Here is a 230,686-nt window from a genome sequence, read left to right as displayed (position 1 = left end):
TCTTGAGCTAATAACTTTTCATCAGCATCACGCCCTGCATCAAGGGCAGCTTGTGCTGCTTGAGCCGCCTCATTAACAATAGTCTCTGTTTCAACAGACACTTGCTTAACACGCTTTTTCTTAATTTGAACTTGAACGCCGCCACTTTTCCCGCTCGTTGTTTTGCTACTAGGCTTGCGTGAAACCGACATGCTAGATTTACTTGAAGAGCGCTTAGACAAACTACCCATCAGAACCTTTCTTTCCTCGGCGGAAATATCAGAGTCTGCTTTTTTACCCTCAATTCCGGCATTCGTCAGAATTGTGATTACCTCATCGGGTGTCTTTTTCAGTAGTTTGGATAATGTTTCAACTGTATGTGCCATAATGCTTGCCTGTTTTTATAATGATTAAATGAACGTTTCTTACTAATATCCGTTATTAATCAAACCACCCTTCGTTTTCTCTTGCTGTCATGATAACACCTGAGGCCTTTTCTTTGTCCATAACTTGAATCTCAAGCAACTCGTCAATAGACAACTCTGCGAGCTCATCTACCGTAGTAATCTCTGCCTCAATTAAAGCCTCTGCCAAATCAGCATCCACACCCTCAACACTGCTTAATGCTTCAGAAGCATCGGCATCACCTAGGGCTTGCACTAACTGTGCATCCGCAGCTCGCTCTTGTAATTCTTCAACCATCGTAGCATCAAACTCTTCAATTCCTTCTAGAAGTGCCACATCTGCATCTGCAATATCATCAACACTCGTAAAACCCTCTTCCAATAGTACACTGGCTACTTCGCTATCAACACCTAGCTTATCTGCCAGTTTGCCACTCGCTTTTTGCGTTTCTTCAGCTTGCTTTTCATTAGCATCTGCTATTGACATAACATTTAACTTCCAACCTGTTAGGCGTGCTGCTAATTTAATATTTTGACCACCGCGACCGATCGCCAAAGCTAGCTGATCTTCGTCAACTGCAATATCCATTGAGTTACGATCTTCATCAACAACAATAGAACTTACTTCTGCTGGTGCCATTGCATTAATAGCAAACTGCGCCGGATCTTCGTCCCATAGGATTATATCAACACGCTCTCCATTAAGCTCATTTGAAACCGCTTGAACTCGTGCACCACGCATACCAATACAAGATCCGATTGGGTCTAAGCGCTTATCTTTTGCTTTAACCGCAAGCTTTGAGCGCAATCCAGGATCTCTAGCGCAACCCATAATTTCAATAACACCTTCAGATATTTCTGGCACTTCCATTTCAAATAATTGAATCATCATCTCAGGAACAGTTCGCGATAAGAAAATTTGCGCACCACGAACCGATGATTTAACTTCTTTAATATAAGCTCTTAATCGATCATTCTTACGAACTGACTCATTAGGAATTAAGTCAAATTTAGAAATCATGCCATCAACGCCACCCATGTCAACATAAACATTGCCACGGTCGACACGCTTCACGGTAACCATAATGACTTCACCAACACGTTGGGTGTAATCATGAACAATAACTTCTCTTTCCGCTTCACGAACTTTTTGAATAATAACTTGCTTAACAATTTGTGCTGCAATACGACCAAACTCTTCAGTTTCAATTGGCTCACGCACAAAATCATCAACGGCAATGCCATTAGAATCTTTTTCATAAATATGCAGTTCTGAATCAAATGGTGTACCATCATCATCTACAAAGTTTTCTTTATCGTCGATTACCATCCATTGTCTGAATGTGTGAAATTCACCGGTTTTACGGTCAATTTCTACATGAGCGTCTATCTCTTTACGTTTTTTTGTAGCGACTGCTAGCGCCTCTTCTAATGATTCAAACACATCTTCTTTTGAGATGTTTTTTTCATTAGAGATTGCCTCAACTATCAAAAATAATTCTTTACCGTCCATGTATTTCTCCTAAAAATCAGCGATCAAGTTCGCTTTTTCAATCATATCAATATCCAATGTAATTGGACCTAATTCTGTTACTAATTCAATGGCATGGTTCACTTCACTAACGCTTCCAATTGCCCCTTTAAATTTACGTTGACCATTAATTGGCCTAACTAGACGAAGGCTAACATCACTGCCAAGAAAACGCTGGTAGTGTCCAATATGGAACAGGGGTCTTTCAATACCAGGCGAAGATACCTCTAAATTGTATTGGCTTGCAATTGGGTCTTCTACATCAAAAATGGCACTTAATTGGTGTGATACTTTTTCACAATCATCAATACCAATACCATTATCTGTATCAATGAAAACTCGCAAAATAGTATGCTTGCCACCAGCAGCATATTCTACGCCCACTAATTCATACCCCATATCTTCAAGTACAGGGCTAATCAAATTAGTAATTTTTTCTGTTATTTTTGCCATTTATCTTGCTTCTTTTTAACCTTTGTTTGCATAGTAAAATCCTTTTGAGGTATTTACCGTGCACTTTCTAAACATAACAAAAACCTGCCTAAACTACTGAGGTATTTGCCTATTTACATAGAGGCGCCTATTGCCTAATTCTTGCTAATCGTTTTTTTCTACATAACAAAAACCCCCTAAAAAGGGGGTCTTTGCTTGCTTTAATGGTCATAAAAAACCAAAAAAGACTTAATTTGGTAGCGGGGACAGGATTTGAACCTATGACCTTCGGGTTATGAGCCCGACGAGCTACCGAACTGCTCCACCCCGCACTAAAGTGGCGTGATTATATTCTATCCTTGCTTTTTTGTCCAGCTTAATTTTCGGTTTTTCACAAATAAGATTGATTGACACCACTAACGCCGTGTACCGTAATTTTATAACCCTGAGACAGTAAATGTTTGACATAGAGTCTATTGTAAGTAAAGAAAAATACAATGTTAGCAAGCCCTAAGGTCAAAACACACAAGGGGAACATTAGTGCAAAAGACTTCCAATCGCGGCGATAAATTGCTGGACAGAAAAATAAGCACAATGAAGTCCATGAAAAGCCCACAGGCGCATGCCGGACTTCTTTGGTTTCTGGATGTTCTAATGTTAGGGTGGTATATGCCAAGCTTTTTATTTCTCCTCAGTTTTTTATTCTAACATGCTTTATTGTGATTTATCAACAACTTAAGTCAAGCTTTGGCAAACTGGTCATACATAACCTATAATATAGATCATGAAGCCAATTAAAATTGCCGTCGTGATGGATGACATCAAAGACATTAAACCTTATAAAGATTCCTCTTTAGCGATGATGTTAGAAGCTACTAAGCGAAATTGGGAAATCTACACCTTTGATACCCATAATTTGTTTGCAAAAAATTCAGAGATATTTGCTACCTGTGCCAGAACTCAAGTTTTTGATCATCCTACACATTGGTTCGATAAAGAAGAGCAAGTCGAGTTATCACTTGAAAGCTTTGATATCATCCTTATGCGCAAAGATCCACCTTTTGATATGAGCTATATATATGCTACTTATTTTCTTGAGCAAGCTGAGAAAAAAGGCGTATTAGTCGTAAATAAGCCTCAATCTTTACGAGATGCCAATGAGAAGCTTTTTGCGCTTAATTTTCCACATTGTATCGCCAAAACACTGGTTAGTAGCAACCAAGATCAACTAAAAAAATTCATTGCAAAACAAGGTATTAGTGTGGTTAAGCCATTGGATGGCATGGGTGGAAAAGATATTTTTAAGCTCGAACAAGGTGATGCTAACATTACTGAAGTATTAGACTATTTAACCCATCATGGTAGCTCGCCTATTATGGCTCAAGAATTTTTATCAGAAATATCCCAAGGGGACAAACGCATTTTACTAATTGATGGCCAACCCATTGATTATGCATTAGCACGCATGCCAGCTGAAGGTAGCTTTAAAGGTAATTTAGCTGCAGGTGCAACTGGCGTTGGACAGCCATTAAGCCCAAGAGATCGCTACTTATGCGACCAAATTTCATCCACCCTAAAAGACAAAGGCCTTATGTTTGTTGGGCTGGATGTGATTGGCGACTATATCACCGAAATTAATGTCACTAGCCCAACTTGTATTCGCGAGCTAGATACCCAATTTAATCTTAATATTGCCGGCGTTTTATTTGATGCGATTGAGCAAAAACTTAATTAGAAAAAAAATACCGAGTCAAAGCAACACCTGAACCTGCTGCTATTAAAGACAGTACCACATTAAATAAAATATTAATCGCAGCCTGTCCATAATGACCTAAGCTAATCATCTCTACCGACTCCCAAGACAAGGTTGACATGGTGGTTAAAGAGCCTGTTAACCCAATTAACAACATGAGTCTATAAACTTCATTTAAGGCCGCTTTTTCTATAACAACCACCACCAAAATACCTGCCAAGAAAGAACCAATAATATTGGCGCTTAAGGTGCCATAAGGAAAAGCAGATCCCATGGTGGCATTCATAAATTGAGTTAAATAATAACGCAAACTAGCGCCGATAGTGGCGCCGATGCCAATGGCTAAAACAGTGGGTAAAAATGTCATGATTCTCCTCGAATTTTTCTAAGTTTTTGTGCGATTTTAATCTCTAGCCCTCGATCAATTGGCTGATAGTAACATGACTCACCCAATGTCTCTGGAAAATATGTTTGACCATGACTAATGCCGTCTACTTCGTCATGAGCATAACGATAACCTTGTCCATAACCCAAATCATTCATAAGCCTTGTTGGTGCATTACATAAATGTTTTGGCACGGGTAAATCATGCGTTTCTTGAGCCTCAACCATTGCCTGGTTAAAGGCTTTATAAAGCGCATTAGACTTAGGCGCAACGGCGCAATATACTGCGGCTTGAGCAATAGCACGATTACCTTCTTTATCGCCTATTCGGTCATATACATCCCAAGCATTTAACGAGATTTCAAGCGCTCTTGGATCTGCATTGCCAATATCTTCTGAAGCTATAGCTAATAGGCGTCTGGCGATAGTTTTGGGATCGCAACCACCTACTAGCATTCTTGCCATCCAATATAATGCGCCATCAGGGCTAGACCCGCGAACAGACTTGTGAAAGGCAGAAAGCTGTTGATAAAAAATATCTCCACCCTTGTCAAAATTAGAAACCTTGTCTTGTAAAAACTGGCCAATACTTTGTGAATCCAGTTGAGTTAATTTTGCCTGGTCTATTTTTTCAACGATATTAATCAAACGGCGCGCATCACCAGAACTACTGACCACAATTTTTTCTTGCGAATCCTGATCTAGTGTCAAATTCAAATGCACCATACATCGCTGCAATATCTGCATTAAACCAGTCTCATCCAGCGCTTCGAGCACATACACACTGGCGCGAGACAATAAGGCGCAATTCAACTCAAAGGATGGATTTTCTGTAGTGGCGCCAATTAAAGTAATTAAACCAGATTCAATATGTGGCAAAAAAGCATCTTGTTGTGCTTTATTAAACCGATGTATCTCATCCACAAATAGGATGGTTGATTGGCCTATATTTTGATATTTTTTGGCATTTTCAATCACCACTCTTAACTCTTTAACGCCATCTAAAACCGCACTAAGCTGAACAAAATAACCCTCAACTTGGGCGCATATAATACGCGCCAAGGTGGTTTTTCCAACACCCGATGGGCCCCACAAAATCATTGAATGCAGCTGCTTATTGTTAATGGCTTGTTTAAGTGGATGAGCGTCGTTTAATAAATGAGTTTGCGAACAAAAATCTTTTAAGTCTTTTGGTCTAAGTGTTTCTGCAAGTGGCTTCATAATCCAATCTTTATAATATTTTCCGACAAACAAGGGTTGTCACATTTATTTAAAACTAGTATAGTTTTAAGATTTAGCTCTTGAGCCATTTTAACGGCCTTAGCATGTCCCATTGCCATCATTGCTGTTGCATAGGCATCTGCCAACATATTGCTTTTATGAATAACACTCGCTGAAAATAGATCACTACTTACGGGCAGGCCAGTATGTGGATTTAAGATATGGGCATAGCGATTACCCTGCCAGACAAAAAATTGGCGATAATTACCCGATGTTGCGATAGACTCATTAACCAATTCAACAGCAACAGGTGCTTGTCCTAAAGGTGTTTCAATACCAATTAACCAACTGCCTTGGGTTTTAATCTCACCGCCAACTTCCACCATAAATCGCTTAATGTTCTTGCTTTTTAATATTTCAGCTATCTCATCAACCGCATATCCCTTAGCGATGGCTGATAAATTAATTTTAATATCTGCACTTTTTTCAAATTTTGATCCATTTAAGGTTAATAGTTCAATAGAGGATTTTTCTAATGCATTTTCAATTGCTACTTTACCAGGCCTATGTTCAGCATCAACCGATCCAAAGCCCCAAATATCAATCAAATTACCCATTACGGGATTGAAAAATCCATTTGTTTGCTTATGGGCCTTAATAGCCTCTTGTAACACAAAGACCATCTCGTTCGAAATATTTACTGACTCCCCAATAGATTGGCGATTTAATACAGAAAGCTCAGAGCTTTGATCCCAACTAGAGAAGATTTTATTAATTTGATCTAGACGTTGGTCAATCTGACGTTTATCAATGTGGGCATTTTGAGTCTTTATGATGTAAGAAGTACCCATAGTACTGCCTTTAACTTCATCATTTTGAAGAATTGGTTGACAGGCACTTAACCCTAAAAAGACAAAGATGATGAGTGGCTTAGGCATTATAATTTTGTCATGTTTAGATTGATACTTTGCTTATTATTTTCTAGCTGGGCGTTTGCCAATGATACCCTAGCGCCAAAATTTGTGCCTGAGAGCCAAAGCTTTGAGGATTTCTTACTAGATATACGTCAAAAAGCCATTTCCAGAGGTGTTTCTACAAAAACACTTGACCAGGTGTTTTTGGAGTTAACACCTAATCCAAAAGTCATTAAGTTTGATCAGACCCAAGCTGAATTTAGTCAAAATTTCTGGCGTTACTTGGGCTCTAGAGTCAGTGAATATCGCCTTAATAAGGGTGATCAAAAGCTTAAGCTACATCAGCAAATACTTCAAGAAAATTATCAAAAATATGGGGTCCCACCTCATATTATTGTTGCTTTCTGGGGGTTGGAAACCAACTATGGTAGCAATACAGGCAACTTAAATTTAGTTCGATCTCTCGCAACTCTTAGTTATGACAGGCGTCGTCGTGATTTTTTTACCGAGCAATTACTTACTTTGCTTACCTTGATTGATGAGCATAAAATACCGCCAAATGCTAAAGGGTCTTGGGCGGGTGCAATGGGCAATGTTCAATTTATGCCGACCAATGTGGCGGCCTATGGTGTGGATGCAGATCAAGATGGAGAAATAGGCCTCTGGGACAATACTCAAGACATCTTTTCTAGTGCTGCCTATTTTTTACAAGAAATAGGTTGGGTACGAGGACAGCGCTGGGGCAGAGAAGTTAGCATCCCATCGACTTTTGACTATCAATTAGCCACACTTAGTGTAAAAAAAACTGTCAATGAGTGGCGCACCTTAGGCGTCAAAATGGCCGATGGCAAGTCATTGCCTAACTCCACTATGAAAGCCTCATTGATTCTTCCTATGGGCTTTAAAGGTCCTGGATTTTTAGTTTATCCAAATTTCCGTGCTATTCTGCGTTGGAATAATTCTATTTTGTACGCTCTTTCCGTAGGTCATTTATCCGATCGACTAGCCGGCACTGATAAACTCTATGCTGCGCCAATTAAAGAGCCTTCTTTGAGCCGTGAAAACATTATGCAAATACAGGCTCAATTAAACCAGTTTGGTTTTGACACAGGCGAACCAGATGGAATATCTGGTCCTAAAACACGCAATGCAGCTCGTGAATATCAACGTGCCAATCAACTACCAATCGATGGCTATGTTGGTTATCAATTATTTCAACAACTCAAATGAAGATACAAACGTATCTAGGATTTGACGTTGGTACGAAGCGAACAGGCGTGGCCATTGCGAATAGTTTGATATCGCAAGCCAGTGGCATAGATGTGGTGTCACACCACAAAAATGGCGCCACTAATTGGACGGCGTTTGACACTATCATTAGCCAACATAAGGTTGATTTGTTTATTGTTGGCGTGCCTTATGACAAGGAAGGAAAGGAGCAAGAGATGACCTTTATTGCTAAATCCTTTGGCAGAAAACTTACTCAACGTTACAATATTGAGACCGTTTTTATCGATGAACATTTATCATCAAATGAAGCCAAAAAACAACTAAAATATAATCACCATCACAAGAATGCAAGTCGCAGTGAGGTGGATAAGCGCTCAGCAGCGCTAATATTACAAACCTGGCTAGGAGATTCATGAATAAAGATTTGATCAGCAATCAAGCCCAACTAGATGATTCTGGCAAGTTAATCCATCTTTTAGGCCTTGAAGGTCTATCTAAATCTCATTTAATCAGTATTCTTGATAAGGCTGATAATCTCATTGACAGCAAAGGCAATTTAAAGAAATCTAAAGCATTAGATGACATGTCGGTTGCTAACTTATTTTTTGAGCCATCAACACGAACCAGGAACACCTTCGAGATTGCGGCCATGCGCAGCAGTGCTAATGTCATTAACGTTGACTTAGCAAACTCCGCTCTAAAGAAAAATGAAGCATTGATGGATACCATGCGTACACTTAAGGCTATGCAAATTGATATGTTTGTTATTCGTCATAAACAATCTGGATTGCCACATCATGTTGCTCAATATTTAGAAGGCGTGTCGATTCTTAATGCAGGTGACGGTATCAACGCTCATCCGACCCAAGCCTTGTTAGACATGCTTAGCATTCGTCAATATAAACCAAATTTTGAAGAGCTATCTGTTGCTATCGTAGGAGATATCACCCATTCTCGTGTTGCTCATTCAGATATTCAAGCTCTTAAAACACTAGGCACAAAAGACATTCGACTTATTGCGCCTGAAGGATTGCAGCATGATTCAAATCGCTGTGAGGCGATTAGGTGTTTTGACAAGATCGATGATGGACTTAAAGATTGCGACGTTATTATTGTTTTACGTCTTCAAAAAGAACGCATGATCGAAGCCGATATTCCTAATGAGCAAGAGTATTTTGATAATTTTGGCCTCACTCCAGAACGCTTAGCATTGGCTAAAAAGGACTGCTTAGTAATGCATCCAGGACCGATTAATCGAGGTGTTGAGATTGATTCTGCGGTTGCCGATTGTGCTCAGTCTATCATCCTACAACAAGTTACTAATGGTATCGCCATACGTATGGCAGTCATGCAAACACTGGCGCATAATTCATGAATAATCAACTAGACTACGACTCGCTTAAATCCACCCTGCACAAACTTAATACCGATGACACCATTTCCAGTGCTCATGGAATTTTATGCGGCTTTGCTTGTGTCAAGCCCGATCTAAGCCTGGATGATTGGCTGAATGAGGTCTTGGTTAGTATTGATCTAAGCAATATTGCTGAAAAATCAGCTCATGAGGAGTTGGCTCAAATTTTCAATGAAACATTGTCCCAATTAAATGATGAAACACTTGAATTTCAAATATTAATTGCGGATGAAGACGCTAGACTTAGTGAACAAGCCAATACACTGATTGAATGGTGTCAAGGTTATTTAGTTGGCCTAGGGCTTCAAAAAGTCTCAACAACCGATGAAGATGCACTTGAAATGATTAAAGATTTTTCTGAAATTTCAAAACTTGATGCTGAATTACTTGATAACGAGCAAAATGCACAAGATCTTAATGAAATTATAGAGTTTGTTCGCATGGGAACATTGCTTATTCAAGAAACCTTACAGCCCTCTAAACAGGACTATATCAGTCCAGAAACACTGCATTAATTACTTAAATTTAGCCACTGTATTTGGCGAAATACTTTAGCTGATAGTAATATAACAATATCATAAAATTATGCTCTAATGATAGTATTGCAAAGCTGTTGCAAGTGTATATCATGGCACAAAGAAAAAGGGGATTAAATCTTGAGGAGGAGGTAGCCGCCTAACTAAACTTGAGGAGAATAAAAAAACGACTACCTAATAGAAAATCATTAAATATGTCTCGGGGGAGAGAATAATGATCTTCTGGAATCATTATATCATAATATTATAAATATATAATATAGTTTATGATTATTTTTATAAAAAAAGGCTAAACAATTAATGTTAAAGAAAATAGTTTCAAGTTTCCCCGCTCAAAAGATTGCCACTACCATTATTTTACTAGCTACTTTCATCGGTAGCGCCTCAGCTATTAATCATGAAACTGAGATTATCAAAGCTGATATTGTCAATATTGAACCGATCTACATGAATTACACTTTAAAAAAAATAACTGAGCCTTGTAGTAATGGCGTTCACAGATGTTGGAATGTGCGATACCAGAAGGAAGCTGCAAAAGTATTAAAAGGTTATCGAGTTAAGCTAACTTACAATGACAATACTTTTACCGCCAGAATGTTGAACGAACCAACAAAGAGTTATCTAAATATTCGAGTAAAAAGTGATTTGCTAGCCATGCCTAGCACGGTAGCGATTAACGCAGCAGTCGTCTACTAGCTCTTAACGATCTAAACTTGCAAGTTGTGTCGGTTTTGTCGGCACAATAGCTGGTGCGGAATTCACTACAAAATCATATCCTTGATTGCCATAGTTATAAAACGCTGAGTTTAGTTCAGATGTTTTATTATTTGCTGAGGCATCAAACATAGCTAACGGATTAAAAACACCATAGGGTGTAACCACTTCAGCAGAAACGTTTGTAACTACTAATGTTGTTATGGCTATAAAGTTTAAAATTGTTTTCATAATGTTTGTCTCAGTTAATTAGTATGCCGACACCTAATCTCTTGAGGAGAGAATATTTCTTGGGGGAAAGTGCCGACATGTGAGATATTATATCATGAAATCATAATATGTCAACTAATTAATATAATAATTTTATAATATAGATTTATAAAGTTTCATATATAGCTATATTTCGTATTGACTTTCTTATCCCTAAATAACAAACTGCTACAATCTAAGGTTATCTCAGCGCATTTCTATAATAAATATTTAACTCATATTGTTAGATATCAATATTAGCCCATAGTGATAGTCATGCTAATAATTTCAATTATGTTAATATTAAAAATGTAGCAATATATTTACTTATTTTAATCTTGAGGAGAGAATAGATATGATGAAATATGATGGACAAGAGGTCGGCTCACCAAAATGTGCAATAACCCAAGTTTGTGTGGCTATGGCCATGCTAGCTGGTGCATTTCTGACTTTAATCATTATTGGCCTAGTAATGAATTACATGCCAGGCGTATAGTCTTTTAAAAGCTTATATAAAAAAAGCGCACCCTTTGGTGCGCTTTTTTTATATAGCTAGTAAATGTTTGAAAGCTATTAAGAAATTATCTCTTAGTGGTCGGTCTTACACCCTTAACATTTTTCGCTTTCGCATACTCACAAAAAGCATAACTTTTAGCATTTAACCTGGGACAATTGTAAGTTGCACCTCCACTTTTATGGGATTTCATTACTCTATTAAGTGAATACTCCCTATCATCATGAAAAAAGTTAAGTGATTTCACTCCACACTCTTTTACATGTCTTCTTTTTGCATATTTCTTCTGAAGCTCTTTAGATCCGAAATTATATTCAACAGGAACTACTAATAGTACTTTAGTTCTAAATTTATCTATAAACTTTCCTTCTTCAATTGCTTCAAAACATTCTTTTAAAGGAGCGTCAAACCAGTCCTGACCAGTTGACGCTTGAGAGCTAAATGAAAAAAAGACTAGTAGAAAAGTTACTGATAATTTATTAAACTTTTTAAGCATATTAAATATTATATTTTAAAGATAGACATTAGTTTGCCAATATTTCGCCAAAATACTTATCAATCAAATTCTATTTGTGAGAAACACAAAGAATGATGTGCGAAAAAAACCCCGCATCACTGCAGGGTTTTAAATGTGGTGGCCGCACCTAGAATTGAACTAGGGACACAGGGATTTTCAATCCCTTGCTCTACCAACTGAGCTATGCGGCCGTAAAAGTCAGAATTATACCAATAAATCCTGTGCTTTATAAAAAACTATTCGCCTAAAAATTTCTCAGCATCTAAAGCTGCCATACAGCCTGAGCCAGCTGAAGTGATCGCTTGACGATAAATGTGGTCTGCAACATCGCCTGCTGCAAATACACCTTCTACTGACGTTTGTGTTGCATTACCCTGAGTGCCGCTTTGTACTTGCAAATAGCCGTGGTTCATCTCTAGATGCCCCTCAAATATGCCAGTATTTGGCGTATGTCCAATCGCAATAAACACGCCGTGAACGTCAATATCTTTAGTGCTGCCATCATTATTCTTTAAACGAAGGCCAGTAACTCCCATATCGTCACCCAACACCTCATCTAAGTTTTGATTGAACTCAATACTGATGTTACCGTTTTTTGATTTTTCAATAAGCTGGTTAGATAGAATTTTTTCACTAGAGAACTTCTCTCCTCTATGAACGATGGTGACATGATCAGCGATATTAGATAAAAACATTGCTTCTTCAACTGCTGTATTACCGCCACCGATAACTGCAACCTTTTGGCCACGATAGAAAAATCCATCACAGGTTGCACAAGCTGAAACACCTTTGCCTTTAAAGGTCTCTTCAGAATCCAGGCCTAAATAACGAGCTGATGCGCCCGTAGCAATAATAACTGAGTCTGCAGTATATGTTGTAGAGCCGCCTTTTAAAGTGAATGGACGTTTTGAAAAATCAACTGTCGTAATATAGTCATTAATAATCTCAGTATCAAAACGCTCGGCATGTTTTTTCATGCGCTCCATTAACTCAGGCCCTTGAACACCCTCGTCATCTCCAGTCCAATTATCCACATCAGTGGTTGTCATTAGCTGGCCACCCTGCTCCATGCCACTAACCATCACTGGGCTTAAATTCGCACGTGCTGCATAAACAGCTGCTGAATAACCTGCAGGACCTGAACCGACAATCAATACCTTACAATGTTTATTTTCACTCATTTATACTCCAATCCTTTATACTTATAACCAGACCAAAATCAGCCTTTTAGTTTCAAACATTATAGAGCAAGAGCAAATCCCCTTGAAAAAAAATACATTAATCAAAGTAAAAAAAAACCGTCAAAAGCCACGCACAAAAGCCAGTAGTGAGATACTCTTTATTGCGCTTGTCGCGATTGGTCTTATTTATTTAGCAGCACTACTTACTCATTCTTCCCACGAAAACCCGTGGTCTGGCGACGTAGCCCTTGATGCATCAGTTGCTAATTTGGCCGGCATCTTTGGTGCCTATTTAAGTGATATTTCCTTATCTATTCTGGGTTTTAGTGCCTATATCATTCCAATAGCACTTAGCTGGTTTGGCTGGTGTGTTCATAAAAGTGCGGAGCAACCCAAGTCGCCCAAGACAATTATATTAATCCGAAATTTTGCTCTTATTGTTCTAATTGCTTTTAGCAGTGCCTTTCTTGCTCAAAATTTCGCCAATATGGGCTCCTCAGGAGGTTATCTTGGTATTAGCATGCACGATTACTTTGGTGTTCTGTTTGGTGGCGCTTCGTTTATTGTTTATCTGGGCATTATCATGGTGAGTTTTAGTATTGTTGCTAGCGCTTCTTGGATTAATATTTTTTCTTTTACTGGTAGTACGCTGGGTGCTTTTTTTACCAACATTCAACAAAGACGCGCCAAAGCTAAACTCAACAAACCAGAAAAACTTAAGATCACACCTAAGCCGACAGAAAGACCAGGTGTTGTCGCCAAGGTTAAGGCGGCTCAAGTTAAGAAAATAAAAAAAGCTGCCTCTTCAAATTTATTTAACACAACAACAATTGCAGGCCTGCCTAGCTTAGATTTACTGGACGAGCCCGTTAACAATACCCGTGGTTTTTCTGAACAGGTATTGGAAAATATGTCCCGACAAGTTGAACTAAAGCTTAAAGATTTTGGTTTTGACGTCACCATCACAACGGTTACTCCAGGGCCAGTTGTTACTCAGTTTGAGCTTTCCTTGGCACCAGGTGTCAAGGTATCACAAATCATGAATCTTAATAAGGACTTGGCTCGTGCTTTATTGGTTGAGAGCGTGCGTATTGTTGACGTGATTCCTGGCAAGCCTGTCATCGGCTTGGAAATTCCTAACGAAACACGAGAAATGATCAGCCTTAAAGAGGTGCTTGCGTCTGAAGAGTTCTCAAAATCTCACTCTCCGCTTTCTATGGGCTTAGGCAAAGACATTAATGGGCAACCTATTGTTGCCAATTTGGCAAAAATGCCTCATCTATTGGTGGCTGGTGCTACGGGAATGGGTAAGTCGGTAGGGTTGAATGCCATGATCTTAAGTGTGCTTTATAAAGCCAAGCCTGATGAAGTTCGCATTATCATGATCGATCCGAAAATTGTTGAATTAGCTATATATGCAGATATCCCACACCTATTAACACCCGTTGTTACCGACATGAATGAGGCAGCATCAGCACTCTGGTGGTGTGTCAATGAGATGGAGCGTCGCTATTCATTACTGGCTAGATTCGGTGTTCGAAATATTGATGGCTTTAATGAGAAGCTTAAAAAATCCAAAGAAAAGGGTGAGCCCTTACTAGACCCAAGTTTTAATAAAAATACAGCACAGGAAGGTGAAGAAGCACAAGAGCTAAAAGCATTGCCACTTATTATGCTGGTGATTGATGAGTACGCCGATATGCTGGGCGCATTGGCTCAAGAGGATCGTACTAAAGCCAAACGCGTTGAAGCTCTAATTGTACGTTTGGCTCAAAAGGCGCGTGCTGCTGGCATTCATATTATCATTGCTACTCAGCGTCCAAGTGTTGATGTTATAACTGGTCTTATCAAATCTAACATACCAACTAGAATTGCTTTTAAAGTCTCAAGTAAAGTAGATTCTCGCACCATTCTCGACCAAGGTGGCGCTGAACAATTACTAGGTATGGGCGATATGCTTTATATGAGTCCCGGTGCGGCACATCTAACTCGAGTACATGGCGCTTTTGTTGATGATGATGAAATTTTGCGTGTGGTAAATTTCTTAAAAGAAAGTTCAGAAACTAACTATCTTGATGGCGTCTTAAATGCACATAGTGAATCACAAGATTCTCATAGTACTGGTGGCACAACTTCAACGCCTGGTGGGGAATTAGACTCTTTATATGATGACGCTGTTCAAATTGTTACCTCGTCACGCAGGGCCTCTATTTCAAGCTTACAGCGCCGTATGCGTATTGGTTACAACCGAGCGGCTCGTATTATCGAAGATATGGAATCAGCGGGTGTTGTAAGCACCATGAACAGTGCGGGCAATCGCCAAGTGCTTGCGCCAGAGCCGATTAATACAGATGACTAATTTTCTGGCTGCTTTAGCCCTATGCTTTTCCAGCATGGCGATAGCAAATAGTGAATTTAGTGATTTTTTTAATTCGTTTGAAACACTTAGCGCAGACTTCACTCAACAAACCCTTAGTGAGTCAAGCACACCTTTAACTAAGACCTCTGGTTACCTACACTTTAAGCGCCCCAATTCTTTTGTTTGGCAAACCAAAACGCCAATTGAGCAAACATTATTGCTAAATAATCATGAGTTGTGGCTCATTGATACAGAATTAGAACAGGCAAGCCAGCAAGCCACAAATGATTTAAAAAATACTCCTTTATACTGGCTGATGAATCGCCCTGAAAACTTACAAGATTTACCGCAGTTCACTCATAGTGAGCTAGGGGTTAATTGGTATCAAACTAAGAAGAGTAATCAGCTAAGTTTTGGATTTCGCAACAAGACATTGAACGCCATTCGATTAACAAACCAACTAGGTCAAACAATTCAGGTTGTCTTTAGCGCAATAATCCTTAATCCTGAGCTAAATGAACGTATTTTTGCCTTGAACTTAGCGCCTGGTTTTGACGTTATTAGATAATTTTAGAAAACTGGGTTTCAGTATTGTCTACCGATTTCTTTAAAAAGGGCTTCCAAATAAGGCCCTGATTTGGCTTTATCCTTGGTAACGACTTTATTACAACCACAATAAAAACACATAGTATCGCAATATGGAATATGGCAATACAAAGAAATTGAACCATTGTGTTCGTTGCTTAGCGCTACTTGCTTTTGATAATCTTACTCAGTGAGTGCTGAAAAATAACAAGGGCTTGGTTTAATAGGGTGGGGCTAATCTTTCGATTAACCCCGGGGAGAGGCTTACAATTGTATCAAGAATAAATTAAGATTCCTTGATTTAGGTCAATATATTGTTTAATTTGAGCCATATTTTTCTTTTTTCTGCTACAATTTAGCCACATGACTCCCACTCAAAAATATATCGATAAATATCATGGTTATCTTCTTAGTCTACCTATTTTTAAAAATTTAACTCAAGAAGCGTTAGGGGGCTTATTTGCGGCTTTGAAAATTAAGTATTTTCAAAAAGGCGAGGTTGCTTCCTTTAGCTCTACTGAACATTCTAGACTGTATATTAATTTCGATGGCCTGTTTAAATTGACAAAAATTGATCAACGAGGCAATGAGCTTGTTTTGAAAATAGTTGGCCTTAAAGATGTTGTTTCACCTATGCATTTTTCACCTCATTATGATGTAACCGCGGTTTTTGTTAAAAAAACCACTTTATTTTACTTTCCACAAGAGGCTATTGCCAAAGCCATGGCTGAGCATCATCAATTTTCGCTAAATATTGTTCAATATTTAGCTGAAAGCGTCCAAAGCCTGATGCTTAGTGCGGAAGTATTACAGCTAAAAACTGCCAAAGAAAAAGTTGGTTGGTATTTAGTACATTCTAAAGCTAATGGCACTTTCGAGTTGCCTTACTCAAAATCCTTAACGGCTGCTTATTTAGGAATGCAGCCAGAGTCTTTTTCTAGAGCATTGTCTGAGCTAAAAAAAGACGGCATTGTTTTAAATAATAAAAAAATATTACTCGATAATGGTGATGAACTTTGCACCTATTGCGATCCAGTGACTGGATCTAATTGTGCCTTTTTCAAAACAGATCATTGCCTGCACACTTAATCAATTATTTCGGAAATAATGAAAATCAACTGATTTTCTATATTAAATACCATTTTTTGTATCGAAAATAACCTGTAAATAGCTGTTTGAGGCATAAATTAGGGCTATTTATTAGACTTTCACTCTCTTCTGTCAAAAATTTCTGGTTTTTCGAAAACAAGCAATATTTCTCAAAAAAACCTTATCAATATCCGCCAATCATTTCCTTATTTGATTTTTGTTAATATTAATACTATGGTTTATCGGATTTAAAAACGAAAAAACCCATAGCAAATGCTATGGGTTTGAATATGGTGCCGAAGGCCGGACTCGAACTGGCGACCTACTGATTACAAATCAGTTGCACTACCAACTGTGCTACTTCGGCAATAAACGCAAATTATACCAAGAAGTTACATCTACTATTAAAAAAATAGCTCGGTATTTTATATATTTTTATAGACTAAAAAAATACCTTAATCAAGAGGTGTTTCATTGATGTTATTGCCTATATTTCCTAGTAAAAATATAAGTAAGTTTTGTTCTATTTAGCTTCTGACTTAATAGCTGGAACTGGAACTCCACCGCCTAACTGATGAACATAAACCACAAGCTTCTTAAGTTGTACTGCATCGATCACACTAGACTGGCCAAATGCTGGCATTACCGCGTCTTGGGTTTGCGCATCATGACCTTGGTTAACTCCATGAAGAATCGTGCGCACAACCGAGGCATGCTGGTCTTCTGCCTTAAAACGATAAATACTATCGCTCAAATTAGCCGAGCCTAGCATCTGATTACCTGCCAATGTTGGACCATGACAACCAATACAACCCTTGCTCATGTAAAGTGCTTTCGAAGCAGGGTTAGGTTTACCTTGGGAGCCCTTGCCTGTTTCAATTAAGAAAGTTGCTAGTTCATCAGCCTGCTCATCAGTAATACCAAGCATACGGGCTGGCATGTTACCCTTACGACCAATGATAAGTGTTTGCTCAATCTTAGCTAATGATCCACCATATAACCAATCATCATCAGCTAAGACTGGAAAGCCCTCATTACCCTGGCCACTAGCGCCATGACAAGCGGCGCAATTATCACCAAATAACGTCTTAGCTGTTTTAACTGCATAGGTTTTTAGTTCTTCATCACGAATAATGTCTTCTAGTGAAGAGTCTGCAATGGCTTGTTCGGTTGCTGCAAATTTCTTTTCACGATAAGCTTCAAGCTCTGCAACGCTTTCATCCATCTCTGTAATTTGAGTCCATCCTGCTGTACCCTTATAATGCTCTCCAAACCAAGGGATACTTGGATAGTAGAATGAATAAACAACAACCGCTACAAGCCCAATAAACATAGCTTGCATGTACCATCTTGGCGGACGGTTGTTTAGCTCTCTTAAGTCTTGTTCGTCATCCCAAAAGTGTCCTGTATTATTTTCACCTGGGTAGGGGTTTTCATGTTTACTCATTATCTGTTCCTCTTAACGTTCATCATCATCATTAACGAAATTTCGTAAGTCTTCAAATTTTTGCTTATTTTTTGGCCTGAAAGAATAAAAATAAGCGGCGGCTAATAAAACAAATACCACAACAGCTGTAACAGCGCCAATTTTATCAATTAAAGTCATTATTCGCGGTAAGTAACGCCGTTCTCAAACTTAATCATTGTGCCCAATGACTGCAAATATGCAACCATAGCATCCATTTCAGTCTTGCCTTTCACAGCTTGTGCAGCGCTGGCAATATCTGTCTCTGTATATGGGACGCCAACTTTAGACAGGCCTTTCATATGCGTAGCAATCTCATCACCATCAACCATCGCATTATCTAAGAATTTATATTTAGGCATTACTGACTCTGGCACTAAAGCCTGAGGATGGCGCAAATGAAGAATATGCCATTCGTCGGAATACTTACCGCCTAAACGAGCTAGATCAGGGCCTGTTCTTTTAGAGCCCCATTGGAATGGATGGTCATATTTAGACTCTACCGCTAATGAAAAGTGCCCGTAGCGTTCTTTCTCATCTCTAAATGGACGAATCATTTGTGAGTGGCATAAATAACACCCTTCACGTTGATAGATGTCACGACCAGCCACCTCTAATGGCGTATTTGGACGCACACCATCACCTGGCTTCCAATCATCTAAAGTCTGGCCTTCGGCTCTTTGCCATAAAAGACTTTGAGTAGTGCCATCAGCTAATATAACCTCATCCTTGACCGTTTCCGGATTAGTGAATAAAGGTACAATTTGTACGATACCCGCTAATGAAACTGCTAGAGCCATAAACAAGTACATAGCAAAGATGTTCTTTTCAAACTTTGCTTGTATGCTTTCTTTTCCGTTATGATTTGACATTATCTATCCCCTCTTATGCGCTAGCTGTTTGTAATGAATTCGACTTGCGAATCGTGCTAACAATATTAACTAGCATGATTATTGCGCCGGTAAGAATCAATACGCCGCCTGACGTTCTCATGACATAGTAAGGGTGCATTGCAGATACAGACTCTGCAAATGTATACGCTAATGTTCCATACTCATCATAAGCTCTCCACATCAAGCCTTGCATGATGCCAGAAACCCACATGGCAACAATATATGTAACCGTACCAATCGTATGAATCCAGAAATGCGTTGCTAATAGTTTTTGATTAAGTTTAATGTTGTACATTCTTTCAATCATATGATAAAGCGCACCCGAAGCCACCATAATGTTCCAGCCTAAAGCGCCAGAGTGCACATGACCGATAGTCCAATCAGTGTAATGAGACAATGCATTAACATTTTTAGCCGCCATTACTGGACCTTCGAAAGTAGACATTGCGTAAAAAGCTAGTGACATAATTAAAAAACGCAAAATATAGTCTTCACGCAATCGATCCCATGCACCTGATAAGGTCAAAATTCCATTTAACGCACCACCCCATGATGGAATAATCATTGCCAGTGAAATAGTTGCGCCTAAAGAGCCGGCCCAATCTGGCAACGCAGTGTATTGCAAGTGGTGAGCGCCCAACCATACATAACCAAACATTAGGGCCCAAAAATGAATAACTGATAAACGATATGAGTAAATTGGCCTCTCTGCCTGCTTAGGTACAAAGTAATACATCATGCCTAAAAAGCCTGCAGTTAGGAAAAATCCAACTGCATTATGCCCCCACCACCATTGAATCATAGCATCTTGTACACCGGAGAAAATTGAGTAAGACTTAAACCAGTCCACTGGAATTGACAGATTGTTCACCACATGTAAGTAAGTGACCATCACCATCATGCCCAAGAAGAACCAGTTTGCTACATAAACATGTGGCACTTTGTTACGGTCACGAATATGAATAGTCATAACGAAATTGTACAAATATGACGCCCAAGATAGCGTAATCAAAATGTCGATAGGCCACTCAAGCTCGGCATATTCTTTTGACTGAGTTAATCCTAGAGGCAGTGTAATGACAGCAAGTGCGATAACAGTATTCCACGACCAAAATGTAAACCAGGCCATTTTGTTAGACCAAAGACGAACCTGATTAGTTCTTTGAACAATATAAAAAGCTGCCGCCATAAGTGCTGAACCACCAAAGGCAAAGATTACTGAATTTGTATGTAGCGGTCTTAAACGACCAAATTGAAAATATGGAAGATCCGTGCCTAAATCATTAAGGTAAGGAAATGCCAGCTCAGCAGCAATATACACACCGATTAACGTGCCTATTACCAAATAAACAGAAGACATGATCGTAAACCATTTGACGACGCTTAAGTCATACTTTTCTGATAAATTCATGAATATTCCTCTTTATTTTATTATTTAATTAACAACTTTAATCTTAATGGTTCAATTAAGTCGGTATGTTATTTTACATTGGATTTAATGATACCGTCAAATTTCACTGAGCTTCTTGATATAAATCAATTTATAGAATTTTTTAAGCGCTAGAATTAAAAGCGGTCAATGTAGCTTAGTTATTCTTTTCTAAGAAGCCTCAAGGAGATAAATAGCAAAACAAACGCCATTAAAAACCACTGTAAAGCGTAGCCTAAATGCTTGTCAATGCTGCCGTAAAACGGCTTCCACTGCCTGAAAAAACCATTGCTAGCATTGACGTCCAATTGCGCCAGCATAGGGACGAACTGATAGCCAGATAACAAAGAAAATTGATCTAGATCCAGAGACTGAATTAAAATTGGAAAGCTCGTATTAATGTCTTGTGCTGTTAATTGAATACGCTTTTGAGGTTTAATTAATCCAACCTCAATTGTTCTTGGCTGACTATCTATGACGATATCAATAAGTTCGTCACGTTTTCCATACCAGGGTACAAAACCTCGATTAACCAAAATCGCAGAATTTTTATTTAAAATAAATGGCGTTAAAACATAATAGCCCGCGTTACTATTAACTATCTGATTGTCATAGATAAACTGTTTATCCGAATCAAAATAACCATTAAGCAGCACTTTATAATGCTCTTTAGAATTTATATTCTCAGGTTTTAAAAGTTTAGCAGGGCTTGATTGGGCTAAAACTATAGCATTCTCTATAGCTCGTTTTTCATCTGCGCGATCTAGCTGCCAAAAGCCTAACGACACTAATCCTGCGAACGTTAAAGTAATCAAAACTGCTGGCAACATAAAACTACGTTTAATCATTTTTGTGCAATAGGTGCATCGACCATTATCATATTAGGTTCAATCCATCCCATATAACCAGAAAATAATACTAGTATAAATAATAAAACAGATAAAGACACTCTTGTAACTAATGACTTAAACATTTTATCAGAGCCCTCTTTGCCGCCCCTGACCATTCCAATTAAGCCAAAACCTAGCGCCACTAATATGGCAATAACAATTAAAACAATAACAAATTCTGTCATAAACAACTCCCGATATTTTCTTGTAATAAAAAGGCCCCAATAAAGGGGCCTTTTTATTGTTCTAACTAACTATTATAGCCAGTAAACAAAAATAAATAGACCTAACCAAACTACGTCTACAAAGTGCCAATACCAAGCGACACCCTCAAATCCAAAATGGTTATCTGCATTAAAATGCCCCTTCTGAACACGATATAAAATAACAGTCAACATAATCACACCAACAGTTACATGGAAACCGTGGAAGCCTGTCAGCATATAAAAAGTAGAGCCGTAGATTCCAGAGGTTAATTTCAGGCCATCTTGGTAAGCGTGGCCATATTCCATAATTTGGAAGCCTAGAAAAGCAGCGCCCAAAGCGATGGTAGCTACTAACCAACCAACAATCTGGTTGCGATTACCAGCACGTAGCGCGTGGTGGGCATAAGTTAGCGTAACGCCTGAAGCTAGTAGTAAAGCAGTATTAAGTGCTGGTAAGCCCCATGGATTAACAACCATTGCAGGCGTTGCAGTTTCAATGCCACTAGCAGGAACAGCAGGGAAGCTCAATACAGTGCCTGACTGCAGAGCAGTATCAGTTACAGAGCCTGGTGCCATGAATGCCATTTGATGCCATGAAGCACTAAATGAATTCCACAAATCTGGAGTAAAGATATTATTATCTGCGCCGCCTAGCCACGGAACTGAAAGCTCTCTTGCATAGAATAATGCACCAAAGAAAGCTGCAAAAAACATCACTTCAGAGAAAATAAACCAGCTCATACCCCAACGAAAAGAGCGATCGACTTGCTTATTATAAATCCCGCTTGTGCTTTCATTAACCACTTGACCAAACCAACCAAACATCATGAACACTGTAATTGCAAAACCAAGCGCCATTACTGAGGCTCCCCATTCTACACCATGCATTTGATTAGCAAAACCAACAAATAATGTTGATACGCCGATTGAGCCAATAATTGGCCAGTAGGTTCCTTCTGGAACATAATATTCTTCTTCGTTCATTTACTCTCCCTCACTTTTATTTATCAAGTTTAAAAAAATTGTATGACAAACTTATATCTTGAATTCGCTCATCCAACTCTGGTTCCACAACAAATCTTAACGTCATTTCTAGCTCTTCATTTGGCTGAAAGACCTGCCTATTAAAACAAAAACACTCTAGTTTTTTAAAGTGCAGAGCTGCATCCGTTGGAGCAACACTTGGCACTGCTTGACCAATAACAACTTGATCAGTGTTATTTTTTGCAATATAACTAGTTGTGTAAAACTTACCAGGCACAACCTCCATTGATTTAATTTTTGGATTAAACTGAACAGGGAAGCCTCCCATTGTCATTGCAAAAAAACTGACGTCTACCTTTCTATCCTCTTTAACCTCGTATTCCTGCTCAGTATCTACTCGACCAGACGTACCATTAAACCCTGTTATTTCGCAAAAAACGTCATAAATTGGCGGCATGATTACAACTGCAAATATAAACATGAATATTGGAGCTGATACCAGCTTAATCCAAAACCATTTTTTAATACTGCTTCTTGTCTTCAAATTTTCAGCCATAAAACACAATTGTTGCAGCAAAAATTCCTATCGCAATTGCTGCAAAAATCATTACCGTAACCATAACGCCTTTTTTTTGTTCATCCATTACGAATGCTGAGATTCTGCTTCAATAAGCTTTCTTGATGGTGGCTTATTAAAACTATGGTAATCCGCTTTTGGAGCAAGTGTCCACTCTAAGCCTTTAGCACCTTCCCAAGGTCTTGAAGTTGTTGGCTCGCCATTACGAATACAGTCAACCAAAATATAAGTGAACAGAATAAATGAAGCGCCGAATGCAAAGCCACCAATTGATGAGATCATATTAAAGTCAGCAAACTGCAACGAATAGTCTGGAATTCTTCTAGGCATTCCAGCTAATCCTAAGAAGTGCTGAGGGAAAAATAATACGTTAACGGAGATAACTGCCCACCAAAAATGTACCTTTGCCAAGCCTTCGTTATACATTCTTCCAGTCCATTTAGGTAACCAGTAGAACGTTGCAGCAATAATTGACCATAGTGCACCGGTAACTAGTACATAGTGAAAATGTGCAACTACAAAATAAGTATCATGATACTGAATGTCTGCAGGCGCTATTCCTAACATTAATCCAGAGAAACCACCAATTGTAAACAAGAAAACAAATGATATAGCCCATAACATTGGGGTTTCAAACGTCATTGAACCTCGCCACATTGTTGAAATCCAGTTAAACACTTTTACGCCCGTAGGCACAGCAATTAGCATGGTTGCATACATAAAGTATAGCTCGCCTGCAACTGGCATTCCAGTCAGGAACATGTGGTGTGCCCATACGATATACGACAAGAAGGCAATCGAAGCTGTTGCATATACCATTGATGAATACCCAAATAAAGGCTTGCGTGCAAATGTTGGAATGATATGAGAAACCACTCCAAAAGCCGGCAAAATCATAATATAAACCTCAGGGTGTCCAAAGAACCAGAAAATATGCTGGAACATTACTGGATCACCACCACCGGCAGCATCAAAAAATGATGTACCGAAGTTTCGGTCTGTCAGCATCATAGTTACCGCACCAGCCAAGACTGGCATTGCACCAATTAATAGGAACGATGTAATTAACCATGTCCATACAAATAAAGGCATGTCCATTAACTTCATGTCAGGTGCGCGCATATTTAGCACTGTTGCGATAATATTAATCGCACCCATAATTGATGAAAATCCTAATAAGTGAACTGCAAAAATAAAGAAGTCAGTACTATCAGGCGCAAAGGTTGTTGATAATGGTGCATAGAATGTCCAACCAAATGCTGGAGCGCCGCCTTCCATAAAGAATGTGCTAAGTAAGATGCCACCAGCAAAAGGTAGTATCCAAAATGACCAGTTGTTCATTCGTGGTAGCGCCATATCTGGTGCACCAACCATCATTGGAATCAACCAATTACCCAAGCCAACGAATGCCGGCATAATAGCTCCAAAAACCATAATTAAGCCATGCATAGTAGTCAGCTGATTAAAAAAGTGTGGATCCATTAATTGAAGCCCAGGCTGTAGGAGCTCCATACGGATGCCCATTGCAAGTGCGCCACCAATAAGTAGCATACTAAATGCAAACCACAAGTAAAGCGTACCAATGTCTTTATGATTCGTTGTTTTAACCCATCTCATTAAGCCTTTTTCAGGGCCATGGTGATGATCGTCATGAGAAGCTGTTGCTGTTGTCATAATATTTCTCCTTTAATTATCGTGCAGACTTAATGTCTGAAGGTTGAACTACACTGCCAGTATTACCAAAACCATTTCTTTCATAAGTAATAACTGAAGCTAAATCTGCATCGCCTAACATTTTGAATGCTGGCATGCCTCCTTTACCATGAAGTACTAAGTTCACATGCTCTGACGCTTGGCCATTAGCAATAGGTGAGCCTATCATGGCTGGGAAAATAGGCGGCATTCCTGAGCCATCTTTCTTATGACAGCCTGCACAATTAGTTTCATAGACGTCTTTACCTTTGGTCATTAACTCTGATGTAGTCCATGTTTTAGTTGCACTAGCAACAGCAGCAGCAGCAGCAGCTTGCTCTTTAGCAACCCATATTGCATAGTCTGCTTTTGATACAACATCAACTACAATTGGCATAAAGCCATGATCCTTACCACATAGCTCAGCACATTGACCGCGATAAGTTCCGATTACATCGGCTTGAGCCCACGCATCATTGATAAAACCAGGGTTAGCGTCTTGCTTAACACCAAATGCTGGAACCCACCAATTATGGATAACATCATTTGAAGTGATTAAAAATCGAACAGATGTATCAACTGGAATTACGAGGTGCTTATCCACTTCTAACAAATAATTCTCTGGCTTGTCTTTAATGTCTTTTCTTAAGGAATTTTTTGAACTTTTAGCTAGATTAGACATAAAGCTGATTCCTTCTTCCGGGTAATCATATTGCCACTTCCACTGGTGTCCAGTAACTTTAATACTCATTTCAGCCTTAGAAGTGTCTTCTAAATCAATCAGCGTTGCAGTAGCAGGGATTGCCATTCCAATTAAAATTACAACTGGAATAAGTGTCCATAGAATTTCAGCTTTAGTGCTTTCGTGGAACTGGGCTGCAACTGCACCTTTAGATTTCCTATGGGCAAACACAGAGTAAAACATTGCACCAAATACAATGACTGCAATGACAACACAAACCCAAAAAACCATCATGTGTAAGTCATAAATATCTCGACTAATTGACGTGACGCCTTTAGTCATATTTAGTCCGTATTCTGAAAATACTGCTGTAGAAGTTAATGCTATAACAGATGCTACAACCTTTGCTAATTTTTTCATATATCCCCTTCAGTTAAAAGTGACCGCTTGCTTAAAACGACAAACTGGTCGAAAAAAATTTATTCAAATGATACTGTATTTCTTGTTATGAAACATTAAATATGCTTAATAAAGTTATATAACCCTTTGATTATATTAGCAAATTATTATATAATTTATAAATTATAATGTTGACAAGTGTTAAGATAGATGGTTTAATCTTGACCCATTAAACTTACAAAAGTGGAATGCAGATGTTAGCAAAAACAGCTAGAATGAAAAAAAATTCAGGAGTGAAGGCGCCTATTAATTATATTGGCTTAAGCTCCCCAATAACCTGGGTTACTAAGGCTTTTAAGGATGTAATGTTCTGCCCAAAAGTAGCTATTTTTTATGGCAGTCTATTTACTTTAGTTGTTTATAATTTATGGAATTTTTTATTAAGTTCTGCCATATTACATGATGTCGCTGCACCTTTGATAGCTATGGTTATTTTAATATTAGGCCCCATGTCTGCCATTAGCCTTTATGACGTTTCTAAGAAGATATCTAATGGTGAAACTCCGACCCTTGGAACCGTATTAAAGGCATCTATTAAATCAAATGGCTCTTGTCCTTCAATTTTTTTATCTATAATTTTGATGGTAATTGCTGTTAGCTGGATGGTTTTTTCTCCACTAATTTATACTGTCCTGCATGCCGGCACATTAAACATTATTAATTCTGACCAAACTATCATCCAGGGCTTAGTTGCGGATTTTCTTAATGGCACTAATATGGTATTTGTTGTTGTTTACTCAGTGTTTACTTTGGCGTTGGCGTTGATCGCCTTTATGATTAGCTGGTTCTCATTTCCAATGGTTCATGACCAGGATGTGGATCCGTTTACAGCGATTAATACCAGTTTAAGAGCTGCATCAAAAAATACTTTGGTGATGATCCCTTGGATTATGTTTGTGAGTGTTTTTGTAATACTCGGTCTTCTAACGCCTTACTTTATAGGTCTTGTCATTATTATTCCTGTCCTAGCTCATGCAACTTGGCATGCATATAAAGAGATGATTGGCGATATAAAGTAAGACTCAACTATAAACACACATCTACTTTTATAGTAAACTATCTTTTTTTTAAAAAATTAGTTTACTATGTATAGCAAACTTCTAAAATTATCAATTATTCTTGCACTGGTGGTAGTGATACTTGGTGCTTTTGCCAGGCTAAGTGATGCTGGTTTAGGTTGTCCTGATTGGCCAGGTTGCTATGGACAAATCCTGGTCCCTGATCTAGCTGATGGCACTCAAATTGAAGGCTATGAAAGACCACTTGAAGTGCACAAAGGTTGGAAGGAGATGGTCCATCGTTATGCAGCCTCCATTCTAGGACTAGTAATTCTTATATTATGGCTGTTAGCTGTAAGAAGAAAAACGCAGCGTTTCCAGTCTATGGCACTGCCAAGCTTTACCGTGCTGTTCGTCATTTTACAGGGTATGTTTGGTATGTGGACCGTCACACTAATGGTGCACCCCGGTATAGTTACCACTCACCTTATTGGCGGCTTTACAACTAGCGCCTTGCTCTTCTGGCTGTATCTTAATCAAAACAATCAAACCAGCGCGTATCATCATGTCCTAAAACGACATAAGTATTTACTATTGCTATCTTTGCTTGTGCTTAGTATTCAAATAATTCTGGGCGGTTGGACTAGCACGAACTATGCAGCTTTGTCTTGTGGTGACCAATTTCCAACCTGTTTAAACTCTTGGTGGCCAGACATGGACTTCTCCAAAGCTTTTTACTGGGGTCCAATTGGCACGGAGCATGACTATGAGTATGGTGTTTTAGAAAATGAAGCGCGCGCTGCTATTCAAATGATCCATCGCATTGGCGCCTTGGTAACAGCAAGCATATTAGCTTTTCTTATTTTTTCATTGAGGCGCTACAACCACTTAAAAAATTACCTATTGGTCATTGGCGGGCTTCTCATTGCTCAAATATCACTAGGTATATTAAATGTTGTTTTATCACTACCAATGACGCTAGCAGTATTACATAACGCTGTGGCTTTACTGTTACTGCTAAGCATCATAGGCTTAATACATAAAATATTTAAATCAACTAATTAATAAGCGTCTGCCCCATGATCACTCCTAATAAAACTAAAACACGCAACACCTCTATCGCGCTTACTCTTGGACTTGGTCTTATAGTGACAGTCTACTTCTTATTAATGCCAGGTGCTGATCAGTTTAATGAGCTGAAAAAGCAAGTGGTGCCTACTGTCTCTCTATACTCAAACCCTAAAGCCTTAGATGTGAATCTTGAACTGCTTAATGACAGCAAGTCCCTTAAATTATCTGAAGTGGTTAACAATAAATGGTCGATTTTATATTTTGGCTACACCTCTTGTCCTGATGTATGTCCAACAGATTTAGCTGTCTTAAATCAAACTATTAGAAACATGAATCTGGCTGACAAACTGCAGGTAATTTTTATCTCAGTTGATCCGGCTAGGGATATTGGAAAGTTGCAAAATTTTGTGGAGCGATTTAACGCAGACTTTATTGGGTTAAGCGCTAAAGACGCCGAGTTAAGAAAGCTAACGAAAGCTTTGGGCATATATCATGAAGTGGCCCAAACAAAACAAAGAGCAGCGCAAGATCATTCTTCACATGAGCCTAAAGAGGGAAAAATGAAAATGAGCATGCCGTCAGAAAAATCTCACGATCATTCTATGGAAGTCGCGCAGCCGGCAAACAACTACCTAATTGACCATACTGCTAGCTACTTATTGTTAAACCCTGATCTTGAACTGATAGGGCTTTTAACTAACCCGCACAATGCATCAAAAATGGCACCAGCATTAGATTTGATTATTGAAACTCTAGATTAAAACGACTATGCAGATATGGCGAACTTAACAACAGCCATTACAATTACAATAAAAACAATAGTCATTATCAAGCCGACAATAATATAAGGCCATGGACCTTGTTTTTCGCTCCGTTCAAAGTCTTTGATTAAGTCTTCTTTTTTGCCAATACCAATCATGGCTGAAGTTACTGCTTTAAATACTTGCCCCAATCCGTTCATAATAGTCCTTTCTTATAGAGTAGTAATAAGCCAATAATGGTCCACCAATAGAGCGAGGAAAATCAGCATTAGATAGTTAATCGAATAGGTAAAAGTTTTCCAGGCAATCTGCACATCTTTTGGACGAGTAATAATATTAACCGCATACCATAAAAAAATTGCTCCTAAAACTAAGGCAGAGACCAGATAAATCAGCCCTGACATACCTGTAAGGTAAGGTAAGACCGTAACCACTACTAATAAAATGGTATAAAGTAAAATTTGTCTCTTGGTATAGGCTATGCCATGCGTCACTGGTAGCATTGGAATGTTAACCTTTTTGTACTCTTTAACTCTGTGAATCGCCAACGCCCAAAAATGTGGCGGCGTCCATATGAAGATAATCAAAAATAACAAGAGTGCGAACTCAATATTTTGACCACCTGTAATTGCAGTCCATCCTAATACAGGTGGCGCTGCACCAGCGGCACCCCCGATAACAATATTTTGTGGTGTAGCTCTTTTTAAATATAAGGTATAAATAACCGCATAGCCAATTAATGAAATAAATGTCAGGACCATTGTTAAGGTGTTGACAAATAATTGCAATATTCCTAGGCCAAGAATACCCAATAGAACACCCCAAGTCAGCGCCTGGAATCGACTAACCTTTCCCTGTGGCAAAGGCCTCTGGTCAGTTCTCGACATTTGTATATCGATCTTTTCATCGACCACATGGTTGAATACGGCTGCGGAGGCAGAGGCTAACCCAATACCTAATGATGCATTTAGCACCAGTAACCAGTCTGGAAAATAAGGTGCAGGTACTGCTAAAAACATACCAACAACTGCCGTTAAAAGAATCAGCGAAACTACTTTCAGTTTACAAAGATCTAGTAAATTAGAGATTAAGCTTATAAAGTTTATAATCATTAGCCGATACGAGAGAGTTTAAAGAGGCGTTTCAAATCTTTGATCACCTGCTTAATAACCAGTCCCTCAGGATTATAATGAAGCATAATATTACCAAGCGGGTCGATTAAAAACAAATGGTTATTTGGAAAACTGTTTAATTTTTTCATTAGATTGGAACTACCACGCGCGATTAACATCTGTGAATCTATGTTGTCCGCCTTAGCATTAGCTATTAACAAATTTTGAATTCGACGCATGTTTTCATTAGTTAATATACGTATTGTTTTCATATCCTCAAGTGTCTTTAGGCAAGACTGCTCACACTTATCAGTCACATAAGCCAGTGTCCATATGCCTTGAAGACTTGCATCATATGCCTCATCAATAACAATGTCTTTCTCTGTCGTACTAATAACAGGATTAACAAACTCACCGTAATTAACGGTACTTTGAGTAAAAGAAGTGGGGCTCAGATAGAAAAAAGCGGTGCCGAAACCAATTGGCAGTACAAAAGAGGCCAGCAATACCCATAGCTCTTTTTTAGAATTCATAAAAACCTTTTTTTAAAATTTGGGTAATAATACACTTAGATGCTCTCAATATAAAGATAGATTTAATTTTTAAAGACGAACCTCAATGCCGTTTGCTTGCATGGCAAGTTTTGCCTGCTTTACCGTATATTCACCAAAGTGAAAAATACTGGCCGCTAAAACAGCATCGGCGCCGCCCTTTAAAACCCCCTCAGAAAGATGTTCTAAGTTGCCGACACCGCCTGAGGCGATAACAGGCACAGTAACCGCATCTGATACTGCCTTGGTTAATTCAAGATCAAAGCCTGTCTTGACTCCGTCACAATCCATAGAGGTTAATAGTACTTCACCCGCGCCATACTCTCCTTCTGTCATTTTTATCGCCCACTCAACTACATCAATCCCTGTTGGCTTGCGACCACCGTGTGTAAAAATCTCCCACTTATTGGGTGTGCTTGATACTTTTTTAGCATCAATAGCAATTACAATACATTGAGAGCCAAATTGTTTACTGAGCTCGTTAATCAAATCTGGATTAAAAATAGCAGCCGAATTAACAGCTACTTTATCGGCACCGGCATTCAACATAATACGAACATCTTGCGCTTTACGAATGCCGCCACCCACAGTAAGTGGAATAAAAACCTGTTCAGCAATGCTTTCTACCATGTGGATTGTGGTGTCACGGCCCTCATGCGAAGCTGTAATATCTAAAAAAGTAATTTCATCGGCACCTTGCTCATCATAGCTTTTGGCCACTTCGACAGGATCTCCAGCATCTTTAATATCAATAAATTGAACACCTTTAACCACTCGGCCATCACGCACATCTAAACAGGGAATAATTCTTTTTGCTAAACTCATAGGTTGAATTTTACATCTCAAAGTTTGTTATGTGGCCAATTATGACTCTATAGGTATAATTCTCACTTAATATGAACATTCCAAAACACATTGCAATCATTATGGATGGGAACGGTCGCTGGGCATCCAAGCGAAGTTTGCCCCGTATTATTGGCCATCAACAAGGCGTCAAAGCTGTACGAAAAGTAGTCAAGGCTTGTGGTGAAATGGGCGTACAAACACTTACTTTGTTTGCCTTTAGTAGTGAAAACAAAAATCGTTCGGCTGAAGAGGTGTCGCTTCTATTTAAGTTATTTTTGAGCGCACTCAATCAAGAAGTTAAGAAGCTCAACAAACACAATGTTCGGCTAAAAATTATTGGTGATATGTCTTTTTTTTCAGAAGATATTCAGAAAACAGCCTCTGAAGCACAAATGCGGTTGGCTGACAACACAGGGCTTACGTTAGTTATCGCTGCTAATTATGGCGGACAATGGGATATTGCACAAGCTGCAAAAAAAGCATCAGAAGCTGTTATTAAGGGTGTTATATCTTCTGAAGACATTACAATAGAGGGATTTTCAAGCTACCTCTCTTTGGCCCATGAGCCTGCTGTTGATTTGCTAATTCGCAGCAGTGGAGAGCTAAGAATTAGTAATTTCTTATTATGGGATATTGCCTATAGCGAGCTCTATTTTACGGATACACTCTGGCCAGATTTCAATGAAATTGAACTCAAAAAAGCCATCGAAAGTTTCAATTATCGTGATCGTCGTTTTGGCTCACGCAAGGAAAATTAATGTTAATACAAAGAATCTTAACTGCTTTAATACTGGCGCCTTTGTTTATTTGGGCAATTTTTGCGATGCCTACAGCCTACTTCTCTTACTTGCTACTCTTGTTTGTTGCACTTGGTGGCTGGGAGTTTGCTCGCCTTATTAAAATTGAACAAGCGCTATATAGGTCTTTGGTAGCAGCTGGTATTGTCGGCTGTTGCATTGTAGCCTCAGCGCATGCTCAGAACCTGCAAACTGTCTTATATGTCTCTGTTGCCTGGTGGGGGTTAAACTTATACTGGGTTGTTAGTTACCCCAAGAATATTCAGTCTTGGTATGGTTCTGGCATTGTGAGAGTGATGGGTGGAGTGCTTTTATTGGTCCCTATGTGGGTCGCTCTGACTAACCTTCACTCGGTGCATGGGGGTACATACTTTTTGCTGCTTATGTTGCTCATATGGGCCGCTGATTCTGGTGCCTACTTCGTTGGAAAAGCCTTTGGTAAAAAAAAGCTAGCTCCGAAAGTAAGCCCAGGAAAATCAGTTGAAGGTGTGTTGGGCGGTATTGGTTTTGCATTAATAACTATGCTAGGTTTTTTACAGCAGCAAAATATTAGCATAGACTCATATCCAGCTTATTTATTTCTGGCTATCGTGATATCCAGTGTTTCGGTCTTAGGTGATTTATATGAAAGCTTATTTAAACGCACTTCTGGCATCAAAGATAGTGGCAACATCCTGCCTGGACATGGCGGCATTCTTGATCGCATAGATTCTTTAACAGCAGCTGCACCATTTTTCTTACTGGGTATAGGTCTAATATGATCAATATCGCCCTGCTAGGTGCCACAGGCTCTATTGGTCAAAGCACCTTGTCTATTGTCGGCTTACACCCAGAAAAGTTTAATATTTTTGCATTAAGCGCTCATACGAATTGGCAAGAGATGTTGCAGCTTTGTAATACCTTCAAGCCAACTTTTGCAGTAATGGCAGATGAGAGGGCTGCAGCGCATTTGTCAAGCCAGCTTCACGGCCCCACAGTTGTTCTTTCAGGTGCAAAAGCATTAGATGAAATAGCCTCCCATGAGCAAACTGACTACGTCATGGCTGCAATCGTTGGAGCTGCTGGTATGTCATCTAGTTTAGCTGCTGCCCGAGCGGGCAAGCGCATTATGCTGGCCAATAAAGAGTCCTTGGTGTTGGCGGGTGACCTTTTTATACAGGCAGTGAAGGATAATAATGCTGAGCTTATTCCTGTTGATTCAGAACACAGTGCAATTTTCCAATGTTTACAAGGTGGCCATTCAGGCCTGAGCAAAATTCAATTGACTGCCAGTGGTGGACCCTTTTTGCATACACCTCTTTTAGAGCTTGGAGCTATCACTCCAGAACAAGCTTGTGCTCACCCAAACTGGTCAATGGGGCGCAAAATATCCATTGACTCGGCCACCATGATGAACAAGGGTCTAGAAGTAATTGAAGCTCATTACCTGTTTGACTTACCCGCCCGAAGTATTGACGTGGTTGTACATCCTCAAAGTATCGTTCACTCTTCAGTTTATTTTGAAGATGGTTCAACCCTTTCACAACTTGGTAACCCAGATATGCGTACTGTGATTTCATATGCAATGAGTTATCCTGATCGAATAATATCGGGCGTTCCAGCATTAGATCTGACACAAAACTCTCCTCTGGAATTTTACGCGCCAGATTTTGATAAATTCCCTTGCTTGCGCCTAGCTTTTGAGTCCTTGGAGAAAGGTGGTAGTGCCATGGGCACGATGAATGCTGCCAATGAAGTCGCTGTATCTTGCTTTCTAGAAGGTCAGATAAAATTTTTAGACATTTCAATAGTCATTGAAAAAACGCTAGAAAAAGCAAAGCACTTTTATCCTGATACGCTCGACGATGTTATTAAAAACGATCTAGATGCTCGAAATATTGCCACTGAAGTAGCTCAAACCTATGCGTAGATTTTTAACCATTTTCGTGCTAATTTTGATGCTACTTAACTCAGGTGGTGTGCTTGCCAAAGATAGTGAGTATCGCTTTATAGTTAAGCAGGGTGATTCCTTAAGTACGTATTTTTCCAAGTTGGGCTTATCAAGCAGATTGCTGGCCAACTTACTGTCGGCTAGTCCAAAAAATAAACAGCTGAATCATCTTAATATTGGTGAAAGTGTCGTTATACGATTGCATAGCAACCGTCGCTTTAAATCACTAAGTTATCGTTCACATAAGAAAGGTACGCTTGAAGCTCTCCTAATTGGCACCCGGTTTGTTAGCTCATCCAATAAAAACGAGAAAAATCTGAGTTCGTTTTTGGTTACTGAAATTGTCATTAATAACTCTTTTGGCTATGACGCTCAAAAAGCAGGACTCGGACTTAGTGTTGTTAATACTGTAGTTGAGGCGCTGTCTTGGCATTTAAATTTTGATACTGATTTGCATAAAGGTGATCGCTTTTTTATTATCACCAATGGCTCAAAGAAACCTATTGGCATTATATATAAAGGTAAAAATAAGAGCGTTGAGGCATTTTCCCATACCAATGATCGCGGAAAGACCAGATACTATGATCAACACGGTTACACGCTTAATGCTTCCTTTTTAAGAGCACCCCTTAAATATAAGCGCATCAGTTCTAAATTTCAACTAAAGCGCTATCACCCTATTTTAAAAACCTACCTCCCTCATAGAGCTGTTGATTATGCCGCTGACCAAGGAGCGCCTGTTGTTTCAACGGCTGATGGGATTGTTAAGCTCAAAGGCTGGAAGGGTGCTTTAGGAAAGGCTGTTATTATTCAGCATGGTATCAACTATACGACGGTTTATGCGCATCTTTCTAAATATGCTCGTAACCTTCGCCAAGGTGGGTCGGTGAAAAAAGGGCAGGTCATTGGTTATGTCGGCTCAACCGGGAGATCTACGGGTCCTCACCTTCATTACGAGCTTCGTTTCAAAGGTGAGCGCAAGGACCCATTAAGCTATAAACTTCCCAAGCAGCAAAAAGTTGCTAGCTCAAAATTATGGGGTTTTCGCTCACAAGTTAACGCAATTTTAGACAGTCTATAGCGCTTGGGCCTTAATCCAATCGCGCCAGCTTTCAGGCGCTAAGTCGCTCAAATAATCTTTCTCAATATACCTTGTCTGATAAGCCTTGGCACCAGATACATTGTTTAATATAGCAAAAGTGATAAGCTCATTAATATGGTGTATTTTTTTTGTACCTGGGACCAAAGATTCATTGCGGATAATAGCCGCCATCATGGCAGAATTTGGATTGCCGTGCACCTTAAAAGACTCTTCAAATAGGTTAAGTGCTAAAAACTCATTCTTAATAAAGCCATTATCACCATCAAGCAAATACATGGCGTATTCATAAAGTGCTGTATCATAACTTCTTCGGACCAGTTTTATCAAAATTTCGTTAGCCTCTCGCTCTTGAGGGGAATAGCCCATGAGCTCGCTGCCCTGGCGAAGTTGCTTAGATGCCTCATACATGGCATCAAAATCATTAAGATCAAACGCGCCCTTTAACAACAAAGATTGCCCTCTGAGCACTACATCACGCGAACCAATTTCATTGCCAATTTGTATTAGACGTAGGGCGCCATCTGAAAGCGGAGATGCTATAGTGTTAAGGCTTAACAGCATAATAAGAAGAGGTATTTGTTTAATCATAGCGATTTATTGTCTATTTTACCATGGCAAAAGTTATCATAATTTTAAGTCAGACAATCGATTAAAATATGTCTAATATTTATTGCAATCATTATCAAGGAATCATCGTGGAAACTCTATTTGAAACCAATTTAAGTCTGCCTCTAATCCAAAAAGGCAAGGTAAGAGATATTTATGATATTGACGATGGACGAATGCTTATTGTTACCACTGATCGCTTAAGTGCTTTTGACGTAGTTTTCGATGATGGCATTGCTAAAAAAGGCGCCGTATTAACCTCTGTGGCTAATTTTTGGTTCGATAAAACCCAGCATATAATTCCAAACCATCTAACGCATGAGCCTTTAAATAGTGTTCTGAATGATCAAGAAATTGAACAAGTTGAAGGTCGTGCTATTATTGTCAAAAAATTAAAACCCTTAGCAATAGAAGCGATTGTCCGTGGCTACATTATTGGATCGGGATGGAAAGATTATCAAAATACTGGGAAAATGTGTGGAATAGCCCTTCCTAAGAATCTTAAATTAGCCCAAAAACTGCCAAATGTAATGTTTACGCCGTCCAGTAAAGCGGCTGTTGGTGAACACGATGAGAATATTGACTTCGCTGCTACTATCAATATTTTAGGCGAAGGCATGGCCCATCAAGTTGAGCAGGTTAGCCTGGCGCTTTATCGATTTGCAGCTGAATTTGCACTCGAGCGCGGCATCATCATTGCAGACACTAAGTTTGAGTTTGGCTTAGATGAAAACAACACACTAACATTAATGGATGAAGTGCTAACCCCGGATTCATCGCGTTTTTGGTCAGCTAAAGATTACCAGGTTGGCGAAAGTCCACAAAGTTTTGATAAGCAAATTGTGCGAGATTATTTAGAAACGCTAGACTGGAACAAAGCACCACCGGCGCCAAAGCTGCCAAAAAATATTATAGAAAAAACTGCCAATAAATATCAGCAAGTTCAACAATTGTTGACGCAATAGTAATCATGCAATTAAGTGGCTTAATCCAAAAGATGCACACCCATCTTAATAGAGGGGTTGCCCAGTACCGGCTGCCAATTGGGAATAAATTATTGAGCATGAACGACCTAGTGGGTGAACAAATCACATTAAGCTTTAGCCACGTCATCCAGTGCAGTCACTGCGGCAAAAAAACCAACAAAAGCTACTCTCAGGGCTATTGCTACCCCTGTTCTCAAAAACTAGCCCGCTGTGACTTATGCATCATGAAGCCTGAAACATGTCACTATCATCTTGGCACATGTCGAGAGCCACAGTGGGGTCTAGATAACTGCTTTTCACCCCACGTGATTTACTTGGCCAACTCATCTGGCGTTAAAGTTGGAATCACTCGCAAGGGTAATATCCCTAATCGCTGGATAGACCAAGGCGCTATTAGCGCGCTGCCTATCTTAGAAGTTGATACGCGTTTAAAATCGGGTGAGCTTGAGATGGCATTAAAGCAATATGTTAATGATAAAACTAATTGGAGAAAAATGCTGAAGAATGAGGTGAGTCCGGTTGACCTTCTGACAACAAAAAATGAGTTACTTGAGCACATTGGAAACACAATTGACAAAACGGGTGCTCAAATATTGAACAATGAAGTGCTAGCAATAAACTACCCTGTGGTAGAATATCCCAGCAAAATTACTTCATTAAATTTCGATAAAACACCAGTCATAACAGGTGTTTTAAAAGGTATCAAGGCGCAGTATTTAATTCTAGATTGTGGCGTTATTAATATTAGAAAATTTAGTGCTTATGATGTTGCATTAACTTATTAGGAGAGAATTATGGCAGATTTAATCATTGAAGAATTAGCGTTAGGCGAAGGGGATGCCTGTAAAGCGGGCGACCATGTTTCTATGCACTACACAGGCTGGCTAACTAACGGGAAAAAATTCGACTCAAGCGTTGATCGTAACGAACCTTTCAACTTTCAACTAGGCGTGGGGCAAGTGATCCCTGGCTGGGACCAAGGTGTCGATGGTATGCAAGTAGGTGGCATGCGCAAATTAACCATTCCATCAAAGTTAGCTTATGGAGAAATGGGTGCAGGTGGTATTATTCCACCAAATGCAACTCTGGTTTTTGATGTTGAGCTTTTAGGTATTCAATAAAGACATTATGAACGACGACTTCCCTAGAATTAAAAGACTTCCTGCTTATGTTTTTGCTGTTACTAACGAGCTTAAATCCAAGGCAAGAGGGCGTGGGGAAGACATTATCGACTTTGGTATGGGCAACCCAGACCAGCCGACCCCTGATCACATTGTTGAAAAATTAGTTGAGGCAGCTCGCAGAAAAGACACACATCGCTACTCAACATCTCGAGGAATACCTCGTTTACGAAAGGCTATTTCAAACTGGTATAAGAGTCGTTTTGATGTTGATATAGACCCAGAAACAGAAGCAATTGTTACCATTGGGTCCAAAGAGGGCTTGGCAAACTTGGCGCAAGCAATAGTAGGGGCTGGTGATACAGTTTTGGTACCTAATCCTGCCTATCCAATCCACCCATATGGATTTGTCATTGCCGGTGCTGATATTCAACATGTGCCTTGTGGTCCAGAGGATGACTTTTTAGCCGAGCTTGAAAGGTCTATAAAAAACACCTGGCCAAAGCCGAAAATGCTGGTGCTAAACTATCCGTCCAATCCAACAACAGAGTGTGTTGAGTTAGAGTTTTTTGAGAAGGTTATTAAAATTGCCAAAGAGCATGAAATTTGGGTTGTGCAAGATTTGGCTTACGCTGATATTGTTTTTGATGGCTATGTGGCTCCCAGTATTATGCAGGTCAAAGGCGCTAAAGATATTGCTGTAGAGTTTTTCTCACTCTCAAAAAGCTACAACATGCCTGGATGGCGTGTTGGGTTTATGGTTGGTAATCCTATTTTAGTAAATGCATTGGCAAAAATAAAATCTTACCTTGATTATGGCATGTTTACGCCTATTCAAGTAGCTGCTATTGAAGCGTTAGAGGGTGATCAAACCTGCGTTAAGGAAATATCAAACATGTATCAAGATCGTCGCGACGTATTATGCAGCGGACTAAATGGTATTGGTTGGGAGGTAACCCCGCCTAAGGCCACTATGTTTGTTTGGGCTAAAATTCCTGAATTTTACCAATCCATGGGCTCGCTTGAGTTCACTAAAAAACTACTCAAAGTAGCCAAGGTGGGCGTCTCTCCGGGAGTTGGATTTGGTGACTATGGTGACCAGTATGTTCGCTTTGGTTTGATCGAAAACGAGCATCGAACTCGTCAAGCTATTCGCGGTATTCGCGAAATGTTTAAAGCAGATGGGTTGCTATAAATAAAAGATTGGCGTTAAAATCAAGACACATGAAACTATCTTCTAACGAATTTATCAACTCCCAACATAAGCGTCTAACCCTGTTAGGCATGTCTGGGGTTGGAAAAACACATTTGGCCAAATTATTATCTAAAAATGATAATTATTTTCATTACTCCGGTGACTATCGTATTGGCGCTCAATATTTAAATAATGATATTTTGGATAATATAAAGACTTGCATTAAACAGGACGAAAAGCTAAAAGAGCTGCTCGAAAATGACTCAATTAGCGTTCAAAACCATATCACTTTTGACAACTTATCTGTGGTTGCATCATTTCTGGGAAAGGCTGGAAATCCTGAACTAGGCGGATTGCCAATTGATGAGTTTATGCGCCGGCAAACTTTATTCAATCAAGCAGAGGCTAATACTATGCTGGATGTGCCTGATTTCATCGCGAAAGCAGAGCGGCAAGGTGTGGCCAACTTTATCAATGATGCGGGTGGAAGTTTGTGTGAGCTTGATGATGAAAACATTTATAAAACCTTAGCTGAGCACACAGTAATTTTGTACATTCGTGCCAGTAAAAGCAATGAAAATACTTTAATAGAACGTGCACAAACACACCCTAAGCCAATGTACTATCAGGCTAGGTTTTTACAAGAACAACTGGCTATTTACTTATCAGAAAATCGGCTTACTTATGTAGCACAAATTAATCCAGATGCTTTTATTCGATGGATATTTCCCCGCTTATTAGAACATCGTAAGCCAAAATATGAGCATATTGCTCAACAGTATGGTTACACCATTGACAGTGAAGATTTATATCAATGTCGCCATGCCGATGAAGTGCTTGAACTAATTGCAGGAGCTATCTCCTAATGCCTTTAATTGCCCATTCAAAACTACCCTCTTTTGTGCGGCTAAAATCTGAAGGGGAGATAGTATTAAGTAAAGATCGTGCAAATCACCAAGTGATTCGTGAGCTTCATATTGGCATACTTAATCTGATGCCAGATGCAGCTCTAGAGGCCACTGAGCGTCAATTTTTTCGTCTCATTGGCCAATCTAACCAAATTGCTCAATTTTATTTACATCCCTTTACGTTGCCCTCTGTTGAGCGAGGCGAGCAAGCGTTTAAACATGTAAATGAGCATTATCAAAGCTTTGATGAAATAAAACTACAGGGTCTGGATGCTCTTATTATTACAGGGGCTCATGTTGAGCAGGCCGACTTGCAAAAAGCACCTTTTTACGATGAATTAAAGGCTGTCATTGACTGGTCATATGCAAACGTCACCTCGACCTTGTGCTCCTGCCTGGCCACACATGCAGTGATGGAATTCAGGTATCAACAGAAACGTCAGGCAATTGGCAATAAATGTTGGGGTGTCTTTAAACATAAAATTGCAAATCGAAGACACCCTCTAATTAACAGCGTTAACACCAACTTTAATGTGCCGCATTCACGCTTTAATGAAATCACCAAGCAGCAATTTACAGCAGCCGGCGTTAAAATTTTGGTTGATAGCGACATAGGCGCACATCTGTGTGTGAGTGAAGACCTGCTTCGTATTGTCTTTTTACAAGGACACCCTGAGTATGATACTATTAGTCTGCTTAAAGAGTACAAGCGCGAAATCGTAGCTTACCTATCGGGCAATCGAGATGCCTATCCTGCTTTTCCTGCACATTACTTGGGCGAACAAAATAAAGCAATCTTGGACGAGTATAGGGTCAAATTATTAGCAGGTGATTTTAGTATTAACAATTTCCCTGAAGATCTTATTAGTGAGACATTAGACAACACTTGGCATGATGCCACGAGACAAATTATCAGCAACTGGATTGGTTGCGTGTATCAAACCACTCATGAAGATGTGAATAAGCCTTTCATGGATGGTATTGATCCTGAAGACCCTTTAAAGCTTAGATAATAGCTTGTCTCAACTTACCGATCAACTCCTTATTTGGTTTGATGTTCATGGGCGCACCAACCTCCCTTGGCAAATTGGGGGTAAAGATGAAGTTGACGTATACCACATTTGGCTCAGTGAGGTTATGCTTCAACAAACTCAAGTTAGTACGGTGATTGATTATTTTAACCGTTTTCTTTATCATTTCCCCTCACTTAGTGATTTAGCTAATGCGCCAGAAGATGCTGTTCTGGCGCAGTGGGCTGGACTTGGTTATTACGCAAGAGCAAGAAACCTTCATAAAACTGCCAAAATTGTTACGCATGATTATCAAGGTATATTTCCTCAAAAATTCGAGCAAATGCTCGCCCTTCCTGGTATCGGAAGATCAACAGCAGGTGCGATACTAGCGCTTGGGTTTAAGCAAAAGCAGCCCATACTAGATGGCAACGTAAAACGTGTACTATCGAGAGCACACCAAGTCAAAGGTCATTATGCCCAAAGTAGTACGATCAAAGAGTTATGGTGTCTAGCTGAATCTCATACGCCTGACATTCGTATCGATCACTATACTCAGGCCATTATGGATCTAGGTGCGACAGTTTGTACTCGTTCCAATCCTAGTTGTAACCTCTGCCCTATTAGTAATATTTGCAAGTCAAATATTGACCAAACACAGCTCGATTATCCTAATCCAAAACCAAAAAAAACCAAGCCTAGTCGTTCGATTGCAATGCTAGTGTTTGTTAAAAATGGTCAAGTGTATTTACAAAAAAGACCCAGTCAAGGAATTTGGGGAGGGCTATGGAGTTTAGTAGAGTCTGAAGATACACCACTATCTATCGCACAGTCTATGCAAGAATTTGACCCGTCAGCTGTTATCATCAAACAACTTCCGGTTTTTAAACATACCTTCACACACTACCATTTACACATTCGCCCTATTGTTATCAACTGCCCCTCTAGTAGTGCCAAGTTTCGTCTTATCGAACAGACTGAGCTTGGCATGCCAAAACCTATTTCTAGAATCCTTTCGCAAATATCAAGCTTAACGCACATTGGTTTAAGCGAGCAAATAGACTAAAATAGTTACATGAATACTGTCCGTGGTCTACACAATTTAAAACAATACCCAGGGAGCGTTGTCACCATAGGTAATTTTGACGGCGTTCATACGGGTCATCAGCATATTATTTCACGCCTAGTTGAAAAGGCTCAAGTATTACAACTACCCTCCGTGCTAATTTCATTCGCACCAACTCCACAAAGTTTTTTTGGCCACAAAAAAGCCACATTAAGTAGCTTTAAACAAAAACACCAACAATTAAAACAATTAGGACTAGATATTCACCTAATTATTGCCTTTAATCAAGATTTTTCTAAACTTAGTGCTGAAGATTTTATACAACAAATACTGCTGGAAAAGCTAGGAATGAAGTTTTGCCTTATTGGAGACGACTTTCGATTTGGATCAGGAAGGGCGGGGGATTTCAAATTACTAAAAAATCTAGGCATACAAAAGGAATTTAAAGTTGAGAACACCCAAAGTGTTCTATGCAACAATCACCGAGTTAGTAGTTCAAAAATTCGAGAATTTTTGTCACAGGGTTCGTTTGAATTGGCCAATCAGATGCTAGGGCGAGAGTTCTCTATTTCTGGAAAAATTACCTCGGGAAAGCAACTAGGTCGAACCATCAACTTTCCAACCATAAACATTCCCATTAAGCGCGATATCAGTCCTGTTTTAGGTGTTTTTTGTGTACAAGTTCACTTACTTGGAAACACATTTAAAGGTGTGTGCAATATAGGCAAACGACCCACCGTTAACGGTGAGAATATATTATTAGAAGTATTCCTATTTAGCTTTAACCAAACAGTTTATGGAGCATTTGCCGAGGTTGTGTTTAAACAGCAAATTAGACAAGAGCAAAAATTCGACTCCCTTAATAAACTAAAAGAACAGATTAAGCTTGATGTTGAAGCGGCGAAAAACTACTTTGGCTAGATGCTAAATCAACTTCCAAGATAGAACCTCTCCCGCCATAAATGGCACGATAGTCGAGCCCGCATAATCATAGCTATCAGGCACCGTCCAGTTTTCTTTAGACAAGGTGATAGTTCGCGTGTTTCTGGGCAGGCCGTAAAAATCCGGACCAAAGAGTGATGCAAACCCTTCAAGCTTATCTAGAGCGCCCCTCGACTCAAAGACTTGCGCATAGAGTTCAATCGCACAATGTGCGCTTAAGATTCCCGCACAACCACAAGCCGATTCTTTTGCATCCTTTGCATGTGGCGCAGAGTCTGTTCCTAAGAAAAATTTTGGATTGCCGCTGATAGCTGCGTCAAGCAAGGCCAGTTGATGAGGGTTCGCTCGCTTAAGAACAGGTAGGCAGAAATAATGTGGACGAATGCCGCCGACCAACATATCATTACGATTTGCCAGCAAATGGTGGGGCGTGATAGTTGCGGCTACGTTTTTACCACTCTTCAAAACGAAATCTACCGCATCTTTTGTCGTAATATGTTCAAAAACAATTTTAAGCTCCGGAAAGTCTTTAACAATTTGAGTTAGAATTTGGTCAATAAACACCGCTTCACGATCAAAAATATCGATATCAGGATGTGTAACCTCTCCATGAACCAGTAAAAGCATACCTGTCTTGCTCATCATTTCCAATGCCGGATAGATATTTTTAATGTCAGTCACTCCACTATCAGAATTAGTGGTGGCGCCTGCAGGATAGAGTTTAGCAGCCTTGATAAAATGACACTTAGATGCGGCCTCAATATCTTTTACGCTGGTATTGTTGGTTAAATATAACACCATCAAAGGGTCGAACTCGGTGTCTTCAGGAAGTGCAGCAAGAATCTCGTCTCTATACTCTTGTGCCTGTTCAGCGTTTGCTACTGGTGGGTTTAAATTTGGCATAATAATAGCCCTAGCCATTTGATTGGCACTCATTCCTACGACTGATTTTAGTGCCTCTCCAGATCGCACATGTAAATGCCAGTCGTCTGGTTGAATTAATTTAAATTGCATAAATTGCTCCTAATATTCTTGTTTGTTTTGCGCCAGTAACTTCAGTTAAATTTGAGGTTTTTCCCGCTAACGTGCGTTGTGCGAAAAAAGCAAAAGCAGCGGCTTCAACATAATCTACGTGAACGCCCAGATTATTGGTGCTCATAATACGACTACTTGAGTTTAAGCACGTCAAGCGCTCTACTAAAAAAGCATTGTGCGCGCCGCCCCCACATAAATACACGTCAGTATCTGGTCTAATGAATTTGGAGACACTCAGGGCTGTTAACTCTAATAAAGTTCTTTGAACGTCTTTTGCAGTTTCATCGCCTGTCAAGAGTTTATCCAGCCAAGCAAGATTGAAATATTCTGGGCCTGTGCTCTTAGGTATATTTTTTTGAAAATAAGCATCTGCTAACAGCTTATCTAATAACCCTTGATCAACAAGGCCACTTCTAGCCCACAACCCATCAAGGTCACAATCTAATGATTTGTGCTGTTTAATCCAATTATCTAACAATGTATTTGCTGGACCTGTATCAAAACCAATTACACTCTCGCCACTTATTTGGGTCAAATTAGCAATACCGCCTAAATTAATCACCGTACCAGGCTTGCCATTTAGCAAGTGCAAATGATATAGTGGCGTTAACGGAGCGCCCTGGCCGCCAGCGGCAACATCCTGCATGCGAAAATCTGCCACGGTTGTAATGTTGGTTTTTTGTGCAATCAATGCACCGTGTGCGATTTGCATCGAGTAGTTGCCGCCTTGATGATAAATTGTTTGACCGTGTGAGCCAATTGCAGTAATCTCATTAGACTTAAGACCAGCATTAGACAATAGAAGTAAAGCTGTATTAGAAAAAACATCTGCAACTTGGGTGTCTATTTCCGCTAAACTTTCTAACGAGGTTCTGCCGCTCTGGGTTAACTGGCGCAAGCTGTTTTTGAGCGCCTTTGAGTAGGGTAGATAAGCCTGGTTAACTATTTTTTGAGTCATGCTATTAACAATAACCCCATCAACACCATCAAGACTGGTGCCAGACATCAGTCCAATATAATATTGGACATTTTCTGTGTTAGCCATGACAGTTTTTATACTTTTTACCCGAGCCACATGGGCAAGGATCATTGCGCCCCACTTTTTCATCGTCTCGTTGGTAAGTTTGCTTTTCTATTGCCTCAACTTCATGATTATCAACACCAGCTGCTCCAAGCTCATCATGTTGCGGCTCGGTTGCTTCATTGTCTTGCTGCTCAACATCAGAAGCATCTGTATTCTCATTAATAGTCACACTAGACAGTGACTTAACCACTTCAATATCAATAGTCTCTAAAAGCTCAGTAAACATGGCAAAAGACTCTCGCTTGTATTCTTGGGTCGGATTCTTTTGGGCGTAGCCTCGCAAATTAACACTTTGTCGTAAATAATCCATGGCAGCCAAATGCTCTTTCCAATAATGATCAAGCGTTTGTAACATAACCGCCTTTTCAAATCCACGCATAGATTCAGAGCCAGCTAACCCTTCTTTATAGTCGCAAATTGCACTCAAGCCCTCAACAATCCTACTCTCTAATTCATCAACATCAACACCATCATCAAGCCACTTTTGCAAAGGAAAATCCGCCTTGTAGTCTGCCTTTAGAGCGTTGTGTAAACCTTCAACATCCCAGTCTTCTTCGGCCTGTTCTGTCGAAATATAACCTCCAAAAAGATCTCCAATGACTTGCTTTCTGATGCTTATAAAATGATCCTGAACATTATCAACGTCCATTAAGTCATCGCGCAATGTATAAATAACTTTTCTTTGGTCGTTAGCGACATCATCGTACTCAAGCAAATTCTTTCTGGCATCGTAATTCATGCCCTCAACTTTACGCTGTGCATTCTCAATGGCCCTATTAACCATTTTATGCTCAATAGCTTCGCCCTTTTCCATGCCTAATCTTTGCATCATTGTTGCCATTTTTTCACTGGCAAAAATACGCATCAAGTTATCTTCTAACGATAAATAAAAACGGGTCGATCCCACATCACCTTGACGACCAGAACGACCACGCAGCTGATTATCTACACGACGAGATTCATTGCGCTCGGTGCCCACAATATGAAGGCCGCCTGAAGAAATCACCTTTGCATGCTCACCACTCCAATCTTGTTTTTGTTTTTCCGTTGCATCGTCTGTCAGTTTTCCACCTAGTACAATGTCAGTACCACGACCGGCCATATTAGTTGCAATGGTTACCGCACCAACTGAGCCAGCATTGGCGATAATAATCGCCTCCCTCTCGTGTTGCTTCGCATTCAATACCTCATGCTTAATTTTTTTATTAGTTAATAGGTCTGAAATTGCTTCAGAATTTTCAATACTACTAGTGCCTACCAAAACCGGTTGACCTGTTTCTTGGCAATTAACTACATCATTTGCAATAGCCTCTAGCTTTTCTTCTAAAGTTAGGTAAATTTGATCGGCTTTATCATTTCTCTCTGAAATTTTATTAGGCGGAATAACGACAGTTTCAAGATTATAAATATCTTGAAACTCTACCGCCTCGGTATCTGCTGTTCCAGTCATGCCAGATAGCTTGGCATAAAGTCTGAAATAATTTTGGAAAGTAATCGAGGCTAGTGTTTGATTTTCTTTCTTAATGCTCACTCCTTCTTTGGCTTCAATAGCCTGATGAAGCCCTTCACTCCAGCGACGACCCGGCATTGTTCTACCAGTAAATTCATCAACAATAACTATCTCATCACCATCAATAATATAGTTGTCGTCTATTTTGAATAAGATATGGGCCCTAAGAGCCGAGTTAATATGCTGCATTAATAAAATATTACTAGCATCATAAAGGCTTGCACCCTCTGGTAATGCACCTGCATCAATCAAAAGACTCTCTGCTTTTGAATGGCCGTCGTCTGTTAAAAATACCTGTTTATGCTTTTCATCGACTGTGTAATCTCCTGGCACTTCCACAACAACCTCTTTACCTTCGCCACTCTCAACTTGCTTGGTAAAGTTAGGAATCATGTGATTAATGGCTTTGTATACCTCAGCATAATCTGCTGCAGGTCCAGAAATAATCAGGGGTGTTCTCGCTTCATCAATCAAAATCGAGTCTACTTCATCAACAATGGAAAAATTCAACCCTCGTTGCACCTTTTGGTCAGTGGTAAAGGCCATATTATCACGCAGATAGTCAAAGCCCAATTCGTTATTTGTAGCATAAACCACATCGCATGCATAAGCTGCTTGCTTCTCCTCTGGGGGTCTATTAGAGGCAACAATGCCTACGCTTAAACCTAAAAATTCAAATACCTTGCCCATCCATTCAGCATCACGTTCGGCCAAATAATCATTCACAGTAACAACATGAACACCCTTACCACTTAAAGCGTTAAGATAAGCTGGCAACGTAGCGACTAAAGTTTTACCTTCGCCAGTCCCCATCTCTGCAATGTTGCCATTATGCAAAACCATGCCGCCAATAAGCTGAACATCATGATGCCTTAGCCCGAGAACCCGAACGCTGGCCTCACGCATTACCGCAAAAGCTTCAGTTAATAAGTCATCTAAAGATTCTTGAGACTCATAACGCTCTTTAAATTCTTGGGTTTTGGTTCGCAACTGCTCATCACTCAGAGCTTGAAATCCTTCCTCTAGATCATTAATACCCTTAACTGTCTTGCTTAGTTCTTTAACAAGTCGCTCATTTCTAGAGCCGACAATCTTGGATAAAATTTTATTTATAATACTCATTAGGATAAAAAGAACTGTTTTTTACAAAAAAACCTATTTTCTCACATATAAACTAGCCTTTGCATCAAATGTGCCCGCATAAGCCAACAACTAATATTTCAAATTTTTCTCCTGGCGGGGAGCTGGGTCAATTATTTGCTCAGGCTAAAATCTATAATGAGATTAATATACAGCTAGCGCCAAAACTACCAGACACTCTAAAAACTTTGAAACTTTGCCTGATTAAGGGCAGTACAGCAACCTTAATAGCCAATAACTCGGCTATTGCTTTTAGAGCTAAACAGCAACTTCCTGAATTAATCATACTTTTACAGTCTATTTCTTTGGCTGGCAACATAGATCATATCAACATCAGAGTCTCTTCCATTCAATAACACAAACCGCGCTAATTGCTTATCATTTAATAATAATATTACAGTATAATTATTGGATTTTTATTGTATAAATATTTAGAGTAAAGGGATGTAATCTTATGTCAGAACAAGAAATAGATTTAAAGAAAAGGCGTTTTTTGACCAACGCCACTAGTGTAGTTGGTGCTGTTGGTGTTGGCTTTGTAATGGTGCCGTTTCTGTCTTCTTGGATGCCCTCGGCACGTGCAAAAGCAGCTGGAGCTCCTGTAGATGTAGATATCTCAAAACTAGAGGATGGTCAGCTGGTTCGCGTTCTTTGGCGCAAAAAACCTGTCTGGGTTTTTAAGCGTGACAAAGATACAGTTGCCAAATTAGATACATTGAATAATTTTCTAGTAGATCCAAACAATGAAGAACCTCAACAGCCTGATTATGCTAAAAATAAATGGCGCTCTATCAATCCGGAAGTTGCCGTCATAATTGGTATTTGCACTCATTTAGGCTGCTCTCCTACCTATCGTCCTGAAGTAGGTGCAGCAGACTTAGGTGGTGACGACTGGCAAGGTGGGTTTTATTGTCCTTGTCACGGGTCTAAATTTGACCTAGCAGGTCGCGTTTATAAGAACACACCAGCACCGATCAACCTGGCTATCCCGCCTTATCACTTTGTATCAGACACGCTTATCCGCTTAGGTGTTGATCCGAAAGTCTAATTATTGGAGAGAAAATGGATAACAACAAAAACTGGATAGATCAAAGATTCCCGCTAACTAAAGTCTGGAATGAGCATCTAGCAGAATATTACACGCCTAGAAACTTTAATTTCTGGTATTTTTTTGGATCTTTAGCTGTGCTGGTATTGGTTATTCAGCTATTTACTGGTATATTTTTAACCATGCATTATAAACCTGATGCAGTTAATGCCTTTGCATCCGTTGAGTATATTATGCGAGACGTTGATTGGGGCTGGTTGATCCGTTATATTCACTCAACAGGTGCATCTGCATTCTTTGTGGTAATTTATCTGCATATGTACCGAGCGTTGCTTTATGGCTCATATAAAGCGCCTCGGGAATTAATTTGGATACTTGGTATGGTTCTTTACATAGCCTTGATGGCTGAAGCCTTTATGGGCTATGTTCTGCCGTGGGGTCAAATGTCTTACTGGGGTGCAAAGGTTATTATCAATCTTTTTGGCTCATTCCCAATTGTGGGTGACATAATCTTGGAGTTTATTCTAGGTGATTATGCAGTAGGGGACGCTACATTAAATCGATTCTTCTCATTGCACGTTATCGCCATTCCATTAATCTTAGTAGTGTTGGTATTTTTGCATATCGTTGCATTGCATACGGTTGGCTCGAATAATCCAGACGGTGTTGAAATCAAGCAAAATAAAGATGAAAATGGTATTCCAAAAGATGGCATTCCATTTCACCCATATTACAGTGTCAAAGACATTGTGGGCGTGGTGGTTTTCTTAATGATTTTCTCCTCAATTGTATTTTTTGCTCCTGCGTTAGGAGGTTATTTTCTGGAGGGTCCAAACTTTATTGAAGCAAACCCTCTTAAGACGCCTGATCACATTGCGCCACTATGGTACTTAACACCTTTTTATTCGGTTCTAAGGGCTGTGCCGCCAATGTTTGGATCGCAATTACCTGGTGTATTAGCCATGTTTGCTGCTTTACTAATTCTTATCGCATTGCCGTGGTTAGATCGCTCTAAAGTTAAATCAATTAGATACCGTTCATGGCCTTATAAGGTTGCTTTAGGAATTTTCGTGGTCACTTTTGTTGTGTTAGGCTGGCTTGGTATGCAAGCAGTGACGCCTTTATACAGTTTAATGGCTCAAATTTTCACCACACTTTATTTTGCGTTCTTTATTCTAATGCCTTGGTTTACCTCTATTGGTAAAACCAAACCGGTGCCTGAAAGAACCACGGAGCAATAATATGAAGACACTACTTAAAACAATATCTATAGTTTCAGTATTGATAATCTCTTTCAATGCTAACTCAGCCGGTGTGGGTGTTAATTTGGATAACGCTAATACTGATATTACGGATGAAGCCTCATTACAACGAGGCGTCAAGTCTTTCATGAATAACTGTTCAGGCTGTCATTCTATTGAGCTAATGCGCTACAATCGTATTGCTAAGGATTTAAATATTGATGAAGCCGATATGGCTAAAAATCTAATGTTTAATGCTGAAAAAACAGGTAGCAAAATATTTTCATCAATGCCTGTTGATGGAGCAAATAAATGGTTTGGCACAACCCCGCCTGACTTATCATTAACTGCTCGAGCAAAGGGCACAGACTGGATATATACTTATCTTAGAAGTTTTTATGCAGACGATACACGTCCTTATGGTGTGAATAACCATGTACTAGAAAACGCCTCTATGCCTGATGCCTTATGGCAATCTAAGCAAGATAAATCAGAGTTGGAGTTCAATCGAGAAGTAAGAGATATCACTAACTTCTTGGACTATGTATCAGAGCCTGTGAAGCTAATTAGATATGAGATCGGTATTAAAGTTCTAGGATTTTTATTCATCCTATTTATCCTTTCTTACTTAATGAAAAAAGAATACTGGAAGGACGTCAAGTACGGTAAATGGCGTGCAAAAGACTAACTAAACCAGTACAATTGTAATATATAACAACACCCTATTAAATTAGGGTGTTGTTTTTTTGATTTTAAAAAAGGTAGAAATCCATGTTAACAAAACCTAATCCATCTTCAACAACTTTGTACTCTTCGCCTCGTGAAATTGAATCACATGTAGTGCGCTTCATCATGGCTGAAAAGAACATTGAGAGAGATGTATTCAATCTTGAAGTTGATGAGATGCCCGAAGAAATTCTAGAACTAAATCCTTGCCAATCTCTTCCTACTTTATTTGATCGCGGCATTGTTCTGTATGACCTATCTGTCATCATGGAATACCTAGATGAAAGATTTCCATTTCCGCCATTGCTGCCAGTAGATCCAATTGAAAAATCTGAAAAAAGACTAATGATTTTTAGGTTTACTCGCTCTCAAGGCTGTTGGTTTGAATTGGTTGATACCATTGAAACTGGAAGTAAAAAACAAGCCGATGAGGCTCGAAAAATCTTAAAGAGCAACCTAATTGAATTGGTGCCGTTGTTTGCTTATAAGCCCTTCTTTAAAAGTGATGAAATGACAATCGTTGATGCATGTTTAGCAGCACTTTTGTGGCGCTTAAAGAAGCTAGATATTGATTTAGGTGCACCTGGAAAAGCTGTCAACGACTACGCTAAAAGACTCTTCAGTAGAAATTCTTTCAACGAGTGTATGACGGACTGCGAAAAAGAATACAACTAGAGTTGTTCAACCATGGCTTCAGTTACGCCTTACTTAGTTAGAGCCTACCACCAATGGATGGAAGACTCTCGACTAACGCCTCATATTTTAGTTGATTGTGGCCACTCTTCAGTCATAGTACCTAAGCAGTTTATTCAACAAGATAGGATTGTTCTTAACATTGCAGACTCTGCAACTGAATCGCTAGTATTGAGTGATGAGCATATCAGCTTTAAAGCGCGATTCTCCGGCCAATCAGTTGATGTATTTATACCAATTGACTCAATACTCAGTATTTATGCTGGTGAAAACGGTGAAGGAATGCTGTTTGAAATCAAAGAGCGCCCTCTAGAGGTCGAAAAAAAACCCGGCCTAACTCTACTCGACTAATACTAGCTTAAGCCTAGTATTTTGTTTAGTTGCTCGTCAAATTCAGTTATTGACAAACTATTGTAGATCGCTACATTACAGCCCCCGTAATGACTAATGGCATTTGCATTTTCAAGCGCGTTGGACTCAAACTGGTTTAATATAACACAGGCAATATCAAGCTGATATTGCTTCGCAACTTTAATTGTTAATAGCGCCTGGTTGATTGCGCCCAATTCATCCTTAACCACTATAATCAGCGGCAATGCTAGTGATTCAGCCAAGTCTATATTTAGAGTGTTTTTTGCAATAGGGGATAATAATCCACCCGCCCCTTCGACAACAACAAAGGATTTACTTGCACATGCATCTATAAGTTGATCAAGTGATAATTCAACATTACTCGCCTTACTTGCACTTTCTGCGCTACTACATTGGCTAAACTTATATGGGCATACTGTGTCAATATCATCGTCAATATTACTTGCCTTTAGCAACTTAAGCGCATCCTTGGTTATTAGGTTTCCATTAACAAACTGACAATCACTCTCAACCGGCTTTCTCACAGCAACTACTTTTGATTGGGTTAATAGATTGACAAGATGTTGCGCGATAAAAGTTTTACCGACATCTGTTCCACTACCACTAATAAACAAGCCTTTCATAATCACTAATTTTAACAGCAAAAATGTATAATACTGCGTATGCATAATAACTTAAAAACTCAGTTCTGCGGTCTAGAGCTAGACTCTCCAATCGTTCTACTATCTGGTTGCGTTGGCTTTGGTGAAGAGTACACGCGAATTGAAGGGTTTTCCAATACAGATGTAGGCGCTATTTGCCTGAAAGGAACAACTTTAGAGCCTAGGCTTGGTAATATTCCTAGTCGTATTACTGAAACGCCAGAGGGTATGATAAATGCCATTGGTCTGCAAAATCCAGGCACTGATATCGTAATTAATGAAATCATGCCAAAACTAGATAAAAAAGAAACGCGTTTTATCATTAATATTTCAGGCTCTTCTATTGAGGAGTATGGAGAAATCGCCAAACGTTTTGATGATTCTGACATTGATGCTATTGAAATCAATATCTCTTGCCCTAACGTAAAAGAAGGTGGAGTTGCATTTGGAAACGATCCAGATATGTCTTATCGAGTGGTTGAAATTTGTAGAAAAAATACTACTAAGCCTTTAGTCACTAAACTATCTCCAAATCAGACTAATATCGCACTGAGTGCTCAACGATGTATCGATGCAGGAACAGATGGCTTGGCCGTTATTAACACTCTGATGGGTATGTCCATTGATACAAAAACACGACGCCCTGTTATTGGCAACAATCAGGGTGGCTTGTCTGGGCCGGCCATTAAGCCTGTCGCTCTTTTAAAGGTTCATCAAGTGTATCAGGTGAGCAAGAAATACAATATTCCTATTATTGGCCAAGGCGGAATTATGACTGCCAACGACGCTATTGAGTTTATCATTGCAGGCGCCTCTACAGTTGGTATCGGTACTGCCTTATTTTATGATCCATTGGCCTGTCCCAAGATCAATGACGGTATTAGTCAATATTTAATTGATCACCAGCTAAATAGTATTGATGAATTAATCGGTACGCTTGAACTTAACTCTGCTGTTTCTCAGTGCGATATCGACAGTAAATAAAACACATTATGAGCCCAGAATACAACCCCTTAGAAATCGAATCTCAAGCCCAACAATATTGGAAAAAACACAAATCGTTTGAAGTTGTTGAAGACGCTTCAAAAGAAAAATATTACTGTTTAAGCATGTTTCCTTATCCATCAGGACGCCTACATATGGGTCATGTGCGTAATTATTCAATTGGCGATGTTATCTCTCGATTTCAAAAAATGCAGGGTAAAAATGTCATGCAGCCAATTGGCTGGGATGCGTTTGGATTGCCCGCTGAAAATGCGGCGATAAAAAATAAAGTACCGCCAGCAAAATGGACCTATGAGAACATAGATTACATGCGAGACCAGCTAACCCAATTAGGCTTCGGCTATGACTGGTCACGTGAGATAGCCACTTGTCATCCAAAATATTATAAATGGGAACAGTGGTTGTTTGTTCAGCTGTTTAAAAAAGGCTTAGTGTACAAAAAAAATGCTGTTGTTAACTGGGATCCAGTTGATCAAACTGTTCTAGCTAATGAGCAAGTTATCAATGGTCGAGGTTGGCGCTCGGACGCCCTTATCGAGAAAAAAGAAATTTCTCAATGGTTTATGCGCATAACTGACTATGCTGATGAACTGCTCGACTCACTAGATAAGCTTGATGGTTGGCCCGAGGCAGTTAAAACCATGCAAAGGAACTGGATTGGAAAATCAACTGGCTTAGAAATTAGCTTTAACAGGCAAGGCGGTGAGTCACTAAAAATCTACACAACTCGGCCTGATACTTTGATGGGGGTCACTTATTTAGCCATTGCAAGTGAACATCCTTTGGCATTGCAAGCGGGCAAAAGCAATACAGAAGTTCAAAAATTTATTGAAGAGTGTCGCACCATGGAAACTTCTGAAGCAGCCATGGAAACTATGGAAAAGAGAGGCGCAAACTCCGGACTTACGTGTACACACCCTATAACGGGCGAAGAGGTGCCAATCTGGATTGCCAACTTTGTTTTAATGGGGTATGGAACCGGCGCCGTAATGAGTGTGCCGGCTCATGACCAACGAGACTTTGAATTTGCACAGAAATATGCCATCCCAATGCTTGAGGTTGTTAAGCCCGAAGAGGGCAGCCATGACACTTCTGAAAGTGCTTTTACCAATAAAGGTGTTTTATGCAACTCTGGTGAATTTAACGGTCTTAATTTCGAACAAGCTTTTGAAGCAATTACTAACAAGCTTCAATTAAAAAACTTAGGTGAAAAACAAGATAACTACCGATTACGTGATTGGGGTATATCTCGTCAACGCTATTGGGGCTGCCCTATTCCGATTATTAATTGTGCCAAGTGTGGCTCAGTTGCTGTGCCTGAAAAACACCTGCCTATCGTATTACCTGAAAAAGTTGCTTTTGATGGGGTTGGCTCTCCAATCAAAAAAATGCCTGAATTCTACGAAACAATTTGCCCAGCTTGTGGTGGTAAGGCAGAACGAGAGACAGATACATTTGATACATTTTTTGAGTCGTCATGGTATTTCGCAAGATATGCGTGTGCAGATAATGATGAGGCGATGCTAGATAAACGCGCAGATTATTGGCTTGAAGTAGATCAATACATTGGTGGCATTGAGCATGCAATCTTACATCTTTTATATGCAAGGTTTTTCAGCAAACTTTTGCGTGATGAAGGCTTAATTAAGCATGATGAACCTTTTAAAAATCTATTAACCCAAGGTATGGTGCTTAAAGATGGCGCTAAAATGAGTAAATCCAAAGGTAATACAGTTGATCCTGCTCAAATGATTGAAAAATATGGTGCAGATACTGTACGCTTATTCATTTTATTTGCCGCACCTCCTACGCAAGATCTAGAATGGAGTGATTCTGGATTAGAGGGTTCATATAGATTTGTTAATAAAGTTTATCGACTGGCGCAAAGCTATTTCACTGACAGTAAGTATCATGCTACTGAGAGTCTGGATGCAAATACTCTTAACAAGGAACAGAAACAAATTCGCCAAAAAATATATCAAACTTTAGCAAAGATAACTGATGACATTAAACGCAGAAACTCTTTTAATACTGCTATTGCATCAATGATGGAGCTAACTAATGCGCTTAGCAAATTTAAGCAAACTGATGGGCAATCAATGTCAATACGCCTGGAGTCGTTAGACATTATCTTACGCGCATTAAGCCCAATAACACCGCATTTATGCCATTATCTATGGCATCAACTTGGTCATCAAACCGCTATTATCAATGAGTCTTGGCCAGAGGTTGATAATAAGGCTTTAGAGCAAGATGAGGTTCAAATAATTGTCCAAGTTAATGGTAAATTACGTGCAAAACTTATGCTTAATGTAGATACGCAAAAAGAGCAACTAGAGGTTCGTGCGTTAGCAGATGAAAATGTCATCAAATTTACCAGTGGCAAGACAATAGTCAAAGTAATTGTTGTGCCAAACAAGCTTGTTAATATCGTCGTTAAATAGAACTTAAAGCGAAATTAATGTCAAGCCTAGGGCAACTAGTGCACTTGTCATTATTACAGTCATAATGCTATTTTAAAATCGAAATAGCGCAGTAAATTTAGCGACGCCTTTCAACCAATATAAAAAAATGTTAGGGCGATTGATACTTGTATTTTATTAAATGGCTTTAAATTAAAAAACCCTAATTACTATTCAATAATTAGGGCTTCTAGGGTTGAAGAAAAAAATAACTTATTTATCTTCGATCATCTGCTTAATAATTGGATACAAAATAATATCCATTGCTAAACTCATTTTGCCGCCTGGAACTACAATAGTATTGCGTCTGGACATAAAAGAGCCGTTAATCATACTGCATAAATAAGTAAAATCAACCGGGGTTTTTTCTAGATCTTTAAACCGAATCACTACAAAACTTTCATCCGGGGTGGGAATATCACGAGCGATAAATGGATTAGAAGTATCAACTGTAGCAACACGCTGAAAGTTAATATCTGTTTTTGAAAACTGCGGTGTAATATAATTAATATAGTCTGGCATTCTTCGCATGATGGTATCAACTGTCTCTTCTGCTGAATAGCCTCTCTCCGCATTATCTCGATGAATTTTTTGAATCCATTCAAGATTAACACTCGGAACTACGCCAATTTTTAAGTCAGCATATTGCGCCATATCAATATCATCGGTAACAACTGCACCATGAAGACCTTCATAGAAAAGTATATCTGTGCCTGATCCGACTTTTTCCCACGGTGTAAACTCACCTGGGCTTAAGTCAGTGTTTAAGCGTTCATTGTGCTCACTAGCTTCTTCATCAGAATGCAAGTAATAACGACGATCACACTGTCCAGTCTTACCGTAATCTTTAAATGTTTCTTCAATTTTGTCAAATAAATTAGCATCTGGGCCGAAATGTGAAAAGAAATTATTTCCTGACGCCTCTTCTTTCTTAACATTTGCTTTCATGGCAACTCGATCATATGCGTGAAAACTATCACCCTCAACAACTAATGAATTTATTTTTTCACGTAAAAAAATGTACTCAAATGCACGTTTTACGAATGTTGTTCCAGCACCAGATGACCCGGTTACAACAACAACTGGATGTTTTTTAGACATATTATTTTCCTAAGTTTTCTAAGATATAGATTAAAATAAATTATACTTAATTGCAAATAAGTACCGCTATTTTATAGTGATACCAGCCCTATCTCTTAGGGGGTATAAAAGGGTTTTTTTGATAAAGTTAACTGATTTTCGTTTGTTTTAAAAATCTAAGTTGTCAACTGATAAAGCATTATCTTCGATAAACTTTCTACGAGGCTCAACTTCATCACCCATTAAGGTGGAGAAAACTTCATCGGCTACAATAGCATCTTCAATTTTAACTTTGAGTAGGGTTCTTTGCTCTGCATCCATGGTGGTTTCCCAAAGCTGTTCAGGGTTCATTTCCCCCAAACCCTTGTAACGCTGGAAACTTTGTCCTTTTTTGGCATCTTCAATTAAAAAGGCAACCGCCTCACTGAAGCTATTAATTTGCATTCTCTTATCTTTCTTTTCTACAAAAGATTGTTTATTAATAGCGCTTTCAATTTTGTTTGAAAAATCTTTGATGGTTTGATAATCAACTGAATCGAAAAATGCCTGACCAAGTGTTATTTGGTCGGTGTCAACACCATAAACACAAAGGGTGTGCTTAACTTCGCCTTGAACGTACACAACATTGTGCTTTTGGGCAGGTGTTAAATCTTGATTAAGTTTTATAGTTATTTTCTCACACCAGTTTTCCATTGATTTTTTATCAGATAGATCTTCAACAGCTTCAGAGTTTGCAATTACTTTCAATAAGTCAGGGTGATAATGTTTAGATAGCTTGCCAATAATGGTAATAATTTTATAATAGTCTTTGACAGACTTCTCAAGTGCAACACCAGATATTGCAGGCTCATCTTCACTAAAGAATAAATTTGCATCATTCACGGCTTCTTGCAATAAATAATCATTCAATTCTTGATCATCTTTCAAGTAACGCTCTTGTTTACCTTTTTTAATTTTATAAAGCGGCGGCTGAGCAATGTATAAGTAACCTTGTTCAATTAATTCTGGCAAATATCGGTAAAAGAACGTGAGCAGTAATGTGCGAATATGTGCACCATCAACATCAGCATCCGTCATGATTACAATTTTATGGTAACGAAGTTTTGAAAGATCATATTCTTCTTTGCCAATTCCACAACCCAATGCGGTAATTAATGTTCCAACTTCAACTGAAGATAGCATTTTTTCAAAACGCGCTTTTTCGACATTTAAAATTTTACCTTTTAAAGGAAGAATTGCCTGTGTACGGCGATCACGACCCTGTTTTGCAGAACCACCCGCAGAATCTCCCTCCACAAGAAATATTTCACTTTCGGCTGGGTCTTTAGTTTGGCAATCGCTCAATTTTCCCGGTAAGCCGGCGATATCGAGAACACCCTTACGACGGGTCATTTCTCTAGCTTTTCGGGCTGCATTACGAGCTCTCGAGGCGTCTAAAATTTTCCCAACAATGATTTTTGCTTCATTTGGGTTCTCTAACAAATAATCACCTAACTTTTCATTTAGGGCTGACTCAACAGGTGCACGAACTTCAGATGAAACTAATTTTTCTTTTGTTTGAGAAGAGAATTTTGGATCTGGAACTTTAACTGACACAATTGCAGTGAGTCCTTCTCGTGTATCTTCACCAGTGATAGTGATTTTTTCTTTCTTAGCCATGCCAGAATTTTCAATATAATTATTGAGTGTTCTGGTTAGCGCACCTCTAAAACCCGCTAAATGCGATCCACCATCACGTTGAGGAATATTATTAGTAAAGCAATAAATGCTCTCTTGATAAGTTTCTGACCACTGAAGGGCAACATCAATTACAATATCGTCACGTTCAGCAGAGATTGAGATAATATCATTATGAATAGGTTTTTTAGCTTTATTTAAATGTTCAACAAAAGCTTTAATTCCACCTTCGTATTCAAAAATATCTTTATTATCAGTACCTGACTCTTCAATTTCGATGTGAACACCAGAATTCAAAAAAGACAATTCACGAACTCTGTTTGCTAAGGTTTCATATTTAAACTCAGTAATAGTAAACACATCATGAGACGGTTTAAAGTGAATAGTGGTGCCAGTAGTATCACATTTACCAGTTACTTTCATTGGTTTATCAGGAACACCTAGTGTATAGCTTTGTTCATGAACTTCGCCATCACGGTAAACTGTTAATTTAACCCATTCACTTAATGCATTAACAACTGAAACACCAACACCGTGTAATCCACCAGATACCTTATATGAATTATCATCAAACTTACCGCCAGCATGAAGTACGGTCATGATAACTTCAGCTGCAGAAACACCTTCTTCAGGGTGGATATCTACAGGGACACCACGACCATCATCTGAAACAGAAACAGACTGGTCTTCATGAATGGTGATGTTAATTTTAGAACAGTGACCTGCTAACGCCTCATCAATCGCATTATCAACTACTTCGAACACCATATGATGTAAACCAGTTCCATCATCAGTATCACCGATATACATACCGGGACGCTTACGAACTGCGTCCAGGCCTTTTAAAACTTTAATATTAGAAGCTTTGTATTCTTGTTGTTGATCTTCAGACATAAGTGCTTGAAAAAATAAAATTATTATACCACGAGCAACGTAAATAGAGGTTGTCAAAAGGATTTATTAACAACTTACATGTATCTATAAAATCATTTCAAGTGAGGATTTTTTTGTCTATTTATAAACTATATTATCAATCATTATTGGGTTGTTATAACACCTTTATTAATTTTAAAAATAGTAGGATTTTCATCTTTAATAAAAGATAAATCTTTACCGATATCTGTCATAAATATTTGAACATTTAGATGATTTAAATAATGCAATATAGTTTTAATTTTGATTGTATCTAATTCTGAAGATATGTCATCAATCAGGACGATAGGATAGATGTTGTTTTTTACCAACATTGATACTTGAGTTAACCAAAATATAATAGACAAAGTTTTTTGCTCACCCCTTGATAAGAAACACTCCTCTTTTTTATTTAAAAAAAACTTAAGGCTGGCTTTATGGGGGCCATGGTTTAAATATTTAGCCTTTACTAGGAGTGGCTTATTTTTTGATAAATACTGATAAACACTATCACTATTAAATGCATCAACCTCTTTTGGCCAGCCTGATTTAAATTCATAGTTAAAAGAATCTATAGTATTAAATAAACCAGATAACTCTAGAATCAATTCACTTGAATTTGTTTTTTTTAATTGCTCAATGTAATTACTTCTAGATTTATTAATCTCAACAGAGAGTTTTGAAATTTCTAAAAACCAGAAATCTAGTTCTTCCTGTTTTTGTTGAGATAATAATGTATTGATATTTTTTAAAGCTTTATTGTAGTTTTTAAAATGTGATAAAAAGTCAAGTTCCACGTGGAACACACCCCAATCTAAGTAAGATCGTTTATTTTTTGGCGTTCCATTAACTATAAATCCTTTATCAGGTGTAATAATTTGAATAGGCAAAATTTTAGATAATTCACTACTATTTTTTAAACGTGACTGATCAATATTAATATTAGTTTTTTGTTTTGATTTTTCTAATTTAACGCGATAATCATCAACTTGAGCATCTATTTGAAACTTTTGCTGGTCTAGTTCTATCAACTCTTTTAATGACTTAGTTTTAAAAGATCGATTATGTCCTAAATAGTAAATTGCTTCTATTAAGCTAGTTTTACCTTGAGCATTATCAGCAACAAATAGATTTAATTTTTTACCTGGTTCGATGTATTGCTGATTTAGATTACGAAACTGAGTGATGGCCAGTTTACGAATAATTGCCATAGTGTTTAAGTAGTTTAAATACGCATTGGCATAACAACATATTGATAAGTCTCGTCATCAGAGCTACTCAACATGCAAGATTGGTTTTCACCACCCGGAACAACCATGTTAATTTCGTTTGTTTGTAATTTTTCTAAAATAGAAATTAGGTAATGTATATTAAAAGCAATTTCAATTTCTTTATCAAAATTTTTAGTACTGATTTGAGTTTTAGCCTGTCCTCGTTCTGAATGCGAAAAAATATTTAATTGTGAATTTTTAAAAACTAACTTAACACCTTTTGTACGTTCTTCAACAAAGATTGAAGCCTGTTGAAGGGAATTTAAAAACTCTAAACGATCAATTACAATTGTATTTTCAAAGTCAGTTGGTAATACTTGAGAGTAATTAGGAAAATTACCGTCAATAAGGCGACTAATGATTGTTGTGTCGTTGCTAACTAAATAAAAATAATTGTCTGATAAGTGGATATCTACTTCACTATGCTCACTTTTACTTAATATCTTGGTTAACTCCAAAACAGCTTTTCTTGGTAATATAACTGTTTTCTTTTTAGTTAGGCTATTTAATTGTTTAATTTCACCAATAGATAAACGATGCCCGTCAGTTGCAACTACAACTATTTTGTCTTGGTCGACTTCAAAATACAAACCATTTAAATAAGCTCTAATGTCTTGGTTTCCCATTGAGAAACTAGTATTTTCAATAAGCTCTTTTAACTGTTGACAATTAACTTTGATAATATCTGTATTTTCTATTTCTGGTAGAAAAGGGAAGTCTTGATGATTAAAAGTATTTAGCTCGAATGAATTTTTATTAGTTTTAATATAAATCTTAGATTCTTCAATAATAAACTCAATGATTGTTGTTTCAGGAAGTTTTCTAATAATATCAATCAGATCCTTTGCATAGATAGTAAAAGAAATTTCTTCCTGTGTTTTAATAGGGTGAGAAGCTCGGATTTCAATTTCCATATCTGTTGTGGTTAGGGTCAACTGGTTATCTTTTAGTTGAATAAGCACATGAGAAAGAATGGGTAGAGTTTGCTTCTTTTCAACAACACCGATAACTGTTTGTAAAGGTTCTAGTAGTTCTTTAACAGTTAGTTGAGTATTCATCTTGAAATCCTTTTAATTAAAATTTATTGTTATTATTAGTGAGACTTTTTTTGGTTAATAAGTGACATTTTTCTTTAAAGATTAATCATTTAAGTTGTTGATAGCTTGTTGGTATTTTATGTAAAAAATTGTGCATATGGTTATAAAGTTTGTATTTTATTAAAGTTATTATTGTTATCCACTGGTGTGTGAAAAACAATCTTTGTGGATATGTTTATAAGTTGGCTAATTTAAGTTTAATTAAGTCGTAATCATTCTTTATATCGGGGTTTTCAAACCTCTCTTCAATTTTCTTTATCGCATGTATAACTGTTGTATGGTCTCTATTGCCAAACTGTTTACCAATCTTGCTGAGCGCCAAAGAACTAAGCTCGTGACTGATGTAAATTGCCATTTGTCTGGCCAGCACTAAGTGTTGCTTTCGTGATTTTGAGCTTAAATCTGATACCGTCAGCGCGTAATGTTTGGCGACCTCTTTTTGGATATCGTTTACATCGATGTTTTTCATGATCGGTTTAATCAAGTCACCTAAAGCCGTTTCAACAACTTCTTTGGAGATAAAGGACTGATTGATTTTAGAAAAATCTACAAAGGCTTTTAATTTCAATAAAGCACCCTCTAAGTCTCTGACATTAGACGTTATATGACCTGCTATGTAGAGTGCTAAATCCTCTGTAAGATTAATGTTGATTTTTTCATTTTGTGATTTTTTTAATAAGATTGCAGCTCTCATCTCAAGTTCAGGCGGCGTTAAGTGTAAGTTTAGTCCTTGCGAGAATCTTGTTTTCAGGCGCTCTTCTAGCGACTTAATTTTTTTAGGCGACTGATCGCATGTGAATATAATTTGTTTCTTGCCATTGAATAAAAAATTAAAAATATGAAAAAACTCTTCCTGAGATTTTTCCTTGCCAGCTATTAGATGTATATCATCAACTAGCAATAAATCTGCTGACTGATAAAAAGCTTTAACGTTTTCAATGGAATTGTGTCTAAGACTGGAGGTGATGTTTCTTACAAAATCCATAAGGGGTACATACATGACTTTCAAATTTGGGTTCTTAGCTTTTGCCAAATGACCAGCAGCTTGCATAAGGTGGGTTTTACCTAGGCCAGATCCTCCATAAATAATAAAAGGATTGTAGGGTGATCCGTGAATATTTTCAGCAATTTGCTTGGTAGCGGCATAGGCCATCTGGTTGGCATTACCTAGCACTAAGTTGTCAAAAGTATAATCTTCAAACAAAGGAGTTGAGTGCGTCTTATAGTTGGGTTGATCAGGGCTTGTATTTGGCGCCAGGCTTATAAAAATTTTTAGTTTTTTATTGTGCTGAGTAACGGCATTTTTAATTTGCGTTTTTAAATTTTTACTAAGGTAATTTTTAACTTGAGTGTTAGGCGCTAATAATGTTAATGCATGCTTATCTTCTATCACTTTTAAAGGGTGTATCCAAACACTATATTCAGCCAAAGGAACGGTGTCTTTAAGTGTGTCCAAACATTGGGCCCAGGTTTTTGACATAAGCGGTAATTTAAATTAAGTAAATGATATACTTAAGCATTATATTGTTTTGAGAGAGAAGCGGATGAATGGTTTAGAAAAGTATTTTGAAAAGTTGCTATGGAGCTCCAGGCTAATGGTTTTAGCCGCCGTAGTTTCGTCACTATTACTCTCTTTAATGTTGTTTGTTATTACCGCTATTGACGTGGGCAGTTTAATTGTTCATGCAAGCGATTATATTGGCGCCACTGCCGAAGTAAAAAAAGCTTTAAAAATTGAAATGGTTTCACACACAGTTGGCTCCATTGATGGATTTTTGTTGGCCACAATTTTGCTGATTTTTGCATTAGGCTTGTATGAGTTGTTTATTAGCGACATAGATGAAGCAAAAGGAAGTGGCCAATCATCTAAAGTATTAGTGATTAACTCTTTAGATGACCTTAAGGCTAAATTAGCGAAGGTTATTTTAATGATCCTGGTCGTTACCTTCTTTGAGGTGTCCTTGTCAATGACTTTTGTTGGTGCATTAGATTTAGTATATTTTGCACTTGGAATCTTAATGGTGTCATTGGCCCTTTATTTTGGCTCAAAGTCTTCACACTAAAGCTTTAGCCATTGATTTTTATTGCTAAATAGCGTAACATTCATTTTTTTTTATGTAGAGAGTTATTATGCGTCAAGTTATTGTTGCAGGCAACTGGAAAATGAACGCCTCAAAAGAGACGGTTAACACGCTGATTATGGGTGTTCTTTCTGGCATGGCAGAGGTTGATTCAACTGTTATTGTTTGTGCGCCTTTTCCTTATATGTCGCAAGTTGAGGCATTAATTACGCACTCTCAATTACATCTTGGTGCTCAGGATCTAAATGTTAACGCATCAGGCGCTTTTACTGGCGAGGTAAGTGCAGATATGATTAAAGACTTTGGTGCACAGTATGTTGTTGTAGGACACTCTGAGCGAAGAAGTATGTACGGCGAGACTGACGAAGTAGTCGCGCAAAAAGTACAAGTTGCACTAGACAATCACTTAACGCCACTTTTTTGTATCGGTGAAACACTAGAAGAGAGAGAGGGTAACAACATGGAAATGGTTGTCTCTCGCCAAATTCAAGCGGTGATTGATCGTGTTGGTATTGATGCTTTTAAAAATATCATTATTGCTTATGAACCGGTTTGGGCAATTGGAACGGGCGTTACAGCGACACCACAACAAGCTCAAGATGCACATGCCTTTATTCGTTCAATGTTGGCACAGAACGACGAGAACGTCGCTCAAACCACACCGATTTTATACGGCGGTAGTATGAATCCTAGTAACGCCGCTGAACTGATTGGTTGCGAAGACATTGATGGCGGACTGATTGGTGGCGCTTCATTGAAACCAGAAGATTTTTTAAAAATTTGTAAAGCAGGTTAATTATGTCATTCCAAATCATTTTAATTATTCATATACTTTTAGCACTTAGTTTAATTGCGCTAGTTTTAATGCAACACGGCAAAGGTGCTGATGCAGGCGCTGCTTTTGGTGCAGGCGCATCTGGCTCAGTATTCGGCGCTAGAGGGGCAAATTCATTTATGTACAAATTAACTGCCAGCGTTGCTATTGGTTTTTTTGTAACTAGCCTAACGCTAGCCTATTTAGCAACCAATGAAACTGGCGCTAAGAGCGACTCAAGTAGTATTATGGAACAGGTAACTTCAACCGTTCCTTCAGATGTGCCGATGATCGCACCAGCACCATCTGACACAAGCGACATTCCTAACTATTAAGTTGCTATAATTTTTTTGCCGGTGTGGCGGAATTGGTAGACGCGCTACCTTGAGGGGGTAGTGAGCTACGCTCGTGCCAGTTCGACTCTGGCCATCGGCACCATATTAACTGTACAACACTTTAGAAACACTGTGCTTGTCAAGCTTAACAGTTTGATTGCATTTTGGATCGTTTTTAAAGTGTTATACATAAAACACTTTTCTTTACTGGTGGACTCTTCTGAGTTCAAGATATCTACAGTTTAATATTGTAGTGATCGAGAATAAAAATCAATATAGCGTAACAAGCAACAGTGATTGCGACTGAGATAAGCAAGCTTAAATAAAAGTCCAAACCTTGTTTTAGCAATAAAGGCAGGGATACAAATAAAGCCAGTGAGGGCAGTACAAGCCAAAAAATACCTGTAGAAAGACTACTTATTTTTTCAATATCTTTGGTGTCTATATAGATCCATAAAATGGCCATGACAGAAACCAAAGGGATAGAGGCAAGAAGCGCACCCATAAAAGAGCTACGCTTTGATATTTCAGAGATGATTACAATCAAAATCGCACTAACAACTACTTTTGTCAAATAGTAAATCACAGTGTTAGTATTATTTTAGTGCTACTGCTTTCTAGCACAATAACCGGTATTTGCGATAAGTAATAGGGTCTTAACGCGACAGAGGGCCCCTCTTCTCCTGGCAGTATTATGTTTTTTGTTTTCAACATATAAAATTAATTATACGTAAGCTATATGATCACAATAGAATTGTTACATTTGGCAATAAGTTGATAGCAAATGTTTTTTTATATAATATGCTAGTTTATATTACAGCTTATAATGAACTTGATTTAAAAATAGAGGGGCATCAACATTTTAATTTATATAATAAAATGCACACCATGCTTTCTATATAACAATAAAATTTTAAAAACTTATTAATTGGAATTACCTATTATGAATTGGCGTCATCGAACCGAAAGAAAATTTGAAAGTTTTTCAGACTTGATCTTTACAAATAGTAAAAAAACCATTTTTGCCATTTTATTATTAGTAGCAGCATTTGGCTCTCAATTGCCGAATTTAACCATGGACACCTCAACAGAGGGATTTCTGCATAAAACAGATTCTATGCGTGTGGCTTATGATGAGTTTAGAGACCAGTTTGGTCGTGATGAAAAGCTGTTGGTTGCTATTAAAACAAGCAATGTTTTTGATCTGAATTTTCTCAAGAAGCTGGAAAAGCTTCATGTTCGACTTGAAAATGAGTTAACGCCTTATATCACAGACGTTAACTCTCTTATTAATGCCAGAAATACTTATGGCGACCAAGAAAGTCTGATTGTTGAGGATTTGTTTGAAGCCTTGCCAGATACACAAGAACAGATTGAGCCGCAAAAACAACGAGCACTTAACAATCCTTTGCTAGAAAATTTGTTATTTAGTGAAGATCAAACATTCACCACCATTGTGATTGATACACAAACATACTCTTTGCTTGATGCTGATGGCAAACTTATCGTTGAACAGGAAGAAGATGAGTTCGCAGATAAGCCCGTTAATATAGTGCAAACTGAGAAGCTTTATTTTTCGGATGCTGAAAACACTATTCTTGTTAACAAAGCTCAGCAAATTATTAAAGACTTTGAAGCAGAGGATTTTAAAATCTATCTGACCGGCTCAGCAGTAATTGCTGGCACGTTAAAACAAAGCATGATGGAGGATACTAAAAGCTTTATTACAAAAATGATTGTAATGATTGTAATTGTTTTGGCCATATTATTTAAGCGCCTTTCAGGCGTGCTACTTCCTCTAGTTGCCGTTTTTTTCACCATTGCAGTTACCTTGTCTCTTATGGCTATAACGGGTACGCCGTTTACCATTGTGACTCAAATTATGCCGTCATTTTTACTGGCCGTTATTACCGGCGGCGCCATTCACTTATTGGCAATTTTTTATAAGGACCTTTCTAAAACGCAAGACAGAAAGGCATCTCTACGTTATGCCATGGGACACTCTGGACTTGCCATTGTGATGACATCACTCACCACAGCAGCGGGCCTATGGTCGTTCTCATTTTCAGAGCTGTCCCCCGTGGCTGATTTAGGCGTGTTCGCCAGTAGTGGTGTTTTGATTGGTTTGTTGTTTAACTTGGTTTTATTACCAGCACTGATTGCCAGTATGAAAATTAAACCACATACAGCCAAAGAAGATTCACAAGAGCACACTAAGATGGACACGATGTTATTGAGCATTAGTCGAATCTCAACAGGCTATCCAAAAGCGATTATCGCGATTAGTACAATGATGGTTGTGGTCGCTATTTTCTTTGCATCACAGCTCAGATTCTCGCATTATCCATTAGAGTGGTTTCCAGAAGATCACCCCTCAAGAGTCGCTACAGAGGTAGTTGATGAAAAACTTAAGGGCTCGATCACTTTGGAAATTGTGATTGATACCGGCAAAGAAAATGGTTTGTATGAACCGGTAATGCTTAACAAAATCCAAAACGCCACGGATTATTTGAATAGTATTCAAACTGAGACCTACTTTGTGGGAAAAACCCTAAGTTTGGCCGATGTGTTGAAAGAGACTAATAGGGCACTGAATGAAAATAAGGCCGAGTTTTATAGTATCCCTCAAAATAAAGATCTGATTGCTCAAGAGCTATTTTTATTTGAAAATAGCGGCAGCGATGATTTGGAAGATTTTGTAGATTCCAGTTTTTCAAAAGCGCGTATCACGGTTAAAGCACCCTATATTGATGCACTTGAATACAACGAGTTTATATTGCAAGTTCAAGAGCGACTTGATCAAGAGTTTAAAGGTGTAGCGACTGTTCAATTAACAGGCATCACGACATTATTATCAGTGATTATGGAAAAATCCATTCACTCTAGTGCAATAAGCTACTTGATAGCCTTTGGCTTGGTGACAGTCATGATGGTGCTACTCATTGGCAATGTCAAGATTGGTTTAATCAGTATGATTCCAAATATCTTGCCAATTTTGTTCTTATCAACCATTATGGTAATTTTTGATATGCCACTTGATATGTTCACCATGTTAATTGGTGCTATTGCGCTCGGATTAGCGGTGGATGACACGGTGCATTTCATGCATAACTTTAGGCGCTATGAGCTTGAATTTAATGATGTTGATAAAGCAGTAAGACTTACTTTAATGGGCACCGGTAGAGCTATAACAGCAACATCGATCGTGCTTTCAGTTGGATTTTTGGTCTTGTTGTTTGCCTCGATGAGCTCGATGTTTAACTTTGGTATATTGACAGCCAGCGCTATCTTTATTGCTCTATTGGCTGATTTTTTCTTAGTGCCTGCCATCATGAAGTTACTTGTTCATAACAAAGGAGATTTATAATGAAAAAACTATTATTAGTAACACTCAGCGCCCTATTAGGTGCAACCAGTGCATTCGGCGCAGACCAGGCTCGAAGCATTATGGATAAAGCAGATGCGAGAGATGACGGCGACAGTATGGTGTCCACCATGCAAATGACGTTGATTGATAAAAATAACAAGCAGCGCACTCGACAAATGCGCACATTTTCAAAAGATATTGACGCTAATACTGAGCATAAAACTATCTTTTTCTTATCGCCAAGCGATGTTAAAAATACCGCCTTTTTGACTTATGATTATAGTGGTGACGATAAGGACGATGATCAGTGGATGTATTTACCAGCATTGAAAAAAACCAAGCGAATACCAGCTAGTGACAAAGATGCTGCTTTTATGGGCAGTGATTTCTCCTATTCAGATATGACCGATAAAGAGTTGGATGATTACAGCTATAAGTTGCTAGGAGAAAGCACCATTAAGCGTGCTAAGGGTGACGAGCAAGTGTGGAAGATTGAAGCATTGCCGGCAAACCAAGGCGTGATCGACGAAACAGGCTATACAAAGAGTATTCTATATGTGCGTAAAGATAATTACGTGCTGACTCGTGCGAAGTTTTATTTGAAAAAAGCCAGTCGTATTAAATATATGGATGTCAAAGAGATACAGAAAATTGACGGCATTTGGGTTGCTATGAAAACTACCATGACTACCAAGCAAGGAAAACAAACCCTGCATAAGACCATCTTAACTAATTCTGATGTCAGAATTAATCAGCCGATCGATAGCAATATGTTTACAATTCGAACAATTGAGAAAGGCCTTTAAGAGATGAAATATTGGCTTAGTTCTGTTGTATTAGTTTTATCATTATCTATTAGTGCAGAAGACGGCTTTGATGAAGGCTTTGATGATGAGGTGATTGAAGTTGTCGTCGATCAGGCGCCAGATTCAAAAGGTGATTTATATGGCTCGATCGAAGTAGAGGCGCATTACAATGTTAGCAATGAAAAAGACTTGTCATCTTTAAAAACCTTAGTTGATATTTTGGGTGAGTACAAATTTGACAATGGCGCGAAATTATCAGGCAACCTTAAAGGCTACCGTGATTTTGTGTATGAGCTTGAAAATCGATCCGTTCCAGAAGGCTATGAAACTCAAATTGATTTAAATGAGCTTAATATTGAGCTCGAAATTTTTCAAAATTTAGACTTTAAGGCTGGTAGGCAGGTCGTAGTTTGGGGCAAGTCAGATTCTATCAGAATAACGGATATTCTTAATCCATTAGACAATCGCACACCTGGATTGGTCGATATTAAGAATTTACGCTTAGGCAGAACGATGAGCAAGCTAGATTACTATATGAACGATTTAAATTTATCAGTCATTGCACTTCATGAAAATCGTTTCAGCAAGAATCCCAGGAAAGATTCAGATTTTAGCAGTCTGCCTATAGGTGCAAATGATTTTTTAATTATTCAGCCTGCCGACTCTTTGGACAATACAACATTTGCCATGAGTTTAAATGGCGCATTTGAAGGTTATGATCTGGGTTTTTATTTCGCCGATACTTATGTAGACAAGCCCTATTTAGTAGAGAATAATACGACATTGAAATATGACAATAAATCTAAAATGCTAGGTTTTGCTTATAATCAAGTGGTTGACAGTTTCTTATTAAAGACTGAAATTGCACATTTTGATAATATTAACTATAACAATGTTAATGATAATAAAGCCAGAACTGATTTATTGTTAGGCGTTGAATATAGCGGCATTCGAGATGGTTCAATCAGTTATGAAATCGCCTTGAGAAAAATCCATGATTATGAAGATCTAATTAATCATGTGCTAAATGGCTATAAGCCTGAGAAAGAATACCAGCAAGCCTTACGCTTTAACCAATCTTATTTAAATCAAACGCTAGATTTTAATGCGGTTTTCAGTGTGTTTGGTAATACGGGACAAGATGGAGGAACAGCTAGATTTGAGCTTGATTATGCGGTTGATGATCAAATGTCAGTAAGCGCTGGCGTTATTGATTATCTACCAGGCGATAATCTTACTATTGACAGTTTTAAGGATAACGATCGAATCTTTACAAAACTAAGCTATGGTTTTTAGCCAGATTGAAATATAATTTATATTATGGTATAATAATATAAATTATTTACCAAGTCACATACTATGACAAAAATTAATTATTTTCTGATTGGTTTAGCGACCATATCAATGAATGCTGCTGCATTTTTTGATACCACTGGTTTTTCACCGTTTGGAAATGGAACGGGCCACACGAGTCAAGCACCTTGGAGTAATAATTCTAATTGGAATCCAATGTCTGCGGGCGAACAATATTCACCACAAAATGACGCGCGAAATATGAGTCGCTTTGGTGCACGTCCAAGCACACTTAAAAACTATCGTCAAAATAATGCGTTCCAACAAAATAACGCAATGATTGCTACGCCTAATCAAATCCAGCCGAGTAACTGGCTAAAAGAGACTGATTTTAGTAAAACGCTAGATCAAATTCAAGGCTCAGGCAGCAAAACATTTTTTGTTAACGAAATGCCAGTAAACTTCAATGACGGATATAAACAGATGCAATCACAGTCTCAGAATGCTGCACAGGCAGTTAGAGCTCAGATGCAGGGTCAGAATTTATCACCCGCTGCCGCATCTACGCCTAGAATTAATATTAATAAGTAATTAACAAGTCTCAACTTGATTTAAGACTGCTATTTATAGCAGTTTTTTTGTTTTTGTTGAAAGTGATAACCATAAACAGGTTCATTCTCAATATTTGCCAAATTTTGATAATTTGCACAGATAAGGACTTAAAAAGACCCAATCATTAAGACGAAACAGCCATTTTGGATGCTTTTTTAGTACTCTTGACGCCTATTTTTAGCTCATTTTTATTTTTTTCAATATTTTTTTAAGGGAATAAACGCTGTTATATCAACGATTTATAGAATATTTGAAAAAAAATAAAAGAATATCATTGACTTCTAATATAAATGTTATATAATATTCCCCATACAGGGTAACTAGCTCAGTACTTAAAACTTACTCAATAATGAGTGAGTCAAAAATTTAAAACATAATCTAGGAGATTAACATGAAAAAAATTATCGCAATTACTACTTTAGTAGCAGCTACTTCAGCTTCAGCTTTTTTTGGTAACAACAACAACAACGGTTGGACTAACGGTAACGGCATGTCTAACTGGGGTCCTTTTGACGGTGGTTCTAACTTCGGTCCTATGAACTCAGGTTCTAACATGGGTCCATTTACTGGTGGACAAAACATGGGTCCTTTCAACGGTGGTTCAAACATGGGTCCTTTCAATGGCGCTCAAAACTTTGGTCCTTTCGCTAACAACAACGACATGAACAACGATTCTGATTGGGGCTTCCATTACAACAACAAGAACACAACTAAGAACGTTTCTAACGCTACTACAGATGGTAAGTTTGCTGGTGTTGCTGACGCTAACGCTAAAGGTGTTGCTGATGCATACGCTAAAGGTCAAGCTGACGCTTTTGCTAAGGCTCAAGCTGATGCATACGCTAAAGGTTTCGCAGACGCTAAGTCTAGCTCTGTTGTAGACTCACGTGAAACTACTCCTACTGCTCCTGCAATGTAATTAGTAGTCACGTTAAGCGCCTGAGCTAGCTCTTGCGCTTTTTGTTAAAAGCCACTCTTCGGAGTGGTTTTTTTTCGTCTGCTAAAAGCTGTAGATGAACAACTGATAATTAACCAGCTATGGCAAAGAGTTAGCAATAGAAGAATGCAGTGCCTTATAGTGTCTTTTATTAAGGAAGAGTGTAATTAATCAGATTTTATAGTCGGCAGTAAGTTATACCTACAAGAGAATGTTTCTGATGGGTGTGCTTTTATTAAAGACATTAAAAAAGGCGCCGAGAGCGCCTTTTTTAGTAACTTAATGAAAGAGGTTAACCTTTCATTTGAGCAGCAACTTCATCTGCAAAGTTCTCTTCTTTTTTCTCGATACCTTCACCAACCTCGTATCGGATAAAAGAAACAACTTCTGCATTGTTTGCTTTCGCAAGAGCTCCTACCGTTGTGTCAGGATCCTTAACAAATGCTTGACCATAAAGAGTCACCTCATTAACGAACTTCTTCATGCGTCCGCCAATCATTTTTTCAATGATGTTGTCTGGCTTGCCAGATTCACGCGCTTGTTCAACAAAAATTGCTTTTTCTCTTTCTAGTAGAGCACCATCTAGCTGATCTTCAGTAACACATTCAGGGCGTGTAGCAGCAACATGCATTGCAATATCTTTTGCTAATGCCTCATCGCCACCTTCTAGAACAGCTAATACTGCAATGCGCTCACCATGCTTGTAGGCACCGATTACACCAGAGTCAACTGTTACAGTTGTAACACGTCTGATTGAAACATTCTCACCCACTTTGGCTACGATGTCTTCACGAGCTTTGTCAAGTGAATCGCCGTTGTCTAGGGCTTGATTTAAGAACTCTTCAATGTCTGCAGGTTTTGTTTTAAGTGCTAACTCACCAAGCGTATTGACGAAGTTAATAAAATCATCACCCTTAGTTACAAAATCAGTTTCAGAGTTAACCTCTAAAATAGTTGCTGTTTTATTGTCATCGCTAATATTAACTTTAACTAAACCTTCAGCAGCAACACGGCCTGATTTTTTTGCAGCTTTTGCTGCACCAGAAGTTCGCATCAAGTCGATTGCCGCCTCCATGTCACCATTGGTTTCAGTCAATGCTCTTTTGCAGTCCATCATGCCTGCACCGGTTCTTTCTCTTAGATCTTTAACTAAAGCAGCCGTAATTGCCATAATTATCTCCTATGTATATTGTCACCCCAAGCAAAGGGGCGGGTATTTTGTGAGTTACGCAAGCTTTGCAATAATATCTGCTTTTGTGTCTTTGCTAGCGATTTCAATGCCTTTTTCTTTAGCAAGTGCTACTAATTCTGCTTTCAGCATATCATTAAGGTTTGCCTCTGCTACAACTGGCGTCTCAGCTTTAGCTTTTGCAGCTACCGGTGTTTCAGCTTTTTTAGCAGCTAGCTTAGCTTCAACCTTAGCCTCTACTTTAGTTTCAGATGCAACGGGCTTTTCAGCTTTTTTAGCCGGCGCTTTCTTTTTAATTTGCGTACCAGCTGCTGCTTTTGCTTCTAGCACAGCATTAGCGATTTCTCTTGCGTAGAAACCAATTGCTCTGATAGAGTCATCGTTACCAGGTACAACGTAATCGATACCTTCTGGGTTATAGTTTGTATCGACGATACCAATAACCGGAAGGCCTAATTTTTTAGATTCAGCAATAGCGTTCTTTTCATGACCAATATCGACCACGAATACAACATCAGGAATGCCGCCAAGATCTTTAATACCGCCAAGACTACGTTCTAGCTTAGTCATTTCACGAGTCATCATTAGTGCCTCTTTCTTACCAAACTGTGAGAAATTTTCTTCTGCTAAAAACTCAAGATCTTTTAGACGTTTAATAGATGCCTTGATAGTTTTGTAGTTTGTCATCATGCCACCTAACCAACGGTGATTCACATAAGGCATTCCACAACGAATTGCTTCTTCCTTCATGATGTCACCAGCTGCGCGCTTAGTGCCGACAAAAAGAATTGAACGGCCAGCAGCTGCAGTTTTAGACGCGAAATTAAGAACATCGTTAAATAGAGGTAATGTTTTCTCTAAGTTGATAATATGCACACCGTTACGAGTACCGTAGATGTATTGATCCATTTTTGGATGCCAGAAGCGTGAGCGGTGACCAAAGTGTACACCTGCTTCAAGCATTTTTTTCATTGACGTTTTTGCCATTTTTATTTCTCCGTGGGGGTTAATAGAGCGATTTTTTATAACGCTCCCTTCCACAACTTCTAATAATCAACCCCTTTTTTAGGGGCACCCTGATTACTATGTCGAGCTGTGTGATACATTAAAACGAGTTAGGCGCTTGCATTTACAAGCGCCTAACTCAACTTTAGATTTTTTTTGAGTGTTTTAAACGCCCAAGTAAAATCTTAAAAAAACAATTATACCGAATTAACACTGATGTATCAAGCGCTTAGACGATAACAATGTAGCTATTTTGCCTTAGCAAGCTCTGCACGCATCGCATCGATAGTCGTTTTATAATTATCGGTGCTAAAGATTGCCGATCCTGCCACAAAAGTGTCTGCACCAGCTTCTGCAACTTCACGAATGTTGTCAATCTTAACGCCACCATCAACTTCTAAACGAATGTCCTTGCCGCTTGCATCAATTAGTTTGCGAACTTGGCGACATTTTTCTAATGTATGAGGAATGAAAGACTGGCCACCAAAACCTGGATTAACAGACATCAGAAGGATCATATCTAGCTTATCCATTACATTTTCTAAAACATGAAGCGGTGTTGCTGGATTGAATACCAGGCCTGCTTTACAGCCACTTTCTTTAATCATGGCTAAAGTTCTATCAATATGCTCCGAAGCCTCGGGATGGAAAGTAATATATGATGCACCAGCAGCAACAAAATCAGGGATTAGTCTGTCAACAGGTTTAACCATCAAATGAACATCAATCGGCGCAGTCACACCATGATTTCTAAGCGCTTCACAAACTAATGGGCCGATCGTTAAGTTTGGCACATAATGATTGTCCATTACGTCAAAATGAACAATGTCAGCGCCATCACGTAATACGTTGTCAACTTCCTCACCCAGTTTGGCAAAGTCCGCCGCTAAAATCGATGGTGCAATAAAATTTTCTTGTTTCATGTCTTCTCCTAAATTATTTATTATATGTCGTTTATTTTACTTAAAGGTTAATAAGCTTTTGCCAGTCATTTCACTTGGCTGATCAACGCCCATCATGGCTAATAAAGTTGGCGCAATATCAGACAGCGCACCATTGCAAGGTTTAGCTATTTTCGCTTGTCTAGAGCTGATAAATATTAATGGTACCGGGTTATTAGTATGGGCGGTATGCACTTCACTTGTTTCTGGGTCTGACATCTGCTCGACATTGCCATGATCAGCTGTGATCAACATTTCACCGTCGATATTTTTAACTGCTTGATAAATAATGCCCAAGCAAGTGTCGACCGCTTCAACTGCTTTAATGGCGGCATCCAGCATTCCTGAATGGCCAACCATGTCGGTATTGGCAAAGTTGCAAATAATTAAGTCATACTTTTGACTTTCAATATTTTCAACCAGCGCATCGGTTAACTCAAAAGCACTCATTTCTGGCTGAAGGTCATAGGTTGCAACTTCTGGAGAAGGTATTAAAACACGATCTTCACCATTAAATGGACGCTCTATTCCACCATTTAAAAAGAAGGTGACATGTGCATATTTTTCAGTTTCGGCTATTCTTAGCTGTGTCATACCTAGGTCGGCTAAATATTCTCCAAGTACATTGTTGAGTTTGGAGGAGGGATAGGCAACTGGTAAGTTGAAGTCTTTCTTGTATTCAGTTAGACAGACAAATTGATTGGACACAAATGTTCCACGTGAAAATCCTTGGAAATTCTCATCTGTAAAGGCTTGGGTAATTTGGCGTGCACGATCGGCGCGATAGTTCATGAAAATTAGAACATCGCCTTCGTTGATTTTAGTTGGTGCATTGATAACAGTTGACTGAATAAATTCATCAGTTTCACCACGCTCATAAGCCTGATCAACTGCATCCATAGCTGTTTTGGCTAAGAAGTTAGACTTTCCTTTTGAGATAAGCTCATAGGCACAGCGTATGCGTGACCAGCGATTGTCTCTATCCATAGAAAAATAGCGCCCAATAATAGTTGCAATCTCGCCAACACCTAGTTCGACAATTTTGTCTTCTAATTTTTGAATATACTCTTTGGCGCTTTTTTGAAAGCAATCTCTACCGTCAGTAAAAATATGTAAATATACATCTTGACAGTCATATTTTTTTGTCATCTCTAGCATGCCATGCAACTGGTCTTCATGAGAATGCACGCCACCATCAGACAATAAGCCCATAATATGAACAGCCTTATTGTTTTCATTGGCATATTCAAGAGAGTTTCTTAGTGTTGGGTTTCTAAAGAAATCACCATTTTGGATTTCATTCTGAATACGAGTGAAGTCCTGCTTAACAACTCGACCTGCACCCAGATTAAGGTGGCCCACTTCTGAGTTGCCCATTTGCTCGCCAGGCAGCCCCACCTGTTCCCCACTGGTTAGAATTAAAGAATGTTGGAAGTCTTTATTAAGGCGATCATAAACTGGTGTTTTTGCCTGAGCAATGGCATTATTTTCAATAATTTCAGAATGCCCCCAGCCGTCTAAAATTAATAAGATTTTGGTGTCTTTTTTGGATTTCATCATTTTGGAGTAAACCTTAAATATTAGGGTTAAACATTAAACAAGAAGTGTACCACATCGCCATCTTGGACGATATATTCCTTACCTTCAGAGCGCAGTTTTCCAGCTTCTTTGGCGCCTTTCTCGCCACCGAACTCAATAAAGTCATCATAGGCAATAGTTTCAGCTCGAATAAAACCCTTTTCAAAATCTCCATGGATTTTTCCAGCTGCTTGCGGCGCGCTATCGCCAATATTAATAGTCCAGGCACGAACCTCTTGAACACCTGCCGTAAAGTAGGTTTGCAACCCAAGTAGGGAGTATCCTGCTCTAATTAGACGATCAAGGCCCGCTTCTGTTTGGCCCATTTCATCTAGGAAATCTTGTTTTTCATCTGCATCTAACTCTGAAATTTCAGCCTCAATATCAGCGCATATAGCGACAACTTGAGCGCTTTCAGATTTTGCAAATTCATCAACCACATCCAAAAGTGGATTATTCTCAAAACCCTCCTCACTAACATTGGCCATATAAAGAACTGGCTTGATAGTGAGTAGTTGAAATCCGCGGAGAAGCTTTAGCTCTTCTTCATCAAATTCGAGGCTTCTTGCGCTTTGTCCGGCTTCCAATACAGGCAATATTTTTTCTAATAATTCCTTCAATGGAATACCATCTTGTTGACCAGATTTAGTATTTTTAAGCGCTTTATGTAAGAGTTTTTCTACGACAGCTAGATCCGCAAGGATAAGCTCTGTATTTATAATCTCGATGTCATCTAAGGGCGATATTTTACCGGCAACATGGATAATATCGTCATTTTCAAAGCAACGAACCACGTGAACGATTGCATCGGTTTCACGGATATTGGTTAAAAACTGGTTGCCCAGTCCTTCACCCTTAGACGCACCTTCTACTAAGCCGGCAATGTCGACAAACTCCATCGTTGTTGGTAGAATTTTTTGAGGGTTAACAATCTTCGCCAACTCATTAAGACGCTTATCATTGATTGGTACGATACCAACATTAGGCTCAATGGTACAAAAAGGGTAGTTTTCTGAGGCGATTCCAGCCTGGGTTAGCGCATTAAATAGGGTTGACTTCCCTACATTAGGCAGCCCAACAATACCACATTTAAATCCCATCTTTTCTCCTTTTAGCTCCATTGAGCTGTACTTATTATTTCGTATGTAAGTTTTTCATGGCTTGATCTATATTGCCTTTCACAACCTCTTCAATGACTTGTAGCGAGTCTATCATGGCATTTTGAATATGCTCTAGTTCACTTTTATTTGGCGAATGTAGAACATAATCAGCCACTTGTTCCTTATTGCCAGGATGGCCAATACCAAGACGTAATCGATAAAAAACCTTGGTATCCAGTGCTTTAATAATATCACGCAAACCATTATGACCACCATGCCCACCTTCAGCCTTAAGTCTAGCAATACCCGCATCTAAATCAAGCTCATCATGGACAACCAACATTTCATCAGCCTCTAGCTGATAGAACTTTGCTAAAGCTTGAATAGATTGGCCCGATCGGTTCATGAACGTGCCAGGTTTTAATAGACGAACGCCACTACCAGCGATGGTGACTTGTGCCACATCGCCGAAAAATTTAGCTTCCTTTTTGAAGGTGGCTGAGTATAACTTGGCCAGTATATCGCAAAACCAAAACCCAACATTATGACGATGCGACTGATAATCCTTGCCTGGATTTCCCAGGCCAACAATCAGTTTTATTGCCATAATTATTTACTTAGAGTCTGACTCTTCTTCTACATCAGCTGCATCTTGGCCAGTTACTTCAGTTTCAGGTGCAACTGGTGCATCATCTTCAACTTCAGCCATAATCTTAGCCTCTTGAACAGCAACAACACTCTGGTCATGAGCTTCGATATCGCCATGTGTTAGAGCTGTTAGCGTTACGCCTTCAGGCATAACTAAACCGGTTAGACTGATGTGATCACCTAACGCTAAGTTAGTAACATCTACGTCAATTGCTGTCGGTAGGTCGCCCGGTAAGCACGATACTTCAACAGAAGTAACAAACTGATTAAGGATAGCACCAAGACGAACGCTTTCGTTTTCATCAGAACCAAGAAAGTGTAGAGGAACATTGGTGACAAGCGCTTGTTTTAAGTTAATACGCAAGAAGTCAACATGAGTAACAAGATTTTTTGCAGGATGACGTTGCAAGTCTTTAATGATCACCGCCTCTTTCTTCTTACCAACCATTAGATCTAATACAGAGTTAAAAGACTCTTCATTTTCTAATAGGTGTGTAATTTCGTGAATACTTAGGGTGATATTGGTTGGGGCTTTACCCGCACCATAAATAATTGCAGGGATTTTTTCTGCGTGACGTAGGCGGCGGCTCGCACCTTTACCTTGATCTTCGCGCTTTGTTGCATTGATTGTTAAACTCATGTTTATACTCCGTAAAATAAAAAAAACACCATAATAAGGGTGTTGACTTAGTTCATATATTTTGCGACCAAATATATCAAGGGATTAATTTTACCCTAAATACAGTGCACCTGAAAGACTATCTAGATTTGATCCAGAATAGTAGGGCCACGAACGCGCTAACGCTACTGGCAAGCCATAAAGTATTTACTGCAAACACGCCTGATAATATTAGCAACGAGCCGGCAAATATGGCGGCAGTTTGTTGGTTGGCATTGCTTTGCAATTGAGTGACAATTTGCTCAGTTTGTTGAGAATAAAGCTTGCTAACGTCCTTCATTTTATTGAGCTGCTTAAGCGCATTGATGGTCAGTGCAGGTAGTTCAGGAATATCTTTTAATAGTTGGGGAGCTTCTTTTTTTAGTTTTTCAAAGGTATTTTTCACGCTATATTTCTCTTTCATTAAATCTTCTAAAAATGGTTTAGCAGTTGACCATAGGTCAAGTTGCGGATAGAGCTGTCTGCCTAGACCTTCAATATTAAGTAGGGTTTTGTCTAATAATAACAGCTGCGGCTGAACTTTGATGTCAAAATTTTTGGCCTCTTGGATCAGATCTAATAAAACCTGTCCAAAAGAAATATCGCCCAATGGCTTATTAAACATTGGATCGCAAATTTTTTGCACGGCAGCTTCAAAAGCCTTTTCGTCAGTATTGACCCCTACCCAGCCAGAGTCTATATAAACCTGAGCTACTTTTTGATAGTCTTGATTAAAAAAAGCTAAAAATATATCTGCTAAAAAATCTTTATCTTCTTCGCGTAATGAGCCCATGATGCCAAAATCTACACCAATATATTGGCCGGTGTCAGAAACAAAAATATTACCAGGATGCATATCAGCATGGAAAAAATTGTGTTTAAACACTTGTGTGAAGAAGATAATTACACCTTCTTCTGCCAAGCGTTTCATGTCAATATTTTTGGACTTGAGTGTTTCAATTTCACCAACCGGTGTGCCATAGATGCGCTCAGTTGTGAGCACACTAGTTCGACTTAGATGATGATAAACTTTTGGAATATATAGTAGATCAGAGTGCTCAAAATTTTCTCTAATTTTGTCACAATTATCTGCTTCAATGCGCATATCCAGCTCATTAATAATAATAGCTTCGAACTCTTCAACCACTTCTATTGGTCGTATTTTTTTGGCTAAAGGGTGATTGTTAAATATTTTTGCCAATGCGTACATCAGCTTAATGTCACGATCAATCAGCTTGTCAATGTCGGGGCGAACAACTTTAACAACTACCTCCTTTCCATTTAAAGTCGTGGCCGTATGAACTTGCGCAATGGAGGCACTGGCAAGAGGCTGGTCATCAAATGTTTTAAAAAGCTGTTCAATTTTTCCACCTAAGGCCTTTTCAATAATAAGCTTAGCTTTTGGCGTACTAAAGGCTGGACAGCTGTCTTGCAGTTTTTTGAGCTCTAAGCTGATGTCTTCAGGCAGTAAGTCGGGGCGAGTGGATAGCGTTTGCCCAAATTTAATATAAATAGGGCCTAGCGCTTCAAGTGCCAAGCGGATTCTTTCACCCCTTGAGTATTTCTTAATTGGAAAATAATACCAAGGCGTTAAATATAAGAGTGGCTTAAAACTCTTGAGAAAAGGCGTTGAAAGAACTAAAGAGTCCAGTCGGTAACGCATTAATACGCGTGAAATTTTTAAAAATCTAAAAAGACTACGCATGGCTATGGGTTTTTACTGGTATATTTTTTTGAAACTTTTGGATTGATCAATAAGCCACTGAGCCCGTTTTTAAGCGCCTCGATTGGGTTGGGTGAGTCTTTGGCAATTTGTTTAAATTTTTCGGCTTTTTTGCCAATTTCATGTGCAACTATGTCACCAGTATATTGAGACAGAATTTCTTCTAAGTCTATATCAGTTTTTGTTAATAAGTCGACTAATAGCTGGGCAGTTTTTACATCACCATGAATTTGGATTTTATCCTGCCTAAGAAGATCAGTAAGATCTTCACCCTTAAATAGTGCAAAAAATACATTGGGTTTGAGTTTGATATCAACATCACTAGGAGCACTAGTATCACTAGTAACAAAAATCCGATCATTGGTGCAAACAAAGTTAACTTCTAAGAGCGGATCGATTAGAGAAAATCGAATAACCTTTGACTCCAGGGGCTTGATATCAATCGAACCGTTTTGAATTAGAAAATTAAGTGCTTGCTCAAGAACAAAGTGCTGCATAACGTCTTAGGTTTTTATACCTTTATGAAGGGCCACAATACCACCTGAAAGGTTGTGATATTCACAAAAGCCAAAACCCGCCTCAAGTACCATGTTTTTTAGAGTTTCTTGGTCAGGATGCTTGCGGATAGACTCTGCTAAATATTGATATGACTCCTCATCATCAGCAATAATGCCACCTAGTTTTGGCATGACATTAAACGAATAAAAGTCGTAGAATTTTTTTAAAAATTCAGAGTCTGTGGTCGAAAATTCTAAAATTAACAAACAGCCACCTGGTTTTAAAATTCTTTGCATTTCACTCAATGCTTGATCTTTGTCAGTGACATTCCTAAGGCCAAAAGCAATAGAAACACAATCAAAGGTATTGTCTTCAAACGGCAGATGCTGGGCGTTAAGCTGCACATAATCCACTCCAAAAATACCTTTGTTTATTAAGTTTTTACGACCTTCACCCAGCATAGCAGCGTTAATATCAGATAGGATAACTTGACCAGAATCACCAACTTTCTTTCGAAACTCAATGGCTAGATCGCCTGTTCCGCCAGCAATATCAAGCACTTTATCACCCGTTTTAACATTTGAAGATGCGATAGTGTAGCGCTTCCATAAGCGATGAGCACCAAATGACAGGACGTCATTCATGAGATCATACTTGCTAGCAACTGAATCAAATACACCCCTTACAAGGCCTTGTTTGTCTTCAGTGGCTACATCTTTAAAGCCAAAATGGGTGGTATTGTTCATAAGTTTACTTAGTTGGGTAGTCTCTAAAATCTTGACCGACATATATTTGAGTTGGTCTAAAGATTCTATTTTGCCCTACTTGCTCATGCCAATGTGCCGCCCAACCAGCAGAACGAGCCATGGCAAAAATTGGCGTGAAGTGTTCTTTCGGAATTTTAAAAATTTCAGAATACAAGATACCTGAATAAAAATCTACGTTTGGATATACGCCCTTTGGAGCAAGCAACTCTTCACAAACCCGCTCCACCTCTAATGCCGTTTCATAACGCTTAGATAATATAATGCCTGATTTTTTAATATAGGCTTCGATCATTTCTTGCAAGATAGTTGCACGAGGATCTTTAACGCGATATTCGCGATGACCCATTCCCATGATCACCTGTTTATTTTTTAGTCGACCTTCAATGTAGCCACGAACATTTTTTACATCTCCAATTTCGTCCAACATCTTAAGCACATCTTCGTTCGCACCACCATGTAGTGAGCCAGCTAGGGTTCCTACTGCTGCAGAAATTGAAGCAAAAGGGTTGGCCAATGTTGAGGCGGTTACCATAGCTGAGAAGGTGCTAGCGTTAATGGTATGTTCAGCATGCAAAATTAAACAGGCGTCGAACAACTGAACAATATCATCATCTGGCTCTTCACCAAAAGACATGTAAAGAAAATTTTTCGCATAAGACATGTGTCTGCTAGGTGGAATTGGATCATAGCCTGCACGAATTCTCGCCCACATAGCCACCAGAGTGCTCATGTTGGCGATAATTTTAGTGAGGGCATTTTGAGTAAAAGCAGAATCTGGATCTTTTGCACCTGCGCCTGGATAGAAAGTAGCCATCGCTGCAATTGCAGTTTGCAAAACATCCATTGGGTGGCCATCTGTTGGCAAAGCCCACATCATTTGGCGAATATTACGTTTAACTTCGTACCGCTTATGAAGCACACATTGGAATTCTTTTAGCTCTTCTGCACTGGGCAATTCACCATCTCTAAGCAGCATTGCAACCTCTTCGAAAGAGGCGTTTTTTGCGAGATCTTTAATAGAGTAGCCACGATATGCCAATATACCATTTTTCCCATCAATTGATGAGATGGAAGATTCTGTTGCTGGAATGCCTGCAAGGCCTGGAATGTATTCAATCATATTATCTCCTTATTAAGCCACCTCATGCTTATAGCGGGGAAGCCATACTTATTATTAACTGTTATTAAATAGGCTACCTTGAATTAATCTCAATTTTTCATTATATAAAAAATAACTTCATAATATAAAATTTGACCAATAACACCCTAGACTGAAAAAGACGAGCCACAACCACAAGTAGTTTTAGCATTAGGGTTGTGAATAATGAATCGCGATCCTTGAAGGTCTTCTAAATAATCAACAGTTGCACCAATAAGGTACTGATAGCTCATTGGGTCTATTACCAATTGAACGCCATTTTTTTCAACGCCCGAGTCTCCCTCTTTATGTTCTTGATCAAACGTAAACCCATAGGAGAAACCTGAACAACCACCACCTGTGATATACACTCTTAGGCGTAGATCATCGTTTTTTTCTTCTTTAATCAATGTTGATACTTTATTAGCAGCGTTATCGCTGAAAATAATATCTGCTGATTCTAATTCTAATGTTTCTGACATATTAAGGCCTCTGTAAATTAAGGTAATAACCCAATGGATGTTAGTCCTGATGTTTCATCAAGGTCAAACATAATATTCATATTTTGAATGGCTTGGCCGGAAGCACCCTTAACTAAATTATCAATCACCGACATAATAACTAACTTATTGCTATTCGGAATTTTCTGAACTGAAATCTGGCAAAAGTTCGACGACTTAACACTACGCGTTTCCGGATAAACTCCATCACCTAATATTGTAACAAAAGGCTCATTAGAATAGGTATCGACAAAATAAGGTCTTATATCTATATTTTCATTAAGCAGATCTACATAAATTGTAGCCTGCATGCCACGAATCATAGGCACTAAATGAGGAACAAATGTAAAGTTAACTGGTTCACCTGCTAAGATTTCAAGGGCCTGCTTGATCTCAGGATAATGACGATGTCCAGTAACTCCATACGATTTTAGACTTTCGCTAGTTTCACATAAAAGCATGGCTTGATTAGCGCCGCGACCAGCGCCACTGACTCCAGATTTACAATCAGCAACAATACCAGAAAGGCTAATTAGCTTATTTTCAATAAGCGGTTTTAGCGCTAATTGAACAGCTGTCGGGTAGCAGCCTGGATTGGCCAACAACATTGCATCTTTAACTTGAGCTCGGTTGGTTTCTGGCAATCCATAAACAGCTGAATTAAGTAGCTCTGCTTGAGTATGTTCCATGCCGTACCATTTAGACCACTCAGTTTGATCTGTAATTCTAAAATCAGCGCCTAGGTCAATTACTTTAATGCCTTTATCAATAAAAGCACCCGCACCTTCCATAGCAACACCGTGGGGTGTTGCAAAGAAAATAACGTCACAAGTGTTGAGAATATTGTCACTAGGCAGCGAAAAGACAAGGTCCGAATGCCCGACTAGTGAAGGAAAAATGCCATCAACCCGTTTTCCATTAAGAGAGCGAGAGCTAATCGCAACCACTTCAACACCAGTATGGTTATGAAGAAGTCTTAATAATTCTACACCGGTATAGCCGGTGCCACCAATAATGCCTGCTTTAATCATAATTTTATAAAATCTTAGTGTGGTTCTCCAAGCATTTTTTCAAGATAGTGAATATTCATGCCACCTTTTTGAAACACTTTGTCTTCCATAATTCTTCTTTGTAAAGGAATGTTGGTTTTAATACCATCAATCACCATTTCATCCAGAGCATTTTTCATTTTAACAATAGCACCAAGTCGCGTATCAGAAAAAGTGATTAATTTACCAATCATTGAATCGTAATGTGGTGGCACGGTATAACCATTATAAACATGCGAATCTACACGCACACCGAGGCCACCAGCAACATGATATTGCGTGATTTTTCCTGGCGAAGGCATAAAGTTGTTAGGATCTTCGGCATTAATGCGACATTCAATTGAGTAGCCTTTAATGGTGATATCATCTTGTGTGAAAGACAGTTTTTGTCCATCAGCAATCAGTATCTGCTCACGCACGATATCAACACCAGTTATCATTTCAGTAATCGTATGCTCTACTTGCACACGCGTATTCATTTCAATGAAATAAAACTCGTCATTTTCAAATAAAAATTCAAATGTACCTGCGCCACGATAACTAATCGCCTGACACGCTTTAGTACAAATCGAGCCAATTTTGTTACGCAATTCTGGAGATATACCGGGTGCTGGCGCCTCTTCTACGACTTTTTGATGGCGACGTTGCATAGAGCAATCTCGCTCACCCAAATGCACAGCATTGCCATGCTCATCGGCAAGGATTTGGATTTCTACATGTCGAGGTGTGGTTAAAAATTTCTCCATGTAGACTTCTGGATTGCCAAAAAAACTTAAACCTTCTGACTTAGCAAGTTCAATAGAGCTTGCTAAGTCAGATTCATTCTCTACGACTTGCATGCCACGACCACCGCCGCCGCCGGAAGCTTTAATGATAATTGGTAAGCCAATATTACGAGCAATTTCCATATTTTGGATTGGATTCTCACCCAATGCGCCATCAGAGCCAGGCACACAAGGGACGCCCGATTTTTGCATAGCTTCAATAGCGGCAACCTTGTCACCCATAACGCGAATATTTTTCGCCCTTGGACCAATAAAAATAAAGCCACACTCTTCAACACGCTGGGCAAAATCAGCACTTTCTGATAAAAAGCCATAGCCTGGATGAATAGCATCTGCATGGGTTACTTCTGCTGCTGCAATGAGTGCCGGAATGTTTAAATAACTATCGGCTGAAGGATATGGACCAATACAAACGGCCTCATCTGCAAGACGAACATGTTTTAAATCTTTATCTGCTGTTGAATAAACAGCCACGGTTTTAACGCCTAGCTCTTTACAAGCTCGCAAAACTCTAAGCGCAATTTCACCACGATTGGCAATCAGGACTTTTTGAATCTTCTTCATTGCTATCATTTAATAACAACCAACGTTTGCCCAAATTCAACAGCATCTCCATCTCTACACAAGATTTCAGTCACGGTACCTGATTGATCCGCTTCAATTTGATTCATGATCTTCATTGCTTCAACGATACAAATTGTATCACCTTGATTAACATGCTGACCAATAGAGACAAATGAGTCAGATGTTGGTGAAGCAGAGCCATAGAAAGTTCCTACCATTGGTGATGTGATTGGATGACCATCAATAACCTTAACTGGATCAATAGGTGCCACCTTTTCTGCGATCGCTACAGGAGCAGCAGCCACCGGCATTGCCATCGGTGCGGGCATCATTGGAGCGTCGCCATAGCGAGATATCCGAACAGACTCCTCACCTTCGTGAATTTCAATTTCTGCCATGCCAGATTGCTCTAACAATTCCATTAGTTTTTTTACTTTGCGTATATCCATTTTTTTACTCTCTTTATTTAATATGTTTGATTGCTGCACTCATTGCAAATTCATAGCCTTGAGAGCCAAAGCCTGAAATTACCCCTTGTGCAATGTCTGAAAAATAAGATTTTTTACGAAAGTCTTCACGTTTATAAACGTTAGACAGGTGAATTTCTGTGAACTCAATGCCTACAGCTAGTAGCGCATCACGCAACGCAACCGATGTATGTGTAAATGCTGCTGGATTGATAATTATGTATTTTGTACCATTGCTACTAGCTGCGTGAATTTTATCAATCAGACCAACTTCAGAATTATCTTGATGGTGATCTAGGCTAAGACCGGCTTCATCTGCAAGCTGAGTTAGGCGCTTAACAATGTCATCAAGCGTTTGCGCACCATAAAGCTCTGGCTCGCGAGAGCCAAGCATATTTAGATTTGGGCCATTTAATAATAAGATGTCCATAACGTTAATAACAATTTTCAAATAAAACTGATTTTACCACCAACATCGTGCGTGTTAGTTAGATTTGGACGACTTTTAGCGACTAAGTGTTTATTTAACCTTATTTAGATGCTCAAGAAACCCTTGGGCATTGATTTCACCAATAATACGTTGAGAGCGGACTTCAATACCCCCCTTGAAGAATAAGATCCCAGGCGGGCCGATAATATTAAATTTGGCCATGAGTGCTTTATCAGTCGCATCATTTTTGGTCACATCAGCCTGGACGGCGATAGCATTTTTCATACCATCAACAACGTCTTTGTTGCTAAATACAAATCGCTCTAGCTCCTTACAAGAAATACACCAATCAGCGTAAAAATCTAGCATAACCACTTGATTATTTTTTTTAGATTTCGCTAAAATCTGGTCAAGATCATTGATACTTTTTATTTTTTCAAACGATAAATGAACTTGTGCTATTTGAGAGTTAGACGCGCCCCAACCCGATAATGGTGCCAACATATCGCCACCACCACGAGCAACCAAGCCCCAAAGCAAAATACCATAGAACATGATCAACAGGCCAATTGCTTTAAAGATTCGAGCCCAAGCGCTTGGTGTATCCATGAGTTTATTTAAGACACCCATAGCAATTGGTGAAATACTTAGAATTGCCGCCCAAAGGGCTAATGAAGCAATAGACGGGATAATGCGTTCAAGTAGCCAAATAGCGACTGCCAGCATAAGAATACCAAAAACGTATTTAACTTTATCCATCCAGCCGCCAGCTCGAGGTAGCTTAGACACTCCAGCACCAATTAGAATTAGTGGCGCGCCCATGCCTAGACTCATAACAAATAGCGATAATCCACCCAATAAGGCATCGCCTGTTTGGCCGATATAAATTAGCGCACCCGCTAAAGGTGGCGCAACACAAGGACCAACGATCAGTGCTGACAAGAAGCCCATTATGGCAACACCAATTAGATGACCACCTTCTTGCTTGTTGCTCATACTGGCAATTTTTGCTTGTAGGCCAGCAGGTAGTTGAATTTCATAATAACCAAACATAGAAAAAGCCAGCGCAACAAATACCAAACTGAAGACTACTAATACCCAAGGTGTCTGGAATAAAACTTGTAAGTTTTCACCAAAGTATCCAGCTAAAACGCCTGCAATAGAATAAGTAACACTCATTGCTAGGACAAACACAATCGACATGATCAGTGCTTTTCGAGTGGTTATCTCACCTTTTTGGCCAACAATAATTCCCGATAAAATTGGAATCATTGGAAATACGCAAGGGGTAAGTGATAACAATAAACCAAAACCAAAGAAGCTGAGCAGCACCCAAAAAATATTATCTTGTTGTAATAATGCTGCAATTTTGTCTGTCTCATTTAGTGAGTCAGGAGCGCTAACTTGGGCTAAAGATGCTGAATCAGGCGACTTTTTAGTGATACTTGTTGGCGGTGTATCAGCCTGAACAGGTAAAGTGATTTTGATAATTTTTTCTTGCGGCGGATAGCAAATTCCACCCATCCAGCAACCTTGGTAGCGAGCTGTAAAGCTGATATTTTGAGTTTGGATATTTTTAAGCGGTAGCGTAACCTCTAGTCTGCCTTTATGGGTCTGTACTTTACCGAATAAAGGATCATCTTTGATTTTACCTTTAGGGAAATTAATGGTACCAAACTCTGCACCCGTAACATCCACAAAGAATTTATCATGATATAAATAGTACTCATGATGAATATCCCACGAAGCAACTAACGTATTGGCGTCAACGGCAACAACTGAAAATTTGAATGCCTCATCAGCAGGTAGGGGCTCATCAGAAATTGGCTGTATTTTATCAACCACCGATTGAGCGCTTTTCTTAACCTGAGAAAACATATCAAAAGCATTATCAACCAAAGAGGGTTTTTTCAAAGTACTAATGTCTAGTGCAACTACTTTGGTGATAGGTGGATAACAAACGCCTAAATCAGCACACCCCTGGAAAACGACATTCATTAGTAAAGAATCTGCATCACCCTCTAATACTGGAATTTTGACTTCGACAGACTTTCTATAGATTCCAACTTTACCAAAAAATTCGTCATTTTTAATCTTAGCTGGTGGAAATTTAGCCACACCTAACTGCGTAGAATAGTCACTCGATATTTTGATTTTTTCTTTATAAAGGTAATAACCATTGGCAATATTCCAATCTAGCACGATTTCATCATTAACCACACTAGCCTTAAAGGCAAAAGCCTCATCAGCTGGTAAAAGCTCTCCTTGCGCTTGGGCAAAATTAGAGAGCAATAACAAAAATAGTGGCAATAAAAAACGCTTCATAGGATTCTCCTCAAAATATCTAGGAGAATTATAAGTCATATGCAACCTTAAAACAAACCCCCTAGCATGGTTACATAATTTTACGCAATAAAAAACCCCAGATATAAAAATATAACTGGGGTTTTTAAGGACTTTATAACGCTCATTAAGCGTTTAAAAAAAAGCTAGAAAGCTTTAGCCAATTTTAGCTTTGATTGCATCAATAACGGCGTCAGACGAAGTTGCATTAACAGAAAGCAACAAGCCTTCTGTTTTGTAAAAACCAACTAGAGGTGCAGTTTGATCGTTGTAAACGTTTAAACGGTTGCTAATTGCTTCTTCAGTTTCATCTTCACGCTGAACTGCAGCGCCACCACATTTGTCACAAACGCCTTCAACTTTAGTAGGATTAGACTTGGTGTTGTAAATTGCGCCACAACTTTCACAAGTACGACGCGTGGTAAGACGATCAAGAATTACACCACGAGGGACGTCAATTTCTACAGCAGCGTCTAACTTTTCACCCATTTTTTCAAGTAAAGCTTTTAAAGCCTCTGCTTGTGGAATTGTGCGAGGGAAGCCGTCCAATAAGTAGCCAGATTTACAGTCATCTTCTTGAAGGCGTTCTTCCATAATGCCCATGATTAAATCGTCAGAGACTAAATCACCTGCTTTCATCGCTGCTTGTGCTTGTTTGCCTAGTTCCGTGCCTGCTGCTACCGCACCACGTAAAATGTCGCCTGTAGAGATCTGAACTGAACCGTCAATTTTAGTTAGTAATTTTGCAACAGTACCTTTGCCGGCACCTGGAGCACCTAAAAGAATTAATTTCATAATGTTTCCTTGGAATGGTTAATAAAAAATTTGGCCTCAAGTTTTTAATTATTTCAGGTCAAAATTGAGCGAAAATTATATCATAAAGAACTGATATTTTCAATCTAAGCTAATTTTTGACCCATTATTAAAAAATCCAAAATTTTGCTTGAAGCCCCAATAAAGTCGTGTTTTCTGTCTAAAAATAAACTAAATAGTGACTTTTTAGCCTATAAATGCTTAGTTTTTAAGCACTTTTTTGGGGATTTCGATAATTTGCGATATTTTTATAGTAGATGAATAAGGCTTAAAAAGCTACTGGACCACTACTACCATCGCTGGACGTACTAGGCGACCATTAAGAGTGAAGCCAGCCTGGATAACCTCTAGAACAGAATTAGACTCCTGGTCTGGCATAGGTATCATGGTGACGGCCTCATGAAATTCTGGATTAAACGCCTCACCTTTAGGATTGATAATTTCAACGCCAAATTTTTCTAGGGTTGACACAAATACCTTGTCAGTCATTTCCAGGCCTTCAGTAATACTTTCTACCGATGCACTATCTTCCTGGGCAGTTTTTAAGCCCATCGTCAAAGAATCTTTAACTTCAAGGAGCGCTTTAACAAAACCATCGAGTGCAAATTTGTGTGCATTCTCAAGGTCCTTAGCATTTCGACGCTTAAGATTTTCCATTTCAGCTTGCGCGCGAAGCACCTTGTCCCAGTTGTCTTTTGTAGACTGTTGGGCAGCTTCGAGCTGAGTTGCTAAATCATCCTCTGGCGCCTCTTGTTCAGTTGCTTCAATGTTTTCATCGTCAATTTTTTCAACACTTTCGTCTTGGTCTTGCTTTTTTGTCATTTTGTTGTCCAATTAATGTATATTTAGAGCTAATTATTAGCCAATTATCTAAGGGCTATTTTAAAGAATTCAAGAGAAGAATATAACAATGTTTAATACGATCGGCATTATCACAAAACCCAATGATTTAGTTAGCGAGGGCATCGCCGAAGAACTGTCATCATTTTTACAAAATAAAGGCGCAGGCGTCGTTGTCACCAATGAGCAAATAGCCGAGCAAGCGGATTTGATTATTGTGGTGGGCGGCGATGGCACGCTACTTAATACAGCGCGCACTTTTGTGGATAACAATATTCCTATCTTAGGCATTAATCTTGGTCGTCTTGGTTTTTTGGCTGATGTATCGATTAGCAAAATGTTCGAGGTTGTCTCTCAAGTTCTTGAAGGTGAGTTTACCAAAGAAGAGCGCTGTTTATTGTCGTGTCAAGTTGAGCAAGATGGCCAAATAATACATAAGAATATTGCATTAAATGATGCCGTTGTCAATCGCCAAGATGCGTTGAAAATGATAGAATTTGACGTTTATATTGATGGCAAGTTTGTTAATAATCAGCGAGCAGACGGGCTTATTATCACCACACCAACTGGATCAACCGCTTATTCATTGTCAAGTGGTGGACCTATTATGCATCCGGGCGTTAATGCAATTGGTTTGGTATCAATTTGTCCGCATACCATGAGTCACCGCCCATTGCTTGTGCCTGGTGGAAGTGAGATAGTGATTCGAGTTAAAGATGCTAGTGAAGGAGTAAGCGTACATATAGATGGGCAAGAGTCTTTTCCAATTACATCAGATCAGGAGGTGCGCGTGCGACAACACTCAAGTTTTGTGCACTTATTGCATCCAAAAGATTATGACTATTTTGAAATTATTCGCTCAAAACTGCGTTGGGGATCCAAGCTGTAATAAGCAAATCTAGCCATGTTATCGCAGTTAACCGTTAAAAATTTAGCCGTTGTTGAGAGGCTTGATCTGTCTTTCGAGCCAGGAATGAGCACTGTTACCGGTGAAACAGGTGCGGGTAAATCTATTCTTCTACAGGCATTGGGATTGGCTTTGGGCGTTCGCGCCGATTCCAACCTAGTTCGTCATGGCAAAGAAAAAGCCGATATTAGTGCAGCATTTGCTTTAGAGCATAATCAAACTGTGCAGGATTTTTTGTCTGAGCACTCTTTAGAGGATGAAGGTGAATGTATCTTGCGCCGAGTTATCACCAGCGATGGTCGCTCCAAAGCTTTTATCAATGGCAATAGCGTGCCCCTATCGACAGTTCGTAATGTGGGCGATTTATTGTTGGATATTCATGGCCAAAACGAGCATCAATTACTATTACGACCTGACCAGCAGATGAAACTACTAGATGGATTTGCACAATTGGAATCCGATAAGCAAGCACTTAATGAAGTAGTCAAAGCGCACAAGATATTGAGTGAAAAGGTAAATAATTTACTTAATAATCAAGATATTATAGAGCAGCAGCAGGCGTTATATTTGCATCAGGTAGAAGAGCTCAATGAGGCAATGCTTGATCAAGACGAGCTTAATACCATCGAGTCAAATTTTAAAACCAGTGCCAATTCTCAAGCGATTAATGAAAAGATGTCTGATGTATTAAATCAACTAGAGAGTGAGACGGGTGCAAATGCGCAGTTATTAACGCTCAGCTCGCAATTGTCTGAAGCATTTGAAATGGACAACAGGCTTCAGGCTGGGGTTGAATTACTCAGCTCGGCGCAAGTGCAAACTCAAGAGGCTGTTTATGAGCTGACACAATATTTAAGCCGATTATCAACCGATGGACAGAGTGCGCAGGAAATGGAGGAGCGAATTTCCGAGCTATATTCACTGGGCCGCAAGCATCAGTGTCAAATTGAGGAATTGATAATAGTGCGTGATCAGTTGAGTATAAAACTAGAAGACATTGGCGGCGGCGCGAACTCTATTGATGAAATGAATGATCAGCTCGAGGTGCTTGTCAAGCAATATCAAAATAAAGCACAGGCGTTTTCTAAAGCACGACATGCTAAAGCAGGCGAGCTCTCAAAACTCGTTACAGAAGCCATGCAAGTGTTGGGCATGCCGGGCAGTGAATTTAAAGTTGGGCTTAATGAAAAGCCTGATGGCGTGCATTTAAACGGCCATGAATCAATAGAGTTTTTGGTGACAACTAATATGGGCCAAGAATTTAAGCCACTAAAAAAAGTTGCCTCAGGTGGTGAGCTATCGCGCATATCACTTGCAATTTCGGTGGTTAGTAGCGATAGTGAATATACGCCAACCTTAATTTTTGACGAAGTGGATGTTGGTATTAGTGGAGCAGTGGCTGAAGTTGTTGGCAGAAAACTGCAGGAGCTTGCTAAGAATTATCAAATTATCTGTATTACGCATTTGGCGCAAGTGGCCTCGTTTGGCCACCAACATTTGCGAGTCAGCAAGGTGCAAAACGCACAAGGTGCACAAACTACTGTTGAACAGCTAAAAGATGAGCAAAGGGTTGACGAAGTGGCACGTATTTTAGGCGGCGCAACCATTACTGACAAAGCAAGAGTGGCTGCTGCTGAAATGATTACTAGTAGTCGTGTTCAATAGAATCAACTTATAAAAAAACTTTCGCGGCTTTTTGTCTAGACTTTATTTTTCTTAAGACGTTAAATTTTTAACATCTTAAAGATATACTTTTGATAGCCCGGCGCTGGGTTGCCAATTTTCATATTTCGAATAAAGAACTTTTCAAAAGCAATTTTAGCTAGGTACACCACTTTACCTTTTTTGCCTAAATTACATCACTTGTACGTCTTTAAGCATTGTCAAATGTATTAAAACATTGTGATATTAAAATTCAAAATGAGTCCGGTACATATATTCATAATATAAAAAAACATTTGACGCCGGTAAGCTGGTTTATGTATAATGATTTCACCTATGGAAATTGTTGTCGGGGGCTTGATTGCCATTATAAACCAAGGTCTGCTGTATTGGAGAATCCAACAGCTTAAGCTTAAAAATATAAGAAATCCTGGAAAGATTATAGGTCTATCCAGGATTTCTTTAATAGAGAGGCTTATGTTAGTTGGGGTTTTGCTTGTGCTGGCTATGCAACAATTAGATCCATTTGGCGTTATATTGAGTTTTTTTTTAATTAATTTAAGTTTAACTTATTACCTACAATGGCATCTGAAACCTTAACATCTTCCGAATATATTAGGCATCATCTGCAAAACTTGACCTATGGTCAAAATCCAAATACAGGTATTTGGGAATTTGCAAGCACGTCGGAAGCAGCAAAAGATATGGGCTTTATGGCATTTCATGTGGACACACTTGGTGTCTCATTTGTATTAGGCGCTCTATTCTTATCCTTATTTTATCGGGTTGGTAAACGCATGACTGCCGACACACCATCAGGAATGCAAAATTTTGTTGAGAGCATCATTGATTTTATTAATGAAAATGTTCGAGGCTCTTTCAGCGGCAAAAATCCAATGGTAGCCCCTTTAGCGCTAACAGTCTTTATCTGGATTGTACTGATGAATACCATGGACCTTGTTCCAGTTGATTGGTTACCGCACCTTGCCCAACAAATTGGTGCTTTTTTTGGTGCAGACCCTCATCATGTATTTTTTAAAGTGGTTCCAACCACTGATCCAAACGCCACTTTTGGTATGGCTCTTGGTATTTTTATATTGATTATTTTTTACAGTATTAAAGAAAAAGGCGCAGCGGGTTTTGGTTCGGAATTAGCATTCCATCCTTTTGGTAAAAAAATGATAATATTTAACCTTTTTTTAGAAGGCGTTAATCTTATTGCAAAGCCGGTTTCATTGTCATTACGTTTATTTGGTAATATGTATGCAGGAGAAATGATTTTTATTCTAATTGCCTTATTGCCGTTTTACTTGCAATGGACTTTATCATTACCGTGGGCAATTTTCCACATTTTAATTGTATTATTACAAGCGTTTATTTTTATGACACTAGTAATCGTATATATGGACATGGCTCATCAGAAAGACGAGCATTAATTTTTTATAAACAGGAGTAGAAGATGACAGAAGTACAAGGAACGCTATTTTTAGCAGGTGCAATTTTAATGGGCTTAGGTGCATTAGGTGCAGCAGTAGGTATTGGTACATTAGGCGCAAAGTTTCTCGAGGGTGCAGCGCGCCAGCCGGAGCTTATTCCAATGCTTAGAACACAGATGTTTATTGTAATGGGACTAGTTGATGCGGTACCAATGATTGCAGTTGGTATCTCAATGTATATTTTATTTGCGGTTGCCGGATAAACACTGTTAATTTAAAGATAAAGGTTTAAGCTATGAATATTAATTTGACAATGATTGGCCAATTAATTATGTTCACCATGTTTACATGGTTTTGCATGAAATTTATTTGGCCTCCAATTGTTGCCGCAATGGAAGAGCGTAAAAAGCATATCGAAGATGGCTTGCTTGCGGCAGAACGTGGACTTTCAGAGCAGATAGAGGCTGAGCAAAAAGCACAAGAGCTAATTAATCAGTCAAAAGATCAAGCTTCTGAAATTATTGCTAATGCATCAAAGCAGGCCTCTAATATGGTTGAAGAGGCTAAAGATGTCGCTTTGCAAGCTGCAGAAAAAGTTAAGTCACAAGCAACAATAGAGCTTGAACAAGATAAGGTACGGGTGCGCAATGAATTGCAAAGCCAAGTATCAAGTCTTGTGATGCAGGGTGTTAGCGCCGTTTTATCTAAAGAAGTGGACGCTAAAACGCACAAGACCATGCTTAACAAATTGTCTCAAACACTATAGTAATCAATTATGGAATTAGTAACAATTGCCAAGCCTTATGCCAATGCAGTATTTGAAATTGCACAGCAAGACAAGTCATATGATGGCTGGAAGTCAGTATTAGAGGCAGCTGCTTCACTTGTGAATAATGAGAAGATGCAGCGCTATCTTGACTCTCCAAGCGTTACAAGGCAAGAGAAAAGTGATGCTATTCGAGGCTTGGTAGTAAAGATAGCTGAGAGAAAGCTGGATACTAAAGAAGCTGAATTTTTATCTTTGATTCTGGAAAATAGCCGAACAGAGGCACTACCTAGTATTCTTACTTTATTTGAAGAGCGTGCTAATGAATTTGAGGATTCAAAATTATTTCAAGTTTATAGTGCTTACAAGTTAACAGCTTCAGAAGAGAAAAGCATTGCTACAGATCTTGGTAAAAAATACAATACAAATGTTAGTATTGAGACCACTATTGATGATGCTCTTGTTGGTGGTCTGGTTATAAAATTAGGAGACAAAGTGATCGATATGTCGATTAAAGCTCGTTCAGACGAGCTAAGCTTGCGTCTTACAACACATTAATTATAAATTTATATAAAAGGAAGGGTTATGCAATTAAACGCCAGCGAAATTAGTGATTTAATTAAAAAACAAATAGAAGGTTTCGACTTTAAAGCAGAGGCACGCACAGAAGGTGTTATTGTTAGTGTAAGTGATGGTATTGTTCGAATTCATGGCTTAGCTGACGTACAGTTTGGTGAAATGCTTGAATTTCCAAATAACACCTTCGGCATGGCGCTTAACCTTGAGCAAGATTCAGTGGGTGCAGTTGTCTTGGGCAGCTATCTTCACCTATCAGAAGGTGATATTGTTAAATGTACCAACAGACTGGTTGAAGTACCAGTAGGTGAAGCGTTATTAGGACGCGTGGTAAACCCATTGGGTCAGCCAATTGATGGTAAAGGTGCTATTGATACAACAGAGTCTCTTCCACTAGAAATTATGGCGCCAGGCGTTATTGAGCGTAAGTCAGTTGACCAGCCAATTCAAACAGGTGTTAAGGCAATTGATGCGATGGTTCCAGTTGGCCGTGGTCAACGTGAACTTATCATTGGAGATCGTCAAACAGGTAAGACGGCTGTTGCCATTGATGCAATTATCAATCAAAAAGACACAGGCATTCGTTGTGTTTATGTTGCTATTGGCCAAAAAGATTCTTCAGTAGCAGCTGTTGTGCGCAAACTTGAAGAGCACGGTGCATTAGAAAATACAATTATTGTCAATGCTGGTGCAGCCTCCTCTCCATCGCTACAATATATCGCTCCTTATGCAGGCTGTTCGATGGCGGAATATTTCCGTGACCGTGGTGAAGATGCTTTAATTGTTTATGATGATTTAACTAAGCAAGCATGGGCATATCGCGAAGTATCGTTGCTACTAAAACGTCCACCAGGACGTGAAGCTTATCCAGGCGATGTATTCTACTTGCACTCCCGTTTATTAGAGCGCGCATCTCGTGTGAATGCAGAGTATGTTGAGCAAATGACAAACGGTGAAGTTAAAGGTAAAACAGGCTCGTTAACTGCACTTCCAATTATTGAAACACAAGGTGGCGACGTTTCAGCATTCGTACCAACTAATGTAATTTCAATTACAGATGGTCAGATTTTCTTAGAAACGGATTTGTTTAATGCTGGTATTAGACCCGCTATTAACGCAGGACTTTCAGTATCTCGTGTGGGTGGTGCAGCGCAAACTAAGATTATTAAGAAGTTAGGTGGCGGTGTTCGACTAGACTTAGCTCAATATAGGGAATTAGCAGCTTTCGCTCAATTTGCTTCAGACCTTGACGCTGAAACTAAAGCACAAATTGATCGTGGACAAAGAGTGACAGAACTAATGAAGCAAGACCAATATAAACCTTTGTCTGTTGCTGAACTAGCTACTTCATTGTTTGCTGCAAACTCTGGATCATTGGATGATCTTGAAGCGAATAAAGTAGTTGATTTTGAAAAAGCACTATTAGCCTACATGGGCTCTAATCAAACAGAGTTAATGGACGACATCAACGAGAACGGCGATTATAATGATGATATTGCTAGCAAATTACAAGCTGCAATTGATGATTTCAAGGCAAACCACACTTGGTAAATAAATAATATGGCAGCTGGAAAGGAAATTAGAACGCAGATCGCGAGTATTAAAAATACTCAAAAGATCACATCGGCTATGGAAATGGTGGCCGCGTCTAAAATGAAAAAAGCTCAACAAAGGATGCTTGAGTCGCGACCTTATTCTGAAAAAATTACTAAGGTAATTAGTCATTTGGCAAATGCACACCCAGAATTTACGCATCCCTATATGAAAGAAGTTGGTGAGCTTAAACGTGTTGGTATTATTATCGTTTCAAGTGATAGAGGCTTGTGTGGTGGTTTGAACACTAATCTATTTAGAAGCCTGTTAAAAGAAGTGGCGGACTATCAAGCAAAAGGTATAGAGGTTGAAATTTGTACCATTGGTAAAAAAGCCACTTCATTTTTCAAGAATTTAGGTTTAAATATTAAGTCTGTATTGACAGGTCTTGGAGATGCACCTCATTTTGACGATCTTTTAGGCACAGTTAAAGTTATGCTAGATGCATATGACAATGACGAGATTCAGCAATTGTCAGTTGCCTATAACAGATTTGAAAACACCATGACACAAGTGCCAACAACTGCACAATTAATTCCAATGGTTGCTTCAGAATCAGAAAGTATGAACCATCACTGGGATTATCTTTATGAGCCGGATGCACAAACAGCGTTAAGTGCATTATTAGTTAGGTACATTGAGGCTATTGTTTATCAAGGATTGGTGGAAAACATTGCTTCTGAGCAATCTTCTAGAATGATTGCTATGAAGAGTGCAACTGACAATGCGGGTGATATGGTAGATGAATTAGAGTTGGTATATAACAAAGCAAGGCAAGCAGCAATTACTCAGGAAATTTCTGAGATAGTAAGTGGTGCAGCCGCAGTATAAAATTCAAAAATAGAGTTTAAAAAAGGAAAATCAAAATGAGCAGCGGAAAAATTATACAAATCATTGGTGCGGTTATTGACGTCGAATTCCCGGCAGACAGTATTCCGAATATTTATGATGCCTTAATCGTTACAGAAACAGGCCTAACATTAGAGGTCCAGCAACAATTAGGCGACAATAAAGTTCGCGCGATTGCAATGGGCGGCTCGGAAGGCTTAAAGCGAAGCATTGAAGTAACTAATACAGGCGCCCCTATTCAAGTTCCAGTGGGCACTAAGACATTAGGCCGTATTATGAACGTATTAGGCGAGCCTATTGATAATGCTGGTGATATTGGTGAAGAGGAAAATTGGGCTATTCACCGACCAGCTCCTGCTTATGACGAGCTAGCGCCTGCTGCAGAATTATTAGAAACTGGTATTAAAGTAATTGACTTAGTTTGCCCATTTGCCAAGGGTGGTAAAGTTGGCTTGTTTGGTGGTGCTGGTGTTGGTAAAACCGTTAATATGATGGAACTTATTCGTAACATTGCGATCGAGCACTCAGGTTATTCTGTATTTGCTGGTGTTGGTGAGCGTACTCGTGAAGGTAATGACTTCTATCATGAAATGAAAGAATCAAATGTACTTGATAAAGTATCTTTAGTCTACGGTCAAATGAACGAGCCTCCAGGAAATAGACTACGTGTTGCGTTAACTGGTTTAACAATGGCCGAATATTTCCGTGATGAAGGCCGTGATGTATTATTATTTATTGATAACATTTACCGTTATACATTAGCAGGTACAGAAGTATCAGCTCTATTAGGTCGTATGCCATCAGCGGTAGGTTATCAGCCAACGTTAGCCTCAGAGATGGGTGCATTACAAGAGCGCATTACTTCTACTAAGAAAGGCTCAATTACCTCAATTCAAGCGGTATATGTCCCAGCGGATGACTTAACTGATCCTTCTCCAGCAACAACATTTGCTCACTTAGATGCGACAGTTGTATTATCACGTCAAGTGGCCGAATTAGGTATTTACCCTGCAGTAGATCCGCTTGATTCTACTTCACGTCAACTAGATCCATTAATTGTTGGAGAAGAGCATTATGCAGTTGCTCGTGGTGTTCAAGGAATATTACAGCGTTATAAAGAATTAAAAGATATTATTGCAATCCTAGGTATGGATGAATTGTCTGAAGAAGATAAACAAGCTGTTACACGTGCTAGAAAAGTTCAGCGTTTCTTATCTCAGCCATTCTTTGTTGCTGAAGTATTTACAGGATCACCAGGTAAGTATGTTTCTCTTAAGGATACGATTTCAGGATTTAAGGCTATCTTAAATGGTGAACTAGACGACCTTCCTGAGCAAGCATTTTATATGACTGGCTCAGTCGAAGAGGTGCGCTCAAGAATTGCGGAGAACGCTTAAATGTCAATGATTCATGTTGATATTGTCAGTGCTACTGAGTCGCTTTATTCAGGAGAAGCAAAGTGTGTGTTTGCTCCTGGTAGTAATGGTGAGTTAGGTATCTACCCTCAACATTTGGCTTTGTTATCAACGTTAAAACCTGGTGAAGTTCGTGTTGAAACTGAAAGTGGTATTGAATCTATTTATGTATCAGGTGGTATAGTTGAAATACAGCCGAATATTGTTACCATTTTTTCAGATACAGCTATACGAGCACATGATTTAGATGAGTCTAAAGCATTAGAAGCAAAGAAAAGAGCTGAAGAAGCTATGTTAGATGCTGATAGTACTCATGATATTTCCTCGACACAAGCAGCTTTAGCTGAATCAATGGTTCAGTTACAGATGATTTCTAAGATGAGAGGCAATAAGATTTAAAGACAAAAATCCTTGAAATTAACAACTTTGTTGTTAACTACCATAACGCCTTCTTCTTGAAGGCGTTTTTGTTTTAAAGCTGATCCAAAAGCATAATCACCCAACTCACCATTAGACTTAATGACACGATGGCAAGGCACCTCAGGTGCATATGGATTTTTATTCATAGCTGAGCCAACGGCTCTATAGGCGTTAGGATGTCCCATTAGTATTGCTAAATTACCATATGTAATAACCGAACCTGCAGGAACATGGTGTTTTAGCGTGTCATAGCAGAGCTTCTGAAACTCGGTCATACCAAATAAACACTCATGGCTGAATCATAGTTATTCTGAGCTTTTAGTATAAAGTCACAGGCCTCTCTAACCGCACCATGGCCACCTTTTTTATCAGTAATCAAGCAAGCGTTGTCTTTAACTAGTTCGTGGGCATTTGCAACCGCAATAGGAAGGCCGACATTACGCATGACAGGAAGGTCAATGACATCGTCACCTACATAGGCCACTTGATCTGAATTTAAAGAAAGTTTTACAAGTAGCTCATTAAATGCGATTAACTTATCATTTTGACCTTGATAGAAATGTTCAATGCCTAAATTCTTCATTCTATGGGCTACATTAGGCGTATCTCTAGCGCTAATAACCGCCGGCTCAACGCCGTTCTGTTTTAGGAGCTTGATGCCCAGCCCATCTAACGAGTTAAAGCGCTTTAGCTCAATACCCTCGTCTGAAAAATACAATCCACCATCGGTTAGAACACCATCGACATCAAAAACAATAAGTTTGATATTTTTAGCTCTAAGGTAGGCTTTGTTTAATAACTTCATGTTAGTTTACTCCATTCAAATGCAGAGCCAGGGTCCGTCTTACGACCTGGTGAAATTTCATTATGCCCTCTGATATCAGTGATAGGATAGTGAGATTTTAATATTGATAATACTTGATTTAATGATGTATATTGCGGCGTTTCATAGGCGACATCATCAGCGCCTTCTAATTCTATGCCAATTGAATAATTGTTGCAGTCCTCAACCTGGTTATAACTCGATTGACCAGCATGCCAGGCGCGCTGATTAAAATCTACAAATTGCACAATAGCGCCATCTCGCTTAATGAGTAAGTGCGCTGAAACTTTAACGCCCTCAAGTGTTTTGAAATAATTGTGTTTATTAGTCTGCAGCTTATTAGTAAAGAAATCTTCAATATAAGTATTTCCAAATTCACCAGGAGGTAGTGAAATATTATGGATAACAACTAGGGTGATTTCAGTTTTGTCTGGCCTCTGATTATAATTCTCAGAGGGAATTTTTTTTGCTATATCCAATCGATGATTTGTAATCATAACTCTGCTCGAACTCGATTAAAATAACGTCCTCTAAGCATTAGCCTGGGAGAGCCATGCTGGTCTATAAAGGTAGAGCGCTTATGTAAGACATTGTTGCATAGGAGCCCCTGATTTGCTGACATGGTATGAGTAAAATGATATTGCGTATTGCTTGCTAAAAGTTGGTCAAGAATTTCAACAGCCTGCTTGATTTCATCAGAATCATAAAAGTCAATATTTTTCTTTCTCTGGGTGTAGCGCATGTACAGCTGGCTCGTCATTTCATCCATGAAAAAAATAGGACCAACAGAAGTCTTGCGACGGACTTGACCATCTACTTTGTGAGCTGGTATGCTCATGGCCTGAGCATGGGTTAGCGCTTTAGCAACATCTGGGTTTTTCTCTCTCAAAAGCAAGTAAGCCATTTGTGGATCAATCCACTGATTCTCCCCACCTTGTTGAGCTGGGTTTACACAAAATAAAGAAAACGCTCTAATTCTGTCTTCAGGGGCATTATAGTAGCCATCTGTATGCCAGCCAATAGCGCGATCTGTATAAGGAATAAATTCAGCCTGATCCTGTTGATCACTCTGAGTAATGTGAGCCAAGCCTTGACCTTTAACATATAAATGCTGATCGAATGTTTTCAAGCCAAATTGCTGATTAAAGCTAACAACGCTAGACTCATAGTCCTGTTGAGCGGGGGTAGAAAATAACGCAAAGTTATTAACATGACACAAGTCAGCAATCTTATTTTTTTCAGATTTTGACAGCTGAGAGGGCTTTTTAACCTCTATTAAACAGTGTTCAATATCGGTCTGAACACTAGCTAGTTTTTCATCTCGCCAAAATTGGTAGTCGTCTGATGAGGTGACTACATTAGCCATTAATGCGCTTGTTGATAAACCACTGCTGTGCAATTGACAAGATGTTGTTAGCTACCCAGTAAAGTACCAAACCTGATGGGAACCATAAGAAGAAAACGGTAAAGATAAAAGGTAAGGCCATCATAATCTTGGCTTGCATTGGGTCAGGTGGCGGCGGGTTAAGCTTTTGCTGGACAAACATAGAGACGCCCATGATTAGAGGTAAAATGTAAAACGGATCTGGAGCGGCCAAATCTAGTAAATACCAAAAAGGGGTTTGGCGAAGCTCAACCATTTCTAATAGTACCCAGTACAGCGAGATAAATACTGGAATTTGAACTAATATTGGCAGACAACCAGCTGCTGGATTTATTTTTTCTTTACGATATAGCTCCATGGTCTTTTTACCCATTTTTTCTTTATCATCGCCATAGGTTTCTTTAAGTTTTGTTAATCTTGGAGAGAGCTTTCGCATACCTGCCATAGAGCGGTATGATTTTTCACTAAGCTTATAGAACACAAGCTTGATTAAAAGGGTCAGGATAAGAATGGCATATCCCCATGAGCCCACATACGCATAGATCCAATTTAGCACTTCTGATAGTGGTTTGGCAATAATAAATAAAATGCCGTAATCAACTGTCTTGTCAAGTCCAGGTGCTAAGTTTCCAATATGAATCTGCTCTTTAGGGCCAATATATAAAGCATTTTTTCCAAGTTTGGCTGAAGACCCAGAAGCGACATCTTGAGCGGGGTTAACCACAGTTAGCAAATACTTTCCGTCGTTAACCTTGGAAGAATAATTGTGTGTTGATTCAGATTCTGGGATCATAGCAACAAAGAAATAGTGCTGAATCATGGCTGACCAACCGCCTTTAGAAGTTGTTTCCGGCTGTTCGTTGAATTCGTCAAATTCTATTTTCTCATAGACTTCTTGATCATCGTACTTGGCGCCACCTGTATAGGTTGGCATCATCATGTTAGATTCATCTAAGGCGTTACGAACTAGTTGTGTATAACTAGTAATGGCGATATTGTTATTTGAGTTATTGCTAACTTGGTAATCTATATCAACGAGATAGCTGCCCCTAGTAAAGTGATAGTTTTTGGTAACCACAACACCATTATCACCCTTCCATACCAATGGTACTACTAGGCTATCTCCCTGCATCTGGTAATTTGTTTGAGTTGAGCTAAACATTGAATGGTGTGTTGGCATTTGCTCGCTTGGTAGTAGTCCACTTTGGGCTTGGAACAGCTCATTAGGTTTATCACTTAAAAGCTGAAAGTTTGATTCAGAGCCTAACTCAATTGGATAATCATTTAGCCATGCATTGGTAATCGTGCCACCTTTGTTGCTTATGTTTACTGTCAGAAGATCCGTACTTACAGTGACAAATTGACCGCTATTAGTTATCTTTGTTGCCGGAACATCAAGCATTGGATTTGTAACAATTGCACTAGGCATGTTTGCATCATTTTTAGCTGGTGAGCTTATTATGCGCTCAGTTTTTGGCTGATAGAGTAAATTACCATTGATGTCAACAGCATGCTGTCTATCCCATTGCTCACTAAGTAGAAATATGCTAAGAAATATTGCGATAATTAAGAAAAGTTTTTGGTTATTCATCGAGGTTAGTTTTAGTTAAATTTAAGTTATTTTTTTGGCACAGGATCAAAGCCACCATCATGCCATGGATGACACTTTCCTATGCGTTTTGCGCTCAGTATAAAGCCTTTGATTAGTCCATGTTCCTTGACAGAATCATAAGCATATTCTGAGCATGTAGGCTGAAATCGGCAATTAGAGCCAAGCAAGGGGCTGATAAATAGTTGATAGAATTTAATCGGTATTAATAATAGATAGCGCATTACTTGGCCACCACTTTATTAAATAAATTTAATAAATCCTGAACTATAAGGTCGTTTTTAGCGGGCTTAGAGTGTTTAGCCATAACCACGAACTCCCAATTATCTAGCTGAGCTCGGTTTTGTCTAAAGGTTTCACGCGCTAAACGCTTAAAGCGATTACGATCAACCGCTAGACGATGTACTTTTTTAGAAATTGCAAGACCGAGTTTAGCTCGAGAATCTTCAGTCTTAATGGACATAACCTGCCAATATTTTCCCCTAGTCATTTTTCCATCATTAAAAATGGATTTATATTCACTAGGTTTTAATACTTTAGATTGGCGGGTTAATCTAAAAGACATCTGAAATAAGGATTAAGCTGTTAAGCGCTTACGTCCTTTTCTTCTACGTGCATTGACAATCGCACGACCTGCTTTAGTGCTCATTCTTGATCTGAAACCGTGCTTACGCTTACGCTTGATAACACTAGGTTGAAAGGTTCTCTTTTGCTTCATAATGGAGTTTGTTCAATAAAATCTTGCAATTTTACCATAAATTAATCTGTTTTGCATTAACTGTGACGAATATAGCTTCTATACTTATAAGGTGCTACAATGAACCCTATTTAAGACTTTAGGTAGGGCTACTAATGGATTTGGTTTTCTGGTTAATGCTTTTAAAAGCACCTCATTTGGGCATTAAAACATTTTATAAAGCATTAAAACACTTTGAATCGCCACAGCAAGTTTTTCTTGCCAGTCGTATTGACAGGATAAACACAGGCTTATTTAAAAAACAAACACTAGATTATCTTGAGTCTACTGATGCCAGCCTTGTTCAGCCAGATCTTGATTGGATGCAAGCAGATGATTGTTACATTTTAACGCTAATTGACGAGCGTTACCCGCCTCAGCTAAAAACTATTTCTGACCCGCCGCCTATACTTTATGTCAGAGGTGATATCGATTGCCTAAAAGATCCACAATTAGCCATTGTTGGAAGTCGAAATCCAACAACTGGCGGAAAACAAAATGCACAGCAATTTTCAGCCGAGTTAGCTAAGCTGGGCTTGGTCATTACCTCAGGCATGGCTAGCGGTATTGATGCGCAAGCGCATATTGGTGCGTTAGAGCAGGGCGCGAAAACCATCGCTGTCTGCGGCACTGGACTGGATATAATTTATCCTGCAAAGCATAAGTCCTTGGCACATCAGATTTCGATGCAAGGCGCGCTGGTTTCTGAATTTTCTATTGGTACAGCGCCTATAGCAAGTAATTTCCCTAGGCGTAATCGGATCATCAGCGGTTTGAGCTATGGCACACTAGTGGTTGAGGCGAGCATAAAAAGTGGCACCATGATTACCGCTAAACTAGCTGCGGAACAGGGCAAAGAAGTGTTTGCTATTCCGAGCTCAATTCACAATCCTTTGGCCCAGGGCTGTCACTATCTGATAAACCAGGGAGCTAAATTGGTTGGTAGTGTTAATGATATTGCTCAAGAGCTTCCCAAAGGTGTATTGAATGATATACTGCAACAGAAAAACACCCATTCTATAAAAGAGATGGACAAAACAGAGTCTAAGGTATTAAAATGTCTGAGCTATGAACCTATGAGTGTTGACCAGTTGGTTGAAAAAACCAAACTCAGCCCACAGATAGTTTCAAAGGAGTTGCTCTTATTGGAGCTGGATAGCAAGGTGGAAAAGACAAATGCACAAGGCTACGTATTAATTTAAATAAAATTTATGATATGACACATAATATTCTCGACGTTCTTACTTACATGTTCGACTATCTTTTCGAAGAGGCGGAACAGGACAATGCGCATGAAATTAACGATAGTGAGCTAAAAGCACACTTGTCAGAAGCTGGTTTTGATGTCGCAGGCATTGATAAAGCACTAAGCTGGTTAGAGAACATCGCCACCTTGCAAGACGGAAAAATCAAGCCATTTGATCTGATTAATCAGACCAGTATGCGAATTTATACAGAAGCAGAGCAATCAAAGCTGGATTCGAAGGCGCGTGGATTTTTACTATTTATGGAGAACGTTGGTCAGCTTGATGCTAATCAGCGTGAAATGATTATTGAACAAGTGATGTCACTTGGCGATACAGGGATTGATCTCGAAGACCTTAAATGGGTGGTCATGATGGTTCTGGGTAATAGTACAGATGGAGAAATATCCGCACAATGGCTTGAGTCTATTGTTTTTCTTGATGAAAACCGAACTCTTCAATAATGGCTAAAAATTTAGTTATTGTTGAGTCCCCCGCCAAAGCAAAAACCATTGAAAAATTCTTGGGTAAAGATTATGTCGTTAAGTCGAGTATTGGCCATATTCGCGATATGCCAAAAAAGAATATGGGTATCGATATCGAGAATAACTTTGAGCCTACCTATGAAGTAACTGCAGATAAAAAGAAAGTTGTTGCCGAATTACGTAAAGCGGTTAAGTCTGCAGAAAAAGTATACCTCGCGACGGATGAGGATCGTGAAGGTGAGGCTATTGCTTGGCACCTATTAGAAACCCTAAAACTACCAAGAGATACAGCGAGAATCGTATTTCATGAAATTACTAAAGGGGCTATTACTAGTGCTATTACCACGCCAAGAATAGTAGATTATCACTTGGTGGATGCGCAACAAGCGCGTCGCATTATTGATCGATTAGTAGGTTTTGAAATTTCGCCAGTACTTTGGCGCAAAATCTCTGGGGCGCGTTCAGCTGGGCGTGTGCAATCTCCAGTTATGCGTCTTGTGGTTGAAAGAGAAAGAGAAATTACGAAGCATACCCCTATATCTACTTACAAAGTAAAGGCTGAATTGGTCAATGACAGTGGTGAAGTAGCAGATGTTAAGCTGAATAAAGATTTTGACTCTAAAGAGGATGCGCTAGCGTTCACAACTAAACTTTTATCAGCAGATTTAACAGTTGCCTCTATTGAGAAAAAACCTTCAAAGCGTTCGCCAAAAGCGCCATTTATTACTTCCACATTACAACAAGAGGCTTCTCAAAAACTGGGGTTTTCGGTTAAACAAACCATGACTATTGCCCAGAATCTATATCGTGAAGGCTCGATCACTTACATGAGAACAGACTCGTTTAATTTATCAGAAACTGCAATTGAAGCAGCTGGAAAAGTTATTGAACAAGAATTTGGTGCTGAATATCATAATGTTAGGCGCTTTAAAACTAAAGACTCTGGCGCACAAGAGGCGCATGAAGCAATCCGCCCAACAGACCTAACCAAGCCAAGTATTTATGGCGTAGATGAGCAAACAGCCAAGCTTTATAGCCTGATCTATAAGCGCACATTAGCGTCGCAAATGAGCGACGCTCAATTACAAAAAACACAAATTAAAGTAACTGTATCAAATGCAGATGAGAAGTTCTTAGCAAATGGTGAGATTTTAACTTTTCCAGGTTTCTTAAAAGTTTACGATTATCTTTCAGCTGATGATAAGTTACTACCTGATTTAAGCAAAGGTGATTCTCTGACACTGGCTAGTTTCTCTGCAAGAGAAAGCTTCTCTCGTGCCAAGCCTCGTTATACAGAAGCTTCGCTGGTTAAAAAAGTTGAAGAAATGGGTATCGGTAGGCCATCTACTTTTGCCACCATGGTTTCTACTGTTCAAGATCGTAATTATGTGACTAAGGAGACTCGAGAGGGTTATGAGCGTGAGTACGACCTAATTGAAATTCAGGACAATGCTGTAGTTGAATCAAGAGCTGGTGAAATAACAGGCGCTGAAAAAAATAAACTCTTCCCTACTAATGTTGCATATTTGTTAAATGATTTCTTAGTGAAAAATTTCAGCAACATTATCGATTACGAATTTACAGCCAAACTAGAGAGTGACTTTGATACAGTAGCAACCCAAAACACCCCTTGGAAACAAGTTGTCAAAAACTTCTATGACCCGTTTCATGCACAAATTGAAGCAGCAGCAGACATCTCTAGAGAAGAGACGCATGGTATGCGAGAACTGGGCGAAGACCCTAAATCAGGCAAACCAGTCAGTGTTCGATTTGGACGATATGGTGCATTTGCACAAATTGGCCATAAAGATGACGAAGACAAGCCTACTTTTGCGGCATTAAGAGGCACACTTGACATTGAAACCATCACATTGGATGAAGCGTTAGAGCTATTTAATATGCCTAGAACGGTAGGTGAAACAGAAGAATTTGGCATTATCAAAGCTAACTATGGCCGCTTTGGTCCTTACATCCAATACGGCAAAAAATACGTCTCTCTTAAAGAACATATTCCAGAAGATGTTGATTTGGAAACAGCGCTAGAGCTAATCGCAGCCAAAGAAAAATACGATGCAGAGCGCGTTATTAAGAAATTCGATGATTCTGAAATTCAAGTCTTAAATGGCCGTTTTGGTCCTTATGTTTGGAATGGAAAAAAACGAGGAAAAGGCCAGAAGAACATCACTATCAAGAAAGTATTTGGTGATAAAGAGCCGATTGATTTGACACTGGAAGAGTGCAAGAAAGCTATTTCTGGGAAGCTTAAGCCAAAAACAAAAGCACGTAAAAAGGCAGCGCCCAAGAAAGCTCCAGTAAAAAAAGCAGCCAGTAAAGCTACCAAAAAACCCGCTAAGAAAAAGTAAGAAAGCGCCATAGTCTTATTATCACACAGCCTTTTTCCACTTTTGCCGTGTAAAATGCAGAGCATTTATTATTAAATATAAGTTGTTATGTTACTAATTAGCGAAATAATGATTGGCAATCCCCAAATTGATGATTTTGAAGAATTGGTTGTTGTACTTAAGGCTATTTCAGATGCATCTGATGAGCGTTTCTTTCGAATGGACGTCAAGCCTGACTATCAAGATACACCAGAAAACTGGGAGGACCGTCTAGAGGCGGCATTTTACTAATGGGAAAATATCTAAACAAAGAGCAAATTTTTGACGCAGAAGATGGTGAAGATTTGTATGCAAATGAAGAGCAATTAGTTGCACGCCTAGAGTTTTTTGAAACGCAACGCTCTGAGCAAACTCTTGAAACGCCAGTTGAAGATCGCATTAATACACTGCTTGAAATTGCACGTATTCAGGTTGAGCGCTATAAAGGCTCAGACGCTTGGGATGTGGCAATGTTAGCTTTTGATCTGGCTAAAGAAAATGAACTTTGGGAGCTAGCAACAGAGGCTTGTGACGCGATGTTTTTATCTGAAGGTCCTGATGCTTTAAAAGCACTCGGACATGCCTTGTGGCTGGGGGTTACTTTCCCGATTGATCCAGAAATCACAGTGGCGATGTTGCAACACCTGGTGGAAGAGTCACCTAAAGGTGCAGATACTAAAGCTTATGCGGCAGCAGTAGCACACTACATCGTCTCTATTCGACGCGGTGCAGATGATGATCTAACCTTTTTTGCCTCTCAAATGATTGCATCAGTTGCAGATGAGCACTCTCATGTGGCTGATCAGTCAACCTTTGACTTGTGGCGTAGAACTCTGCAACTAGATAAGCCAGAGGTATTTTTACCAAAACTTTCTAGTGCAGTTGAGCAGCTAGTTGGAGACAATTGGTGGGTTGATCGAGAAGCTATCATAGCTAAGCTTGATGCTGAAGGTAAGTAGTGAAAATTAAGATTTGCGGATTTACTCAAGCTCAAAATGCACATGATGCATCCTTGCTTGGTATTGATGCAGTAGGATTAGTTTTTTATGACAAATCTCCACGTTATGTAGAGATTGAGCGTGCCTTAGAGATTGTTCAAGCCTTGCCACCTTTTGTTAATCGTGTGGGTTTATTTGTTAACGCAGATTCTTATTTTATTGACGAAGTGCTTTGCGAGGTGCCACTTGACACTTTACAATTCCATGGCGATGAAACTCCTCAAGAATGTCAGCAATATGGCCTACCTTTTATGAAGGCTTTGCGTGTTAACGAGCAAACAAACATCCCTCAACTAGCGCAAGACTTCTATCAAGCTAATGGTTTATTGCTGGACGCTTATAACTCTACAACTTATGGTGGCACTGGAGAGAGTTTTGATTGGTCATTGGCCAAGGTTGAACTTGGTCTACCTATTATTTTAGCCGGTGGGCTTAACCCTGAAACTGTGGGCAAAGCGATTCAGCAAGTTAACCCCTATGCAGTTGACGTGTCAAGCGGTGTAGAAAGCTCTAAGGGTATTAAAGACATTCAAAAAATTCAACAGTTTATTCAGCAAGCAAACTTATGAGTCACTACAACTTACCAAATGATAGCGGTCATTTCGATCAATTTGGTGGTGCATTCATGCCAGAAACTTTAGTAGCCGCTGTTACTGAACTAAAAGAAGCTTACGAAAAATATAAAGACGACCCAGAGTTTTTAGCAGAATTTGAACACGATCTTAAGCACTATGTAGGTCGCTCTACGCCGCTTTATCATGCAAAAAATTTAAGCAAAAAACTGGGCGGCGCCCAAATACACTTAAAGCGCGAAGATTTAAATCATACTGGTGCACACAAAATAAACAACACCATTGGTCAGGTTTTATTGGCAAAACGCCTTGGCAAAACTCGAATCATTGCTGAAACTGGTGCAGGCCAACATGGTGTTGCAACCGCAACCGTTGCTGCTCGTTTAGGGCTAGAGTGTGTGGTTTATATGGGTGAGGTCGATGTGGCTCGCCAAGCCTTAAATGTTTTTCGTATGAAGCTACTCGGGGCATCAGTTGTGCCTGTATCTTCCGGCTCAAAAACTTTAAAAGATGCACTTAATGAAGCCATGCGTGATTGGGTAACCAATATTGATGATACTTTTTACATCATCGGAACCGTCGCCGGACCTCATCCTTATCCAATGATGGTGCGTGATTTTCAAAGTGTTATCGGTAAAGAAGCTAAAAAACAGTTTGCCGATCAAGTGGGCGGTTTGCCAGATGCATTGGTGGCGTGTGTGGGCGGCGGCTCAAATGCTATTGGACTTTTTCATGAATTTATTGACGATTCATCCGTTGACATTATCGGAGTTGAGGCAGCTGGACACGGCTTAGAAAAAGGCCCTAGTGCACATGCAGCACCTTTATGTGCTGGCAGTGTTGGTGTGCTTCATGGCAATCGCACCTATCTTATGGAAGATGAAAATGGCCAAATTATTGAGGGTCATTCAATTTCAGCTGGGTTAGACTATCCAGGAGTTGGCCCAGAACATGCTTACTTAAAAGATTCAGGTCGAGCAAAATATGTAGCTATTACTGACGAAGAAGCGCTGGACGCTTTTCACACACTTACCAAAGTAGAAGGCATCTTGCCCGCACTGGAGTCTTCTCATGCAGTAGCTTATGCAATTAAGCTTTCTCAAAAATTAACACAAGATAAGCATATTATCGTCAACCTCTCGGGCCGTGGCGATAAAGATATTCATACAATTGCTGAAATCGAAGGTATTCAATTTTAAAGGGTATTTTTTACCAAATTTTTAGGCGGTAAATGCTATTTAATTAGCACTCGGTCATGCTTAGGGCAAGCCCACCAAGCGAGGTTTCTTTGTATTTACTAGACATATCAAGCCCAGTTTTTCTCATGGTTTCAATGCAACGATCCAAAGAGATTAAATGCTCTCCATGTTCTTTGAGTGACAAAGAGGCTGCGAGATAAGCACTAATCGCACCAAACCCATTGCGCTCGATACATGGAACTTGCACCAAGCCTTTAACTGGATCACATGTTAGACCTAGATGATGCTCTAGTGCGATTTCTGCTGCATTTTCAGTTTGTTCACTAGTACCGCCTTTCGCAGCACATATTCCTGCCGCCGCCATAGATGCTGCAGAGCCAACCTCACCTTGGCAACCAACTTCAGCGCCAGAAATAGAACTGCGATGTTTGATTAAACCGCCAATGGCTGCTGCCGTTAATAAAAAATCGTATATTTGTTGTTGGGTAATTTTTTGATGATGTACCAAGTGATATAAAATTGCCGGAATGATTCCAGCAGCGCCATTAGTAGGCGCTGTAACAACCATATGCCCCGAAGCATTTTCTTCATTAACTGCCATTGCATAAGCGCATAACCAGTCATTCACGTCAGCGTTGTCTGGATCATTCTGTAGTTGTTGATGTAGATTTTTGGCTCGTCTGGGTGTGTCTAAACCGCCGGGTAATATTCCCTCACCTAACAAGCCTTTTTCAATACAAACCTCCATTGATTGCCAAATTATATCCAAGCCTTTTTCTAAAGATTCTTTAGAAAGGTTTTGAGCTTCATTGGCATACTTCATTTGTGCAATCGATAGCCCACTTTCTTTAGACATTGATAACATGGCGTTAGCAGAGTCAAACGAATAGGGAAATTGTGCTTTAGACTGACTCAGTATAGGAGCCTTTATTTGGTGGATATTCTCTAGAGTTGTAATGAATCCTCCACCAATAGAGAAATAAGTCTCTGATAAGATAAGTTGCTCGGATGCATCTAGCCATTCAAAAACCATGCCATTGGGGTGCTGTGATAGCGAGTGCTTTGTATCAAAGATAATGGCTTTCTCAGTGTCAAACTTAACACTGCAATCTTGCCCTAATGAAATGGCTTTTTTACGTCGTAATTGATCGGCAAGACTATCTACATCTGACTGAGCTAAATCCTCTGGCAAGTAGCCATGTAGTCCCAAAATAATAGCCAAATCAGTTGAATGGCCAATGCCTGTATAAGCCAATGAATTTTTAAGTATGCAACGAACATGAGTATTTTTCTGAACAGATTGTTTACGCATAAGATCAGCGAAACTATGTGCCGCTATCATTGGCCCCATTGTGTGAGAGCTTGATGGTCCAATGCCTACTTTAAATAATTCTAAAACGCTGATAAACATAAATACGATTTGTTGATATTATTAGTCATCATAGTAAAATGATACTACTATATTTATTCTAATAAAATTTTATTTAAACGTTCAAAATAAGGAACTTGGAGGGTCTAAAAAATTACTTAATGTTTTTCCTTTTTTAGCCACCAGAGCAATAGCGTAAGCTGAATAAGTAATAGTGGCAAAACAGAGAGTAATACCGTTTCCCAGCCGTAGTTAAACACAAACCAGCCAGAAGAGAGTGCAGCAACAGCTTGAAGGCCAAAGATTGCAAAATCATTAACAGACTGGGCCTTGTATTTTTCAGACTGATCGTAGGATTGGGGCAATAAACTGGTACCACCAATGAATAAGAAGTTCCACCCTAATCCTAGCAAAATAAGCGCAAACCAATAGTTATCTAAAGCATGACCAGACAGGGCGATAGCGATACAGATAAAATACAGCAAAAGGCCAATAATCATCATTTTGCTTAAGCCCATTAGCTTCACAATCCAAGGGGTAAAAAGAGATGGTAAGAACATAGCGACCACGTGAGATTGAATCACAAACTTGGTATTTTCCAGAGAAAATCCATCAATAACATGCATGCTCATAGGAGTCGCTGTCATGATAAAGCTCATCACCACATAGCCAATAGCTGCGCTTGAAATTGCGATGATGAAGACATGCTGCTTAATAATATCGCGCAAACTTCTACCTGACGAAGAAGTGTCTGCTGAAGTTGAATGAACAGATTGATAAAACCAAAGCAAAACAAAAGCTAAGACAAAGCATAGGCTGAGTAAAGCGAAAGAGCCGACAAACTGAATTTCAAATAAATCTTGTCCTAAGGTCGCAATCTCGGGACCTAAGTAGGCAGAGATTAGTCCACCAATTAGTACTGCTGATGTGGCGGTGGCGCTTAAATTTTTATCAACACTCTCAATGGCCGCAAATCTAAATTGATTCATAGTGGCGGTGGTGATGCCAAATAAAAAAGCAGCAGTACAGAAAAGATAAAAGGACTGAATATTTAGAGCAACGATGGCCAGTGTAATAATTAATAACGTATAGATGCAAACAGCCAGAAAGGTTTTTCGCCTGCCAAAGATTGACATAATACGATTAATCGGAATAATACAGCTGGCTGTGCCAACAACTAATAAGGCAACAGGCAGAGTTGATAAGCTATCCATTGGCGCTAAATTCTGACCAATAATACCGCCTAAGAAAATCACAAATACGCTGAGTGACATGAACAATGCTAGGCCAGCTGAAAGAAGCCAGACGTTTCTTGGTAAGTGGTACACCTATTTTTTAATAGGCTTTTGCCAGCTCTTCATCGTGACTTGCTTAGATCGGCTGAGTGTTAGCTGATCTTCTGGTGAAGTTTTAGTGATGGTAGATCCTGCACCAATTGTAGCATTTTTACCAATGATAACAGGGGCTACGAGTTGTGAGTCTGAGCCAATAAATGCACCATCATGAATAATTGTCTGATGCTTATTAACACCATCATAATTGCAAGTAATTACACCTGCGCCAATATTAACATCAGCACCTAGAGTGGCGTCACCAACATAGCTAAGATGTGAAATTTTTGCACCCTTGCCAACAGTAGATTTTTTAACTTCTACGAAATTACCAATTTTGGCATTTTCACCAATATTAGTTTGAGGGCGAACTCTGGCAAACGGACCAATTAAAGCGCCATTACCGATCACAGCATCCTCAATAACAGAGTTTGCCAAGATAGAAACGTTATCGCCGATTTTTGAGTTTTTTATACAACAATTTGGTGCAATTGTTGTATTGTTTCCTAGTACTACTACTCCTTCAATTAGGGTGTTGAAATCAATTTCGCAATCTGTTCCAAAGCTTAAGTCACCCCGACAATCAAAGCGTGATGGATCTTTTAAACTTAAACCGAGTTGCATATATTGAGTGGCTTTGCGATGTTGAAAGATGCGTTCTAGTTGCGCTAGTTGAGTTTTATCATTAACACCCGCTACCTCGAATTCATCTGCAGTAACAACAGAGGCAATGGTTTTTTGATCGCTCGCGGCTGATTCAATAATATCGGTTAGATACAATTCGCCTTGGGCATTGTTGGTATTAAGGCCAGCTAGGTACTTCTTGAGTAATTTGGTTTGCACAGCCATGATGCCAGTATTGACTTCACAAATTTTAAGCTGTTCATCGCTTGCATCTTTTTGCTCAACAATGGCCCGAATGGCGTTATTATTGCGAATAATGCGCCCATAACCCATAGGATCTTTTAAGACAACTGATAAAAGGGCAATGTCTGATACTTTAGAGGCGTTGATCAACCGATCTAGTGTTGCGCGCTGAATAAGAGGCACATCGCCATAAAGAATCAGCGATATTGAATCATCCTCAATATGCGGTGTTGCTTGTTGTACTGCATGGCCAGTGCCTAGTTGCTCTGTTTGTTCAACCCAATTAATCGTGTCGTCATTAATGACCTGTTTAACTTGATCGCCACCAAAACCATAAACCACATGAACTTGTTGACTGATCAATTTAGCTTGTTCAAGGACATGATCTAACAGCGTTTTGTCTGAAAGTGTTTGCAAGACTTTAGGCTTTGATGAGTTCATGCGCGTGCCTTTACCCGCTGCAAGAATAATAGTGTGAATGTTGTTCATTTAAAAGTCTTCAACAATAGGGTTTTGGTCGAGGTAGCTTTCGGTAATACCCGGAACAATAAAACTGATGATAGCAACTACTTGTCCATCTTTACGTCCGACACTATAAGTGGCGGCACGCATCTGGATAGGGGCATTTTTAAAAATATCAGAAAAATTATGAGATTTTCTAGATTGAGCTGAAAACTCTTCTTTGCTAATGAAGGTATATTTAATATTATAGTTTTGATAAGCTTCATTCTCAAAATCTGCGATCATTTTGGTAAATTCATCTTTATTAAAAGTATTGGCACTTACCTCTAATATGTCGAATTTTTCCTTACCATCTTCAATTAAAACCAGGTCAAACTGTGTCTTTAGCACATGAAACATTTTTTTAACTTTACTAACATCGCTCAGAGGCAGCATTAATACCGTAGAAACTAAGCGATCATTAAGAAAACGAAATGCCAACTCAGCCTCTTCTCCTGCCAAAGAATGATTTTTTAAGCATAAAGTACCTTGTTCATATCTGGCAGAGCAGTCTTCTAAGGCGTGAGCCTTTTGTAAAAAAACCTTGGGCATACCAACGACATATTGCTTATATAGTTGAATTTGTTCGCCGGCAAAACTAGGTGTACTGAGCAGAGGTAACAAAATTAATAGTAGAATGCGCTTCATAAGGAAAAATCGTTTTAATTTGGCTCATATTGTAAACGCATAAGCCTTTAAATACAATAAAATTAGTCTCTATGAGCAACTCTTGTTTTCACTGCGGATTAGAAGTTACCAGTCGTAATCGCATTCAGTCAAATATTGATAAGACACCCCAGGATTTTTGTTGTGTTGGGTGTGCAAGTGTTTGCCAAACGATTCATCAAAGTGGGCTTGGTGCATTTTATGAGCAACAAACTAGCTCGGTGCTTCCAGCAGTGGTACTCGAGTACCCACTTGAGTTTTATGATGCACAGGTATTCCAACAGCCTTTTTTAGAGTCAGCACCTGAGGATGAAAAGATTATCACCCTCATTAGCGATACGATTCATTGCGCTGCTTGCGTATGGCTAATAGAAAGAGCAATTGGATCATTAGAAGGGGTGAATTGGGTTCGTGCAAATTTAACCAATAAACGCATTCGCCTAAGCTGGAATGAAAGCAAAATACAGCTGTCTAAAATCATGCAACGTTTGGCAGATTTGGGCTATAGCGCCATGCCCTATGAGCAAAATATAGCCGAGAAAATTGCTAATAAGGCTAATAAGGCCATGCTTTATAAGATGGGATTTGCTGCTTTTACAATGATGAACTTATTGTGGATTTCAATCGCTATGTATACCGGTGCTAGTGATGGTAAGTATTATCAATATTTCCAGTGGCTAGGATTTGCTTTGGCAACACCTACCTTGTTTTATTCTGGTTTTGGATTTCTGAAAAGTGCTTATAGTGGCCTTAGAAATGGCTTAATAAACATGGATGTACCGATTAGTATTGGCGCCCTCACTACCTATTTTTATTCTGTTTATGTTCTGCTCGGCTACTCTGTTAAAGGTGAGGTGTACTTTGATACGGTGGTGAATTTTATTTTTGTTATTTTAATCGGACGCTATTTAGAAGGCTCGGCCAAAAAAGGTTCTATTTCAGCCTCTAGCTCTTTACAGCAGTTGCAACCCAAAGTAGCTTTAGTGATTAAAGATAAGGCTGAAATCATCACCCCAGTAGGCGCGATTAATATTAATGATCAAGTGTTGATTAGACCGGGTGAGCGAATTCCAGTAGATGGATACGTACTTTCGGGCGAGAGTGATGCAGATGAATCCTTACTAAGTGGTGAGTCTAGGCTAGTGATAAAAAAACCAGGTGATGAGGTTTTTGCCGGCTCAGTTAATGGCCAGGGAGCGATGGATATTTCAGTTACTAAAACGCTCAAGCAATCAGTTTTGGGCAAAATCGTCAGTCTGGTTGAAAACACCCAGCATAGCAAAAACTCTGTGGTTTGTAGTATTGATAGAATCATCCCATATTTTGTTGGTGTGACAATATTTCTCGCTCTCGCTACTTTTGTTTACTGGTATCCGCAAGATTTTGATTTAGCCTTATTAAGTGCCACTAGTGTACTTATTATTACCTGTCCTTGTGCATTTGGACTAGCTACACCAATGAGTATTGCGGCAGCAAGCAGCGCCGCTATTAAAGAAAAAATGCTCATTAAAAATAGCGATATACTGGAAGTGTTAAATAAAGTTGACTGGGTGGTATTTGATAAAACCGGCACACTAACTTCGGGCGAGTTTAAGGTTGAAAAGATCGTAAGCACTTCTTCTCAAGATCAGCATGAAAAAATAGCTTTGATACAGCTAATGGCGAGTATTGAAAAGTATTCAGAGCATCCGCTGGCACAAGCTATTGTGAATGAAAATCATGATGAACTACTCAGCGTTACAGGCTTTAAAGCTACACCAGGCCAAGGTGTTAGTGCAACTATTGATCAAATAATAATTAAAGTGGGCAGGTTGTCATTTATAGATATTGATCATCGAGTGGATGCTGACATGCTTAAAGAATCTCAACAAATAGAGTTAGAGGGTTCAAGCTGCATTTGGTGTTCAAGCCAAGATAAGGTCCTAGGGTTTGTTGCTTTATCTGACCAAATAAAAAAAGATGCAAAGGACACAATCGCTCAATTGCTTAATCTAGGCAAACAAGTTAGTATTTTGAGTGGTGATAGCCAAGTAGTGACTCAAAAAGTTGCCAATTATTTAGGAATTGAGCATGTAGTCGCCCAAGCGTTGCCAGAGGATAAGGCGAATTATATTAAGCAATTGCAACACCATCATTGTGTACTTATGATTGGTGATGGGGTAAATGATGCGCCGGCATTGGTACAGGCTGATACTAGCATGGCGATTGGTTCTGGTAGCGATGTGTCCGTTAATCATGCCGATGTCGTATTGTTAAAATCGACATTATCACCAATTTTAGCCATGATTAATTTGTCTAAACGCACCAGTCAAACCATCAAACAAAACATTACTTTTGCATTGTTATACAATACCCTGATGGTGCCATTAGCAATGATGGCAAAGGTTACACCGCTGTTTGCCGCTATTGTAATGCCGATTAGTTCACTCATCGTCATTGGCAATGCAGCCCGACTTCGAAATAAATAAAACAAACTGATAAAAAATAAAGCGACGTAGGTGCAAATAGTATATAATTTGCTCTCTTTTGAGATTTAAACCTTATTACAAACATGAAAACAGATATTCATCCTAATTACGACACCGTTAAAGTAGTTTGCTCGTGCGGTAACACATTCGATACTCGTTCAACGATAGGCAAAGAAGAGCTTCATTTAGATGTATGTTCAAGCTGTCACCCTTTTTACACAGGTAAGCAAAAAGTTACAGATAGTGCTGGTCGTGTTGAGAAATTCAAATCACGTTTTGGTGCATTCAAAAGATAAACCGAATCGATTTAAAGAAAAAGCCACATTTATGTGGCTTTTTTTATGCCCGATTGGATAGGCAATATAACCAAATATCGTTATAATTGAGGGATTATTTATTTAGCAACGATTCTATGTCATTTGATTACCTTAACGCACTAGCAAAGAAGCCAACAGCACGCACCCCGGTCTGGGTAATGCGTCAAGCGGGACGCTACTTACCTGAGTATCGTGCTACGCGAAAGCAAGCGGGCGACTTTATGAGTTTATGTCGTAATCCAGAGCTTGCTTGTGAAGTAACCATGCAGCCTATAGATCGTTTCGATTTAGATGCGGCTATTTTATTCTCAGATATTCTTACTATTCCTGATGCAATGGGATTAGGGCTGTATTTTAGTGATGGAGAGGGGCCAAAATTCGAACGCCCCATCCAAACATTGGCAGATATTGAAGCTATCCCTTCAAACGTAAACAACGATTTAACTTATGTTTTTGATGCGGTTTCTACTATTAAATCTGCTTTAGGTGAGCGCGCACCACTCATCGGATTTACCGGAAGCCCATGGACTTTAGCGACTTACATGATTGAAGGTGGAAGTAGTAAAACATTTGCTAAAACCAAAGCCATGCTTTTTAACGAGCCAAAAATGCTACATTTACTATTAGATAAATTAGCCGACAGTGTGATTGCCTATTTAGACCAGCAAGTCCAAAGCGGTGCAGACAGCTTGATGGTTTTTGATACTTGGGGCGGCGTTTTATCAAGACAAAATTACTTAGATTTTTCGCTAAGTTATATGCAAAAAATTGTGAATGGTGTCAAAGCCAAACACCCAAATACACCGATTACTTTATTTAGTAAAAATGGTGGTAAACACTTAAATGAAATTGCTGCAACAGGTTGTGACGGTGTAGGTATTGACTGGACAGTAGAGCTTGGTGAAGTACAAAGCAAAATTGGCGATAAGGTAGCCATCCAGGGTAATTTAGACCCTGCTGTGATGTACGCAACCCCCGAGATTATTAGAGCGGAAGTTAAGAAAGTGTTAAGCCAGTTTAAGGGCGATACTGGACATATCTTTAATCTTGGTCATGGCATAACGCCTGATGTTAACCCTGAAAATATGGCTGTACTTGTTGATAGTGTTCACGAGTTCAGCGCAAAATAATTATGTCTAGACTATCTCAAATATTTACAAACCTACCTAAAGAGCATAAAGCTTTTATTCCATTCATTACCGCAGGCGATAGCGGTCTGGATAACACCTATGAGCTAATGCTAACTTTGGTTGATAATGGCGCAGATATTATTGAATTGGGTGTGCCGTTTTCTGATCCAATGGCAGACGGCCCTATGATCGCAAAAGCTCACCAGCGTGCAGTTGAAGCGGGCATTGGCTTAAAAAATGTCTTAACTTTAGTACAAAGATTTAGAGCAGTTAATAACACGACAGCTATTGTGCTAATGGGCTATCTGAATCCGATTGAAGTTTATGGTTACCAGGCTTTTGCTGCTGATGCGAGTCAAAGCGGTGTAGACGGTTTATTGGTAGTAGATATGCCGCCAGAAGAGGCGCATGATCTTAAACAAAGCCTTGACGCCAAAGAGGTTGACTTGATCTTTTTAGTGGCGCCAACGACGACCGACGAGCGTATTAAGTTTTTAGCAACCGTAGCCTCTGGCTTTATTTACTTTGTTTCGCTTAAAGGCGTAACGGGTGCAGGCCATCTTGATATCGATGCTGTTAAGCAAAACCTCTCTAGAATTAGACGCTACATTGATTTACCCGTCGGCGTAGGTTTTGGTATTAAAGACGCACAAACTGCTAAAGCCATTTCTGATAATGCTGATGCTGTTATTGTTGGATCAGCGTTGGTTGCATTTGTTGAGCAATATGCTAATGATAAGACTAAAATGTTAGAAAGCGTTGGAAAGTTAGCAAACGAAATTTCTTCCGCAATTAAATAATTAAAACAAGGACTTAGATATGAGCTGGCTAGAAAAAATCTTACCCTCAATCACTAACGTTGTTAAAAAGAACATTCCTGAAGGACTGTGGAGTAAATGCCCTAAATGTGACTCAACTATTTATACTGAGGAGTTGCAAGAAGCATCTTATGTTTGCCCAAAATGTGATTACCATATGCGCATCTCAGCCAGAGTTCGCATTGACAGCTTTTTGGACAAAGAAGGTCAAGAAGAGATTGCACCAAACTTAGTAGCTGTCGATCCACTAAAGTTTAAAGACCAAAAAAAATACAAAGACCGTTATTTGCAAGCACAGAAAGACACTAACGAGAAAGATGCTTTGGTAGTAAAAAAAGGCACTTTAAATGGCCTGCCTGTTATCGTAGCCGCATTCGAATTTAAGTTTATGGGCGGTTCAATGGGTTCAGTTGTGGGCGAGAAATTTGTCCGAGCTGCCCAAGAAAGTATTAAAACTAAAGCACCTTTGATTTGTTTTTCTGCATCAGGCGGTGCACGAATGCAGGAAGGTTTGTTTTCACTCATGCAAATGAGTAAAACTTCTTTAATGGTTAAGTTATTAAGCAACCACAAAGTTCCTTTTATTTCTATCTTGACTGATCCAACCATGGGCGGTGTTTCTGCTAGTTTCGCCATGTTGGGAGATGTTCATATCGCTGAACCAAATGCTTTAATCGGTTTTGCCGGCCCTAGAGTGGTAGAGCAAACTGTGCGTGAAGAGTTGCCTGAAGGTTTCCAGCGTAGTGAGTTTTTACTGGAAAAAGGCGCTATTGATTTAATTGTTCACCGTCATAAATTACGCCAACAGGTGCATACATTATTAAGCGCCATGACCTTTAATAATGGCTAACTACTCGATTTATTTTAAGCTCAGTCATTCAAATGGTGCCTTAGTAGACGAAGCCTGGGACGAGCCTTTGGTGTTTGAAATGGGTGATGGCCAACTAGATCCTTGTTTAGAAAAATGCGTTCTTGACTCTGAATTAGGCGAGTTAAGAACTTTTCTTTTGGGCGCTTCTGAGGCTTTTGGTGAATCTTATGATGAAGCTTTCCAACTAATGCCTCGTGATGATTTTCCGCCAGATTTTAAATTTGAAATCGATGCAGCGGTTGAATTTCAAACACCTGCGGGGGATGCCTATGTTGGCTGTATTGACCAAATTGAAGATGATCAAGTTCGAATCAATTTTAACCATCCACTGGCGGGTGCGGATGTGTCATTCCAAGTCAAAATTCTTGATATAAGCTCGTGAAAATTCTATTAGCAAATCCTCGTGGATTCTGCGCAGGTGTAGATCGAGCTATTGAAATCGTAGAGCGAGCACTTAGCCTTCATGGCAAGCCAGTTTACGTACGTAATGAAGTTGTCCATAATAAATTTGTGGTGGACAATCTTAAAGCTAAGGGTGCTATTTTTGTTAAAGAAATTAATGAAGTGCCTGACCAACAAGTAGTTATTTTCAGTGCACACGGTGTATCCCAATTAGTGCGCACGCAAGCTGATGATATTAACGCCACTATTTATGACGCCACTTGTCCCTTGGTCACTAAAGTACACAAGGAAGTGGCACGTAAGCAAAGACAAAATCATCAGGTTATTTTAATTGGCCACAAAGGTCATCCAGAAGTTGAGGGTACTTTAGGCCAATCAAACGAGGGCCAACAAGTGGTCTTAGTGGAAAATGCAGCAGATATTGAACAACTAACCATTGACAAAAATAGCGATATTTCCTACACCACGCAAACAACCCTGTCTGTTGACGATACTCAGCACATTGTTAATCACTTAAAAGATAAATTTCCACATATTCGATCGCCCAAGAAAGATGATATTTGTTATGCCACTCAAAACAGACAAGATGCAGTCAAGAAACTCATGAAATCTGCTGATGTGCTCTTTGTGCTTGGATCTAGAAATTCTTCTAATTCGAATCGCTTACGTGAGATCGCCGAAAAAATGAATCTGCCTGCCTATTTAATTGACGGTGCTGATGAAATAAAAGATGAATGGATAAAAGGCGCTAATATTGTCGGCGTAACAGCCGGCGCCTCTGCACCAGAAGTTTTGGTACAAGAGGTTGTTAATTATTTGTATGATCATGGCGCAAATGAATTACAAGAAGTTAGTGGTGCTAAGGAAAATGTACATTTTCCAGTGCCAGAAGAATTAAGATAATTAAACAGGGTTTCAGCCCATATTAAAAAAACTCAGGAGAAAGAAATGGAAAAAACAGCATTAATTTGTGGCTCATACGCCTTTGACTCAATCATGGTTTTTCACGATCAATTTAAAAATCACATTTTGCCAGACAAGGTGCACATGTTAAATGTGTCATTTTTAGTACCTACCATGCGTAAAGAGTTTGGCGGTTGTGGTGGTAATATTGCTTATAACCTGCATTTATTAGGTGCTAATTCAATTCCAATGGCAACGGTGGGCGAAGATTTCACGCCTTATATGCAGTGGATGGAAAGACACCATATGAACACCACGCACATGAAAGTCATTAAGGATAGCTTCACGGGTCAGGCATTTATCACCACAGATATAGATGATAATCAAATTACAGCTTTTCATCCAGGTGCGATGAGCAATTCTCATGAAAACAAAGTTAGTGACGTAAGTGTTGCGGATATCGGCATCGTTTCCCCAGATGGACGTGATGGCATGATTGAACATGCCCAGCAATTTGCAGATGCTCAGGTGCCTTTTATTTTTGATCCAGGCCAAGGCATGCCAATGTTTTCTGGCGAGGAATTAATTACTTTTATTGAGCAAGCAACCTATGTAGCCGTTAATGATTATGAATCGCAAATGTTGCAAGATAAAACTGGCCTTGATTTATCAGCCATTGCCGCAAAACTAACCGCATTGATTATCACCAAAGGCGGTGAAGGTTCTGAAATTCACACACAAGGTGATGTGATACAAATCTTGCCGGCCAAGGCCGCCTCAACTCAAGATCCAACCGGTTGTGGCGATGCCTATCGAGCAGGCTTATTGTTTGGTATTATGAATGATATGAGCTGGAAAACCACAGGCCAGCTAGCAGGATTATTAGGCGCTATTAAAATTGCACATCTAGGTACACAAAATCACAGCTTTACTTTGGCAGATATTGAGAAGCTTTACCAAGATAATTATGGAGAGGCCCTTACGGCATAAGAATTATTAAAACACTCATTATTTGTATTAACATACTAAAATGATTGGTTAATATTAGTCTATAATCTAACTTGATTTAAAAATAAAAAAAATCTGGGGAGACAACAATATGAAAGCACTTGAGAAATTATTTGAATTAAGACGCTCACTAGCGACATATGAAAGTGAAATGGGTTTTGACACGTTATCAGAAGTAGAAAAATCAGTTCTTGAATTTGTCATGCATTCTAAGGATGCCAACATTACAAGAATTACTAAAGATGAATATTTCTTCAAATACTCATTGTCTACGATTAAAAGAGCAGTGGGTGTTTTATTGGATAAAGAGATCATCGTCGCAACACAATCTAGCCTTGATAAGCGTTCAATGATTCTAACCTATAATCAGTAGTACTTAATTAATGCCTGTTGATCAACAATTTAAAACAACCAAATCTTAAGTGTAGTATTCACATACTATTATGACTGAAAAATTTCAAAATTACCTACTAGAAAACGCCATAGCCTTTGTATGTGTTTTTTCTATGGCGTACATGATGATCTGGTTTGGCTCGTTTGAGCTTGAAGCTAGATCATATATTTATTTGCCATTAGGTGCAAAAATATTGATGTACTTGGTGTTTGGTTATCGAGTATTTCCAGGTGTTATCGCCGCTTGTTTTGCTGGTGGTATTGTCTTAATGGATTCTTGGGGCGGCAATCTCTTCATTGGTATGCTATCTGCTTGTGCGGGTGCAGTGGCTCCGATTTTGGCCATGGGCTTTATGAATCTAACTCAAGTTAGTAACTTCTCTAATTTGAGTAAGATTGATTTTAGGCACGTTTTATTTTTGGTGGTTTTTACATCAGTCATAGCCGCACTGCTTAAGTTCTTTGTTTACATGCAAGATGTCACCCTTAATATTAATGCAGTAACTTTCATTACTCATTACATTACGGGCGATGTCATTGGCGGCCTAGTAGTGATTTACCTAACTTTGGGTTTTATTGCCCCAATTATAGAACGGTCTTACATGAAAAAAACGGGCTAAATTTAACGTATAATTTGAGCCTTATAATCAGAGGTTACTTTCGTGTTAATTGTTAAACATAATATAGTTGCTTTTGTCCTGGTGCTTCTCTCTGCATTGATAATAGAGCGCACAACTCATATTGAGATTTCTATTGGAAACTTACTATACCTTCCAATAGGTGCAGCTATCTTTTCTTATCTTCTATTTGGTTTTGGTGTGCTACCGGGTGTGGTTATCGCCAATACCCTGATAGGCTATTTCATCTGGGATAACTGGTTTGGCATTGGATTAACTGGATTTTATGCTCATGCAATGGTAGGATCTTTAGCGCCAATTGCTGCGATTCTGATGATGAGATATTTTAAATTAGCAGAATTTTATAACGGCACAAAGATAAATTTTAGGCATGTAATATTCCTTGTAATTTTGACAGCAATGATCAATGTCTTGGTAAAGTTTTTTATCTTTATGGGTGCTATTCCCGAGTTTCATGCTCCCATCCAATTTATCTTAACCCATTTTGTAAGCAATGCTCTAGGAGGGTTGGTCTTTATCTATGGAATAAGTCGGCTATCAAATTTCTCAGTTAAGCGATAAAATTTATCTATGTTTATAATTAATATCATTATCGCTCTGGTTATTTTTTTAACGTCAGCCTTGATGACATGGACAAGCGGTATTGATATCTCAGTTGGAAATTATTTATGGCTGCCAATGGGTGCAAAGATATTAGCATTCTTACTATTTGGATTTTGGGCATTGCCCGGTGTTTTACTAGGGTCACTGATGAGTGGATACATTCTATATAATTTTTTGAATGTTGATCCTATCTATGGGCCATTAGGCTCTTTGATCGGAGCTTTTGCACCAATGGGTGCGATACTAATAATGCGGTATTTCAACTTATCGACGTTCTTTGATAGCGATAAAAAATTGGAATTTAGGCACGTTATTTTTTTAATTGTATTGTCATCAATAATTAATACAATATTTAAGCTGTTTCTTTATTTTGGTAAAGTAAGTGGAGTTGATGATCAGCAGATAGATAGCCCTGAATTTATACTCAGCTATTTAACAGGCGACATATTAGGTGGAGTTGTATTTATCCTGCTTACAATTAAGATTGTTATGCCAATTTTGCTACGATTTAAGCTAATTTAGCTTTTTTAGCAAATTTTCTACCAACTCGATACGTCTGATGTCTTCAGGCATCGATTCTTTAACAATTAACTGATTTTGACCCTTTAATTGATAGTTTTTAGGCTGTTTTTGGATTAATTGGATGATTTTTATCGGTTCAATGGTGTTTTTAGGCCCAAAAGTGATGATAGCCTTGTCTTCATAGAGGTTAATTTCATCAATTCCTATTTTTTCGCAAAAAAGTTTAAGGCGTGTATTGGCAAATAGGTGCTTAGTAGAATCTGGCAATAAGCCAAAACGATCAATCATCTCAATTTGTAATTCTTTCAGCTCATTGTTAGTCTTACAACTGGCAATGCGTTTATATAAAACTAAGCGCTCATGAACATCTTCTAAATAACTCTGAGGAATAATTGATGGCAGGCCACAATCTATTTGAATCTCATGATTGATCGGATCGTCTAGATTAAGTTTTCGTCCAGCACGCATAGCGTCAATCGTGCGTTTAAGTAAATCATGGTATAGATTAAAACCAATTTCACTAATTTTTCCTGATTGGTTATCACCCAGTAAATCACCCGCACCCCGAATTTCAAGATCATGATTAGCCAGCATAAAGCCGGCGCCCAGCTCTTCTAAAGATTCGATGGCATCCAGGCGTTTTTTGGCATCCCTAGATAAAGACTGATGTGACTTAATCACTAAATAGGCATAAGCTCGATGGTGAGACCTGCCAACACGACCACGCAATTGGTGTAATTGCGCTAAACCAAAATTTTGAGCATTATTAATAATAATGGTATTTGCATTTGGAATATCGATACCCGTTTCAATAATGGTAGTACACACCAAAATTTGAAAGCGTGCATGGTAGAAATCACCCATGATGTGCTCAAGCTCTCGGGTTGGCATCTGACCATGAGCAACCCGAACATGAACATTTGGCATAAGCTCTGTTAAGCTTTGCGCCATATTATCAATCGAGTCAATATCATTATGTAAGACAAAAATCTGACCACCGCGATGAAGTTCTCGAGTGATCGCTTCTTTGATATTATCATCACTCCATTCTTGTACAAAAGTTTGAATCGCACTTCTCTTAGCGGGCGGCGTGGCAATAATTGACAACTCTCTGAGTGAGCCAAGTGCCATATTTAAGGTACGCGGAATTGGCGTGGCAGTCATAGTGAGTATGTCACTTTGCCCACGAAGCTTCTTTAAAGCTTCTTTTTGTTTCACACCAAAACGATGCTCTTCATCGATTATTACCAGCCCAAGGTTTTTATATTGAACACTACCCTGGATAATTTTATGCGTACCAATAACGATATCAACCTGCCCAATGCTAAGCTTTTCAATAATAATTTTTTGTTCTTTAGGCGTTTGAAAGCGAGATAATGCAGCAATTTCTACAGGATGATGAATAAACCGATCGACAAAAGATTGATGATGCTGCTTTGCAAGTAGTGTGGTTGGCACCAAAATAGCCACTTGTTTACCCGCTTCAACCGCCAAAAATGCAGCGCGCATAGCGATTTCAGTTTTTCCAAAACCAACATCGCCACACACTAAACGATCCATTGGCTTGTTGGAACGCATATCGGCCAAGACTTCGCCCATGGTCTTTAGTTGATCAGGGGTTTCTTCAAAAGCAAAGTGAGATACAAATGCTGAATAGGCATCATTAGGCTCTGGAAAAGCAAAACCTGTTTGTGATTCGCGTTTGGCATAAATCTCTAATAATTCAGCCGCGACATCATGCAAAGCTTCACCCGCTTTTTGTTTGGCCTTACTCCATTGTGGTGTGCCTAGTTTGTGCAAAGGTGCATTCTCAGCTAAAGCGCCAGAATAACGAGAAATAAGATTAAGCGAGGTCATTGGCACCATCAGTTTGGCGCCACCTGCGTATTCTAATTGTAAAAAGTCCTGAGACAATCCGTCATAAGTTTGAGTCTTTAAGCCTAAGTAGCGACCAACACCATAATTTTCATGAACAATAGGGTCGCCATTTTTGATCTCTACTAAGCTTTTAATGGCCTCATCAAAATCTTTATGCTTGGCTCTTCGTCTACGTTGTTGCTGAACAACCTCTTGGCCAAATAAATTGTCTTCAGTAATTACCGCAATATCAAGACCCAATAAACCTTGAGATAACTCTTGATTGGTGATATTTAATAGTTGATCATTAGACAAGAAATGCTGCCAATCTTTTGCGCTTTTCGCTTCAAGGTTGTGATTTTTTAACAATTCTTCTAGGACACTTTGCCTACCTTGTGATTCACAAACGATGAGTATTTTTTTCTGAAAACGCTTTGTAAAACTTGCTAGCTTTGATAATGGATTTTTTGCCTGTGGATCAATGCGCAATGGTGGTAATAATTTTGACGAGAAGTTTAAATGCCCGGGTTTTTCTTCTAGTTTTGAAGGACCGATAACAAGTTGTTGCTGTTGTTTGATCGCTGAAAATAAACCTTCTTTACTTAAAAATACACGGTTAACGGCTAATGGCGGCCTATCCAAGTCTTGTTTGGCGTGCTCAAACCTAGATTGGATATTAATAAAAGTCTGGTCTACCAAATTCGAAAATCCAGCAAAGGTAGCAATGGTTAATGTCTTGGGTAGGTAATCAAATAGCGTATTGGTCGAATTAAAAAAGAGCGGTAAGTAAAACTCAATGCCACCAGGTAGACGGCCTTCGCTTATTTCATGATAAATAAAACTCTGGTCGCCAAATGCTTGTAGGTATTTTTCTTTAAATAAATTAATACTTGACTGATCAGTAGCAAATTCTCTTGCCGGTAGAAGTGCGATCTCATCTACTTGAATCTCACTGCGCTGAGTTGAAGTGTCAAAGCTGCGAATGGTTTCTATTTCCTGATCAAATAAATCTATTCGATAGGGCTTGTTAGCACCCATTGGATATAGATCAATTAAAGAGCCACGAATATTAAACTCACCATGCTCCATGACGGTAGTCACACGGCTGTATCCAATTTTTAAAAGTTTTTCGCTTAATAAGGCAGGATTTATATCATCGCCGATTTTAAGATCAAAGCTGTATTTTTCGCTAAATTCAATTGGACACAAATAAGAAAACAAGGTTTCTAGTGTAGTGATGACAATCCCTTTTTTGAGTTGTCTAAGCTTTGATAGCGTACTTAAACGATTTGAAGTGATGTCTGGGTGCGGTGAAAACTGATCATATGGCAGTACTTCCCAGTTATCAAATTTTAGAATATCTAACGTATCGTTGTAAAAGTTTAGAGATTTATACAGCGCGTCTAGATGAGCAATGTCATTTGCAATAAGCAGGATTATTTGAGATTGCTGCTGAGCATATTCGACTAAAGCAAGCGCATCAGCACTTCCATATAAGGAGCCCCAATAGGTTTTCTGACCCGAATTTGAAAGGGGCGTCTTCTCAGGATATAAGTAGGGCATGGTTTTAGAGTTGCGCGCTAAGGATATCGATTCCTTCGTTTTCTAGTAATTTGATGAGCTGAATTAAAGGTAGACCAATTAATGTATTAGGATCCCTGCCTTCCAGGCTACTGAACAAGCTGATTCCCAATCCTTCTGACTTGAAGCTGCCAGCACAATTGTAAGGTTGTTCTTTTTTTAGGTAAGTATCAATTTGTTCAGGCTTAAGAGCTCTAAATGCTACTTTGTAAGTTTCGACAATTGTCTGTATATTGCCGCTATTTGTATTTAAAAGACACAAACTTGTGACAAATGTGACCTCATTTCCAGAACAAGCACTAAGCTGTTTGATGGCATTTTCGTGAGTGTGTGGCTTGCCTAGTACAACGTCTTGTGCACCTAAACCGTCTTGTAATGTTGCTACTTGGTCTGAGGCAATGATTAATCCACATTGAGACTTTGCCACTTCCCGAGCTTTATCTTGAGCTAATCTATAAACGAGTTGCTCTGGCGATTCACCTGATTTTCTTGATTCGTCAATATCAGGAGACTGCATTGAAAATTCAAGCCCAAGTTTGCTTAATAAAGTTTGACGAAAGGGAGAAGATGAAGCGAGAATTAATGCCACGAGAGCTGCCGGTGTTTGTAAAATAGAGTTTATTTTACGTTATTTGAGGCTTTTTCATGCACTTATCCATCATTGTTGCAATGGACGACAATCAGTTAATTGGCAAAGATAATGCCCTGCCATGGAATCTACCAGCTGATTTAGGTTATTTTAAAAATACTACCACTGGAAAAACCGTACTCATGGGTAGAAAGACGTACGAATCTATTGGCAGGCCTTTGCCCAATCGTCGAAATGTGGTCATCAGTCGTAATGCTGATTTTCAGGCGCCAGGTTGCGAGGTGGTTAGTAGTATTGAAAGCGCACTTGAGCTGGCTAAAGAGGATGATGAGATTATGATTATGGGCGGTGCTTCTTTTTATGAGCAGATGTTGCCGAGTGTTGATCGTTTGTATATTACTCAGGTTGAAGGTGCTTATGCAGGTGATGCATATTTTCCTAGTTTTAATCGAGACGATTTTGTTGAAACTTTTAGAGAATCGCATCAGCCCGATGAGAAAAATAAGCATACTTATCATTTCACTGTTTTAGAGAGAAGGCCATAATGTTTAAATTAATCACTTTAATGTTGTCAGCTTTGTTAGTTTCAAGTTGTGTGCTAACCAAAGTAGTAACAGTGCCGATGCGAGTTGGTGGTGCGGTTATTTCAATTATCCCGGTTGTCGGCGAAGGTATCGATGAGGCGATTGATGAAGCGGCCGATGTTATTGACGCAGTGCCGATTTAGAATAAAATTTTAATCATAAAAAAAGGGTTGCTAAGAAGCAACCCTTTTTTTGTTTATCTATCTTTTAAGCTTTTCTTTCAGCTAGGACTCGCTTGAAATCTTTAGGCATAACCTTAATGAAATGTTTAATCTCATCATTCCAATTATCAAGAATGCGCTGAGCTACTTTTGATCCTGTGAATTGTAAATGACTAGATACAAAAGTTTTAAGTTCTGCTTGTGCATCTTCATCCATTGGATCTAGATCAATCATGACTGGGTTAACCATGTCTTTGAAGGTATCATGTGGGTTGTAAACATAAGCGATACCACCACTCATGCCTGCACCGAAGTTACGACCGACTTCACCCAAAATAGCTACGCGACCACCTGTCATATACTCACAACCATGATCACCAATACCTTCTACAACTGCGCTAACTCCTGAGTTACGCACACAGAAGCGCTCTGATACGCAACCTGATAAATAGATTTCACCACCGGTGGCGCCATAGCCACAAACGTTACCTGCAATTATTTCATCTTGTGCATTAAAAGTTGAATTTTTAGGCGGATAAACAATAACCCTGCCACCTGATAAACCTTTACCAACGAAGTCATTGGCATCACCCTCAACTTCAAGCGTGATACCCTTAGCAGTAAATGCACCCAATGATTGACCAGCAGAACCAGTAAATTTAACATGTACGCTATCATCTTTAAGTGTGTTTCCACCCCGTGCCTTGACTAAGCGTGACGATAACATTGCACCAACGGCGCGATCAACATTGGTAATTTTGCTATTAAGTTGCACAGTTTTAGTACCATCAATAACTGACTTAGATTGCTCGAATAAAGTATTGTCAAGCTGTAATTCTAATTGATGATCTTGAGCTTCAGTTTGGTAGGTACCTGTATTTGCATGTGGCTTTTGTGCAGGTGTTAATAACGCATCAAGATTGATTGTGCCTTGTTTCCAATGCTCAATAGCCTGGTTCATTTCCAGCATATCAACACGACCAATCATTTCGTTAACTGTTTTAAAGCCAAGATCAGCCATGATAAGGCGTAATTCTTTTGCCACCATAAATAGATAATTCACCACATGTTCTGGTTTGCCGGTAAATTTCTTGCGCAATTCTTTGTCTTGTGTCGCAATACCAACTGGGCAAGTATTTAAATGACACTTACGCATCATAATACAGCCCATGGTGATTAGTGGTGCTGTTGAGAATCCAAATTCTTCTGCACCGAGCAGTATACCGATAGCCACGTCCCTACCTGTTTTTAATTGACCATCAGTTTGAATCACTACGCGTGAGCGTAGATCATTCATGACTAGAGTTTGGTGAGTTTCTGCTAAGCCTAATTCCCATGGTAAACCAGCATGTTTAATACTTGTTAGAGGTGACGCACCAGTACCACCATCATGACCTGCAATAACGATATGGTCAGACTTTGCTTTGGTTACACCAGCAGCAATTGTGCCTACGCCAACTTCTGCAACCAATTTCACACTAATGCGTGCTTCTGGGTTAGAGCGTTTTAAATCGAAAATAAGTTGAGATAAATCTTCGATCGAATAAATATCATGGTGAGGTGGCGGGGAGATTAAACCAACACCAGGTGTTGAGTGACGAATAGCAGCAATGCCCTCGTCTACTTTTGAGCCAGGCAGCTCGCCACCTTCACCAGGCTTAGCACCTTGAGAGACTTTAATTTGAATTTCGTCTGCATTATTTAGATAGTCAATGGTGACACCAAAACGCCCTGAAGCAACTTGTTTAATAGCACTTCGACGAGAATCACCATTATCATCAGGTGTCCAGCGTTTTGCGTCTTCACCACCCTCACCGGTATTGGATTTACCGCCTAAACGGTTCATAGCAATCGCAAGTGATTCATGAGATTCAGCAGAGATTGAACCAAAACTCATCGCACCTGTGGCAAAGCGCTTGACTATTTCTTGAGCAGGCTCAACGTCATCAATAGCAATTGATTTTCCTTGTTTGAATGACATGAGTCCTCGTAGGGTTGAATTACGAGTACCTTCTTTATTGGCATGATCAGCAAAAGCCCAATAGGCTGATTCGTCATTATTTCGTGCAGCTAGCTGTAAATTAGAGATGGTTTTTGGATCCCACATATGGGTTTCACCACCACTGCGCCAATGATACTGGCCATTATTATCTAACGACTCAGCATGGTAGGCTTTTTGATGTCGTTTTTCACCTTCAGATTGCAAGATGTCAAAACCGACACCTTCAATACGGGAAGCTGTTTCAAAGAAACATTTATCCATTACTTCTGGTGCTAAGCCTACTGCTTCAAAAATTTGCGCACCTTTATATGATTCTAGAGTAGAAATACCCATTTTAGCCATCACTTTCAACATGCCTTTGGCAACGCCTTTACGATATGCTGCAATAATGGCTTCATCACTATCAATATCAATCATGTCGTCACGACGTGCTTGCCAAAGTGCTTCAAAAGCTAGGTATGGATTGATAGCATCAGCACCAAAACCTGTCATCAGACAGAAATGATGCACTTCACGCGCTTCGCCTGTTTCAACAATAATACCTACTTTGGTTCGCTCAGAGCTAGCAACTAGATGACGATGAAGGGCTGAAGAAGCTAGAAGGCTTGAGATAGCAACACGATTACTACCGACATTACGATCCGATAGAATAATTAGACTATGACCGTTTTTAATGGCTTTCGAACCTTTTGCACAGATCTCATCAAGCAGCGTAGAAATTTTCTTACCATCATTGACATCATAAGTAATATCAATGGTTTTAGTGGTCCAACCTAAGTGATTGCAATGTTTAAGCGCTGCAGTCTCTTCATTGGTTAGGATTGGATGGTCAATAACCAAACGATGTGCATTTTCTGCTTTGTTGCTAAGTAAGTTACCTTCAGGGCCAATTGAACAACGCAATGACATAACTACTTCTTCACGAATGGAGTCAATGGCCGGATTAGTTACTTGAGCAAATAATTGTTTAAAGTAGTCATAAATAATACGCGACTGATCAGATAAACAAGCAAGAGCTGAGTCATTACCCATGGAGCCAACAGGATCACGTAATTCGTTAACCAATGGTAAAAGCATAAACTGCAAGGTTTCAGTGCTATAGCCAAATGCTTGTAAACGATGTATTAAAGAATCAGGATGAAAGCCATGAGCCTCTTTTTCACAGTTTAGATCTGATAGGTGAATTTGTTGAGCATCTAACCATTGTTGATACGGATTTTTAGCGGCAAATTCAGCTTTAATAGCTTCATCGTCAACCAGTTCACCTTTGTCAAAATCAACCAAGAACATTTTTCCTGGGCGCAGTCTGCCTTTTGTTTTAACGTTATCTGTTGCAACATCAACCACACCAACTTCTGACGCCATAATAACACGGTCATCATGAGTTATGTAATAGCGTGAAGGACGCAATCCATTGCGATCAAGGACTGCACCGATTTGGTGCCCGTCAGTAAAGGCAATTGATGCAGGCCCGTCCCACGGCTCCATGACATTCGAAAAGTACTCATAAAATGCCTTCTTTTCCACACTCATATTGGTGTCATTTTGCCAAGCTTCAGGCACCATCATTAGCACTGCTTCTTGCAGAGTACGACCATTCATCATTAAAAATTCTAAAACATTATCAAAGCTACCAGAGTCAGATACTTCTGTTTCAATCACAGGTAAAGTCTTTTTCAGGTTATCGCCAAATAGCTCGCTTTCTAAGGTACCTTCACGAGCACGCATCCAATTAAAATTACCTTGACGTGTATTGATCTCACCATTATGTGACATGTAACGACAAGGTTGTGCACGATCCCATGATGGGAAGGTATTAGTTGAGAATCTTGAATGCACCATTGCTAAGTAGGTTGAGTATTCGGGGCTAGAAAGATCTGAATAAAAATCCAGCACCTGAGAACCCATTAACATGCCTTTATAGATAATAGTGGTAGTTGACAGACTACATACATAAAATAATATAGCTTCAGATAGTGATTCGTCAGTTCGGATGGTATGCGATGTTTGTTTTCTAATAATAAACAATGCACATTCGAAAGCTGGTGTATCAATACCGTCAGCTTTACCGATAATAAGTTGTTTGATAACAGGCTGTGACTCGCGAGCAATGTGGCCAACATCTGCTTTTTTAGTGTCAACAGGTACATCTCTCCAGCCAATAAATACTTGACCTTCATTACTAATAGCGGCTTCCATTATGCTCATGCAATGAGCGCGCTGTATATCATCTTGAGGCAAAAATACATTACCTACACCATAATCACCTTGGGCAACAGTTTGACCAAATAGAGTGTAAATTTCAGCAGCAAAAAAATCATGAGGAATGTTGGTTAAAATGCCAGCACCATCGCCTGTATTGGTCTCACAACCACAACCACCACGGTGATCCATTCTGCTTAGCATCTCTAAAGCATCAAGCGTAATCTGGTGTGAAGGCTGACCCTTAACATGGGCAATAAAGCCAACGCCACAGTTCTCCTTTTCATTGTTAGGTGAGTAAAGACCGTGAGCTTTTGGTAAGTGTAATAATGGGGTTTTCATAGGCTAAAAGTTACAAAATAAAAATCGAACAAAATCTATTAATTATAAACTAAAAGCCCCCTCTATTTAAGTTCAAATCCCTTAGTGTGAGAGTGTATTTGCTTAGAATAATAAGGTAGAATATTTATTAATTATTGATAAAAAACAATGCGCCCATGTTAGCGGTTATTTCCCCTTCTAAAACTCAAGATTTTTCTCCTCCCGATATACAAGATTACACATCAACTCGCCAACTCAATGAGTCAAAGATCCTGGTTAAAATTCTTAAACAAAAAACCCAAGTTGAGCTCTCTAAGCTTATGTCGATTAGTAAAAAATTGTCAGAGTTAAATTACACGCGCTTTCAAAATTTTTCAACACCCTTTGATTTTAACAATGCCAAACAAGCACTACTCGCCTTTAAGGGCGATGTTTATAACGGTATTGATGCGCCAAATTTATCCAAAAAAGATCTAGAGTTTGCACAAGATAATTTACGCATGCTTTCAGGGCTTTATGGGGTGATACGTCCCCTGGATTTAATTGCCCCTTATCGATTAGAAATGGGCACTAAGCTTGAAAACTCCAAGGGTAAAAATTTGTACGAATTTTGGGGTGATAAAATCTCCAAACTACTCAATGAAGATGAGACAGAAGTGATTATTAACTTGGCATCTAATGAGTATTTTAAAGGTATTGATAAAAAAGCATTAAAGGCGCAAGTTATTAATATTGTTTTTAAAGAATTAAAAAATGATACCTATAAAATTATTGGCATCTATGCCAAGCGAGCTCGCGGATTAATGGTTCAATTTATGATTAAAAATCGCATTAAAAATCCGCAAGATTTAAAAACATTTAAAGAGGAAGATTATTGCTTTAGAGAAGAAATGTCAGACTCGATGACATGGGTATTTACTCGAGGCTAAAGCGTCTTTTCCCCAAACAGACTTGTGTACTTTGTATGCAATATTCAAGTTTTTGCGTCTGCGACGAATGCGAACAAAGTTTAAATAATGCCGATCATCGATGCCAATCCTGTGCTGCACCTTTAAAATCTAAGCTACATTTTTGCGGTGCATGTTTGACCCAAGCGCCGCTATTCTCTAAAGCTTATACGCTATATGATTACTCTGGTAGTTGTGCCACTTTAGTTAAACACTTTAAATTTAATCATCAACTTTGTGTTGGTGATTTTTTAGCACATAAATTGTACGAAAAATACTTAGATATTATTCTTGAACAAGGTGAGTATGATGCAATAATTCCATTGCCTTTAAGTCGTCAAAGACTCAAAGAAAGAGGCTACAACCAAACGCATGAGTTATTAAGAGTGATCTCTAAAAACACCATAGGGTTGATTGATCAGCAAAGTGTCAAGCGAACCAAAATGACGCGCGCACTTTCAACACTCAATTTAGATGAACGCAAACTTGAAATAAAAAATGCGTTTAGCGCACAGGCTATGGACTATCAGAAAGTGTTACTAGTTGATGATGTCATGACCACAGGATCAAGTCTTAATGAATTAGCAAAAACGGTGCTTAAAGCGGGCGTTGGAACTTGCGATGTGTTGATACTTGCCAGGGCTTAATTTTTAAAAAGAACTGACGCCGGCAATTCCTTGAGCACCCAAATTTAAAGTTTTGTTTAAATCATTCAGGGTCATGCCACCTAGGAAATACACAGGAATATTTAACTGATCTACCACTTCTTTAGCCGCGTCCCAGCCAATTGGGGCGGTATCTGGATGTGTTTGTGTTGCTTGAACGGGCGAAATAACTACAAAGTCGGCACCTAAGGATTGAGCTTTTAGTGCTTCATTTAAATCATGGGTTGAAGCGCTGAGTATTTGGTTAGCGCCACATGGCCTCTCTTTTAGATTAAGCATTTCATTGGTGGTGAGGTGCCATCCATCACAATAGCCTTCCTTGAAAGTTTTATTTGGAATGTTTAATAATAACTTGGCGTTAACTTGATGACATTGGTTGTAAAGTTGTTGAATAAAGTCGCTATCTAGTTTAACTTTGCTACGAAGTTGTATGAGGCTAATACCTTGTTTTAGCTTTTCATCAAATTTTGCCATCCATGCATCACTTTGATGCTCACTCGATGGCGTGATCCAGTATTTATTAGGCAATGTGATTGAATTGATAAAATCTCTCATGGTCGGCAATAAGTTAAAGTGAGCCAAATGCTCAATTCCACTCCAAGTGATTTCTTGACCTTCAGCCCCAATGGGGGTGTTTTGGTATTGATTAATATTGTAAATGTTTAATTTTATCAGTCTATCAGGGTATTGATAAGTTAGGGTTTGGTGAATCGATAAATCCGTCACCACAATGTCTAGTTCTTCTTTTAGCTCTCTGATAATGGCTTCTTGATCAGACTCTGTAGGCTCAATTTTGCCACCTGGTAACTCCCAAAAGCCAGCCATAAATTGATGCGCTTGGCGCTTCGCTATAAGTATCTCGTTGGCAGAATTTTGCAGTACGCCAACAACAGCCTTGATTGTCTTCATTTGAATCAGCTAATGGTAAAATAAGCTTTATTTTAATTTGTAAGTCCTTTGAACATAGAGCAAAAAATTCAATTACTCAAGCCTTATGCGCAATTACTGTCAGGTAATATGATGGGTGTTGAGAAAGAAGGCCTGCGCGTTTCTGAAAAAGGCGGACTATCGCAAGCCCCACATCCTAGCACCTTGGGCTGTGCGCTAACTCATCCTAATATCACAACAGATTTTTCCGAATCTTTGTTAGAACTGGTGACTCCGCCGTTATCCAATGCTAAGTCTGTATTGGATTTTTTGCAAGATACTCAGCACTATCTATATTGTCGACTACCCAAGGATCAGAGTTTTTGGCCAGCCAGCATGCCATGTGTGATGCGTGGCAAGACTTATATCCCTATTGCACAGTATGGATCTAGTAATCGTGGCAAGATGAAAACAGTTTATCGTCAAGGCTTGGCAAATCGCTATGGAAGTGTGATGCAGGTTATTGCAGGTATTCATTTTAACTATTCATTTTCTGAAAAATTTATTGAAAAGTTTTGCGCAATATCTGTCAATGATCATAATAAAGATGAAGCCTATATGGCATTGACCCGAAATGTGGTGCGCTATGGGTGGATTGTGCCTTATTTATTTGGTGCATCACCTGCTGTTTGTAAATCATTCTTAAAAGGGTATCGACAACATTCTTTGGTTGAATTTAACAATTCAACTTTATATGCACCTTACGCAACTTCTTTACGCATGGGCGATATCGGCTATCAAAATTTGCGCGAAGATGAAGCGGGCGTAAAAGCCAACTACAACTCATTAAGTCATTATGTCCATTCGCTTAAATCGGGAATGGCCACAACATGCAGTGAACATGAAAAGTTCGGCATTAAGGTAAATGGAGAGTATCAGCAACTTAATACTAATATCTTACAGATTGAAAATGAATATTATGCTTCTGTTCGACCTAAACCTTTGGTGGAGCCTGGAAAAAAACCACTCGATAGTTTGAATGAAAAGGGTATTGCTTATATTGAGTTAAGGTCATTAGATGTTAATTCTTCTTTGCCATTAGGGATTGATGAGCAACAGATTCACTTTTTAGAAGTTTTTTTACTATTTTGCTTATTAAAAGACTCTCCCGCTATTTCTACTCGAGAACAATTTGAAATTGACAATAACGACAAGTTGGTTGCACACCAAGGCCGCAGGCCAAAGCTGAAACTTAAACGCCAATCTAAAGAGGTATCAATTGCTGAGCTCGGCGCTCAAATCACCAAAGACTTAGCGTCATGTGCCACTCTTTTTGGATCGATATATGTGCAAGAAGTTGAGGAGATCGCTCAGCGTTTTAATAATCCAGATCTAACACCATCTGCACAAGTGTTAAGCAGTATGAAAAAGCAAGGCCAAGGATTTTTTGACCATATCAATATGTATGCAGAGCAATATCGACAAGATTTTCTATCGCACGATATTAATCAGGCGCATTTTGATTATCTAGATGCTCAGGCACAAGAATCTTGTAAACAGCAGCGTGAGATTGAAGAGTCTGATACTATAAGCTTCGATCAATATCTAACACAATACTTTAACCAGGTTTAAACATGAGTAGTAGCGAATCAACCATTTGTGCGCTTGCCAGTAGTATTGGTAAAGGCGGTATTGGTGTTGTTCGTGTTTCTGGCCCACTGAGTCAAACGATTGCTCAAAAGATGCTAGGTTTTGTGCCCAGGCCTCGTTATGCACATTATGGATCGTTTTTTGACAATAATCATATCGAAGTCGATAAAGGCATTGCGTTATTTTTCCCAGGGCCAAACTCTTTTACGGGCGAAGACGTACTTGAATTTCAAGGTCATGGCGGGCTTAGTGTTATGCGCTCTTTAATAGAATCCTCGATTGCCTTAGGTGCCAAACCAGCTGAGCCAGGTGAATTTTCGAAACGTGCTTTTTTGAATGGAAAAATCGACCTGGTGCAAGCCGAAGCGGTAGCAGATATTATTGAAGCCAATTCTGAACAGGCTTCACGCTCTGCACTAAGATCTTTGTCTGGCGTGTTTTCAAAACAAGTAAATACGCTAACTCGTTCTATTATCGAGTTACGAGTCTTTATAGAGGCAACGATTGACTTTTCAGATGAAGAAATTGATTTTCTACAATCAGAACAAGTGAAAGAAAAAACACAGGCCATTCAAGAAGAAATCCAAAAAATTCTTCATTCTGCTACACAGGGTGCTATTTTGCGTGAGGGCTTAAATGTGGCTATTGCTGGCAAACCCAATGCTGGAAAGTCATCTTTATTAAATGCGCTAACTCAGCGCTCTAGCGCTATTGTGACAGATATTGCTGGCACGACAAGAGATGTACTGCGAGAGACTATACATATTAATGGTATGCCACTTAATATTATCGATACTGCAGGATTACATGAAAGCCGGGATATAGTTGAAAAGGAAGGCATTAGGAGAGCTATAGATGCAATTGCCAAAGCAGATGTAGTGTTAATGATGTATGACGCTCAGGACCAAGCCCCTGATTTTTCAGTATTACCTGAAACCGTTGCTCCTAAAAAATTATTAATTATTAAGAATAAAATTGACCTCACGGGTGAGAAAGTTGAAAGAACTGTTGAGAATAATAAGACACATCTATCTATTTGTGCAAAAGATATAAAAGGTGTAGACTTGTTAAAACAAGAACTGGCCGATAGGGCCGGACTTGATAGTGGTGCAGAAGGCGTGGTTTTGGCACGTAAGCGCCATATTATTGCTCTTGAAGAGTCACTGGAATCTATTAGCAATGCTTTAATGCAGCTCGATGGCGGCGCCATTGAATTAATGGCAGAAGATCTTCGCCATGCCGGGCAAGCCATGGGCAGTATTACTGGCGAGTTTTCTTCAGATGATTTGTTGGGTGAAATTTTCTCTTCTTTTTGTATTGGTAAATGATGAAGATTCAATATAAATTTTATCTATACTTTATCGTAACAGTCTTACTTTCTCCGTTTCTATTTACTGAGATTGCCTTAGTATACAAAACTCAAAATATTATTGACGCCCTCTTAGTTTCCTTGATTTTGCTAATTTATTTTGGGTTATATCTTTCGATTCGCAAAGATTTTCTTTTGCCCTTTGCTAATTTACAAAAATGGGTAACAGGCTTTAAATATAACCAAAATATACGCCTAGATGAGGCTCATAACACAACGTTCCAACCTGTTGCAACAGCGATTAACCACTTAATTGATGAAAACCAGCATCTTTATGATGATATGGAAAGTATTCTTAAGAAACAAATCCAGCGTCTTAGCCATAAATCAGCCTCATTGGAAACACTTTATAGTGTGTCATCAAAGCTCAATCAATTACATTCAACTGATGAATTATTCGAATATTTCTTAGGTATGTTTGTAAGTATGACAGGCGCAAGTTCAGGCGTTGCGAGAAGCTTGGCTGATGATGGAGAGTTGCATCTCATCTCTCAAGTAGGTGTTATTGACAAAGAAGGTCAAGAGTCTCAAGTTTTGAGTAGTGATTGTTTTTGTGGCGAAGTGGCAATGGCCAAGCAATCAGGCGTGCAGTTCAGTGTACATTCTTGCGCTAAATGTATCGGCAATCAATCTAAAAAAGTAGCTGATGTCGGTACCATCTTTATCCCACTGCGTCATCATGGAAAAACCTTAGGCATATTTAACTTGTTTTTTGATAGTGAGCCTTCACTTGCTTTTGATGAAAGGGCGTTATTAGAATCGATTGCTGAAAATATCGCTATCGCATTGGATAAGTCTTTTTTAAATGAGCAAACTAAGCGTATGGAGCTTTCACAAGAACGCTTATTTTTATCGCAAGAAATTCACGATTCTTTGGCGCAAACCATTTATAGTCTTAAATTACAAGTCAGTGTATTGGGTAATTCATTGAAGCAGGCTGAACAAATGGATGCTTATCATCAAGTTGAAACTTTACAAACTCATATTAACCAAGCTAATCAAGAGCTGCGAGAATTGATGTGCAACTTTCGTGTTCCATTGGACCCCAAGGGGATTGAGGTTTCATTGGAAAATCTAGTCAATCGCTTTAAATCTGAAGAAGGTATTGCGACTTTTTTACAAGTTAAAGGGAAGATAAGGGTTGATCCCGAGGTTGAGATGCAAATTATGCGTATAACTCAGGAAGCCTTAAGTAATATACGAAAACATGCCAGTGCGCGTAATGTTAGGATCTTACTCATGGCAAAACCGCATTGTCAGCTACTCATCGAAGATGACGGCATTGGCTTCGTAAAAGATCAAAGCCCTGGTGAAATAATGGGGAATAATATTGGTATGAATATTATGAAAGAACGTGCCGAGCGAATTGGTGCTGAAATTGAGGTTGAATCTGAGATAGACGAAGGCACTCGCATTATTGTTAATTTCGCTAAATAAAAAGAATATGAATATATATATAATTGATGACCACACACTTTTCAGAAATGGTTTAATCGCCTTACTGGAATCAAAAAATATTTCGGCCAGTGCTGCCTCATCACCAGAACAAGGCTTGGAAGAGCTTGCATCTTTAGAAGTTGATATTATTCTTCTCGATTTACGCATGCCTCAGATGTCGGGTGTAGAGGTTTTGCAGATACTAAAAACACGTCAGACGATAGCGCCAGTTGTTATGTTAACAACAAGCACAGAAGAAAATGATTTACGCAATTGTCTTAAATACGGAGCTCAAGGCTATTTACTTAAAGACATGGATCCTGATGAATTAGTCGATGCATTGAATGAAATCTCAAAAGGCTCAATTGTTGTGGCACAAGACATGACGCATATTTTAGCCAAAGTTTTACGTAATGAATTAAACGAGAACGAGCCATCATTTGAAATTTTAACTAATCGAGAAAAGGAAGTGGCGTGCCAACTATCGATAGGACATAGTAATAAAGTAATTGCGAGAGAATTAGGCATTTCAGACGGTACAGTCAAACTACATGTTAAATCAATTTTAAAAAAACTATCGTTGTCCTCTCGAGTAGAGGTCGCAGTAATGGTGACTGAGAAAGGCTGCTGTAAATAGGAATTAGGAGATGGATCAATATCAACAGTTAGTAGAATTAGCGTTAAAAACAGTGGACGAAATCTTTCCTTGGGATCTGGAAGAAGAGATTAGCACAACATCAACTCTTATTCTATTAGACATAAGAGAAACTTATGAGTATGAGATGATGCACATTAGAAATTCATTACATATTCCTAGAGGGGTGCTCGAAGGAGCCTGTGTTTGGAATTATGACGACACCGTCCCAGAGCTTGCCAAAGCAAGAAACCAAAATATCGTCATTATTTGTCGATCAGGTAATAGAAGCGTCCTAGCGGCTCAGACAATGCAACAGTTGGGATTTGAAAATGTTCGATCATTAAAGATGGGCATTAAAGGTTGGAATGATAATGATATGGAAATGATCGATGTTCATCAAGAAGTTGTTGATCTTGATAAGGCAGATAAGTGGCTTAATAAAGCAGTTCCAAAGAGTAAATTAACCCCTAAAGAATTAATTTAAAAAATAATCAAAATAACGCTTGACCATCAAAAAAATCTTAGTATAATTCTGCGCTTTCACTGCACGAAAAAAGTAAAAAGTTTTTTGCAAAAGAAAGTTGAAATAAGTGTTGACAAGTAGATTTAACGCTGTATAATTTCCATCTTTCACTGCATAACAATTACATTTTTTGCAGTAGCTCTTTAAAAATATATCAAATAACTTGTGTGGGCACTCGTACATTAAATTGTGCAAGTGCACATTAAAAAACTAAAGCAATCAAGCTTTTAAAAAAACTGAACGCAAAGCGCACTTATTTATAAGTGTAGCCAAGCTTCAAAATAGTTAGAATTAAACTGAAGAGTTTGATCCTGGCTCAGATTGAACGCTGGCGGTATGCTTAACACATGCAAGTCGAACGGAAACGATGTTAGCTTGCTAACAGGCGTCGAGTGGCGGACGGGTGAGTAACGCGTAGGAATCTACCAAATAGCGGGGGATAGCCCGGAGAAATCCGGATTAATACCGCATAATCTCTACGGAGTAAAGAGGGCCTCTATTTATAAGCTTTCACTATTTGATGAGCCTGCGTAAGATTAGCTTGTTGGTGAGGTAAAAGCTCACCAAGGCGACGATCTTTAGCTGGTCTGAGAGGATGATCAGCCACACTGGGACTGAGACACGGCCCAGACTCCTACGGGAGGCAGCAGTGGGGAATATTGGACAATGGGCGCAAGCCTGATCCAGCAATACCGCGTGTGTGAAGAAGGCCTGAGGGTTGTAAAGCACTTTCAATTGTGAAGAAAAGCTAAAGATTAATACTCTTTAGCCTTGACGTTAACTTTAGAAGAAGCACCGGCTAACTCCGTGCCAGCAGCCGCGGTAATACGGAGGGTGCAAGCGTTAATCGGAATTACTGGGCGTAAAGCGTGCGTAGGTGGTTTGTTAAGTCAGATGTGAAAGCCCCGGGCTCAACCTGGGAACTGCATTTGAAACTGGCAAACTAGAGTATAGGAGAGGAAAGTGGAATTTCAGGTGTAGCGGTGAAATGCGTAGATATCTGAAGGAACATCAATGGCGAAGGCAGCTTTCTGGACTAATACTGACACTGAGGTACGAAAGCGTGGGTAGCAAACAGGATTAGATACCCTGGTAGTCCACGCCGTAAACGATGACAACTAGCCGTTGGGAGGGTTTACCTCTTAGTGGCGAAGCTAACGCGTTAAGTTGTCCGCCTGGGGAGTACGGCCGCAAGGTTAAAACTCAAAGGAATTGACGGGGACCCGCACAAGCGGTGGAGCATGTGGTTTAATTCGATGCAACGCGAAGAACCTTACCTGGTCTTGACATACACGGAACTTTCCAGAGATGGATTGGTGCCTTCGGGAACCGTGATACAGGTGCTGCATGGCTGTCGTCAGCTCGTGTCGTGAGATGTTGGGTTAAGTCCCGTAACGAGCGCAACCCCTATCCTTATTTGCCAGCACGTCATGGTGGGAACTATAAGGAGACTGCCGGTGATAAACCGGAGGAAGGCGGGGACGACGTCAAGTCATCATGGCCCTTACGACCAGGGCTACACACGTGCTACAATGGGAAGGACAAAGGGTTGCTAAGCCGCGAGGTGGTGCTAATCTCATAAACCTTTTCGTAGTCCGGATCGGAGTCTGCAACTCGACTCCGTGAAGTCGGAATCGCTAGTAATCGTGGATCAGAATGCCACGGTGAATACGTTCCCGGGTCTTGTACACACCGCCCGTCATACCATGGGAGTGGGTTGCACCAGAAGTAGCTAGTCTAACTGTTTACAGGGGACGGTTACCACGGTGTGATTCATGACTGGGGTAAAGTCGTAACAAGGTAACCCTAGCGGAAGCTGGGGTTGGATCACCTCCTTAAGAAAAGTATGAGTGTCCACAACAAGTTATTTGATAAAATTTAAAGAATAGACTAAGTGACCCTTAAAGACAATTTATTGTTTTACGGGTCTGTAGCTCAGTTGGTTAGAGCGCACCCCTGATAAGGGTGAGGTCGGTGGTTCAAATCCACCCAGACCCACCATTTTATGATATTATCATAATCTATTGGGGCCATAGCTCAGCTGGGAGAGCGCTTGCCTTGCACGCAAGAGGTCGGGAGTTCGATCCTCCCTGGCTCCACCACTTATTCTAAAGTTTAAAAACTTAAACAAGTTAACGTAATTGTTACTTTGTTTAAGTTTTTATACCAAGCTTTCGAGTTTGGAGCTCTTTAACAATTTAATACATGAAGTAAAGTTTGTAAATATACAATATAACAACGCGATGACTGTTGTGATGACAGTTATCATTGGTGTATTGCATTGACACAACAATTTCAAAAAATATGGATTCTCAGTGAGAGATTTATTTCTCTCATTGAATAATAAAAAATAGAATTCACCGATTGTAATTTATTACAATTTGTGACTTCTTGGTGAATAAGAATCATGTAACTCAGATACTTTGGGGTTATATGGTCAAGTGAATAAGTGCATACGACGGATGCCTTGGCATTAGAAGGCGATGAAGGACGTGATAATCTGCGATAAGCTTCGGTTAGCTGATAAATAAGCTTTAACCCGGAGATCTCCGAATGGGAAAACCCAATGGTCATCAGACCATTATCTTTGACTGAATACATAGGTCACTGAAGCTAACCTAGGGAACTGAAACATCTAAGTACCTAGAGGAAAAGAAATCAACCGAGATTCCCTTAGTAGCGGCGAGCGAACGGGGACCAGCCCTTAAGCATATTTTAAATTACTAGAATGTTCTGGAAAGTTCAACGATACAGGGTGATAGTCCCGTATAGGAAAGTTTAATTTATGTGAAATCGAGTAAGGCGGCGCACGTGAAACGCTGTTTGAATATGGGGGGACCACCCTCCAAGGCTAAATACTCTCTAATGACCGATAGTGAACAAGTACCGTGAGGGAAAGGCGAAAAGAACCCCGGGAGGGGAGTGAAATAGAACCTGAAATCGTATGCATACAAGCAGTAGGAGCGGATTTATTCCGTGACTGCGTACCTTTTGTATAATGGGTCAGCGACTTACTTCTCAGTTGCAAGGTTAACCAATAGGGGAGCCGTAGGGAAACCGAGTCTTAAATGGGCGATTAGTAGCTGGGAGTAGACCCGAAACCGGGTGATCTATCCATGGCCAGGGTGAAGGTTAGGTAAAACTAACTGGAGGCCCGAACCCACTTATGTTGAAAAATGAGGGGATGAGCTGTGGATAGGGGTGAAAGGCCAAACAAACCCGGAGATAGCTGGTTCTCTCCGAAATCTATTTAGGTAGAGCCTCATGTATTACTTCAGGGGGTAGAGCACTGTTATGGCTAGCGGGACGTCAAGTCTTAGTAAACCATTGCAAACTCCGAATACCTGAAAGTATGAGCATGGGAGACACACTGCGGGTGCTAACGTCCGTGGTGGAAAGGGAAACAACCCAGACCATCAGCTAAGGTCCCAAAATTGTAGTTAAGTGGGAAACGATGTGAAAAGGCCCAGACAGCCAGGAGGTTGGCTTAGAAGCAGCCATTCCTTTAAAGAGTGCGTAATAGCTCACTGGTCGAGTCGGTTTGCGCGGAAGATTTAACGGGGCTAAAACTACATACCGAAGCTATGGATCGCAATTTATTGCGATGGTAGGAGAGCGTTCTGTAAGCCGTTGAAGGTGTCCTGTGAGGGATGCTGGAGGTATCAGAAGTGCGAATGCTGACATGAGTAACGATAAAGGGGGTGAAAAACCCCCTCGCCAGAAGTCCAAGGTTTCCTACGCAACGTTAATCGGCGTAGGGTTAGTCGGCCCCTAAGGCGAGGCAGAAATGCGTAGTCGATGGGAAACAGGTTAATATTCCTGTACTTCATATAACTGCGATGGGAAGACGGAGAAGGTTAGCTCAGCAAGGCGATGGTTGTCCTTGTTCAAGCGTGTAGAAATGGTTCTTAGGAAAATCCGGGAACCTCTATTTCAAGGCGTGATAACGAGTCCTCTTTTGGACGAAGTGAGTGATACCATGCTTCCAGGAAAATCCTCTAAGCTATAGGTTATATGAAACCGTACCCCAAACCGACACAGGTGGACGAGATGAGAATTCTAAGGCGCTTGAGAGAACTCGGGTAAAGGAACTAGGCAAAATGACACCGTAACTTCGGGAGAAGGTGTGCTCTTTGTAGGTGTAATCACTTGCTGATGAAGCCGAAAAGAGTTGAAGATACCAGGTGGCTCCGACTGTTTATTAAAAACACAGCACTCTGCAAACACGTAAGTGGACGTATAGGGTGTGACGCCTGCCCGGTGCTTGAAGGTTAATTGATGAGGTTAGGATTCGTCCGAAGCTTTTGATCGAAGCCCAAGTAAACGGCGGCCGTAACTATAACGGTCCTAAGGTAGCGAAATTCCTTGTCGGGTAAGTTCCGACCTGCACGAATGGCGTAACGAGGGCCACACTGTCTCTACCCGAGACTCAGTGAAATTGAAATTGCTGTTAAGATGCAGTATACCCGCGGCCAGACGGAAAGACCCCGTGCACCTTTACTACAGCTTTGCATTGAACTCTGATTCTACTTGTGTAGGATAGGTGGGAGGCTTTGAAGCTTTAACGCTAGTTAGAGTGGAGCCAACCTTGAAATACCACCCTGGTATAGTTGGGGTTCTAACCTTGGTCCATTATCTGGATCGGGGACAATGCATGGTGGGTAGTTTGACTGGGGCGGTCTCCTCCTAAAGAGTAACGGAGGAGCGCAAAGGTACCCTCAGCACGGTCGGACATCGTGCAATGAGCGCAAAGGTAAAAGGGTGCTTGACTGCGAGACTGACACGTCGAGCAGGTAGGAAACTAGGTCTTAGTGATCCGGTGGTTCTGAGTGGAAGGACCATCGCTCAACGGATAAAAGGTACGCCGGGGATAACAGGCTGATACCGCCCAAGAGTTCACATCGACGGCGGTGTTTGGCACCTCGATGTCGGCTCATCACATCCTGGGGCTGAAGCAGGTATGGCTGTTCGCCATTTAAAGTGGTACGCGAGCTGGGTTTAGAACGTCGTGAGACAGTTCGGTCCCTATCTACCGTGGGCGTTGGAGACTTGAGGGAAGCTGTTCTTAGTACGAGAGGACCGGAATGGACAAACCTCTGGTGTTTCGGTTGTGACGCCAGTCGCATTGCCGAGTAGCTATGTTTGGAAAGGATAACCGCTGAAAGCATCTAAGCGGGAAGCCCCTCCCAAGATGAGGTCTCCCTGACAGTTTAACTGTCCTAAAGATCCCTCGGAGACTACGAGGTTGATAGGCACGGTGTGGAAGTGTAGCGATACATGAAGCTAACGTGTACTAATTGATCGTGAGGCTTGACCATATAACACCCAAATTATTTGGATATTAATTTATTCAATCTATAGTTTTTGTGTTGATGTGTCATGCAATACACTGAGTAAGTGTACAAACTTTATAAATGTATTTAATTGTTATATCTCAGATTAATTTATTAATCAAGATATAGAAACTTTTTAATTAGCAACAGCTGTATTTAATACAGTATTGCAACCAGTTTGCTTAGTGACAATAGCAAGTGTGACCCACCTGATCCCATTCCGAACTCAGAAGTGAAACCACTTAGCGCCGATGGTAGTGTGGGGTCTCCCCATGTGAGAGTAGGACATTGCTAGGCTTTAATTCTAAAAACCCCAGAAATCATTACGATTTCTGGGGTTTTTTTTTGATTTTTTTACATCCTTTACTCAATTTAGGATATAACTGTCAAAATTAAAAAAAATGAGGAGAGTAATAAAATGATTAATAAATACTTTGATATTGTCAATCGCGGCAGTACGATTAAAACCGAGGTTATTGCCGGTATTACAACTTTTTTAACCATGTCATACATTATTGTATTAAACCCTGATGTATTAAGTATGGCAGGCATGGATAAAGGTGCTGTCTTTACGGCAACTATTATCGCTGCTATTGTTGGTTCATTAATCATGGGATTGTATGCCAACTATCCGGTGGTATTAGCTCCAGGTGTTGGTTTGAGTGCATTTTTCACTTTTGGTGTTGTAATGGGTATGGGGTATAACTGGGAAATTGCACTAGGTGCAGTATTATTCTCAGGCATAATTTTTTTACTTATTAGTATTTTTAAGTTACGTCAATGGGTAGTTGAAAGTATTCCAATGACTTTGCGTTATGCTATTGCAGCAGGTATTGGTTTTTTCTTAGCATTAATCGCTCTTAAAAACTCAGGTCTAGTTGTCGATCATGCAGCTACTTTTGTAACCCTTGGAGATGTCACTAGACCAGAATCTTTACTAACCTTATTTGGGTTGTTGATGATTGCTATTCTGGCATACAGAAAAGTTATTGGCGCGGTAATGATTACTATCATTACTATTACAGTTATTGCTTTAATGATGGGTATGATTGAATTCTCTGGCTTTATGTCCATGCCACCTTCACTCGAGCCAACCTACATGAAGCTTGATATTGCTGGTGCATTTGATATTGCTATGATTGGTGTAATTTTTGCTTTTCTTTTTGTTGATCTTTTTGACACATCAGGCACTTTAATTGCAGTTGCACATCAGGGCAATATGCTTGATAAAGATGGCAATTTACCCAATATGAAAAAAGCAATGACTGCAGATAGTGTCGCGACAATCGTAGGTGCTGGCTTGGGTACTTCTACTACAACTAGCTTTATCGAATCTGGTTCAGGTATTAGCGCTGGTGGACGAACTGGACTAACTGCAGTCGTTGCAGCAGGCTTATTTTTTGTGGCTTTATTCTTTGCGCCTCTAGTTTCAATTGTGCCTTCGTATGCTACTGCTCCAGCTTTATTGTTTGTTGCGGTGTTGATGTCTGCTGGCTTAGCTAAGGTTGATTGGACTGATTTAACAGAAGCTGTTCCTGTTCTTATAACGGTTCTCATGATGCCATTTACTTTTTCAATTGTTCAAGGTATCGCTTTTGGTTTTATTAGTTATGTGGTGATGAAGTTATTCACTGGTAAAGCGTCTTCTTTAAGCTCAGGTATGTATGTTGTTAGCGCTCTGTTCATTGCAAAGTTTGTATTTCTATAACAATGTCGGTAGAAAAAACGTATATAACAGCGGATGACTTATTACTAGATTCTTTTAGACTTGGAGTTGCCATTCACAATAGCGAGTTTAAACCCGATTTTATTGTTGGAGTGTGGCGTGGTGGAACTCCAGTAGGTATTGCTATTCAAGAAATATTGGCTTATCTTGGTAATGACACAGATCATATCGCCATTCGAACCTCTTCTTATGACGGTATTGACGACCGACGTGACCAGGTTCAAGTGCATGGTTTGGGCTATCTGATTCGTAATATCAATGCCGCAGATAAGCTGCTATTGGTTGATGATGTGTTTGATTCTGGAAGAAGCATCCAAGCTATTATTGATACTTTGCACACCAAGTCTCGCAAAAATACGCCAACGGATATTCGGATTGCTGTTCCTTGGTATAAGCCAGACAACAATAAAACCAAAATCGAGCCTGACTATTATCTGCATAAAACTGATGACTGGCTAATCTTTCCTCATGAGATGGATGGTCTTAGCAAAGAAGAAATTTTTGCAAACAAGCCAGGACTCAAGAGCATTTTAGCAAAAGTGAGTTAAATGGTTGTTAGTTGGCATTTAACGCTTAAAATCTTAGTTTAAAAATTTCAGAAATATTGAAAATGAGGGTTTAAAGACTAATAAATACCCGCTTTTTATCGAAAAATAGCCAAAAATAAGATTTTAAAGCTATATTTCGATGATTTTTTCGCTTATTATTGTCTAGAAAGATAAAATTTTAGAAATTTTACGAATCGGCTAATTTTTGATCTATCCATGCTTATTAACCCAATTAATAAAGTCTGGCGAACTTAATGCGCCAGATACACGGTCAATTTCCTGGCCATTTTTAAACATCACTAATGTTGGAATTGAGCGAATATTATATTTGGCAGAAATAGCTTGTTCAGCTTCTGTTTCAATTTTAATAAAACGCGCCCTAGGTTCTAATTGACTAGCAGCTTGTTTAAAAGTGGGAGCAAACTGCTGACACGGGCCACACCAAGTTGCCCAAAAATCTACAACTAAAAGCTCATCTGTTTTATCAATAGCGCGCGTGAGTTGAGCGCCATTCATTGAAATAGGCTCACCCATATAAAGCGGCTTACTGCATTTCCCACAGTTTGGATTGTTGTTAAGTTTATCTGTTGGCAGTTTGTTAAGACCGCCACAACTTGTGCACATGGTAATCATAAATAGCTCCTAATTTTTTTATTTCGATAAGGAGTATCTAAGGGCATTTAGGATTAATTACAAGTTAAACGATGTTATCACTTGAGGATTCGTTCTTATAAGTAATGTCTTGTCGAGTGGATGGACGTTTAGAGCGTGGTATTTTGTTCTTCTTTTTAATGACTTTTTCTTCTTTCGATACAATTTGTTCTACCGACACAAGATCATTCACACTCTTTTTGATAGATTTAAAGGCTTTAGGCGCTTGAATTTCAACCATTTGCTGAATGATCCATTTTTCATCGACCTCAGTCATAGCGTGCTGGATTTTCTCACCAAAGTAGCGCATGAATAGGTAATTTGGCTCACCATCTTTAAATTCATAATCACTATAATCTTTAGAGCGAGCATTGTAGGTTTGGATAAACTCTTTCCAGTGATCGCCTGGGCCAATGCGCTCGCCTTTATTTTCATGATAATAATCAGCTGATTGTTTGGCAAGCGCAATTACTAATTCTTGGCGTTTTTTAGCATCAAGAATGTCAAAAGATAGCCGGTCGACACACTGAATTAAATAGCATAAGTATTCTTGAATCACATCAAATACCTGCTCTTTTTCGATCACATAAGCTTCATTGATTAAATCTTCTAAATGATTTTTAGTAATACGCCAAGCGTTAAAAGCTAGAGCACCAGCGATATCATCAATGGTTTTGACTTGGGTTTTGTGCCAGGTACTTTTAACTCTCATTTAGCTTCATAATTAATTCTTTATAAGAGGATTTTAACAAGCAATGTAAGAGCAATTACTTGTAATTACAAAGGGAAATTATTCGCAGTTGTAGTTTTTGAATGAACCTAAATCATGCACTTCTGTAAACCCCATCTGAGTTAAATAATTTTTGGCCGTTGCAGAGCGTGCACCACTTAAACAATACAAAATTATAGCTTTATTTTTGTCTATAACATTGGTCGCATTCATGATGCCCTGAAGTGGCAAACTGATTGCATTAGGGAGTGCACCACGAGAAAATTCCGCTGTTGTGCGAACGTCTACAAGCTGTGCTCCATTAGCTAATAGTTTGCATGCATCAGCAGATGAAAAAGAGTTAAACATAGTATAATTTCCTGAATGAGTTTTATTTGAAATCTATGGGTTGACAAGGACTTCAAATCAATATAAGGAAACTATTATATACCAATGCTAAGTATAAAGCAACTAAGAAATGACGTAGAGTCGGTCGCCAAAGCGCTTAGTAGGCGCAATTTTTCTTTCGATATCAAAGAGTTAACTGATTTAGAAAATAGAAGAAAAAAAAATCAGGTTAAAACCCAAGAACTACAAAATCTGCGTAATACACAATCTAAGTCTATTGGAAAAGCCAAAGCAGCCGGTGAGGACATAAAGCCTTTACTTCAAGCAGTGACCAATTTAGGTGATGAGCTTGAGAGCGCTAAGTCCGAATTACAAGAAATCCAGACTAAAATTGATGATATTGTCTTATCCATGCCAAACATCCCTCATGAATCAGTGCCTGCTGGTAATTCTGAAGATGATAATATTGAGGTGTCAAAATGGGGTGAGCCAGGTGTTTATGACTTTGAAGTTAAAGATCATGTTGATTTAGGTGAGATGCACGGCCTTGATTTTGAGACTGCTGCTAAAATTGCAGGCGCTAGATTCTCGGTCATGACAGGTAAAATGGCTCGTCTTCATCGAGCATTAACACAGTTTATGCTGGATCATCATAGTGAAAAAAATGGCTACACCGAGGCTTATGTCCCATACTTGGTTAATAGTGAATCTTTAACGGGGACAGGCCAATTGCCTAAATTTGAGGCAGACCTTTTCAAGACGCATCTGCATGGAGAAGAGGGTGAAGCTAAAACACTTTACCTAACGCCAACGGGCGAAGTGCCTATTACCAATATGATGCGTGATACCATCGTTAATGAAAAAGATTTGCCGTTGAAGTTTGTTGGTCATACGCCAAGTTTTAGATCTGAAGCAGGCGCTTATGGACGTGACACTCGTGGCTTGATTCGACAGCACCAATTTGAAAAAGTAGAGCTTGTACAGGTAGTTAAAGCGCAAGATTCTTATGCAGCTTTAGAAGTGCTAACATCTCATGCTGAAGGTATTTTACAAGCGTTAGAATTGCCTTATCGAAAGGTAAATCTATGCACAGGCGATCTTGGATTTTCTGCTGCTAAAACGTACGATTTAGAAGTTTGGCTTCCGGGCCAAGACACGTATAGAGAAATCTCTTCTTGTTCGTGTTTTGAGGATTTTCAAGCACGTCGTTTACAGCTGAGATATAAAAATAAAGAAACCAATAAGCCAGAATTATTGCACACATTGAATGGTTCTGGCCTTGCTGTAGGACGAACTTTGGTTGCTATATTAGAGAACCATCAGCAAGCTGATGGTAGTATTAAAATTCCAGCCGTGTTGCAAAGCTACATGGGTGGACTAGACGTAATTATTTAAATAGGAGAAAAGAAGATGAATTTATTAGACTTAATTATTACCCCTGCATTCGCAGAAGAGGTGGCATCAGGTGCGGGTGATCCAATGGGTGGCTTGCCATTTTTAATTGTGATGTTTGTACTGATGTATTTTTTACTCATTAGACCGCAGCAAAAACGTGCGAAAGAGCACAAAGTTTTATTAGGCGCCCTTAAAGAAGGTGATGAAGTGGTCACGAATGGTGGCGTAGTTGGCAAAGTAAAGTCTGTCGATGAATCTTTTGCGACTTTAGAGATTGCACAAAATGTAGTTGTTAAGGTGCAAAAGCAAGGTATTAATCAAAAATTACCTAAAGGCAGTGCCAAAATTTAATTAACCCAAGACTTGCTATGAATCAATTTTCCGCACTCAAGAATACATTAATCGCATTCTTCTTATTGCTGTCTGTACTGTATGCGTTACCTAACGTTTTTGGCTCAGATTTGGCAGTGCAAATCTCTGCTGCGGGTGATGCGGCTGTTGTTGAATCTGACTCGGAAAAAATTAAAACGATACTTGATAGCAAAAAAGTGAATTATAAATCGCTTGAGCTAGTTGGACGTCGAGTGTTGGTAAGGTTTGAGGATAGCAAATCCCAGCTCAGCGCTAAAGAGATTCTAAAGCAGGATTTAGGACGTAATTATGTAACAGCTCTTAATTTGGCGCCATCTGTCCCATCATGGCTATCAGGCCTTGGTGGTAAGGCGATGTCGCTTGGCTTGGATCTTCGCGGCGGCGTACATTTTCTTTTAGAGGTGGATATGCAAGCGGTGGCAAATAGCTCGCTTGATAAATCTTACAATGAGTTACGCACATTGCTTAGAAAAGATCGACTTTATAAGAGTATTAATAAAGAAAGAGATGTTTTATTAGTTCACTTTAAAACACCGACATCAAAAGATGCTGGGCTAGATTTGATTGACTCTGAATTAAGCGATCTGGTTGTGCTTGACGTTGCTAGTGATGATGAATTAGTCGTTAGTATTGGTATTAGTGAAAGTGCTCTGACTGAAGCGAAAAGCCATGCATTAAAGCAAAATATTACCACGCTAAGAAACCGAGTCAATGAGCTCGGTGTTGCAGAGCCTATTATTCAGCAACAAGGCTTAGAACGTATTGTGGTACAACTTCCAGGTGTTCAAGATACGGCGCGTGCCAAAGAGATTTTGGGTGCGGTAGCAACATTGGAGTTTCGTTTAGTTGATGAGAAGAATGATCCACAAACTGCTATTCAATCAGGCAGAGCGCCGATCGGATCTAAGCTTTATTATTTTAGAGACGGGCGCCCATTATTATTAAAAACTCGAGTGATTGCTACGGGTGAAAATATTACTGGCGCCGCTTCAGGTGTAGACTCTGAAAATGCGACACCTATGGTTAATATTACATTAGACAGTGCAGGCGGTCGAGCAATGCTAGATACCACAAAAAGATACTTGCATCATCGCATGGCCGTTGTATTTATTGAAAACAAAGTTGAGACAGTTTCAGAAAATGGTAAGTTAGTTAAAAAGCGTTCTAAAACGCAAGATATTATTAATGCAGCCACCATTCAAGGAACCTTTTCATCTAGGTTCCAAATTACAGGTATTGATAGCGCACGCGAAGCTAGAAACCTATCACTGTTATTAAGAGCAGGCTCATTGTCAGCTCCTATTGAGATTATCGAAGAAAGAACGATTGGTCCAAGTTTGGGCGCAGATAATATTGCCAAAGGTGTCACTAGTGTTATTGTTGGTTTTATTTTAGTGTTGATGTTTATGGCATTTCGTTATCGAGTTTTTGGCTTGGTGGCTAATGTTGCTTTGACGCTTAATCTGGTGATGATTGTGGCTGTTTTATCTTTATTACAAGCAACTTTAACTTTGCCAGGTATTGCAGGTATCGTTCTAACGGTGGGTATGGCAGTTGATGCCAATGTACTTATTTTTGAACGCATTAAAGAAGAGCTTGGTACAAATAGCAATATTCAGAAATCTATTGCTGCAGGTTATGATAAGGCGCTACTAACCATTGCAGACGCGAGCATTACAACTCTGATTGCTTCTCTGGTGCTCTTTAGTTTTGGCACCGGCCCTATTAAGGGCTTTGCGATTACTTTGTCTATTGGTATTGTAACTTCTATGTTTACAGCCATTATTGTTTCGCGCGCTATCATCAACAAGATCTACGGTGGTAAAAAATTAGAGGAGATTTCGATATGAGCCTAAAAGCTTTAAACGTTCCAAGCATTGATTTTGTTGGCAAGCGTACGTATGCTATTATTTTTTCAACCATGTTGATTGCATTGAGTATTTTTTCATTAACAACTAATGGGCTCAAGTTAGGTATTGATTTTACGGGCGGAACTTTAATTGAAGTCGGCTATCAGCAAAGTGCAGATCTATCTGAAGTTAGAGCGACAATGGCTGAAGCTGGTTTTAACAGAGCTAATGTTCAGTACTTTGGCTCTACCAATGAGATATTGATACGCCTTGAGCCGCAGTCAATTTCAAGCGCTAAGCTGAGCACTAAGATTATTCAATTATTAGGTAGTGATGTAGATATTCGACGTGTTGAATTTGTCGGCCCCAAGGTTGGTGAAGAGTTGACTAATGATGGTGGCTTAGCAATGTTATACGCATTGATAGGCATCTTGATTTATGTCGCATTTCGTTTTGAATATCGTTTTGCATTGGGCTCTATTTCCGCCCTAATTCATGACGTTATTATCACGCTGGGCTTCTTCTCTCTGTTTCAATTTGAATTTGATTTAACCGTATTGGCAGCTGTTCTTGCGGTCATTGGTTATTCACTAAATGATACGATTGTTGTGTTTGATCGAATTCGTGAAAACTTTCTTTCGACTCGCCATGTAGATCCAGCGACTATTATTAATGGCGCGCTTAATCAAACTTTATCTAGAACGATTATGACGTCGTTAACAACGTTGTTAGTACTAGTAGCCTTGTTCTTTTTGGGTGGTGAGATTATTCATAGCTTTGCAATGGCGCTATTAATTGGTGTACTTATTGGTACCTATTCTTCGATTTATGTTGCTAGTTCGATGATTCTTGCTATGGGAATTACAAAAGAAGATATGCTTCCTTCTGAGAAGGAAAAGCAAGAGATTGACACTAGGCCTTAGTTAGGCTGTTAACTAACATTCAGTATATTAAAAAGGCCGCAAATAGAGCGGCCTTTTTTTTAACTATTTAGTTGGATTGATTTATGGTTTGAATTTTTCAAATACTAAACAAGCATTTGTACCGCCAAAGCCAAAACTATTCGACATCACTCGATTAATTGATTGAATGGTGGTTGACTGAACAATAGGAACACCTTCAGCAGCTTCATCAAGATTTTCAATGTTAACAGATTCAGCCATAAAGCTATTTTGCATCATTAATAATGAATAAATAGCTTCGTTAACGCCAGCTGCACCTAGTGCATGACCCGATAAAGATTTGGTTGAGCCAACATTCGGAATATTGTCACCAAAGACTTCCTTGATAGCGCCAAGCTCTTTCGTATCGCCAACTGGTGTAGAGGTGCCATGTGCATTGATATAATCAATTGGACCATTAACAGTAGAAATAGCGAGCTCCATACAGCGCTTCGCACCTTCTCCTGACGGTGCAACCATGTCAAAACCATCAGAGGTAGCGCCATAACCAGTTAGCTCGGCTAAAATAGTCGCGCCACGTGCCTGAGCATGCTCTAATGATTCAAGAACTAATGCACCACCACCGCCAGAAATTACAAAACCATCACGATCAGCATCGTAAGCACGTGATGCTTTTTCAGGTGTTTCATTGTATTTGCTTGATAGTGCACCCATAGCATCAAATAACATCGTTAATGACCAATCTAGCTCCTCACCGCCACCTGCAAATACAACATCTTGCTTGCCCATTTGAATTTGTTCCATCGCATTACCAATACAGTGGGCAGAAGTAGAACAAGCCGAGCTGATTGAGTAATTAATGCCTTTAATTTTGAACATGGTTGATAAGCAAGCTGATGTTGTTGAACCCATGGTGCGTGGAACGCGATAAGGCCCAACACGTTTAATACCCTTCTCTCTTAAAATATCTGCTGCTTCAACTACATTTTGGTTAGAGGCACCACCAGATCCCATAATAAGGCCGGTACGTGGGTTTGAAACTTGTTCTTCAGTTAAGCCAGATTGTTTGATGGCTTGATCCAGCGCGATGGCATTGTAAATAGCAGCATCTGCCATAAAGCGCATCATTTTTCGATCAATAATCGTACTTGGATCAACCTCAGCAACTTGTCCAGAAACGTGAGATCTTAAGCCTAGCTCTGCATAGGTTTCATCAAACTTAATGCCAGATTTGGCAGTTTTTAAAGATTCTAGTACTTCATCGCAATCTGCGCCTAGGCTAGAAACAATCCCCATTCCAGTGATGACAACTCTATTCATTAGAATGCACTCGTATCAGTAAATAATCCTACTTTTAGGTCGCTAGCTTCATAAATAACCTTACCATCAACTTCCATCGTTGCATCACCAATACCCATATAAAGCTTACGAGCAATAACACGCTTAAGATTAATGCGGTAGGTAACTTTTTTAGCAGTTGGTAACACTTGACCGGTAAATTTAATACTACCACCCAATGCGCGTCCGCGCCCCGGACCACCTAACCATCCTAGGTGAAAGCCAATTAGCTGCCACATAGCATCTAAACCTAGACAACCAGGCATAACAGGGTCATTGTTAAAATGACAACCAAAAAACCATAAGTCAGGATTTACATCAAGCTCAGCAATAATTTCACCTTTACCATGCAATCCACCTTCATCTGAAATGTGGGTGATTCTGTCAAACATTAGCATAGGCGGCTGTGGCAATTGTGCATTACCTGGACCAAATAGCTCGCCATTGCCACATTGAATTAACTCTTCGTATGAATATGAATTTTGCATATATCTACCTAGTTTCATTTTTGATGAAATTATACATCAAAGTCCTTTGTTTATATCAGCTATCAAGTCGTTTACATCTTCAAGTCCAATCGAGAGTCTGACTAATCCTTCAGAAATATTAGTAATTGATTTTTCTTCATCTGTTAGACGCCCATGTGTGGTGCTGGATGGGTGAGTAATGGTGGATTTTGCATCACCGAGGTTAGCGGTAATGGAAAAAATTTCAGTGGCATTAATAAGTTTGAATGCCGCTTCACGACCACCTTTAAGTTCAAATGAAACGATACCACCAAAGCCAGACTGCTGACTTTTGGCTAACTGATGGTGTGGGTGAGATTCAAGACCTAAATAATGGGTTTTTTCGACAGACTCTTGTTGTTCCAGCCAAGTTGCTAGTTTCATTGCATTATCTGAATGCGCTCTCATTCTTAAGCTAAGTGTATCTAAGCCTTTAAGAACAATCCAGGCATTAAAAGCACTTAGACTCGGCCCGGTAGCACGAACAAAGCCATGTACCTGTTCCATAATATCTTCAGCACCTAAAACAGCGCCTGCTAAACAACGACCTTGGCCATCAATATATTTAGTGGCAGAATGAATAACAATATCTGCACCCAGAGCAATTGGATTTTGTAGGGCTGGCGTTAAAATGCAATTATCAACCGCTAATAAAATATCATTTGCTTTGGAAATTTTACTAAGAGCGGTAATATCAATAACTTGACCTAATGGATTCGAGGGTGTTTCTAATAGGAATAATTTTGTTTTGTTATTAATGGATGATTCCCAGGCGGACAAATCAGATAAATCAACATAGCTTATGTCGATGTTAAATTTAGACACTATTGAGTTTAGCATGACAGTCGTTGTACCAAACATATCACGCGAAGCAACAATATGATCGCCTGATTTTAAGAGTGCCATTAGAGTGGCGAAAATAGCAGCCATACCAGAAGAGGTGGCGACGCAGGCTTGCGCACCTTCAAGTGCTGCTAGTTTTCTCTCAAAAGCACCTACAGTTGGGTTAGTAAAGCGTGCATAGATATTACCAGGCTCTTCTTTAGAGAAGCGTTTAGCTGCTTGCTCAGCTGAATCAAACACAAAGCTTGAAGTCATGAATATTGCTTCAGAGTGCTCTTGTTCAGCTGTTGTTTGGTAGCCTTCTCGGATCGCTATGGTGTCGAAATTTAAAGTTTTCATTGATTTTAAAAAATTAACAAATAGGGTTTATTCTACATCATTGCAGATGAGTTCAGAGCTTTGGTTGGTCTTGTTCTCTTCTTTAACGGAATCTGCCCTCAATGCTTCAATACCATCTAGGTATTTTTTATTAATATCGCCCGTAACATATTTACCATTAAAACAGGAGCAATCAAACTCGGTTATTTCTTTATTACCTTGTTGAACACACCAAATTAAATCATCTAAATCTTGGTAAATTAATCGATCGGCACCAATGGTTTGACATACCTCTTCAGTGGTTTTATTATGGGCGACAAATTCTTTTTCACTTGCCATATCAATGCCATAAACATTAGGATAACGAACAGCAGGTGCAGCTGAAGCAAAGAAGACTTTTTTTGCACCAGCATCTCTGGCCATTTTGACAATCTGCTCACTGGTTGTGCCTCTAACAATAGAGTCATCTACTAGTAGTACATTCTTACCTTTAAACTCAAGCCCAATAGCGCTAAGTTTCTGTCTAACAGATTTTTTGCGTAATTTTTGTCCGGGCATAATGAAAGTGCGAGCAATGTAGCGGTTTTTAATTAACCCTTCTGAATACTTTATATTTAACTCACTAGCCAATTGTAAGGCCGATACGCGAGAGGTATCAGGAATAGGGATAACCACATCAATTTTTTCATCACCCCACTCTTTGTTAATTTTAGCTGCTAAACGCTCGCCCATTCTAAGTCTGGTTTTGTATACAGAGATATCATCAATAACTGAATCAGGCCTAGCAAAATAGACAAACTCAAAAATACAAGGTGAGTATTTTGGTCGCTCCGCACATTGCTGTAAAAATATATTGCCTTTGCGATCAATTACAACAGCTTCACCAGGCTTAATATCTTGAGTTATTTCATAACCAAGAGCAGTTAAAGCAACACTTTCAGAGGCAAGCATATACTTCGTACCGCCTTGGGTTGTGCGCTTTCCAAGAATAAGTGGACGAATGCCATTTGGATCTCTAAAGCCAAAAATACCGAATCCTGGAATGATACCAATGGTAGCGTAAGCCCCACGAACGCGCTTATGCACTTGTGCGACCGAAGCAAAAATATCTTGTTCATTAATATGCTTTTTTTGTTGTTTGGCAAGCTCACTGGCAAACACATTGAGCAAGATTTCAGAATCAGAATTGGTATTGATATGTCTTCTGTCTTGTTCAAATAGTTCTTTAGCCAGCTCCTTAGTATTGGTTAAGTTACCATTATGAGCAAAGGCAATACCATAAGGAGAGTTGACATAAAAAGGTTGCGCTTCTGCGCCACTTGAGCTGCCCGCTGTTGGGTAGCGAACATGACCAATACCCATGTCACCTAGTAAAGAGGACATATGCTCAGTTCTAAAAGCGTTTTTTACTAAGCCATTAGACTTTCGCATGAAGAATCGGCCCTTGTGGGCGGTAACAATACCTGCGGCGTCTTGACCTCGATGCTGAAGAATGGTTAAGGCGTCATAAATATAGACAGCCGTGTCTTTTTTAGTAGTGGATAGAATGCCAACAATGCCGCACATAAGAGGGTTTCCTTATTCGTTTTCGATAAATAGAAGATATTCTGACAAAGCAGGTTTGATGTCTGAGGCAACATCTTGGAAGGTTCTTAATGCACCATTTGCCTCAATCCAGAAATGTTGTTGAGAGATACTATCAATACTTTGAAATACCAGCACCATAATTAAAATCGCCAAACTTCCTTTGATTAGGCCGATCAGTAGTCCGCCGAAATTATTACTATTGCTGTTTATATTTTTAGCATTTAGGATTCGATCAAGAGAGTGTAATGTATCGAGAATTTTTTTGAAGAAAGTTGATAATATGCAAGGCTTTGATGAATCAATCGAGATGTTCAACATATTAGAAATGCTGGCGCATACACCAATAATAATAGCAAAAGTTAGCACAAAAGATAAACCAATTCGAATCGAATTATTTGTGACCACAATTTCCATTATGCCTAAATTGGCAATAATATCTAAATAGTACCAACTGATAATCGAAGCAGCACTCAAAAATACAAAATAGGCAAAGAGCTTGTTTAGGGCGCATGGGTTACTAATTTGAGATGAGATATCAGTGAGTTTATAAATAACTCTTTTGATTAGCAAGACACCAATAAAAATAACACCAAAAGCAATGGACATATGCGATTGATGAGAAAGCAGTAACCAGGTAACAAAATCACTAACCGCTAAGGACTGGTAAAACATCCATGCAAGAACAATAGCAAGTAATAAAAAAGCAAAGCTGATCAACTCTTTTGCCATGCCACGCTTAAAGCCTAATACTAGAAATGCGATTAAAATAACCACAGTTGCCCAATCAGACCAAGCCAGTAAATTAATTGTATTCCAGGTGTTTACAAAAAACTCATTCATCAATTCTCTCCAGAGAATGTTTTGTTATGTGCGCTAATTTTACAAGGTTTTCTAATCAAACATCACTTAAGTATTTTTAATGCATCTGCCACTACATGAAAAGAGCCAAAAATGACAATACGCTGATAAGAATGCTGTTTTAGTGCTTGATTAATAGCTAAATTCATACTGTCAAAAGCATGAATAGCAGCCTTAAGTGGGAATTGATCTATTAAGAAATTCATGTCAGCTGCTCGATGAACATCAAGAGGTACTAGCAACCACTCATCAATATTAGGTGAAATAGCGCCAATCATTTGGGCAATATTTTTATCCTTAAGGGCTGAAAATATAGCCAGTGTTGGTTGCTTGTCTTTAGCCAATTCTTGCGCCAAAACATGAACAGCGGCTTCATTATGTGCAACATCAAAAATCACGTATTTATTGTGAATTTTCTTAGCTTGAAAGCGACCTTCAATCTGGGTAGACTCAAGACCTTGGCGGAGTGTTGTGTCATCTACGGCAAATTTATAGTCTAATTTTTTAATACATAAAGCTGCCAAGCCAGCATTTTGTTGCTGATGATCACCTTTGAGCGACAAGGTTCCAGTATAAGGTTGTTTTACGAACTCTAATAAAGCACCAACGGTATCAGCATGTTTTTGTATAGACTTTGGTGGGTCAATATCACCGCAAACACAAGGAGTGTTGGCACGCATGATGCCTGATTTTTCATGTCCAATAAGCTCGCGTGTATCTCCCAAGTAATCAACATGATCGATAGCGATATTAGTAATAACAGCAATATCTGTATCAACAACATTAGTAGAATCTAGACGACCACCAAGGCCCACCTCTAAAATGGCAATATCAACTTTTTGCTTGGCAAAGATAAGTAGTGCGGCTAACGTTGAAAATTCGAAATAAGTTAATGATATGTTATCTCTAACTTTTTCAATCTCTTCAAATGCATCGCAAATTTGTTGATCGGTTGCTTGAGACCCTTTAACTATAAAGCGCTCATTGTAATTCAAAATATGAGGCGACGTAAATTTTGCAACTTTAAAGGAAGTTTTTAGATAGACACTTTCAATAAAAGCGACGGTTGAGCCTTTACCATTAGTACCAGCAACGGTAATAGTAGTAAAGGGAACACCATTAGGAAACAGCTTTGAGTAAACACTTTGAATGCGCTCTAATCCTAGGTCAATCTCCAGAGTATGGCAACTTTCCTGCCAAGTAAGCCACTGACTTAGAGTTTTTAATCCTCCCAAAATTCACCCTCAAGGGTTTTATTTTTTTGCCTAATGTTTGATTCTTTTGGAGCTTGGGATTCATTGACAAAAGAGGAGTCTTTTTTTGTAAAAATCTTCTGAGCATTTTTCTTTAGTAAATTATCGATAAAATATGCTCTAGAAAGAGGCATTAATCCTAATAAACCAGCTGCATCAGTAATAAATCCAGGTGTTAATAATAATACACCCGAGATCAGTATAACCACGCCTTCTAGCATTTCAAATGCCGGTGTTTGGCCATTAGCTATAGCATTTTGAGCTTTGGCCATGGTTGACCAACCTTGTTGTTTGAGTAGAGTCGAACCAATAAGGGCTGTAATGACCACTAATAAAACTGTAGAAAAGCCACCAATGGATTCTCCAACTGAAACAATGACATATATTTCAAGTAAAGTTATTATTACGAATAAAGGAAAAATCATTTTATTTCTCGTTAGTAAAAAGCAAATCCCAAACGCCATGTCCTAATCGTTCGCCACGTCTTTCGAACTTAGTAATTGGACGTCGTTCAGGCCTTAATGAATAGGTATGGGCGTTAAGCGTGTTTTTAAAGTGTGAGTGAGCCTCAAGTACTTCCATCATATATTCGGCATAGTTCTCCCAGTCAGTTGCCATATGGACAAAGCTCTTATCAATCAGTTTTTTCGAGATTAAATCCATAAATTCAGTTTGAACAATACGGCGCTTATGATGCTTTTTCTTATGCCAAGGGTCTGCGAAATATAACTGAAATCCAGATAAGCTATCGTTACTAATGTTATTTTTTAATACTTCCACGGCGTCTTCTTTCAAAACTCTTAAATTGCCAAGATTATGTTTATGAGCTTCATTAATTAATCTACCAACGCCAGCTTCATAAACTTCAATGCCTAAAAAATTATGATGAGGCTCATTAATGGCCATTTCTAACAAAGAGTCTCCATTGCCAAAGCCAATTTCTAGAATAACAGGCTGTTGTTTTTGAAATACGACGTCAAAATTAATTAATTGGTCAGCTTTTGGGTCAATACCAAAGTTAGGCCATAACTCTTTAAGGCCATATTTTTGACCCTCTGTGAGTCTGCCAGAACGCTTGACGAAGCTTTGAATTTTTCTAATACTCTTGGTGTTTTCTAGCTTCATAAGTTGTAATCAATTATTAAAGGTGAGTGGTCTGAAAAGCGTTCATCTTTATATATACTAGCATTTTTAACACGACCTTTAAGATTTCCACTGAGTATCTGGTAATCAATGCGCCAGCCTGTGTTATTAGCCCAAGCCTGTCCGCGATTTGACCACCAAGTGTATTGATTGGCTTCGTGGTTAACCTCTCGAAATGCATCTACGAATTTTTCTTTAGTAAAGAGCTGGTCCATGTATTCACGCTCTTCAGGTAGGCAGCCAGAACGATTTTTGTTGCCCTTAAAATTTTTTATATCAATCTCTTTGTGTACGATATTAATATCGCCACAAATGATATATTGACGCCCATCTTTTTGAAGCGCCTGTAAATAGGGCAGAAAGCGTTCAATCATAAAATCTGTTTTATATTTTTGACGTTCTTCTTTAGCGGATCCAGATGGAATGTAAATTGAGATAACACTTAGCTTGCCAAAGTCGGCTTGAATAAAACGCCCTTCAAAATCAAAATCTTCCCAAGGACTAAAAATAACCTGATCAGGCTTATGTTTGCAATATAAGCCTGTTCCGCTGTAGCCTTTGCGCTCAGCTGGCTTGTAATAGGTATAAATGTTTTCAGGATAAAAACGCTCATCCAATTGATCTTCCTGGGCTTTAATCTCTTGCACGCAAACAACATCAGCCTCCTGAGTTTTCATCCAGGCAAAAAAACCTTTTCGTTCAGCTGCTCGAATGCCATTGACATTAGCCGTTATAATTCTATTCATTGTAAATATTTTAATGATTTAGAGGAATGTATGGAACAGTATCAAAAAGACTTTGTAGATTTTATGTTAGAAATTGGCGCACTAAAGTTCGGTGAATTTACGCTTAAGTCAGGCAGGGTTAGTCCTTACTTTTTTAATGCAGGCGCTTTTAATACAGGCGAGCATTTATCAAGATTGGGTAAGTTCTATGCACAAGCCATTCAAGTTAGCAAGCTAGACTTTGATGTCTTATTTGGTCCGGCTTACAAAGGTATTCCATTAGCAACAGCCGCGGCTATGGCATTGAATGATTCATTCGGCATCAATGTACCTTATAGCTTTAATCGTAAAGAGGCAAAAACTCACGGCGAAGGCGGCGATATTGTTGGTCATGCGTTAAAGGGTAATGTATTAATTATTGACGATGTTATTACTGCTGGCACTGCAATCCGTGAAGCGATGGACATTATTGATGCAAATGGTGCTAATGCCAAAGGTGTTATTGTGGCGGTTGATCGCCAAGAAAAGGGCAAAGGTGACAAGTCAGCCATTCAAGAAGTGGAAGAAAATTTTGGCATTACTGTATTGAGTATTATTAACCTAAGCCATTTAATTGATTATCTAAAACAAGGTGACGATAAGGCGCTCATTAAGAGTATTGAAGATTATCGTAATCAATACGGCATTTAGCTATAAGACCCATAATCAATTGTTGTATATTGGAGCCACATAGCTTGTTTGTAAGGATTAAGAGTGATAAATAAAGTTAATGCACAAGAAGTATCTGAAGGTGATGGCGTTGTTGTCAATCGCTTATTTCCAATCTCGGGGCGAATGAATTTCGACCCATTCGTATTATGGGATCACTTTAGTATTGCTGCTGGGCACGGCTTCCCCGATCATCCTCATCGAGGCTTTGAGGCGATTACCTATATGCTAGAAGGCGGTATGCATCATCAAGACAATCTGGGTAATGATTCATTTGTGAACAAAGGCGGTGCTCAGATTTTTTGTGCAGGCAGTGGAATGGTGCATTCAGAAATGCCAGCAGATAAAGGTCAAAGTGTGGGTATTCAGTTGTGGATTAACCTGCCTAAAGATTTAAAAAGTATTGAGCCAAGTTATCAAAAGGTTTTAGAGGAAAGTTTGCCAATTGTAAGCTTTCAAGGCGGCCATTATCGAACTATAGTTGGCGATGAGTCACCAATTAAATTACATACAGTTATTAATTATCGACATTTTAATATTGAAAAAGAGGGTGAATTCCAGCTTAACTTTGGCCAAGAGTCACATGCGATAATTTATGTTATATCGGGTGATTTGACTATTGGTGAACATGAGGTTAATACTGCCCAAGCATTGCTTGTGAACTCTAAGACTGAACGAGATTTATTGGTTCAAGCAAAGACGGGCAGTGAGTTTATGTTTGCTAGTGGCATCCCACATAAGCAGCCAATTTATCAGCATGGACCTTATGTTGATTAAGGTTCCTAGCTTTTAATAGCCTCTTCAGTCATCAGTAAATGATTGGTTTTAGCAAAAGACACGAGTCGCTCAAACGTAAATGCACAAGCGTATTTTAGCTGGTCGTCAAAAACAATGGATTTGACACCATTAACTCTTCGAATTTTTAAATGCCCACTATAGCGCTTCAATTGCTCAGGCTGGGTGCAAACTAATCGTTCAGTCCAATCACTTGGCCTAAATTTTTGGCCATCTTGAGTCATACCAGATATTGTGTATTGAATTGTTTCCATCCGACCTCTCCTAAAAAGACAATGAATTAAATATAGTTTTTTATGACAGTATAAATTATAAAAATCTATTAAAAGATGAAACATATAAGTGTTGTTTCATTATCTGAAAATTAATAAGTAGAAGGTAGTTTCAGGTAGGATAATCAACCACCGTAGATAGGTGGTAAATTTTTATATTTTTTTTGTTTCTATATGAGAATTAATATGGTGGAGGGACAGGGATTTGAACCCTGGAAGGAGATTAATCCTTGCTGGTTTTCAAGACCAGTGCATTCAGCCGCTCTGCCATCCCTCCGAAGTGGGGTATGATACAGCTAATCGAGGTAAAAGTGAATAGAATTTTTATATAATTTAGACTGGAAAGTGAAATAATTTTAAGTATAATTTGTTTCTTTTAGATTTTCGAAAGGTAGAGTCATGGCCAAGATATGTCAAGTAACTGGTAAGCGCCCAATTAGTGGTAATAATGTATCACACGCAAATAACAGAACGCGTCGTCGTTTTTATCCAAATCTTCATACGCATCGTTTTTGGGTGGAAGGTGAAAACCGTTTTGTTAAATTAAAGCTAACCGCTAAAGGTTTGCGAATTATTGATAAAAAAGGCATTGAAGCAGTGCTTAAAGAAATCCGCGCACGTGGCGAAAAGGTTTAGGAGTAAGTTATGAGAGAAAAAATTAAATTAGTATCATCGGCTAAAACAGGCCATTTTTACACAACGACTAAGAACAAGCGTCTTCATCCAGAGAAGGTTGAAGTTAAAAAGTTTGATCCTGTAGTAAGACAACATGTTATATACAAAGAAGCTAAGATTAAGTAACGCTTAACCTTGAGCACAATAAAAAAGCCGCTGCTAGCGGCTTTTTTATTGTCTTATATAAAGTAGGTGACGCATGCCAAAAGGCATGCGAGTAAACTCTATGAATTTAGAATATTTTCCAAAGGCACAGTAGTTGCCTGATCTTCGTATTCACCAATTTGATCAAAGTTTAAGTATTGGTAAATTTGCGCCTCCATCGGCTCGATATCCTTCATTTCAGACAAGTACTCTTGCGCAGTAGGTATATAGCCTAGTTTTGCAGAAATAGCCGCCACTTCGGCAGATGATAGATAGACGTTAGCTTCATCACCTAGACGGTTCGGAAAGTTTCGAGTTGAAGTTGACACAACAGTTGCATTAGTTTTTACACGTGCTTGGTTACCCATGCATAAAGAACAACCAGGCATTTCAGTGTGATCAGTGATTGCTGTAAAAGTGTCATATACGCCTTCTTTTTTAAGTTGCCTCTCATCCATGCGAGTTGGTGGGGCAATCCAAAGTTCAGTATTTAGTTCGGTTTTGTTTTCCAATAGTTGAGCTGCTGCTCTAAAATGGCCGATATTGGTCATACATGAGCCAATAAATACTTCGTCAATCTTGGTATTGGCGACATCAGAAAGTGTTTTAACATCATCAGGGTCATTAGGACATGCCAAGATTGGCTCTTTGATATCACTCATGTTGATTTCGATTACTTCTGCATAATCTGCATCATTATCTGCCTTCATTAGCTCAGGATTAGCCATCCATTTTTCCATAGCTTGGATTCGACGGGCAATAGTTCTCTTGTCGCCATAACCTTGTGCAATCATCCATTTGAGCATAACCACATTGGAGGTTAAATACTCAATGATTGGCTCTTTATCTAAATGAATAGAACAACCTGCAGCTGAGCGTTCAGCTGCAGAGTCAGATAACTCAAACGCCTGCTCAACTTTAAGATTAGGCAAGCCTTCAATTTCTAACACTCTGCCAGAAAAGGCGTTAACTTTCCCTTCTTTAGCGACAGTTAACAAGCCTTTTTCAATAGCTTTTAGTGGAATAGCATTAACCATATCACGCAGTGTAATACCAGGCTGCATTTCACCAGAAAAACGTACGAGTACTGATTCAGGCATATCTAGTGGCATAACACCAGTTGCTGCAGCAAATGCGACTAAGCCTGAACCTGCAGGAAAAGAGATACCAATAGGGAAGCGTGTATGTGAATCGCCACCTGTACCGACTGTATCTGGCAATAACATACGATTTAACCAAGAGTGAATGATGCCGTCACCAGGTCGCAATGAAATGCCACCACGGTTCATAATAAAATCAGGCAAGGTGTGGTGTGTTTCAACATCAACTGGTTTTGGATAAGCCGCTGTATGGCAAAAAGATTGCATAGTTAGATCCGCTGAAAATCCTAAACAAGCTAAGTCTTTTAGCTCATCTCGTGTCATTGGCCCGGTAGTATCTTGAGAACCTACTGTGGTCATTTTAGGTTCACAATATGTACCTGGACGAATACCTTCAACGCCACAAGCCTTACCCACCATTTTTTGTGCCAATGAGTAGCCTTTGCCCGTATCTTGAATTTCGACAGGTAGGCGGAACAATTTAGAAGGCTCAAGCTCTAATGCTTCACGAGCTCGAGCTGTTAGACCTCGACCAATAATTAAAGGGATTCTACCTCCAGCTTGTACTTCATCTAGAATGACAGATGACTTTAATTCAAATGTACTAAGCACTTCATCAGTATTGTGTTTTTTGACCACGCCTTCATAAGGATAGATATCAATGGCATCACCCATTTTCAGCTGGGTAACATCTAGCTCGATTGGCAATGCGCCAGAATCTTGCATGGTGTTAAAAAAGATTGGTGCAATTTTGCCACCCAAGCAAACACCACCATCTTTTTTATTTGGTACATAGGCAATATCATTCCCCATAAACCATAAAACCGAGTTGGTGGCTGACTTACGTGAAGAACCTGTTCCCACAACATCACCTACATAAGCTAAAGGAAGACCCTTTTCTTGAAGTGATTGAATCTGACTAATTGGGCCAGTCTTACCATGCTCTTCTGGACTAATACCATCTCGCGTCATTTTTAACATAGATAACGAATGTAAAGGAATGTCAGGTCTTGACCAGGCATCTGGCGCGGGTGACAAGTCATCGGTATTAGTTTCCCCAGTTACTTTAAAAATAGTAGTTGAGATTTTTTCAGAAACTTTTTCACGGCTTGTAAACCACTCAGCATCTGCCCAAGATTGTAATACTTTCTGCGCTAGTAAATTACCAGCATCTGCTTTTTCTTTAACATCATAAAACGCATCAAACATTAATAATGTATGTGACAAGCCTTCTGCAGCAATTGGTGCTAATATGTCATTGTCGAGTAAATCAACCATAGGTGCGATGTTATAGCCACCAATCATGGTGCCTAATAAAAAAGTGGCTTGCTTCTGGTCGATTGCATTACATTGCTGATCTCCCTTGGCGACGCTTGCTAAAAAACCAGCCTTGACATAAGCAGCTTCATCAACACCAGGCGGCACACGATTAGTAAGTAAATCTAGATAAAATTCATCTTCATCACTCTTGATTAGATGCTGGACTACTGAGGCAACTTGCTCAGCATTTAGTGGCAGAGGCGGAAGATTATCTTGTTGGCGTTCGCTAACATGTTGAAGATAGGCTGATTTCATTGTGATTTTCTCGTCAGTAATAAAGCGTATAATTCTATCATTTTATTGCTGCCAAGTTTTTCATATTATAGTTTTTATCTTTCATATGATGAAATATAAGTCAGCTCCTACCTGATAGGCAACCTTATGAATCTAACACATCTTACCGCAATATCCCCAATTGACGGGCGTTACTTTGATAAAACTAGCGGACTTAGTACTATTTTTAGTGAGTTTGGCTTAATTAAATATCGCGTTCTAATTGAAGTTAAATGGCTGCAAGCCCTATCAAATAATGCTGATATTGTGGAAGTACCCGAATTTAGCCAAGAAGCTACTCAATTTTTAAGCAATATTGCAGCGAATTTTTCATTAGAAGATGCACAAGCCGTTAAGGATATTGAGCGCACGACTAATCATGATGTTAAAGCAGTAGAGTATTTCCTAAAAGATCAAGTCAAAGGCAATACAGAGTTAAATGCAGTAAGTGAATTCTTTCATTTCGCTTGTACATCAGAAGATATTAATAATTTGTCACATGCCTTAATGTTGATTGATGGTCGTCAAGTAATGCTTGAGAAAATGCAAAATATATTATTGTTAATAAGTAAGATGGCTAAAGATAATGCAGCTATTCCAATGCTATCTCGTACCCATGGCCAAACCGCTTCTCCAACAACTGTTGGTAAAGAGATGGCAAACTTCGCTTATCGTTTAAAAAGACAAATTAAACAGTTAGAAAATGTCAAAATTATGGGTAAGTTTAATGGTGCAGTGGGTAACTTTAATGCGCATTTATCGGCTTATCCATTGCTAGATTGGCAAGGTATTACTCAGCAATTTATTGAAGACTTGGGTGTTAATTACGCCATGTACACAGCACAAATTGAAACACACGACTATATGGCAGAGTATTTTCATTCTATTAATCGTTTCAATACAATCTTAATTGATTTTAGTCGTGACATTTGGGGCTACGTATCGCTAGGTTATTTCAAACAAAAGACTATCGAAGGTGAGGTTGGTTCGTCGACCATGCCACATAAGGTTAATCCAATTGATTTTGAAAATGGTGAGGGAAATTTAGGTATTGCTAATGCTTTGAATACACATTTGGCAGATAAACTAGCTATCTCTCGCTGGCAGCGTGATTTATCAGACTCGACAGTGCTTAGAAATTTAGGTGTTAGCTGTGCACATTGTCTAGTAGCTTATGCATCTATTGCTAAAGGCATTGGAAAACTAGAAACCAATGAAGCGCGCTTGCATCAAGATCTTGATTCATCATGGGAAGTTTTAGCAGAGCCTATTCAAACTGTTATGCGCCGTTATGGTATTGAGAACCCCTATGAGAAGCTTAAGGCGCTGACTCGTGGTAATAGCATTGATGCTAAAGTCTTAGCAGAATTTGTCAAAGACTTAGATATGCCAGAGGACGCTAAACGTTCGTTAGCCAAGCTAACTCCGATGAACTATACTGGTGATGCGCAAAAACTAGCAGAAGCACTTGAAAAACTGATATAATTTCGCGTCTTATACATTTTGTGTAAGTTTTAATTAAACAAAGGAGCAAAAAACCCATGGTTAAAATTAGACTAGCCCGCGGTGGAGCCAAGAAAAAACCTTTTTATTCAATCGTAGCGACAGACTCTAGAAAGCGAAGAGACAGTGGTTATATTGAGCGTATTGGATATTTTAATCCAGTTGCGCGTGGACAAGAAGTTAGGCTTAGTATTGAAGAAGATAGATTAGCTTACTGGGCATCGGAAGGCGCGCAAGTTTCTGATCGTGTTAAGCAGCTTGTTAAAGAATTTAAAGATCCTTCAATTCGTGAGAAGCGTGTTGCAGCTCAAACATCTAGAGCGGAAGCAGTTGCAGCTAAATTAGCGGCAGAAGCTAAAGCTAAAGCAGATGAAGAAGCGAAAGCTGAAGCTAAAGCAGCAGCAGAAGCTAAAGCAGCATCAGAGGAAGAAGCGGCTGCTGAGTAAGTAGTGAGCAACAACTCTAACAATAAAAGGCTATTAATCGGGCAGATTAATGGCCTTTTTGGTGTTCAGGGCTGGGTGAAATTATTTTCCTACGCCTATCCTAGAAAGAACATTCTTTCTTATCAGCCTTGGCATATTAAAGTGGATGGCGTTTGGACAACGCTTGATATTGTTAAAGGTCGTGAACAAGGAAAAACTATCGTTGCTCAGCTTAAGGATGTAGTTGACCGAGAAGATTCCAGACGTTATATCGGCGTCGAGCTGTATATTGAAAAATCACAACTACCACAGCTGGCCCAAGGCGAGTACTATTGGGACGAACTAACAGGACTTGAAGTGATTAACAATCAAGGCATTGTTCTAGGAACCATTTCCTATCTGGTTGATACAGGCGCTAATAACGTCATGGTTGTTAACGGTAAAAAAGAGCATTGGGTGCCTTATATTGAGCCTTTCTTGATATCAATTGATATGGATAAGCGTCAGATACTGGTTGATTGGGATGAGGATTTTTAAAGGCATTATCTTAATTTTAAGTATCTAAATTTTCATATAACTTGAGTTAACCAAATTAGCGATAATCTAAGAATATTATTAGTTAATAATATGATAATTACATTATAATAGTAGGTCTATTATTTATTTATAAAAAAGGTTTTATGTCTAATGTAAAAATTATTGCAGCTAGTATTTTTTTAGCTTTTAGTTTTTGGCTTGCACTTGTTGCTCCTACAGCGCCAATTGCATGGATGCTCGGTATTTTATTATTAACCATTTATCTTTTTGCATTTGAAGTGGTTGAGGTAGACGAGGCAGCAATTACCATTATGGTTATTCTAGGCTTGACATCATTACCATTGGTTTATACACTAATGGGTCTTGAGAGTGGCTTGGTTGACAATGAAAGACTGTTTGATGGATTTTCATCTAATGCGGTTATGTCGATTGTTGCAGTGATGATTATTGGTGCAGGACTAGATAAAACTGGCCTAATGACAAAGGTAGCTGCTTTTATTCTTAAAGTGGGCGGACGCTCTGAAACAAGAATTATTCCTATTGTGTCTTCAGCAGTTGGCTTTATTTCGTCATTTATGCAAAACGTTGGTGCAGCTGCTTTATTTATTCCAGTGGTGAGTAGAATTTCTTCACGCTCAGGTGTTCCAATGTCGAGACTTTTGATGCCAATGGGTTTTACAGCTATTCTTGGCGGCACCATGACAATGGTAGGATCAAGTCCGTTAATCTTACTCAATGATCTTATTTTAACAACCAATCAAGGCTTGCCTGTTGAAAATCAGATGGATACTTGGGGTTTGTTCTCAGTAACACCAATCGGAATTGCTTTAGTGGCAACAGGCATTATTTATTTTATTGTTGCTGGTAAGTTTGTACTGCCAACTGTCAAAGAAGACCGATCAGAATCGGTTTCTGCGGTGGAACACTTCCAAGAAGTTTATAAAATTAACTATGATTTATATGAAGTTGGTGTACCAGCTGATAGCAACTTAGTTGGCATGAAGCTTGATGATATTGAAACTATCTCACGTGTGAGAATTGTAGCTATCCAAGATGCTAACAATCATAACTTAGTTGGCTATGATTCGGTTGAGCGCGGCACTGAAATTGAAGCTAACGTGACATTAGGCTTGCTTACTTCCAAGGAAGACCTGGATAGTTTTGTTGAAGGTTTTAAATTGAACCTATCTGATAGGATTGAAAAGTTCTCAGATCTTTTATCAACACAAAATTGTGGCACTGCTGAAGTCGTTATTCCGCCAAATTCTACACTTATTGGAAAAACAGCCCGTGATGTTTGGCTTAGAAAGACTTATGGTTTGGCGATGGTTGCCCTTCATCGTGGTGGAAACACACTAAAAGAAGGCGAAGGCATTCGCGATCTTCCCTTTCAATCGGGTGATACATTAGTAGCATATGTTCGCTGGGAAGATTTAGAGCGACTACAAAACAACACTGATTTTATTGTGGTGACATCAGAATATCCAGTTCAAGAGGAATCTCGTCCTGATAAGGTTAAATGGGCTGGTATTTTCTTTTCAATTGCATTATTCTTAATTTTATTTACAGATATTAAACTTTCTATCGCTTTGATGACAGGTGCACTTGGTATGATCTTGACAAAAGTACTGAAGATTGAAGAAGCTTATAGAGCGGTTTCTTGGAAAACAGTGTTTTTACTAGCTAGTTTGATCCCATTAGGCTTAGCTGTCTCCAAGACAGGCACCGCATTGTGGATTGCTCAAGAAACAGTTAAAGGGGTTGGCGATATGGCACCATGGATTATTCTAGCGTCGATTGCAGTATTAGCAACATTCTTTACCTTGGTCATGTCTAACGTTGGTGCTACAATTCTCTTGGTGCCAATTGCTGTTAATATCGCCATTCAGGTTGGCGCAGATCCTGCAATTTATGCCTTAACAGTAGCGATCGCAACCTCAAACTCATTCTTAATCCCAACACATCAGGTGAATGCTTTGATTATGGGCCCAGGTGGCTATAAAGTTGCAGACTTTATTAAGGCAGGTAGTATTATGACTGTTTTATTCTTAGTGGTAATGATGACAATGATGAATCTTGTATTCTAATTTAATAAAACGCTTTTATAAAATACAAACCTTGAGGCTGGGCTGTTGCACCAGCCTCTTTGCGTTGTTTAGATGCTAATACTACCTCCATCCATTTAACAGGCTTCTCACCTCTGCCTATTTTTAATAGTGTTCCTACGATATTTCTAACCATGTGATGCAAAAAAGCATTGGCCTTAATATCTAGCAAAACTTCGTCATTATTTTTGGTTATATTAATAAATTCAATGGTCTTAATAGGGGATTTTGCTTGACAAAGGCTACCTCTAAAGGCGGAAAAATCATGTTTTCCAAGTAGATATTGTGCAGCTTGATTCATGTCATCAATATTCAGACCTCTTGGCTCCCAGAGTGAATGATGGCCAATAATAGCAGATCGAATTCTGGAGTTGTGAATTTTGTAATTGTAGCGCCTAGCAACTGCGTTAAACCTTGCATGAAAGTCATCATCGACACGTTTTGCCCAGGTAAAGTTAACATCATGAGGAAGATTAACATTGCCACCAAAAATCCAGGCATCGTCTTCGCGATCTGACTGTGTTTCAAAATGAATAACCTGTTCAATAGCATGTACACCAGCATCTGTTCTTCCAGAACAAAAAACCCTAACAGGATGATCAGCAATTTTTGAAAGCGCTTTTTCAACCACTTCTTGTACGGTTCGAATGCCAGATTTTTGCAACTGCCAACCATGGAAATTGGTACCCATGTATTCAACGCCTAATGCTATTCTCATAATTAAGTTTGTGTGTAAAATCGATTTTACTATTTTAACCATTTAATTAGCGACTCGTGAAAAATGAAGCTGTTGGCTTAAAGAGAATTTTTACTGCGTATGAATTTTCAATAAAAGGACTTAAATCCTGTTACCGCTCTGAGACTGCTTTTAGGCAAGAAGTCTGGTTGTCGTTAGTTTTAATTCCTCTGGCTTTAATATTGGGTGAATCCGCAATAGAAAAAGTTTTGTTAATCATGGTTGTTTTTTTTGTATTAATTGTAGAAGTTCTTAATTCAGCCATCGAGTCAGTGGTCGACCGAATTGGGGATGACTATCATGTGTTATCAGGTGACGCCAAAGACATGGGCTCAGATGCAGTATGGCTATCTCTTATATTTCTAGTTATTACGTGGCTAATTATTCTAATTTAGCCAATCAAATCGACTCATCGGTTGAGTGCTTTGCTTTTGATTCAATTGCGAGTACGAATGACTATTTGTCGGCTTTAGCATTTTCTGATACAACTCAAATTTGTATAGCTAGCGAGCAAACTCAAGGAAAAGGTCAGTATGATCGTGTCTGGCTGAGTCAAAAAGATGCAAGTATTTTATTATCTATTCGTTATGTTTTTAGAGCAGATCTGTCCTTAAATGGGCTAAGTTTGGTGATTGGACTTGCAATTGTTAGCGCATTAGAAGAGCTTGGTATTAAGCAGATAAAGCTTAAATGGCCAAATGATGTATTTTTTGATAATAAAAAGTTGGCAGGTATCTTAATCGAGAATACAGTTCAAGGTGAATTTCAATCAGTTGTAATAGGGCTTGGTTTGAATTATGATTTGAATCAAAAGTTTGAGTGTCAATCGCCTTGGATAGATTTAGCAAGCATTATTCCAAAACTACCCGCTATTGAGAATTTAGCAGCTTTACTGATTAATTATATTTTAAAAAATTGCCAATTATTTAAATCTCATGATTTTTCTTATTTTATTCAGTTGTGGGAGCAAGTAGATTATTTAAAAAATACTCATGTAAAGTTGGGCATTAATAATCAAACATTTGCTGGGATAGTGAGAGGTATAAATTCTCAAGGAATGCTTATGGTGGAAGTGAATGGCCAGTTGATCGAAGTATGTAGCTCTAAACAAATCCGACTTATTTAGGGTAAGATATCCAGTAGAAAATAAATAATTTTTATCATGTCATTATGCGCCTCACTGTTACCAATATTTCTAAAAAATATGCCCGACGTAAAGTGGTTTCCGATGTTTCATTTGAAGTTAAATTAGGTGAAATTGTGGGCTTATTAGGCCCTAATGGTGCTGGCAAGACAACGTGTTTTTATATTGCATGTGGACTGGTTCAAGCTGATAAAGGTGAAGTTTTTATTAATAATATTAAAGTTAGTAAAATGCCCATGCATAAGCGCGCCAAACTAGGTCTAGGGTACTTGCCACAAGAGCCATCAATTTTTCGAAAACTTTCAGTTGAGGATAATATTTCAGCTGTATTAGAGTTTAATACAACTCTAAATAAATCGCAAAGAAAATATCGTTTGGATGAATTATTATCTGAGTTTAATATTGAGCATATTCGCCATATCAATGGATTAAGCTTATCAGGTGGAGAAAGACGCCGAGTTGAAATTGCTAGGGCGTTAGCAATGGATCCAAAATTCGTTTTATTGGATGAACCATTTGCAGGTGTAGATCCAATTTCTGTGGGTGATATCCAGCAAATTATTTTTCACTTAAGAGACAAAGGTATTGGTGTGTTAATTACAGATCACAATTATCGTGAGATGCTTGATACTTGCGACCATTCTTATGTTTTACATGCAGGTAGGATTATTGCTAAGGGTGATAAACAAACTATTCTTAATAATGTAGAAGTTAAGAAAGTCTATTTAGGTGAGTCCAATGACACTCATTAGGCCTTTTATTACTCTGGGCGTTGAAAGCTCATGCGATGAAACAGGTATTGGTTTGTATCATAGCGAGAAAGGCCTTATTGGTCACCAACTATTTTCCCAAGTAGAGATTCACAGTGAATATGGTGGAGTTGTTCCTGAGTTGGCATCTCGAGACCATATTCAACGAGCTTTACCATTAATTAAAGCAGTACTTGCTGACGCCCATCTAACGCTAAGGGACATTAGCGGTATAGCGTATACAGCTGGCCCTGGTTTGGCAGGCGCTTTGCTTGTGGGTAGCGCCGTGGCAAAATCATTAGCCTGGAGTCTTAAAATTCCTTCACTTGGCGTGCATCATATGGAGGGGCATTTATTGGCGCCTTTATTAGAAAAAGAAGTGCCTAGTTTTCCTTTTGTGGCTTTATTGGTATCTGGTGGGCATACAATGTTGATCGATGTTAAGGCTATTGGTGAATATGAAATTTTAGGGGAGTCTCTTGACGATGCAGTCGGCGAGGCTTTTGATAAAACAGCCAAGATTTTAGGTCTTGGGTATCCAGGTGGCCCTGCTTTAGCGCAACTTGCCCAACAAGGAAGACCAGATGCCTTTAAATTTCCAAGGCCAATGATTGACCGCCCAGGACTAGACTTCAGCTTTAGTGGCTTAAAGACATTTGCACGCAATACGTTTGCCAAGCATCCTGACCAAAAAGCCGACATTGCTAAAGCTTTTGAAGTGGCGGCAACCTCTACATTAATGATTAAATGCCGTCGCGCCTTGGAGCAAACAAAAAGAACAACTTTGGTGGTAGCAGGCGGTGTAAGTGCCAACCTATCGTTGCGTCAAGAGCTAGATGTAATGGGCTTAAAGCATGGGGCTCAAGTATATTACCCTCGTCAAGAATTTTGCACGGATAACGGTGCTATGATTGCTTTAGCAGGCCACTTTCGTTTAAGCAAAGGACAATCGACTACCAGTGGAGAAATCGCTATCCAACCTAGATGGAGTCTAGAAGATTTGGAGTCAGTATGAGTCAACTGGCCAAAGTTTTTACGCGTGCTTCTACAGGGCTTGATGCGCCAGTAGTTATAATTGAAGTGCATATTTCTGGAGGATTGCCTGGTTTTTCTATTGTGGGCTTGCCAGAAGGCGCCGTTAAAGAAAGTAAAGATCGAGTTCGCTCAGCATTGATTAATTCAAACTTTAAACTACCCAGTGGACGTATTACTGTCAGTTTGGCACCGGCCAATCTTCCTAAGCGAGGTGGGCGTTATGACTTACCAATCGCATTGGGCGTATTATTAGCATCTGGTCAAATTAAACCCAGCGTTGATGTGAGTCAATTTGAATTTTATGGAGAATTGGGACTAGATGGTCTGCTTCACACCACAGAGGGCTTGTTGCCAGCTATTATTGAAGGGCATAATGCAAAGCATAATATTGTTATCCCTGTTGATGATTTTGAACAATGTGCTTTAGTGGAGCAGGCAAAAATATTCCCAGCGAAACATTTATTAAAAGTGTGTGAGTTTTTATCTGGAATCGGTGAACCTGAAAATTGTCAAGTCAATGTTGATCATCAAGTAACTTATACTAAGGATTATTCACAAGTTAAAGGTCAGTATCAGGCAAAGAGAGCATTAGAGGTTGCTGCAAGTGGAGGACATAACATCCTGTTGCGCGGGACTCCAGGCTCTGGAAAAACTATGTTGGCAGAAAGACTCCCTTCGATTATGCCACCTTTGAGCTGTGAAAAAGCCTTACAAAAGGCATCTATTTATTCCGTAGCTGGAAAAATGTTAGACAATACCCAAATGTATATTCGAGCTTTTCGATCTCCTCATCATTCATCCTCAGCAGTATCATTGGTAGGCGGTGGGTCTGCTCCTAAGCCGGGAGAGATTTCTTTGGCACATGAAGGTGTGTTATTTTTAGATGAGCTGCCTGAGTTTCCTCGTCACGTTTTAGAAACCTTAAGACAGCCTTTGGAGAGTGGTGAAGTGCATGTTTCTCGCGCTCAACAACAGGTAACTTTTCCGGCAAATTTTCAATTAATCGCTGCTATGAATCCTTGTCCATGCGGCTATTTTGGAGATGGTACGAGTAAGTGTCATTGCACAGAAGATCAAATTAGTAAATACCATGTCAAGATTTCCGGTCCGTTACTAGATCGTATTGATATGGTTTTAGAGGTTCCACCACTGCCAAAAGAGGTGTTGTTGAGTCAAAAAAACGAACAAATAGAAAGTAGCGAAACCATCAGGGCACGTGTATTAGATTGCTATAATATACAGATAAATAGACAAGGTAAATTAAATGATCGTCTTAGTCCAGATGAGGTTGATAACTTGATTGTTTTGAACAAAGAGAATAGGCAATTGTTAGAGAGTGTGATTGACAAACTACATCTTTCAGCAAGAGCTTATCATAGAATTTTAAAAGTCGCTAGAACCATTGCGGATTTAGATCATGCTCAGGCAGTTGAGCAAAGTCATTTGATTGAAGCAATTGGGTATCGGCGACATAATGGATAGAAAAAAATGGTAATTATTCCCGCAATTGATTTGAAAGATGGGCAATGTGTACGCTTAAGACAAGGGTTGATGGACGATACGACTGTGTTTTCAGACAATCCTGTTGAAATGGCAGCTCAATGGGTTAATCAAGGTGCAAAACGCCTTCACCTAGTAGATTTAAATGGTGCCTTTGAGGGTAAGCCTATTAACGCCACTAGTGTGACCCAAATTACCAAAGAGTTTCCGAATCTACCAGTGCAAATTGGTGGCGGTATTCGTAATATGCAAATTGCAAATACTTATATTGAAGCGGGAATTAGCTATTTAATAATAGGCACTATGGCTGTTACACATCCTGAATTTGTCTCTGAATTGTGTCATGAATTTCCTGGAAAGGTTATTGTAGGTTTAGATGCTAACAATGGTTTAGTAGCAACTGAAGGTTGGGCTAAACAAACAGATTTACATGTGGTTGAGTTGTCAAAAAAATTCGAACAGGACGGTGTTAGCTCTATTGTCTATACTGATATTGCACGTGACGGCATGATGCAAGGTGTTAATGTTGAAGCAACTGCCGACTTAGCTAAGCAAACATCGATTGATATTATTGCCTCTGGCGGTATCACTAATATGACTGATATTAGCAATTTACTAGTAGAAGCGCACCATGGTATTAGTGGCGCTATTACGGGTCGTGCTATTTATGAAGGCACACTAGATTTTGCCAAAGCACAACTTTTGTGTGACCAAAAAAGCTAATGCATATTGAGGTTGCCTATGCGCTAGAAGACAAGCAAACATTGCTTGACTTAGAGGTTGATGCCGATACAACACTTAAACAGGCGATAGAATTGTCAGGCATATTAGAGACTTATCCTCAAATAAATTTAACTCGAAATAAGACTGGTATTTTTGGGAAAATTGTCAAATTGGATACCATCTTACGTGAAAAAGATCGAGTTGAAATATATAGACCATTAATTGCTGATCCTAAAGAGGTGCGAAAAGAACGCGCAGCTCAGGGTAAGAAAATGCGTAGTGGCAAAAAATCCTAATTTTTGGTAAAATAGTCCTTTAATCTAAATAAAAGTAAATGAACGAAGAACAGCCTCCGTCGACACAGTCTTTTTTACAAAGACTAAACAAGAAATTTTTTCACGCACCTCTTGCTTCAAGTGAAGAGCTTGTACAAGCTCTAAAAGAAGCCGAAGAGAGTCATATTATTGATTCCCATAGTCGCAGTATCATCGAAGGCACGATGCAGCTAGAAAATATGGAAGTGCGTGATGTCATGGTCCCAAAATCAAAAATGGTAACCATTGAGCACAATACTGACACCAAAGGGTTGCTTGACATCATGATTAAGTCGGCCCACTCGCGTTTTCCAATTATTGATTCAAAGCGCCATAAAATTCAAGGCGTCATTTTAGCCAAAGACTTGTTAAGCTATTTAGCAGGCGATAAGCTCAGTGAGTTTAACTACAAAGAGTATTTACGTAGTGCGATCTTGGTGCCTGAAAGTAAAACTTTAGGCGCCTTACTGAGAATTTTTCAGCAAAAAAAATCACACATAGCTATTGTGATGGACGAATACGGTGAAATCGCAGGCTTAGTAACATTAGAGGATGTATTGGAGCAAATTGTTGGTGAAATTGAAGATGAGCACGATTTTGAAGAAGATAATATTATCGATTTTGGTGATGGGCGCTTTTTATTAAAAGCCAATACAGCTATTGAAGAATTCGAAGAATTTTTTGATGTTCGACTATCGGCTGAAAATATTGATACAGTTGCCGGAGTTGTTATTGCAGGATTCACGCGTTTGCCTGAGCAAATGGATGAAATTAGATTACAGGGCTTTAAATTTAAAGTTTTAAAGACAGATTCTCGTCGCATTCATTTGCTTGAAGTGGAGCGTTTAACTATTCAAAACAAGGACTGATGGATATTCTGATCAGTGTATTTTTAATGGGTTTGCTAGGTGGCGTACACTGTCTGGGCATGTGCGGTGGTGTGGTTGCTATGCTTACAGCGGGACTTGATCCAGAAATCAAATCAAATCCTAAAAAAGTTGCCCTTTTTCATCTTAACTATAATATTGGTCGAATTCTAAGCTACATCCTAATAGGTCTTATATTTGGTATGTTGGGTGCTATATTGTCGCAAACATTGCAAATGAACCTGTTTGATAAGGCGCTAAGAATTTTCTCAGGCGTGTTGATGATTATGGTTGGCTTGTATATCGCAAACTGGTCATCAGGCATTCAATTTATAGAAAATATAGGTGCTAAATTTTGGGCAATTCTACAGCCATTGTCTAAGCGATTTTTACCTATTAAAGATTTAAAAGGTGCTTTTTTTACAGGTCTGTTATGGGGTGGAATCCCTTGTGGTTTGGTTTATAGCGCCTTAAGTTTTGCTATTATATCTGGCTCAGCTGCACAAGGTGGGCTGATCATGTTGGCCTTTGGTTTAGGTACATTGCCGAGCTTGTTAATAATGGCCAGTTTGTCTAACCAATTAATGAATTTGATTCAAAAGCCGTGGGTAAGAAAAACTTCAGGGGTGATGATTATTGGCCTGGGTATCTCTGCTTTATGGATGCCGATTAGCACTATGATCACTGCAAATCTACATGGACATAATAATTTTAGCGAACATATAATGAAATCGGATGAATTAAAAAATCATATTAATAACTCTATGCCTAATACACATAATCCCAAAAATATAAATATATTCAAAAAACCAACTGATTTAGACTACCTGACCTAGCCCATGATATCATTAGAGCAAACAGCACAACAAGTCATTCAAGCGCTCAAGCGCCACAAGGTGAGTGGCTATGAAATTTCTTTAAGCGCAAGTTCAGGAGTTTCTACTGCGGTGCGTTTAGGTAAAGTTGAAACCTTAGAGTATCATCTTGATAAATCACTTGATATTAATGTTTATCTGGGCCAAGCTAAAGGCCATACTTCAAGTGTTGATCTAAGTGAAGGCGGTATTCTAAAAGCTGTTGAATCTGCTTGTCTTATTGCAAAATATACTCAGAATGATCCATTCAGTGGTTTAGCGCCAAAAGAGTTAATGGCTTTTGATGTGCCTGATCTTGACATGTACCATCCTTGGGAATTAGACCCGAGTCATAGCATTGATTTAGCGACTCGTTGCGAAGCGCAAGCACTAGAACACGGTGCTATTGATAATTCTGATGGTGCCGAGGTGTCTAGTTATCAAGGTGAGGGCTTGTATGCCAATTCTAACGGCATGATGAGCGTTCAAAAAGGCGCCAGACATTCACTTAATTGTAGCGTTATTGCCAAACAAGATAAAGATATGCAGACGGCTTATGAGTATACAGTAGCTTTGGATGCACAAGATTTACAAGCGCCAGAATGGGTGGGAGATCGTGTTGCAAAGCTTGCTATTAGTAAGTTAGGTGCTAGATCTTTAGCATCGCAAAAATGTCCAGTAATATTTTCCCCAAGGGTTTCAAGTGGACTTTTTTCAAAGTTAATTGGCGCATTAAGCGGCGCGAGCCAGTATAAAAAAGCTACTTTTTTATTAGACAGTATTGATAAGTTAATTTTGCCTGAAAGTATTTCTATCCTAGAAAAACCATTTTCTAAAAAAACGATTGGCGCCAAAGCTTTTGATCGTGATGGCGTCTTAAAGCGTCAGCAATACTTTGTTGAAAATGGCCAAGTTAAAAGCTATGTGCTTAGTCAATATTCAGCTAATCAGCTAGGTTTAAAAACAACGGCCAACTCTGGCGGTGTTAATAATTTAATTATTGAACATCAGTTTACTGGCGACTTAGATGACATGATCAAACTCATGAATAAAGGTTTAGTGGTAACAGAGCTGATGGGTCAAGGCGTGAATGGAACGACGGGTGACTATTCTCGCGGAGCAACAGGTTTTTGGGTTGAAAATGGTGAAATACAATATCCAGTATCCGGCATCACTATTGCGGGAAATCTGAAAGACATGTTGCTGGGTATTGAGCACGTGGGCACAGATGTGGATTATCGAGGTAATATCAAAGTTGGGTCTGTATTGATTAATCAAATGACAATAGCTGGGGATACTGAGTGACATACGACATTATTATTGTTGGTGGCGGTATGGCAGGCCAGGCCTTTGCTTTATCGATGGCTAAAACTGATTATAAAATTGCCATCATTGAGCCCAATAACCCAAACCCAACACTAAATAAAGAATTTCATTCGCGTGTAAGCGCAATCACTCCAAGCTCTGAGCAATTGTTAAAAGACATCAATGCTTGGGATTTCATTAAACGTAAACATGCATTTTCTCATACCCAAGTATGGGACCAAAACTCACATGGAGCGTTAGATTTTCACGCTCATGATGAAAACATACCTCATTTAGGTTATATTATTGAGAATGATGCCATTCAGTCTGCATTGTTTGGAGCATTGGAAAAAACCGATATTGAATTTATTGGTACCAAGCTAGAGAGTATAGAAAAAACGACAGCAGGCTATCAGCTTCAGTTAAATAATAAGCAATCCCTAAACTGTCAGTTGCTTATTGGAGCAGATGGCGCTCGATCTAACATTCGCAATTTGGCCAATATTAGTTTTAGTGAAAATAATTATCAGCAAAAAGCCATTATTTGCAATGTTAAATCAACGCAAAGTTTTAATAATACAACTTGGCAGCGATTCTTATCAGATAGTATCGTAGCACTCTTGCCATTAGGCGAAAACCAAGCTTCTATAGTTTGGTCAGCAGACAATGATTTAGCTGACGAATTAATGGCCCTAGATAAGCCAGCATTTGCCAAGCGATTATCAGCGGCAGTGGAATATCGTTTTGGAGAGTTTGAAGTGCTTAGCGATATTCAGTCTTTCCCATTGATTGAGCGAAGTGCTAACGAGTATGTAAAAGAAAGCTTGGCACTCATTGGTGATGCAGCGCATAATATCCATCCACTCGCTGGACAAGGTATTAATCTTGGTTTTTCAGATGTTAGAGAATTATCAAAACAATTAGAAGGTAATAATAAGAATTTAGGCAATTATTTAACATTAAGAAAGTACGCCAGAGCGCGCAGATTAGATAATGAGCTTATGGCAAAAACCATGACAGGGCTAAACTGGATCTACAAAGAAAACAACGAGCCATTAAGATGGCTACGAGGCTTTGGTATGAATATTATTAATGAAAACCCTATGCTTAAATCATTCTTACAAAAACACGCACTGGGTAATTCTTAGAGAATTTGACTAGGAGTGATGATGGTGTCCAGTGGCACATCCCAATCTTGTACATCTAACTTTTCTACTTGCTGGCAATCAAAAGCTAAGCCGATAAGCATGGGTTTTTTAACCATTTTTTGTTGCTTTTTAAAGAATAGCGTGCGATCATAATATCCACCACCCATACCAATACGATTTTTATTTTTATCAAAACCCACTAATGGCATAAATAAGATATCAAGCTGCTCCGCACTAATAATTTCAGTAGAAATTGGCTCCAGGATGCCATATTGATTATTTCTGAAATTTTCACCAATCTTTGCAAAGTTAAGACTTTTACCGTCTAATACCGGCAAATAAGTGCTAATTTCTTGATTTTTAAGGAATTCTTGTAGGTATTTAGTGTCAATTTCGCCATTATTAGGTAAATAAATGGCAATTTTTTGACCATTCGTAAAATTTGCGATATTTTGAGCTTGAGATAATAATTGTTTGGCAAATTTGAGGCGATCGGATGAATTGATGTTGAGTCTTTTTTGTCGAAGAAGTTGGCGAAGTGCTTTCATATTTGCATTATAGCCGAAGAAGTTAAAATCTATTGTGTCGTGAGACCTAAACCTGAACCAGTAAGGTTCAAGGCGGAAATTCGAAGATTACCGCAGGCTTCCCACTTCAAGGCGGGCTTGCACAATAGTAATCTATCTCATATCCTTAGTTATTAATTTATCGGCTCAGGGGAATAAGGCCAACCACGAACACAATAGACACTTATTATTATCACCTGTTGCGTTTCATATATCAAACTTTTTTGTACAAATAAAGCCGTATACTCGGCGTTAACAGGTGTAATATTAATCAGTTGAGTCTTAATTAAAAAGTAGATGCCGCTCATGACGCAAAATTTTTAACAAGGTTCAAATTTAGATTTTATCAAACAACATTTACTGTTGTGATTACTGCCAATATCATAACGATTTACTCTAGGGAGATCCTATGACCATTACTTCCGCTATTTTTTTGTTGTTCCTAATCATGGATCCTTTTGCTAACGTTCCTATTTTTCTAGCTCTGCTAAAAAATATTCCAGCCCAAAGACGTCGAATTATTATTATTCGAGAGTTGTTAATAGCTTTGTTTGTTTTGTTGCTATTTATGTTTTCAGGTCAATATATTTTACAATTATTACAGATATCTGAATCTTCATTAGGTGTCGCAGGCGGTGTGGTATTGTTTTTAATCTCTTTAAAAATGATTTTTTCTGGCTCTGAAGATATTTTTACCAATACGCCTAAGGGTGAGCCTTTAGTGGTGCCATTAGCCATACCATTAATTGCAGGTCCTTCAGCTATTGCAGCGGTGATATTAATTATGGCAAACGATCCTAATCGATGGGTAGATTGGGGAATTGCATTAGTAGTGGCTTGGAGTTTGGTGGGGTTAATTTTGATTTTTTCTGAAAAATTTAGCCGTCATATTAGTCATAAAGCTTTCGCAGCTATTGAGCGATTAATGGGAATTTTGCTCACTATTATTGCTGTTGATATGATTCTTGACGGTATTAAAAAAGCTTTTGGGATTTAGTGAGCGTACCTTTAACGTCGGTTTAGTGTGTAAAATTCAATCCATATTTATTTTGGTATTATCATTGTGAGCACATCCGACTTTTCTTCATTAAAACTACATCCTGGTCTATTAAAAAACTTAGGTAGCTTGGGCTATGAGTCTATGACACCTATTCAAGCATTAAGCTTGCCAGCGATCCTTGATGGTAAAGATGTGATTGGCCAAGGTAAGACTGGATCTGGAAAAACAGCTGCTTTTGGTTTGGGCTTACTACATAAGCTTAATGTTAAATCTTACAAGGTCCAATCGATTGTTTTATGCCCGACTCGAGAGTTAGCTGACCAAGTCTCTGTAGAAATTCGTAACCTAGCTAGGGCTATTCATAATATCAAAATTTTAACACTCTGTGGCGGTGCACCGTTTGGGCCTCAGATTGCCTCCCTAGAGCATGGAGCGCATATTGTTGTCGGCACCCCAGGTCGTATTGAGGAGCACTTACGTAAGAAAACTTTAAAGCTAGACCATGTTGAGATGTTGGTACTTGATGAAGCAGATCGCATGCTGGATATGGGGTTTCAAGATGCGATTGATGATATTGTAGAAAAAATTCCTGATAATCGTCAAACATTGCTATTCAGTGCTACTTACCCGCAAGAAATTGAAGATATTGCCATGCGAGTTATGAATAATCCTGTTGTCGTCAACGCACCTTCGACTGATGAAGAATCAACGATTAAGCAATATTTTTATCAAATCAACACTGATGATGAGCGCATGAATGCTTTGCGTATATTGTTGGCCAAGCATAAGTCAGAATCAACGCTGGTTTTTTGTAATACCAAATTAGACACTCAAGATGTGGCGGACGAACTTGTACATTATGGGTTTTATGCGCTAGCCATTCATGGTGATTTGGAGCAACGAGAACGCGATCAGGCGTTAATTCGATTTTCTAATAAAAGTGTTTCTGTTTTAGTGGCGACTGATGTTGCAGCGCGTGGATTAGATATTGATGCGCTTGATTTGGTCGTGAACTTTAATGTCGCACACGATCCTGAAGTACATGTTCATAGAATTGGTCGAACGGGTAGAGCGGGTCGAAGTGGTATTGCGGCAACCTTTTTTAATGATAGAGAAACAAGAAAGTTGGATGCATTAGAGATTGATGTAACTGCTGATGAACTACCAAGTGATTCATATCTTGATAAGCCCATTAAAAGACCAGAAATGACAACACTTAAAATTGATGGCGGAAAAAAGCAAAAGCTTCGTCCTGGTGATATTGTCGGTGGTCTAACGGGTAAAGATGGCATTCCAGGTACTGCCATTGGAAAAATTACAGTTTCCAGTAATTGGTCTTACGTAGCTGTGGAGTCTGGCCTGGTCAAAGCTGCGCTTTTGAAGATTCAAAATGATAAATTAAAAGGTAAAACTTTTAGGGTTAGGATTTTGTCTTAAAACTTACTCTTTAGTATCAGTAATATTTAAAATTTCCCAAGTTTCGGAGTCGTACTCAACTTCATAACCAACCAGTGCTTTCTCAACCTGATCTCTAAGGACTACTGGGAGCTCCCACACACGCGTACAGCCACGATAGCCATTGATCTCATGATATGTATTATCTGAGATAGTAATATATCGACTAAGACCCATTTGAGCAAAACTACCCATGACATCCTCGATAAATTCAGGCTTTTTTAATGGGTAATAATTAATACTTTCATACATCTTAACTTCAGCGACAGCGGCTAATAGATTAGCCCTAACGCCATCTGCATCATGAAGGTCTTGAACCAGTTCAGTCACTAAATCATTTTCTTTATCGATGGTGATCGAATGGATCATTGGGAAAACATTCATTGTTTGTGTTGCCATAATCTATTTTTTTGTTATTGTTTGTTTATTTTAGTCGATTGCTCAGACCTATAAAACAAATTAACCCTTTAGCAAAGTTATACAATTCGACAGCCTCTTTATTATTCTAATAAAAAGCATGTATTCAAAATTTGGTCAAAAATTTACCTGTTATTCGGGTATAGCGCAGTTGATGGATGATCCGGGCAAGGCTAACCATAGTCGTGAAAAACAATTAATCCCGCTGACAAATACTATTATCAAGCCTTACTATCAAGCCAAAGTCGATATTGCCGTACAGTTATTCAATGAAATATTTGGCAATAGCAACGCCAAATTGCACAAACTCGAAGGCGCTTTTTTTATGTGGATATGGTTTCCAACCTTAAAAATATCCTCAGAAGAATTGTATCAAAACCTCAAAGCCAAAGGTGTTTACATTATCCCTGGACGCAACTTTTTAAAAATTCTATAATAATTTTTTATTTATTATATATAATATTACACTTTTTTTAAAACATAAAATATTAATATGGATTTGAATACTTCTATTGTTAAAGTTGTTTCAACATCAGTGCTGTTGTTAAGTTTGAATACTCATTCAGAGTCAATTACACCCGATAATATAGCTGAAAAAACTAAAAACTATGTTACTAATACATTTAACAAGGCAAAAGATCAAGCTGTTAATGATTTAGAAAAAGACATTGTTAGGCAGACAGACTTTACTCACCTTGAGATTTCAGTTGGTCAAGACATATTTGATTTAGGTGGTTCAACTACTAAAAATAAAATAGAGGCAGTTGGTGTGTATCGTCTTCATGAAAATGACAATACATTTATATTCAATCAAACTTCTTTAGTTGACTATAACGATAGAAGAACAATTAACCTTGGTCTTGGTGCGAGAGAAATTAACGATGATGAAACCGTTATATATGGTGGAAACATATTTTATGATTATGAATTAGATTCAAATCACGACAGAGTAGGTCTTGGTCTTGAATATATTACTTCAGTTGGTGAAGTGCGTTTTAATAAATACAAGGCACTTAGTAAACTTAAAAATTATAAGACCATTGATGAAACTGCATTAGATGGACATGATTTTGATATAAGATACAACCTGCCATACCTATACTCTTCATCTGTCTTTTATAACAAGGGCAAATGGGAAGATGGTGTTGGATATGAAGTTAAAACCAAGCAATGGGGTCTGAAGGCAGAGCCTATTCCTAATTTACACTTATCAGTGGCTTTACAAAAGCAAAACAGTAATACAGACAAAACTGTTTCATCTTTAAGTTATGTAATTCCTATTGGCAAGCAACAAGTAAATAAAACAATGCAAGACGGTGAGTTTACAACCAAATTACAAAATATCAGAAAAGCGATATACAAGCCAGTTAAGCGTGAAAATCGTATTATGAAAAAATCAGTTAAATTAGGAGTGACAGCAAGTGGATACTAAAAATATGTTAAAAACTATATTCTCATTATTTTTTATTTTTGGCTCAGCCAATATATATGCTGCAGCGTGCACAATTAATGCTAATGGTGAAGTTACTGATGATGTAAACACCTTTGAAGCTGGTAATGAAAAAGGGTGTTCTGTAACACCAGATTATGCTTACCTTCCGGTTTACAGGGTGGGGCTATGCTCTTCAGTGCCAACTTACGAAAACTATTTAACAGAATGCACATTTTTATTTAATCAGACAACGGCAACAGAGGTGGAAATTGAAAAAGGCCAAGCGTTTAATATGGTTGACAACATAACACTAACAGAAGGCAGTTATCCGGCAGCAGTGCTGCTTTTAGGAACAACGATTGGCTATAAACACACAGTGAATTTCACAACAGTGCAAGATGGCTGGAGTGATGCAGGCACTGCGACTGAAGGAAAGACATGCGTTAGTAGAGCTGTAAGTGGTAATGTGGATGATATTGGCGGAACTGCTGGTGGTGGTTTTTATGAATGTGGTGCTAACACATTAACAGCTGGTAAATTTACGGAAGATGAGGGTGCGTATTGGGATGATTCAGAGTGTTCAATTAGTGGCGGCGTAGTTAGTAGGACAGGTGGTAATTCTGATTATATGGACTATACAACTTCTTCCGGTAATGGTGTTGTAGTTTGTGGCATGTTGAACGAATCAACTCATGAAAGTGGAGGTAATGGTCTTGGTGGTACCAACGCAACAAGACAGCTTATTATTCAAACCTTTGCCAACCCATTGACAATTAGTCCAACGACATCATCAATGGATGTTAGCCTTAAATTGACAGACCAGCTTGCCTTAGAGAAGCATATGCATGATGATGATGGTTATTACAACGCTTTTCTTGATGGTGTAGAGGTTAAGATTTCTGTAGAGTAAATTCTTACTGATTTAGAAATAATCGGGCATTATAGGTGGTAATTTTTATTCAGATTAAGGTATAAGAAAAACGAGTGATGGGATTTTATAGATTATAAATGACCGAGCAAGGCTTTTCTTATAATAAACATACGGATAAAAAAAGTCTCTAGAATTTAGTGTTTGAAATGGCGCATGCCGGTAAATACCATGGCTATGCCGTGTTCATTTGCCGCTGTAATGACTTCATCATCTCGCATTGAGCCACCAGGTTGGATAATTGCCTTAATACCTGCTTGTGCCGCTGCATCAATGCCATCTCTGAATGGGAAGAAGGCATCTGATGCCATGACAGAGCCCTCGACCACTAAGCCTTCATCCGATGCTTTAATACCTGCAATTTTTGCCGAGTAAACGCGAGACATTTGTCCTGCACCGACACCAATTGTCATTTCATTTTTGACATAAACAATGGCATTTGATTTAACGGTTTTAGCGACTTTCCAAGCGAATAGTAAATCTTTAATTTGACCGGCTGTAGGCGCTAATTCACTGACACATTTAATATCATTCTCAGTGATAACACCAAGATCCTTGTCTTGCACTAATAGACCACTGGTAACTCGCTTATAGTCAAGTGATGGTTGCGCACTGGACAAATCCCCACACTCTAATGCACGTATATTTTGTTTGGCTGATAGGATATCTTTAGCATCGTCATCAACACTCGGTGCAATAATAACTTCAACAAATTGCTTCTCAATAATATCTTGCGCAGTGGCCTTATCCAATGGGCGATTAAAAGCAATAATGCCACCAAAAGCAGAGGTAGGGTCTGTTTTAAAGGCATCTAAATAAGCCTCATGAATATTGTCTCTAAGTGCAACACCACAAGGGTTTGCATGTTTGACAATAACACAGGCTGGTGCATTAAAACTACGAACACATTCTAGCGCTGCATCTGCATCAGCCATGTTATTGAATGACATTTCTTTACCTTGAAATTGTGTGCTTGATGCAACACAGGCTTCAGTAATATTTTGCTCTACATAGAAAGCGGCATTTTGATGCGGGTTTTCACCATAGCGCATAGATTGAGTTTTGTGAAATTGCAGATTAATTGTATTTGAAAACCCATCTTGCTCTTTGCCAAGATAGTTAGCGATAGCACCGTCATATTGTGCAGTATGCTCAAAAGTTTTAAGCGCTAGTTTGGTTCTAGTTTTAAGGGTTGTGTTGCCATTGGCAGTAATTTCATCCATGACAGTTTGATAATCTGAAGCATCAACAACGACCGTTACAGATGCATGATTTTTTGCACTAGAGCGCAACATCGCTGGACCACCGATGTCAATATTTTCAATCGCATCTTCTAATTTGCAGTCTGGATTGGCAATCGTTGCTTGAAAAGGGTAGAGGTTAACAACCACTAAATCAATTGGATTGATATCATTCTGTGTCATTACTTCTTCATCAAGGCCTCGACGCGCTAAGATGCCGCCATGAATTTTTGGATTAAGAGTTTTTACACGTCCTGCCATCATCTCTGGAAAACCAGTATAGTCAGATACTTCTATGACAGGAATACCTTGTTCAGCCAATAATTTAGCAGTACCACCTGTTGAGAGAATTTCAATATTCTTACTGACCAATACTTGAGCAAGTTCAAGAATACCAGTTTTATCTGAAACACTAATTAAAGCGCGTTGTATAGACATTTTTTTCCTTTGAGATATGGGAGTTAAGTTACAAAGGTTATTATAGAGTTTTAGAGCTTATAGAATTCGATTTTTTTCTTAAGTGTGCCACGATTAACGCCTAATATGCGAGAAGCTTCACTCTGGTTATTGTTGACTAACTCTAAAATAAATTTTATAACGACAGGCTCCACTTCATTCATAACCATTTTATGAACGCCAGATGCTTGCTCACCATCAAGTTGCTCGAAGTAGCGAGTTAATTTTGCATTGATGCAGGCTGGTAAATCTGTAGAGCTCATAATTGGTTTAAGTAGTTCTCAAAAAGTTTGAATTGTTGCTCACGATCAGTGACTTTGTTAATCGTTTGCCAAAATTTCTGCATGTGGTTTTTATCAAGGTGCGTAGCATACCAAAGAATGTGCTTTCTGGCGAGCCTCAATCCCAAAAAATCACCATAAAAAGCATAAATCTGATGAATATGCTTAAGTATAGTAGATTTTTGCTCTTCAAGTGGGATTGGATTGAATTTTTTCTGGGTGTTAAGATAGTAGTTGATCTCAGAAAATATCCAAGGGTTGCCTTGAGCTGCTCTTCCAATCATAACACCTGAAGCATTCGTGTAATCTAATACTTGTTGTGCTTTTTCAGCACTGATAATGTCCCCATTAGCAATGACAGGTATTTTAACTTGATCAACAACAGACTTAATGGTGTCATATTCTGCCATACCATTATATTTATCTGCTTTAGTGCGGCCGTGCACACTTAGCATTTGAATGCCCGCTTGTTCTGCAATTTGGGCAATGGTTGGGGCATTTTTGTTATCAGTATCCCAACCTGCTCGCATTTTTAAGGTCACGGGGATATCTACTGCCGATACGACTGATTCAAGGATATCTTTAACAAGTATTTCATCTTGCATTAAGGCAGATCCGGAGGCTTTATTACAGACTTTTTTAGCAGGACAGCCCATATTAATATCAATAATATCTGCACCAAAATCAACCGCTCTTTGTGCAGCATGCGCTAATTCTTGCGCTTCTGATCCCGCTATTTGAATGCTAATTGGTTCTTTTTCACCTTTAAAATCTAGGCGATATTTAGTTTTATTAGTTTTAAGTAAATGCTCTTGTATGACGACCATTTCTGAGGTGGTGAGCCCTGCGCCTAAGGATTTACATAACATTCTAAAAGGTTTGTCGCTAGTGCCAGCCATAGGCGCTAATAATGCTATTGAATCAAGCTTATAAGGACCAATTTGAATTGACACAAGTGATTTACTTTTGAGCTTTTTTGGTTTTTTCAAGCAGACGTCTTTGCTTGAGTTTGGAGAGGTGATCTACAAATAAAATACCATCTAAATGATCTATTTCATGTTGAATGCAAACACCTAAAATATCTTGAGCTTCTAGTTCAAACATCACACCTTGCTCATTTAGTGCTCTCACTTTAATATGATTTGCACGTGTTACACATTCGTAGTAATCAGGGACTGATAGACAACCCTCATCCCATTCGATCTCTCCATCTTTTTCAATAATCTCTGGATTAATAAGGCATAAAGGCTGTGTCTTATCTTCTGAAGTGTCTATGACGATTAGTCGAACATGATGGTTGACTTGAGTTGCTGCCAGGCCAATTCCAGGAGCATCATACATAGTGCTAAACATATCTTTAACTAATGAACGAATAGTGTCATCAACTTTTTCAATAGGCGCAGCTTTCGTTCTTAGGCGCTTATCTGGGTAATGTAGAATAGGGAGTAACATGATTATATTATAGTGTTTTTTATACTGTCAGATTGATTAGGATGATCTTCGTTGAAGTGCAGTCCTCGACTCTCTTTTCTGGAAAGTGCAGATTTAATAATAATTTGGGCAGTTCTTACTAAGTTTCTGAGCTCAACTAAATCACTAGAAATAAGGTATAAGCTGTAATATTCATCAACTTCTTTTTCAATTTGTTCAAGTCGATGCTGGGCATATTTAAGACGTCTATCAGAGCGAACAATGCCAACAAAATTCCACATAATTAAGCGAACTTCGTCCCATAAATGAGTAACAACAACCTTCTCTTTAGAGGGGGCCACTCGAGAAGCATCCCAGGGGTCAAATTTAGAAGATGATGGTATTAATACTTTTTGATTGATATCTTGAGCGCAAGATTTCGCAAATACGATACACTCTAAGAGTGAATTGCTCGCCATGCGATTAGCGCCATGAACGCCCGTATGAGCAACTTCACCAATTGCATATAGATTGCCAATATTGGTTAAACCTTTCAAATTAGTATCGATACCACCACAAGTGTAATGAGCTGCTGGAACAACAGGTATAGAGGCTTTTGATATATCTATGCCAAATGTTTGACACTTGTTATAAATAGTAGGAAAGTGCTTTTTAATCCAGTTTTCACCTTTGAATGAGATGTTTAAATAAACACAATCCAAGCCACCAGACTTCATTTCAGAATCGATCGCTCTTGCAACGATATCTCTGGGTGCAAGTTCGCCACGCTCATCATATTTGTGCATAAAAGTTTCACCATTAGGCAAGTGAAGCTTACCGCCTTCTCCTCGAATGGCCTCTGAAATCAAAAATGATTTTGCATGTGGGTGATACAGACAAGTAGGGTGGAATTGGGCAAATTCCATATTCATGATATGACAACCTGCTCGACTTGCCATAGCGACACCATCTCCGGTTGAGGTATCAGGATTGGAGGTATACAAATAAACTTTGGAAGCGCCTCCTGTAGCTATTATGGTTTTATAAGCCAAAAAACTCTCAACTTGATGAGTGCTTTTGTTAAGAATATAGGCGCCAGAGCACTGATTATCTTTGATGAGTAAATCGATAGCAATATAGTTTTCAAATAAAGTGATATTTTTACATTGCTTTACATTATCTAAGAGATTTACCTGAATAGACTGCCCTGTATTATCTGCAACATGCACCACACGTCTATTGGTATGACCACCCTCAGTAGTGAGATGATAATTGTTACTGTCTTTGGTAAATTGAACGCCTGAGGATTCCAATGAAGAAATTGCAGCCGGCGCATTTTTAACCATAAATTTTACAGCTGCTTCATCAGCTAATCCAGCAGCAGAAGAAAGTGTATCCGTAACATGCGCTTCAAAATTATCGTGTGCATCTAGCACAGCTGAAATGCCACCTTGGGCATAAAAAGAGCTTCCTTCTAAAGCTTCATCTTTGGCGATTAGTGCGACAGATAAGTGTCTTGAAAGTTGTAGGGCACTCATTAACCCCGCACTTCCTGTACCAATGATTAGTACATCAAATTGATGCTGTTCATGTGGATTGTTGAATGTTGCTTGCTTCGGCATTTTAACGAAAGGGGTTTAAATTTTTGGTTTCACCATTAAGATCAATTTTGGCAAGAGTGTTAAATTTGCTAGTAACGCGCTCAACATCGCGATTGCTGTAAAGACACCAAAATAAATACTTGGAATGAAATTGGATAAAGCAAAGATTAGAAATCCAAGTGCCACGGTGATCGAGGTATAGAACATGGCCAAGCCAATACTGGCATGCGATCGATACATAGTTTTTGTATAGTCACTATCTTTTTGGAATTCAGACTTAAATCGATGAATGTAATGGATGGCGTTATCTACACCAATACCAATAGCAATTGCTGAAATGGTAATCGTCATTAGATCTAATGGAATACCCATCCAGCCCATAATTCCCAAAATAAATAAAGAGGGCAGTGTATTTGGAATCAATGCAAGAATAGATAAGCTAATTGACTTAAAAATAAACAAAAACATAATAAAAATCATACCAAATACAACGGCAATGGTTTTGATTTGAGAGTCAAATAAGCTTTGCAACATGTTATTGTAGAGCACCAACATGCCGCTTAGGCGAAAACTTCCAGGCTTGAAACCTAATTCATTAGAGATATGGTGATTAATTTTATCAATAAGCTTGCCACGTTCTAGCTCCTTGTTAGACTCACGGATGCGAATAACCATACGTAGTTGACCATTATCTTCTGAGATATAAGGGTCTAATACATACTGTTTGGCAGAATCTGGAATTTGTCCACGGACAATGTTTAAGAAAAATCCATTTAAAGCTTGCCCATCATTTGCCTCAGTTAAGATACTCATGAGTGTATCGATAGAAAGTACTTTTCCAGTTTCATCTAGCGAATCAAGATAATTATGAATTTCATGCACTTCTGCACGCAAGTCTTCATCAAACCAGTAGTCTTCTGCCAAATCTTCAAAAATGATCTCTAAAGGAATTGTCCCGCCTAATTCTTGGTCAATTAAGGTTAACCCTTGGTTGATTTCAGTGCTCTCTTTAAAATAATCAATAAACCTATTTTCAACACTAAGCTTATTAATACCAAAGCCAGAGCCTATAACTAAAACAACCAAAACCACTAACAAATAATTACCAAAGCGCTCGACAAATTTAGCCAATGAAGTAGTGAAACCAAACTCTGTTTTGTGTATCGCGATTTTAGCTTTTGGCAAAAGAGCCATAATCATTGGGAATGCCAAAAATGATAATACTAGTGCAATCGTAACACCAATTGACATCATCCAGCCAAAGTCAATCACAGGGCGAATACCACTGATTAATAGTGAGCTAAATGCGGCAAAGGTTGTTAATGTGGTAAACAGACAAGGCATAAACATTTGAGATAATGTGTCTTTGATGATTTGCGATGAATCAAGGTCAGGATTGAGTTGAGACAATTCTCGATATCTAACAACAAGATGAATGATCACTGAAAGCGTCATAACGAGTAATAGTGAAACAAAATTGCTAGAAATAACGGTAACTTTCCACTCTAAAAATGCCAGTAAACCAGTCATTATTAAGGCACCAGCAATACTAATTGTAATCGGCATAACTACCCAGCGTAACCCTTTAAAGATAACGGCCAAAATAATAGTCATTAACCCAATAACTGCTAGACTAAAAACAATCAGATCGCTACTAATATAGCCAATAATATCAGTAGTTATCATTGGTAAGCCACCTAAAAATAAGCTGGCTTGATCAGAATATTTGACAAGATAAGTACGAATTTTTGCAATAGTTTTTTCTTGTATATCGCCCTGAATATTAGCATTACGCATAACTTGTCTTTCTATACTCTTTAGCTTAGACAGGCCATCTTTATCAAGTGTTTTGTTAATTCGTTCAACGCGCATTTGGTCACGCGTTTCGCGAAGCTCTTGGAATCTTTGGTTATTTTTTAAAGTAACCAGAATGGCGGTTGTTTTGCCATCTTTACTCACTAAGTTATTAGCATATAAGGGTGAGGTTTTGAATTCTTTAGCTGCAAGCTCTAAGTCAGCATTACCATTTTCAATGGTGATATTTTCATTCGCCAAGGCAGCTAAAGATACAGGGGGTGAGCGGAATAAAGGGACATCTAAAATACTGGTGACAGACTTAATCTGTTCAATGGTTGATAGTTCTTTTTTAAGTTTAGATAAATGACTTAATTGTTGTGGATTAAGTAACTCCCCAGTTACCTGATAAGAGATAACAAGATAATCATCAGATCCATAATTTTTCTTCACACTTTGATAAAAAGCTAGATTTTCATCACCCTCAAGCACCAAAGAATCAGAGGAGGCATCCAGCTGAAAATTTGGTATTTGAGAAACAAAAAACCCTACTATGAAAAGCAATAGAGTTAAGCCTAGAATAGATTTCTTTAGGACAAAGTTAAAAAATACATTCATGATTTAATAAGTTTTCCTGAGACAATTAAAATTTAAATTTTGCAGATACTTCTAAACCTTGCATGACATCTAACTGAGTTTCAAATAAAGATTTTGTTTCCCATTTATGTTCACTAAGTCTTGTTATGATTTTGGCACTCATGGCGTTGCCAGAACCCTCAACTACAAAAACACGTCCACCAACATTTAGTAAATGAAAAAATCGACCAGTAATTTTTGGTACAGAAGCGCCAATGACAACCACATCAAAGAATTCTTTAGATTTTTTCCAGCCTTTTGAAGCGTCCCTAGTTTCTAGCGTTACATTGGTGATATTAAGATCTTTTATTCTTTCTTGAGCATCATTACTAAGTGTTTCATCAATTTCAATACTAGTCACTGAGTAGCATAATTTTGATAAAACAGCCGTTAAATATCCACTACCCGTACCAACTTCTAACACAGTTTCATTTTTTTTAATATTGAGTGCATCAAGAAGACGACCCTCCACTTTTGGTGAGAGCATCTTTGCTTTATTGGTTAAAGGAATTTCAATATCAGCAAAAGCAAGATTTTTATAATTATCAGGCACAAAATTTTCTCTAGGGATAGATCTTAAAGCATTGTTAGCAATATAATCTAGACCACCCCAAGGGCGAATTTGATTGTCAATAGAATTTTTTCTAGCTTGTTTGATATCCATAATTTTTATCGTTTTTTAGGTGGTAATAGATCAGTAATAGTTCCTTCAGCCATTTCTACAGCAAAAGCTGTGGTTTCACTTAAGGTTGGGTGGGCGTGAATAGTAAGTGCAATATCTGACATGCTACATCCCATCTCAATAGCAAGAGTTGGCTCGGCAATAAGCTCACCAGCATTGGTGCCACAAATTCCCATACCTAACATGCGCCCCGTTTTTTTGTCAAATAGTGCTTTTGAGACACCTTCACTTCTACCATTACTCAAGCTTCGTCCACTAGCCGCCCAAGGGAATATACCTTTTTCATAGTCTGCGCCTTCAGCTTTAAGTTCTTTTTCTGTTTTACCAGTCCAAGCTACCTCAGGGTCTGTATAGGCAACAGATGGAATGGTAAGAGCATCAAAGCCAGATTTATGTCCACAAATTACTTCCGCAGCAACTTTAGCTTCATGAACAGCTTTATGAGCCAACATAGGTTGGCCAACAATATCGCCAATCGCATAAATATTGTCAATATTGGTCTTCATTTGTTTATCGACAGGGATAAAGCCCCAATCATTAACCTCGACACCTGCTTTTTGCGCATCAATGAGGTGACCATTTGCAGAGCGACCAATAGAGACTAGCACCTTATCAAAGGAGTCAAATTCTGGCGCTTTTTTTCCCTCAAACCCTACTTTAATACCTTCATCTAAAGCTTCTATGCTAGTAACCTTAGTATTTAGAAAAATATTAGCATAACGCTTTTTGATGCGTTTGAATAGTGGGTTGATAATATCTTTATCTGCACTAGCAATGAGCTGATCAGATAATTCTACAACCGTGATTTCACTACCTAGAGCCTCATATATAGTAGCCATTTCTAGACCAATAATACCTCCACCAACTATAAGCAAACGTTTTGGTATTCCGTTTAATTCTAGTGCATCTGTTGAGTCCATAACACGCGGATCATCAAATGGAAAGCTTGGAATTTTAGTAACTCTAGAGCCTGCTGCAATAATACATTGTTCAAATTCAATCACTTCATCACTATTATCAATAGCAATTTGATTATTAGAGATAAACTTTCCATAACCAGTAATGACATTTACTTTTCTTGCCTTGGCTAATAGTTTGATACCACCTGTTAATTTACCAACAATACTATCCTTACTGCTGCGCACACCATCAATGTCAATGACCGGTTCTTTAAAAGTAACACCTAAATGTGATGCTTCTTCTGCTTCATTAATAACTTGTGCAGTATGCAATAGTGCTTTTGAAGGGATACAACCCACATTTAAACAAACACCACCAAGCGAATCATAGCGCTCAATTAAGGTCACTTCTTTGCCAAGATCAGCAGCTCTAAATGCGGCAGTATAGCCACCCGGGCCTGATCCAATAACAGCAACTTGAGTTTTAGTAATCATAATAAAATTTCTCTAATATCACTTAGTATTGAATTTAAGTCTGCCATAAAGCGACCGCCTTGAGCCCCGTCAATCACACGATGATCATAAGATAGAGCGAGCGGTAAGATTAAAGCGGGGACGAAATTTTTACCATCCCAAATAGGTTTAGTTTGAGAGCGAGATACCCCAAGAATAGCAACTTCTGGTGAATTTACAATAGGTGTAAATTGTGTGCCACCAATACCACCTAGGCTTGAAATTGTAAAGCCCGCACCTTGCATATCACCAGGTTTGAGTTTTCCATCACGCGCCTTAGCAGAAGTTTGGGCTAGCTCTGTTGCTAATTCAGTTAGCGATTTTCTATCAACATCTTTAATGACAGGAACAACTAGTCCATTTGGCGTATCCATAGCAATTCCCAAATTAAAATATTTTTTAATAATGAGGTTTTCACCAGATTCATCTAACGAGGCATTAAAACGAGGATGATTTTTAAGTGCTTGAATGACAGCTTTCATAATAAACACTAAAGGTGTTAACTTAACGCCTTTCGCTTTTTGATCTTGTCTAAAAGACTCCATTTGATCAATATTAATTTCGTCAAATTGAGTTACATGCGGTATGTTTAACCAACAAGCAGTTAAATGTTTGCCAGCAAGTCTAGTAATTCTGGATAACGCCAATGTTTCAGTTTTACCAAATTTTGAAAAGTCAATTACAGGTGTTTTCGGTAGTGAACTGCCACCACCAGAAGTGATAATTTGCTTAACATGAGCCTTAAGATCTTGATCTAGAATTCTACCTTTCTGACCAGTTCCAGATACGCGACTTAAATCAACGCCGATCTCTCTAGCTAATTTTCGAATAGAGGGCGAGGCATGAGACTCTCCGGCTGGCAAAGTGGAAATTGATTGATCCAATGTTGGTTTTTCTAGAGCCAAAGATTGCGCCTTTGAAGTTGAGGTATTTGCTGGTTTTGAAGCGGCTACTGGCGTTGAATTTTCAGTAGATTCTACTAGGTCAATGCTGGTAGTTTCAATATTAAGAATAAGGCTACCTAATTTTAGCTTATCACCTAAATTAACATTAATGTCGATTATCTTGCCAGCAACTGGCGTCGGTATTTCCATAGATGCCTTATCACTTTCTAATGTGATAATACTATCTTCTGCAGAAACTATATCGCCAGCAGCAACTAAAATTTCAATCACCTCTACTTCATCAAAATCACCAATATCAGGCACATTTACTGCAACAATTTTGGATGATACACTCTCAGATATCTCTACTTTTTTAGTATCTAATTGAGTGTTTTTTTCAACTTCTTTGTCACTTTCTAACGTAACTACGACATCGCCTTGTTTAATTTTGTCACCAATATTTACATTGATACTACTCACTACGCCTGAACTAGGTGTGGGTATTTCCATTGAGGCTTTATCACTTTCTAGAGTTATTATGCTATCATCTGCATTGATTTTGTCACCAACACTCACTAAAATCTCAATAACTTCTACTTCTTCAAAGTCACCAATATCAGGTAATTCTATATTTTTTATCGCAGACATAATGTAGGTTAAATCACTCTTTTAAAGGTGGTAATTATCGCAAAAATGGTAAGTAAAAGGGAATGAATGTTAAAATACTTTTAATTATTATCAGATTGAATTTTTTGTATTTTTTTATTGGACTAATATTACATGCCTCAAGCGTTATCAATTTCTAACTTAACAAAAACTTATGCCAACAATATGAAGGCATTATCAAGTGTTAATTTGAGTGTGGAACAGGGAGATTTTTTTGCATTATTGGGCAGTAATGGAGCAGGAAAGACTACCATGATTGGTATTATCTGTTCTTTGTTAAATAAGACTTCGGGCGAAGTTATAGTTTTGGGCAAGGATCAGTCCAAACATCTTAATGAGGTGAAACGAATGATTGGCCTAATGCCACAAGAGTTTAACTTTAATCCATTTGAGCCTGTTGAAGAAATTTTAATCAATCAAGCTGGTTATTATGGCATTGATCGCACTAGTGCTAAAGCTCAAGCTGAGATTTTATTAAAGCGAATGGAGCTTTGGGATAAACGTCTAGATATGGCGAAATCTTTATCTGGCGGTATGAAGAGACGTTTAATGCTGGCAAGAGCTTTAATCCATCAACCAAAAATACTTATCCTAGATGAGCCTAGTGCCGGCGTTGATGTTGAGATACGCCGCTCAATGTGGAAATTTTTACGAGAACTAAATAACCAGGGTATAACTATTATTCTAACCACTCATTACTTAGAAGAAGCCGAGTCTTTATGTCGCAATATTGCCATTGTAGATAAAGGAAAAATTGTTGAGCAGACCAGTATGAAAAAGCTTCTTGCTAGAGTCTCTCAACAAGTGCTAATCTTAGAAAGTATTGAGCCGTTGCCAGATACTTTGCCAATGCTTGATTTTAAAATTGAGCGTTTAGATGCTTATTCAATACAAGTGAGTTTGGATGATATAAACATAAGCCAAGCATTGATTGCTTTAAGTGAAAATAAAATTGAAATTGAACATGTTAGAAGTGCACAAAATCGCTTAGAAACTTTATTTTTGCGCTTAACATCAAAGGCTGGTTAATATGTGGATTGCTTATAAAACGATTGTTGTTAAAGAAATATTACGGTTTACCCGAATTTGGGTGCAAACTATTTTCCCTCCCGTTATCACCACCTCTCTTTATTTGCTTATTTTTGGCGGCCTAATGGGTGAACGTATTGGTGATATGCAAGGTGTAGATTATTTACATTTTATTATCCCAGGTATTATTTTAATGACGGTTATTCAAAATTCTTATGCCAATACAGTTTCCTCATTCTTTTTGGCTAAATTTAATAATAGCATTGAAGAATTATTAATTTCGCCTGTGTCTTATTGGGTCATCTTACTAGGTTATATCTCAGGTGGGATAGTCCGTGGATTTGTCGTAGGGCTTGGTGTTTTTATTGCAGTATCTCTTTTTGTCGAGCTGCAGATCTACAATATTTGGATTGTATTGATGACATTTTTACTAACGGCTATTTTGTTTTCATTGGCAGGATTTATTAACGCTGTTTTTGCCAAGTCATTTGATGATATCTCCATCGTTCCAACTTTTATTCTGATGCCAATGACCTATTTAGGTGGCATGTTCTATAGTGTTGAAATTTTGCCAGAATTTTGGCAAACCTTGAGTAAATTTAACCCAATATACTATATGGTAGACAGCTTTAGAATGGGATTTTTGGGCAGTTCAACAACAGATCTTTTAGTGTCAATGTTAGTATTAATAACCATGATTATGATGCTCGCTATTGTTGCTTTTTATCTACTCAAAAAAGGCGTTAATATTAAGACTTGATTGAGCCTTCTTCTCCAGATAGCATGCGCTTGATATTACTTCTATGTGTGTAGAAAATCCAAATACAAATCAGTATGAGTATGTAAGTCGCTCCTAGCTCTTTAGTTATCAAGTAGAAAAATAAAGGTGTTAAAAAGGTAGCGATGAGCGCTGATAGCGATGAAATTTTGAGTACTTTGGCAACAAATAGCCAAGTGACAATAAACGCCAAGCCAGCAAAATAATTAAGCGCTAACAAGCTGCCAATAAAGGTAGCGACGCCCTTGCCGCCTTTAAAGCCAAAAAATATAGGATAAACATGTCCTAAAAAAGCGCTTAGCGCAATCAATGCCAACTCTTGATCACCAATTCCTAGATATTGTCCTAAAGCAACTGGAATAAAGCCTTTTAATCCGTCACCAATAAGTGTTGCAGCAGCTGCTTTCTTGCCACCAATTCTAAGTACATTTGTAGCGCCGGGGTTATTAGAGCCTTGGGTTCTTGGATCAGGTAAATCCAAAATTTTACAGATAATAATAGCCATAGAAATTGAGGCGATTAGATAAGCAAAAATGATGAGCAGAGGTAGCATATAATTTTCAATATTATTATTTAAAGATTAATTTAAGCATGGATATAGTATTTATACAAGGATTAAAAATCGATTGCGTTATTGGTATTTACGATTGGGAGCGTGAAATTCGCCAAGATATAACCTTAGATATTGAAATGGGTTTTGATATTTTCCCCGCTAGTAAAACTGATCATATTGATCAAACTCTTGATTACAAAGCTGTTTCCAAGAGATTAATTAATTTTGTAAAAAATAGCGAGTTTCAATTAGTAGAGACGCTCGCTGAGAGAATTTGTGAAATTATCTTAGGTGAGTTTAATGTTGAGCAGGTTAAGCTAACTTTGAATAAAGGCAAAGCAGTTACTGGTGCACAAGGTGTTGGAGTGGTCATTAATAGACGTAAAAATGGCTAATATTCATATTAATATCGGCTCTAATCAGAATCGAGAGATTAATATTTCTGGTGCCATTGATTTTTTAAGGCTAAACTTTTCTAATACTAAAATTTCCGATATTTTTGAGTCTCCTGCTGAAGGGTTTGAAGGGGACAATTTTTACAATCTTGGCATGAATGCAACTACTCAACTCAATATTGAAGATGTCAATGCAGTGTTAAAAGATATCGAAAAAAAATTCGGTCGAGACCGCTCTCAGCCTAAATTTTCTTCTCGATTGATTGATCTAGATTTAGTGACTTATGATGATATTGTCAATCAAGAAATGAACTTACCTAGAGATGATATTTTAAAATATTCTTTTGTATTGGCACCTTTGGCACAGTTATGTGGTGGTGAAATTCACCCATTAACAAAACAAACCTATCAACAACTTTGGCAGTCCTTTCAAACAGATAATCAATTTGAGTTATCGCAGTATAATATCGACAAAATTCTTCCATAATATAGAGAAATTTATGCAACAAATCAGACTACTTTTATCGGTATTTTTACTTAGTTTTTCCACGGCTATTTTTGCCGAATCGTATATAGAGGGCGAGCATTATATAACCCTCGATAAACCTGTTAAAACAGTAACAGGTGACAAAGTTGAAGTGAGAGAATTATTTTGGTATTACTGCCCTCATTGTTTTAATGTAGAACCTGTATTGAGCAATTGGGTTAAGAAACTACCTAGTAATACAGCTTTTATTCGCCAACCTGCTGTTTTTTCAGACCGCTGGATTAATGGCGCTATTTTTTATTATGTGTTAGAACAATTAAATGAAGTTGATCGTTTGCATGGTTTGCTATTTGACGCTATTCACTTACAAAAAACGGCTTTTACTGATCAAGAAGACTTTGTTGAGTGGCTAGGTGATCAGGGTGTTGATACAGATAAAGCCAATGGTGCTTTCAAATCTTTCTCAGTGCAAGTTAAGGTGAATAAGTCAAAAATTAATACGGTTAAATATCAAACCTCTGGTGTTCCAGCTTTGATCATTAATGGTAAATATTGGACAGATGCTTCTCATGCAGGTAGTGAATTAAGGATGTTTAAAGTAGCCGATTATTTAATTGCAAAAGAGTCCAAATAATATCTGTGCTTGATCGTGTTTTAGTTTTATCAGGTTTAGACCCTTGTGGAGGGGCTGGAATTGCTGCAGATATTGAGACAATTAATCAATTTGGTGCAACGCCATTACCTATCGTAACATCACTAACTGTTCAAAATACGCACCGTGTAAGTGAAGTACGGCCAGTTGATCCGCAGTTAATTATTAAACAGTTAAATGCTTTAGCAGAAGATATTGACATCGATGTTGTAAAAATTGGATTATTGTCTTCTATTGAGCAAATAAAGGCTATAACAAACTGGTTGACTAAAAGCCATACAGTAATTCTTGATCCTATTATCAAAGCTAGTACTAATGATGAGTTATTGGTACAGAAGTCTATTGACATTCTTAAAATAGAGCTACTTCCTAAAGTTTTTCTTTTAACTCCCAATGTTTCTGAATTGGAAAAATTGGCACCTAACTTATCTGAGCAAGAGGCTGTTAAATCTCTACCATGTGAATGGGTTTTAATAACAACCACAGATTCATCTGAAAATAATATTGAACATCGCCTATATCATCAAGGTGCGTTATATGAGTGTTTTTCATACCATAAACTGCCTGGTGAATACCATGGTTCTGGCTGTACATTAGCCAGCGCGATTAGCGTATTAATTGCTGCTAAACTAGATGTAAGTGTTGCTGTTAAGAGAGCATTAGACTATACGTATCAAACTTTGTTAAGTGCCAAGCGAATAGGTAAAATGCAATATCATCCAAATAGAATAAGTCCTTAACATGAGTTTTATACACAATTGGCTAAGAGCCAACATTCAAGAAATTAACGCTTATCATGTCCCAAGTTCTGACAGCCTTATAAAGCTTGATGCTATGGAGTCACCCTTTGCATTGCCTGATGAGCTTATCAGTCAATATTTGACCTATTTAGCCGATGCACAGCTTAATCGTTACCCAAGTCCAAGTGCTGATGAGTTAAACCAAACTCTTAGAGATTTAATGAACATCCCTAAAGATTTTGGAGTTTTATTAGGCAATGGGTCTGATGAATTAATTCAATTGTTAGCATTAGCTTGTGATGCTGGTGACACCATCTTGAGTATTGAGCCAAGTTTTGTGATGTATGACATGATTGCTAAATTCACTCGTCTGAATTATCAAGGTGTGCCATTAACTCAAGACTATAAGCTTGATTTAGACAATACACTAGAATCAATCAACAAACATAAGCCGAAGCTTATTTTTATTGCCTACCCTAACAATCCAACAGGTAACACATTTGATAGGGTTGCTATTGAAAAGATTATCAATATGACTGATGCTATGATAGTTTTGGATGAGGCGTATTACGCCTATGCTGGTGATAGCTTTATATCAGATATAGGGAAATATCCAAACCTTGTTGTATTGCGCACAGTATCTAAAATTGGCTTTGCTGGATTGCGTCTTGGACTATTGATTGGTTCTCAAGATACAGTCACAGAGCTAGATAAGCTTCGACTGCCTTACAATATTAATATTCTTACTCAAGTGAGCGCTAATTTTTTATTAAAAGAGAAAGATGAGATTAATAAAAATGCAGCCATTATTATCGAGCAACGTCAAATCTTATCAGACGCACTAAAACAAATTGAAGGTCTTCTGGCATATCCGTCACAAGCCAATTTTATTTTATTTAAAGCGCCAAAAGCGCAAGAGTTATTTGACTATTTGAAAGCTAATGGCGTACTTATTAAAAACTTAAGTGGCGCACCTAAATTAACTAATTGCTTGAGAGTGACGGTGGGTGATAATAACCAAAATAAGCAGTTTATCAGTATTGTGAAAGAATTCTATAGTTTGAAAATGAACAATAATGATTAACAATAAAACACTTGCAACTTATTTGAATGAGTATTTAAATGTTATTAAATTCTCTGATTATTGCCCAAATGGATTGCAAATCGAAGGGAAGTCAGATGTGAGTAAAATTATCGCTGGCGTGAGTGCTAATCAAGACCTAATTGAACGTGCTATTGATGAAAAAGCTGATGCACTATTTGTCCATCATGGGTTTTTTTGGAAAAATGAAAGCCCCGTGATTACTGGCATTAAAAAAAATAGAATCAAAGCATTATTAGACAATAATATCAACTTATTTGCTTATCATTTACCCTTGGATGCTCATCCGTTAGTGGGTAATAATATTCAACTAGCCATGCGTTTGAATATTCAAAATCCTCAACCTGTGGGCAACACGCTAGTTTGGCAAGGTCAGGTCGATTTAAGTTTGGCCGATGTGGAAAAATCTGTTCAAAGTGTTACTCAGAGAACTCCACTGGTATTTGGGTCTAAAAATAAACCAATCAAAAAAATTGCCTGGTGCACTGGCGGCGCACAAAGCTACATTGAGCATGCTATTGATGTCGGTGCAGATTGTTTTATAACTGGTGAGGTTTCAGAACAAATTCCTTGCATATGCAAAGAAAATGATATTGCCTTTATTTCAGCAGGGCATCACGCAACAGAGCGTTATGGCGTGCAAGCACTTTGCCAACATCTAAGCCAGAAGTTTTCATTGGATTATCAGTATATTGATATTGATAATATTGTTTAGATAAATACCTAGGTGGTGCTTATTTCAAGCATTACGATGTTTATTAAAGTCTAGTATAATACAGACTTTAATTTTGATTTTATTCCAATACTTATGAGCAAGAAATTTAACGTTGCTGTTGTTGGCGCAACAGGTGCTGTGGGCGAAACTATCCTTTCTATTTTAGAACAGCGTGACTTTCCTATTGATAATTTATATCCATTAGCGAGTGCAAACTCTGCTGGTAAAAAAGTGTTTTGCCAGGGTAAAAGTTGGACGGTTCAAGATCTAGATACATTTGACTTCTCTAAGGCTCAGATAGGTCTATTCTCAGCCGGTGGAAATATTTCAGAAAAATATGCACCTATAGCGGCAGAAGCAGGTTGTATTGTCATTGATAATACGGCACATTTTCGACGTGATAAAGATATTCCTTTAGTGGTGCCTGAGGTTAACCCTCATGCAATTGCAGACTATACAAAGCGCAATATTATTGCCAATCCAAACTGTTCAACTATTCAAATGCTAGTTGCATTAAAGCCGATTTATGATGCGGTAGGTATTGAGCGTATTAATGTCGCTACTTATCAAGCAGTATCTGGATCAGGCAAGGAGGCTATTTCTGAGCTAATTGAACAAACAACTAAATTATTGGGTGGCAATACCGATGTTGATGTTGAAGTCTATCCTAAGCAAATTGCTTTTAATGTTATCCCTCATATCGATGTTTTTCAAGATAACGGTTATACAAAAGAAGAAATGAAGATGGTGTGGGAAACTCAAAAAATCTTCGAGGATGAGAGTATTTTAGTTAACCCAACTGCCGTGCGTGTGCCAGTTATCTATGGTCATTCTGAAGCGATTAACATCGAAACTAAGAAAAAAATTACCGTCAAGGAAGCGACTAAGATTTTGTCAGAAGCGAATGGTGTAACAGTGATGGATAAGCGCGAAGATGGCGGCTATGCAACGCCATTTATTGAAGCGACTAATCATGACGATACGTTTGTAAGCCGTATTCGTGAAGATATTTCTCATGAGAAAGGTTTAAACTTGTGGGTAGTATCTGATAATATTCGTAAAGGCGCAGCACTGAACTCCGTTCAAATTGCTGAAATTTTAATTGAAGAGTATTTATAAACTATAAAAAAATGATTAAAGTATCCAGAAAAACCAATGAAACTGATATTCTAGTTGAGCTAAATTTGTATGGAACAGGCCAGGCAAATATTGATACTGGTGTGGCTTTTTTAGACCATATGTTGGATCAAGTAGCTCGCCATGGACTGATGGATATAACAATTAAGTGTGATGGTGATACGAAAATTGATGATCATCATAGTGTAGAAGATATTGGTATTACATTAGGCCAGGCCTTCTCTAAGGCCATGGGTGATAAAACAGGATTTACTCGTTATGGGCATTCATATGTGCCATTAGACGAGGCCTTGTCTCGTGTCGTGCTAGATCTATCTGGCCGTCCTGGTTTAGAGCTTAATGTACGTTTTACTCGTGCTTTAATTGGTACATTTGATGTTGATTTGTTCTCAGAATTTTTCACTGGATTTGTTAACCATGCATTGGTGACAATCCACATTGATAATCTAAAAGGTGTGAATGCGCATCACCAAGCTGAAACTATCTTTAAGGCATTTGGACGAGCGCTAAGAATGGCGGTAACGCCTGATGAACGTCAAGCGGGCATAATTCCTTCAACTAAAGGCTCTTTGTAGTGCATTCATAAATATGCAAGCTAAGAGAGCTCCTATTGGAGCGCAAAGTATTGCGATTGTCGATTACGGCATGGGCAATGTGCGTAGTGTGCAAAAAGCTATTGAGCATGTAGCACCTAATGATCGAGTCTTCTTAACAGATAATGCTGATTTAATTAATGAGGCAGATCGCATTGTGTTTCCTGGTCAGGGAGCAATGGGTGCTTGTATGCAAGCATTGAATGATCACAATCTAATAGATGTTATTAAGCGTAATGCTCAAGAAAAACCATTTTTAGGTATTTGTCTAGGTTTGCAATTGTTGTTTGATTCTTCTGAAGAGAATGGTGGAACAAAGGGCTTGTCAATCATGTCTGGTGATGTGGTCAAGTTTGCAAACAGTGAACTTAAAATTCCACATATGGGTTGGAATACCGTTAAACAGTCGATTGAACACCCACTTTGGCATAATATTGACGATAATGCTCGTTTCTACAGCGTGCATAGTTATTATGTTGCTCATGCTGATCCTTCAATAGTAGCTGGCACCACTAGTTATGGCCTAGATTTCACTTGCGCTGTTGCGAAAGATAATATATTCGCCGCACAGTTCCATCCTGAAAAGTCACAACATGATGGTTTGCAATTGCTTACAAACTTCGTAAACTGGAAAGGCTAAAATATTTATAAGTGCTTAGCTTAGCTTAGATTTAACATTAATTTAATAGGCAATAGATTTTAAGCATTCAACATAAGCTTGATGATCCATAGGCGTATTATTTTTTTGCGCCGAGAAAATCATTTCAGCAATACAGTCCATCATTAAATGCTCAGTTTGATGAGCATCTTGAGTCTTACTAAGTATTTTTTTATAAATTTCTTGAATGCCATGTGGCTGGTTAATCGACAATTGTTCCTGTAAAGATAAATGTAGATTAATGTGTAAAAAAGGGTTTACTTCGCCTTGTTCTGGAAAATAGTCCGATTCAACATTTTGGATAAGCTTGTGATATTCAGGATGAATTTCAATCACTTTTGTAAGTTGATCTTCAAGCGGATCAAGGATCTGCTTATTTAAAAATTTTTGCCAGGCGGCAGATAGAAATTTTCTTTGTTCTGATCTATCTTGTGTGTAAAGCACGAATTAAACTATAGGTTCTTTTCTTCATATTCACACAGATCAAGCAAAATGCATTCAGTGCATAGTGGCGATCTAGCCTTACAAGTGTAACGACCATGAAGAATCATTAAGTGATGAGCAGGAACGCGATGCTCATCAGGAATAAATTTCACCAATTTTTTCTCAACTTCTAGTACTGTTTTGCCGCTAGCAATTGCTGTACGGTTAGCAACACGATAGATGTGTGTGTCAACTGCAATGGTAGGGTGGCCAAATGCTGTATTTAAGACGACATTTGCGGTCTTGCGACCTACGCCTGGTAATGCTTCTAATTCTTTACGAGTTTCAGGCACACTTGAGTCGTACTTATCGATTAGAATTTTACAAGCTTGTATGATGTGTTTTGCTTTTGAATTAAATAGACCGATTGTTTTAATAGTCTCTCTAAGTGTGTCTTCACCGAGCTCAAAAATAGCTTCCGGTGTATTAGCAATTGGAAATAATTTATCCGTTACTTTGTTGACACTTTTATCCGTTGCTTGTGCCGATAAAGTAACAGCTACTAAAAGCTCAAACGGGGTTGAGTAGTTTAATTCTGTTGTTGGATTAGGTATCTTTTTCAGTAACCTTTCAAACATTTCAAAACGAGTCTCAGCGTTCATTTTCTTCTTTGGCTTAATTTCCTAATAGCAAAAGATTATACCTGAAATCTATTTAGTTATTAGAAAAACGATTCGCCATAACTTTCAAGTTGGCGCCAAAGAGTTTCCTTTTGTGGATGTTGTTCACGCATGACATGGATACGCTGTAGATAATCATCAACAGAGAGATAGCCATTTTCACCTGTCTGAACTCTACCCTGTACAGTTTCAAACCAGTTTTCAGCTTCATCTTCTGTTAAAGACTCTGGGTAGTTTCTAGCTTTAAAATGTATAAGTAAGTTAGAGAGTTTTTCATCTTTAAATTTAGGATGAAAGTCTTTTAAGTCCCCTATATTTAACGTTTGTATTTGATCAGCAATGCGCTTATCTGCATTATCCATGAAACCACCATACAAAGATTGATCAGCGTCCTTGCTTTGCTCAAACCCCTGGTCATTTTTATATAAATTTTGGATAACTTTTTCTATAGCAAACTGATTATCTTTTATAAAATCTAGATGTTTTAAGCAAGTACTCATATCAATTTGAAGTTGTTTAACCACTTTTGGTTCGATTTTGTAAATATTAGGGACAAACATTGGGCTTTTGTTAAAAATCAAGTCTTTGATTTGTAAGCGTTCAACATTTTCAGGCAATTCAGATTGCTTAGTAAACATCAGCACTTTTAACTCATCAACATTTAACTCTAAAAGAATTGAAGGATCTTGATCTAGATTAAACACAATTACTCGATCTTTGTATTCTGGATGATAGGCTAAGGCAACCGATAGACGAGTGCATGATTTTTGAGCTGGATACATGCCCGAAGTATGCAACATAGGCTCATATAGATTAATTTTAGATTCTACAAATTTTTTCTCACGCAGTTTAAAGGCATAATCAAATAGTTGTGGTTGAGATTCTTTAATAATTTTAGCGATAGCAATCGTAGCCCGAACATCAGCCAATGCATCGTGAGCATTTGAATGTTCTATGCCATTGGCAGGAGAAAGACGGTCTAATTTAAAAATTGGTTTACCACTATCGTCATAAACCCAATTAAGACTAGCATCTTTTTTAAGTGCATAACACATGCGGACCACATCTAGGATATCCCAGCGCGTATTGCCATTTTGCCAATGCCAAGCATAAGGGTCTAGAAAGTTACGATAAAGTGCATATCGTGTGAACTCATCATCAAACCGAATTGAGTTATAGCCAGCAGTGCAGGTATTAGGTGTTGAAATTTGCTCATGTATTTTTTTAATAAATTCATGCTCAATCATGCCTTTCTGCTCACATAGTTGCGGGCTAATACCAGTAACTGCACATGCTTCTGGCGAGGGAAGACAATCATGAGTGGGTTTGCAATAAAACATATGCTCATCAAGTATATTAAGATTCTCATCTGTCCGGATGCCAGCAAATTGCGAGATTCTATCTATTTTTGGACTAATGCCAAAAGTCTCAAAGTCGTACCAATAAAATGTTTTCATAGTCTTATTTTAACGAATTTTTTGCAATAAAAAACCCAGCGTTTAAACTGGGTTCTTTTATCAATAATTTAAAGACCTCACTAAGGAGGTGCTAAAAACTATTGTGGGTGTACGTTAGCCGCTTGAGGACCTTTAGCACCATCTTCTAGATCAAATTCTACTTCTTGACCTTCTTCTAATTGCTTGTAACCGTCGCCTTGGATTGCACGAAAGTGAACGAATACATCGTCACCATTTTCTTGCTCAATAAAACCAAAACCTTTTTTAGCGTCAAACCACTTTACTTTTCCTGTTGTAGACATAATGTCTCCTTTTAAGTTTAAAAAAATACCGAAAAACATAGACCACATTTATAACTTAGAAAAGATGAAACCATCAGTCAAACAATATAAATAGTAGCTGTATACTTTAACCAGCACGTGTATTTTAACGTAATTTTGATTCTTGCAAGGGTTAATTTAATTTAAGACTTATTTTTAGGTTTTGAACGTGAGAATTTAGGCTTTCTATCATCTCTACCTTTGCCGTCTCCTCTTCTACCGCCTTTAGAGCCACGACTATCATTACGAGAATCTTTAGAGAACTTCTTACGACCAAAGTTTCTAGCGCCTTGACTAGCGCCGCCACCAACAGTTGCTTTGTTGTTTTTTTCAGTTAACTCAGTAATGCTAAGACTCTTTCCGTTAACCATGGTTTTTTTCAACACTTCGAAAGTTTCTTTCGGCATGTCATCAGGTAAATCCACCGTTGAGAAGTTGTCAAATATTTGGATTGAGCCGATAAATGCACTATCCATATCAGCTTCATTAGCAATAGCACCAAGGATATTGCCAGGTTTAACGTTGTTACTGTTACCAACTTCGACTTTATATCGGCGCATTGGGATTTGAGGGTTATTTTTAAGCGAGTTTGCCTCTACAGGAATTATCTTTTCTTCACCAGACTTTTGACCTTTGCTAAAGCTGTTTTCTTTTTCAGATAATAGTAATGGCTCATTCCCTTGGGCGATAAATGCAAGAGCAGCAGCAATTTTAACAGCTCCTGCTTCTTCATTATTTTCTTGAAATTCAGTGACTAATTTTTCAAAAACACTTAAATTTTGATTGTTAATCGTTTCTGTAATCTTCTTTTTAAATGTATCTATACGCTTTTCGTTAATGATTTTCGCAGTAGGAAGCTCAATAGGCTCAATCTTTTGGCGAGTAACGCGCTCAATATTATTAAGCATACGTCTTTCACGGTGTGATACAAATAAGATAGCATCACCAGCACGGCCAGCACGGCCAGTTCGGCCAATACGATGTACATAAGTTTCAGCATCTTGTGGAATGTCGTAGTTAACCACGTGAGAAATTCTTGGAACATCTAGTCCACGAGCAGCAACATCAGTAGCAATTAAAATATCAATTTTGCCTTTTTTGAAGTTGTTAATCATTCGCTCACGTTGACTTTGTTGAATGTCACCATTAATTGCTTCTGCAGAGAAGCCTCTTGCAGACAATTTTTCTGCTAATTCTACGGTTAATGTCTTAGTTCTAGCGAAAATAATCATGGCATCAAACTCAGTCACTTCAAGAATTCTTGTTAGTGCGTCAAGTTTTTGATGCAATCCACCCACTAAACAATATTTTTGAGTAATTGATGGCGCCGTTTCTGTTTTCGTCTTAACTTTAACAACCTTAGGATTGTTTAAAAATTTTTCAGCAACACGTTTGATAATAGACGGCATGGTAGCTGAGAATAAGGCGATTTGACGCTGTTCTGGAATGCGCTCCATTACCCATTTAATATCATCAATAAAGCCCATCTTCAACATTTCATCCGCTTCATCTAGAACAAAAGATTTCAACTGATCAAGTTTTAAAGTGCCTTTCTTAATATGATCCATGACACGACCTGGCGTGCCAACTACACAATGTACACCACGCTTTAATGGACGTAGCTGGATATCGTATGATTGACCGCCATAAATAGGTAGTACATGAAAACCTTTCATACCGCGAGCATAAGTTTGAACTGCTTCTGATACTTGAATAGCCAGTTCGCGCGTTGGTGCTAAGATTAGTAGTTGTGGCGCATTAAGGTTTAGATCGATATTGTCTAATAATGGCAACGCAAAAGCCGCTGTCTTTCCTGTGCCTGTTTGTGCTTGGCCAATAATGTCTTCACCTTTTAAAAGGTTGGTAATACATTGCTCTTGAATAGGGGTTGGAGTTTCATAACCAAGTGAATCTAGCACACCAAGAATTGAATCGGAAAGACCTAGATCACTAAAAGTTTTTGGTGATTGGTTATCAGTAGTTTGTTCAGACATAAGAAATTATAAGACAGGCAAAGATCGCAATTATACCCATTAAGACATAGGATTAATAGGTATATATTAGGTATTTGTTATATTTGGTGACTAATGATTTAGCACTAATACCATTTAATCGAACAGCCCATTGAAGGTATCTGATCTAAAGGTCCTTGACTGGTCTTTATTACTTGACTCATGGCATCAAACAAGTCACGTTTTACATCTTTAGCAGCACTTTGTTTGCGAGAAGCGTCTAATCGACCGCGATATTGCAATTCCAAATTCGCATTATAAACTTTACACGGTAAACAGACACTACCATAGACACTAGTTCTAGACCTTTAAAAATAAGGCTTTCCAGTACTTTTTCTAATGTCTATATTTTTTTAATTTTATGACAAATTTAGCAGTTATTTTGTCTATACCTTTTGAGTGATTATTCTTTCCATTTGATAGAGCACCCCATAGAAGGGATTTGGCCTTCTGGACCTTTATCAGTTTGCGAAACTTCCTTCATCGCTTCAAACAAATCTCTACGAGTGTCTTTAGGTGCCATGTCTTTTCTTGAAGCGTCAAAGCGACCTCGATATTGCAACGTCATGTGTTTTGATAGACCAAAGAAGTCCGGTGTGCATACTGCTCCGTAGGCTTTAGCAACTTCCTGCGTTTCATCAATCAAGTATGGAAATGAAAAGTCCATTTTTTCTGAGATTTGAATCATATTCTCGGTTGAGTCCTCATCATATAAAGACTGATCATTGGACATAATTGCCACTGAATTAATACCGTATTCGTCTTTTAGTTTTCTAGTATCTTCAACAAGTCTAGGAAGAATAGCTTTGATGTAAGGGCAATGATTACAGATGAACATTACTAATAAGCCATTTTCACCAGTGGCCTTATTAAGATTCCATCTGTCCCCATAGATATCAGGTAAATCAAAGTCAATAGCAGGTGCATTGAAATCACATACAGGTGTTGTTAAGCTAATCATTTTCCCCTCCTTTGCTTTGCTATGGTGTTGTGGATCTACATACTACATTATTTCATTAAAGTTATTGACAGATTAAAGACTAACTAGTGCCGAAAGAGCAAGTGCATCAGGTAATTGTATTTTTACTCTTGGTGATCTATTTTTTAGTAATTTACCTTCAATATGCAATGATTAAATGTTTATTTATAGTTTATTGAACTTGTGCAAAAGTTAGATTTCATAAGAAGTTTAACTTATCTTTAGCACGTATTTATTTTTTCGGCTAGTCAGATGTAAGTGCTAAATTAATTTTCAAGCTTTATTAAGTGGACTCTTGTATTTAAGAAAAATAAGAAGATTGTTAGCTATGATTTGAAATATACCCAAAACTAATGGGTGATTATAATCACATAAAGATCATAATTAAAATAATAGATTGACATTTTTTTCTTTTAAAAAAACAAGAGTAAAATTTGAATCTATATAGTGTTTTAAATAAAGAGATATAATTTGTGAGAAGCGGCGCACCAAAGTTGTTAATAGTTGATGATGATTCAGAAATTTGTCATTTATTGAAACAATACCTACAAAAATCGGAGTTTAAGGCTGAGGTTGCTGCTGATGGGGTGCAAATGTTTTCAATGTTAAAAAAAGCATCATTTGACTTGATTATTTTAGATCTGATGTTGCCAGGTGAAGATGGCTTGTCTTTACTTAGAAGGCTGCGTGTGGATGCCAATATCCCTGTCATTATGTTAACTGCAATGGGAGAGGAGACGGATCGAATTATAGGTCTAGAAATGGGTGCCGATGATTATATTTCTAAGCCATTTAACCCTAGAGAATTATTGGCGCGTATTAAGAGCGTATTGCGTAGAGCTTCAATATCTAACGATATATCTAAAAATGAAAAAAGCACTAAAGCTGAATTTTCCAAATGGATACTTGATTTTAAGCAGCGTCATCTAATCACTCCAGAAGAAGTAGTTGTTCCTCTTAGTGGTGGCGAGTTCCGATTATTAAAGATTTTCATTGAAAATAGTGGCAGAACATTGAGTCGTGAACAATTGCTTGATCTTACTCAAGGAAGAGAGCATGACCCATTTGATCGTAGTATTGACGTACTAGTGGGACGCATCAGAAAAAGACTTAATGAAACCCCTAAAAATCTGAAAATTTTGCATACTGTACGTGGCGAGGGATATTTATTTTCTCCTGCAGTAAGGCTTTATTAATCATAGTATGAAAGCTATACCTCAATCACTTCATGGGCGTCTGCTAGCAATCTTATTGGTTGGGCTTATGGTGCCACAACTCTTAAGCTCCCTTTTTCATCTTTATGACAGGGATTCTGCCCTGAATCAGACGATTGGTGTAGACAGTGCAAACAAGATTAGTTCAATTGTTACATTGCTAGACTCTATTGATGCTAAATCTAGGCCTGCCATCGTTGATGCGCTCAATGGCTATCCTCTTGAAATTTCTTTAAGTGATTTTAAGGATGACTCTACTCATTCAGTATTAAGAGAAGATGAGAATAATGAGTATTTGACTGTTTTATTTCAAGAGTATTTACAGCAAAATCTCCCTCTAGGGTACGAGGTTCATGTTGAAATTGTTGAAACAAGACTCTCTTCAGAATTTGCAAGTCAGGGATCTTCAAGCGCAGCAGCCCAATTAAAAACTCAAGAGACACCTCTTTCTTTTTTAATTAAATCATTTCATGCCCAAGTAAGGCTTAAAGATGGAGCTTGGGTGGATTTCCATTACTTTTTACCTGTGAAAATTTTTGAATGGCCTATTCGTCTGGCAATGACTTTATTGGCATTGATGATTGCCGTTTTACTCTTAACATGGGTTGCAGTACGCTGGGTTACAAAGCCGCTATCTGTTTTATCTCAAGCTGCTGAAGCACTAGGAAAAGATATTAAACATCTTCCATTAGATGTCAAAGGGCCTACAGAAGTTCAACAGGCTGCCCAGGCCTTTAATACGATGCAAGAAAGACTGGTAAGATTTATTAGTGATCGTGCGCGCATTTTATCTGCAGTATCGCACGATTTAAAAACCCCAATAACGCGCCTTCGTCTTCGGGCTGAATTATTAGATGATAAAAAACTTAGTAATGAAATTAAAGGTGATCTAGATCATATGGAAAAAATGGTTCACGCTACTCTTGATTTCATGCGTGGCACACAAAAACAGGAGTTAAGGCAAAAGGTTAATTTAGAGGCTTTAATGGAAAGTTTACAAGAAGATTTTAAGTCTTTAGGTATGCCATTTGAAATCCAAGGCAAGGTGTGCAGGCCTATAAAAATTCAATTGACCTCTATTAAACGTTGTTTGACCAACCTATTAGAAAATGCATATCGATATGGAAATGGAAAAATTGTGGTTGACATGCAGGATTTCAAAAAATCTGTTCAAATTACAATACACAACAATGGCGATCCAATACCAGATGAAGAGCTAGATAAGATATTTGAACCGTTTTATCGATTGGAAAAATCTAGAAATCATAAAACCGGCGGCACTGGACTGGGGCTTGGTATTGCTAGAAATATTGCTGTTGCACATGGCGGCGATCTTAAAATAAAAAACTCCACAAAGGGTGGTATCGCTGTCTTCCTCGAGCTACCAAGATAACACCTTCTGCCAAATCCATAATCACTATTCATACTAGCTTAGTGAAATCTGTTTACATTTTGTTACAAAAGTCTGCCTTCTAGACACACTAGAATTACAATCAACTCCTATAATTTCCTGCAAGTTAAATCAGTTTGATCAGCCGACTTTTCCCTCAACTCTCCTCTTTTGTTGGGTAGTAATAATTGATTCGAATTACCTACGTTACAGGTTTAATAATTTAACCAGCATTGTTCGACTATAAAAATAATCATCAATGCCAATATGAATCTAAACAGGAGAGAAATGAAAAAAGTATTAGGGTTGGTGAGTGTAAGTTTGGTAGGTGGTATCGCATTTGTATTGTCGGGGTCATACAATGTATCAGCAACTGATAAGCATTGGGACATCACCACCAAATTACTTGAGCTAGTTAGAGACAAGTCAGTGCATTCGGCATCTGAAAACATAGTAGTTCCAGATTTAAGTTCTATTGAAATGATTTCGAATGGCGCTAAAAATTATGACGCCATGTGTGTTCAGTGTCATTTAGCACCAGGTGCACCAGGTACCGAGCTAAATCAGGCTCTATATCCAAGACCGCCAATTTTTCATCAAAATGACGATAAACACAAGCATAGTCCTGCCGAGACATTTTGGGTCATTAAAAATGGATTTAAAATGACAGGAATGCCTGCTTGGGGTGAATTCCATACCGATCAACAATTATGGGAAATGACAGCCTTTCTTCAAAAAATTAACAACATGACAGCTAATCGATATTTTGAATTGGTTGGCGAGGGTGGTCATAGTCATTCAGACAACGCAGTACATTTTGAGGCGTCTAGTGATGATGGACATAAAGAGTCATCACACAAAGATGTGGATAACAACGGACACTAATAAATTTAATATAAAAAAAGGAAATAGATATGAAAAATACAATAAGCGCAGTTTTAACAGTAGTAGTATTAATCGCCAGTGCAAATAGTACGGCAAGATGGCACAATCCGAGCCAAGGTGGCTCATCAAGTCATGGCCACTCTCAGGGTGCAGATCATTCAAAAATGTCAGCAAGTGAGCATGCAATGATGAACATGAAAGGCATGGATCATTCAAAAATGACAGCAGATGAGCTTCTAAAAATGAAAATGTCAGATATGGACCATTCAAAAATGACAGCAGATGAGCTTTCAAAGATGAATATGTCAGGTGCAGATCATCATCCAAAAGATGCTCACGGCCATTAATCTAAGAGAAAAAAGATGAATAATAAATTATTATCTCGCAGACAATTTGTCACAGGGGTGGCAATGGGTGCCACAGCATTGGCGATTAATCCAGGTATTTTATTTGCCGGCGTTGGTGGCAAGAGTGGCATAAATACCTTAAGAGGTCAGGTTTTTAATTTAAACATTGGCGAGCAAAACGTTAACTTTACCGGAACTCAACGCAGGGCTACAACGGTCAATAATTCATTGCCAGCACCTTTGTTAAGATTTAAAGAAGGTGACGATATTGTTCTACACGTTACCAATCATTTAAAGGAGTCTACTTCTATCCATTGGCATGGGTTAATTCTGCCATCAGAAATGGACGGCGTCCCCGATATCAGCAATGATTTTCATGGCATTGCACCAGGTGAGACCTTCACTTATCGCTTTAAGGCATCCCAAAGTGGCACCTATTGGTATCACTCACACTCAGGATTTCAAGAGCAAACCGGATTGTACGGCCCAATTGTGATTGACCCAATTGAAAAAGATCCTGTTAGTTACGACAAGGATTATGTGGTTATGTTGTCCGATTGGACAGATGAGAATCCAATGGATGTCTATGCAAAACTAAAAAAACTATCTCATTATTATAATTTCAATGAAAGAACGCATGAAGATTTGATGAATGATATCGATCAAAAAGGGTTGGAAAATACCTGGAATGATCGAAAAATGTGGAATCAAATGCGTATGAGCCAGCGTGATTTATCCGATGTTACAGGCTACACCTACACCTATTTGGCTAATGGTGTAACACCTGATAAAGGCTGGGTTGGGCTATTTAGCAAAGGTGAAAAAGTAAGATTAAGATTTATTAATGGTTCTGCTATGACATTCTTTGATGTAAGAATTCCTGGTCTGAAAATGACAGTAGTTTCTGCTGATGGGCAAAATATCGACCCTGTCCCTGTTGATGAATTTAGATTGGGAGTAGCGGAAACTTACGATGTTGTTGTTGAGCCAAAAGACGATAGAGCTTATACCATTTTTGCTCAAGATATCGCCAGGTCTGGCTATGCTAGAGGCACGCTTACTCCAGATATTTCGATGACTGGTGAAGTTCCAGCGTTAGATGCTGTTCCAAATTTATCCCATTCTGATATGGGTATGGATATGTCAAACATGGCTGGTATGGATCATGGATCAATGGATATGTCTAAACCATCGAAAGGTATGGACCATTCTGGTATGGACATGTCAAAACCAATGCTTGGTATGGATCATTCAAAGATGGACATGGGTAGTAAAAAAATGTCAACCATGGATTCGATGGTGACACATGTAGATACTGAGTTTGGTCCACATGTGGATATGCGCTCAGAGGCTCCGCAATATCGCTTGGATGATCCTGGTGTTGGACTGCGCAATAATGGCAGAAAGGTGTTAACTTATGCTGATTTGTATAATTTAAATATGACGCATGGGTATCCCGACCCAGATCGAGAAATTGAATTACACTTAACCGGCAATATGAGTCGCTATATGTGGTCTATTAATGGTGTAAAGTTTTCCGATGCTGAGCCGCTACAATTTAAATTTGGCGAAGTTGTGCGTATTACTTTTGTGAATGATACGATGATGAACCACCCTATGCATTTACACGGCATGTGGAGTGATTTAGAAACGGGAGACAATATGTATATCCCACGCAAACACACGGTGATTGTTCAGCCAGGCGCAAAAATTAGCTATCGCGTTAAAGTCGATGCCAAAGGTTCTTGGGCATATCATTGTCATTTACTTTATCACATGTTGGGCATGTTCCGTCGTGTGGATGTTGTATAACGAAAGAGAGATAAAATGAAAAAAATAAAAATATTAACCAGTTTGCTTTTAGGCTTATCATTCTTGGCACATGCAGGTGGCGTAGATGATGACCCAATACTAACTAAAGTGATGGGTGAAATTGAAACACGAAGCACGGCAGGCTCTAATCCTAAAGTTTGGGCTGTTGACGCTTGGGTTGGTAAAGATCTTGAAAAAATATGGATTAAAACTGAAGGTGAAAAACTTAATGGAAAAATCACTGAAGCAGAATTACAAGTTCTTTATAGTAAAGCAACTACCCCTTTCTGGGATTTGCAATATGGCATCAAAAAAGATTTCAAGCCCACGCCTAGTCGAACTTGGGGTGTAATTGCTGCCAAAGGTTTGGCGCCTTATTTGCTTGAAGTGGATGCTTCATTGTTTGTTGGTGAATCCGGACGTACCGCCGTGCGCTTAGATCTTGAGTACGAATATATGTTTAGCCAGAAATTGGTCTTATCGCCAGAAGTTGAGGTTAATTTCTTTGGAAAAGATGATGAGGTGACCGGCACAGGGAAAGGGTTATCTAATATCGAAGCAGGGCTTAGACTAAGATACGAATTAAGTCGTGAGTTTGCGCCTTATGTCGGTGTTAACTGGGGTAAAAAATATGGAAATACTGCAACTTTTGCAAATAATGAAGGTGAGGATGTTGAAGATGCTCAAATTGTTACAGGTATTCGCTTTTGGTTTTAAAGTATCCTGAAAGATACCAATGTTAAGTGATTGCTACATTGATACTGATAGATTGAAAAAAAATGGGTAAGACCTTATTGGTTATATTGGCCCTTATGATTGGTTTCTTTACGCTATTGTCCGAAAGTGAGTGGATGAAGTCAAAAAGAGTTGCTAGTCAAGATCTATTGCCTAGCTTGAATTACAAAGCTAATGTCTCTAAAGGGGAAAGTGGATATCAACAATCATGCGTAAGATGTCATGGAGAGGGTCTGATGGGAACCGGCCAAGGGCCATCGTTACTCGATAGTACATATGAGCCATTGCATCATTCAGATTTATCATTTTTTTATGCAGTTAAGAATGGCGTTAGGCAGCATCATTGGAAATTTGGCGACATGCCTATGATTACAGGCGTTCCACCTGAAAGGGTAAGTGATATTGTTGCCTATGTACGTTCTGTACAAAAACCCTCTTATAACAAATAAAAAAAACAACCAAAGGATAAAACAACAATTAAAGGAGAAAACAACATGGATAAAAAGAAAAAGATTATTAAAGGAATTTTATTTGCTTTTTCAGCGAGTTTATTAGTAACAGCAAATGCTGCACATGATGCCAATTATCATAGTAGTGGCTTTAATTGGAATGATGGCAGTAGTCAAATAGAGTCTGGTGTTGCAGATGCTAGAGCTCTAGTATCAACTACTCAGTCTGATTTAGTCAGCGCGCAAGCGGCCTATGATGCCGTAGACCCAGCTGATTTGACGTTATTAGCAGATGCGCAAGCAGCACTTGATACTGCTAACTTAACAGTATCGGATGCAATAGCAAACATAGAAACAGTAACAACTAGTACTAGAGAAGCCATGCAAGCGCAACAAGATGTTAGCATTGCTGAGCATGGCAGCTCAATGGATGGTAGCTCTGGCTCTGGTAGTATGGGCGGAGCATCAGACGGCGGACATGGGAGTGATTCAGGCTCAAGTTCAGGCGGTATGGGCGGTGGCTCAAGTTCAGGTGGCATGGGCGGCGGACGCATGTAATACAGTACGTAGTTAAATTTTTAAGGAAAATACAATGAATAAAATATTAATAACATCAGTGTTAATTTTTGGCACTCAAATGGTGCAAGCAGATGTGGCTATTGATGCCAATCATGTCCATGAAGGTCATACGCATAGGGGCGCTTTGTTTCAATCTGTATCGGCTTCAGATCGGTTAAATTTTAGAGATGAAAGTCGTAATAATATGGAGCTTATGTCGACTCAAGAAAGACAGGAATTTATGAATAATATGAATTCTGGGATGGGTCAAAATGGCATGGGGAGTGGTGGCGATATGCGTAATAAAATGCAATCAATGTCAAATGAAGATCGTCAGGCTTTTAGAGGTCAAATGCAATCAATGTCTGACCAAGATCGACAAGCTTTTAGAGAAAGCATGGGTGGCGGACAAGGTGGCTCTAGTGGTATGAGTCGTGGCGGTATGGGCGGCGGACGTGGTCGACATTAAAAAATTATTTAAAGAGGAAAGGTTATGAAGCTATTAATCGTTTTATCAAGTGCATTATTTTTAACAGGCTGCTTTGATAGTGAAGAGGCGCAGAACAATAATCAGGAAAATTTAAATGCAAATACGCCAGTAGAAAAAACCTTATCTAGTAACAATACTGATAAATCTGGACAGGCAATATTTGAAAAAAACTGTATTTCTTGCCATGGTAAAGAGGGTCAAGGACTTGTTAAAGATTGGAAGAAAAGAGATGAAAATGGCAAGTTTCCTGCGCCACCCATTAATGGCACAGCACATGCTTGGCACCATTCACCGTCAGCATTAATGAAGACTATTGATAATGGTGGTATTAAGTTAGGGGGTTGGATGCCAGCATTTAAAAATCAATTAAGTGAGGGTGAAAAACAAGCAGTATTGAATTATATTCATGATCTTTGGCCTGCTGAATTGCAGAAAAAATACGATACAAGGTTTAAATAGTGCTTAGCAGGAGGCGGTTTATTCAGTCACTGCTTGCCGTAATACTCTTACCAAAACAATCTTTTCTGAAAAAGCTTTAGTCTTAAGTTAAGTATTTTATGTAGTTAAACCGGTAATTAGCTTTAAGCCTATCTTAAGTTTCAATCAAATCGATTCACTATCCATTGAGTGAGCTGCTAATCATTTAAAGAAATATAGAGCGTCTTAAAGTGTGACTAGAAGTATCAGGCTGCTACAGATTAATGAACCGTTATACTGTATTTGTTGTTTCGTAATTAGAGCGTAAGTGTTGACTTACTTGTTCTTTTTCCTAGATCAGAAACATCATCTTGAAGTTGCTCTATATGTTGAAATTGCGCTTCACATATAGAAACTAGCTTATCCCTTTGTTTTTTGCAGTCTGACAATCGCTGTTCAAGGGTTCGTTGTTTGCGTAGTTGCTTTTTCTTGTTAAGAAGATCACTATCAATTTCTTGCTGTTTTAAATAATCTTGTATCTCGAGAACCAACAATGGGAAGCGGTCTTTTTTTAGGGCTGTAGGGTGTTTTTCAGCCTCTTTTGCTACATTATTTTGACTTATTTTAGTCCCCTTTGGAGTATTAATAGGTGTGCCAGTTTTGAGACGATTAAAGGCCTCTCTGAACATTTTTTCTGCTTTACTCATTCTATACTGCCTTTTTGTTTTTAATAATATCTAGGACCTTCTTATAACCTCGAACCTCAGCCTTTAAAGACTTGTAACGAGGAGAGTTCTCAGGCGCTCCATCCATTTGATTTTCATAGTGCGCCTTATCTTTTTTAAACTCTTGTTCTCTTGAGCTATCAATTACAAGGTCTGAACACATACTTTTTCGATTACCACCAGCACAATGGGTAATTGAATCAAATCCTCCGTATTTACAAGTTCCTTGTTTCATGCATCCACCAAGTAAATTCTTTCTGTAGCCGACTGCTCCATTTTTTTGAGCCTTTAGTAGCTTCTTCATTTCGCCTTCTTCAACAAAACGAGCAACCTCTTGAGTTATAGGTGATTTTGTGTGCGTGATTGAATCTTCTCCATACACAACTGAAGATATATTTCTCGCCATTTCAGCGTAATATTCATTTACAACCTCTTGTTCAGCCGACTGATTTAAGCGTAGCCTACCAGCATTGTTTTGATAATGAAACTGTTGTTCTCGAGTGCCATGTTTCATTTGCAGCTGCGTGGATGAAGAAGAGACTCTATTTAAAGCAAAATGAACTGCCAGGGTGCGCCTGAATTGATGAAATCCGAATTGCCAGATGTTTCCAACTTTAAACCAATCTTCTCTGATCAGAGATGGTGTAAGTGCAAGCGCTTCTTCGTAATCCTCTTGGGTGATTCGATGCTGTTCAAGATTGAAAAAACTAAAATTATCTCTGCTGATTAAATGTTGGCATGAATCATAATCCCTTGCTTTTGAAGTTCGCTCATCTTTACGCCATACATCTATTTTTTGAAAGAGATAATGTGTTTCTTTATGCTGCTTTATGTATTTAAGCTTCCACTCTAGCAATGTTTTGGCTATGGCTATAGCTCGCTCAACACGATTGCAGACAACCCAGCGATCATCGCTATCAGGGTCAGTCTTGGTGGTTTCACCTCTAAGTAGAAAGAAGTCACCCAATCTTTCATCTGTTTCTGTTATCAAACAATCAGCACGAAGTGAGGTTGCCTCATTTTTTCTCATTATCGAGTAGTAAATGACAAACATAAAGCAGCTTAACATTGTATTATTTAATAAAGAAGAAAATTGACTAATATCATATGTGTTAGAGTCTTTAATTCGCTCAACATGCCGTTCAAAAAACTTTAGTAATTTGTTTCTTTTTAAATATTGTTCAAATGTTCCGTTATATTTAATTTTATCCTTGGCACTATTTTGACTAAAAGGACTAGGATCCCTAATCCCTTTATTTTCATTTGAAATATAAGCAGAAGTTAAATAGTGAAAAAGCTTCTCAAGTTTATTTTGATTGCATTCAAAATCATCCAACACAGAGTCGAGATGTTGAATAAAGTTTGTCCAGATTCTCACTGGAATATATGGTGTTTGTCCCATTTTATAAGATGGGTCAAAAGACTTAAATAAGGTAATGCTATTTTTATTTAATAACGTGAACCCGATTTGCTCATTATTCTTGTAAAAAATGTTCAGATGAAGAACTGTTGTTACAAAAATTGATGGTGAGTCTTTGGCAATTTTTTTAGCAATTTCTTCGATAGCCTTAGGATAGCGACTTAAATCGTTAGCTTTTATTTCGTTGATGTGGCAATATCTAAAAATCTTTCGTAGAGTTAAATACCAAGCGTTTAAACTGGCATATTTTGAAGGACACAAATGGCTGTATATGAGGTAATACATAATATTTTTGAACAAGCGTTTGTTGGCGTTATCATACTCTCCAAATTGAAACTCACCCTTACCTCCAAAAGGGCGGAAGTCCCATTTATCATCTCCATATAAACTTACAATGACCTCATTTTCATCGATAGACATTACAAAATCATCTTTAGGCGGGTAATCCTTGGATTTAAAGCAGGGAGAATCCTTAGATATAAATTTAACATCTGCTTTAAATTGTAAATTTTCCATAGGATTGAGCATTTAATTTATTCCTTGTATTTTTCTAGACCATATAGAGTGATAGTGACCTTCTTCAATTCTTGCTTTGGCCTCTTCAGTCCACTCTCTATGCTTTAATTTTTTAGAGTTTTTGAACCAGTTAATTTTAATATTAGCCCAATCAATGGCAATATTTGAAGGTTTCCCCTCTTTTGTTCGGTGAGAGCTTGACTCAACAATTTTTAGGTATTTAAAACTGCACAAATTCCACACATAATCAAAAGAGTCTTCATCTCTATAATGTTTACAGCCAATACAGCCAGCTGGATTGATACAATCTGGTTTAGGAAGTTTGTTTGTTGAGTCAGTAATTTCTTTTGGAATTCCATTGCATGGTGTATTGAATAAAGATACTTTGGGTGGCCCATGTATTAAAGGGTCGTTTTTATCCCAAAAACTTCCAACTTCTATCATTGCTCTTTGTAGTGATGGAAGCTCGTATGATTGTCTAAATGTTGCAATTCCATGGTTAGCATAATCCGCTGTAGTTTGCCCATCTGAACATAGTCGCATGAGAACATTTTCACCGATTTTTCTAAAGTTCTTAGGAGGTATCCAGGGGATTTGATATTTAATGCAAATCCTCTTTAGACCGTAAGCTCTGTTGCCGATTCTTTTTTTATACCCAACTCCTTTTTTTAAAAAAGGAAAAAGCCATTTTGATTCAGGCGCATATT

Annotated in this window: 235 protein-coding genes, 7 tRNA genes, 3 rRNA genes, 1 other RNA gene and 3 pseudogenes (2 of these 249 only partly in view); 137 read left to right on the top strand and 112 right to left on the bottom strand. The window is 38.8% G+C overall.

Annotated elements, in window-relative coordinates:
- The 4 genes from infB to N9Y32_01545 all read right to left on the bottom strand — a co-directional run.
- Positions 1 to 365, bottom strand: the 5' end (the start) of a protein-coding gene (gene infB, locus N9Y32_01560) for a translation initiation factor IF-2 (GenBank protein ID MDB2589699.1). The gene continues 2,077 nt to the left of window position 1, outside the view; 365 of the gene's 2,442 nt are visible here — the first part of the coding sequence; it begins with the start codon at positions 363 to 365; its stop codon lies beyond the left edge, outside the window.
- Positions 366 to 420: 55 nt separating this feature from the next.
- Complete coding sequence (gene nusA / locus N9Y32_01555) at positions 421 to 1,896, bottom strand: transcription termination factor NusA (protein ID MDB2589698.1); 1,476 nt, start codon at positions 1,894 to 1,896, stop codon at positions 421 to 423.
- Positions 1,897 to 1,905: 9 nt separating this feature from the next.
- Positions 1,906 to 2,367, bottom strand: coding sequence for a ribosome maturation factor RimP (gene rimP / locus N9Y32_01550; protein ID MDB2589697.1), 462 nt, complete (start codon positions 2,365 to 2,367; stop codon positions 1,906 to 1,908).
- Between the two features lie 234 nt (positions 2,368 to 2,601).
- Positions 2,602 to 2,678, bottom strand: a tRNA-Met gene (locus N9Y32_01545).
- 452 nt (positions 2,679 to 3,130) lie between these two features.
- Between N9Y32_01545 and gshB the strand changes: the two genes are divergently transcribed.
- Positions 3,131 to 4,081, top strand: a complete 951-nt coding sequence (gene gshB, locus N9Y32_01540) for a glutathione synthase (GenBank protein MDB2589696.1) — start codon at positions 3,131 to 3,133, stop codon at positions 4,079 to 4,081.
- Here the strand turns inward: gshB and crcB are convergent.
- Genes crcB through N9Y32_01525 form a run of 3 tightly spaced genes read right to left on the bottom strand, consistent with a single transcriptional unit; the run spans position 4,074 to position 6,642 of the window.
- Positions 4,074 to 4,466 carry a fluoride efflux transporter CrcB gene (gene crcB / locus N9Y32_01535; GenBank protein MDB2589695.1) on the bottom strand — a complete coding sequence of 131 codons (393 nt, stop codon included), beginning with the start codon at positions 4,464 to 4,466 and terminating at the stop codon, positions 4,074 to 4,076. The genes gshB and crcB overlap by 8 nt on opposite strands.
- Positions 4,463 to 5,704 (bottom strand): replication-associated recombination protein A, encoded by a 1,242-nt coding sequence (locus tag N9Y32_01530; protein ID MDB2589694.1) that lies wholly within the window; start codon positions 5,702 to 5,704, stop codon positions 4,463 to 4,465. Before N9Y32_01530 ends, crcB begins: the two co-directional genes overlap by 4 nt.
- Entirely contained in the window at positions 5,701 to 6,642 is a 942-nt protein-coding gene (locus N9Y32_01525; protein ID MDB2589693.1) for an FAD:protein FMN transferase, read from the bottom strand. Before N9Y32_01525 ends, N9Y32_01530 begins: the two co-directional genes overlap by 4 nt.
- 12 nt (positions 6,643 to 6,654) lie before the next feature.
- Here N9Y32_01525 and N9Y32_01520 point away from each other — a divergent pair, with 12 nt between their 5' ends.
- The 5 genes from N9Y32_01520 to N9Y32_01500 all read left to right on the top strand — a co-directional run bounded on the left by N9Y32_01520 (position 6,655) and on the right by N9Y32_01500 (position 10,494).
- A complete protein-coding gene (locus tag N9Y32_01520) occupies positions 6,655 to 7,848 on the top strand; it encodes a lytic murein transglycosylase (GenBank protein MDB2589692.1) in 1,194 nt (397 codons plus the stop codon).
- On the top strand, positions 7,845 to 8,264 hold the full coding sequence (gene ruvX, locus N9Y32_01515; GenBank protein ID MDB2589691.1) for a Holliday junction resolvase RuvX: 420 nt from the start codon (positions 7,845 to 7,847) through the stop codon (positions 8,262 to 8,264). The genes N9Y32_01520 and ruvX overlap by 4 nt, the downstream gene beginning before the upstream one ends.
- Positions 8,261 to 9,223 (top strand): aspartate carbamoyltransferase catalytic subunit, encoded by a 963-nt coding sequence (locus N9Y32_01510; protein ID MDB2589690.1) that lies wholly within the window; start codon positions 8,261 to 8,263, stop codon positions 9,221 to 9,223. Before ruvX ends, N9Y32_01510 begins: the two co-directional genes overlap by 4 nt.
- Positions 9,220 to 9,777, top strand: coding sequence for a YecA family protein (locus N9Y32_01505; protein MDB2589689.1), 558 nt, complete (start codon positions 9,220 to 9,222; stop codon positions 9,775 to 9,777). The genes N9Y32_01510 and N9Y32_01505 overlap by 4 nt, the downstream gene beginning before the upstream one ends.
- A 321-nt stretch (positions 9,778 to 10,098) precedes the next feature.
- Entirely contained in the window at positions 10,099 to 10,494 is a 396-nt protein-coding gene (locus N9Y32_01500) for a hypothetical protein (protein ID MDB2589688.1), read from the top strand.
- 3 nt (positions 10,495 to 10,497) lie between these two features.
- Here N9Y32_01500 and N9Y32_01495 read toward each other — a convergent pair whose 3' ends face one another.
- The gene (locus tag N9Y32_01495) at positions 10,498 to 10,743 is read right to left on the bottom strand and encodes a hypothetical protein (protein MDB2589687.1); all 246 of its coding nucleotides are present in this window, start codon (positions 10,741 to 10,743) and stop codon (positions 10,498 to 10,500) included.
- 373 nt (positions 10,744 to 11,116) lie between these two features.
- Between N9Y32_01495 and N9Y32_01490 the strand changes: the two genes are divergently transcribed.
- Complete coding sequence (locus tag N9Y32_01490) at positions 11,117 to 11,257, top strand: hypothetical protein (GenBank protein ID MDB2589686.1); 141 nt, start codon at positions 11,117 to 11,119, stop codon at positions 11,255 to 11,257.
- 85 nt (positions 11,258 to 11,342) lie between these two features.
- Here N9Y32_01490 and N9Y32_01485 read toward each other — a convergent pair whose 3' ends face one another.
- The 3 genes from N9Y32_01485 to trxB all read right to left on the bottom strand — a co-directional run bounded on the left by N9Y32_01485 (position 11,343) and on the right by trxB (position 12,973).
- On the bottom strand, positions 11,343 to 11,771 hold the full coding sequence (locus tag N9Y32_01485) for a hypothetical protein (GenBank protein MDB2589685.1): 429 nt from the start codon (positions 11,769 to 11,771) through the stop codon (positions 11,343 to 11,345).
- A 136-nt stretch (positions 11,772 to 11,907) separates the two neighbouring features.
- A tRNA-Phe gene (locus N9Y32_01480) sits at positions 11,908 to 11,983 on the bottom strand.
- A gap of 45 nt (positions 11,984 to 12,028) precedes the next feature.
- Entirely contained in the window at positions 12,029 to 12,973 is a 945-nt protein-coding gene (gene trxB / locus N9Y32_01475; GenBank protein ID MDB2589684.1) for a thioredoxin-disulfide reductase, read from the bottom strand.
- An 82-nt stretch (positions 12,974 to 13,055) separates the two neighbouring features.
- Between trxB and N9Y32_01470 the strand changes: the two genes are divergently transcribed.
- From N9Y32_01470 to N9Y32_01460, 3 genes are all read left to right on the top strand, one after another.
- Positions 13,056 to 15,332 carry a DNA translocase FtsK 4TM domain-containing protein gene (locus N9Y32_01470; GenBank protein ID MDB2589683.1) on the top strand — a complete coding sequence of 759 codons (2,277 nt, stop codon included), beginning with the start codon at positions 13,056 to 13,058 and terminating at the stop codon, positions 15,330 to 15,332.
- Positions 15,325 to 15,900 (top strand): outer membrane lipoprotein chaperone LolA, encoded by a 576-nt coding sequence (lolA, locus tag N9Y32_01465; protein MDB2589682.1) that lies wholly within the window; start codon positions 15,325 to 15,327, stop codon positions 15,898 to 15,900. Before N9Y32_01470 ends, lolA begins: the two co-directional genes overlap by 8 nt.
- A gap of 380 nt (positions 15,901 to 16,280) precedes the next feature.
- Positions 16,281 to 17,006: a Crp/Fnr family transcriptional regulator gene (locus N9Y32_01460; GenBank protein MDB2589681.1), complete on the top strand. Its 726-nt coding sequence runs from the start codon at positions 16,281 to 16,283 to the stop codon at positions 17,004 to 17,006.
- Between the two features lie 291 nt (positions 17,007 to 17,297).
- Here the strand turns inward: N9Y32_01460 and N9Y32_01455 are convergent.
- The 11 genes from N9Y32_01455 to coxB form a co-directional block, all read right to left on the bottom strand.
- A tRNA-Thr gene (locus tag N9Y32_01455) sits at positions 17,298 to 17,373 on the bottom strand.
- 156 nt (positions 17,374 to 17,529) lie between these two features.
- Positions 17,530 to 18,453: a cytochrome-c oxidase, cbb3-type subunit III gene (gene ccoP, locus N9Y32_01450; protein ID MDB2589680.1), complete on the bottom strand. Its 924-nt coding sequence runs from the start codon at positions 18,451 to 18,453 to the stop codon at positions 17,530 to 17,532.
- A 12-nt stretch (positions 18,454 to 18,465) separates the two neighbouring features.
- Positions 18,466 to 18,612 (bottom strand): cbb3-type cytochrome c oxidase subunit 3, encoded by a 147-nt coding sequence (locus tag N9Y32_01445; GenBank protein MDB2589679.1) that lies wholly within the window; start codon positions 18,610 to 18,612, stop codon positions 18,466 to 18,468.
- On the bottom strand, positions 18,612 to 19,343 hold the full coding sequence (gene ccoO, locus N9Y32_01440; GenBank protein ID MDB2589678.1) for a cytochrome-c oxidase, cbb3-type subunit II: 732 nt from the start codon (positions 19,341 to 19,343) through the stop codon (positions 18,612 to 18,614). Before ccoO ends, N9Y32_01445 begins: the two co-directional genes overlap by 1 nt.
- Positions 19,344 to 19,356: 13 nt before the next feature.
- Complete coding sequence (gene ccoN, locus N9Y32_01435) at positions 19,357 to 20,775, bottom strand: cytochrome-c oxidase, cbb3-type subunit I (GenBank protein ID MDB2589677.1); 1,419 nt, start codon at positions 20,773 to 20,775, stop codon at positions 19,357 to 19,359.
- A gap of 179 nt (positions 20,776 to 20,954) precedes the next feature.
- A complete protein-coding gene (locus N9Y32_01430) occupies positions 20,955 to 21,641 on the bottom strand; it encodes an SURF1 family protein (protein ID MDB2589676.1) in 687 nt (228 codons plus the stop codon).
- Positions 21,638 to 21,868: a twin transmembrane helix small protein gene (locus N9Y32_01425; GenBank protein MDB2589675.1), complete on the bottom strand. Its 231-nt coding sequence runs from the start codon at positions 21,866 to 21,868 to the stop codon at positions 21,638 to 21,640. Before N9Y32_01425 ends, N9Y32_01430 begins: the two co-directional genes overlap by 4 nt.
- Before the next feature lie 72 nt (positions 21,869 to 21,940).
- Complete coding sequence (locus N9Y32_01420) at positions 21,941 to 22,873, bottom strand: cytochrome c oxidase subunit 3 (GenBank protein MDB2589674.1); 933 nt, start codon at positions 22,871 to 22,873, stop codon at positions 21,941 to 21,943.
- Between the two features lie 16 nt (positions 22,874 to 22,889).
- Positions 22,890 to 23,429 carry a cytochrome c oxidase assembly protein gene (locus N9Y32_01415; protein MDB2589673.1) on the bottom strand — a complete coding sequence of 180 codons (540 nt, stop codon included), beginning with the start codon at positions 23,427 to 23,429 and terminating at the stop codon, positions 22,890 to 22,892.
- An 87-nt stretch (positions 23,430 to 23,516) separates the two neighbouring features.
- On the bottom strand, positions 23,517 to 25,124 hold the full coding sequence (ctaD, locus tag N9Y32_01410) for a cytochrome c oxidase subunit I (protein ID MDB2589672.1): 1,608 nt from the start codon (positions 25,122 to 25,124) through the stop codon (positions 23,517 to 23,519).
- Positions 25,125 to 25,140: 16 nt separating this feature from the next.
- Entirely contained in the window at positions 25,141 to 26,244 is a 1,104-nt protein-coding gene (gene coxB / locus N9Y32_01405; GenBank protein MDB2589671.1) for a cytochrome c oxidase subunit II, read from the bottom strand.
- A 233-nt stretch (positions 26,245 to 26,477) separates the two neighbouring features.
- On the opposite strand from coxB, the gene N9Y32_01400 reads away from it, so the two are divergent.
- The 3 genes from N9Y32_01400 to N9Y32_01390 all read left to right on the top strand — a co-directional run bounded on the left by N9Y32_01400 (position 26,478) and on the right by N9Y32_01390 (position 29,113).
- Positions 26,478 to 27,302 (top strand): DUF2189 domain-containing protein, encoded by an 825-nt coding sequence (locus tag N9Y32_01400; protein MDB2589670.1) that lies wholly within the window; start codon positions 26,478 to 26,480, stop codon positions 27,300 to 27,302.
- A gap of 66 nt (positions 27,303 to 27,368) precedes the next feature.
- The gene (locus tag N9Y32_01395; GenBank protein MDB2589669.1) at positions 27,369 to 28,346 is read left to right on the top strand and encodes a COX15/CtaA family protein; all 978 of its coding nucleotides are present in this window, start codon (positions 27,369 to 27,371) and stop codon (positions 28,344 to 28,346) included.
- 14 nt (positions 28,347 to 28,360) lie between these two features.
- Positions 28,361 to 29,113, top strand: coding sequence for an SCO family protein (locus tag N9Y32_01390; GenBank protein ID MDB2589668.1), 753 nt, complete (start codon positions 28,361 to 28,363; stop codon positions 29,111 to 29,113).
- Between the two features lie 5 nt (positions 29,114 to 29,118).
- Here the strand turns inward: N9Y32_01390 and N9Y32_01385 are convergent, their stop codons facing one another.
- The 4 genes from N9Y32_01385 to hisF all read right to left on the bottom strand — a co-directional run bounded on the left by N9Y32_01385 (position 29,119) and on the right by hisF (position 31,601).
- Complete coding sequence (locus N9Y32_01385) at positions 29,119 to 29,313, bottom strand: DUF2970 domain-containing protein (GenBank protein MDB2589667.1); 195 nt, start codon at positions 29,311 to 29,313, stop codon at positions 29,119 to 29,121.
- A gap of 12 nt (positions 29,314 to 29,325) precedes the next feature.
- Positions 29,326 to 30,225: a heme o synthase gene (gene cyoE / locus N9Y32_01380; protein ID MDB2589666.1), complete on the bottom strand. Its 900-nt coding sequence runs from the start codon at positions 30,223 to 30,225 to the stop codon at positions 29,326 to 29,328.
- Positions 30,225 to 30,758, bottom strand: coding sequence for a hypothetical protein (locus N9Y32_01375; GenBank protein ID MDB2589665.1), 534 nt, complete (start codon positions 30,756 to 30,758; stop codon positions 30,225 to 30,227). The genes cyoE and N9Y32_01375 overlap by 1 nt, the downstream gene beginning before the upstream one ends.
- 69 nt (positions 30,759 to 30,827) lie before the next feature.
- On the bottom strand, positions 30,828 to 31,601 hold the full coding sequence (gene hisF, locus N9Y32_01370; GenBank protein ID MDB2589664.1) for an imidazole glycerol phosphate synthase subunit HisF: 774 nt from the start codon (positions 31,599 to 31,601) through the stop codon (positions 30,828 to 30,830).
- A 71-nt stretch (positions 31,602 to 31,672) separates the two neighbouring features.
- Between hisF and uppS the strand changes: the two genes are divergently transcribed.
- From uppS to N9Y32_01350, 4 genes are read left to right on the top strand one after another with little or no spacing between them, the layout of a single operon-like run.
- The gene (uppS, locus tag N9Y32_01365) at positions 31,673 to 32,380 is read left to right on the top strand and encodes a polyprenyl diphosphate synthase (GenBank protein ID MDB2589663.1); all 708 of its coding nucleotides are present in this window, start codon (positions 31,673 to 31,675) and stop codon (positions 32,378 to 32,380) included.
- Positions 32,380 to 33,180 (top strand): phosphatidate cytidylyltransferase, encoded by an 801-nt coding sequence (locus tag N9Y32_01360; protein ID MDB2589662.1) that lies wholly within the window; start codon positions 32,380 to 32,382, stop codon positions 33,178 to 33,180. Before uppS ends, N9Y32_01360 begins: the two co-directional genes overlap by 1 nt.
- Positions 33,177 to 34,328, top strand: coding sequence for a 1-deoxy-D-xylulose-5-phosphate reductoisomerase (gene dxr, locus N9Y32_01355; protein MDB2589661.1), 1,152 nt, complete (start codon positions 33,177 to 33,179; stop codon positions 34,326 to 34,328). Before N9Y32_01360 ends, dxr begins: the two co-directional genes overlap by 4 nt.
- Complete coding sequence (locus N9Y32_01350; GenBank protein MDB2589660.1) at positions 34,321 to 35,430, top strand: peptidoglycan DD-metalloendopeptidase family protein; 1,110 nt, start codon at positions 34,321 to 34,323, stop codon at positions 35,428 to 35,430. The genes dxr and N9Y32_01350 overlap by 8 nt, the downstream gene beginning before the upstream one ends.
- On the opposite strand, the gene N9Y32_01345 is transcribed toward N9Y32_01350, so the two are convergent.
- Positions 35,425 to 36,039 (bottom strand): hypothetical protein, encoded by a 615-nt coding sequence (locus N9Y32_01345; GenBank protein MDB2589659.1) that lies wholly within the window; start codon positions 36,037 to 36,039, stop codon positions 35,425 to 35,427. The genes N9Y32_01350 and N9Y32_01345 overlap by 6 nt on opposite strands.
- Before the next feature lie 68 nt (positions 36,040 to 36,107).
- Between N9Y32_01345 and N9Y32_01340 the strand changes: the two genes are divergently transcribed.
- From N9Y32_01340 to ribF, 8 genes are read left to right on the top strand one after another with little or no spacing between them, the layout of a single operon-like run.
- The gene (locus N9Y32_01340; protein ID MDB2589658.1) at positions 36,108 to 37,022 is read left to right on the top strand and encodes a phosphoribosylaminoimidazolesuccinocarboxamide synthase; all 915 of its coding nucleotides are present in this window, start codon (positions 36,108 to 36,110) and stop codon (positions 37,020 to 37,022) included.
- A 5-nt stretch (positions 37,023 to 37,027) separates the two neighbouring features.
- The gene (locus tag N9Y32_01335; protein MDB2589657.1) at positions 37,028 to 37,828 is read left to right on the top strand and encodes a DUF2797 domain-containing protein; all 801 of its coding nucleotides are present in this window, start codon (positions 37,028 to 37,030) and stop codon (positions 37,826 to 37,828) included.
- Between the two features lie 9 nt (positions 37,829 to 37,837).
- The gene (locus N9Y32_01330) at positions 37,838 to 38,164 is read left to right on the top strand and encodes an FKBP-type peptidyl-prolyl cis-trans isomerase (GenBank protein MDB2589656.1); all 327 of its coding nucleotides are present in this window, start codon (positions 37,838 to 37,840) and stop codon (positions 38,162 to 38,164) included.
- Positions 38,165 to 38,171: 7 nt separating this feature from the next.
- On the top strand, positions 38,172 to 39,359 hold the full coding sequence (alaC, locus tag N9Y32_01325) for an alanine transaminase (GenBank protein ID MDB2589655.1): 1,188 nt from the start codon (positions 38,172 to 38,174) through the stop codon (positions 39,357 to 39,359).
- 29 nt (positions 39,360 to 39,388) lie between these two features.
- Positions 39,389 to 40,225 (top strand): ATPase, encoded by an 837-nt coding sequence (locus N9Y32_01320; protein MDB2589654.1) that lies wholly within the window; start codon positions 39,389 to 39,391, stop codon positions 40,223 to 40,225.
- Positions 40,225 to 41,280, top strand: coding sequence for a homoserine O-succinyltransferase (locus tag N9Y32_01315; protein ID MDB2589653.1), 1,056 nt, complete (start codon positions 40,225 to 40,227; stop codon positions 41,278 to 41,280). Before N9Y32_01320 ends, N9Y32_01315 begins: the two co-directional genes overlap by 1 nt.
- Positions 41,281 to 41,284: 4 nt before the next feature.
- Positions 41,285 to 42,343, top strand: a complete 1,059-nt coding sequence (gene mutY / locus N9Y32_01310; GenBank protein ID MDB2589652.1) for an A/G-specific adenine glycosylase — start codon at positions 41,285 to 41,287, stop codon at positions 42,341 to 42,343.
- A 9-nt stretch (positions 42,344 to 42,352) separates the two neighbouring features.
- Positions 42,353 to 43,264: a bifunctional riboflavin kinase/FAD synthetase gene (gene ribF / locus N9Y32_01305; protein ID MDB2589651.1), complete on the top strand. Its 912-nt coding sequence runs from the start codon at positions 42,353 to 42,355 to the stop codon at positions 43,262 to 43,264.
- 3 nt (positions 43,265 to 43,267) lie between these two features.
- Here the strand turns inward: ribF and pyrC are convergent, their stop codons facing one another.
- Genes pyrC through secA form a run of 3 tightly spaced genes read right to left on the bottom strand, consistent with a single transcriptional unit; the run spans position 43,268 to position 48,036 of the window.
- Positions 43,268 to 44,299: a dihydroorotase gene (gene pyrC / locus N9Y32_01300; GenBank protein ID MDB2589650.1), complete on the bottom strand. Its 1,032-nt coding sequence runs from the start codon at positions 44,297 to 44,299 to the stop codon at positions 43,268 to 43,270.
- On the bottom strand, positions 44,289 to 45,365 hold the full coding sequence (locus tag N9Y32_01295; GenBank protein MDB2589649.1) for an anhydro-N-acetylmuramic acid kinase: 1,077 nt from the start codon (positions 45,363 to 45,365) through the stop codon (positions 44,289 to 44,291). Before N9Y32_01295 ends, pyrC begins: the two co-directional genes overlap by 11 nt.
- The gene (secA, locus tag N9Y32_01290; protein ID MDB2589648.1) at positions 45,358 to 48,036 is read right to left on the bottom strand and encodes a preprotein translocase subunit SecA; all 2,679 of its coding nucleotides are present in this window, start codon (positions 48,034 to 48,036) and stop codon (positions 45,358 to 45,360) included. The genes N9Y32_01295 and secA overlap by 8 nt, the downstream gene beginning before the upstream one ends.
- 68 nt (positions 48,037 to 48,104) lie before the next feature.
- Between secA and N9Y32_01285 the strand changes: the two genes are divergently transcribed.
- The 6 genes from N9Y32_01285 to N9Y32_01260 all read left to right on the top strand — a co-directional run bounded on the left by N9Y32_01285 (position 48,105) and on the right by N9Y32_01260 (position 52,113).
- The gene (locus tag N9Y32_01285; protein ID MDB2589647.1) at positions 48,105 to 48,410 is read left to right on the top strand and encodes a hypothetical protein; all 306 of its coding nucleotides are present in this window, start codon (positions 48,105 to 48,107) and stop codon (positions 48,408 to 48,410) included.
- A gap of 98 nt (positions 48,411 to 48,508) precedes the next feature.
- Positions 48,509 to 49,102: a ubiquinol-cytochrome c reductase iron-sulfur subunit gene (gene petA / locus N9Y32_01280; protein MDB2589646.1), complete on the top strand. Its 594-nt coding sequence runs from the start codon at positions 48,509 to 48,511 to the stop codon at positions 49,100 to 49,102.
- Between the two features lie 14 nt (positions 49,103 to 49,116).
- Positions 49,117 to 50,343: a cytochrome b N-terminal domain-containing protein gene (locus N9Y32_01275; GenBank protein ID MDB2589645.1), complete on the top strand. Its 1,227-nt coding sequence runs from the start codon at positions 49,117 to 49,119 to the stop codon at positions 50,341 to 50,343.
- A gap of 1 nt (position 50,344) precedes the next feature.
- A complete protein-coding gene (locus tag N9Y32_01270) occupies positions 50,345 to 51,031 on the top strand; it encodes a cytochrome c1 (protein MDB2589644.1) in 687 nt (228 codons plus the stop codon).
- A gap of 83 nt (positions 51,032 to 51,114) precedes the next feature.
- Complete coding sequence (locus N9Y32_01265) at positions 51,115 to 51,744, top strand: glutathione S-transferase N-terminal domain-containing protein (protein MDB2589643.1); 630 nt, start codon at positions 51,115 to 51,117, stop codon at positions 51,742 to 51,744.
- 12 nt (positions 51,745 to 51,756) lie between these two features.
- Positions 51,757 to 52,113 (top strand): ClpXP protease specificity-enhancing factor SspB, encoded by a 357-nt coding sequence (locus N9Y32_01260; protein ID MDB2589642.1) that lies wholly within the window; start codon positions 51,757 to 51,759, stop codon positions 52,111 to 52,113.
- A 2-nt stretch (positions 52,114 to 52,115) separates the two neighbouring features.
- On the opposite strand, the gene bioD is transcribed toward N9Y32_01260, so the two are convergent.
- Positions 52,116 to 52,757, bottom strand: coding sequence for a dethiobiotin synthase (gene bioD, locus N9Y32_01255; GenBank protein ID MDB2589641.1), 642 nt, complete (start codon positions 52,755 to 52,757; stop codon positions 52,116 to 52,118).
- Between the two features lie 39 nt (positions 52,758 to 52,796).
- Between bioD and N9Y32_01250 the strand changes: the two genes are divergently transcribed.
- Together N9Y32_01250 and leuS are read left to right on the top strand one after the other, a co-directional pair.
- Entirely contained in the window at positions 52,797 to 53,759 is a 963-nt protein-coding gene (locus N9Y32_01250) for a dihydroorotate dehydrogenase (GenBank protein ID MDB2589640.1), read from the top strand.
- 8 nt (positions 53,760 to 53,767) lie between these two features.
- The gene (leuS, locus tag N9Y32_01245; protein ID MDB2589639.1) at positions 53,768 to 56,224 is read left to right on the top strand and encodes a leucine--tRNA ligase; all 2,457 of its coding nucleotides are present in this window, start codon (positions 53,768 to 53,770) and stop codon (positions 56,222 to 56,224) included.
- 231 nt (positions 56,225 to 56,455) lie between these two features.
- Here the strand turns inward: leuS and N9Y32_01240 are convergent, their stop codons facing one another.
- The 5 genes from N9Y32_01240 to dnaA form a co-directional block, all read right to left on the bottom strand.
- On the bottom strand, positions 56,456 to 57,343 hold the full coding sequence (locus tag N9Y32_01240; GenBank protein MDB2589638.1) for a phosphoribulokinase: 888 nt from the start codon (positions 57,341 to 57,343) through the stop codon (positions 56,456 to 56,458).
- A 147-nt stretch (positions 57,344 to 57,490) separates the two neighbouring features.
- Positions 57,491 to 59,893, bottom strand: a complete 2,403-nt coding sequence (gene gyrB / locus N9Y32_01235; GenBank protein MDB2589637.1) for a DNA topoisomerase (ATP-hydrolyzing) subunit B — start codon at positions 59,891 to 59,893, stop codon at positions 57,491 to 57,493.
- 143 nt (positions 59,894 to 60,036) lie between these two features.
- Positions 60,037 to 61,122, bottom strand: a complete 1,086-nt coding sequence (gene recF, locus N9Y32_01230; GenBank protein ID MDB2589636.1) for a DNA replication and repair protein RecF — start codon at positions 61,120 to 61,122, stop codon at positions 60,037 to 60,039.
- 14 nt (positions 61,123 to 61,136) lie between these two features.
- Positions 61,137 to 62,240, bottom strand: coding sequence for a DNA polymerase III subunit beta (dnaN, locus tag N9Y32_01225; protein ID MDB2589635.1), 1,104 nt, complete (start codon positions 62,238 to 62,240; stop codon positions 61,137 to 61,139).
- A 214-nt stretch (positions 62,241 to 62,454) separates the two neighbouring features.
- Positions 62,455 to 63,759, bottom strand: a complete 1,305-nt coding sequence (gene dnaA, locus N9Y32_01220) for a chromosomal replication initiator protein DnaA (GenBank protein MDB2589634.1) — start codon at positions 63,757 to 63,759, stop codon at positions 62,455 to 62,457.
- A gap of 64 nt (positions 63,760 to 63,823) precedes the next feature.
- Between dnaA and N9Y32_01215 the strand changes: the two genes are divergently transcribed.
- The 4 genes from N9Y32_01215 to N9Y32_01200 all read left to right on the top strand — a co-directional run bounded on the left by N9Y32_01215 (position 63,824) and on the right by N9Y32_01200 (position 65,612).
- Positions 63,824 to 64,342: a YqhA family protein gene (locus N9Y32_01215; GenBank protein ID MDB2589633.1), complete on the top strand. Its 519-nt coding sequence runs from the start codon at positions 63,824 to 63,826 to the stop codon at positions 64,340 to 64,342.
- 67 nt (positions 64,343 to 64,409) lie between these two features.
- Positions 64,410 to 65,156 (top strand): triose-phosphate isomerase, encoded by a 747-nt coding sequence (tpiA, locus tag N9Y32_01210; GenBank protein ID MDB2589632.1) that lies wholly within the window; start codon positions 64,410 to 64,412, stop codon positions 65,154 to 65,156.
- A gap of 2 nt (positions 65,157 to 65,158) precedes the next feature.
- On the top strand, positions 65,159 to 65,509 hold the full coding sequence (gene secG / locus N9Y32_01205) for a preprotein translocase subunit SecG (GenBank protein MDB2589631.1): 351 nt from the start codon (positions 65,159 to 65,161) through the stop codon (positions 65,507 to 65,509).
- Between the two features lie 17 nt (positions 65,510 to 65,526).
- Positions 65,527 to 65,612: transfer RNA gene (locus N9Y32_01200), tRNA-Leu, on the top strand.
- A 132-nt stretch (positions 65,613 to 65,744) separates the two neighbouring features.
- Here the strand turns inward: N9Y32_01200 and N9Y32_01195 are convergent.
- Positions 65,745 to 66,095 carry a DUF3147 family protein gene (locus N9Y32_01195; protein MDB2589630.1) on the bottom strand — a complete coding sequence of 117 codons (351 nt, stop codon included), beginning with the start codon at positions 66,093 to 66,095 and terminating at the stop codon, positions 65,745 to 65,747.
- 357 nt (positions 66,096 to 66,452) lie between these two features.
- Between N9Y32_01195 and N9Y32_01190 the strand changes: the two genes are divergently transcribed.
- The 5 genes from N9Y32_01190 to N9Y32_01170 all read left to right on the top strand — a co-directional run bounded on the left by N9Y32_01190 (position 66,453) and on the right by N9Y32_01170 (position 72,506).
- Positions 66,453 to 68,876, top strand: a complete 2,424-nt coding sequence (locus N9Y32_01190; protein ID MDB2589629.1) for an efflux RND transporter permease subunit — start codon at positions 66,453 to 66,455, stop codon at positions 68,874 to 68,876.
- Positions 68,876 to 69,682 carry an outer membrane lipoprotein-sorting protein gene (locus N9Y32_01185; GenBank protein MDB2589628.1) on the top strand — a complete coding sequence of 269 codons (807 nt, stop codon included), beginning with the start codon at positions 68,876 to 68,878 and terminating at the stop codon, positions 69,680 to 69,682. The genes N9Y32_01190 and N9Y32_01185 overlap by 1 nt, the downstream gene beginning before the upstream one ends.
- Before the next feature lie 3 nt (positions 69,683 to 69,685).
- Positions 69,686 to 70,978, top strand: a complete 1,293-nt coding sequence (locus N9Y32_01180; protein MDB2589627.1) for a hypothetical protein — start codon at positions 69,686 to 69,688, stop codon at positions 70,976 to 70,978.
- Between the two features lie 63 nt (positions 70,979 to 71,041).
- Positions 71,042 to 71,566: a hypothetical protein gene (locus N9Y32_01175; GenBank protein MDB2589626.1), complete on the top strand. Its 525-nt coding sequence runs from the start codon at positions 71,042 to 71,044 to the stop codon at positions 71,564 to 71,566.
- Positions 71,567 to 71,978: 412 nt separating this feature from the next.
- Positions 71,979 to 72,506, top strand: a complete 528-nt coding sequence (locus N9Y32_01170; GenBank protein MDB2589625.1) for a hypothetical protein — start codon at positions 71,979 to 71,981, stop codon at positions 72,504 to 72,506.
- A gap of 310 nt (positions 72,507 to 72,816) precedes the next feature.
- Here the strand turns inward: N9Y32_01170 and tsf are convergent, their stop codons facing one another.
- From tsf to grpE, 19 genes and pseudogenes are all read right to left on the bottom strand, one after another.
- Positions 72,817 to 73,695 carry a translation elongation factor Ts gene (tsf, locus tag N9Y32_01165; GenBank protein MDB2589624.1) on the bottom strand — a complete coding sequence of 293 codons (879 nt, stop codon included), beginning with the start codon at positions 73,693 to 73,695 and terminating at the stop codon, positions 72,817 to 72,819.
- A gap of 282 nt (positions 73,696 to 73,977) precedes the next feature.
- A pseudogene (gene rpsB, locus N9Y32_01160) lies at positions 73,978 to 74,700 on the bottom strand (30S ribosomal protein S2).
- Between the two features lie 266 nt (positions 74,701 to 74,966).
- Positions 74,967 to 75,641, bottom strand: coding sequence for a ribulose-phosphate 3-epimerase (gene rpe / locus N9Y32_01155; protein ID MDB2589623.1), 675 nt, complete (start codon positions 75,639 to 75,641; stop codon positions 74,967 to 74,969).
- Positions 75,642 to 75,677: 36 nt separating this feature from the next.
- A complete protein-coding gene (gene gpmI, locus N9Y32_01150; protein MDB2589622.1) occupies positions 75,678 to 77,216 on the bottom strand; it encodes a 2,3-bisphosphoglycerate-independent phosphoglycerate mutase in 1,539 nt (512 codons plus the stop codon).
- A gap of 29 nt (positions 77,217 to 77,245) precedes the next feature.
- Positions 77,246 to 78,337, bottom strand: a complete 1,092-nt coding sequence (gene ychF / locus N9Y32_01145) for a redox-regulated ATPase YchF (GenBank protein ID MDB2589621.1) — start codon at positions 78,335 to 78,337, stop codon at positions 77,246 to 77,248.
- 34 nt (positions 78,338 to 78,371) lie between these two features.
- Positions 78,372 to 78,944, bottom strand: a complete 573-nt coding sequence (pth, locus tag N9Y32_01140) for an aminoacyl-tRNA hydrolase (protein MDB2589620.1) — start codon at positions 78,942 to 78,944, stop codon at positions 78,372 to 78,374.
- Positions 78,945 to 78,950: 6 nt separating this feature from the next.
- Entirely contained in the window at positions 78,951 to 79,625 is a 675-nt protein-coding gene (locus tag N9Y32_01135) for a 50S ribosomal protein L25/general stress protein Ctc (protein ID MDB2589619.1), read from the bottom strand.
- Positions 79,626 to 79,743: 118 nt separating this feature from the next.
- Positions 79,744 to 81,348: a 2-polyprenylphenol 6-hydroxylase gene (gene ubiB, locus N9Y32_01130; GenBank protein MDB2589618.1), complete on the bottom strand. Its 1,605-nt coding sequence runs from the start codon at positions 81,346 to 81,348 to the stop codon at positions 79,744 to 79,746.
- Positions 81,349 to 81,350: 2 nt separating this feature from the next.
- Positions 81,351 to 81,863 (bottom strand): SCP2 sterol-binding domain-containing protein, encoded by a 513-nt coding sequence (locus tag N9Y32_01125; protein ID MDB2589617.1) that lies wholly within the window; start codon positions 81,861 to 81,863, stop codon positions 81,351 to 81,353.
- A gap of 6 nt (positions 81,864 to 81,869) precedes the next feature.
- Positions 81,870 to 82,610 (bottom strand): bifunctional demethylmenaquinone methyltransferase/2-methoxy-6-polyprenyl-1,4-benzoquinol methylase UbiE, encoded by a 741-nt coding sequence (gene ubiE, locus N9Y32_01120; GenBank protein ID MDB2589616.1) that lies wholly within the window; start codon positions 82,608 to 82,610, stop codon positions 81,870 to 81,872.
- 4 nt (positions 82,611 to 82,614) lie between these two features.
- Positions 82,615 to 83,751, bottom strand: coding sequence for a citrate synthase (locus N9Y32_01115; protein MDB2589615.1), 1,137 nt, complete (start codon positions 83,749 to 83,751; stop codon positions 82,615 to 82,617).
- 146 nt (positions 83,752 to 83,897) lie between these two features.
- The gene (erpA, locus tag N9Y32_01110) at positions 83,898 to 84,251 is read right to left on the bottom strand and encodes an iron-sulfur cluster insertion protein ErpA (GenBank protein MDB2589614.1); all 354 of its coding nucleotides are present in this window, start codon (positions 84,249 to 84,251) and stop codon (positions 83,898 to 83,900) included.
- A gap of 17 nt (positions 84,252 to 84,268) precedes the next feature.
- Positions 84,269 to 85,300: an N-acetyl-gamma-glutamyl-phosphate reductase gene (gene argC, locus N9Y32_01105; GenBank protein MDB2589613.1), complete on the bottom strand. Its 1,032-nt coding sequence runs from the start codon at positions 85,298 to 85,300 to the stop codon at positions 84,269 to 84,271.
- Between the two features lie 14 nt (positions 85,301 to 85,314).
- Positions 85,315 to 86,667, bottom strand: a complete 1,353-nt coding sequence (gene accC, locus N9Y32_01100; GenBank protein ID MDB2589612.1) for an acetyl-CoA carboxylase biotin carboxylase subunit — start codon at positions 86,665 to 86,667, stop codon at positions 85,315 to 85,317.
- Between the two features lie 5 nt (positions 86,668 to 86,672).
- Positions 86,673 to 87,116 carry an acetyl-CoA carboxylase biotin carboxyl carrier protein gene (accB, locus tag N9Y32_01095; protein MDB2589611.1) on the bottom strand — a complete coding sequence of 148 codons (444 nt, stop codon included), beginning with the start codon at positions 87,114 to 87,116 and terminating at the stop codon, positions 86,673 to 86,675.
- Between the two features lie 13 nt (positions 87,117 to 87,129).
- Positions 87,130 to 87,564 (bottom strand): type II 3-dehydroquinate dehydratase, encoded by a 435-nt coding sequence (gene aroQ, locus N9Y32_01090; GenBank protein ID MDB2589610.1) that lies wholly within the window; start codon positions 87,562 to 87,564, stop codon positions 87,130 to 87,132.
- 90 nt (positions 87,565 to 87,654) lie between these two features.
- A complete protein-coding gene (gene dsbD / locus N9Y32_01085) occupies positions 87,655 to 89,889 on the bottom strand; it encodes a protein-disulfide reductase DsbD (GenBank protein ID MDB2589609.1) in 2,235 nt (744 codons plus the stop codon).
- Positions 89,890 to 90,063: 174 nt separating this feature from the next.
- Positions 90,064 to 90,702, bottom strand: coding sequence for an adenylate kinase (locus tag N9Y32_01080; protein ID MDB2589608.1), 639 nt, complete (start codon positions 90,700 to 90,702; stop codon positions 90,064 to 90,066).
- Between the two features lie 294 nt (positions 90,703 to 90,996).
- Positions 90,997 to 91,542, bottom strand: a complete 546-nt coding sequence (grpE, locus tag N9Y32_01075; protein ID MDB2589607.1) for a nucleotide exchange factor GrpE — start codon at positions 91,540 to 91,542, stop codon at positions 90,997 to 90,999.
- A gap of 88 nt (positions 91,543 to 91,630) precedes the next feature.
- Between grpE and N9Y32_01070 the strand changes: the two genes are divergently transcribed.
- Entirely contained in the window at positions 91,631 to 92,449 is an 819-nt protein-coding gene (locus tag N9Y32_01070) for an NAD(+) kinase (GenBank protein MDB2589606.1), read from the top strand.
- Between the two features lie 15 nt (positions 92,450 to 92,464).
- Positions 92,465 to 94,132 (top strand): DNA repair protein RecN, encoded by a 1,668-nt coding sequence (recN, locus tag N9Y32_01065; protein MDB2589605.1) that lies wholly within the window; start codon positions 92,465 to 92,467, stop codon positions 94,130 to 94,132.
- Positions 94,133 to 94,191: 59 nt separating this feature from the next.
- Here recN and N9Y32_01060 read toward each other — a convergent pair.
- Positions 94,192 to 94,314: pseudogene (locus tag N9Y32_01060) on the bottom strand (NAD(P)/FAD-dependent oxidoreductase).
- Between the two features lie 151 nt (positions 94,315 to 94,465).
- Between N9Y32_01060 and N9Y32_01055 the strand changes: the two are divergent.
- From N9Y32_01055 to N9Y32_01015, 9 genes are read left to right on the top strand one after another with little or no spacing between them, the layout of a single operon-like run.
- Entirely contained in the window at positions 94,466 to 94,729 is a 264-nt protein-coding gene (locus N9Y32_01055) for a hypothetical protein (GenBank protein MDB2589604.1), read from the top strand.
- A complete protein-coding gene (gene atpB, locus N9Y32_01050) occupies positions 94,711 to 95,565 on the top strand; it encodes a F0F1 ATP synthase subunit A (GenBank protein MDB2589603.1) in 855 nt (284 codons plus the stop codon). Before N9Y32_01055 ends, atpB begins: the two co-directional genes overlap by 19 nt.
- Positions 95,566 to 95,588: 23 nt before the next feature.
- A complete protein-coding gene (gene atpE, locus N9Y32_01045; protein ID MDB2589602.1) occupies positions 95,589 to 95,828 on the top strand; it encodes a F0F1 ATP synthase subunit C in 240 nt (79 codons plus the stop codon).
- 32 nt (positions 95,829 to 95,860) lie between these two features.
- On the top strand, positions 95,861 to 96,331 hold the full coding sequence (locus tag N9Y32_01040) for a F0F1 ATP synthase subunit B (protein MDB2589601.1): 471 nt from the start codon (positions 95,861 to 95,863) through the stop codon (positions 96,329 to 96,331).
- A 9-nt stretch (positions 96,332 to 96,340) separates the two neighbouring features.
- Positions 96,341 to 96,889, top strand: coding sequence for a F0F1 ATP synthase subunit delta (locus N9Y32_01035; protein ID MDB2589600.1), 549 nt, complete (start codon positions 96,341 to 96,343; stop codon positions 96,887 to 96,889).
- Positions 96,890 to 96,916: 27 nt separating this feature from the next.
- Complete coding sequence (atpA, locus tag N9Y32_01030; GenBank protein ID MDB2589599.1) at positions 96,917 to 98,458, top strand: F0F1 ATP synthase subunit alpha; 1,542 nt, start codon at positions 96,917 to 96,919, stop codon at positions 98,456 to 98,458.
- A gap of 9 nt (positions 98,459 to 98,467) precedes the next feature.
- On the top strand, positions 98,468 to 99,331 hold the full coding sequence (atpG, locus tag N9Y32_01025; protein MDB2589598.1) for a F0F1 ATP synthase subunit gamma: 864 nt from the start codon (positions 98,468 to 98,470) through the stop codon (positions 99,329 to 99,331).
- A 35-nt stretch (positions 99,332 to 99,366) separates the two neighbouring features.
- Positions 99,367 to 100,746: a F0F1 ATP synthase subunit beta gene (gene atpD / locus N9Y32_01020; GenBank protein ID MDB2589597.1), complete on the top strand. Its 1,380-nt coding sequence runs from the start codon at positions 99,367 to 99,369 to the stop codon at positions 100,744 to 100,746.
- Positions 100,747 to 101,163 carry a F0F1 ATP synthase subunit epsilon gene (locus N9Y32_01015; protein ID MDB2589596.1) on the top strand — a complete coding sequence of 139 codons (417 nt, stop codon included), beginning with the start codon at positions 100,747 to 100,749 and terminating at the stop codon, positions 101,161 to 101,163.
- On the opposite strand, the gene N9Y32_01010 is transcribed toward N9Y32_01015, so the two are convergent.
- From N9Y32_01010 to rpmH, 8 genes are read right to left on the bottom strand one after another with little or no spacing between them, the layout of a single operon-like run.
- Positions 101,160 to 101,459 (bottom strand): MGMT family protein, encoded by a 300-nt coding sequence (locus tag N9Y32_01010; protein ID MDB2589595.1) that lies wholly within the window; start codon positions 101,457 to 101,459, stop codon positions 101,160 to 101,162. The genes N9Y32_01015 and N9Y32_01010 overlap by 4 nt on opposite strands.
- Entirely contained in the window at positions 101,456 to 101,989 is a 534-nt protein-coding gene (gene kdsC / locus N9Y32_01005) for a 3-deoxy-manno-octulosonate-8-phosphatase KdsC (GenBank protein MDB2589594.1), read from the bottom strand. The genes N9Y32_01010 and kdsC overlap by 4 nt, the downstream gene beginning before the upstream one ends.
- Positions 101,986 to 102,504 (bottom strand): 1,6-anhydro-N-acetylmuramyl-L-alanine amidase AmpD, encoded by a 519-nt coding sequence (gene ampD, locus N9Y32_01000; GenBank protein MDB2589593.1) that lies wholly within the window; start codon positions 102,502 to 102,504, stop codon positions 101,986 to 101,988. Before ampD ends, kdsC begins: the two co-directional genes overlap by 4 nt.
- The gene (locus N9Y32_00995) at positions 102,501 to 103,373 is read right to left on the bottom strand and encodes a TauD/TfdA family dioxygenase (protein MDB2589592.1); all 873 of its coding nucleotides are present in this window, start codon (positions 103,371 to 103,373) and stop codon (positions 102,501 to 102,503) included. Before N9Y32_00995 ends, ampD begins: the two co-directional genes overlap by 4 nt.
- Positions 103,366 to 104,982, bottom strand: coding sequence for a membrane protein insertase YidC (yidC, locus tag N9Y32_00990; GenBank protein ID MDB2589591.1), 1,617 nt, complete (start codon positions 104,980 to 104,982; stop codon positions 103,366 to 103,368). The genes N9Y32_00995 and yidC overlap by 8 nt, the downstream gene beginning before the upstream one ends.
- Positions 104,983 to 105,008: 26 nt before the next feature.
- Positions 105,009 to 105,224 carry a membrane protein insertion efficiency factor YidD gene (gene yidD / locus N9Y32_00985; GenBank protein ID MDB2589590.1) on the bottom strand — a complete coding sequence of 72 codons (216 nt, stop codon included), beginning with the start codon at positions 105,222 to 105,224 and terminating at the stop codon, positions 105,009 to 105,011.
- Complete coding sequence (gene rnpA / locus N9Y32_00980) at positions 105,224 to 105,565, bottom strand: ribonuclease P protein component (protein ID MDB2589589.1); 342 nt, start codon at positions 105,563 to 105,565, stop codon at positions 105,224 to 105,226. The genes yidD and rnpA overlap by 1 nt, the downstream gene beginning before the upstream one ends.
- 12 nt (positions 105,566 to 105,577) lie before the next feature.
- Positions 105,578 to 105,718, bottom strand: a complete 141-nt coding sequence (rpmH, locus tag N9Y32_00975; protein ID MDB2589588.1) for a 50S ribosomal protein L34 — start codon at positions 105,716 to 105,718, stop codon at positions 105,578 to 105,580.
- 134 nt (positions 105,719 to 105,852) lie between these two features.
- Between rpmH and dprA the strand changes: the two genes are divergently transcribed.
- From dprA to trpB, 7 genes are all read left to right on the top strand, one after another.
- A complete protein-coding gene (gene dprA / locus N9Y32_00970) occupies positions 105,853 to 106,938 on the top strand; it encodes a DNA-processing protein DprA (protein MDB2589587.1) in 1,086 nt (361 codons plus the stop codon).
- A 14-nt stretch (positions 106,939 to 106,952) separates the two neighbouring features.
- Positions 106,953 to 107,444 carry a DUF494 domain-containing protein gene (locus tag N9Y32_00965; GenBank protein ID MDB2589586.1) on the top strand — a complete coding sequence of 164 codons (492 nt, stop codon included), beginning with the start codon at positions 106,953 to 106,955 and terminating at the stop codon, positions 107,442 to 107,444.
- Positions 107,444 to 109,828 carry a type I DNA topoisomerase gene (gene topA, locus N9Y32_00960; protein ID MDB2589585.1) on the top strand — a complete coding sequence of 795 codons (2,385 nt, stop codon included), beginning with the start codon at positions 107,444 to 107,446 and terminating at the stop codon, positions 109,826 to 109,828. The genes N9Y32_00965 and topA overlap by 1 nt, the downstream gene beginning before the upstream one ends.
- Before the next feature lie 87 nt (positions 109,829 to 109,915).
- A complete protein-coding gene (locus N9Y32_00955; GenBank protein MDB2589584.1) occupies positions 109,916 to 110,098 on the top strand; it encodes a sulfur relay protein DsrC in 183 nt (60 codons plus the stop codon).
- Positions 110,098 to 110,805, top strand: a complete 708-nt coding sequence (locus tag N9Y32_00950; GenBank protein MDB2589583.1) for a hypothetical protein — start codon at positions 110,098 to 110,100, stop codon at positions 110,803 to 110,805. Before N9Y32_00955 ends, N9Y32_00950 begins: the two co-directional genes overlap by 1 nt.
- Entirely contained in the window at positions 110,805 to 111,413 is a 609-nt protein-coding gene (locus N9Y32_00945; protein MDB2589582.1) for a phosphoribosylanthranilate isomerase, read from the top strand. Before N9Y32_00950 ends, N9Y32_00945 begins: the two co-directional genes overlap by 1 nt.
- Positions 111,410 to 112,615, top strand: a complete 1,206-nt coding sequence (trpB, locus tag N9Y32_00940; GenBank protein MDB2589581.1) for a tryptophan synthase subunit beta — start codon at positions 111,410 to 111,412, stop codon at positions 112,613 to 112,615. Before N9Y32_00945 ends, trpB begins: the two co-directional genes overlap by 4 nt.
- 43 nt (positions 112,616 to 112,658) lie before the next feature.
- Here trpB and N9Y32_00935 read toward each other — a convergent pair whose 3' ends face one another.
- From N9Y32_00935 to N9Y32_00920, 4 genes are all read right to left on the bottom strand, one after another.
- A complete protein-coding gene (locus N9Y32_00935; GenBank protein MDB2589580.1) occupies positions 112,659 to 114,026 on the bottom strand; it encodes an L-serine ammonia-lyase in 1,368 nt (455 codons plus the stop codon).
- A 116-nt stretch (positions 114,027 to 114,142) separates the two neighbouring features.
- Positions 114,143 to 115,312, bottom strand: a complete 1,170-nt coding sequence (locus N9Y32_00930; GenBank protein MDB2589579.1) for an MFS transporter — start codon at positions 115,310 to 115,312, stop codon at positions 114,143 to 114,145.
- A complete protein-coding gene (gene glmU, locus N9Y32_00925; GenBank protein MDB2589578.1) occupies positions 115,313 to 116,671 on the bottom strand; it encodes a bifunctional UDP-N-acetylglucosamine diphosphorylase/glucosamine-1-phosphate N-acetyltransferase GlmU in 1,359 nt (452 codons plus the stop codon).
- On the bottom strand, positions 116,672 to 117,331 hold the full coding sequence (locus tag N9Y32_00920; protein ID MDB2589577.1) for a hypothetical protein: 660 nt from the start codon (positions 117,329 to 117,331) through the stop codon (positions 116,672 to 116,674).
- Between the two features lie 71 nt (positions 117,332 to 117,402).
- Here N9Y32_00920 and N9Y32_00915 point away from each other — a divergent pair, with 71 nt between their 5' ends.
- From N9Y32_00915 to N9Y32_00860, 12 genes are all read left to right on the top strand, one after another.
- Entirely contained in the window at positions 117,403 to 119,817 is a 2,415-nt protein-coding gene (locus N9Y32_00915) for a heavy metal translocating P-type ATPase (protein MDB2589576.1), read from the top strand.
- A gap of 83 nt (positions 119,818 to 119,900) precedes the next feature.
- Complete coding sequence (gene rpmE / locus N9Y32_00910; protein ID MDB2589575.1) at positions 119,901 to 120,113, top strand: 50S ribosomal protein L31; 213 nt, start codon at positions 119,901 to 119,903, stop codon at positions 120,111 to 120,113.
- 116 nt (positions 120,114 to 120,229) lie between these two features.
- Positions 120,230 to 121,264, top strand: coding sequence for a uroporphyrinogen decarboxylase (gene hemE / locus N9Y32_00905; GenBank protein ID MDB2589574.1), 1,035 nt, complete (start codon positions 120,230 to 120,232; stop codon positions 121,262 to 121,264).
- Between the two features lie 2 nt (positions 121,265 to 121,266).
- Positions 121,267 to 122,064 (top strand): tryptophan synthase subunit alpha, encoded by a 798-nt coding sequence (gene trpA / locus N9Y32_00900; protein MDB2589573.1) that lies wholly within the window; start codon positions 121,267 to 121,269, stop codon positions 122,062 to 122,064.
- Positions 122,065 to 122,083: 19 nt separating this feature from the next.
- Entirely contained in the window at positions 122,084 to 122,932 is an 849-nt protein-coding gene (gene accD, locus N9Y32_00895; GenBank protein ID MDB2589572.1) for an acetyl-CoA carboxylase, carboxyltransferase subunit beta, read from the top strand.
- Complete coding sequence (locus tag N9Y32_00890; GenBank protein MDB2589571.1) at positions 122,925 to 123,335, top strand: FKBP-type peptidyl-prolyl cis-trans isomerase; 411 nt, start codon at positions 122,925 to 122,927, stop codon at positions 123,333 to 123,335. Before accD ends, N9Y32_00890 begins: the two co-directional genes overlap by 8 nt.
- The gene (gene ispH / locus N9Y32_00885) at positions 123,332 to 124,258 is read left to right on the top strand and encodes a 4-hydroxy-3-methylbut-2-enyl diphosphate reductase (GenBank protein MDB2589570.1); all 927 of its coding nucleotides are present in this window, start codon (positions 123,332 to 123,334) and stop codon (positions 124,256 to 124,258) included. Before N9Y32_00890 ends, ispH begins: the two co-directional genes overlap by 4 nt.
- Before the next feature lie 45 nt (positions 124,259 to 124,303).
- Complete coding sequence (locus N9Y32_00880) at positions 124,304 to 125,248, top strand: carbohydrate kinase family protein (protein MDB2589569.1); 945 nt, start codon at positions 124,304 to 124,306, stop codon at positions 125,246 to 125,248.
- A 109-nt stretch (positions 125,249 to 125,357) separates the two neighbouring features.
- On the top strand, positions 125,358 to 125,639 hold the full coding sequence (locus tag N9Y32_00875) for a hypothetical protein (protein MDB2589568.1): 282 nt from the start codon (positions 125,358 to 125,360) through the stop codon (positions 125,637 to 125,639).
- A gap of 70 nt (positions 125,640 to 125,709) precedes the next feature.
- Complete coding sequence (locus N9Y32_00870) at positions 125,710 to 126,279, top strand: MASE1 domain-containing protein (protein MDB2589567.1); 570 nt, start codon at positions 125,710 to 125,712, stop codon at positions 126,277 to 126,279.
- Between the two features lie 42 nt (positions 126,280 to 126,321).
- Positions 126,322 to 126,858, top strand: coding sequence for a hypothetical protein (locus N9Y32_00865; protein MDB2589566.1), 537 nt, complete (start codon positions 126,322 to 126,324; stop codon positions 126,856 to 126,858).
- Positions 126,859 to 126,867: 9 nt separating this feature from the next.
- Positions 126,868 to 127,422 carry a hypothetical protein gene (locus N9Y32_00860; GenBank protein MDB2589565.1) on the top strand — a complete coding sequence of 185 codons (555 nt, stop codon included), beginning with the start codon at positions 126,868 to 126,870 and terminating at the stop codon, positions 127,420 to 127,422.
- Here the strand turns inward: N9Y32_00860 and mfd are convergent.
- A complete protein-coding gene (mfd, locus tag N9Y32_00855; protein MDB2589564.1) occupies positions 127,414 to 130,842 on the bottom strand; it encodes a transcription-repair coupling factor in 3,429 nt (1,142 codons plus the stop codon). The genes N9Y32_00860 and mfd overlap by 9 nt on opposite strands.
- A gap of 4 nt (positions 130,843 to 130,846) precedes the next feature.
- Positions 130,847 to 131,449, bottom strand: a complete 603-nt coding sequence (locus tag N9Y32_00850) for a Maf family nucleotide pyrophosphatase (protein MDB2589563.1) — start codon at positions 131,447 to 131,449, stop codon at positions 130,847 to 130,849.
- 56 nt (positions 131,450 to 131,505) lie between these two features.
- On the opposite strand from N9Y32_00850, the gene folA reads away from it, so the two are divergent.
- Positions 131,506 to 131,994 (top strand): type 3 dihydrofolate reductase, encoded by a 489-nt coding sequence (folA, locus tag N9Y32_00845; protein MDB2589562.1) that lies wholly within the window; start codon positions 131,506 to 131,508, stop codon positions 131,992 to 131,994.
- The gene (locus N9Y32_00840) at positions 131,994 to 132,176 is read left to right on the top strand and encodes a hypothetical protein (protein MDB2589561.1); all 183 of its coding nucleotides are present in this window, start codon (positions 131,994 to 131,996) and stop codon (positions 132,174 to 132,176) included. The genes folA and N9Y32_00840 overlap by 1 nt, the downstream gene beginning before the upstream one ends.
- A 64-nt stretch (positions 132,177 to 132,240) precedes the next feature.
- On the opposite strand, the gene gltB is transcribed toward N9Y32_00840, so the two are convergent.
- On the bottom strand, positions 132,241 to 136,740 hold the full coding sequence (gene gltB, locus N9Y32_00835) for a glutamate synthase large subunit (GenBank protein ID MDB2589560.1): 4,500 nt from the start codon (positions 136,738 to 136,740) through the stop codon (positions 132,241 to 132,243).
- A 155-nt stretch (positions 136,741 to 136,895) separates the two neighbouring features.
- Between gltB and yaaA the strand changes: the two genes are divergently transcribed.
- Both yaaA and N9Y32_00825 read left to right on the top strand, forming a co-directional pair.
- Positions 136,896 to 137,648, top strand: a complete 753-nt coding sequence (gene yaaA, locus N9Y32_00830; GenBank protein MDB2589559.1) for a peroxide stress protein YaaA — start codon at positions 136,896 to 136,898, stop codon at positions 137,646 to 137,648.
- Between the two features lie 35 nt (positions 137,649 to 137,683).
- Positions 137,684 to 138,313, top strand: coding sequence for a hypothetical protein (locus N9Y32_00825; protein MDB2589558.1), 630 nt, complete (start codon positions 137,684 to 137,686; stop codon positions 138,311 to 138,313).
- Positions 138,314 to 138,316: 3 nt separating this feature from the next.
- Here the strand turns inward: N9Y32_00825 and N9Y32_00820 are convergent, their stop codons facing one another.
- Positions 138,317 to 139,240, bottom strand: a complete 924-nt coding sequence (locus N9Y32_00820; protein ID MDB2589557.1) for a Nudix family hydrolase — start codon at positions 139,238 to 139,240, stop codon at positions 138,317 to 138,319.
- A gap of 48 nt (positions 139,241 to 139,288) precedes the next feature.
- Here N9Y32_00820 and gshA point away from each other — a divergent pair, with 48 nt between their 5' ends.
- The 12 genes from gshA (at position 139,289) to N9Y32_00760 (ending at position 152,421) form a co-directional block, all read left to right on the top strand.
- The gene (gshA, locus tag N9Y32_00815; GenBank protein MDB2589556.1) at positions 139,289 to 140,830 is read left to right on the top strand and encodes a glutamate--cysteine ligase; all 1,542 of its coding nucleotides are present in this window, start codon (positions 139,289 to 139,291) and stop codon (positions 140,828 to 140,830) included.
- 2 nt (positions 140,831 to 140,832) lie between these two features.
- A complete protein-coding gene (gene mnmE / locus N9Y32_00810; protein MDB2589555.1) occupies positions 140,833 to 142,176 on the top strand; it encodes a tRNA uridine-5-carboxymethylaminomethyl(34) synthesis GTPase MnmE in 1,344 nt (447 codons plus the stop codon).
- A 176-nt stretch (positions 142,177 to 142,352) separates the two neighbouring features.
- Entirely contained in the window at positions 142,353 to 143,654 is a 1,302-nt protein-coding gene (locus tag N9Y32_00805) for a histidine kinase (GenBank protein ID MDB2589554.1), read from the top strand.
- Positions 143,655 to 143,661: 7 nt separating this feature from the next.
- On the top strand, positions 143,662 to 144,291 hold the full coding sequence (locus N9Y32_00800) for a response regulator (protein ID MDB2589553.1): 630 nt from the start codon (positions 143,662 to 143,664) through the stop codon (positions 144,289 to 144,291).
- Between the two features lie 10 nt (positions 144,292 to 144,301).
- Positions 144,302 to 144,775, top strand: coding sequence for a rhodanese-like domain-containing protein (locus N9Y32_00795; GenBank protein MDB2589552.1), 474 nt, complete (start codon positions 144,302 to 144,304; stop codon positions 144,773 to 144,775).
- 332 nt (positions 144,776 to 145,107) lie between these two features.
- A 16S ribosomal RNA gene (locus N9Y32_00790) occupies positions 145,108 to 146,652 on the top strand.
- An 86-nt stretch (positions 146,653 to 146,738) separates the two neighbouring features.
- Positions 146,739 to 146,815: transfer RNA gene (locus N9Y32_00785), tRNA-Ile, on the top strand.
- A 25-nt stretch (positions 146,816 to 146,840) separates the two neighbouring features.
- Positions 146,841 to 146,916 (top strand) — tRNA-Ala (locus N9Y32_00780).
- A 333-nt stretch (positions 146,917 to 147,249) separates the two neighbouring features.
- Positions 147,250 to 150,132 (top strand): 23S ribosomal RNA (locus tag N9Y32_00775).
- A gap of 196 nt (positions 150,133 to 150,328) precedes the next feature.
- Positions 150,329 to 150,444, top strand: a 5S ribosomal RNA gene (gene rrf, locus N9Y32_00770).
- The 16S, 23S and 5S rRNA genes sit together here with 2 tRNA genes alongside, the layout of an rRNA operon.
- A 121-nt stretch (positions 150,445 to 150,565) precedes the next feature.
- Positions 150,566 to 151,855, top strand: coding sequence for an NCS2 family permease (locus N9Y32_00765; GenBank protein ID MDB2589551.1), 1,290 nt, complete (start codon positions 150,566 to 150,568; stop codon positions 151,853 to 151,855).
- 2 nt (positions 151,856 to 151,857) lie between these two features.
- Positions 151,858 to 152,421 carry a phosphoribosyltransferase family protein gene (locus N9Y32_00760; protein MDB2589550.1) on the top strand — a complete coding sequence of 188 codons (564 nt, stop codon included), beginning with the start codon at positions 151,858 to 151,860 and terminating at the stop codon, positions 152,419 to 152,421.
- Between the two features lie 210 nt (positions 152,422 to 152,631).
- Here the strand turns inward: N9Y32_00760 and trxC are convergent, their stop codons facing one another.
- The 3 genes from trxC to N9Y32_00745 all read right to left on the bottom strand — a co-directional run bounded on the left by trxC (position 152,632) and on the right by N9Y32_00745 (position 154,150).
- Positions 152,632 to 153,054, bottom strand: coding sequence for a thioredoxin TrxC (trxC, locus tag N9Y32_00755; GenBank protein ID MDB2589549.1), 423 nt, complete (start codon positions 153,052 to 153,054; stop codon positions 152,632 to 152,634).
- Positions 153,055 to 153,118: 64 nt separating this feature from the next.
- Positions 153,119 to 153,784, bottom strand: coding sequence for a hypothetical protein (locus tag N9Y32_00750; protein ID MDB2589548.1), 666 nt, complete (start codon positions 153,782 to 153,784; stop codon positions 153,119 to 153,121).
- A 78-nt stretch (positions 153,785 to 153,862) separates the two neighbouring features.
- Positions 153,863 to 154,150, bottom strand: coding sequence for a rhodanese-like domain-containing protein (locus N9Y32_00745; GenBank protein MDB2589547.1), 288 nt, complete (start codon positions 154,148 to 154,150; stop codon positions 153,863 to 153,865).
- Positions 154,151 to 154,234: 84 nt separating this feature from the next.
- Here N9Y32_00745 and serS point away from each other — a divergent pair, with 84 nt between their 5' ends.
- From serS to secF, 4 genes are read left to right on the top strand one after another with little or no spacing between them, the layout of a single operon-like run.
- The gene (gene serS / locus N9Y32_00740) at positions 154,235 to 155,524 is read left to right on the top strand and encodes a serine--tRNA ligase (protein MDB2589546.1); all 1,290 of its coding nucleotides are present in this window, start codon (positions 154,235 to 154,237) and stop codon (positions 155,522 to 155,524) included.
- A gap of 15 nt (positions 155,525 to 155,539) precedes the next feature.
- A complete protein-coding gene (gene yajC / locus N9Y32_00735) occupies positions 155,540 to 155,875 on the top strand; it encodes a preprotein translocase subunit YajC (GenBank protein ID MDB2589545.1) in 336 nt (111 codons plus the stop codon).
- Between the two features lie 17 nt (positions 155,876 to 155,892).
- Positions 155,893 to 157,746, top strand: coding sequence for a protein translocase subunit SecD (gene secD, locus N9Y32_00730; GenBank protein ID MDB2589544.1), 1,854 nt, complete (start codon positions 155,893 to 155,895; stop codon positions 157,744 to 157,746).
- Positions 157,743 to 158,669, top strand: a complete 927-nt coding sequence (gene secF / locus N9Y32_00725) for a protein translocase subunit SecF (GenBank protein ID MDB2589543.1) — start codon at positions 157,743 to 157,745, stop codon at positions 158,667 to 158,669. The genes secD and secF overlap by 4 nt, the downstream gene beginning before the upstream one ends.
- Positions 158,670 to 158,750: 81 nt before the next feature.
- Here secF and fabB read toward each other — a convergent pair whose 3' ends face one another.
- The 9 genes from fabB to N9Y32_00680 all read right to left on the bottom strand — a co-directional run bounded on the left by fabB (position 158,751) and on the right by N9Y32_00680 (position 167,240).
- The gene (gene fabB / locus N9Y32_00720) at positions 158,751 to 159,968 is read right to left on the bottom strand and encodes a beta-ketoacyl-ACP synthase I (GenBank protein MDB2589542.1); all 1,218 of its coding nucleotides are present in this window, start codon (positions 159,966 to 159,968) and stop codon (positions 158,751 to 158,753) included.
- Positions 159,968 to 160,474 carry a 3-hydroxyacyl-[acyl-carrier-protein] dehydratase FabA gene (fabA, locus tag N9Y32_00715; GenBank protein ID MDB2589541.1) on the bottom strand — a complete coding sequence of 169 codons (507 nt, stop codon included), beginning with the start codon at positions 160,472 to 160,474 and terminating at the stop codon, positions 159,968 to 159,970. Before fabA ends, fabB begins: the two co-directional genes overlap by 1 nt.
- Before the next feature lie 36 nt (positions 160,475 to 160,510).
- Positions 160,511 to 161,674 (bottom strand): O-succinylhomoserine sulfhydrylase, encoded by a 1,164-nt coding sequence (locus tag N9Y32_00710; protein ID MDB2589540.1) that lies wholly within the window; start codon positions 161,672 to 161,674, stop codon positions 160,511 to 160,513.
- Positions 161,675 to 161,701: 27 nt separating this feature from the next.
- On the bottom strand, positions 161,702 to 163,219 hold the full coding sequence (purF, locus tag N9Y32_00705) for an amidophosphoribosyltransferase (GenBank protein ID MDB2589539.1): 1,518 nt from the start codon (positions 163,217 to 163,219) through the stop codon (positions 161,702 to 161,704).
- 12 nt (positions 163,220 to 163,231) lie between these two features.
- Positions 163,232 to 164,080 carry a CvpA family protein gene (locus tag N9Y32_00700; GenBank protein ID MDB2589538.1) on the bottom strand — a complete coding sequence of 283 codons (849 nt, stop codon included), beginning with the start codon at positions 164,078 to 164,080 and terminating at the stop codon, positions 163,232 to 163,234.
- Between the two features lie 62 nt (positions 164,081 to 164,142).
- Positions 164,143 to 165,333 carry a bifunctional folylpolyglutamate synthase/dihydrofolate synthase gene (locus N9Y32_00695; protein MDB2589537.1) on the bottom strand — a complete coding sequence of 397 codons (1,191 nt, stop codon included), beginning with the start codon at positions 165,331 to 165,333 and terminating at the stop codon, positions 164,143 to 164,145.
- A complete protein-coding gene (locus N9Y32_00690) occupies positions 165,321 to 165,776 on the bottom strand; it encodes an FxsA family protein (GenBank protein MDB2589536.1) in 456 nt (151 codons plus the stop codon). Before N9Y32_00690 ends, N9Y32_00695 begins: the two co-directional genes overlap by 13 nt.
- Before the next feature lies 1 nt (position 165,777).
- Complete coding sequence (gene trmB, locus N9Y32_00685) at positions 165,778 to 166,476, bottom strand: tRNA (guanosine(46)-N7)-methyltransferase TrmB (GenBank protein ID MDB2589535.1); 699 nt, start codon at positions 166,474 to 166,476, stop codon at positions 165,778 to 165,780.
- Complete coding sequence (locus N9Y32_00680; GenBank protein MDB2589534.1) at positions 166,473 to 167,240, bottom strand: exodeoxyribonuclease III; 768 nt, start codon at positions 167,238 to 167,240, stop codon at positions 166,473 to 166,475. The genes trmB and N9Y32_00680 overlap by 4 nt, the downstream gene beginning before the upstream one ends.
- Positions 167,241 to 167,270: 30 nt before the next feature.
- On the opposite strand from N9Y32_00680, the gene pyrE reads away from it, so the two are divergent.
- Positions 167,271 to 167,909, top strand: a complete 639-nt coding sequence (gene pyrE, locus N9Y32_00675) for an orotate phosphoribosyltransferase (GenBank protein ID MDB2589533.1) — start codon at positions 167,271 to 167,273, stop codon at positions 167,907 to 167,909.
- A 63-nt stretch (positions 167,910 to 167,972) separates the two neighbouring features.
- Entirely contained in the window at positions 167,973 to 168,704 is a 732-nt protein-coding gene (locus tag N9Y32_00670) for a pirin family protein (GenBank protein ID MDB2589532.1), read from the top strand.
- A gap of 5 nt (positions 168,705 to 168,709) precedes the next feature.
- Here the strand turns inward: N9Y32_00670 and N9Y32_00665 are convergent, their stop codons facing one another.
- Both N9Y32_00665 and N9Y32_00660 read right to left on the bottom strand, forming a co-directional pair.
- Complete coding sequence (locus N9Y32_00665) at positions 168,710 to 168,976, bottom strand: DUF3579 domain-containing protein (GenBank protein ID MDB2589531.1); 267 nt, start codon at positions 168,974 to 168,976, stop codon at positions 168,710 to 168,712.
- Positions 168,977 to 169,181: 205 nt separating this feature from the next.
- Positions 169,182 to 169,271: transfer RNA gene (locus tag N9Y32_00660), tRNA-Ser, on the bottom strand.
- A gap of 122 nt (positions 169,272 to 169,393) precedes the next feature.
- Here N9Y32_00660 and rpmB point away from each other — a divergent pair.
- Together rpmB and rpmG are read left to right on the top strand one after the other, a co-directional pair.
- Entirely contained in the window at positions 169,394 to 169,630 is a 237-nt protein-coding gene (gene rpmB / locus N9Y32_00655) for a 50S ribosomal protein L28 (GenBank protein MDB2589530.1), read from the top strand.
- 9 nt (positions 169,631 to 169,639) lie between these two features.
- Positions 169,640 to 169,795 carry a 50S ribosomal protein L33 gene (rpmG, locus tag N9Y32_00650; protein MDB2589529.1) on the top strand — a complete coding sequence of 52 codons (156 nt, stop codon included), beginning with the start codon at positions 169,640 to 169,642 and terminating at the stop codon, positions 169,793 to 169,795.
- Positions 169,796 to 169,893: 98 nt separating this feature from the next.
- On the opposite strand, the gene acnB is transcribed toward rpmG, so the two are convergent.
- Complete coding sequence (gene acnB, locus N9Y32_00645; protein ID MDB2589528.1) at positions 169,894 to 172,488, bottom strand: bifunctional aconitate hydratase 2/2-methylisocitrate dehydratase; 2,595 nt, start codon at positions 172,486 to 172,488, stop codon at positions 169,894 to 169,896.
- A 126-nt stretch (positions 172,489 to 172,614) separates the two neighbouring features.
- On the opposite strand from acnB, the gene purB reads away from it, so the two are divergent.
- The 4 genes from purB (at position 172,615) to N9Y32_00625 (ending at position 177,058) form a co-directional block, all read left to right on the top strand.
- On the top strand, positions 172,615 to 173,991 hold the full coding sequence (gene purB, locus N9Y32_00640) for an adenylosuccinate lyase (protein ID MDB2589527.1): 1,377 nt from the start codon (positions 172,615 to 172,617) through the stop codon (positions 173,989 to 173,991).
- A gap of 56 nt (positions 173,992 to 174,047) precedes the next feature.
- Positions 174,048 to 174,455 (top strand): 30S ribosomal protein S16, encoded by a 408-nt coding sequence (rpsP, locus tag N9Y32_00635; GenBank protein ID MDB2589526.1) that lies wholly within the window; start codon positions 174,048 to 174,050, stop codon positions 174,453 to 174,455.
- A 3-nt stretch (positions 174,456 to 174,458) separates the two neighbouring features.
- Entirely contained in the window at positions 174,459 to 174,971 is a 513-nt protein-coding gene (gene rimM / locus N9Y32_00630) for a ribosome maturation factor RimM (GenBank protein MDB2589525.1), read from the top strand.
- Positions 174,972 to 175,114: 143 nt separating this feature from the next.
- Entirely contained in the window at positions 175,115 to 177,058 is a 1,944-nt protein-coding gene (locus N9Y32_00625) for an SLC13 family permease (protein MDB2589524.1), read from the top strand.
- Position 177,059: 1 nt separating this feature from the next.
- Here the strand turns inward: N9Y32_00625 and truA are convergent, their stop codons facing one another.
- Positions 177,060 to 177,794, bottom strand: a complete 735-nt coding sequence (gene truA, locus N9Y32_00620; protein ID MDB2589523.1) for a tRNA pseudouridine(38-40) synthase TruA — start codon at positions 177,792 to 177,794, stop codon at positions 177,060 to 177,062.
- Between the two features lie 56 nt (positions 177,795 to 177,850).
- Between truA and N9Y32_00615 the strand changes: the two genes are divergently transcribed.
- From N9Y32_00615 to N9Y32_00565, 11 genes are read left to right on the top strand one after another with little or no spacing between them, the layout of a single operon-like run.
- Positions 177,851 to 178,207 carry a diacylglycerol kinase gene (locus N9Y32_00615; protein ID MDB2589522.1) on the top strand — a complete coding sequence of 119 codons (357 nt, stop codon included), beginning with the start codon at positions 177,851 to 177,853 and terminating at the stop codon, positions 178,205 to 178,207.
- Entirely contained in the window at positions 178,156 to 178,938 is a 783-nt protein-coding gene (locus tag N9Y32_00610; GenBank protein MDB2589521.1) for a biotin--[acetyl-CoA-carboxylase] ligase, read from the top strand. Before N9Y32_00615 ends, N9Y32_00610 begins: the two co-directional genes overlap by 52 nt.
- Positions 178,939 to 178,982: 44 nt before the next feature.
- Entirely contained in the window at positions 178,983 to 179,708 is a 726-nt protein-coding gene (lptB, locus tag N9Y32_00605; GenBank protein MDB2589520.1) for an LPS export ABC transporter ATP-binding protein, read from the top strand.
- A complete protein-coding gene (gene tsaD / locus N9Y32_00600) occupies positions 179,695 to 180,720 on the top strand; it encodes a tRNA (adenosine(37)-N6)-threonylcarbamoyltransferase complex transferase subunit TsaD (GenBank protein ID MDB2589519.1) in 1,026 nt (341 codons plus the stop codon). Before lptB ends, tsaD begins: the two co-directional genes overlap by 14 nt.
- Positions 180,717 to 182,222, top strand: coding sequence for a YifB family Mg chelatase-like AAA ATPase (locus N9Y32_00595; GenBank protein MDB2589518.1), 1,506 nt, complete (start codon positions 180,717 to 180,719; stop codon positions 182,220 to 182,222). The genes tsaD and N9Y32_00595 overlap by 4 nt, the downstream gene beginning before the upstream one ends.
- 6 nt (positions 182,223 to 182,228) lie before the next feature.
- Complete coding sequence (gene hisA, locus N9Y32_00590) at positions 182,229 to 182,963, top strand: 1-(5-phosphoribosyl)-5-[(5-phosphoribosylamino)methylideneamino]imidazole-4-carboxamide isomerase (GenBank protein MDB2589517.1); 735 nt, start codon at positions 182,229 to 182,231, stop codon at positions 182,961 to 182,963.
- A complete protein-coding gene (locus tag N9Y32_00585; protein MDB2589516.1) occupies positions 182,963 to 183,259 on the top strand; it encodes an RnfH family protein in 297 nt (98 codons plus the stop codon). The genes hisA and N9Y32_00585 overlap by 1 nt, the downstream gene beginning before the upstream one ends.
- Before the next feature lie 38 nt (positions 183,260 to 183,297).
- On the top strand, positions 183,298 to 184,146 hold the full coding sequence (locus tag N9Y32_00580; protein MDB2589515.1) for a CBS domain-containing protein: 849 nt from the start codon (positions 183,298 to 183,300) through the stop codon (positions 184,144 to 184,146).
- Entirely contained in the window at positions 184,146 to 184,979 is an 834-nt protein-coding gene (locus N9Y32_00575) for a sulfite exporter TauE/SafE family protein (protein ID MDB2589514.1), read from the top strand. The genes N9Y32_00580 and N9Y32_00575 overlap by 1 nt, the downstream gene beginning before the upstream one ends.
- A 3-nt stretch (positions 184,980 to 184,982) precedes the next feature.
- Entirely contained in the window at positions 184,983 to 186,302 is a 1,320-nt protein-coding gene (pmbA, locus tag N9Y32_00570; protein MDB2589513.1) for a metalloprotease PmbA, read from the top strand.
- Positions 186,299 to 187,450, top strand: a complete 1,152-nt coding sequence (locus N9Y32_00565; GenBank protein ID MDB2589512.1) for a UbiH/UbiF/VisC/COQ6 family ubiquinone biosynthesis hydroxylase — start codon at positions 186,299 to 186,301, stop codon at positions 187,448 to 187,450. The genes pmbA and N9Y32_00565 overlap by 4 nt, the downstream gene beginning before the upstream one ends.
- On the opposite strand, the gene N9Y32_00560 is transcribed toward N9Y32_00565, so the two are convergent.
- The gene (locus tag N9Y32_00560) at positions 187,447 to 187,998 is read right to left on the bottom strand and encodes a 5-formyltetrahydrofolate cyclo-ligase (protein ID MDB2589511.1); all 552 of its coding nucleotides are present in this window, start codon (positions 187,996 to 187,998) and stop codon (positions 187,447 to 187,449) included. The two genes, N9Y32_00565 and N9Y32_00560, sit on opposite strands and share 4 nt — an antisense overlap.
- A 22-nt stretch (positions 187,999 to 188,020) precedes the next feature.
- A non-coding RNA gene (gene ssrS, locus N9Y32_00555) (6S RNA) lies at positions 188,021 to 188,202 on the bottom strand.
- Between the two features lie 223 nt (positions 188,203 to 188,425).
- Between ssrS and N9Y32_00550 the strand changes: the two genes are divergently transcribed.
- Both N9Y32_00550 and dbpA read left to right on the top strand, forming a co-directional pair.
- Complete coding sequence (locus N9Y32_00550) at positions 188,426 to 189,013, top strand: MarC family protein (protein MDB2589510.1); 588 nt, start codon at positions 188,426 to 188,428, stop codon at positions 189,011 to 189,013.
- Between the two features lie 66 nt (positions 189,014 to 189,079).
- Positions 189,080 to 190,453 carry an ATP-dependent RNA helicase DbpA gene (dbpA, locus tag N9Y32_00545; GenBank protein MDB2589509.1) on the top strand — a complete coding sequence of 458 codons (1,374 nt, stop codon included), beginning with the start codon at positions 189,080 to 189,082 and terminating at the stop codon, positions 190,451 to 190,453.
- A gap of 3 nt (positions 190,454 to 190,456) precedes the next feature.
- On the opposite strand, the gene N9Y32_00540 is transcribed toward dbpA, so the two are convergent.
- Entirely contained in the window at positions 190,457 to 190,870 is a 414-nt protein-coding gene (locus tag N9Y32_00540; protein MDB2589508.1) for a hypothetical protein, read from the bottom strand.
- Between the two features lie 118 nt (positions 190,871 to 190,988).
- Between N9Y32_00540 and N9Y32_00535 the strand changes: the two genes are divergently transcribed.
- The 3 genes from N9Y32_00535 to N9Y32_00525 are packed head-to-tail and all read left to right on the top strand — an operon-like array spanning position 190,989 to position 193,230.
- A complete protein-coding gene (locus N9Y32_00535) occupies positions 190,989 to 191,324 on the top strand; it encodes a hypothetical protein (GenBank protein ID MDB2589507.1) in 336 nt (111 codons plus the stop codon).
- 57 nt (positions 191,325 to 191,381) lie between these two features.
- Positions 191,382 to 192,320 (top strand): inverse autotransporter beta domain-containing protein, encoded by a 939-nt coding sequence (locus N9Y32_00530; protein MDB2589506.1) that lies wholly within the window; start codon positions 191,382 to 191,384, stop codon positions 192,318 to 192,320.
- 4 nt (positions 192,321 to 192,324) lie between these two features.
- A complete protein-coding gene (locus N9Y32_00525; protein ID MDB2589505.1) occupies positions 192,325 to 193,230 on the top strand; it encodes a hypothetical protein in 906 nt (301 codons plus the stop codon).
- A gap of 155 nt (positions 193,231 to 193,385) precedes the next feature.
- On the opposite strand, the gene purH is transcribed toward N9Y32_00525, so the two are convergent.
- From purH to N9Y32_00480, 9 genes are read right to left on the bottom strand one after another with little or no spacing between them, the layout of a single operon-like run.
- Positions 193,386 to 194,927, bottom strand: a complete 1,542-nt coding sequence (purH, locus tag N9Y32_00520) for a bifunctional phosphoribosylaminoimidazolecarboxamide formyltransferase/IMP cyclohydrolase (protein ID MDB2589504.1) — start codon at positions 194,925 to 194,927, stop codon at positions 193,386 to 193,388.
- Positions 194,928 to 194,977: 50 nt separating this feature from the next.
- Positions 194,978 to 195,208 (bottom strand): Fis family transcriptional regulator, encoded by a 231-nt coding sequence (locus tag N9Y32_00515; GenBank protein MDB2589503.1) that lies wholly within the window; start codon positions 195,206 to 195,208, stop codon positions 194,978 to 194,980.
- The gene (gene dusB, locus N9Y32_00510) at positions 195,205 to 196,173 is read right to left on the bottom strand and encodes a tRNA dihydrouridine synthase DusB (protein ID MDB2589502.1); all 969 of its coding nucleotides are present in this window, start codon (positions 196,171 to 196,173) and stop codon (positions 195,205 to 195,207) included. Before dusB ends, N9Y32_00515 begins: the two co-directional genes overlap by 4 nt.
- A 13-nt stretch (positions 196,174 to 196,186) precedes the next feature.
- Positions 196,187 to 196,678 (bottom strand): peptide deformylase, encoded by a 492-nt coding sequence (def, locus tag N9Y32_00505; GenBank protein MDB2589501.1) that lies wholly within the window; start codon positions 196,676 to 196,678, stop codon positions 196,187 to 196,189.
- A gap of 2 nt (positions 196,679 to 196,680) precedes the next feature.
- Positions 196,681 to 198,258, bottom strand: coding sequence for an L-aspartate oxidase (gene nadB / locus N9Y32_00500; GenBank protein MDB2589500.1), 1,578 nt, complete (start codon positions 198,256 to 198,258; stop codon positions 196,681 to 196,683).
- A gap of 15 nt (positions 198,259 to 198,273) precedes the next feature.
- Positions 198,274 to 200,649: an MMPL family transporter gene (locus N9Y32_00495; GenBank protein ID MDB2589499.1), complete on the bottom strand. Its 2,376-nt coding sequence runs from the start codon at positions 200,647 to 200,649 to the stop codon at positions 198,274 to 198,276.
- Positions 200,650 to 200,674: 25 nt separating this feature from the next.
- Positions 200,675 to 201,331, bottom strand: coding sequence for a protein-L-isoaspartate O-methyltransferase (locus N9Y32_00490; GenBank protein MDB2589498.1), 657 nt, complete (start codon positions 201,329 to 201,331; stop codon positions 200,675 to 200,677).
- Between the two features lie 5 nt (positions 201,332 to 201,336).
- The gene (gene lpdA, locus N9Y32_00485; GenBank protein ID MDB2589497.1) at positions 201,337 to 202,740 is read right to left on the bottom strand and encodes a dihydrolipoyl dehydrogenase; all 1,404 of its coding nucleotides are present in this window, start codon (positions 202,738 to 202,740) and stop codon (positions 201,337 to 201,339) included.
- A complete protein-coding gene (locus N9Y32_00480; GenBank protein ID MDB2589496.1) occupies positions 202,740 to 204,293 on the bottom strand; it encodes a dihydrolipoyllysine-residue acetyltransferase in 1,554 nt (517 codons plus the stop codon). Before N9Y32_00480 ends, lpdA begins: the two co-directional genes overlap by 1 nt.
- Positions 204,294 to 204,425: 132 nt before the next feature.
- Between N9Y32_00480 and N9Y32_00475 the strand changes: the two genes are divergently transcribed.
- Both N9Y32_00475 and N9Y32_00470 read left to right on the top strand, forming a co-directional pair.
- Positions 204,426 to 205,340, top strand: a complete 915-nt coding sequence (locus N9Y32_00475; GenBank protein MDB2589495.1) for an ABC transporter ATP-binding protein — start codon at positions 204,426 to 204,428, stop codon at positions 205,338 to 205,340.
- Between the two features lies 1 nt (position 205,341).
- Positions 205,342 to 206,100: an ABC transporter permease gene (locus N9Y32_00470; protein MDB2589494.1), complete on the top strand. Its 759-nt coding sequence runs from the start codon at positions 205,342 to 205,344 to the stop codon at positions 206,098 to 206,100.
- Here the strand turns inward: N9Y32_00470 and plsY are convergent.
- Positions 206,090 to 206,671, bottom strand: a complete 582-nt coding sequence (plsY, locus tag N9Y32_00465; GenBank protein MDB2589493.1) for a glycerol-3-phosphate 1-O-acyltransferase PlsY — start codon at positions 206,669 to 206,671, stop codon at positions 206,090 to 206,092. The two genes, N9Y32_00470 and plsY, sit on opposite strands and share 11 nt — an antisense overlap.
- Before the next feature lie 38 nt (positions 206,672 to 206,709).
- Here plsY and folB point away from each other — a divergent pair, with 38 nt between their 5' ends.
- The 9 genes from folB (at position 206,710) to hisH (ending at position 213,132) form a co-directional block, all read left to right on the top strand.
- The gene (folB, locus tag N9Y32_00460; protein ID MDB2589492.1) at positions 206,710 to 207,066 is read left to right on the top strand and encodes a dihydroneopterin aldolase; all 357 of its coding nucleotides are present in this window, start codon (positions 206,710 to 206,712) and stop codon (positions 207,064 to 207,066) included.
- Positions 207,059 to 207,553, top strand: a complete 495-nt coding sequence (gene folK, locus N9Y32_00455) for a 2-amino-4-hydroxy-6-hydroxymethyldihydropteridine diphosphokinase (GenBank protein ID MDB2589491.1) — start codon at positions 207,059 to 207,061, stop codon at positions 207,551 to 207,553. Before folB ends, folK begins: the two co-directional genes overlap by 8 nt.
- Positions 207,554 to 207,566: 13 nt before the next feature.
- Positions 207,567 to 208,187 carry a thiol:disulfide interchange protein DsbA/DsbL gene (locus N9Y32_00450; GenBank protein ID MDB2589490.1) on the top strand — a complete coding sequence of 207 codons (621 nt, stop codon included), beginning with the start codon at positions 207,567 to 207,569 and terminating at the stop codon, positions 208,185 to 208,187.
- Positions 208,188 to 208,192: 5 nt separating this feature from the next.
- Complete coding sequence (locus N9Y32_00445) at positions 208,193 to 208,945, top strand: hydroxymethylpyrimidine/phosphomethylpyrimidine kinase (GenBank protein MDB2589489.1); 753 nt, start codon at positions 208,193 to 208,195, stop codon at positions 208,943 to 208,945.
- A gap of 1 nt (position 208,946) precedes the next feature.
- The gene (gene hisC, locus N9Y32_00440; GenBank protein MDB2589488.1) at positions 208,947 to 210,029 is read left to right on the top strand and encodes a histidinol-phosphate transaminase; all 1,083 of its coding nucleotides are present in this window, start codon (positions 208,947 to 208,949) and stop codon (positions 210,027 to 210,029) included.
- Complete coding sequence (locus N9Y32_00435) at positions 210,022 to 210,762, top strand: Nif3-like dinuclear metal center hexameric protein (GenBank protein ID MDB2589487.1); 741 nt, start codon at positions 210,022 to 210,024, stop codon at positions 210,760 to 210,762. The genes hisC and N9Y32_00435 overlap by 8 nt, the downstream gene beginning before the upstream one ends.
- 93 nt (positions 210,763 to 210,855) lie before the next feature.
- Positions 210,856 to 211,881, top strand: coding sequence for an aspartate-semialdehyde dehydrogenase (locus N9Y32_00430; GenBank protein MDB2589486.1), 1,026 nt, complete (start codon positions 210,856 to 210,858; stop codon positions 211,879 to 211,881).
- An 11-nt stretch (positions 211,882 to 211,892) separates the two neighbouring features.
- Positions 211,893 to 212,474 (top strand): imidazoleglycerol-phosphate dehydratase HisB, encoded by a 582-nt coding sequence (gene hisB, locus N9Y32_00425; GenBank protein MDB2589485.1) that lies wholly within the window; start codon positions 211,893 to 211,895, stop codon positions 212,472 to 212,474.
- Between the two features lie 13 nt (positions 212,475 to 212,487).
- Positions 212,488 to 213,132 carry an imidazole glycerol phosphate synthase subunit HisH gene (gene hisH / locus N9Y32_00420; GenBank protein ID MDB2589484.1) on the top strand — a complete coding sequence of 215 codons (645 nt, stop codon included), beginning with the start codon at positions 212,488 to 212,490 and terminating at the stop codon, positions 213,130 to 213,132.
- Between the two features lie 42 nt (positions 213,133 to 213,174).
- Here hisH and N9Y32_00415 read toward each other — a convergent pair whose 3' ends face one another.
- The 7 genes and pseudogenes from N9Y32_00415 to N9Y32_00385 all read right to left on the bottom strand — a co-directional run bounded on the left by N9Y32_00415 (position 213,175) and on the right by N9Y32_00385 (position 219,003).
- Entirely contained in the window at positions 213,175 to 213,594 is a 420-nt protein-coding gene (locus N9Y32_00415; protein MDB2589483.1) for a DUF1841 family protein, read from the bottom strand.
- 8 nt (positions 213,595 to 213,602) lie between these two features.
- Positions 213,603 to 214,235 carry an endonuclease III gene (gene nth / locus N9Y32_00410; GenBank protein ID MDB2589482.1) on the bottom strand — a complete coding sequence of 211 codons (633 nt, stop codon included), beginning with the start codon at positions 214,233 to 214,235 and terminating at the stop codon, positions 213,603 to 213,605.
- A 59-nt stretch (positions 214,236 to 214,294) separates the two neighbouring features.
- Positions 214,295 to 215,710, bottom strand: a complete 1,416-nt coding sequence (gene sbcB / locus N9Y32_00405; protein ID MDB2589481.1) for an exodeoxyribonuclease I — start codon at positions 215,708 to 215,710, stop codon at positions 214,295 to 214,297.
- Positions 215,711 to 215,808: 98 nt separating this feature from the next.
- Complete coding sequence (locus N9Y32_00400; protein ID MDB2589480.1) at positions 215,809 to 216,012, bottom strand: cold-shock protein; 204 nt, start codon at positions 216,010 to 216,012, stop codon at positions 215,809 to 215,811.
- 161 nt (positions 216,013 to 216,173) lie between these two features.
- Positions 216,174 to 218,024 (bottom strand): DEAD/DEAH box helicase, encoded by a 1,851-nt coding sequence (locus N9Y32_00395; protein ID MDB2589479.1) that lies wholly within the window; start codon positions 218,022 to 218,024, stop codon positions 216,174 to 216,176.
- A 104-nt stretch (positions 218,025 to 218,128) separates the two neighbouring features.
- Positions 218,129 to 218,332, bottom strand: a pseudogene (locus N9Y32_00390) (thioredoxin family protein).
- Between the two features lie 113 nt (positions 218,333 to 218,445).
- Positions 218,446 to 219,003, bottom strand: a complete 558-nt coding sequence (locus tag N9Y32_00385) for a thioredoxin family protein (protein ID MDB2589478.1) — start codon at positions 219,001 to 219,003, stop codon at positions 218,446 to 218,448.
- A 491-nt stretch (positions 219,004 to 219,494) separates the two neighbouring features.
- On the opposite strand from N9Y32_00385, the gene N9Y32_00380 reads away from it, so the two are divergent.
- The 10 genes from N9Y32_00380 to N9Y32_00335 all read left to right on the top strand — a co-directional run bounded on the left by N9Y32_00380 (position 219,495) and on the right by N9Y32_00335 (position 227,360).
- Complete coding sequence (locus N9Y32_00380) at positions 219,495 to 220,217, top strand: response regulator (GenBank protein ID MDB2589477.1); 723 nt, start codon at positions 219,495 to 219,497, stop codon at positions 220,215 to 220,217.
- A gap of 7 nt (positions 220,218 to 220,224) precedes the next feature.
- Entirely contained in the window at positions 220,225 to 221,628 is a 1,404-nt protein-coding gene (locus tag N9Y32_00375; GenBank protein MDB2589476.1) for an ATP-binding protein, read from the top strand.
- A 285-nt stretch (positions 221,629 to 221,913) separates the two neighbouring features.
- Entirely contained in the window at positions 221,914 to 222,510 is a 597-nt protein-coding gene (locus tag N9Y32_00370; GenBank protein ID MDB2589475.1) for a cytochrome c, read from the top strand.
- 29 nt (positions 222,511 to 222,539) lie between these two features.
- Complete coding sequence (locus N9Y32_00365) at positions 222,540 to 222,857, top strand: hypothetical protein (protein MDB2589474.1); 318 nt, start codon at positions 222,540 to 222,542, stop codon at positions 222,855 to 222,857.
- A 15-nt stretch (positions 222,858 to 222,872) separates the two neighbouring features.
- On the top strand, positions 222,873 to 224,669 hold the full coding sequence (locus tag N9Y32_00360; protein ID MDB2589473.1) for a copper resistance system multicopper oxidase: 1,797 nt from the start codon (positions 222,873 to 222,875) through the stop codon (positions 224,667 to 224,669).
- Between the two features lie 15 nt (positions 224,670 to 224,684).
- Positions 224,685 to 225,386: a copper resistance protein B gene (locus N9Y32_00355; GenBank protein ID MDB2589472.1), complete on the top strand. Its 702-nt coding sequence runs from the start codon at positions 224,685 to 224,687 to the stop codon at positions 225,384 to 225,386.
- Positions 225,387 to 225,520: 134 nt separating this feature from the next.
- Positions 225,521 to 225,853 carry a cytochrome c gene (locus tag N9Y32_00350; protein MDB2589471.1) on the top strand — a complete coding sequence of 111 codons (333 nt, stop codon included), beginning with the start codon at positions 225,521 to 225,523 and terminating at the stop codon, positions 225,851 to 225,853.
- A gap of 45 nt (positions 225,854 to 225,898) precedes the next feature.
- Entirely contained in the window at positions 225,899 to 226,411 is a 513-nt protein-coding gene (locus N9Y32_00345; GenBank protein MDB2589470.1) for a hypothetical protein, read from the top strand.
- A 34-nt stretch (positions 226,412 to 226,445) separates the two neighbouring features.
- Positions 226,446 to 226,880 carry a hypothetical protein gene (locus tag N9Y32_00340; protein ID MDB2589469.1) on the top strand — a complete coding sequence of 145 codons (435 nt, stop codon included), beginning with the start codon at positions 226,446 to 226,448 and terminating at the stop codon, positions 226,878 to 226,880.
- 24 nt (positions 226,881 to 226,904) lie between these two features.
- Positions 226,905 to 227,360, top strand: coding sequence for a cytochrome c (locus N9Y32_00335; GenBank protein ID MDB2589468.1), 456 nt, complete (start codon positions 226,905 to 226,907; stop codon positions 227,358 to 227,360).
- A 275-nt stretch (positions 227,361 to 227,635) separates the two neighbouring features.
- Here N9Y32_00335 and N9Y32_00330 read toward each other — a convergent pair whose 3' ends face one another.
- The 3 genes in view from N9Y32_00330 to N9Y32_00320 are tightly spaced (at most 12 nt apart) and all read right to left on the bottom strand, a layout consistent with a single transcriptional unit that may run on beyond the window.
- A complete protein-coding gene (locus N9Y32_00330) occupies positions 227,636 to 228,025 on the bottom strand; it encodes a hypothetical protein (GenBank protein MDB2589467.1) in 390 nt (129 codons plus the stop codon).
- A 1-nt stretch (position 228,026) separates the two neighbouring features.
- Positions 228,027 to 229,979 (bottom strand): hypothetical protein, encoded by a 1,953-nt coding sequence (locus N9Y32_00325; GenBank protein ID MDB2589466.1) that lies wholly within the window; start codon positions 229,977 to 229,979, stop codon positions 228,027 to 228,029.
- 12 nt (positions 229,980 to 229,991) lie between these two features.
- A protein-coding gene (locus tag N9Y32_00320) for a hypothetical protein (GenBank protein ID MDB2589465.1) crosses the window boundary here: on the bottom strand, positions 229,992 to 230,686 show its final stretch. The gene runs 952 nt beyond the window's last position; the window shows 695 of its 1,647 coding nt (coding positions 953-1,647); its start codon lies beyond the right edge, outside the window; it ends in the stop codon at positions 229,992 to 229,994.

Origin of the sequence: Candidatus Thioglobus sp., assembly GCA_028228555.1 — a bacterium.
In the GTDB taxonomy this organism is placed as follows: Bacteria; Pseudomonadota; Gammaproteobacteria; order PS1; family Pseudothioglobaceae; genus Thioglobus_A.
This window is presented reverse-complemented; position numbering and strand designations above follow the sequence as displayed.

Excerpts from the sequence above, each read along its gene's own strand:
- N9Y32_00395 (MDB2589479.1), bottom strand. The coding sequence starts at position 218,024 with ATGTCTGAACAAACTACTGATAACCAATCACCAAAAACTTTTAGTGAT.
- dnaN (MDB2589635.1), bottom strand. The coding sequence starts at position 62,240 with ATGAATACTCAACTAACTGTTAAAGAACTACTAGAACCTTTACAAACA.
- rnpA (MDB2589589.1), bottom strand. The coding sequence starts at position 105,565 with ATGTCTTTTAGATTAACCCGCCAATCTAAAGTATTAAAACCTAGTGAA.
- atpD (MDB2589597.1), top strand. The coding sequence starts at position 99,367 with ATGAGCAGCGGAAAAATTATACAAATCATTGGTGCGGTTATTGACGTC.
- N9Y32_00515 (MDB2589503.1), bottom strand. The coding sequence starts at position 195,208 with ATGAGCTCTACAGATTTACCAGCCTGCATCAATGCAAAATTAACTCGC.
- N9Y32_00710 (MDB2589540.1), bottom strand. The coding sequence starts at position 161,674 with ATGAAAACTTTAAATTTCGACACCATAGCGATCCGAGAAGGCTACCAA.
- def (MDB2589501.1), bottom strand. The coding sequence starts at position 196,678 with ATGTTACTCCCTATTCTACATTACCCAGATAAGCGCCTAAGAACGAAA.
- N9Y32_00935 (MDB2589580.1), bottom strand. The coding sequence starts at position 114,026 with ATGTTTATCAGCGTTTTAGAATTATTTAAAGTAGGCATTGGACCATCA.
- ampD (MDB2589593.1), bottom strand. The coding sequence starts at position 102,504 with ATGATTACAAATCATCGATTGGATATAGCAAAAAAAATTCCCTCTGAG.
- coxB (MDB2589671.1), bottom strand. The coding sequence starts at position 26,244 with ATGAAAAAATTAGCAAAGGTTGTAGCATCTGTTATAGCATTAACTTCT.
- ccoN (MDB2589677.1), bottom strand. The coding sequence starts at position 20,775 with ATGAATTTATCAGAAAAGTATGACTTAAGCGTCGTCAAATGGTTTACG.
- N9Y32_00535 (MDB2589507.1), top strand. The coding sequence starts at position 190,989 with ATGTATTCAAAATTTGGTCAAAAATTTACCTGTTATTCGGGTATAGCG.
- N9Y32_01135 (MDB2589619.1), bottom strand. The coding sequence starts at position 79,625 with ATGAGTTTAACAATCAATGCAACAAAGCGCGAAGATCAAGGTAAAGGT.
- N9Y32_01260 (MDB2589642.1), top strand. The coding sequence starts at position 51,757 with ATGGCTTCAGTTACGCCTTACTTAGTTAGAGCCTACCACCAATGGATG.
- N9Y32_00745 (MDB2589547.1), bottom strand. The coding sequence starts at position 154,150 with ATGTTTAACTCTTTTTCATCTGCTGATGCATGCAAACTATTAGCTAAT.
- pyrC (MDB2589650.1), bottom strand. The coding sequence starts at position 44,299 with ATGCAATTTAAATTAATTCAACCAGACGACTGGCATTTACATGTGCGA.
- N9Y32_00690 (MDB2589536.1), bottom strand. The coding sequence starts at position 165,776 with ATGATTTTTCCTTTATTCGTAATAATAACTTTACTTGAAATATATGTC.
- pth (MDB2589620.1), bottom strand. The coding sequence starts at position 78,944 with ATGGCAATAAAACTGATTGTTGGCCTGGGAAATCCAGGCAAGGATTAT.
- N9Y32_00375 (MDB2589476.1), top strand. The coding sequence starts at position 220,225 with ATGAAAGCTATACCTCAATCACTTCATGGGCGTCTGCTAGCAATCTTA.
- hisC (MDB2589488.1), top strand. The coding sequence starts at position 208,947 with ATGAGTTTTATACACAATTGGCTAAGAGCCAACATTCAAGAAATTAAC.
- N9Y32_01350 (MDB2589660.1), top strand. The coding sequence starts at position 34,321 with ATGCGTAGATTTTTAACCATTTTCGTGCTAATTTTGATGCTACTTAAC.
- N9Y32_01015 (MDB2589596.1), top strand. The coding sequence starts at position 100,747 with ATGTCAATGATTCATGTTGATATTGTCAGTGCTACTGAGTCGCTTTAT.
- ctaD (MDB2589672.1), bottom strand. The coding sequence starts at position 25,124 with ATGACAACAGCAACAGCTTCTCATGACGATCATCACCATGGCCCTGAA.
- recN (MDB2589605.1), top strand. The coding sequence starts at position 92,465 with ATGTTATCGCAGTTAACCGTTAAAAATTTAGCCGTTGTTGAGAGGCTT.
- secD (MDB2589544.1), top strand. The coding sequence starts at position 155,893 with ATGAATCAATTTTCCGCACTCAAGAATACATTAATCGCATTCTTCTTA.
- N9Y32_00345 (MDB2589470.1), top strand. The coding sequence starts at position 225,899 with ATGGATAAAAAGAAAAAGATTATTAAAGGAATTTTATTTGCTTTTTCA.
- N9Y32_01485 (MDB2589685.1), bottom strand. The coding sequence starts at position 11,771 with ATGCTTAAAAAGTTTAATAAATTATCAGTAACTTTTCTACTAGTCTTT.
- N9Y32_00955 (MDB2589584.1), top strand. The coding sequence starts at position 109,916 with ATGTTACTAATTAGCGAAATAATGATTGGCAATCCCCAAATTGATGAT.
- argC (MDB2589613.1), bottom strand. The coding sequence starts at position 85,300 with ATGATTAAAGCAGGCATTATTGGTGGCACCGGCTATACCGGTGTAGAA.
- trpB (MDB2589581.1), top strand. The coding sequence starts at position 111,410 with ATGAGTCACTACAACTTACCAAATGATAGCGGTCATTTCGATCAATTT.
- N9Y32_00340 (MDB2589469.1), top strand. The coding sequence starts at position 226,446 with ATGAATAAAATATTAATAACATCAGTGTTAATTTTTGGCACTCAAATG.
- N9Y32_00385 (MDB2589478.1), bottom strand. The coding sequence starts at position 219,003 with ATGATTAGCTTAACAACACCTGTATGTGATTTCAATGCACCTGCTATT.
- N9Y32_00325 (MDB2589466.1), bottom strand. The coding sequence starts at position 229,979 with ATGGAAAATTTACAATTTAAAGCAGATGTTAAATTTATATCTAAGGAT.
- hisF (MDB2589664.1), bottom strand. The coding sequence starts at position 31,601 with ATGAGTTTAGCAAAAAGAATTATTCCCTGTTTAGATGTGCGTGATGGC.
- N9Y32_01265 (MDB2589643.1), top strand. The coding sequence starts at position 51,115 with ATGTTAACAAAACCTAATCCATCTTCAACAACTTTGTACTCTTCGCCT.
- serS (MDB2589546.1), top strand. The coding sequence starts at position 154,235 with ATGCTAAGTATAAAGCAACTAAGAAATGACGTAGAGTCGGTCGCCAAA.
- crcB (MDB2589695.1), bottom strand. The coding sequence starts at position 4,466 with ATGACATTTTTACCCACTGTTTTAGCCATTGGCATCGGCGCCACTATC.
- accD (MDB2589572.1), top strand. The coding sequence starts at position 122,084 with ATGAGCTGGCTAGAAAAAATCTTACCCTCAATCACTAACGTTGTTAAA.
- mnmE (MDB2589555.1), top strand. The coding sequence starts at position 140,833 with ATGAGTAGTAGCGAATCAACCATTTGTGCGCTTGCCAGTAGTATTGGT.
- N9Y32_01395 (MDB2589669.1), top strand. The coding sequence starts at position 27,369 with ATGTATAGCAAACTTCTAAAATTATCAATTATTCTTGCACTGGTGGTA.
- pmbA (MDB2589513.1), top strand. The coding sequence starts at position 184,983 with ATGATATCATTAGAGCAAACAGCACAACAAGTCATTCAAGCGCTCAAG.
- N9Y32_01340 (MDB2589658.1), top strand. The coding sequence starts at position 36,108 with ATGTCTAATATTTATTGCAATCATTATCAAGGAATCATCGTGGAAACT.
- N9Y32_01295 (MDB2589649.1), bottom strand. The coding sequence starts at position 45,365 with ATGGCTAACACAGAAAATGTCCAATATTATATTGGACTGATGTCTGGC.
- lolA (MDB2589682.1), top strand. The coding sequence starts at position 15,325 with ATGACTAATTTTCTGGCTGCTTTAGCCCTATGCTTTTCCAGCATGGCG.
- N9Y32_00560 (MDB2589511.1), bottom strand. The coding sequence starts at position 187,998 with ATGAAAGCACTTCGCCAACTTCTTCGACAAAAAAGACTCAACATCAAT.
- ubiE (MDB2589616.1), bottom strand. The coding sequence starts at position 82,610 with ATGAACAATACCACCCATTTTGGCTTTAAAGATGTAGCCACTGAAGAC.
- N9Y32_01430 (MDB2589676.1), bottom strand. The coding sequence starts at position 21,641 with ATGATTAAACGTAGTTTTATGTTGCCAGCAGTTTTGATTACTTTAACG.
- N9Y32_01495 (MDB2589687.1), bottom strand. The coding sequence starts at position 10,743 with ATGAAAACAATTTTAAACTTTATAGCCATAACAACATTAGTAGTTACA.
- sbcB (MDB2589481.1), bottom strand. The coding sequence starts at position 215,710 with ATGAAAACATTTTATTGGTACGACTTTGAGACTTTTGGCATTAGTCCA.
- secA (MDB2589648.1), bottom strand. The coding sequence starts at position 48,036 with ATGAGTATTATAAATAAAATTTTATCCAAGATTGTCGGCTCTAGAAAT.
- atpE (MDB2589602.1), top strand. The coding sequence starts at position 95,589 with ATGACAGAAGTACAAGGAACGCTATTTTTAGCAGGTGCAATTTTAATG.
- ccoO (MDB2589678.1), bottom strand. The coding sequence starts at position 19,343 with ATGTCAAATCATAACGGAAAAGAAAGCATACAAGCAAAGTTTGAAAAG.
- bioD (MDB2589641.1), bottom strand. The coding sequence starts at position 52,757 with ATGAAAGGCTTGTTTATTAGTGGTAGTGGAACAGATGTCGGTAAAACT.
- ruvX (MDB2589691.1), top strand. The coding sequence starts at position 7,845 with ATGAAGATACAAACGTATCTAGGATTTGACGTTGGTACGAAGCGAACA.
- N9Y32_00435 (MDB2589487.1), top strand. The coding sequence starts at position 210,022 with ATGATTAACAATAAAACACTTGCAACTTATTTGAATGAGTATTTAAAT.
- N9Y32_00400 (MDB2589480.1), bottom strand. The coding sequence starts at position 216,012 with ATGTCTACAACAGGAAAAGTAAAGTGGTTTGACGCTAAAAAAGGTTTT.
- tsaD (MDB2589519.1), top strand. The coding sequence starts at position 179,695 with ATGACACTCATTAGGCCTTTTATTACTCTGGGCGTTGAAAGCTCATGC.
- leuS (MDB2589639.1), top strand. The coding sequence starts at position 53,768 with ATGAGCCCAGAATACAACCCCTTAGAAATCGAATCTCAAGCCCAACAA.
- N9Y32_01185 (MDB2589628.1), top strand. The coding sequence starts at position 68,876 with ATGAAAAAACTATTATTAGTAACACTCAGCGCCCTATTAGGTGCAACC.
- N9Y32_00665 (MDB2589531.1), bottom strand. The coding sequence starts at position 168,976 with ATGGAAACAATTCAATACACAATATCTGGTATGACTCAAGATGGCCAA.
- N9Y32_01250 (MDB2589640.1), top strand. The coding sequence starts at position 52,797 with ATGCATAATAACTTAAAAACTCAGTTCTGCGGTCTAGAGCTAGACTCT.
- N9Y32_00580 (MDB2589515.1), top strand. The coding sequence starts at position 183,298 with ATGAACGAAGAACAGCCTCCGTCGACACAGTCTTTTTTACAAAGACTA.
- dnaA (MDB2589634.1), bottom strand. The coding sequence starts at position 63,759 with ATGTCAAAAACCTGGGCCCAATGTTTGGACACACTTAAAGACACCGTT.
- N9Y32_01415 (MDB2589673.1), bottom strand. The coding sequence starts at position 23,429 with ATGGCTGAAAATTTGAAGACAAGAAGCAGTATTAAAAAATGGTTTTGG.
- N9Y32_00475 (MDB2589495.1), top strand. The coding sequence starts at position 204,426 with ATGCCTCAAGCGTTATCAATTTCTAACTTAACAAAAACTTATGCCAAC.
- yidC (MDB2589591.1), bottom strand. The coding sequence starts at position 104,982 with ATGAATAACCAAAAACTTTTCTTAATTATCGCAATATTTCTTAGCATA.
- N9Y32_01335 (MDB2589657.1), top strand. The coding sequence starts at position 37,028 with ATGCAATTAAGTGGCTTAATCCAAAAGATGCACACCCATCTTAATAGA.
- N9Y32_01375 (MDB2589665.1), bottom strand. The coding sequence starts at position 30,758 with ATGAATTCTAAAAAAGAGCTATGGGTATTGCTGGCCTCTTTTGTACTG.
- fabB (MDB2589542.1), bottom strand. The coding sequence starts at position 159,968 with ATGAATAGAGTTGTCATCACTGGAATGGGGATTGTTTCTAGCCTAGGC.
- N9Y32_01320 (MDB2589654.1), top strand. The coding sequence starts at position 39,389 with ATGAAACTATCTTCTAACGAATTTATCAACTCCCAACATAAGCGTCTA.
- N9Y32_00430 (MDB2589486.1), top strand. The coding sequence starts at position 210,856 with ATGAGCAAGAAATTTAACGTTGCTGTTGTTGGCGCAACAGGTGCTGTG.
- erpA (MDB2589614.1), bottom strand. The coding sequence starts at position 84,251 with ATGTCAGAAACATTAGAATTAGAATCAGCAGATATTATTTTCAGCGAT.
- N9Y32_00350 (MDB2589471.1), top strand. The coding sequence starts at position 225,521 with ATGAAGTCAAAAAGAGTTGCTAGTCAAGATCTATTGCCTAGCTTGAAT.
- rpmE (MDB2589575.1), top strand. The coding sequence starts at position 119,901 with ATGAAAACAGATATTCATCCTAATTACGACACCGTTAAAGTAGTTTGC.
- secF (MDB2589543.1), top strand. The coding sequence starts at position 157,743 with ATGAGCCTAAAAGCTTTAAACGTTCCAAGCATTGATTTTGTTGGCAAG.
- N9Y32_00820 (MDB2589557.1), bottom strand. The coding sequence starts at position 139,240 with ATGAAGACAATCAAGGCTGTTGTTGGCGTACTGCAAAATTCTGCCAAC.
- tpiA (MDB2589632.1), top strand. The coding sequence starts at position 64,410 with ATGCGTCAAGTTATTGTTGCAGGCAACTGGAAAATGAACGCCTCAAAA.
- N9Y32_00750 (MDB2589548.1), bottom strand. The coding sequence starts at position 153,784 with ATGAGAGTTAAAAGTACCTGGCACAAAACCCAAGTCAAAACCATTGAT.
- N9Y32_00490 (MDB2589498.1), bottom strand. The coding sequence starts at position 201,331 with ATGGATATCAAACAAGCTAGAAAAAATTCTATTGACAATCAAATTCGC.
- alaC (MDB2589655.1), top strand. The coding sequence starts at position 38,172 with ATGAACGACGACTTCCCTAGAATTAAAAGACTTCCTGCTTATGTTTTT.
- nadB (MDB2589500.1), bottom strand. The coding sequence starts at position 198,258 with ATGCCGAAGCAAGCAACATTCAACAATCCACATGAACAGCATCAATTT.
- N9Y32_01035 (MDB2589600.1), top strand. The coding sequence starts at position 96,341 with ATGGAATTAGTAACAATTGCCAAGCCTTATGCCAATGCAGTATTTGAA.
- tsf (MDB2589624.1), bottom strand. The coding sequence starts at position 73,695 with ATGGCAATTACGGCTGCTTTAGTTAAAGATCTAAGAGAAAGAACCGGT.
- N9Y32_01500 (MDB2589688.1), top strand. The coding sequence starts at position 10,099 with ATGTTAAAGAAAATAGTTTCAAGTTTCCCCGCTCAAAAGATTGCCACT.
- N9Y32_00450 (MDB2589490.1), top strand. The coding sequence starts at position 207,567 with ATGCAACAAATCAGACTACTTTTATCGGTATTTTTACTTAGTTTTTCC.
- mfd (MDB2589564.1), bottom strand. The coding sequence starts at position 130,842 with ATGCCCTACTTATATCCTGAGAAGACGCCCCTTTCAAATTCGGGTCAG.
- accC (MDB2589612.1), bottom strand. The coding sequence starts at position 86,667 with ATGAAGAAGATTCAAAAAGTCCTGATTGCCAATCGTGGTGAAATTGCG.
- cyoE (MDB2589666.1), bottom strand. The coding sequence starts at position 30,225 with ATGATTATAAACTTTATAAGCTTAATCTCTAATTTACTAGATCTTTGT.
- N9Y32_01400 (MDB2589670.1), top strand. The coding sequence starts at position 26,478 with ATGTTAGCAAAAACAGCTAGAATGAAAAAAAATTCAGGAGTGAAGGCG.
- N9Y32_01080 (MDB2589608.1), bottom strand. The coding sequence starts at position 90,702 with ATGAAATTAATTCTTTTAGGTGCTCCAGGTGCCGGCAAAGGTACTGTT.
- hemE (MDB2589574.1), top strand. The coding sequence starts at position 120,230 with ATGTCATTTGATTACCTTAACGCACTAGCAAAGAAGCCAACAGCACGC.
- ychF (MDB2589621.1), bottom strand. The coding sequence starts at position 78,337 with ATGGGATTTAAATGTGGTATTGTTGGGCTGCCTAATGTAGGGAAGTCA.
- N9Y32_00915 (MDB2589576.1), top strand. The coding sequence starts at position 117,403 with ATGAGCAACTCTTGTTTTCACTGCGGATTAGAAGTTACCAGTCGTAAT.
- atpA (MDB2589599.1), top strand. The coding sequence starts at position 96,917 with ATGCAATTAAACGCCAGCGAAATTAGTGATTTAATTAAAAAACAAATA.
- N9Y32_00595 (MDB2589518.1), top strand. The coding sequence starts at position 180,717 with ATGAGTCAACTGGCCAAAGTTTTTACGCGTGCTTCTACAGGGCTTGAT.
- N9Y32_01525 (MDB2589693.1), bottom strand. The coding sequence starts at position 6,642 with ATGCCTAAGCCACTCATCATCTTTGTCTTTTTAGGGTTAAGTGCCTGT.
- N9Y32_00840 (MDB2589561.1), top strand. The coding sequence starts at position 131,994 with ATGTTTAAATTAATCACTTTAATGTTGTCAGCTTTGTTAGTTTCAAGT.
- folB (MDB2589492.1), top strand. The coding sequence starts at position 206,710 with ATGGATATAGTATTTATACAAGGATTAAAAATCGATTGCGTTATTGGT.
- N9Y32_00360 (MDB2589473.1), top strand. The coding sequence starts at position 222,873 with ATGAATAATAAATTATTATCTCGCAGACAATTTGTCACAGGGGTGGCA.
- N9Y32_00875 (MDB2589568.1), top strand. The coding sequence starts at position 125,358 with ATGAAAGCACTTGAGAAATTATTTGAATTAAGACGCTCACTAGCGACA.
- recF (MDB2589636.1), bottom strand. The coding sequence starts at position 61,122 with ATGGCAATTATTCGTAAACTGGCCATCACTCAGTTTCGTAATCTAAAT.
- N9Y32_01180 (MDB2589627.1), top strand. The coding sequence starts at position 69,686 with ATGAAATATTGGCTTAGTTCTGTTGTATTAGTTTTATCATTATCTATT.
- N9Y32_01445 (MDB2589679.1), bottom strand. The coding sequence starts at position 18,612 with ATGACTTTAATTGATAAAATTGGCGCTGTTACAGCTGTTGTGGTATTT.
- dsbD (MDB2589609.1), bottom strand. The coding sequence starts at position 89,889 with ATGAAGCGTTTTTTATTGCCACTATTTTTGTTATTGCTCTCTAATTTT.
- N9Y32_00335 (MDB2589468.1), top strand. The coding sequence starts at position 226,905 with ATGAAGCTATTAATCGTTTTATCAAGTGCATTATTTTTAACAGGCTGC.
- N9Y32_01215 (MDB2589633.1), top strand. The coding sequence starts at position 63,824 with ATGAATGGTTTAGAAAAGTATTTTGAAAAGTTGCTATGGAGCTCCAGG.
- pyrE (MDB2589533.1), top strand. The coding sequence starts at position 167,271 with ATGGAACAGTATCAAAAAGACTTTGTAGATTTTATGTTAGAAATTGGC.
- N9Y32_01530 (MDB2589694.1), bottom strand. The coding sequence starts at position 5,704 with ATGAAGCCACTTGCAGAAACACTTAGACCAAAAGACTTAAAAGATTTT.
- rpmB (MDB2589530.1), top strand. The coding sequence starts at position 169,394 with ATGGCCAAGATATGTCAAGTAACTGGTAAGCGCCCAATTAGTGGTAAT.
- N9Y32_00825 (MDB2589558.1), top strand. The coding sequence starts at position 137,684 with ATGCAATATTCAAGTTTTTGCGTCTGCGACGAATGCGAACAAAGTTTA.
- dxr (MDB2589661.1), top strand. The coding sequence starts at position 33,177 with ATGATCAATATCGCCCTGCTAGGTGCCACAGGCTCTATTGGTCAAAGC.
- aroQ (MDB2589610.1), bottom strand. The coding sequence starts at position 87,564 with ATGGACATCTTATTATTAAATGGCCCAAATCTAAATATGCTTGGCTCT.
- gyrB (MDB2589637.1), bottom strand. The coding sequence starts at position 59,893 with ATGTCTGAAGATCAACAACAAGAATACAAAGCTTCTAATATTAAAGTT.
- kdsC (MDB2589594.1), bottom strand. The coding sequence starts at position 101,989 with ATGAAGTTATTAAACAAAGCCTACCTTAGAGCTAAAAATATCAAACTT.
- N9Y32_00995 (MDB2589592.1), bottom strand. The coding sequence starts at position 103,373 with ATGGCTAATGTAGTCACCTCATCAGACGACTACCAATTTTGGCGAGAT.
- hisB (MDB2589485.1), top strand. The coding sequence starts at position 211,893 with ATGATTAAAGTATCCAGAAAAACCAATGAAACTGATATTCTAGTTGAG.
- N9Y32_01170 (MDB2589625.1), top strand. The coding sequence starts at position 71,979 with ATGAAAAAAATTATCGCAATTACTACTTTAGTAGCAGCTACTTCAGCT.
- N9Y32_00540 (MDB2589508.1), bottom strand. The coding sequence starts at position 190,870 with ATGGCAACACAAACAATGAATGTTTTCCCAATGATCCATTCGATCACC.
- N9Y32_01520 (MDB2589692.1), top strand. The coding sequence starts at position 6,655 with ATGTTTAGATTGATACTTTGCTTATTATTTTCTAGCTGGGCGTTTGCC.
- gshB (MDB2589696.1), top strand. The coding sequence starts at position 3,131 with ATGAAGCCAATTAAAATTGCCGTCGTGATGGATGACATCAAAGACATT.
- N9Y32_01125 (MDB2589617.1), bottom strand. The coding sequence starts at position 81,863 with ATGCAGCACTTTGTTCTTGAGCAAGCACTTAATTTTCTAATTCAAAAC.
- N9Y32_01240 (MDB2589638.1), bottom strand. The coding sequence starts at position 57,343 with ATGTCTAAAAAACATCCAGTTGTTGTTGTAACCGGGTCATCTGGTGCT.
- N9Y32_00765 (MDB2589551.1), top strand. The coding sequence starts at position 150,566 with ATGATTAATAAATACTTTGATATTGTCAATCGCGGCAGTACGATTAAA.
- N9Y32_01315 (MDB2589653.1), top strand. The coding sequence starts at position 40,225 with ATGCCTTTAATTGCCCATTCAAAACTACCCTCTTTTGTGCGGCTAAAA.
- N9Y32_01285 (MDB2589647.1), top strand. The coding sequence starts at position 48,105 with ATGTGCCCGCATAAGCCAACAACTAATATTTCAAATTTTTCTCCTGGC.
- rpmG (MDB2589529.1), top strand. The coding sequence starts at position 169,640 with ATGAGAGAAAAAATTAAATTAGTATCATCGGCTAAAACAGGCCATTTT.
- N9Y32_01175 (MDB2589626.1), top strand. The coding sequence starts at position 71,042 with ATGACAAAAATTAATTATTTTCTGATTGGTTTAGCGACCATATCAATG.
- N9Y32_01345 (MDB2589659.1), bottom strand. The coding sequence starts at position 36,039 with ATGATTAAACAAATACCTCTTCTTATTATGCTGTTAAGCCTTAACACT.
- N9Y32_01390 (MDB2589668.1), top strand. The coding sequence starts at position 28,361 with ATGATCACTCCTAATAAAACTAAAACACGCAACACCTCTATCGCGCTT.
- N9Y32_00700 (MDB2589538.1), bottom strand. The coding sequence starts at position 164,080 with ATGAATGAGTTTTTTGTAAACACCTGGAATACAATTAATTTACTGGCT.
- trxC (MDB2589549.1), bottom strand. The coding sequence starts at position 153,054 with ATGATTACCATGTGCACAAGTTGTGGCGGTCTTAACAAACTGCCAACA.
- yajC (MDB2589545.1), top strand. The coding sequence starts at position 155,540 with ATGAATTTATTAGACTTAATTATTACCCCTGCATTCGCAGAAGAGGTG.
- folK (MDB2589491.1), top strand. The coding sequence starts at position 207,059 with ATGGCTAATATTCATATTAATATCGGCTCTAATCAGAATCGAGAGATT.
- N9Y32_01070 (MDB2589606.1), top strand. The coding sequence starts at position 91,631 with ATGTTTAATACGATCGGCATTATCACAAAACCCAATGATTTAGTTAGC.
- N9Y32_01040 (MDB2589601.1), top strand. The coding sequence starts at position 95,861 with ATGAATATTAATTTGACAATGATTGGCCAATTAATTATGTTCACCATG.
- hisH (MDB2589484.1), top strand. The coding sequence starts at position 212,488 with ATGCAAGCTAAGAGAGCTCCTATTGGAGCGCAAAGTATTGCGATTGTC.
- N9Y32_00860 (MDB2589565.1), top strand. The coding sequence starts at position 126,868 with ATGTTTATAATTAATATCATTATCGCTCTGGTTATTTTTTTAACGTCA.
- N9Y32_00525 (MDB2589505.1), top strand. The coding sequence starts at position 192,325 with ATGTTAAAAACTATATTCTCATTATTTTTTATTTTTGGCTCAGCCAAT.
- N9Y32_01510 (MDB2589690.1), top strand. The coding sequence starts at position 8,261 with ATGAATAAAGATTTGATCAGCAATCAAGCCCAACTAGATGATTCTGGC.
- acnB (MDB2589528.1), bottom strand. The coding sequence starts at position 172,488 with ATGAAATCAGCCTATCTTCAACATGTTAGCGAACGCCAACAAGATAAT.
- N9Y32_00355 (MDB2589472.1), top strand. The coding sequence starts at position 224,685 with ATGAAAAAAATAAAAATATTAACCAGTTTGCTTTTAGGCTTATCATTC.
- gltB (MDB2589560.1), bottom strand. The coding sequence starts at position 136,740 with ATGAAAACCCCATTATTACACTTACCAAAAGCTCACGGTCTTTACTCA.
- rimP (MDB2589697.1), bottom strand. The coding sequence starts at position 2,367 with ATGGCAAAAATAACAGAAAAAATTACTAATTTGATTAGCCCTGTACTT.
- N9Y32_00575 (MDB2589514.1), top strand. The coding sequence starts at position 184,146 with ATGGATATTCTGATCAGTGTATTTTTAATGGGTTTGCTAGGTGGCGTA.
- trmB (MDB2589535.1), bottom strand. The coding sequence starts at position 166,476 with ATGAAGCTAGAAAACACCAAGAGTATTAGAAAAATTCAAAGCTTCGTC.
- nusA (MDB2589698.1), bottom strand. The coding sequence starts at position 1,896 with ATGGACGGTAAAGAATTATTTTTGATAGTTGAGGCAATCTCTAATGAA.
- N9Y32_00965 (MDB2589586.1), top strand. The coding sequence starts at position 106,953 with ATGACACATAATATTCTCGACGTTCTTACTTACATGTTCGACTATCTT.
- rpsP (MDB2589526.1), top strand. The coding sequence starts at position 174,048 with ATGGTTAAAATTAGACTAGCCCGCGGTGGAGCCAAGAAAAAACCTTTT.
- N9Y32_01330 (MDB2589656.1), top strand. The coding sequence starts at position 37,838 with ATGGCAGATTTAATCATTGAAGAATTAGCGTTAGGCGAAGGGGATGCC.
- yaaA (MDB2589559.1), top strand. The coding sequence starts at position 136,896 with ATGTTAGCGGTTATTTCCCCTTCTAAAACTCAAGATTTTTCTCCTCCC.
- yidD (MDB2589590.1), bottom strand. The coding sequence starts at position 105,224 with ATGCGCTATCTATTATTAATACCGATTAAATTCTATCAACTATTTATC.
- nth (MDB2589482.1), bottom strand. The coding sequence starts at position 214,235 with ATGAACGCTGAGACTCGTTTTGAAATGTTTGAAAGGTTACTGAAAAAG.
- rpmH (MDB2589588.1), bottom strand. The coding sequence starts at position 105,718 with ATGAAGCAAAAGAGAACCTTTCAACCTAGTGTTATCAAGCGTAAGCGT.
- N9Y32_00890 (MDB2589571.1), top strand. The coding sequence starts at position 122,925 with ATGGCTAACTACTCGATTTATTTTAAGCTCAGTCATTCAAATGGTGCC.
- atpB (MDB2589603.1), top strand. The coding sequence starts at position 94,711 with ATGGCATCTGAAACCTTAACATCTTCCGAATATATTAGGCATCATCTG.
- N9Y32_01420 (MDB2589674.1), bottom strand. The coding sequence starts at position 22,873 with ATGAACGAAGAAGAATATTATGTTCCAGAAGGAACCTACTGGCCAATT.
- trxB (MDB2589684.1), bottom strand. The coding sequence starts at position 12,973 with ATGAGTGAAAATAAACATTGTAAGGTATTGATTGTCGGTTCAGGTCCT.
- purF (MDB2589539.1), bottom strand. The coding sequence starts at position 163,219 with ATGTGCGGCATTGTTGGCATTCTATCCACTACTAAAAAAGACACGGCT.
- N9Y32_00530 (MDB2589506.1), top strand. The coding sequence starts at position 191,382 with ATGGATTTGAATACTTCTATTGTTAAAGTTGTTTCAACATCAGTGCTG.
- N9Y32_01385 (MDB2589667.1), bottom strand. The coding sequence starts at position 29,313 with ATGAACGGATTGGGGCAAGTATTTAAAGCAGTAACTTCAGCCATGATT.
- N9Y32_01190 (MDB2589629.1), top strand. The coding sequence starts at position 66,453 with ATGAATTGGCGTCATCGAACCGAAAGAAAATTTGAAAGTTTTTCAGAC.
- trpA (MDB2589573.1), top strand. The coding sequence starts at position 121,267 with ATGTCTAGACTATCTCAAATATTTACAAACCTACCTAAAGAGCATAAA.
- N9Y32_01490 (MDB2589686.1), top strand. The coding sequence starts at position 11,117 with ATGATGAAATATGATGGACAAGAGGTCGGCTCACCAAAATGTGCAATA.
- purB (MDB2589527.1), top strand. The coding sequence starts at position 172,615 with ATGAATCTAACACATCTTACCGCAATATCCCCAATTGACGGGCGTTAC.
- N9Y32_00880 (MDB2589569.1), top strand. The coding sequence starts at position 124,304 with ATGGAAAAAACAGCATTAATTTGTGGCTCATACGCCTTTGACTCAATC.
- N9Y32_00480 (MDB2589496.1), bottom strand. The coding sequence starts at position 204,293 with ATGTCTGCGATAAAAAATATAGAATTACCTGATATTGGTGACTTTGAA.
- N9Y32_01425 (MDB2589675.1), bottom strand. The coding sequence starts at position 21,868 with ATGACAGAATTTGTTATTGTTTTAATTGTTATTGCCATATTAGTGGCG.
- petA (MDB2589646.1), top strand. The coding sequence starts at position 48,509 with ATGTCAGAACAAGAAATAGATTTAAAGAAAAGGCGTTTTTTGACCAAC.
- N9Y32_01460 (MDB2589681.1), top strand. The coding sequence starts at position 16,281 with ATGACTCCCACTCAAAAATATATCGATAAATATCATGGTTATCTTCTT.
- N9Y32_00495 (MDB2589499.1), bottom strand. The coding sequence starts at position 200,649 with ATGAATGTATTTTTTAACTTTGTCCTAAAGAAATCTATTCTAGGCTTA.
- gpmI (MDB2589622.1), bottom strand. The coding sequence starts at position 77,216 with ATGAAATCCAAAAAAGACACCAAAATCTTATTAATTTTAGACGGCTGG.
- N9Y32_00870 (MDB2589567.1), top strand. The coding sequence starts at position 125,710 with ATGACTGAAAAATTTCAAAATTACCTACTAGAAAACGCCATAGCCTTT.
- N9Y32_00950 (MDB2589583.1), top strand. The coding sequence starts at position 110,098 with ATGGGAAAATATCTAAACAAAGAGCAAATTTTTGACGCAGAAGATGGT.
- N9Y32_01270 (MDB2589644.1), top strand. The coding sequence starts at position 50,345 with ATGAAGACACTACTTAAAACAATATCTATAGTTTCAGTATTGATAATC.
- N9Y32_00760 (MDB2589550.1), top strand. The coding sequence starts at position 151,858 with ATGTCGGTAGAAAAAACGTATATAACAGCGGATGACTTATTACTAGAT.
- folA (MDB2589562.1), top strand. The coding sequence starts at position 131,506 with ATGCACTTATCCATCATTGTTGCAATGGACGACAATCAGTTAATTGGC.
- glmU (MDB2589578.1), bottom strand. The coding sequence starts at position 116,671 with ATGAACAACATTCACACTATTATTCTTGCAGCGGGTAAAGGCACGCGC.
- hisA (MDB2589517.1), top strand. The coding sequence starts at position 182,229 with ATGGTAATTATTCCCGCAATTGATTTGAAAGATGGGCAATGTGTACGC.
- ribF (MDB2589651.1), top strand. The coding sequence starts at position 42,353 with ATGAATACTGTCCGTGGTCTACACAATTTAAAACAATACCCAGGGAGC.
- N9Y32_01055 (MDB2589604.1), top strand. The coding sequence starts at position 94,466 with ATGGAAATTGTTGTCGGGGGCTTGATTGCCATTATAAACCAAGGTCTG.
- N9Y32_00550 (MDB2589510.1), top strand. The coding sequence starts at position 188,426 with ATGACCATTACTTCCGCTATTTTTTTGTTGTTCCTAATCATGGATCCT.
- N9Y32_00610 (MDB2589521.1), top strand. The coding sequence starts at position 178,156 with ATGGCTATCTCTTATATTTCTAGTTATTACGTGGCTAATTATTCTAAT.
- accB (MDB2589611.1), bottom strand. The coding sequence starts at position 87,116 with ATGGATATACGCAAAGTAAAAAAACTAATGGAATTGTTAGAGCAATCT.
- truA (MDB2589523.1), bottom strand. The coding sequence starts at position 177,794 with ATGAGAATAGCATTAGGCGTTGAATACATGGGTACCAATTTCCATGGT.
- N9Y32_00800 (MDB2589553.1), top strand. The coding sequence starts at position 143,662 with ATGAATATATATATAATTGATGACCACACACTTTTCAGAAATGGTTTA.
- N9Y32_01010 (MDB2589595.1), bottom strand. The coding sequence starts at position 101,459 with ATGACCGAGTTTCAGAAGCTCTGCTATGACACGCTAAAACACCATGTT.
- N9Y32_00365 (MDB2589474.1), top strand. The coding sequence starts at position 222,540 with ATGAAAAATACAATAAGCGCAGTTTTAACAGTAGTAGTATTAATCGCC.
- secG (MDB2589631.1), top strand. The coding sequence starts at position 65,159 with ATGTCATTCCAAATCATTTTAATTATTCATATACTTTTAGCACTTAGT.
- fabA (MDB2589541.1), bottom strand. The coding sequence starts at position 160,474 with ATGCAAAATTCATATTCATACGAAGAGTTAATTCAATGTGGCAATGGC.
- N9Y32_00470 (MDB2589494.1), top strand. The coding sequence starts at position 205,342 with ATGTGGATTGCTTATAAAACGATTGTTGTTAAAGAAATATTACGGTTT.
- grpE (MDB2589607.1), bottom strand. The coding sequence starts at position 91,542 with ATGACAAAAAAGCAAGACCAAGACGAAAGTGTTGAAAAAATTGACGAT.
- N9Y32_00330 (MDB2589467.1), bottom strand. The coding sequence starts at position 228,025 with ATGAGTAAAGCAGAAAAAATGTTCAGAGAGGCCTTTAATCGTCTCAAA.
- uppS (MDB2589663.1), top strand. The coding sequence starts at position 31,673 with ATGAACATTCCAAAACACATTGCAATCATTATGGATGGGAACGGTCGC.
- N9Y32_00920 (MDB2589577.1), bottom strand. The coding sequence starts at position 117,331 with ATGAAGCGCATTCTACTATTAATTTTGTTACCTCTGCTCAGTACACCT.
- purH (MDB2589504.1), bottom strand. The coding sequence starts at position 194,927 with ATGTCTATACAACGCGCTTTAATTAGTGTTTCAGATAAAACTGGTATT.
- rpe (MDB2589623.1), bottom strand. The coding sequence starts at position 75,641 with ATGAAACAAGAAAATTTTATTGCACCATCGATTTTAGCGGCGGACTTT.
- N9Y32_00585 (MDB2589516.1), top strand. The coding sequence starts at position 182,963 with ATGCATATTGAGGTTGCCTATGCGCTAGAAGACAAGCAAACATTGCTT.
- N9Y32_01275 (MDB2589645.1), top strand. The coding sequence starts at position 49,117 with ATGGATAACAACAAAAACTGGATAGATCAAAGATTCCCGCTAACTAAA.
- N9Y32_01505 (MDB2589689.1), top strand. The coding sequence starts at position 9,220 with ATGAATAATCAACTAGACTACGACTCGCTTAAATCCACCCTGCACAAA.
- ccoP (MDB2589680.1), bottom strand. The coding sequence starts at position 18,453 with ATGAGTAAACATGAAAACCCCTACCCAGGTGAAAATAATACAGGACAC.
- N9Y32_00625 (MDB2589524.1), top strand. The coding sequence starts at position 175,115 with ATGTCTAATGTAAAAATTATTGCAGCTAGTATTTTTTTAGCTTTTAGT.
- topA (MDB2589585.1), top strand. The coding sequence starts at position 107,444 with ATGGCTAAAAATTTAGTTATTGTTGAGTCCCCCGCCAAAGCAAAAACC.
- N9Y32_00795 (MDB2589552.1), top strand. The coding sequence starts at position 144,302 with ATGGATCAATATCAACAGTTAGTAGAATTAGCGTTAAAAACAGTGGAC.
- plsY (MDB2589493.1), bottom strand. The coding sequence starts at position 206,671 with ATGCTACCTCTGCTCATCATTTTTGCTTATCTAATCGCCTCAATTTCT.
- lptB (MDB2589520.1), top strand. The coding sequence starts at position 178,983 with ATGCGCCTCACTGTTACCAATATTTCTAAAAAATATGCCCGACGTAAA.
- N9Y32_00370 (MDB2589475.1), top strand. The coding sequence starts at position 221,914 with ATGAAAAAAGTATTAGGGTTGGTGAGTGTAAGTTTGGTAGGTGGTATC.
- N9Y32_00680 (MDB2589534.1), bottom strand. The coding sequence starts at position 167,240 with ATGAATAGAATTATAACGGCTAATGTCAATGGCATTCGAGCAGCTGAA.
- N9Y32_01360 (MDB2589662.1), top strand. The coding sequence starts at position 32,380 with ATGTTAATACAAAGAATCTTAACTGCTTTAATACTGGCGCCTTTGTTT.
- ubiB (MDB2589618.1), bottom strand. The coding sequence starts at position 81,348 with ATGCGTAGTCTTTTTAGATTTTTAAAAATTTCACGCGTATTAATGCGT.
- N9Y32_01115 (MDB2589615.1), bottom strand. The coding sequence starts at position 83,751 with ATGATTGAATACATTCCAGGCCTTGCAGGCATTCCAGCAACAGAATCT.
- atpG (MDB2589598.1), top strand. The coding sequence starts at position 98,468 with ATGGCAGCTGGAAAGGAAATTAGAACGCAGATCGCGAGTATTAAAAAT.
- dprA (MDB2589587.1), top strand. The coding sequence starts at position 105,853 with ATGGATTTGGTTTTCTGGTTAATGCTTTTAAAAGCACCTCATTTGGGC.